The 230,686-nt window shown below is 71.8% G+C and carries 187 protein-coding genes, 1 tRNA gene, 10 pseudogenes and 1 riboswitch (2 of these 199 cut by a window edge); of the genes and pseudogenes, 116 read left to right on the top strand and 82 right to left on the bottom strand.

Annotated features, from left to right (window positions below; translation table 11 throughout):
• Positions 1 to 158: the 3' portion of a fibronectin type III domain-containing protein gene (locus OGH68_RS30205; protein ID WP_264248407.1), read on the top strand. The gene continues 808 nt to the left of window position 1, outside the view; 158 of the gene's 966 nt are visible here — the last part of the coding sequence; its start codon lies beyond the left edge, outside the window; the stop codon is at positions 156 to 158.
• A 118-nt stretch (positions 159 to 276) separates the two neighbouring features.
• Here the strand turns inward: OGH68_RS30205 and OGH68_RS30210 are convergent, their stop codons facing one another.
• The 4 genes from OGH68_RS30210 to OGH68_RS30225 all read right to left on the bottom strand — a co-directional run bounded on the left by OGH68_RS30210 (position 277) and on the right by OGH68_RS30225 (position 6,434).
• Positions 277 to 558, bottom strand: coding sequence for a hypothetical protein (locus OGH68_RS30210; protein WP_264248410.1), 282 nt, complete (start codon positions 556 to 558; stop codon positions 277 to 279).
• 39 nt (positions 559 to 597) lie between these two features.
• Positions 598 to 4,134: a hypothetical protein gene (locus OGH68_RS30215; RefSeq protein ID WP_264248411.1), complete on the bottom strand. Its 3,537-nt coding sequence runs from the start codon at positions 4,132 to 4,134 to the stop codon at positions 598 to 600.
• A gap of 572 nt (positions 4,135 to 4,706) precedes the next feature.
• Complete coding sequence (locus OGH68_RS30220) at positions 4,707 to 5,495, bottom strand: SDR family oxidoreductase (RefSeq protein WP_264248413.1); 789 nt, start codon at positions 5,493 to 5,495, stop codon at positions 4,707 to 4,709.
• A gap of 3 nt (positions 5,496 to 5,498) precedes the next feature.
• The gene (locus OGH68_RS30225; protein ID WP_264248415.1) at positions 5,499 to 6,434 is read right to left on the bottom strand and encodes an RNA polymerase sigma-70 factor; all 936 of its coding nucleotides are present in this window, start codon (positions 6,432 to 6,434) and stop codon (positions 5,499 to 5,501) included.
• A 114-nt stretch (positions 6,435 to 6,548) separates the two neighbouring features.
• Between OGH68_RS30225 and OGH68_RS30230 the strand changes: the two genes are divergently transcribed.
• The 3 genes from OGH68_RS30230 to OGH68_RS30240 all read left to right on the top strand — a co-directional run bounded on the left by OGH68_RS30230 (position 6,549) and on the right by OGH68_RS30240 (position 9,034).
• Positions 6,549 to 7,964 carry an amidase gene (locus OGH68_RS30230; RefSeq protein WP_264248416.1) on the top strand — a complete coding sequence of 472 codons (1,416 nt, stop codon included), beginning with the start codon at positions 6,549 to 6,551 and terminating at the stop codon, positions 7,962 to 7,964.
• Positions 7,965 to 8,133: 169 nt separating this feature from the next.
• Positions 8,134 to 8,685, top strand: coding sequence for an RBBP9/YdeN family alpha/beta hydrolase (locus tag OGH68_RS30235; protein ID WP_264248418.1), 552 nt, complete (start codon positions 8,134 to 8,136; stop codon positions 8,683 to 8,685).
• A gap of 163 nt (positions 8,686 to 8,848) precedes the next feature.
• Positions 8,849 to 9,034, top strand: coding sequence for a DUF1737 domain-containing protein (locus OGH68_RS30240; protein WP_264248419.1), 186 nt, complete (start codon positions 8,849 to 8,851; stop codon positions 9,032 to 9,034).
• Here the strand turns inward: OGH68_RS30240 and OGH68_RS30245 are convergent.
• Positions 8,994 to 10,064, bottom strand: a complete 1,071-nt coding sequence (locus OGH68_RS30245; RefSeq protein WP_264248421.1) for a saccharopine dehydrogenase family protein — start codon at positions 10,062 to 10,064, stop codon at positions 8,994 to 8,996. The two genes, OGH68_RS30240 and OGH68_RS30245, sit on opposite strands and share 41 nt — an antisense overlap.
• Positions 10,065 to 10,164: 100 nt before the next feature.
• Here OGH68_RS30245 and OGH68_RS30250 point away from each other — a divergent pair, with 100 nt between their 5' ends.
• On the top strand, positions 10,165 to 11,109 hold the full coding sequence (locus OGH68_RS30250; RefSeq protein ID WP_264248423.1) for a helix-turn-helix domain-containing protein: 945 nt from the start codon (positions 10,165 to 10,167) through the stop codon (positions 11,107 to 11,109).
• Between the two features lie 13 nt (positions 11,110 to 11,122).
• On the opposite strand, the gene OGH68_RS30255 is transcribed toward OGH68_RS30250, so the two are convergent.
• The 4 genes from OGH68_RS30255 to OGH68_RS30270 all read right to left on the bottom strand — a co-directional run bounded on the left by OGH68_RS30255 (position 11,123) and on the right by OGH68_RS30270 (position 13,512).
• A tRNA-Ala gene (locus OGH68_RS30255) sits at positions 11,123 to 11,196 on the bottom strand.
• Positions 11,197 to 11,267: 71 nt separating this feature from the next.
• A complete protein-coding gene (locus OGH68_RS30260) occupies positions 11,268 to 12,449 on the bottom strand; it encodes a glutathionylspermidine synthase family protein (protein ID WP_264248425.1) in 1,182 nt (393 codons plus the stop codon).
• A gap of 6 nt (positions 12,450 to 12,455) precedes the next feature.
• Entirely contained in the window at positions 12,456 to 12,758 is a 303-nt protein-coding gene (locus tag OGH68_RS30265) for a hypothetical protein (RefSeq protein WP_264248428.1), read from the bottom strand.
• Positions 12,759 to 13,125: 367 nt separating this feature from the next.
• Entirely contained in the window at positions 13,126 to 13,512 is a 387-nt protein-coding gene (locus tag OGH68_RS30270) for a hypothetical protein (RefSeq protein WP_264248430.1), read from the bottom strand.
• A gap of 233 nt (positions 13,513 to 13,745) precedes the next feature.
• Between OGH68_RS30270 and OGH68_RS30275 the strand changes: the two genes are divergently transcribed.
• The 3 genes from OGH68_RS30275 to OGH68_RS30285 are packed head-to-tail and all read left to right on the top strand — an operon-like array spanning position 13,746 to position 17,147.
• Complete coding sequence (locus tag OGH68_RS30275; protein WP_264248432.1) at positions 13,746 to 14,393, top strand: phytoene/squalene synthase family protein; 648 nt, start codon at positions 13,746 to 13,748, stop codon at positions 14,391 to 14,393.
• Between the two features lie 8 nt (positions 14,394 to 14,401).
• Positions 14,402 to 15,445 (top strand): polyprenyl diphosphate synthase, encoded by a 1,044-nt coding sequence (gene uppS, locus OGH68_RS30280; RefSeq protein ID WP_264248435.1) that lies wholly within the window; start codon positions 14,402 to 14,404, stop codon positions 15,443 to 15,445.
• A 31-nt stretch (positions 15,446 to 15,476) separates the two neighbouring features.
• On the top strand, positions 15,477 to 17,147 hold the full coding sequence (locus OGH68_RS30285; RefSeq protein WP_264243054.1) for an IS1182 family transposase: 1,671 nt from the start codon (positions 15,477 to 15,479) through the stop codon (positions 17,145 to 17,147).
• A gap of 68 nt (positions 17,148 to 17,215) precedes the next feature.
• Here OGH68_RS30285 and OGH68_RS30290 read toward each other — a convergent pair whose 3' ends face one another.
• From OGH68_RS30290 to OGH68_RS30300, 3 genes are all read right to left on the bottom strand, one after another.
• A complete protein-coding gene (locus OGH68_RS30290) occupies positions 17,216 to 17,461 on the bottom strand; it encodes a hypothetical protein (protein WP_264248438.1) in 246 nt (81 codons plus the stop codon).
• 199 nt (positions 17,462 to 17,660) lie between these two features.
• Entirely contained in the window at positions 17,661 to 18,599 is a 939-nt protein-coding gene (locus OGH68_RS30295) for an AraC family transcriptional regulator (RefSeq protein WP_264248440.1), read from the bottom strand.
• A gap of 51 nt (positions 18,600 to 18,650) precedes the next feature.
• Complete coding sequence (locus tag OGH68_RS30300) at positions 18,651 to 19,574, bottom strand: NADP-dependent oxidoreductase (protein WP_264248441.1); 924 nt, start codon at positions 19,572 to 19,574, stop codon at positions 18,651 to 18,653.
• A gap of 232 nt (positions 19,575 to 19,806) precedes the next feature.
• Here OGH68_RS30300 and OGH68_RS30305 point away from each other — a divergent pair.
• Positions 19,807 to 20,259: pseudogene (locus tag OGH68_RS30305) on the top strand (sulfatase-like hydrolase/transferase); the annotation flags it as partial.
• A 1-nt stretch (position 20,260) separates the two neighbouring features.
• A pseudogene (locus tag OGH68_RS30310) lies at positions 20,261 to 20,680 on the top strand (SUMF1/EgtB/PvdO family nonheme iron enzyme); the annotation flags it as partial.
• Between the two features lie 39 nt (positions 20,681 to 20,719).
• On the opposite strand, the gene OGH68_RS30315 reads toward OGH68_RS30310, so the two are convergent.
• A complete protein-coding gene (locus tag OGH68_RS30315) occupies positions 20,720 to 21,046 on the bottom strand; it encodes a putative quinol monooxygenase (protein ID WP_264248442.1) in 327 nt (108 codons plus the stop codon).
• Positions 21,047 to 21,187: 141 nt separating this feature from the next.
• Positions 21,188 to 21,952: an IclR family transcriptional regulator gene (locus tag OGH68_RS30320; RefSeq protein ID WP_264248443.1), complete on the bottom strand. Its 765-nt coding sequence runs from the start codon at positions 21,950 to 21,952 to the stop codon at positions 21,188 to 21,190.
• Between the two features lie 157 nt (positions 21,953 to 22,109).
• On the opposite strand from OGH68_RS30320, the gene OGH68_RS30325 reads away from it, so the two are divergent.
• The 4 genes from OGH68_RS30325 to OGH68_RS30340 all read left to right on the top strand — a co-directional run bounded on the left by OGH68_RS30325 (position 22,110) and on the right by OGH68_RS30340 (position 27,300).
• Entirely contained in the window at positions 22,110 to 23,138 is a 1,029-nt protein-coding gene (locus OGH68_RS30325; RefSeq protein WP_264248444.1) for a S66 peptidase family protein, read from the top strand.
• Between the two features lie 176 nt (positions 23,139 to 23,314).
• Positions 23,315 to 24,739 (top strand): hypothetical protein, encoded by a 1,425-nt coding sequence (locus tag OGH68_RS30330; protein ID WP_264248445.1) that lies wholly within the window; start codon positions 23,315 to 23,317, stop codon positions 24,737 to 24,739.
• 60 nt (positions 24,740 to 24,799) lie between these two features.
• Positions 24,800 to 26,062 (top strand): AAA family ATPase, encoded by a 1,263-nt coding sequence (locus tag OGH68_RS30335; RefSeq protein WP_264248447.1) that lies wholly within the window; start codon positions 24,800 to 24,802, stop codon positions 26,060 to 26,062.
• Positions 26,059 to 27,300 carry a DUF2201 family putative metallopeptidase gene (locus tag OGH68_RS30340; protein ID WP_264248449.1) on the top strand — a complete coding sequence of 414 codons (1,242 nt, stop codon included), beginning with the start codon at positions 26,059 to 26,061 and terminating at the stop codon, positions 27,298 to 27,300. Before OGH68_RS30335 ends, OGH68_RS30340 begins: the two co-directional genes overlap by 4 nt.
• Before the next feature lie 391 nt (positions 27,301 to 27,691).
• Here the strand turns inward: OGH68_RS30340 and OGH68_RS30345 are convergent, their stop codons facing one another.
• Positions 27,692 to 28,072 carry a protease inhibitor I42 family protein gene (locus OGH68_RS30345; RefSeq protein ID WP_264248451.1) on the bottom strand — a complete coding sequence of 127 codons (381 nt, stop codon included), beginning with the start codon at positions 28,070 to 28,072 and terminating at the stop codon, positions 27,692 to 27,694.
• A 273-nt stretch (positions 28,073 to 28,345) separates the two neighbouring features.
• Entirely contained in the window at positions 28,346 to 29,329 is a 984-nt protein-coding gene (locus tag OGH68_RS30350; protein WP_264248453.1) for a LuxR family transcriptional regulator, read from the bottom strand.
• Positions 29,330 to 29,537: 208 nt separating this feature from the next.
• On the opposite strand from OGH68_RS30350, the gene OGH68_RS30355 reads away from it, so the two are divergent.
• On the top strand, positions 29,538 to 30,980 hold the full coding sequence (locus OGH68_RS30355) for an aminopeptidase P family protein (RefSeq protein WP_264248457.1): 1,443 nt from the start codon (positions 29,538 to 29,540) through the stop codon (positions 30,978 to 30,980).
• Between the two features lie 95 nt (positions 30,981 to 31,075).
• On the opposite strand, the gene OGH68_RS30360 is transcribed toward OGH68_RS30355, so the two are convergent.
• The 4 genes and pseudogenes from OGH68_RS30360 to OGH68_RS30375 form a co-directional block, all read right to left on the bottom strand.
• The gene (locus OGH68_RS30360; RefSeq protein WP_264248458.1) at positions 31,076 to 31,513 is read right to left on the bottom strand and encodes a glutaredoxin domain-containing protein; all 438 of its coding nucleotides are present in this window, start codon (positions 31,511 to 31,513) and stop codon (positions 31,076 to 31,078) included.
• Between the two features lie 119 nt (positions 31,514 to 31,632).
• Positions 31,633 to 31,767, bottom strand: coding sequence for a hypothetical protein (locus OGH68_RS30365; protein ID WP_264248460.1), 135 nt, complete (start codon positions 31,765 to 31,767; stop codon positions 31,633 to 31,635).
• Positions 31,768 to 31,983: 216 nt separating this feature from the next.
• Complete coding sequence (locus tag OGH68_RS30370) at positions 31,984 to 33,297, bottom strand: MFS transporter (protein WP_413471137.1); 1,314 nt, start codon at positions 33,295 to 33,297, stop codon at positions 31,984 to 31,986.
• Between the two features lie 357 nt (positions 33,298 to 33,654).
• Positions 33,655 to 34,635, bottom strand: a pseudogene (locus tag OGH68_RS30375) (UvrD-helicase domain-containing protein); the annotation flags it as partial.
• 217 nt (positions 34,636 to 34,852) lie between these two features.
• On the opposite strand from OGH68_RS30375, the gene OGH68_RS30380 reads away from it, so the two are divergent.
• The gene (locus OGH68_RS30380; RefSeq protein ID WP_264248462.1) at positions 34,853 to 36,529 is read left to right on the top strand and encodes a DUF262 domain-containing protein; all 1,677 of its coding nucleotides are present in this window, start codon (positions 34,853 to 34,855) and stop codon (positions 36,527 to 36,529) included.
• 77 nt (positions 36,530 to 36,606) lie between these two features.
• Here the strand turns inward: OGH68_RS30380 and OGH68_RS30385 are convergent, their stop codons facing one another.
• Together OGH68_RS30385 and OGH68_RS30390 are read right to left on the bottom strand one after the other, a co-directional pair.
• Positions 36,607 to 37,077, bottom strand: coding sequence for a hypothetical protein (locus OGH68_RS30385; protein ID WP_264248464.1), 471 nt, complete (start codon positions 37,075 to 37,077; stop codon positions 36,607 to 36,609).
• A gap of 80 nt (positions 37,078 to 37,157) precedes the next feature.
• Positions 37,158 to 37,394: a DUF397 domain-containing protein gene (locus OGH68_RS30390; RefSeq protein ID WP_264248465.1), complete on the bottom strand. Its 237-nt coding sequence runs from the start codon at positions 37,392 to 37,394 to the stop codon at positions 37,158 to 37,160.
• 716 nt (positions 37,395 to 38,110) lie between these two features.
• Between OGH68_RS30390 and OGH68_RS30395 the strand changes: the two genes are divergently transcribed.
• Complete coding sequence (locus OGH68_RS30395; RefSeq protein ID WP_264248468.1) at positions 38,111 to 38,575, top strand: hypothetical protein; 465 nt, start codon at positions 38,111 to 38,113, stop codon at positions 38,573 to 38,575.
• 50 nt (positions 38,576 to 38,625) lie between these two features.
• Here the strand turns inward: OGH68_RS30395 and OGH68_RS30400 are convergent, their stop codons facing one another.
• A complete protein-coding gene (locus tag OGH68_RS30400; RefSeq protein WP_264248469.1) occupies positions 38,626 to 40,053 on the bottom strand; it encodes a hypothetical protein in 1,428 nt (475 codons plus the stop codon).
• A gap of 448 nt (positions 40,054 to 40,501) precedes the next feature.
• Here OGH68_RS30400 and OGH68_RS30405 point away from each other — a divergent pair, with 448 nt between their 5' ends.
• The 6 genes and pseudogenes from OGH68_RS30405 to OGH68_RS30430 all read left to right on the top strand — a co-directional run bounded on the left by OGH68_RS30405 (position 40,502) and on the right by OGH68_RS30430 (position 48,009).
• Entirely contained in the window at positions 40,502 to 42,751 is a 2,250-nt protein-coding gene (locus OGH68_RS30405; protein WP_264248471.1) for a pentapeptide repeat-containing protein, read from the top strand.
• A gap of 215 nt (positions 42,752 to 42,966) precedes the next feature.
• On the top strand, positions 42,967 to 44,043 hold the full coding sequence (locus tag OGH68_RS30410) for an IS630 family transposase (RefSeq protein ID WP_264248474.1): 1,077 nt from the start codon (positions 42,967 to 42,969) through the stop codon (positions 44,041 to 44,043).
• Between the two features lie 109 nt (positions 44,044 to 44,152).
• Positions 44,153 to 45,051, top strand: a pseudogene (locus OGH68_RS30415) (IS5 family transposase).
• The gene (locus OGH68_RS30420; RefSeq protein WP_264244456.1) at positions 45,048 to 45,446 is read left to right on the top strand and encodes a PspA/IM30 family protein; all 399 of its coding nucleotides are present in this window, start codon (positions 45,048 to 45,050) and stop codon (positions 45,444 to 45,446) included. The pseudogene OGH68_RS30415 and the gene OGH68_RS30420 overlap by 4 nt, the downstream one beginning before the upstream one ends.
• Positions 45,447 to 45,589: 143 nt before the next feature.
• On the top strand, positions 45,590 to 47,095 hold the full coding sequence (locus tag OGH68_RS30425) for an ISL3 family transposase (protein WP_264250361.1): 1,506 nt from the start codon (positions 45,590 to 45,592) through the stop codon (positions 47,093 to 47,095).
• Between the two features lie 105 nt (positions 47,096 to 47,200).
• Positions 47,201 to 48,009 (top strand): IS5 family transposase gene (locus OGH68_RS30430; RefSeq protein ID WP_264248475.1). Its coding sequence is split into 2 segments (ribosomal slippage): positions 47,201 to 47,518 and positions 47,521 to 48,009, totalling 807 coding nucleotides; the frame shifts between segments, so codons are not numbered across the junction.
• A 114-nt stretch (positions 48,010 to 48,123) separates the two neighbouring features.
• On the opposite strand, the pseudogene OGH68_RS30435 reads toward OGH68_RS30430, so the two are convergent.
• Positions 48,124 to 48,501, bottom strand: a pseudogene (locus OGH68_RS30435) (SNF2-related protein); the annotation flags it as partial.
• Positions 48,474 to 48,779, bottom strand: coding sequence for a hypothetical protein (locus OGH68_RS30440; protein ID WP_264248477.1), 306 nt, complete (start codon positions 48,777 to 48,779; stop codon positions 48,474 to 48,476). The pseudogene OGH68_RS30435 and the gene OGH68_RS30440, both read right to left, overlap by 28 nt.
• 274 nt (positions 48,780 to 49,053) lie before the next feature.
• Between OGH68_RS30440 and OGH68_RS30445 the strand changes: the two genes are divergently transcribed.
• Together OGH68_RS30445 and OGH68_RS30450 are read left to right on the top strand one after the other, a co-directional pair.
• Positions 49,054 to 54,096: a DUF3320 domain-containing protein gene (locus tag OGH68_RS30445; protein WP_264248479.1), complete on the top strand. Its 5,043-nt coding sequence runs from the start codon at positions 49,054 to 49,056 to the stop codon at positions 54,094 to 54,096.
• 154 nt (positions 54,097 to 54,250) lie between these two features.
• Positions 54,251 to 55,639: a penicillin-binding transpeptidase domain-containing protein gene (locus OGH68_RS30450; protein WP_264248482.1), complete on the top strand. Its 1,389-nt coding sequence runs from the start codon at positions 54,251 to 54,253 to the stop codon at positions 55,637 to 55,639.
• 68 nt (positions 55,640 to 55,707) lie between these two features.
• Here the strand turns inward: OGH68_RS30450 and OGH68_RS30455 are convergent, their stop codons facing one another.
• The 3 genes from OGH68_RS30455 to OGH68_RS30465 all read right to left on the bottom strand — a co-directional run bounded on the left by OGH68_RS30455 (position 55,708) and on the right by OGH68_RS30465 (position 58,228).
• Entirely contained in the window at positions 55,708 to 55,893 is a 186-nt protein-coding gene (locus tag OGH68_RS30455; protein ID WP_264248483.1) for a hypothetical protein, read from the bottom strand.
• A gap of 126 nt (positions 55,894 to 56,019) precedes the next feature.
• Positions 56,020 to 56,688, bottom strand: coding sequence for a hypothetical protein (locus tag OGH68_RS30460; protein ID WP_264248485.1), 669 nt, complete (start codon positions 56,686 to 56,688; stop codon positions 56,020 to 56,022).
• Positions 56,689 to 57,412: 724 nt separating this feature from the next.
• A complete protein-coding gene (locus OGH68_RS30465; protein WP_264248486.1) occupies positions 57,413 to 58,228 on the bottom strand; it encodes an RNase A-like domain-containing protein in 816 nt (271 codons plus the stop codon).
• A 17-nt stretch (positions 58,229 to 58,245) separates the two neighbouring features.
• Here OGH68_RS30465 and OGH68_RS30470 point away from each other — a divergent pair, with 17 nt between their 5' ends.
• Positions 58,246 to 58,668: a hypothetical protein gene (locus OGH68_RS30470; protein ID WP_264248489.1), complete on the top strand. Its 423-nt coding sequence runs from the start codon at positions 58,246 to 58,248 to the stop codon at positions 58,666 to 58,668.
• A gap of 326 nt (positions 58,669 to 58,994) precedes the next feature.
• Here OGH68_RS30470 and OGH68_RS30475 read toward each other — a convergent pair whose 3' ends face one another.
• Positions 58,995 to 59,738 carry a ricin-type beta-trefoil lectin domain protein gene (locus OGH68_RS30475; protein ID WP_264248491.1) on the bottom strand — a complete coding sequence of 248 codons (744 nt, stop codon included), beginning with the start codon at positions 59,736 to 59,738 and terminating at the stop codon, positions 58,995 to 58,997.
• Between the two features lie 271 nt (positions 59,739 to 60,009).
• Between OGH68_RS30475 and OGH68_RS30480 the strand changes: the two genes are divergently transcribed.
• Positions 60,010 to 61,920: a hypothetical protein gene (locus OGH68_RS30480; protein ID WP_264248493.1), complete on the top strand. Its 1,911-nt coding sequence runs from the start codon at positions 60,010 to 60,012 to the stop codon at positions 61,918 to 61,920.
• Positions 61,921 to 62,283: 363 nt separating this feature from the next.
• Here the strand turns inward: OGH68_RS30480 and OGH68_RS30485 are convergent, their stop codons facing one another.
• Positions 62,284 to 63,132 carry an alpha/beta fold hydrolase gene (locus OGH68_RS30485; RefSeq protein ID WP_264248496.1) on the bottom strand — a complete coding sequence of 283 codons (849 nt, stop codon included), beginning with the start codon at positions 63,130 to 63,132 and terminating at the stop codon, positions 62,284 to 62,286.
• A 260-nt stretch (positions 63,133 to 63,392) separates the two neighbouring features.
• On the opposite strand from OGH68_RS30485, the gene OGH68_RS30490 reads away from it, so the two are divergent.
• Complete coding sequence (locus OGH68_RS30490; RefSeq protein WP_264248497.1) at positions 63,393 to 64,727, top strand: methionine--tRNA ligase; 1,335 nt, start codon at positions 63,393 to 63,395, stop codon at positions 64,725 to 64,727.
• A gap of 12 nt (positions 64,728 to 64,739) precedes the next feature.
• Here the strand turns inward: OGH68_RS30490 and OGH68_RS30495 are convergent.
• Together OGH68_RS30495 and OGH68_RS30500 are read right to left on the bottom strand one after the other, a co-directional pair.
• Positions 64,740 to 64,925: pseudogene (locus OGH68_RS30495) on the bottom strand (IS701 family transposase); the annotation flags it as partial.
• Between the two features lie 28 nt (positions 64,926 to 64,953).
• Positions 64,954 to 65,097: pseudogene (locus OGH68_RS30500) on the bottom strand (LysR family transcriptional regulator); the annotation flags it as partial.
• A gap of 13 nt (positions 65,098 to 65,110) precedes the next feature.
• Here OGH68_RS30500 and OGH68_RS30505 point away from each other — a divergent pair.
• The 7 genes and pseudogenes from OGH68_RS30505 (at position 65,111) to OGH68_RS30535 (ending at position 69,864) form a co-directional block, all read left to right on the top strand.
• Positions 65,111 to 65,794, top strand: a complete 684-nt coding sequence (locus tag OGH68_RS30505; RefSeq protein WP_413471051.1) for a DMT family transporter — start codon at positions 65,111 to 65,113, stop codon at positions 65,792 to 65,794.
• Positions 65,795 to 65,940: 146 nt separating this feature from the next.
• On the top strand, positions 65,941 to 66,546 hold the full coding sequence (locus tag OGH68_RS30510) for a TetR/AcrR family transcriptional regulator (protein WP_264248499.1): 606 nt from the start codon (positions 65,941 to 65,943) through the stop codon (positions 66,544 to 66,546).
• A complete protein-coding gene (locus tag OGH68_RS30515) occupies positions 66,543 to 67,010 on the top strand; it encodes a GNAT family N-acetyltransferase (RefSeq protein ID WP_264248500.1) in 468 nt (155 codons plus the stop codon). The genes OGH68_RS30510 and OGH68_RS30515 overlap by 4 nt, the downstream gene beginning before the upstream one ends.
• Positions 67,011 to 67,399: 389 nt before the next feature.
• A complete protein-coding gene (locus tag OGH68_RS30520) occupies positions 67,400 to 67,786 on the top strand; it encodes an alanine racemase (protein ID WP_264250362.1) in 387 nt (128 codons plus the stop codon).
• Positions 67,787 to 67,854: 68 nt separating this feature from the next.
• Positions 67,855 to 68,115, top strand: a pseudogene (locus tag OGH68_RS30525) (IS30 family transposase); the annotation flags it as partial.
• 318 nt (positions 68,116 to 68,433) lie between these two features.
• Positions 68,434 to 68,607 (top strand): hypothetical protein, encoded by a 174-nt coding sequence (locus OGH68_RS30530; protein ID WP_264248502.1) that lies wholly within the window; start codon positions 68,434 to 68,436, stop codon positions 68,605 to 68,607.
• 408 nt (positions 68,608 to 69,015) lie between these two features.
• On the top strand, positions 69,016 to 69,864 hold the full coding sequence (locus OGH68_RS30535; protein ID WP_264248503.1) for an extensin family protein: 849 nt from the start codon (positions 69,016 to 69,018) through the stop codon (positions 69,862 to 69,864).
• Here OGH68_RS30535 and OGH68_RS30540 read toward each other — a convergent pair.
• Positions 69,852 to 72,965, bottom strand: a complete 3,114-nt coding sequence (locus tag OGH68_RS30540) for an ATP-binding protein (RefSeq protein ID WP_264248506.1) — start codon at positions 72,963 to 72,965, stop codon at positions 69,852 to 69,854. The two genes, OGH68_RS30535 and OGH68_RS30540, sit on opposite strands and share 13 nt — an antisense overlap.
• A gap of 449 nt (positions 72,966 to 73,414) precedes the next feature.
• Here OGH68_RS30540 and OGH68_RS30550 point away from each other — a divergent pair, with 449 nt between their 5' ends.
• On the top strand, positions 73,415 to 75,844 hold the full coding sequence (locus OGH68_RS30550; protein ID WP_264250363.1) for a SpoIIE family protein phosphatase: 2,430 nt from the start codon (positions 73,415 to 73,417) through the stop codon (positions 75,842 to 75,844).
• Between the two features lie 36 nt (positions 75,845 to 75,880).
• On the opposite strand, the gene OGH68_RS30555 is transcribed toward OGH68_RS30550, so the two are convergent.
• The 3 genes from OGH68_RS30555 to OGH68_RS30565 all read right to left on the bottom strand — a co-directional run bounded on the left by OGH68_RS30555 (position 75,881) and on the right by OGH68_RS30565 (position 78,782).
• Positions 75,881 to 76,093: a DUF4287 domain-containing protein gene (locus OGH68_RS30555; protein ID WP_264248508.1), complete on the bottom strand. Its 213-nt coding sequence runs from the start codon at positions 76,091 to 76,093 to the stop codon at positions 75,881 to 75,883.
• Positions 76,094 to 76,299: 206 nt separating this feature from the next.
• Positions 76,300 to 77,922: a malate synthase A gene (gene aceB / locus OGH68_RS30560; protein ID WP_264248509.1), complete on the bottom strand. Its 1,623-nt coding sequence runs from the start codon at positions 77,920 to 77,922 to the stop codon at positions 76,300 to 76,302.
• 236 nt (positions 77,923 to 78,158) lie between these two features.
• Complete coding sequence (locus OGH68_RS30565; protein ID WP_264248512.1) at positions 78,159 to 78,782, bottom strand: NTP transferase domain-containing protein; 624 nt, start codon at positions 78,780 to 78,782, stop codon at positions 78,159 to 78,161.
• Between the two features lie 190 nt (positions 78,783 to 78,972).
• On the opposite strand from OGH68_RS30565, the gene OGH68_RS30570 reads away from it, so the two are divergent.
• Together OGH68_RS30570 and OGH68_RS30575 are read left to right on the top strand one after the other, a co-directional pair.
• Positions 78,973 to 80,886, top strand: a complete 1,914-nt coding sequence (locus tag OGH68_RS30570) for a serine/threonine-protein kinase (RefSeq protein WP_264248513.1) — start codon at positions 78,973 to 78,975, stop codon at positions 80,884 to 80,886.
• A gap of 121 nt (positions 80,887 to 81,007) precedes the next feature.
• Entirely contained in the window at positions 81,008 to 81,337 is a 330-nt protein-coding gene (locus OGH68_RS30575) for a DUF5955 family protein (protein WP_264248514.1), read from the top strand.
• A 139-nt stretch (positions 81,338 to 81,476) separates the two neighbouring features.
• Here the strand turns inward: OGH68_RS30575 and OGH68_RS30580 are convergent, their stop codons facing one another.
• The 3 genes from OGH68_RS30580 to OGH68_RS30590 are packed head-to-tail and all read right to left on the bottom strand — an operon-like array spanning position 81,477 to position 83,910.
• Positions 81,477 to 82,262 carry an ABC transporter permease gene (locus OGH68_RS30580; protein ID WP_264248516.1) on the bottom strand — a complete coding sequence of 262 codons (786 nt, stop codon included), beginning with the start codon at positions 82,260 to 82,262 and terminating at the stop codon, positions 81,477 to 81,479.
• Positions 82,259 to 83,224 (bottom strand): ATP-binding cassette domain-containing protein, encoded by a 966-nt coding sequence (locus OGH68_RS30585; protein WP_264248518.1) that lies wholly within the window; start codon positions 83,222 to 83,224, stop codon positions 82,259 to 82,261. The genes OGH68_RS30580 and OGH68_RS30585 overlap by 4 nt, the downstream gene beginning before the upstream one ends.
• A 17-nt stretch (positions 83,225 to 83,241) precedes the next feature.
• Complete coding sequence (locus OGH68_RS30590; RefSeq protein ID WP_264248520.1) at positions 83,242 to 83,910, bottom strand: DUF4097 domain-containing protein; 669 nt, start codon at positions 83,908 to 83,910, stop codon at positions 83,242 to 83,244.
• Positions 83,911 to 84,134: 224 nt separating this feature from the next.
• Between OGH68_RS30590 and OGH68_RS30595 the strand changes: the two genes are divergently transcribed.
• Positions 84,135 to 84,890: a GbsR/MarR family transcriptional regulator gene (locus OGH68_RS30595; protein ID WP_264248521.1), complete on the top strand. Its 756-nt coding sequence runs from the start codon at positions 84,135 to 84,137 to the stop codon at positions 84,888 to 84,890.
• Between the two features lie 339 nt (positions 84,891 to 85,229).
• Here the strand turns inward: OGH68_RS30595 and OGH68_RS30600 are convergent, their stop codons facing one another.
• Positions 85,230 to 85,862, bottom strand: coding sequence for a response regulator (locus OGH68_RS30600; protein WP_264248523.1), 633 nt, complete (start codon positions 85,860 to 85,862; stop codon positions 85,230 to 85,232).
• The gene (locus OGH68_RS30605) at positions 85,859 to 87,043 is read right to left on the bottom strand and encodes a sensor histidine kinase (protein WP_264248525.1); all 1,185 of its coding nucleotides are present in this window, start codon (positions 87,041 to 87,043) and stop codon (positions 85,859 to 85,861) included. The genes OGH68_RS30600 and OGH68_RS30605 overlap by 4 nt, the downstream gene beginning before the upstream one ends.
• 111 nt (positions 87,044 to 87,154) lie before the next feature.
• Between OGH68_RS30605 and OGH68_RS30610 the strand changes: the two genes are divergently transcribed.
• The 3 genes from OGH68_RS30610 to OGH68_RS30620 all read left to right on the top strand — a co-directional run bounded on the left by OGH68_RS30610 (position 87,155) and on the right by OGH68_RS30620 (position 92,330).
• On the top strand, positions 87,155 to 88,219 hold the full coding sequence (locus OGH68_RS30610) for an ABC transporter permease (protein ID WP_264248526.1): 1,065 nt from the start codon (positions 87,155 to 87,157) through the stop codon (positions 88,217 to 88,219).
• Positions 88,216 to 88,902: an ABC transporter ATP-binding protein gene (locus OGH68_RS30615; protein WP_264248528.1), complete on the top strand. Its 687-nt coding sequence runs from the start codon at positions 88,216 to 88,218 to the stop codon at positions 88,900 to 88,902. Before OGH68_RS30610 ends, OGH68_RS30615 begins: the two co-directional genes overlap by 4 nt.
• Positions 88,903 to 89,033: 131 nt before the next feature.
• Complete coding sequence (locus OGH68_RS30620) at positions 89,034 to 92,330, top strand: GH92 family glycosyl hydrolase (protein ID WP_264248529.1); 3,297 nt, start codon at positions 89,034 to 89,036, stop codon at positions 92,328 to 92,330.
• A gap of 54 nt (positions 92,331 to 92,384) precedes the next feature.
• Here OGH68_RS30620 and OGH68_RS30625 read toward each other — a convergent pair whose 3' ends face one another.
• Positions 92,385 to 93,185 (bottom strand): IclR family transcriptional regulator, encoded by an 801-nt coding sequence (locus tag OGH68_RS30625; protein WP_264248532.1) that lies wholly within the window; start codon positions 93,183 to 93,185, stop codon positions 92,385 to 92,387.
• 320 nt (positions 93,186 to 93,505) lie between these two features.
• On the opposite strand from OGH68_RS30625, the gene allB reads away from it, so the two are divergent.
• Entirely contained in the window at positions 93,506 to 94,849 is a 1,344-nt protein-coding gene (allB, locus tag OGH68_RS30630) for an allantoinase AllB (protein ID WP_264250364.1), read from the top strand.
• Between the two features lie 3 nt (positions 94,850 to 94,852).
• Positions 94,853 to 95,986 carry an allantoicase gene (gene alc / locus OGH68_RS30635; protein ID WP_264248534.1) on the top strand — a complete coding sequence of 378 codons (1,134 nt, stop codon included), beginning with the start codon at positions 94,853 to 94,855 and terminating at the stop codon, positions 95,984 to 95,986.
• Positions 95,987 to 96,116: 130 nt separating this feature from the next.
• Here the strand turns inward: alc and OGH68_RS30640 are convergent, their stop codons facing one another.
• Positions 96,117 to 96,875, bottom strand: a complete 759-nt coding sequence (locus tag OGH68_RS30640) for an SDR family oxidoreductase (protein WP_264248537.1) — start codon at positions 96,873 to 96,875, stop codon at positions 96,117 to 96,119.
• A gap of 176 nt (positions 96,876 to 97,051) precedes the next feature.
• On the opposite strand from OGH68_RS30640, the gene OGH68_RS30645 reads away from it, so the two are divergent.
• The 4 genes from OGH68_RS30645 (at position 97,052) to OGH68_RS30660 (ending at position 100,774) form a co-directional block, all read left to right on the top strand.
• Positions 97,052 to 97,660, top strand: coding sequence for a dihydrofolate reductase family protein (locus tag OGH68_RS30645; RefSeq protein ID WP_264248538.1), 609 nt, complete (start codon positions 97,052 to 97,054; stop codon positions 97,658 to 97,660).
• Positions 97,661 to 97,758: 98 nt separating this feature from the next.
• Positions 97,759 to 98,685: a DMT family transporter gene (locus OGH68_RS30650; RefSeq protein ID WP_264248540.1), complete on the top strand. Its 927-nt coding sequence runs from the start codon at positions 97,759 to 97,761 to the stop codon at positions 98,683 to 98,685.
• Positions 98,686 to 99,143: 458 nt separating this feature from the next.
• A complete protein-coding gene (locus tag OGH68_RS30655; RefSeq protein WP_264250365.1) occupies positions 99,144 to 99,578 on the top strand; it encodes a PaaI family thioesterase in 435 nt (144 codons plus the stop codon).
• Positions 99,575 to 100,774, top strand: a complete 1,200-nt coding sequence (locus tag OGH68_RS30660) for a cytochrome P450 family protein (RefSeq protein ID WP_264248542.1) — start codon at positions 99,575 to 99,577, stop codon at positions 100,772 to 100,774. Before OGH68_RS30655 ends, OGH68_RS30660 begins: the two co-directional genes overlap by 4 nt.
• A gap of 76 nt (positions 100,775 to 100,850) precedes the next feature.
• On the opposite strand, the gene OGH68_RS30665 is transcribed toward OGH68_RS30660, so the two are convergent.
• Positions 100,851 to 101,855, bottom strand: a complete 1,005-nt coding sequence (locus OGH68_RS30665; protein ID WP_264248543.1) for a Gfo/Idh/MocA family oxidoreductase — start codon at positions 101,853 to 101,855, stop codon at positions 100,851 to 100,853.
• 156 nt (positions 101,856 to 102,011) lie between these two features.
• Here OGH68_RS30665 and OGH68_RS30670 point away from each other — a divergent pair, with 156 nt between their 5' ends.
• The 13 genes from OGH68_RS30670 (at position 102,012) to OGH68_RS30730 (ending at position 115,530) form a co-directional block, all read left to right on the top strand.
• The gene (locus tag OGH68_RS30670; RefSeq protein WP_319020280.1) at positions 102,012 to 102,731 is read left to right on the top strand and encodes a GntR family transcriptional regulator; all 720 of its coding nucleotides are present in this window, start codon (positions 102,012 to 102,014) and stop codon (positions 102,729 to 102,731) included.
• Positions 102,732 to 102,845: 114 nt separating this feature from the next.
• Positions 102,846 to 103,844 carry a sugar ABC transporter substrate-binding protein gene (locus tag OGH68_RS30675; RefSeq protein ID WP_264248544.1) on the top strand — a complete coding sequence of 333 codons (999 nt, stop codon included), beginning with the start codon at positions 102,846 to 102,848 and terminating at the stop codon, positions 103,842 to 103,844.
• 151 nt (positions 103,845 to 103,995) lie between these two features.
• The gene (locus OGH68_RS30680) at positions 103,996 to 105,009 is read left to right on the top strand and encodes a sugar ABC transporter substrate-binding protein (RefSeq protein WP_264248546.1); all 1,014 of its coding nucleotides are present in this window, start codon (positions 103,996 to 103,998) and stop codon (positions 105,007 to 105,009) included.
• Entirely contained in the window at positions 105,006 to 106,067 is a 1,062-nt protein-coding gene (locus OGH68_RS30685) for an ABC transporter permease (RefSeq protein WP_264248547.1), read from the top strand. Before OGH68_RS30680 ends, OGH68_RS30685 begins: the two co-directional genes overlap by 4 nt.
• Positions 106,068 to 106,895, top strand: a complete 828-nt coding sequence (locus tag OGH68_RS30690; RefSeq protein ID WP_264248549.1) for an ATP-binding cassette domain-containing protein — start codon at positions 106,068 to 106,070, stop codon at positions 106,893 to 106,895. It abuts the gene before it with no gap.
• A 129-nt stretch (positions 106,896 to 107,024) separates the two neighbouring features.
• The gene (locus OGH68_RS30695; RefSeq protein WP_264248550.1) at positions 107,025 to 108,191 is read left to right on the top strand and encodes an ROK family glucokinase; all 1,167 of its coding nucleotides are present in this window, start codon (positions 107,025 to 107,027) and stop codon (positions 108,189 to 108,191) included.
• Positions 108,188 to 108,766, top strand: coding sequence for a hypothetical protein (locus tag OGH68_RS30700; protein ID WP_264248552.1), 579 nt, complete (start codon positions 108,188 to 108,190; stop codon positions 108,764 to 108,766). The genes OGH68_RS30695 and OGH68_RS30700 overlap by 4 nt, the downstream gene beginning before the upstream one ends.
• A gap of 833 nt (positions 108,767 to 109,599) precedes the next feature.
• A complete protein-coding gene (locus OGH68_RS30705; RefSeq protein WP_264248553.1) occupies positions 109,600 to 111,114 on the top strand; it encodes an FG-GAP-like repeat-containing protein in 1,515 nt (504 codons plus the stop codon).
• Between the two features lie 175 nt (positions 111,115 to 111,289).
• A complete protein-coding gene (gene pcaC, locus OGH68_RS30710; RefSeq protein WP_264248555.1) occupies positions 111,290 to 112,567 on the top strand; it encodes a 4-carboxymuconolactone decarboxylase in 1,278 nt (425 codons plus the stop codon).
• Positions 112,568 to 112,579: 12 nt separating this feature from the next.
• Positions 112,580 to 113,212, top strand: a complete 633-nt coding sequence (locus OGH68_RS30715) for an MBL fold metallo-hydrolase (protein ID WP_264248557.1) — start codon at positions 112,580 to 112,582, stop codon at positions 113,210 to 113,212.
• A gap of 55 nt (positions 113,213 to 113,267) precedes the next feature.
• Entirely contained in the window at positions 113,268 to 114,047 is a 780-nt protein-coding gene (locus OGH68_RS30720; protein ID WP_264248559.1) for an exodeoxyribonuclease III, read from the top strand.
• 58 nt (positions 114,048 to 114,105) lie between these two features.
• On the top strand, positions 114,106 to 114,552 hold the full coding sequence (locus OGH68_RS30725) for a DUF6278 family protein (protein ID WP_264248561.1): 447 nt from the start codon (positions 114,106 to 114,108) through the stop codon (positions 114,550 to 114,552).
• A 234-nt stretch (positions 114,553 to 114,786) separates the two neighbouring features.
• The gene (locus tag OGH68_RS30730) at positions 114,787 to 115,530 is read left to right on the top strand and encodes an amino acid ABC transporter ATP-binding protein (protein WP_264248562.1); all 744 of its coding nucleotides are present in this window, start codon (positions 114,787 to 114,789) and stop codon (positions 115,528 to 115,530) included.
• A 52-nt stretch (positions 115,531 to 115,582) separates the two neighbouring features.
• On the opposite strand, the gene OGH68_RS30735 is transcribed toward OGH68_RS30730, so the two are convergent.
• Positions 115,583 to 115,858: a CocE/NonD family hydrolase C-terminal non-catalytic domain-containing protein gene (locus OGH68_RS30735; RefSeq protein WP_264248564.1), complete on the bottom strand. Its 276-nt coding sequence runs from the start codon at positions 115,856 to 115,858 to the stop codon at positions 115,583 to 115,585.
• Between the two features lie 267 nt (positions 115,859 to 116,125).
• Between OGH68_RS30735 and OGH68_RS30740 the strand changes: the two genes are divergently transcribed.
• Both OGH68_RS30740 and OGH68_RS30745 read left to right on the top strand, forming a co-directional pair.
• The gene (locus OGH68_RS30740) at positions 116,126 to 116,917 is read left to right on the top strand and encodes an alpha/beta fold hydrolase (RefSeq protein WP_264248565.1); all 792 of its coding nucleotides are present in this window, start codon (positions 116,126 to 116,128) and stop codon (positions 116,915 to 116,917) included.
• Complete coding sequence (locus OGH68_RS30745) at positions 116,914 to 118,188, top strand: cytochrome P450 (protein ID WP_264248567.1); 1,275 nt, start codon at positions 116,914 to 116,916, stop codon at positions 118,186 to 118,188. Before OGH68_RS30740 ends, OGH68_RS30745 begins: the two co-directional genes overlap by 4 nt.
• A gap of 13 nt (positions 118,189 to 118,201) precedes the next feature.
• Here the strand turns inward: OGH68_RS30745 and OGH68_RS30750 are convergent, their stop codons facing one another.
• Positions 118,202 to 118,945 (bottom strand): hypothetical protein, encoded by a 744-nt coding sequence (locus tag OGH68_RS30750; RefSeq protein WP_264248568.1) that lies wholly within the window; start codon positions 118,943 to 118,945, stop codon positions 118,202 to 118,204.
• Positions 118,946 to 119,060: 115 nt separating this feature from the next.
• Between OGH68_RS30750 and ggt the strand changes: the two genes are divergently transcribed.
• From ggt to OGH68_RS30795, 9 genes are all read left to right on the top strand, one after another.
• Positions 119,061 to 120,887 (top strand): gamma-glutamyltransferase, encoded by a 1,827-nt coding sequence (ggt, locus tag OGH68_RS30755; protein ID WP_264248570.1) that lies wholly within the window; start codon positions 119,061 to 119,063, stop codon positions 120,885 to 120,887.
• 105 nt (positions 120,888 to 120,992) lie between these two features.
• A complete protein-coding gene (locus OGH68_RS30760; RefSeq protein WP_264248573.1) occupies positions 120,993 to 121,745 on the top strand; it encodes a glycoside hydrolase family 75 protein in 753 nt (250 codons plus the stop codon).
• Between the two features lie 81 nt (positions 121,746 to 121,826).
• Complete coding sequence (locus OGH68_RS30765) at positions 121,827 to 122,207, top strand: PPOX class F420-dependent oxidoreductase (protein ID WP_264248574.1); 381 nt, start codon at positions 121,827 to 121,829, stop codon at positions 122,205 to 122,207.
• Positions 122,208 to 122,315: 108 nt separating this feature from the next.
• Positions 122,316 to 123,812: a hypothetical protein gene (locus OGH68_RS30770; protein WP_264248576.1), complete on the top strand. Its 1,497-nt coding sequence runs from the start codon at positions 122,316 to 122,318 to the stop codon at positions 123,810 to 123,812.
• Positions 123,813 to 123,971: 159 nt separating this feature from the next.
• Entirely contained in the window at positions 123,972 to 124,814 is an 843-nt protein-coding gene (locus OGH68_RS30775) for a nitrilase-related carbon-nitrogen hydrolase (protein ID WP_264248578.1), read from the top strand.
• Entirely contained in the window at positions 124,811 to 126,091 is a 1,281-nt protein-coding gene (locus OGH68_RS30780) for an aspartate aminotransferase family protein (RefSeq protein WP_264248581.1), read from the top strand. Before OGH68_RS30775 ends, OGH68_RS30780 begins: the two co-directional genes overlap by 4 nt.
• A 17-nt stretch (positions 126,092 to 126,108) precedes the next feature.
• The gene (hydA, locus tag OGH68_RS30785) at positions 126,109 to 127,515 is read left to right on the top strand and encodes a dihydropyrimidinase (RefSeq protein WP_264248582.1); all 1,407 of its coding nucleotides are present in this window, start codon (positions 126,109 to 126,111) and stop codon (positions 127,513 to 127,515) included.
• 12 nt (positions 127,516 to 127,527) lie between these two features.
• Positions 127,528 to 128,529 carry a TIGR03842 family LLM class F420-dependent oxidoreductase gene (locus tag OGH68_RS30790; RefSeq protein WP_264248584.1) on the top strand — a complete coding sequence of 334 codons (1,002 nt, stop codon included), beginning with the start codon at positions 127,528 to 127,530 and terminating at the stop codon, positions 128,527 to 128,529.
• A gap of 34 nt (positions 128,530 to 128,563) precedes the next feature.
• On the top strand, positions 128,564 to 130,102 hold the full coding sequence (locus OGH68_RS30795; RefSeq protein WP_264248586.1) for an NCS1 family nucleobase:cation symporter-1: 1,539 nt from the start codon (positions 128,564 to 128,566) through the stop codon (positions 130,100 to 130,102).
• Positions 130,103 to 130,186: 84 nt separating this feature from the next.
• Here the strand turns inward: OGH68_RS30795 and OGH68_RS30800 are convergent, their stop codons facing one another.
• Complete coding sequence (locus OGH68_RS30800; RefSeq protein ID WP_264248588.1) at positions 130,187 to 131,134, bottom strand: methionyl-tRNA formyltransferase; 948 nt, start codon at positions 131,132 to 131,134, stop codon at positions 130,187 to 130,189.
• A 251-nt stretch (positions 131,135 to 131,385) separates the two neighbouring features.
• Here OGH68_RS30800 and OGH68_RS30805 point away from each other — a divergent pair, with 251 nt between their 5' ends.
• The 7 genes from OGH68_RS30805 (at position 131,386) to OGH68_RS30835 (ending at position 151,669) form a co-directional block, all read left to right on the top strand.
• Complete coding sequence (locus OGH68_RS30805) at positions 131,386 to 132,738, top strand: lysine N(6)-hydroxylase/L-ornithine N(5)-oxygenase family protein (protein ID WP_264248589.1); 1,353 nt, start codon at positions 131,386 to 131,388, stop codon at positions 132,736 to 132,738.
• Positions 132,739 to 132,851: 113 nt separating this feature from the next.
• On the top strand, positions 132,852 to 133,895 hold the full coding sequence (locus tag OGH68_RS30810; protein ID WP_264248591.1) for an iron-siderophore ABC transporter substrate-binding protein: 1,044 nt from the start codon (positions 132,852 to 132,854) through the stop codon (positions 133,893 to 133,895).
• A 140-nt stretch (positions 133,896 to 134,035) separates the two neighbouring features.
• On the top strand, positions 134,036 to 148,279 hold the full coding sequence (locus tag OGH68_RS30815; protein WP_264248593.1) for a non-ribosomal peptide synthetase: 14,244 nt from the start codon (positions 134,036 to 134,038) through the stop codon (positions 148,277 to 148,279).
• Positions 148,276 to 148,485, top strand: a complete 210-nt coding sequence (locus tag OGH68_RS30820) for an MbtH family protein (protein WP_264248594.1) — start codon at positions 148,276 to 148,278, stop codon at positions 148,483 to 148,485. Before OGH68_RS30815 ends, OGH68_RS30820 begins: the two co-directional genes overlap by 4 nt.
• Positions 148,486 to 148,613: 128 nt before the next feature.
• Positions 148,614 to 148,811: riboswitch (cobalamin riboswitch) on the top strand.
• A 37-nt stretch (positions 148,812 to 148,848) separates the two neighbouring features.
• On the top strand, positions 148,849 to 149,886 hold the full coding sequence (locus OGH68_RS30825; RefSeq protein ID WP_264248596.1) for an ABC transporter substrate-binding protein: 1,038 nt from the start codon (positions 148,849 to 148,851) through the stop codon (positions 149,884 to 149,886).
• The gene (locus OGH68_RS30830) at positions 149,883 to 150,896 is read left to right on the top strand and encodes a FecCD family ABC transporter permease (RefSeq protein WP_264248598.1); all 1,014 of its coding nucleotides are present in this window, start codon (positions 149,883 to 149,885) and stop codon (positions 150,894 to 150,896) included. The genes OGH68_RS30825 and OGH68_RS30830 overlap by 4 nt, the downstream gene beginning before the upstream one ends.
• Positions 150,893 to 151,669: an ABC transporter ATP-binding protein gene (locus OGH68_RS30835; protein WP_264248600.1), complete on the top strand. Its 777-nt coding sequence runs from the start codon at positions 150,893 to 150,895 to the stop codon at positions 151,667 to 151,669. The genes OGH68_RS30830 and OGH68_RS30835 overlap by 4 nt, the downstream gene beginning before the upstream one ends.
• A 104-nt stretch (positions 151,670 to 151,773) precedes the next feature.
• Here the strand turns inward: OGH68_RS30835 and OGH68_RS30840 are convergent, their stop codons facing one another.
• Together OGH68_RS30840 and OGH68_RS30845 are read right to left on the bottom strand one after the other, a co-directional pair.
• On the bottom strand, positions 151,774 to 153,615 hold the full coding sequence (locus tag OGH68_RS30840; RefSeq protein WP_264248601.1) for an ABC transporter ATP-binding protein: 1,842 nt from the start codon (positions 153,613 to 153,615) through the stop codon (positions 151,774 to 151,776).
• A 113-nt stretch (positions 153,616 to 153,728) separates the two neighbouring features.
• Positions 153,729 to 155,426: an ABC transporter ATP-binding protein gene (locus OGH68_RS30845; RefSeq protein ID WP_264248604.1), complete on the bottom strand. Its 1,698-nt coding sequence runs from the start codon at positions 155,424 to 155,426 to the stop codon at positions 153,729 to 153,731.
• Between the two features lie 236 nt (positions 155,427 to 155,662).
• Here OGH68_RS30845 and OGH68_RS30850 point away from each other — a divergent pair, with 236 nt between their 5' ends.
• From OGH68_RS30850 to OGH68_RS30875, 6 genes are all read left to right on the top strand, one after another.
• Complete coding sequence (locus OGH68_RS30850) at positions 155,663 to 156,730, top strand: FecCD family ABC transporter permease (RefSeq protein WP_264248605.1); 1,068 nt, start codon at positions 155,663 to 155,665, stop codon at positions 156,728 to 156,730.
• Entirely contained in the window at positions 156,727 to 157,854 is a 1,128-nt protein-coding gene (locus tag OGH68_RS30855) for a FecCD family ABC transporter permease (protein ID WP_264248607.1), read from the top strand. The genes OGH68_RS30850 and OGH68_RS30855 overlap by 4 nt, the downstream gene beginning before the upstream one ends.
• Positions 157,851 to 158,762: an ABC transporter ATP-binding protein gene (locus tag OGH68_RS30860; protein ID WP_264248608.1), complete on the top strand. Its 912-nt coding sequence runs from the start codon at positions 157,851 to 157,853 to the stop codon at positions 158,760 to 158,762. The genes OGH68_RS30855 and OGH68_RS30860 overlap by 4 nt, the downstream gene beginning before the upstream one ends.
• Before the next feature lie 15 nt (positions 158,763 to 158,777).
• Complete coding sequence (locus OGH68_RS30865) at positions 158,778 to 160,358, top strand: amidohydrolase (protein WP_264248610.1); 1,581 nt, start codon at positions 158,778 to 158,780, stop codon at positions 160,356 to 160,358.
• A 2-nt stretch (positions 160,359 to 160,360) separates the two neighbouring features.
• Entirely contained in the window at positions 160,361 to 161,149 is a 789-nt protein-coding gene (locus tag OGH68_RS30870) for a 4'-phosphopantetheinyl transferase family protein (protein ID WP_264250367.1), read from the top strand.
• A gap of 108 nt (positions 161,150 to 161,257) precedes the next feature.
• Positions 161,258 to 161,788: a GNAT family N-acetyltransferase gene (locus OGH68_RS30875; RefSeq protein ID WP_413471052.1), complete on the top strand. Its 531-nt coding sequence runs from the start codon at positions 161,258 to 161,260 to the stop codon at positions 161,786 to 161,788.
• A gap of 98 nt (positions 161,789 to 161,886) precedes the next feature.
• Here the strand turns inward: OGH68_RS30875 and OGH68_RS30880 are convergent, their stop codons facing one another.
• The 11 genes from OGH68_RS30880 to OGH68_RS30930 all read right to left on the bottom strand — a co-directional run bounded on the left by OGH68_RS30880 (position 161,887) and on the right by OGH68_RS30930 (position 173,246).
• Positions 161,887 to 163,065, bottom strand: a complete 1,179-nt coding sequence (locus OGH68_RS30880; protein WP_264248612.1) for an acetylornithine transaminase — start codon at positions 163,063 to 163,065, stop codon at positions 161,887 to 161,889.
• On the bottom strand, positions 163,062 to 163,982 hold the full coding sequence (gene argB / locus OGH68_RS30885) for an acetylglutamate kinase (protein ID WP_264248614.1): 921 nt from the start codon (positions 163,980 to 163,982) through the stop codon (positions 163,062 to 163,064). The genes OGH68_RS30880 and argB overlap by 4 nt, the downstream gene beginning before the upstream one ends.
• A 17-nt stretch (positions 163,983 to 163,999) precedes the next feature.
• Positions 164,000 to 165,151: a bifunctional glutamate N-acetyltransferase/amino-acid acetyltransferase ArgJ gene (gene argJ, locus OGH68_RS30890; protein ID WP_264248617.1), complete on the bottom strand. Its 1,152-nt coding sequence runs from the start codon at positions 165,149 to 165,151 to the stop codon at positions 164,000 to 164,002.
• Between the two features lie 88 nt (positions 165,152 to 165,239).
• Positions 165,240 to 166,280, bottom strand: coding sequence for an N-acetyl-gamma-glutamyl-phosphate reductase (argC, locus tag OGH68_RS30895; protein ID WP_264248618.1), 1,041 nt, complete (start codon positions 166,278 to 166,280; stop codon positions 165,240 to 165,242).
• Positions 166,281 to 166,314: 34 nt separating this feature from the next.
• On the bottom strand, positions 166,315 to 166,971 hold the full coding sequence (locus tag OGH68_RS30900) for an isochorismatase family protein (protein WP_264248621.1): 657 nt from the start codon (positions 166,969 to 166,971) through the stop codon (positions 166,315 to 166,317).
• Between the two features lie 90 nt (positions 166,972 to 167,061).
• A complete protein-coding gene (locus OGH68_RS30905) occupies positions 167,062 to 167,781 on the bottom strand; it encodes a siderophore-interacting protein (RefSeq protein WP_264248622.1) in 720 nt (239 codons plus the stop codon).
• Positions 167,782 to 167,848: 67 nt separating this feature from the next.
• Entirely contained in the window at positions 167,849 to 168,052 is a 204-nt protein-coding gene (locus tag OGH68_RS30910) for a hypothetical protein (RefSeq protein ID WP_264248624.1), read from the bottom strand.
• Positions 168,049 to 168,579, bottom strand: coding sequence for a DUF2470 domain-containing protein (locus tag OGH68_RS30915; RefSeq protein ID WP_264248626.1), 531 nt, complete (start codon positions 168,577 to 168,579; stop codon positions 168,049 to 168,051). The genes OGH68_RS30910 and OGH68_RS30915 overlap by 4 nt, the downstream gene beginning before the upstream one ends.
• A 244-nt stretch (positions 168,580 to 168,823) precedes the next feature.
• On the bottom strand, positions 168,824 to 169,174 hold the full coding sequence (locus tag OGH68_RS30920) for a peptidoglycan-binding domain-containing protein (RefSeq protein WP_264248628.1): 351 nt from the start codon (positions 169,172 to 169,174) through the stop codon (positions 168,824 to 168,826).
• Positions 169,175 to 169,266: 92 nt separating this feature from the next.
• The gene (locus tag OGH68_RS30925) at positions 169,267 to 171,147 is read right to left on the bottom strand and encodes a PhoX family protein (protein ID WP_264248631.1); all 1,881 of its coding nucleotides are present in this window, start codon (positions 171,145 to 171,147) and stop codon (positions 169,267 to 169,269) included.
• The gene (locus OGH68_RS30930) at positions 171,147 to 173,246 is read right to left on the bottom strand and encodes a peptidoglycan-binding protein (RefSeq protein WP_264248632.1); all 2,100 of its coding nucleotides are present in this window, start codon (positions 173,244 to 173,246) and stop codon (positions 171,147 to 171,149) included. The genes OGH68_RS30925 and OGH68_RS30930 overlap by 1 nt, the downstream gene beginning before the upstream one ends.
• 225 nt (positions 173,247 to 173,471) lie before the next feature.
• Here OGH68_RS30930 and OGH68_RS30935 point away from each other — a divergent pair, with 225 nt between their 5' ends.
• The 5 genes and pseudogenes from OGH68_RS30935 (at position 173,472) to OGH68_RS30950 (ending at position 176,914) form a co-directional block, all read left to right on the top strand.
• A complete protein-coding gene (locus tag OGH68_RS30935) occupies positions 173,472 to 174,497 on the top strand; it encodes an ArsR/SmtB family transcription factor (RefSeq protein WP_264248634.1) in 1,026 nt (341 codons plus the stop codon).
• Between the two features lie 345 nt (positions 174,498 to 174,842).
• Complete coding sequence (locus OGH68_RS36515; RefSeq protein ID WP_413471138.1) at positions 174,843 to 175,160, top strand: FUSC family protein; 318 nt, start codon at positions 174,843 to 174,845, stop codon at positions 175,158 to 175,160.
• Positions 175,102 to 175,233, top strand: a pseudogene (locus OGH68_RS36520) (FUSC family protein); the annotation flags it as partial. The gene OGH68_RS36515 and the pseudogene OGH68_RS36520, both read left to right, overlap by 59 nt.
• Before the next feature lie 388 nt (positions 175,234 to 175,621).
• Positions 175,622 to 176,128 (top strand): MarR family winged helix-turn-helix transcriptional regulator, encoded by a 507-nt coding sequence (locus OGH68_RS30945; RefSeq protein ID WP_264248635.1) that lies wholly within the window; start codon positions 175,622 to 175,624, stop codon positions 176,126 to 176,128.
• A 111-nt stretch (positions 176,129 to 176,239) separates the two neighbouring features.
• Positions 176,240 to 176,914 carry a M15 family metallopeptidase gene (locus OGH68_RS30950; protein ID WP_264248637.1) on the top strand — a complete coding sequence of 225 codons (675 nt, stop codon included), beginning with the start codon at positions 176,240 to 176,242 and terminating at the stop codon, positions 176,912 to 176,914.
• Between the two features lie 31 nt (positions 176,915 to 176,945).
• Here OGH68_RS30950 and OGH68_RS30955 read toward each other — a convergent pair whose 3' ends face one another.
• Positions 176,946 to 177,857: an SDR family NAD(P)-dependent oxidoreductase gene (locus OGH68_RS30955; RefSeq protein ID WP_264248639.1), complete on the bottom strand. Its 912-nt coding sequence runs from the start codon at positions 177,855 to 177,857 to the stop codon at positions 176,946 to 176,948.
• A gap of 85 nt (positions 177,858 to 177,942) precedes the next feature.
• Between OGH68_RS30955 and OGH68_RS30960 the strand changes: the two genes are divergently transcribed.
• The gene (locus tag OGH68_RS30960) at positions 177,943 to 178,482 is read left to right on the top strand and encodes a TetR/AcrR family transcriptional regulator (protein ID WP_264248642.1); all 540 of its coding nucleotides are present in this window, start codon (positions 177,943 to 177,945) and stop codon (positions 178,480 to 178,482) included.
• 111 nt (positions 178,483 to 178,593) lie between these two features.
• Here the strand turns inward: OGH68_RS30960 and OGH68_RS30965 are convergent, their stop codons facing one another.
• Positions 178,594 to 180,726 carry a DUF1996 domain-containing protein gene (locus OGH68_RS30965; protein WP_264250369.1) on the bottom strand — a complete coding sequence of 711 codons (2,133 nt, stop codon included), beginning with the start codon at positions 180,724 to 180,726 and terminating at the stop codon, positions 178,594 to 178,596.
• 256 nt (positions 180,727 to 180,982) lie between these two features.
• Between OGH68_RS30965 and OGH68_RS30970 the strand changes: the two genes are divergently transcribed.
• The 5 genes from OGH68_RS30970 to OGH68_RS30990 all read left to right on the top strand — a co-directional run bounded on the left by OGH68_RS30970 (position 180,983) and on the right by OGH68_RS30990 (position 186,641).
• On the top strand, positions 180,983 to 182,728 hold the full coding sequence (locus OGH68_RS30970; protein WP_264248644.1) for an HAL/PAL/TAL family ammonia-lyase: 1,746 nt from the start codon (positions 180,983 to 180,985) through the stop codon (positions 182,726 to 182,728).
• A gap of 143 nt (positions 182,729 to 182,871) precedes the next feature.
• Entirely contained in the window at positions 182,872 to 183,681 is an 810-nt protein-coding gene (locus OGH68_RS30975) for a restriction endonuclease (protein ID WP_264248647.1), read from the top strand.
• 56 nt (positions 183,682 to 183,737) lie between these two features.
• A complete protein-coding gene (locus OGH68_RS30980; RefSeq protein WP_264248648.1) occupies positions 183,738 to 183,980 on the top strand; it encodes a DUF6411 family protein in 243 nt (80 codons plus the stop codon).
• Positions 183,981 to 183,999: 19 nt separating this feature from the next.
• Positions 184,000 to 185,781, top strand: a complete 1,782-nt coding sequence (locus OGH68_RS30985) for a gamma-glutamyltransferase family protein (RefSeq protein ID WP_264250370.1) — start codon at positions 184,000 to 184,002, stop codon at positions 185,779 to 185,781.
• Positions 185,782 to 185,822: 41 nt separating this feature from the next.
• Complete coding sequence (locus tag OGH68_RS30990) at positions 185,823 to 186,641, top strand: inositol monophosphatase family protein (protein WP_264248650.1); 819 nt, start codon at positions 185,823 to 185,825, stop codon at positions 186,639 to 186,641.
• 66 nt (positions 186,642 to 186,707) lie between these two features.
• On the opposite strand, the gene OGH68_RS30995 is transcribed toward OGH68_RS30990, so the two are convergent.
• On the bottom strand, positions 186,708 to 187,502 hold the full coding sequence (locus OGH68_RS30995) for a nucleotidyltransferase domain-containing protein (RefSeq protein ID WP_264248653.1): 795 nt from the start codon (positions 187,500 to 187,502) through the stop codon (positions 186,708 to 186,710).
• Between the two features lie 88 nt (positions 187,503 to 187,590).
• Between OGH68_RS30995 and OGH68_RS31000 the strand changes: the two genes are divergently transcribed.
• Positions 187,591 to 189,006, top strand: a complete 1,416-nt coding sequence (locus OGH68_RS31000; RefSeq protein WP_264248654.1) for a phytoene desaturase family protein — start codon at positions 187,591 to 187,593, stop codon at positions 189,004 to 189,006.
• A 132-nt stretch (positions 189,007 to 189,138) separates the two neighbouring features.
• On the top strand, positions 189,139 to 189,690 hold the full coding sequence (locus tag OGH68_RS31005; protein ID WP_264248657.1) for a hypothetical protein: 552 nt from the start codon (positions 189,139 to 189,141) through the stop codon (positions 189,688 to 189,690).
• A 219-nt stretch (positions 189,691 to 189,909) separates the two neighbouring features.
• On the opposite strand, the gene OGH68_RS31010 is transcribed toward OGH68_RS31005, so the two are convergent.
• The 6 genes and pseudogenes from OGH68_RS31010 to OGH68_RS31035 form a co-directional block, all read right to left on the bottom strand.
• The gene (locus OGH68_RS31010) at positions 189,910 to 192,333 is read right to left on the bottom strand and encodes a polysaccharide lyase 8 family protein (RefSeq protein ID WP_264248658.1); all 2,424 of its coding nucleotides are present in this window, start codon (positions 192,331 to 192,333) and stop codon (positions 189,910 to 189,912) included.
• A 200-nt stretch (positions 192,334 to 192,533) separates the two neighbouring features.
• A pseudogene (locus OGH68_RS31015) lies at positions 192,534 to 193,467 on the bottom strand (hydroxyacid dehydrogenase).
• A 41-nt stretch (positions 193,468 to 193,508) separates the two neighbouring features.
• Positions 193,509 to 194,423 (bottom strand): carbohydrate ABC transporter permease, encoded by a 915-nt coding sequence (locus tag OGH68_RS31020; RefSeq protein ID WP_264248660.1) that lies wholly within the window; start codon positions 194,421 to 194,423, stop codon positions 193,509 to 193,511.
• 2 nt (positions 194,424 to 194,425) lie between these two features.
• Entirely contained in the window at positions 194,426 to 195,325 is a 900-nt protein-coding gene (locus OGH68_RS31025; protein WP_264248661.1) for a carbohydrate ABC transporter permease, read from the bottom strand.
• A 142-nt stretch (positions 195,326 to 195,467) separates the two neighbouring features.
• Positions 195,468 to 196,640, bottom strand: a complete 1,173-nt coding sequence (locus OGH68_RS31030) for an ABC transporter substrate-binding protein (RefSeq protein ID WP_264248662.1) — start codon at positions 196,638 to 196,640, stop codon at positions 195,468 to 195,470.
• 6 nt (positions 196,641 to 196,646) lie between these two features.
• Positions 196,647 to 196,796 (bottom strand): hypothetical protein, encoded by a 150-nt coding sequence (locus OGH68_RS31035; RefSeq protein WP_264248663.1) that lies wholly within the window; start codon positions 196,794 to 196,796, stop codon positions 196,647 to 196,649.
• 355 nt (positions 196,797 to 197,151) lie between these two features.
• Between OGH68_RS31035 and OGH68_RS31040 the strand changes: the two genes are divergently transcribed.
• Both OGH68_RS31040 and OGH68_RS31045 read left to right on the top strand, forming a co-directional pair.
• Entirely contained in the window at positions 197,152 to 198,225 is a 1,074-nt protein-coding gene (locus OGH68_RS31040) for a substrate-binding domain-containing protein (RefSeq protein ID WP_264248664.1), read from the top strand.
• A 92-nt stretch (positions 198,226 to 198,317) separates the two neighbouring features.
• Positions 198,318 to 198,851: an O-acetyl-ADP-ribose deacetylase gene (locus tag OGH68_RS31045; RefSeq protein ID WP_264248665.1), complete on the top strand. Its 534-nt coding sequence runs from the start codon at positions 198,318 to 198,320 to the stop codon at positions 198,849 to 198,851.
• 76 nt (positions 198,852 to 198,927) lie between these two features.
• On the opposite strand, the gene OGH68_RS31050 is transcribed toward OGH68_RS31045, so the two are convergent.
• A complete protein-coding gene (locus tag OGH68_RS31050; protein ID WP_264248667.1) occupies positions 198,928 to 199,527 on the bottom strand; it encodes a DUF4291 domain-containing protein in 600 nt (199 codons plus the stop codon).
• A gap of 116 nt (positions 199,528 to 199,643) precedes the next feature.
• Between OGH68_RS31050 and OGH68_RS31055 the strand changes: the two genes are divergently transcribed.
• Together OGH68_RS31055 and OGH68_RS31060 are read left to right on the top strand one after the other, a co-directional pair.
• Positions 199,644 to 201,125, top strand: coding sequence for an AlkA N-terminal domain-containing protein (locus OGH68_RS31055; protein ID WP_264248668.1), 1,482 nt, complete (start codon positions 199,644 to 199,646; stop codon positions 201,123 to 201,125).
• A 12-nt stretch (positions 201,126 to 201,137) separates the two neighbouring features.
• Positions 201,138 to 201,647, top strand: a complete 510-nt coding sequence (locus tag OGH68_RS31060) for a methylated-DNA--[protein]-cysteine S-methyltransferase (protein WP_264248670.1) — start codon at positions 201,138 to 201,140, stop codon at positions 201,645 to 201,647.
• Here OGH68_RS31060 and OGH68_RS31065 read toward each other — a convergent pair.
• Complete coding sequence (locus OGH68_RS31065; RefSeq protein WP_264248671.1) at positions 201,644 to 202,378, bottom strand: SIR2 family NAD-dependent protein deacylase; 735 nt, start codon at positions 202,376 to 202,378, stop codon at positions 201,644 to 201,646. The genes OGH68_RS31060 and OGH68_RS31065 overlap by 4 nt on opposite strands.
• A gap of 71 nt (positions 202,379 to 202,449) precedes the next feature.
• Between OGH68_RS31065 and OGH68_RS31070 the strand changes: the two genes are divergently transcribed.
• The 9 genes from OGH68_RS31070 (at position 202,450) to OGH68_RS31110 (ending at position 210,695) form a co-directional block, all read left to right on the top strand.
• Complete coding sequence (locus tag OGH68_RS31070; RefSeq protein WP_264248672.1) at positions 202,450 to 202,650, top strand: type II toxin-antitoxin system VapB family antitoxin; 201 nt, start codon at positions 202,450 to 202,452, stop codon at positions 202,648 to 202,650.
• Between the two features lie 363 nt (positions 202,651 to 203,013).
• A complete protein-coding gene (locus tag OGH68_RS31075) occupies positions 203,014 to 204,114 on the top strand; it encodes a glycerate kinase (protein WP_264248673.1) in 1,101 nt (366 codons plus the stop codon).
• Between the two features lie 509 nt (positions 204,115 to 204,623).
• A complete protein-coding gene (locus OGH68_RS31080) occupies positions 204,624 to 205,424 on the top strand; it encodes an ABC transporter ATP-binding protein (RefSeq protein ID WP_264248674.1) in 801 nt (266 codons plus the stop codon).
• Positions 205,425 to 205,426: 2 nt separating this feature from the next.
• Positions 205,427 to 206,215 carry an ABC transporter ATP-binding protein gene (locus OGH68_RS31085; RefSeq protein WP_264250371.1) on the top strand — a complete coding sequence of 263 codons (789 nt, stop codon included), beginning with the start codon at positions 205,427 to 205,429 and terminating at the stop codon, positions 206,213 to 206,215.
• Positions 206,212 to 207,102, top strand: a complete 891-nt coding sequence (locus OGH68_RS31090; protein WP_264248676.1) for a branched-chain amino acid ABC transporter permease — start codon at positions 206,212 to 206,214, stop codon at positions 207,100 to 207,102. Before OGH68_RS31085 ends, OGH68_RS31090 begins: the two co-directional genes overlap by 4 nt.
• A 28-nt stretch (positions 207,103 to 207,130) precedes the next feature.
• Complete coding sequence (locus tag OGH68_RS31095) at positions 207,131 to 208,285, top strand: branched-chain amino acid ABC transporter permease (RefSeq protein ID WP_264250372.1); 1,155 nt, start codon at positions 207,131 to 207,133, stop codon at positions 208,283 to 208,285.
• The gene (locus tag OGH68_RS31100) at positions 208,282 to 209,541 is read left to right on the top strand and encodes an ABC transporter substrate-binding protein (RefSeq protein ID WP_264248678.1); all 1,260 of its coding nucleotides are present in this window, start codon (positions 208,282 to 208,284) and stop codon (positions 209,539 to 209,541) included. The genes OGH68_RS31095 and OGH68_RS31100 overlap by 4 nt, the downstream gene beginning before the upstream one ends.
• A 229-nt stretch (positions 209,542 to 209,770) precedes the next feature.
• A complete protein-coding gene (locus tag OGH68_RS31105; RefSeq protein ID WP_264248679.1) occupies positions 209,771 to 210,229 on the top strand; it encodes an SRPBCC family protein in 459 nt (152 codons plus the stop codon).
• A 79-nt stretch (positions 210,230 to 210,308) separates the two neighbouring features.
• Complete coding sequence (locus OGH68_RS31110; protein ID WP_264248681.1) at positions 210,309 to 210,695, top strand: VOC family protein; 387 nt, start codon at positions 210,309 to 210,311, stop codon at positions 210,693 to 210,695.
• A gap of 114 nt (positions 210,696 to 210,809) precedes the next feature.
• Here the strand turns inward: OGH68_RS31110 and pssA are convergent, their stop codons facing one another.
• The 9 genes from pssA to OGH68_RS31155 form a co-directional block, all read right to left on the bottom strand.
• Positions 210,810 to 211,670, bottom strand: coding sequence for a CDP-diacylglycerol--serine O-phosphatidyltransferase (pssA, locus tag OGH68_RS31115; protein WP_264248682.1), 861 nt, complete (start codon positions 211,668 to 211,670; stop codon positions 210,810 to 210,812).
• On the bottom strand, positions 211,657 to 212,313 hold the full coding sequence (locus OGH68_RS31120) for a phosphatidylserine decarboxylase (protein ID WP_264248683.1): 657 nt from the start codon (positions 212,311 to 212,313) through the stop codon (positions 211,657 to 211,659). Before OGH68_RS31120 ends, pssA begins: the two co-directional genes overlap by 14 nt.
• A gap of 169 nt (positions 212,314 to 212,482) precedes the next feature.
• On the bottom strand, positions 212,483 to 213,688 hold the full coding sequence (locus tag OGH68_RS31125) for an acyl-CoA dehydrogenase family protein (protein WP_264248685.1): 1,206 nt from the start codon (positions 213,686 to 213,688) through the stop codon (positions 212,483 to 212,485).
• A gap of 2 nt (positions 213,689 to 213,690) precedes the next feature.
• The gene (locus tag OGH68_RS31130) at positions 213,691 to 214,203 is read right to left on the bottom strand and encodes a MaoC family dehydratase (RefSeq protein ID WP_264248687.1); all 513 of its coding nucleotides are present in this window, start codon (positions 214,201 to 214,203) and stop codon (positions 213,691 to 213,693) included.
• A 16-nt stretch (positions 214,204 to 214,219) separates the two neighbouring features.
• Positions 214,220 to 215,185, bottom strand: coding sequence for an HpcH/HpaI aldolase/citrate lyase family protein (locus OGH68_RS31135; protein WP_264248688.1), 966 nt, complete (start codon positions 215,183 to 215,185; stop codon positions 214,220 to 214,222).
• The gene (locus OGH68_RS31140; RefSeq protein ID WP_264248690.1) at positions 215,182 to 217,320 is read right to left on the bottom strand and encodes a protein meaA; all 2,139 of its coding nucleotides are present in this window, start codon (positions 217,318 to 217,320) and stop codon (positions 215,182 to 215,184) included. Before OGH68_RS31140 ends, OGH68_RS31135 begins: the two co-directional genes overlap by 4 nt.
• Before the next feature lies 1 nt (position 217,321).
• On the bottom strand, positions 217,322 to 218,659 hold the full coding sequence (ccrA, locus tag OGH68_RS31145) for a crotonyl-CoA carboxylase/reductase (RefSeq protein WP_264248691.1): 1,338 nt from the start codon (positions 218,657 to 218,659) through the stop codon (positions 217,322 to 217,324).
• A gap of 385 nt (positions 218,660 to 219,044) precedes the next feature.
• On the bottom strand, positions 219,045 to 219,884 hold the full coding sequence (locus tag OGH68_RS31150; RefSeq protein ID WP_264248692.1) for a TetR family transcriptional regulator: 840 nt from the start codon (positions 219,882 to 219,884) through the stop codon (positions 219,045 to 219,047).
• A 115-nt stretch (positions 219,885 to 219,999) separates the two neighbouring features.
• Complete coding sequence (locus OGH68_RS31155; protein WP_264248694.1) at positions 220,000 to 221,781, bottom strand: 3-hydroxyacyl-CoA dehydrogenase family protein; 1,782 nt, start codon at positions 221,779 to 221,781, stop codon at positions 220,000 to 220,002.
• A gap of 367 nt (positions 221,782 to 222,148) precedes the next feature.
• Here OGH68_RS31155 and OGH68_RS31160 point away from each other — a divergent pair, with 367 nt between their 5' ends.
• Complete coding sequence (locus OGH68_RS31160) at positions 222,149 to 222,727, top strand: adenylosuccinate lyase (protein WP_264248695.1); 579 nt, start codon at positions 222,149 to 222,151, stop codon at positions 222,725 to 222,727.
• A gap of 54 nt (positions 222,728 to 222,781) precedes the next feature.
• On the opposite strand, the gene OGH68_RS31165 is transcribed toward OGH68_RS31160, so the two are convergent.
• Both OGH68_RS31165 and OGH68_RS31170 read right to left on the bottom strand, forming a co-directional pair.
• Complete coding sequence (locus OGH68_RS31165) at positions 222,782 to 223,312, bottom strand: GNAT family N-acetyltransferase (protein WP_264248696.1); 531 nt, start codon at positions 223,310 to 223,312, stop codon at positions 222,782 to 222,784.
• A gap of 76 nt (positions 223,313 to 223,388) precedes the next feature.
• On the bottom strand, positions 223,389 to 224,420 hold the full coding sequence (locus OGH68_RS31170; RefSeq protein ID WP_264248697.1) for an Rv2578c family radical SAM protein: 1,032 nt from the start codon (positions 224,418 to 224,420) through the stop codon (positions 223,389 to 223,391).
• A gap of 137 nt (positions 224,421 to 224,557) precedes the next feature.
• On the opposite strand from OGH68_RS31170, the gene OGH68_RS31175 reads away from it, so the two are divergent.
• From OGH68_RS31175 to OGH68_RS31190, 4 genes are all read left to right on the top strand, one after another.
• On the top strand, positions 224,558 to 225,001 hold the full coding sequence (locus tag OGH68_RS31175; protein ID WP_264248698.1) for an SRPBCC family protein: 444 nt from the start codon (positions 224,558 to 224,560) through the stop codon (positions 224,999 to 225,001).
• Positions 225,002 to 225,237: 236 nt separating this feature from the next.
• Positions 225,238 to 227,649, top strand: coding sequence for an MFS transporter (locus tag OGH68_RS31180; protein ID WP_264248699.1), 2,412 nt, complete (start codon positions 225,238 to 225,240; stop codon positions 227,647 to 227,649).
• A 187-nt stretch (positions 227,650 to 227,836) separates the two neighbouring features.
• A complete protein-coding gene (locus OGH68_RS31185; RefSeq protein ID WP_264248700.1) occupies positions 227,837 to 230,236 on the top strand; it encodes a SpoIIE family protein phosphatase in 2,400 nt (799 codons plus the stop codon).
• A 174-nt stretch (positions 230,237 to 230,410) separates the two neighbouring features.
• On the top strand, positions 230,411 to 230,686 hold the 5' portion of the coding sequence (locus tag OGH68_RS31190) for a hypothetical protein (protein WP_264248701.1). The gene runs 522 nt beyond the window's last position; 276 of the gene's 798 nt are visible here — the first part of the coding sequence; its start codon is at positions 230,411 to 230,413; its stop codon lies beyond the right edge, outside the window.

Consider the following 230,686-nt stretch of genomic DNA (forward strand, 5'->3'; position numbering starts at 1 on the left):
CGATCGTCTGGGGCGGCCGGCCGCCCGTCGGGACGGCCGCGTACACCATGAGCGTCACCGACCCACCGGGCACCCGCTACAGCATCAAGCTCAGGGCCAGGCTGCCCGACGGCAAGTGGGGCGACTTCTCGGCGCAGCGCACCGTCGTCGTCCGCTAGGGCGTGCCGGGACCGGGGCCCGGCCGGGACCGGGGCTGCGCAGACGACCGGCCCCGGTCCGTGATGACACGGACCGGGGCCGGGGGCCGGATCGGTTCAGCACTGTTTCCCGGTGGATTCAGCGCCATTCCGGCGGAATGCGGGACAACTGATCCAGCAGGTTCCACTCCTTGGGCCTGCGGGAAGGCGAATCCCACCGGGCGCCGTGTCCGGTCCAGTAGCCGCGGTAGGTGCGGATGCCCGTCACACTCGTGTCCGACATGTCGGACTCGTTGCCGCAGCAGGGGCAGATGGCCTCGGTCGGCCATCCCCCTTCCCAGAAGAGCTCGCCCTCATAACCGCAGACGCGGCAGACGGTCTCCTCGTCGGGGCCGGGCGGTGTGTCCTGCCCTGCCGTCATCTCACCACCTGTTCCTTGTCTTCCGTTTCCGGCCGGCTGTCAGCGCTCACGCTGCCCCTGCGCCCTGAGATAGTCCTCGAGAGTGGGCCAGTGGTTGGTGTCGAACCCGCGCGGGTTCGAGGCGCTCTTCGGAGCGGGACGGTTCATGGTCTTGGGAATCCCGTCCGCATCGTACGAGACGAGGGTGTTCGTCTTCTTGTCGTAGATGACGTACCCGGCGGAGCTGCCGTCGGGCTTGAGCCGGTCCCACACCCGGAAGCCGTCCGGCGGCGGGTTGAGATTGGCGGCACGGTACCGATGGGCGAGTTCCACGTATTCCGTCGCCGAGCTCAGCTCCGGGAACTCGGCCTTGTGCCGCGCCCAGTGCTTCGCCGCGTTCTGCGCGTGCGGGAAGTTCTTGCTCGCCGCCCAGATGTGCGGCACCTTCCCCTGGGCGCGCATGGCCTTGGAGAACGCCTCGACCGCGGTCAGGCCCTTCTTGCCCCACTTGCCGGCGGTCGCGCCCCAGCCGATGAAGGGCACCGCCGCCGCGCAGGACAGGCCGGAGTTGAGAGCGTCGCCCTCTGCGCCGTACCAGCCGCAGTTGGCCAGGTCCGCGATCTCTCCGACGCCGGGGATGAGCCCGATGCCGTCGAGGATGAGATGACCGCCCTCCGAGACGTAGTCCCACCAGTCGGTGTCGTCCTCGGCCGCCTCAGCGGCGAACTCGTCCTCCAGTTTCTGCAGTTCGGCCGTGGCCTCCCTGGCCTCCTCGTCCTGGCGCCGCTGCTCCGCCTCCTGCCATGCCTTCTTGGCCGTGATCACCAGCGCCTCGAGCGACGCCTTCCAGGCGGCGAGAGCGTCCTTGCCCGCCGCCTCGGCGGAAGCACGGGCCTCGTTGGCCGCGGCCCAGGCCGACGCGGCGGAACCCGCAGCGGCGTCGGCGGACGCCTGCGCCCGGGCGGCGGAGTTGCCGGCGCTGCGCGCGGCCCGGTGGGCGTCCGCCTCGGCGGCACGGGCCGCCCTCGCGGAGGCCGCGGCCTTCTCGGCCGACGCCTCTGCGTCCTTGGCGGACTGCCGTGCCTGCTCCGCGTACTTGGCGGCCTGGTCGGCCGACGCCTGCGCCTGCTTGGCGTACTCGGCCGCCTCCGCGGCCGCCTTGCGCGCCAACGCCGCGGCCTTCAGCGCCTCCGCGGCGTTCTGCTGCGCCTTCGCCGCGACGCTCGACGCGGTGGCCAGCAGCCGCTGGACCCGCGCCACATGCGTGGCGGTCAGCAGGTCCTTGCGCTTGGCCTTGTACTGCCCCTCCTCGATGAAGGCGTGCAGCAGCTGTGGCGGACCGGCCAGCGCGATCCGCGCGGCGGCCGCCAGCTCCGGATCGCCCGATGCGTTCAGCTGCACGGCCCGGACCCGCTCGTCACTGGTCCTGGCCGTGAAGTAGCCGGTGGTGATGAAATCGCGCAGCGCGTCCGGCGTACCCACCGCCAGCGCCTCGCGCCCGGCCTCCTGGACCCCGGGGCCCGCGCCGTCCATCAACTGGACGACCTTGACGCGGTAGTCGTTGGCGGCGGCCTGGTGCTGGCCGGTGCTCAGGAAGGCGGCGATGTCGGCAGGGGTGCCGTCCAGCGCCTGCTCCGCCGCCGCCCGTACGGCGGCGAACTCGGAGGACTCCGCCAGCCGTGCGACGCGGGCGTGGTCGTCCTGCTCCTGCGCCTTCCGCAGTCCCTCACGGATGTAGTCGACGGCCTGTTCCGCCGAGCCGGCCAGTGCGACCTCGGCGGCGGCGACGCTCCACGGCCCGCGCGTCGCGGCCACGTGCAGGGCCACCTTGCGGGCCTTGGCGGCCGCCTCCTCGATGTCGACGTCCGGCCGGGCGGCCTCGGCGGCAAGACGTTCCGCCTCCGCGTCGAGGGCTTTCGCCTCGTCGGCGGCACGCTGCTCCGCCGCCCTGCGCTCGTCGTCGAAGGCCTTGAGTGACGCGGCCTTCTCGATCGCCGCGTCCGTCCTCGCGGCCAGCTCCGCGGCCTCCACCTCACGCGCCAGGTCGTGCGTCTGCCGCGCCTTGACGGCCGCGGCGGTCGCCCGGTCGGCGGCTCCCTTCGCGGCGTTGGCGTGCTTGGTGGACTCGGCGGCGGCGTCCGCCGCCTCCCCCGCGTGCTCGGCTGCCTCGTCGGCTGCGGCAGCGGCCTTCTCCGCGTGATCCGCGGCCGAGTCGGCGGCGTCCCGGGCCTCGAAGGCCGCCTTCGCCGCCCTCGCGGCGAGGCCCTCCGCCCGGTTGGCGGCACGCGTGGCGGCAGCGGCGTGACGGCGTGCCTCGGCGGCCGCCGCCCTGGCCCGCTCGGCCTGCGCGGCCGACACGTTGGAGTACCCGCCGGCGGCCTCCGCCGCGCCGGCGGCGGCGTTCGCGTTGGCGCCCGCGCTCACGGCGGCCCTGGCCGCCTTACCGGCCTCCGTGGCTGCGGTACCCGCGTACTCGGCCGCCTGGGCGGCCTTCTTGGCGCCCTTGGCCGCGTTACGCGCGTCCTCGGCGGCCTTGCGCGCCGCCGACGCCTTCGTCGCGTCCGACGCCGCCGCGGCCGCGGCACTGCGCGCTCGCGAGGCGGCCTGGGCCGCAGCCGCCGCGGCGGACGCCGCCTGGGACGCGGCGTTGGCCGCCACCCTGGCCGAGGTGTTCGCCGCCTGCGCGGCACTGATGGCCTCCTGCGCGGCGCGCGCCGCGCCCTTCGCCGCGTCGGCCGCCCGGCCGGCCGCGTTCGACGCCCGCTTCGCGTCGTCCTTGGCCGCCTCGGTCTCCCGTGCCGCCTTCTCGGCGGCCTGCTTGGCGAGCGCGGCGGCCAGAACGGCCCGCTCCGAGGCCTCCTTGGCCGCCTCCGTCTCGGCCTGCGCCTGCCGCCCCGCCTCCTGGGCCAGCGCCGCCAGTTCCGAGACGGTCGCCAGCTCCTGGTCACGGGCCCGTGCGACGTGCTGGCCCACCTCCAGGAACTCCCGTACGTCCTCGATCGTGCCGTTCAGCGCGACCCGGGCCGCCTCGCGCGTCGCCGGGCCACCGGTGCTCATGATCTGCACGGTCTGCACCCGCGCGTCGTTGTCCCGCGCGGTGTACTGGCCCTCGTCCAGGAACGCCCGCACGTCGGCCGGCGTACCGGCCAGCGCCTTGCGGCCCGCTTCCTGCACCTGCGGCCCGCCGGCGGAGACGATCTGGGTCACCTGGACCCGCAGATCGTGCTCCAGCGGCGCCTGCCAGCCGTCCTTCAGGAAGGCGCGCAGGTCGTCCGGCGTGCCGGCCAGCGCGGTGCGCGCGGCCTCGCGCACCCCGCGCCCGCCCATCGTGAAGATCTGGACCGTCGCCACCCGGTCGTCACTGAGCCGGGCGATCTCCTTCTCGTGCTCCAGGAACTGCCGTACGTCGTCGTCCGACCCCGTCAGAGCGGCCTCGGCGGCGGCCTTGACGCCCGGACCGCCGCTCTTCCACAGTTCGAGGACCCTGCCGCGGTCAGTGGCGGGTATGTGGTCGGCGCTCGTGTAGTCGTCCCAGTCGACCACCTCGTCGGCGACCGCGGGCGGCGCGGTGCCGATGAGGCCCACGACCAGTGCCATGAACAGACTCAGGCAGAGCGCGCGCAGTGCGGTCCGGCGGGCTCTTCGGCGCGGTGTGCGACCGCGCGCGACCTGATTCGCATTGATTCTTCGCATGGAAGAACCAGCACCCCCTTCAGATGCAACCGTTGCGCTGCCGCCCAACTTCCCCCGTCGGCAGCGCACTTGCGGTCATCGATCTTAAAGGTCGGTGCTGACACGACCCGGGTGCCCCGCGCCGAACCAGCCGGCCGGCCGGCCCGCGGACGGCCCGACCTTGCCGCTGCAGGACGCGGCGGACATCGATCCGGAGGGCAGGCGCAGCGGCCTCGTCATGGGAGGCGGCGGCTGGACGGTCATGACGCGAGGGAACCGACGGGGGCGGAACCCTGCAGGGGCGTGCCTACGGGGTCGTGGGCGACGGTGTCGCGGAGCCCGTACCGGTACGGGACTTGGACCGCGCGCCGTCGCACGACAGCACAGCCGCGAACAACGCGGTGTCGGCAGGCTCGCCCGGTATGCCGGCACCGGCGCCGGGGAGCGAGGCGAAGGCGGTCCAGTTGCCCTTGCGGATCAGCCGAATGCGGGCCCGGTCACTCAGCCCGATCGCAGGCCTTCCCGGCCAGGAACTCCTCCCAAGTCCGCCTGCCCAGCGCTCGGGAGGGCGCGGTCAGAGCCCCTGCCCGAAGGGCCGCGCCGCTCTTGCCGGGGAGGAGCACCGGCAGGACGAGGCGGCGCTTCCCCGTCGCCCGCAGCCAGGTCCTGGCCAGCCGGTCCATCCCGTACACCGTCGGCCCGGCCAGATCCGGGACCCGCCCGGCCGGCCCGCCCGCTGCGAGTTCGACGAGCCGGTCGGCGACGTCACCCGGCGCGACGGGCTGGCAGGCCGAACGGGCCGGTACGAGAACCACCGGCAGCTTGGCCAGCAAGGTGAAGACCATGTCCAGCAGCTCCGGGAACTGCGTGGCACGCAGATTGGTCCAGCCGATTCCCGAGGCCGCCAGCATCCGCTCGCCCTCCAGCTTGATCCGGTAGTAGGGGTACGGGATCCGGTCGATGCCGACGATGGAGATGTTGACGATGTGCTCCACCCCGGCCGCCCGCTTCGCGGCCTCCAGCAGATGACGGAAGGCGGGGACGTCCTTCTTGAAGTGCCGGGCGTCGGTGGCGCAGTGAATGATCGTACGGACCCCGGCGAACGCCTCGTCCAGCCCGGTGCCGCTCGCGAGGTCACCGGTGCACCACGTCACGCCGGCGCCGTCCGGCAGCTGCGACCTCCGGGTGAGCGCCCGCACCGGAGCCCCGGTGCGGCGCGCCCGCTCCAGCACTTCGCGGCCGAGTACGCCCGTCGCGCCGGTCACCATGATCGCGTCGTTGTTCATGAGTCAGCCTTTCTCGTTCGCCCTCACCCATGAAGAACCGGCGACCCGGCAGTTCTGTGACAGCTTCCGCAGCTGACCGGCCAGGAAGGTGAGTTTGTCCGGATTTCGGACGATCCGGACCCCGGTGACCCCCGCCTCCCCGATCTCCAGCGCGCCCATGGTGGTCAGCTCGTCGCCCTCCCAGCTGAGCACCACCATGCTGCCGTTCACCTCGGCGGCCTCCAGCCGCACTTCGCCCGCCCACCGGGCGAGGAGGCCCGCCAGGAAACGGAACACCTTCTCCCGGCCCACGACCGGCCGCCGCGCCGCGGTGACCTTGCCGCCACCGTCCGCCCACGCGACCACGTCGTCGGCAAGCAGCGCCTCCAGCTGCTCCATCGAGCCCTGCGCCGCCGCCTCCAGGAACCGGGCCACGAAACCGCTGCCGGCATCCGCCGGCGGCACGAACTTCGGCCGTCCCTCCGCCAGACGCTGCTTCGCCCTGCGGTACAGCTGCCGGGCGTTCGCCTCCGAGCAGTCGATCACGCCCGCGACGTCGCGGTGGCTGTAGTCGAACGCGTCACGCAGCACCACCGCCGCGCGCTCCGGCGGCGTCAGACGCTCCATCAGCACCAGGACCGCCAGCGACACGGCTTCTCGCTGCTCCGCCGTCTCCATCGGCCCCAGCGCCCCCTGATCGGTCCGCACCGGCTCCGGCAGCCACGGCCCCACGTACTCCACCCGCCGCGCCCGCGCCGAGGCCAGCCGGTTCAGGCACAGATTCGTGAGCACCTTCGCGAGCCACGGCCCCGGCGCGGCGACCTGTCCGGCCTCCGCCCCGTGCCAGCGCAGGTACGCGTCCTGCACGGCGTCCTCCGCCTCCGCCGCCGAACCGAGCATCCGGTACGCCAACGAGAAGAGCCGCGGCCGGTGCTCCTCGAACTGCTCCGCCTTGTCCATGAGCGCACACGCTAGACGCAGCACCGCTGAAACATCGGTCCGGGCTCTCGCGTATTACTTGCCGGTAGGAAATGATGGCGGCAACCATCCACGCGTTCAGGGGCGGAGTCGGCGGTGGCGACCTTCGAGGAACAGAGCACGGTGCACGCCTTCCGGGACGACGCTCTCGGCGAGCACGACGCCGTCGGACTGGCCGAGGCGATCCGGCGGCGGGAGGTCGGCGCCGCCGAGGTCGCCCGGGACGCGGCGGCGCGGGTCAGGGCGGTGGAGGCGCGGCTCAACGCGGTCCAGGTGCATGTGGACGCTCCGGCGGACGGTTCGAAGGCGGACGGTGCCTTCGCCGGTGTCCCCACCTTCGTCAAGGACAATGTCGACTACCTGGGCCTGCCCACCGGGCACGGCAGCGCCGCGTTCGCGCCGAGGGCCGTGCGCCGGCACGCGCCGTTCACCCGGCAGTTCCTGAACAGCGGTGTCACGGTGCTCGGCAAGACCCGGCTGCCCGAGTTCGGGTTCAGCCCGACCACGGAGTACGAGAACGCCGAGCCCGTCCGCAACCCGTGGCACACGGGCCACTCGGCGGGTGGTTCGTCGGGCGGCAGCGCGGCGCTCGTCGCCGCGGGAGCGGTGCCGATCGCGCACGCCAACGACGGCGGCGGCTCGATCCGGATCCCCGCCGCCTGCTGCGGCCTCGTCGGGCTGAAGCCGACCCGGGGGCGGCTGGTGGCGAATGCGCAGAGCCGCCAACTGCCCATCGACATCGTCACCGACGGAGTCGTGAGCCGTTCCGTGCGCGACTCCGCCGCGTTCCTGGCCGCCGCCGAGAGGTATTGGCGCAACCCGAAGCTGCCGCCCCTCGGCCTGGTGGAAGGCCCCTCGGAGCGGCGGCTGCGCATCGGCTTCCTGCTGGACTCGCCCAACGGCGTCCGATCGGATGCGGCCACTCGCGCGGCCGTCACGGAGACCGCGACGAGGCTGGAGCGGCTCGGCCACACCGTGCAACCGGTGGAGCTGGCGATCGACCCCCGTTTCACCGAGGACTTCCTGACCTACTGGGGACTGCTGTCGTTCCTGATCGGAGTCACGGGCCGGACATTCGGCGCGGACTTCGACCGGCGCCGGATGGACGGCCTCAGCCGGGGACTGCGCGAGGCGTACGTGCAGAGCTGGCGGCGCACTCCCGCTGTGCTGCGGAGACTGAGGCGTACGCGGGAGGCTTACGCGGCGGCGTTCCGCGGGCTGGACCTCGTCCTGACGCCCGTACTCGCCCACACCACACCGCCGCTCGGCCACCTCGCACCGACCGTCCCGTACCCGACGCTGATCGAACGGATCCTTGCCTACGTCGCGTTCACACCGGTCAACAACGTCGTCGGGACGCCTTCGGTCTCGGTGCCCGCCGCGAGCGCGACGGTGGACGGGCTGCCCGTCGGCGTCATGTTCTCCGGGCGCCCCGGCGACGAACGGACCCTGCTGGAGGTCGCCTTCGCGCTGGAGGCCGACCGCCCCTTCCGGCGGGTCCAGGACCTCTGACCGCTGTGAACCCCCGGACGGTGCTGCCGAGCAGCGCGGACACGGTGGCACCCCGGTATCTGCTGCCGCACCGCACGCCGGGCCCGTGTGCACATGGACGTGTCACGCCACCGGATCGGTGAGCGGATAGGATCCGCCGAGTTCACCGACCTCGGGAGGATCACCCGCGATGACCGCACAGCCACGGTCGAGCTTCCTGGTCCTGCCCGGCTACCAGGGCTCCGGACCGGAGCACTGGCAGAGCCGCTGGGAGGCGGCGGACCCGTCGTTCCGGCGGGTCCAGCAGGCCGACTGGGACCGGCCGGTGCTGGGCGACTGGCTGGAGGCGCTGGACGAGGCGTCGGCCGCCGCGCAGGGCCCCGTGGTGCTGGTCGCGCACAGCCTCGGCTGCATCCTGGTGGCGCACTGGGCGGCGGAGCGCTCCGGGCGGTCCGGGCAGGTGGCCGGGGCGCTCCTGGTGGCGCCCGCGGACATCGAGCGCGCGGGCGTGGCCGAGCTGGAGAACTTCTGCCCGGTCCCGCTGAAGGCACTGCCGTTCCCGAGCATCGTGGTCGCCGCCTCGGACGATCCGTGGTGCACGCCGGAGCGCTCCCGCCGGTTCGCGGACGCCTGGGACGCGCGCCTGGTGGAGGCGGGCCCGCTCGGCCACATCAACGCGGAATCCGGGCTGGGCGACTGGCCGGCCGGCCGGGAGCTCCTGACCGAGCTGCTGCCCGGCTGACCTCCGGCCCGGCTGACCTCGGCCCGGGCGGGCGCGGCGCGGGGGCGGACCCTGTCCGGACGCCGGACGCCGGACGCCGGACGTCGGACTCGGTCTACGGCCCGGCCGGGCAAGGCGAACGGCCGTGTCGAACGACGGGATCGGGCCTGAGATGCTTGCCCCCATGAGCACACCACCACACGGCCTGCCCAGGTACCGGGTGCTGACCGGCCCGGACGACGAATCGTTCTGCCGGCGCGTGAGCGAGGCGATCGACCTCGGCTACGAACTGCACGAAGGTCCCGCCGTGACCTTCAACGGCGAGCGCGTCATCGTCGCCCAGGCAGTGGTCTGGCCGGCCCGCCCGTAACGGACGGCAGTTCCAGGGTGATGTGGGAGGACAGCGCGCCCAGGAAATCGGACGCGTCGAAGATCTCGCCGGCGGAGGCCACGCCGACGGCCCTGGTCCGGCCCGTGAGGATGCGGTCGACCGCCTCCACCGCGAGCGGCGCGGTGACGGCGTAGATGTCCTGGCCGCTCGCCACGGCGCGGCGTTCGGTGCCGCCGGAGCGCACGACGACGTCGACGAGGAAGGTCTGTGCGGACCGCCCGTGCTCGTCGACCGCGGCGGGAGCCGGCGTCTCCGGTGCCGACAGGTCCCTGGCCGCCTCGACGGTCATGTAGGTGCGCACTTCGGGGATGGGCAGATGGCTGGGGACGGTGACGACGTCCGCCATGCTGAACTCCCCGATGACCTCCCGGGGGCCCAGCGGCTCGGGGAAGGGCCACTTGAGGACCGTCGCCTCGTCCCGGCGGTGTTCCAGCCGCCCGTTCCTGTACACGACGCGTGCGCCGCCCCGCCGCTGCCGGGAGACCGCGCCCGCGGCCCGCGTCCCGCCGGTGGGCTGCCAGCTGCTCAGCCCGTACGCGACGTGCGCCTCGTCGGCCGCCGTCCAGTCGCCCATCGCCGCGGTGACCAGCAGGTCGCCGAGGGCGCCGAAGAACGCCATCGCGGGGACGATCACCGCTCCCGCGGCGCGGGCGCGGTCCGTGAAGTGCGCGAACGTGTCGGCGTTGGCCTCGATCTCGGCCGCCACATCCACGTACGGGATCCCGGCCCGCAGCGCAGCCTCGATCACGGGCGCGGCAGTCGCGGCGAAGGGCCCGGCACAGTTGATCACCGCCGCCGTCCCGGCCAGCGCGCGGTCGAGAGAGACCGGGTCGTCGACCGAGGCCGGCCGGGCCTCGAGGCCGGGACAGGACGCCGCCAGCGCCCGCAGTCTGCCGGCGTCGCGGCCGGAGAGAACCGGGACGAACCCGCGCTCCCGCAGCTCCGTCACCACGAACCGCCCGGTGTGCCCGTACGCGCCGAAAACCGCCACCATCTGACCCGGTCCCATGGGTTCTCCCTTTGCTCGAACGATCCACTGCGGCCATCCTGGCGGGGGCGGTCTCGCCACCGTGAGTGTCCGGAACGACATGACCCGTACAATTTCCGACATGACTACTGTCGCGCTGGCTGTCACCGACGGGATGCTGCACTTCGAACTGTCGCTGGCGTACGAGGTCTTCGCCGCCGCTCCCGCCGGTGTGACGGTCCCCTGGTACGACGTCACCGTCTGCGGACCGGTCGCCGTGCCGGTCGGCCGGTTCCTGCTGGAGCCCGACTCCGGACTCGACCGGCTCCGGCACGCCGACACCGTGATCGTCCCCGGCTGGGCCGACGTCGACGAGGTCCCGCCCGCCGACCTGGTCGAGGCGGTGCGCGCGGCCCACGAGGCGGGCGCGCGCGTGGTCTCCCTCTGCACGGGTGTGTTCGTGCTGGCAGCGGCCGGCCTGCTGGACGGGAAGCGCGCGACCACGCACTGGGCGCACACCGAGGCTCTGGCCGCCCGTCACCCCCGGGTGGAGGTCGACCCGGACGTGCTCTATGTGGACAACGGCAGCGTGCTCACCTCCGCGGGCAAGGCCGCCGCGCTGGACCTCTGCCTGCACCTCGTCCGCCTCGACCACGGCTCGTCGATCGCCAACGCCGTCGCCCGCCGCCTTGTCGTACCACCGCACCGGGCGGGCGGCCAGGCCCAGTTCGTCACCACCCCGGTGCCCGCCCGGGACGACCACCCGCTCGCCGCCCTGCTGCCCTGGATCGTCGAACGGCTCGACCAGCCGCTGACCGTGGAGGACCTGGCCCGCGAGGCGGGGATGAGCTCACGCCATCTGGCCCGCCACTTCAGGGCCGCGACCGGCACCACCCCGCTGCAATGGCTGCTGACCCAGCGGATCCGCCACGCCCAGGAACTGCTGGAGAAGACCGACGACAGTGTGGACTCCGTCGCTGCCGCCACCGGTATGGGCACCGCCACGACGCTGCGCCGGCACTTCAACCGCACGGTCGGCGTGCCCCCGGACGCCTACCGCCGTACCTTCCGCTCACGGACCCGCTGATCCCGCGGCCGGACGGGGCCGGCCGGATTCGAACCGGCGTCCTCCCACATGCGGTGAAGGCGCGACAACCACTGCGCTACGGGCCCCGTCCTGGCCGCGATCGTAACCCGAGGCGCGGGAACGGGACTCGCGCCGCCGGACACCGGGGACGGGGCCGGCTAAAGGATCACGTGGGGCAGGAACCGGGCGTACCCGTCGGTCACCGGCCCGGCGGACTCCCGGATGCCCAGACCGGCGGCCTCGTTCTCGACGACCCAGGAGCCGAGCACCACACGATTGCCGTCGAAGTCGGGCAGCGGCGCCAACTCCTGGTAGCAGCACGGCTCGTCGCGCACGACGGGAGCCTCGCCCGCCGCGTGCAGGGTGATCCCGGCTCCCTCTCTGCCGAGGAGCGGCTTGGCCACCCAGCCCGGCCCGTCGGCCAGTTCGCGAGGGCCGTCCAGGTGGGCGGGGAGCAGGTTCGGGTGGTCCGGGTAGAGCTCCCAGAGGATCGCGAGCAGCGCCTTGTTCGACAGCAGCATCTTCCAGGCCGGTTCGATCCAGCAGGTGGTCCCGGTGCCGCCGCCGTTGTCCAGGGTGTCGAGGACATGGGGGCCGAAGCGGTCGGTGACCAGCCACTCCCATGGGTAGAGCTTGAAGCAGCTGCGGATGAAGCGCAGCCGCTCGTCGACGAAGCGACCGGAGATCCGGTCCCAGCCGATGCGTTCGACCGACAGCGCCTCGGTCGGTATGCCCGCCTGCTCGGCGGTCTCCCGCAGATACGCGACGGTCATCAGGTCCTCGCCGCACTCGTCGCCGTCGGTGTGCACGAAGTGGACCGGACCGGGCGGCAGGAGCGGTGCCTGGCGCCGCCATGCGGCGACGAGGCGTTCGTGGAGCGAGTTCCACTGGTCGGCGCCGGGAAAGCGCTCCTCCATCCAGAACCACTGCGGGCTTGCGGCCTCCACCAGAGAGGTCGGGGTGTCGGCGTTGTACTCCAGCATCTTCGCGGGGCCGGTGCCGTCGTAGTGCACGTCGAAGCGCCCGTAGACGGAGGGCAGTTCGTCGCGCCGCCGCCAGGACTCGGTGACGTGGGCGACAAGGCGCGGGTCGGTGATGCCCAGGTCGGCGAATCGATTCTTCTCGACGATGTGCGCCGCCGCGGCCAGCGACATCGCATGCAGTTCCTCGACGACCTCCTCAAGTGCCTCCACCTCGGGCAGAGAGAACTCGTAATACGCGCTCTCGTCCCAGTAGGGGCGCAGCGAGCCGTCCGGATGACGGGTCAGCGGATAGACGCAGCCCTGCTCCTCGACGATGCGCTGCCAGCCGGGACGGGGCTCGATGGTGCGACGCCGCACGGCGGATCACCCTCCTCCCGAGCCGGACTTGCCGAAGCCGCCTCTGCTGACGGCGGACTTGTCGAAGCTGCCGCCGGAGACCTTGCCGTCGCTGACCGAGCCGCCGTAGTAGTACTTGCCGCCGCCACTGCCGCCGCCCGAGCCGCCTGCCCCGTCGCTCTTCCGGCACTTGTAGTCCGGCAGCACGTCGTACGACACGGGGTCGACGCAGCGCTTGTCCGGGTCCGAGCCGCATGCCGCGAGCGCCGCCGCGAGCAGCCCCATGCCGCCGATCACCACAGTGCCCGATCTCAACTTCCGCCGTGCCATCGCCCGGCCACCCCGTTCCCCGTAGTCGTACACAACGCAGCAGCACGGAACCCGTGAACCAGTGGGGGTCCGCCCTGCGCCGGGGCCGCGTGACGAAGGCCGTTCCGCGCGGACTGTCCGCGTCCGCGTCGGCGGCGGTGCGCGCCGTGCCCCGGCACCATGATTCTGCCGCACGGCCGCACCCGCCGCCCTGCCCGGCCCCGGCAGGCTCCTGGGCCCGCACGCTGCGCACGTCCGGCAGCCGGGTCCACGGTCGGCGGGGCTTCCCGGACCACGACCGCTGTGTGGCGCGGCGCCGGGGCGCGGAGCGAAGCCGTACGGTTTCGCTCCGCGCCCCGGCCGCCGCATGAGACCGAGCGACGGTGCGTCAGTCCTCGGTGAACTCCTTCTGGACGCAGACCTCGCCGGGCCCGTTCCAGCACAGCTTCATCAGGTACTTCGCGGCGTAGGGGATGACGTTGTAGTCGAAGTAGTCGCAGCCGGAGTCACCGCCGTCCGACTGGGTCTCCTTCAGCTGCCACCCGCCCATGTACAGGTACAGCTTGCCCGTCACACCGTGGCCGTCCGCCCGCTTGTCGCAGACACGGAACGTGTCCGGGTCGGGATCGAGGTGGGTCATGGTGCCGATGGTGCTGCCGCTGCGGGACAGCCGCAGCGTCGTGTCGGCGGCGTTGGCCGTTCCTGTGGCCGCCGCGACGAGCGTGATCGCGCCGACGGCCGCGGCAGCTGCCCGGGCGTGCTGAATCCTTTTCACCGGAACTCCCTGTGGGGGGTACGTACTTGAGGCATCCACAGTAGGCGGCGGCCGGCCCCCGCCCGGGTGCCGGGTGACCCCGGCGCAACCGCGCCACCGACACCGGTCGGCCGGCAGGTCGTTACTGAGGTGGACGTCCTCGGCCGCAGGTCGGTGAGGAGGCGCCGTTGCCTGCCGTGCCGCCGGGGCAGCGGTCTCGTACCGGCGGCGTGAAGAGAGGCGAGGTCCGGAAGATGTCGAGGAACGAGGCACCGTTCATCGGACCGTCCGAACTGCGTGCGTCCTACGAACTGTGCGAGGCCGAGACCCGTCGGTACCTGGCGCCGATGTGGAGGGCGATCGAACTGCTGCCCGCCGCGATCCGCCACCACATGTACGCCGTACACGGCTTCGCGCTCCGGACGGACCGCATCGCCGACGAGCAGCGAGCCCAGGCGGACCGCGAGAGGCGGATCGCCCGCTGGCGCTCCGACAGCCTGGCGGAGCTGCGCTCCGGCAGCAGCGAGCACCCGCTGCGGCGGGCGTTCGTGGACACGGTGCGGCAACGGGATCTCGACCACGCGGTGATCGAGGAGTTCCTCGACTCCATCCAGGCGGACTGCGCCTCCCCGCCCGTCCTGGAGACGTTCGCCGACCAGCGGCGGTATGCGCGCGGAGTCGCGGGGACGATCGCCGAGCTGTGGAGTCCGCTGCTGGAACCGACGGCGCCGGAGGCGGTGTCGCTGACCGGCGTGCTGGGCGAGACGTGCCAACTGGTGGATCTCTTCGAGGACATGCCGCACGACCTCGCCGCCGGCCGCTGCTATCTGCCGCGTGCCGACCTGCGGCGGCTGGGCTGGAGCCCGGTGACCTCCTGCGGGATGAACGGTGGCAGGAACTGACCGAGTTGGTGGGCATCCAGCTCGGCCGCTGTCGTGCTCTGCTGGAGCAGGCGGCGCCCGTGACCGGGCTGGTGCCTGCCGAGTACCAGCCCTTTCTGCACACGATGCTGCTGGGGGCACAGGTCCAGTTCGACGAGGTCACGCTGCGGCAGGCCCGGGTCTTCACCGAGGGGATCGAGCCGTTGACCTCGACCGGCGCGGCGTGTCGCCGCCCGGGGCGGACGGAAGCGGGACCCGTCCCTCCCCACGTCGCGGTGATCATGGACGGTAACCGGCGCTGGGCGGCGAAGCGGGGCCTGCCGGCCTCCCAGGGCCATCAAGCGGGTGAGCGGGCCCTGATGCGCCTCGTCAACGCGGCCCTGCGGCTCGGAGTGCGGAACCTCAGCGTCTACGCGTTCTCCACGGAGAACTGGGACCGCCCCCGGGAGGAAGTGGCCCACCTGTTCGACACCATGGCCGACGGGATCGCCCGGGGCGTCGAGTGGCTGCACGGGCTGGGTGTGAGGGTGCGCTGGTGCGGGCGGCGCGACCGTGTCGAGCCGTCGCTCGCCTCCGCACTGGCGCTGGTGGAGAGCATGACATCGAACAACGACGTGCTGCTGCTGACCGTCTGCCTCGACTACGGCGGGCGGGACGAACTGGTCGAAGCCGCCCGCGCGCTGGCCGCGGAGGCCGTCGCGGGGACGATCCGGCCGGAGGACATCAGCGCCGCGGACCTGGCCCGGAACATGTACGAACCCGGTCTTCCCGACGTCGATCTGCTGATCCGTACCTCCGGCGAGCAGCGGATCAGCAACTTCATGCCGTGGCACCTCGCGTACGCCGAGATGGTCTTCGACCCGGCACCGTGGCCCGACTTCGGCCTGGCACAGCTGCGGGAGGCACTCACGGCGTACGCGGGCCGCCGGCGCCGCTTCGGCGGCGACCTCCCCGGGCCCCGGCCTGCCCGGGCCTGCCCGGGCGGTGGAGCCGGCCCCGACTTCCTGAGGATGCCGTTGGCTAATCCGGGGCCGGGCGTGACGTCGGCCTTCAAAACCTGGTTGTGGTCTTGAAGGCCGACGTTGTCGTTTGGGGAGGGTGTCGATGTCGATGCAGCCGGAGGAGCCGGGGGATGTTCCGGCGGAGACGGTGCGGGTGGCTCGGGCGGCATTCCCGAAGGGGAGTCTGGCGATCCGGCTCCGGGACGAGCTGGGGGTGCTGTTCACCGATGAGCAGTTCGCCGGTCTGTTCCCGGCCCGGGGGAAGCCCGCGGTGTCGCCGGGCCGGCTGGCGCTGGTGTCGGTGCTCCAGTTCGCCGAGGGCCTGCCCGACCGGCAGGCGGCCTTGGCGGTGCGGGCCCGGATCGATTGGAAGTACGCCCTGGGCCTGGAACTGACCGATGCGGGGTTCGACTACTCCGTGCTGTGCGAGTTCCGTGCCCGGCTGGTCGAGGCCGAGGCCGGGCAAATGGTCTTCGACCGGGTCCTGGACGCCGCCCGGCAGGCGGGTGTGCTGAAGCCGCCGGGGCGAGCGCGGACGGACTCCACGCATGTGCTGGCCGCGATCCGGTCGCTGAACCGGCTGGAGTTCGTCATCGAGACACTGCGGGCGGCGCTCAACGCGGTCGCGGCAGCCGCCCCTGAGTGGCTGACCGGCCATGCCGATCCGGCATGGTTCGACCGGTATGCCGCCCGGCCGGAGGACTACTGGCTGCCCTCGGGCCGCGGCAGGCGCACTGAGCTGGCGGAACAGACCGGCCGGGACGGAATGCGCCTGCTCACCAACGTGCACGCCGCTCACGCGCCCTGCTGGCTGCGCGAGCTGCCCGCCGTCCAGATTCTGCGTCGCGCGTGGGTGCAGCAGTACGCGGTCGACATGGAGGGCGAGGTGAGGTGGCGGGACCCAAAAGAGTGCCCGCCGGGCGCTTTGCGCCTGGTCAGTCCCTATGACACCGAGGCCCGCGCGAGCGTGAAGCGCGACATCAAATGGGACGGGTTCAAAGTCCATCTCACCGAGACCTGCGACCCGGACACTGTTCACCTGATCACGAACGTGCTGACCAGCGACGCCACCGTCCCCGACATCAAGGCCACCGACACCGTCCACGACAGTCTCGCCGACAAAGACCTGTTGCCCGGCGAACACCTGCTGGACGCGGGCTACCTCGACGGTCCCCGCATCGTCACCGCCCAGACCCGGCACGACGTCACCCTGACCGGCCCCATCGCAGGCAACACCACCGCCCAGGCCGCCGGACCCTACGGGCAGGATGCGTTCACCGTGGACTGGGACAACAAGACCGTGACCTGCCCGAACGGCATGACCACCAGCCAGTGGCGTGACGCGCTCTCGCACCGCGGCACCCCTGTCATCCGGATCCAGTTCTCACCCAAGGACTGCCGCTCCTGCCCCTCCCGGCCCCAGTGCATCAACTCAACCACCCGGCCCCACCGGGAGATCACGCTCCGGCCCCGCGCCGAACACGAAGCAATCCGGCAGGCCCGCGCCGCAGAGGGAACCCCCGAGTGGCGGGAACGCTACGCGGCCCGCAACGGCATCGAGGGCACCATCTCCCACGCCGTCCGAGTCACCGGCCTGCGCCAATGCCGCTACCACGGGCTCGCCAAGACCCGGCTCCAGCACCAACTCACCGCGACCGCGATCAACCTCGCACGCATGGACGCCTGGAGCACCAACAGGCCCCGAGCCCGAACCCGCACCTCCCACCTGACAGCACTTCGCCCCGCCGAGCACAAGCTCAACGGGGCGAATTAGCCAACGGCATCTTCCTGAGCCGGGGCCGGGCCCACCCGGCTCAGGACATCACCGAACGGGCGCCGCCGTCACGACGCCGGCGGGGTGTACACGCCCTCCGCCGTCACGTGCGCCAGCACCGTCTCGGCGGTGAACGCGGGCGTGCCGAAGGTGGCGGCGTACACCTCCAGCAGTTCGGGGGTCGGACGCAGCGGCACCTCGCTGAGCCGGACGCTCAACGGCTGACCCACCGGCGCACTGCCTGTGGTCAGCAGGCCTTCGGCGAGACCGCAGCGGAACACCGAGCGGTGCCCGGCCTCGACCCCGTTGACCACACACGTCCCGGATGCGTACGCCAGGCGCGTTTCGGCGCATGCAATCTCCCGCGTCCCGCGCGTGGGACGCTGCGCGCCGGTCAACGTGGCACCGTCGCAGGGACGGGCCCAACAGCCTTGCGCACAAGGCACGTTGGCATCACTCGGTGGAGAGCCGCAGGGGCGCCGCCCCTCTGTGCCGCCTTGGCCTGCTGCCCTCCTACGCCGCCCTGGCCCTGCGCCGGTAGCCGCCCGGGGCCAGGCCGAACTCCCGCTTGAAGGCCTTGGCGAAGGCGAACTCCGAGCCGTATCCCGTCCTCGTGGCGACCGTCGTCAGCGGGTCGTCGGACTCGCGCAGCAGGCGGGCCGCCGTCGTCATGCGCCAGCGGGTCAGGTAGGCCATCGGCGGTTCGCCGACGAGCGTGGTGAACCGCCGGGCGAACGCGGCGCGCGACAGCCCGGCCCGCGCGGCCAGGGACTGGACCGTCCACTGGGCGGAGGGGTCGTCGTGGATGGCCGACAGCGCGGGCGCCACCGCCGGGTCGCCCAGGGCCGCCGCCCAGCCACGCGCGGCGGCCGGGGACTGATCCTCCAGCCAGGCCCGCAGGATGTAGAGGAGCAGCGAGTCGATCAGCGTGGGCACGATGCCGTCGGAGCCGATGCGGGGGTTCTCCAGCTCCGAGCCGAGGAGCTGTACGGCGGCGCTCAGCTCCGGATGGCGGCCGTGCCGCGTCGGCAGATGGATCACCTCGGGCAGCTGACGCACCAGGGGGTGCGGGCGGCCCTGGTCCAGGTGGTAGTTGCCGCACAGCAGGCTGGTCTCGGGACCGTCGCCGCCGAGCGTGACCGAACCGATCGGCGAACCCTCCTGGAACTGTTCGGCCTCGGGTTCCTCCGGCGTGGTGGCGGGATGGTCGGCGAGGATGTGGCCCCGCCCGTCGCGCAGGAAGATCACATCGCCGGGGCTCAGCGGGATCGGCTTCAGCCGCCGCGCCGAGTCCGCCAGGGGAATGAGCCAGCAGGTGCCGTAGAGGACCACATGGAATCCGGCGCCCGCGACCGGCGGCAGCCGCAGGCCCCAGGGGGCGCGGCCGTTGGTCCGTACGGATGCCGGCTGCCCGGTGCGCATCGATGCCAGCGCCTCGGTGAGGATGTCCATCCGCCCTGTCCTCCCTGGTGGGTCCGCCGGCGTGCCCGTCGTGGCCGGCCGTCAGACCGTCAGGACAATCTTGCCCTGTACGTGTCCGGAGGCGATCAGCTCATGCGCCGTGCCGGCCTGAGCGAGCGGGAACGTCCGCTCGACGTGCGGGCGTATCCGGCCGGTGTCGACCAGCTCGGCGATCGCTTCGAGCGCGGCGTAGTCCGGCTCGACGGAGACGCCGGCGAATCGCCGGCCGGCCGCCTCGACCCGGGCGGCGAGCTCCCCGTCGCCGTGTTCGAGGATGCTGACGAGTACGCCGCCGGGGCGCAGCACGCCGAGCAAGAGGTCGCCCTGGGCCATGGAGTCGAGGACCACGTCGGCGTCCTTGACGGCCTCGGTGATCTCGGTGGTGTGGTAGTCGACGACCTCGTCGGCGCCGAGGCCGCGTACGAAATCGTGCCTGGGCGCACTGGCGACGGCGATGACATGGGCGCCGCGTGCCTTTGCGATCTGCACCGCGAAGTGGCCGACGCCGCCGGCCGCCCGCTGGATCAGCACCCGGTCGCCCTCCCTGACGCCGGCCGCCTGGACCAGGCCCTGCCAGGCGGTGAGCGCCGCGAGGGGGAGGGCGGCCGCGTGCACGTGGTCGAGCGAGGCGGGCTTGCGGGCCAGTTGGCGCGACGGGGCGGCGACGTACTCGGCGTACCCGGTGGCGGCACGGGGGAAGAACGGCATCCCGAACACCTCGTCTCCCACGGCGAACCTGGCGCCGGGCGCCGCCTCCTCGACGACACCGGAGATGTCCCAGCCCACGCCGAACGGCGGCTCGCCCAGCAGCGGGACGGCGCCGGACCTGACGGCCACGTCCACCGGGTTCACCGCACTGGCGTGGACCTTGACGAGGACTTCCCCGGACAGCGGCTTCGGCCGTTCGCTCTCCACGAGCTCGAGGACCTCGGGACCGCCGAAGGACTTCTGGATCACTGTGCGCACGGTAACTCTCCTTGGACATCGCCGGATCGGCGCCCGGCCCGAAGCGGGCCCGGCTGATGTCCTCGACCTTAGGGAGATCCAACGAGCCGCAGAATGGCCTTCCGTCTCGATTGCATGTCCCAGCGTCTTGCCGAAGAGCACGCTCGGGCAGGGTCCGGGGAAGTGGACGCGTAGCGGCCCGGTGCCTTCACAAGCCCGTGACGGCCGGGCGGGTGAGCGCGGCGGGTGTCACGTGGAACTGCCCCGCTCCATCGCGGAGACCTTCCAGGGCAAACCGCCGGTACAGCGCAACTACAGCGCGCACTGGACCTTCGACACCATGCCGATCGAGACGACCCGCAAGCTCATCGCGGTGTACTGGGGCTACGTGGCCCTGATCGACCGGCAGATCGGCCGGGTCATGGACGCCATCGAACGGCTCGGACTGGTCGACGACACCGCCGTGTTCTTCACCTGCGACCACGGTGAGTTCACCGGGTCCCACCGGCTGCACGACAAGGGCCCGGCGATGTACGAGGACATCTACCGCACGCCCGGCCTGATCCGGGTCACGGGCGCGCCCGGCGGTGTCGTGCGCTCCGAGTTCGTCAGCCTGCTCGACTGCACCGCCACCGTCCTCGAGCTGGCGGGCATCGACCCGAAGCCCGCCGTGGACTCGCGCAGCCTGCTGCCGCTCGTGCACGGCGTACGCCGGACGAGGCGGGCAGGCAGGCCGCCGCTACGCCTGGGGCGACGAGCTCAGTCCCGACGGCCGTTGGCGCTGCAACATCTGGCAGGGCCGCTTCCCGCACACCAACACCGCCGAGGAGGGCTACCTGACCACCGCACCGGTCAAGTCCTACCGCCCCAACGGCTTCGGTCTGTGGAACACCGCCGGCAACGTGTGGGAGTGGTGCACGGACTGGTTCTCGCCCACCTACTACGCCGAGGCCCCCTCGGAAGACCCGCACGGCCCAGAGAGCGGGACCGCACGGGTGATGCGCGGCGGCTCCTACCTGTGCCACGACTCCTACTGCAACCGCTACCGGGTCGCCGCGCGCTCCCCCAACACCCCGGAGTCGTCCTCCGGGAACCTCGGCTTCCGCTGCGCCAACGACACCTTCTGACCCCCGGCGTGGGGGACGGGAGCGCAGGCGGACCGCGGCCTACTGCGTCGGCCTGATCTCCGCCATCTCGTCCCAGCCCTGGCCCGGCACCTCGACGTTGATGATCTCCGGTGTGGTGGCGACCGCGCCGGACATCGCCTCCAGACCGGCCCGGAAGTGGTCGGATGCCACATGGACCGCTCCCGCGTCCGCGTCGGCGAACGCCTCCAGCAGCGTGAACCTGTGCGGGTCGTCGACGCTGCGCGACCAGTCGAAGAAGAGGTTCCCGGGCTCGGCCCGGGTCGCCTGTGTGAAGTCGTCGACGATGTCGAGCCAGCGGTCGCTGAACTCGGGACGGACGGTGAACCTGACGGCGATGAAGATCATGGGGTCCACGGTGGCCCCGTCGAAGCCCGCGGGCCAGTCGCGACGCGCCGCGTTCCGACTCCGTCGGAAACACCGCCGTCGGGGTGCGTGTGCCGGCGCCTGTCGGGAACGCCGGCGTCGGACCGCGCGCCGGCTCCGCCGTCAGACCGGCGCGCCCGCGGCGGCCCGCGCCACCGCCGCCCGGATCCGGCCGTGCCGCTGTCGGAAGTCGGCGGTCGGCAGCGACACCGACAGCGCGTGCAGCACGCCCTCCGGGCCGCCGTCCTGGCAGGGCAGCGTGGTCGCGAGGCACGTGAACGCCGGGTCGGCCTCGCCCATCGACACCGCGTAGCCCTGCCCGCGCACCTGCGTCAGCTCGGCCTCGAAGCGGTCGGCGACCGTGATCGTGCGATCGGTGAACCGGGCCATGCCGTGTTCGGCCAGATACCGCCGCCGCGCCGGCCGGGGCAGCGCGGCGAGGAGCGCCTTGCCGTGCGCCGTCGCGTGCGCCCGTGTCTCCGCGCCCGGCAGGAAGGGATGCCCGACGTCCGTCACCGGCACCGTGCTGTCGATCACGACGATCCGGCCGTCCCGGTACGCCGTGAGGTACGCCTCCGCTCCGGTGGCCCGCCGCAGCCGCGGCAGCAACTCGGCGACCTGCGGCCCGAGCCCCAGATGCCGCCGGAACGACTGGTTCAGCGCCGCCACCCGCGGCCCGGGGGCGTACCCGGCACCGGTCCGGACCAGATGCCCGCGGGCAGTGAGCGGCCCCAGCAGGTGGTAGACGGTCGACAGCGAACACCCCAGCCGCCGCGCGAGCGCCTTCGCCCCGACCGGCTCCGCGGCGTCCGCGACGGCGTCGAGGATCTCCAGCGCGCGGTCGACCGACTGCGGCCCGGTGGGGCCGGCGGGTGCGGGGCGGGGCATGGTCACGTTCCTTCCGGGCGTCGCTGGACCCCGACCAGACGGGGCCGGGGACATCGGACCTCGAGCCTACGCCGCGTGCCGAATCCGCCGGCCGCCTGCCGGCGGGCCTGCCGGAACTCGGTGTCGCGCCGCTGTCACGTCATGCCACAATCCGCGCATGTCAGTCCGATATCCGCAGCCCCTGCGCCCCGGCGACCGCGTCGGCATCACCTCTCCTTCGAGCGGAGTCCCGGCAGAGCTGGGCGCGCGCCTCGACGTGGCGATCCACGATGTGAAGGCCCGGGGGTACGAGGTGGTCGTCGGCCGCTGCATGGACGGCTCCGGTCACATCAGCGCCCCTGCGGCCGACCGCGCGAGCGAGCTGATGTCGATGCTGACGGATCCTGCGATCAGGGCCGTCGTACCGCCGTGGGGCGGGGAGACGGCGATCGACCTGCTGTCTCTGCTGGACTGGGACCGGCTGCGTGACGCCGAGCCGACCTGGCTGGTCGGGTACTCCGACATGTCGACCGTCATCACGCCGCTGACACTCCTCACCGGAACGGCGACCGTGCACGGCAACAACCTCATGGACACGCCCTACCGGGCCCCCGACGGGCTGTTGTCGTGGCTCGACATCGTCGCGGCTCCGCAGGGGCACCCGTTCACGCAGACCCCGCCGAACCGCCACCGCGCAACGGGCCGGGACGACTACCGATCCCACCCTGACGTCAGCGAGTTCACGCTCGACACACCCGACAGGTGGACCAGGCTGGACGGCGACGGGGACGTGCAGGTCGAGGGGCGCCTGATCGGGGGCTGTATCGAGACCCTGTGCAACCTCACGGGTACGCCCTACCTCGACGTCTCCGCCTTCGCGCGGGCCGAGTCCCCGGAAGGTCTCCTCGTGTACGTCGAAGCAGCAGGCGACGACGCCTTCACCATCTGCAGAAACCTGCACGGGATGCGGCTGGCCGGCTTCTTCGACCAGGCGAACGTGGTCCTCGTCGGCCGGACTTCGGCACCGGACGCCGACTCGCTCACCCAGCACCGGGCCGTCCTCGACGCGCTCGGACCCTTGAACGTGCCGATCATCGCCGACGTCGAGTGCGGCCACGTCCCGCCGTACCTGCCGATCGTCAACGGAGCACGTGGCCGTGTCGTACACACTTCGGCCCGCAGCGAACTGACCCAGACACTCGACTGACGCCCCGGATCGGACGCACGCGTGACCGGAACCGCGCCTTGTTCCCGGTCACCGGCCCCCGGATCGCGCGCCGACGGAAACACCTGGCAGATCATGGTCAAGAGCGCTAGGGTCTCCGCGATGACAACTCATTCTGTTCACAGATTGGGGGCCCCGTCCGCGCAAGGTGAGTGCTGATGCTCACCAGAACCGCGAACGAGGATGCCCGCCTTTCCCTCTGGCTGCGCGTGCGTGAGTACGCCGTGCCGCCGTCCATGATCGAGACTGCGACCGCCCGCCGCCTGGCCGGGGACTGGGCGGGGGCGTGCGCCGCCGCAGGCTTCGACGTCGATTTCAATCTGCGTTCCGTGGCGCGCACTCACGGCCACCACCTCGCAGCCCGCGTACGGGCGGACCTCCGCCGTCTCGCACCTGACCTGCTGCGCTGGCACATGCCCAGGATCGCTCCTGACGGGCTGCTGCGCCCGGGTCTCACCGTCGCCCTCGCCCGGTACGAGGCCGAGGGGCGTGGCGGTGAACGCCCCGTTCATCTCGTGGCCCGGACTCCGCCGGCCTGGGCGGACGCCGGTCAGCGGATCAGCCTCGCGCTGTGGGACGGCTCGCACGCCGGGGCCGCCGCCCGCCGCCATCCGCATCCTCTTCCCAGTCGGCGGTTCCGTCTCGACCTGCACCGTCATCTCTGGGACGCGCGCAGGGCCGACGAGTTGCGAACACGGTCAGGGGCTGATCCGCTGCCCGCCGACGGCCGCCCCGCGATGGACCCGGACCCACTGCGGGCGGTGCCGCAGGGGCGCCACTGTGCCGTCGACCGGTGGGCGCCCGAGGCGGAGTTGCTGCTTCATGCCGAAGGGCGGTCCACCGGCGCCGTCACCGTGCGGCTGGGGGGCCGGCACCAGCTGGTCCTGGAACTGCTCGCGGACAGGGACGGGGACGGCACCGGGCAGCCCCCCGCCGCGCGGATCACGACGGCGTCCAAGGACAGTTGCGGCTCTGCCCTGCCTGTCCTGCCCGACGCGGCGACCTGGGTGCTGCCCGACCTGGAACTGATCCGTACCGGTTCGATCGATGCGGATCGGCTGCACCCGCTGGTCGCCTCGGCGCTCGTACCGGATCATCCGTCGGACGGTCCGTCACGGACCCCGGACCGATCAGGACAACCGCGCCTCGTGGAGTGCCGGGGAGCTCGGCACAGGATCGGCCTGGTCGACGGGGTGCTGGCCCCGCTGGACCACGACCCTGCCGAGATCCAGCGGGAGGAACTGCTGGCTGCTCTGACCGGTACTCCACTGCCCTGCCTGCAGGCGATCGACGAGGCGCACCGCCGTCCGGACTGCCTCACCGGCGTGCGCGAACGCCTGGACCACGGCGACACCGCCGGCGCGCTCGCCGTCGTCGAGGGCCTGTTGGGCCCGGACGCAGTGCTGCGCAGCGGCGCTCTGCGGGACGAACTGCAGGCGGCCGCGCTGCGGCGGATCACCTACGGCCTGTTCAGAGCGGACCTGATCGGACAGGTACCCGGACCCGGGTCCCGATCCGGCCGCCCACGTCCGGGCCGTCGCAGTCTCCGAGACCGCCGCCCGCGCCACGCGAACTTCCTCTGACCCCGGGGGTCCCTCCCCGCACCCGCCCTCCGTGCACCACGAACCCACAGGTGATCAAGCATGCCCACACACACCCCGTTCGCTGAACCCGACACCGCCTTTGACCCGGCTCACGCCTCCCGGCTCGACGTCGCCGGTGAGTTGCTGTCCCTGCTGCGCGACGCGACCACCGAACCGCGCCCCGACACACAGCTGGAGGCCCTGACCCTGGCCGTGGCCGCCGACCTGCCCGTGCTGCTGTGGGGTGAGCCGGGGATCGGCAAGACCGCGGCCCTGACGCAGCTCGCCGATGCCCTGGACCTTCCGCTGACCACGGTGATCGCCAGTGTGCACGAGCCGTCCGACTTCTCCGGGCTGCCCGTCGTCGGAGACGATCCCGCCGTACACGGTATCCCGATGGCCCCGCCGGACTGGGCGGTCCGACTGGTACGGGCCGGCCGGGGGCTGCTGTTCCTGGACGAGCTGTCCACCGCGCCGCCTGCCGTTCAGGCCGCCCTGCTCCGCCTCGTGCTCGAGCGCCGGATCGGTGCGCTCCAACTGCCGCCGGGAGTACGCATCGTGGCCGCCGCCAACCCGCGGTCCTCGGCGGCCGACGGCTGGGAGCTGAGCCCGCCGCTCGCCAACCGGTTCGTCCACCTCCAGTGGACCCACGACCACGAGGTCGTCGTACGCGGCCTCGGCGGGACGTGGCCGCGGGCGACCCTGCCGCAGCTCGCCCGGGAAAAGCTGTCGGAGGCCGTGGACTTCGCCCGCCGGGCGGTGTGCGGACTGCTCACGGCCCGCCCGAAACTCGTGCATCAACTGCCCAGCAACGAAGCGCGCCGCGGTGGCGCCTGGCCGTCACCCCGGAGCTGGGAGACGGCCCTGCGACTGATCGCCTTCGCAACCGCGGCGGGCTCCTCCCGGGAAGTGCTTTCGCTGCTCGTCAGGGGTGCGGTGGGAGACGGCCCGGGGCTGGAGCTGCTGGCGAGCCTCGATCGGATGGACCTCCCGGAACCCGAGGCGCTTCTCGCCGACCCCGCCGGCGCCGCCCTTCCCGAACGCGGGGATCTGCGCCAGGCCGTCCTCGACGGCGTGGTGGCCGCAGTCCGCAACCGTCCGGAGAAGTCCCGCTGGGACGCGGTGTGGGCACTCCTGGTGCGGGCCATGGAGACCGGAGCACCGGACCTGGTGGTCGTCCCCGCGACCACACTCGCCACACTGCGCCAGGAGAACTGGGACGTTCCGGCGTCGATCGAGCGGCTCGCCGGAGCGGTGTCCCTGTCCCGGCGGGCCGACCGCGCCGCGGCCAGGGCGGCGGTCGCCGTGAAGGCCGGCCGATGAGCACGGGACCCGCGGCGCCTCTCGACCTCGACAAGCTCTTCGCCGCCCGGCTGCACGCCGCCCGGGTCCGTCCCTACCTGGCGTCGGCCCTGTTCGCCCTGCACACCGTGGAGTCGCGGCGGGTGCCGACGATGGCCGTCGACCGGCACTGGCGGTGTTACGTCTCACCGGCCTTCGTCGACCGGACGCCCGTGGAGGAACTGGCCGGGGTATGGGTCCACGAGGTGTCGCACCTCTTGCGCGACCACCACGGGCGCAGCGACCGGGTCGCACGGGAGCGCGGGCTGCGCGGCGCGGGGGAGCGGCTGCGGATGAACATCGCCGCAGACTGCGAGATCAACGACGACGTGTTCGGTGACGGGCTGGTCCGGCCCGAAGGCGCAGTCCGGCCGGCGACCCTGGGGCTGCCCGAGGGAGAGCTCATGGAGGACTACCTGCGCCAGTTCCGGCTCGGGCCGAGTACGCAGAGCCTGTCCTGGCTGGACTGCGGCAGCGGCGCCGACGGGCTGGAGCGGGAGTGGGACCTGGGGCCGGACGGCGCGCACGGCCTGAGCGAGCAGGAGCGGGACGCGGTCCGGTTCCGGGTGGCACAGGGCATCACCGGCCGCCCGGGGAGCGCCTCGAAGGGGTGGCGGCGGTGGGCGGAGGAAGCCTTCCATCCGCCGCAGCCGTGGCGGGAGTTGCTGGGAGCAGCGGTCCGTTCGGCAACCTCCGGCGCCGGCGCGGGTGAGGACTACACCTACGGTCGGCCGTCGCGGCGCTCGGCCGGGGTGCCCGGCGTCGTCCTGCCGAGTCTGCGGCGCAGGCCGCCCCGGGTCTCCGTGGTCATCGACACGTCCGCCTCGGTCAGTGACGCCGAACTGGGCAGCGCGCTCCTTGAGATCACCGCCATCTCCCGTGCGGTGGGCGGCCGTCGGGACCTGATCACGGTCGTGCCGTGCGACGCGGCGGCCCGTATCGTGCACCCGCTGTGCCATGGCGAGGGCATACCGCTGATGGGCGGTGGGGGCACGGACCTGCGCACGGGTTTCGCCAAGGCGCTCCGGGCGCGTCCCGCACCCGACGTGGTCGTGGTCCTGACCGACGGGCAGACGCCCTGGCCGGCCGCGCGACCACCGTGCCGGACGGTGGTGGGGCTGTTCCCCCGGCAGCGGCCGACCCGTTCGTGGGACGAGGAGGATCCGGAGTACGTGCCGGACTCGCCGCCCGACTGGGCCCGGGTCGTGGACATCGGGTAGGCACGCCGCCGGTGTCGTAACCACAGGGAAACTCCCGAAACGGGGTCCACGGATCAGCTTCCATGCGATCCCGTCCAGGGCCGTCATGACGGCCCGCAGCCGGTCGCCGAGGCTCCCGGTCCCAGGGACCGCCGTCTGCGCCGGAGCGGCTTCGTTCTCGCCTCGGTGCTCGTCGCTGCGTTCGTCCGGCGATCGCCGACGGGACGGCGTACCGCGTCACACCCGCCGCCGTACCCGGATCGGCTGGCCGGATCACGTACTCCGGCTCGCGCCCGGGTCAGCTGCTTCCGTTCGATGATGGTCGCGACGGCGCGCACGGTGTCGGTGAGGCAGGCGACCGAGCGCGGCTCGGTGCCGAGGCGGTCGAGGACGACGGCTCGTTTGCTGCGGCTCAGTCGACGGTGACGGTGTAGGTGATGCGCTCGGGGGCCTCGGAGGGGGTGGTCCTTTCCGTGGTCGGGGTGGCGGAGGGCCCGGTCGTTTCGGGGGGCAGGGTGGAGGTGTTGCCCTGACAGGTGGTGAAAGTGCAGTGCAGCAGCGTGAACCGAGTGGTCCCCCTGCCCTTGGCCTCGAAGGTGAAGGCGAGTCGGCCGCCGGCGCCGGCGACCGCTTCGTCGCCGGAGTCCGACGCGTAGTCCTGGCCGCGGCTGACCAGCACCGAGCTGTCGGGCTCGGGGTCCACCAGGTACCAGTGCTCGCGGGTGGAGGCGTTCTGGTCGACGGTGAGCGTGAAGCGTTCGCCCGGCTCGGCAGTGATGCTTGTGTCCTTCACCGGGTGGCTCGCGGTACTCGCGGAGCCGCCGGCCGGTGCGTCGGTGCCCGGGTCGCAGCCCGTGGCGAGAGCGAGGAGCGCGGCCGCCGCGATCGCGGCACCGCCCCTGCTACCGCGGAAGACAGACGCTTTACGCGTGGGGGAGATCACTGTTGGAAGCCTTGCCCGGATAACCGTTGATGAAGTTGTCCCAGCTGACCCGGGTGGTCGAACTTCAGGGGTTGTACACCTGAAGCATGTCACCCTCCTGTGCCGCCACCGGCGGCGCCCCGGTCACAGCCAGCCGGAGCGCTGCGCCTGCAGGGCCATCTGGAAGCGGTTCGCGGCGCCGAGACGGGCCATCAGGATCTGGAGGCGGCGGAACAACGTGCGGCGGCTGATGCCCAGTTCGCGGGCGATGACGTCGTCGGTCGCGCCGCCGGCAAGGAGGCGCAGCAGGCGGCGGTCGGCGGCGGGGAGGCCGGCGGGGCGGACGGTGGGGCCGTGGATGGGAAGGGCGGTGAGCCATGCCTGCTCGAACAGGGCCACCAGTGCGGAGAGCAGGCCGCACGGCTGCACGACCAGCATGGTGTTGTGCACGTCCGCCTCCTTGATCGACAACGACACCAGCGCGTACGCCTCGTCGATGATCACGAGCTTGACCGGTACCGACGGCAGCACCCTGGCCTGCTCGCCCGCCTCCATGCAGGGTTCGATGACGTTCCTCAGGTGGCCGGGATGCTCCAGTGACTCCCGTGAGTAGACGACGCGCTGCGTCACCCCCCGGGCCAGCGTCGCCAGGGCGTCGTCGGTGGCGCCGGCCAGGGGGAAGTACGGCGGGGAATCGAACTGCCGGATCTGCTCGCGGGCGCTGGCCCACGCATGGCGCATCCTGGGGCCGATGGCCTCGCCGGTGACGACCTCGACGAGGTTGTCGTTGTACGCGGCGAGCCGCCGGCGCCGGAACGACTCGAACGCGCCTCCGACGGCGATGCGTGACTCCTCGAGCTCGGCCGCCCGGTGCCGGGCGAGGATCTCCAGGCCCGCGGTGGGCGGCACGGGGGCCACCACGTCCCCGTCCTCGGCGGCGGCACTGGCCAGACCGGCGTCGACCAGTTCGCCGTACGCCGCGGCGAGCTCGGTCCCGCCCACCCCGGCCGCCGCGCCGATCGCGCTCAGTGGAGCGGGGGCCAGCTCCAGCAGGGCCAGGTAGACCCGGCCTGCCGTGTGATCGATGCCCAGCAGCCGGAGGGCCTCGCCGAGTCCTGCGTTCGCCATGGGTCGCATTATCGACGGTCCCGCCCGGTCCGTGGCCGATCTGTGCCACTGGCACTGCTGCGCCCCGGCGCCCGCCGCGCGGGGATACCGTCCGGGTGCCGCCGCGGACCGGCGGCAGTGAGGGAGCCCGGAGCCGCACCGGGCGGGGGCGCGCACCCTGCCCGTACGGTGCGCCTGCCCGCCCTCGCCCGTGGAGACACGGAACCGCATGGAAGCCCAACGGAAGAAGGTGCACGACGTGGCGAAGCGCCGGAAGAACGGCCTCTACCAGGGGATCTCCGCAGAGCTGTCCGCGCTGATGCGGACGGGCTGGGCGGACACCGAACGGCACGGCCTCCAACTCACCGAGCAGGCCCCGCACGCCGCCCGCCGCCGCGCCGCGCTCTCCGCGCGGTTCCCCGGCGAACGCCTCGTGATCCCCTCGGGGAACCTCAAGGTCCGCTCGAACGACGACACCTACCCGTTCCGGCCGTACTCGGGCTACGTCCACATGGCCGGAGACCAGGTCCGGGACGGCGCGCTCGTCCTCGAGCCCCGCGCGGACGGCGGCCACGACGCCTACTGCTATCAGCTGCCGCGGGACAGCAGGGACGACGACGAGTTCTGGACGGGCGCCCACGCGGAACTGTGGACGGGCCGGCGCCGCTCACTCGCCGAATCGGAGCGCGTGCTCGGCCTGCCGTGCCGCGACGTGCGCACCGCGGCCGCCGACCTGGCCGCCGCCTCCCGAACGCCGACCCGGATCGTCCGCGGGATCGACCCCTCCCTCGAGGCCGCCGTCACCACCGACGCGGAGCGGGACGCCGAACTGGAGGAGGCGCTCAGCGATCTGCGCCTCGTCAAGGACGCCTGGGAGATCGGGGAACTGCGCAAGGCCGTGGACTCCACCGTGCGCGGCTTCACCGACGTCGTCGGGGACCTTTCCCGGGCGATCGCGTCGTCGGAGCGCTGGATCGAGGGCACGTTCTTCCGCCGCGCCCGCCTCGAGGGCAACGCCGTCGGCTACGGCTCGATCTGCGCCGCCGGCGAGCACGCCACGATCATGCACTGGACGGACAACGACGGCCCGGTGCGCCCGGGGGACCTGCTGCTGCTCGACGCCGGAGTGGAGACGCACTCCCTCTACACCGCCGACGTCACCCGCACCCTGCCGATCAGCGGCACCTTCACGCCCCTGCAGCGCGAGATCTACGACGCGGTGTACGAGGCCCAGGAGGCCGGCATGGCGGCGGTCAAGCCGGGCGCCCCGTACCGCGACTTCCACGAGGCGGCCCAACGCCACCTGACGGCACGGCTGGTCGAGTGGGGCTTCATCGACGGCCCCGTCGACCGCGCGTACGAACTCGGCCTGCAGCGCCGCTTCACCATGGCCGGCACCGGCCACATGCTGGGCCTGGACGTCCACGACTGTGCACAGGCCCGCACGGAGGAGTACGCCGACGGTGTGCTGGAACCGGGCATGTGCCTGACCGTCGAGCCGGGCCTGTACTTCCAGGCGGACGACCTGACGGTGCCCGAGGAGTGGCGCGGCATCGGCGTCCGGATCGAGGACGACCTGCTCGTCACCGACGACGGCCACGAGAACCTGTCGGCGGGTCTGCCACGCGCCGCGGACGAGGTCGAGGCGTGGATGGCGCGCTTCGCGGGCTGAACGTGGCGGATGGCGTCAACGAGCGCAGATCCGCCGGCGGTTGCTGCGGCCGCCGGCGGATCAGTCCTGTCCATTGTCGGCAGCGGCACAAGCGGTCATGCGGAACGGGAGAGCTGTTCACGTACCCATCGCGGGTCGGGGTTGGTATGAGGCCGCCCCGCCACGACGACGGTCGGCACGGTCTCGTTGCCGTCATTGGCCGCCCTCACGACGGCGGCGCCGGCCGGGTCACGCCAGATGTCCACCCAGTGCAGTCGGCGTGCGCTGCGGCCCAGGCGGATGCGCAACCGGAGGCAGTACACGCAGCCCGGCCTCCAGAAGACGACCGGCCGGGCGTCGACCGCGCTGCGGCGCTGTGCCTCCTCGGCACCGACCGACTTCGGGAAGATCAGCGGCGAGTTCACGCCGGCGAGCAGCACGAACACCGCCAGGAGTGCTGCGGCTGCGCCGGGAGACCCGTTGAAGGCCCGTACCGTCGCCAGGAATGCGCCGCAGAGGACGAACAGTGTCGGCAGGAGCCAGGCGCGCATCATGACGACGAAGGCTATCGAGACGTCGAGTCGCTCATCGAACCGAGATCGCCGGTCAAGCAGCGCAGGCATGTCGGGCGGCGAGGCGGTCATGCACCGTCAGGTCGTTCATCGTCCCGCACTCACATCGGTGCGCCGCCGGGCCGCTCCGCGCGGAGCATGGAGTAGAGCACCGAATCGCGCCACTGTCCGCCGCGCCACACCGCGGAGCGCAGCACGCCCTCCCTGACGAAGCTACGTGTGGTGTTCTTGCGCATGGTTTCCCCGAGGGCCGGCGGTGCCGAGTGGAGGCGGTTCCGCGGCCGGAGGCCGCAGTGCCCCTGTGACGGAGCGGGTCGGGGTCCGGTTCGGCCGTTTCCGCCCACCGGCCGCATCTGTTATCGCACCGTGACTGGCTTCTGGCCGCAGGGTGGTTCGGAAAGCGACGAAGCCCTGGCGGGCCCGGTCGCACGGACCCGGCCCGCCCCCGCGCGTCACCGCTCCAGTTCCTTGTGCGCGCTCTCCGGCAGTCGCAGGTACACCGCCGACGAGACGAGGCACAGCACCGCCACGTACCAGGGGAACAGACCGGGGCGGTCGAGGTCCTTGAAGAGCGTGCCGACGTAGGGGGCGGTGCCGCCGAAGACGGCGACGGTCAGCGAGTACGGGAAACCGATGCCCGCCGCGCGCACCCTTGCCGGGAACACCTCCGCGTTGACGGCCGCCGAGATCGAGGTGAAGCCGGTCAGCAGCACCATGCCCGCGCACTGTACGAGCAGCAGTGACAGGAACGAGCCGTTCACCGCGCGCAGCAGCGGCACGCTCAGCACCGCGAAGCCGATCCCGGAGAACAGCAGCGACGGTTTGCGCCCGAAGCGGTCGGACAGCAGCCCGCCGATCGGCTGCAGCAGGGTGAAGAACGCCAGTGAAAGCGTCCCGGCGAGCAGCGCGTCGGCCTTGTCGATGTCGGTGTTGAGCTCCGCGTACGTCGGAAGGTACGACGTCCACGTGTAGTAGGCGATCGTGCCGCCGGCCGTGATGCCGCAGATCAGCAGCGACTCGCGCGGATGGTGCCGCAGCGCGTCGAACAGGCCCGGCCGCTCGCCCCGCTGCTGCTCGGCGCTGCGCGTCTCGTGCGCGCCGCGCCTGATCCAGAAGCCGACCAGACTGAGCAGCGCGCCGACGACGAACGGCACGCGCCAGCCCCAGCCGTCCATCTGCCCCTGGGCGAGCACACTCACCAGCAGCGCGGCGATGCCGGAGGCGGCGAGCTGGCCGATCGACGTGGAGACGTACTGGAACGACGAGAACAACCCCCGTCGCCCCGGCCCGGCCGACTCCACGAGGAACGTCGTCGACGCGGCGAACTCCCCGCCCACGGAGAGCCCTTGCAGCAGCCGCGCCAGCACCAGCACCACGGGCGCCATGATGCCCGCGGCGGCGTAGGTCGGAGTCAGGCCGACCAGCAGGCTGCTGCCGCCCATCAGCAGGATCGTGACGGTGAGCGCGAGGCGCCGGCCGTGACGGTCGGCGACGGCGCCCATGAGCAGCCCGCCGACGGGGCGCATGAAGAAGCCGACGGCGAAGACGGCGAACGTCGACAGCAGCGGCACCAGGGAGTTGCCGGAGCTCTTGGGGAAGACCTGGTCGGCGATGTAGGTGGCGAGGAAGGTGTACGCGTACCAGTCGTACCACTCCACCGCGTTGCCGACGGACGCGGCGAGCAACTGCCGTACGGGGCGCGGGGTTCCCGGGGTCTTCGCAGCGGGTGCTTCCTGCGGAGGCATCTCTGTCATGATCGCGACCATCCCCAACTGCGGCCCGCCGTACGCCTCGGGCCGACACCTGGGGACGTAAGCGGGGTCCACGTCCTTCAACAACCGCGCCCGGCACACTTCGGCGATGCGCCCGAGCCACGTCCGGCCGTCGGCGTCGAACTCGTCGCTGTCGTTCCACCGGCCAAACGCCGCCCGCCACAGTGTGGCGACCGCATCGTCCGACAGGGCAGAGTGCAGCAACCGTTGCACGTCCTCCAGCGGTCGCCGTGGCCGAGCGGATGAGGCTCTGGTGAGACGTCCGTGGCACGGTGCGGCCGGTGCTGTGGCACGCGCGTCGCGTCGGTTCGGCCATGGCCGTGGCCGAGGCCGCACGGCGGCGATGCGCGATCAGGCGGTCGACAGCAGCGGCTGGAGGAACTGGCTGGGGGTGCCGTGCCAGAAGATGTCCAGGCTGTCGCGGGCCCTCGTCGCGGCGACGAACAGCAGCGAACGGGCCCGCTGCATCTCCTTGCGATGGCGCAGGGCGTCTGCCGAGCGCAACCGCAGGATGTCCGAACGCGGCACGAGACCCTGCGACGCACCGGCGATGATCATCCGCTGGTATTCGAGCCCCTTGAATCGGAACATCGTGCCGATGTGCACCCCCTCGTCGCCGCGGGGGCCGTCCGGGCCGATCTCGGTGGCTCGAATGCTGAACTGCTGCAGCGTATTGGCCGTTTCCGTCACCATGACGTTGGTGGGGACGCAGACGCCGATCTGCTCCAGCGGGATGTCGTCCCACCCGGCGATCAGCTCCGCGATGCCCTCCCGCTCGGCCTCCCAGCCGACATGCTGATGAAGGGCGGGCAGGCCGCCGCTCAGCACCGACCGGTAGCCCGCCAGGTTCTCCTCGTTGCCGTCCAGGTCGTCGAACGCCTCGCCGCTCAGTACGCCCAGCGCGGAGCCCAGGATCTGCCGCGTCGTGCGGTAGCTGAGCGACAACTTGGAGCTGCGGCCGCGGATGTTGACCCCGAGGCTGCCGAGAGTCACCTGGCTGCTGTAGATCCGCTGGTGGGTGTCGCCGACGAGGAAGATGTCGTTGCGGTCCCGGCGGACCATCGCCCGCAGCATCTTCCAGTGGCCCGGCTGCAGGTCCTGTGCCTCGTCCACCACGATGTGCCGGTAGCGGGGGCGGAGCCGGCCGGCGGAGCTGTCCTGGAGGTGGATGTTGTCCAGGCCGCCCGCTTCCTCCCGCTGCCGCTCGACGGCCTCCATGCGCTGCTCACGCTCGATCTCCAGCCGTGCCGCCCGTTCGGCGACCTGCGCCCAGGTCTGCCGTCCGAGCCCGTCGAGACGCTGGGCGAACCGCTCCGTCAGCTGCCAGATCGGAACGGCCTGGTCTCTCGTGGCCGGGAGGGTAACGGCCTCCCAGGGGTCCCTGAACTGTGCCGACATGGTCAGCCTGGTGCGCCGGCTACATGGTATGGATCCATCGGTTGCCTCGTAGGAGATCGACCGGCGTCGCCCCGCAAGCATCGGGGAACGACGCCGGGGCAATGATCCAGGTTTCCGCCCCTGGCGGCACGCACCTCACCATGATTGGTGCATGCAAGAGCTCGAGGCGCACGAGATGCCCCTGCACAAGGTCTTCAGCAGCGACTACGACTTCCATGTCCCGGACTATCAGCGTCCTTACGCCTGGGAAGAGGAACAGGCGGTGCAACTGCTGACGGACCTCGTCGAGGCACTCGACCGTGGGACGGACGAGCCGTACTTCCTCGGATCGATCGTCCTTGTCAAGGAAGGCCAGACGGCATCGAGAGCCGACGTCATCGACGGTCAGCAGCGGCTCACTACACTGACCATCCTGCTGTCGGTGCTGCGCGACCTCACCGACGACCCTCAGCTGAGCCTCGACCTGGACACGCTGGTGAGCGAACCGGGCTCCAAGATGCTGGGCCTGGCGAGGAGGCCGCGCCTCACCCTGCGCCCACGTGACGCGGGGTTCTTCAGGCAATATGTGCAGACGATGGGGGCCATCAAGACGCTGCGCGCGCTCAACGCCGAGATGCTGAGCACGGACGCGCAGAAGGCTGTCCTCCGAAACGCCGCCGCTCTGCACAGCAGGCTCGCCAACTGGTCGGAGGAGCGTCGGCTCGGGCTGGTGCAGATGCTCGGGGAGCGTACGTATCTGGTCGTCGTCAGTACTCCCGATCTCGACAGCGCCCATCGGATCTTCAGCGTGATGAACTCCCGAGGGCTCGACCTGTCGCCCACGGACATCTTCAAGTCGAAGATCATCGGCGATCTCGGGCCGAAGGCGTCCGACGAGTGCGCCACTGCGTGGGAGGATGCGGAAGAAGCTCTGGGCCGGGAGGACTTCGCGGAGCTCTTCCTCCATCTGCGCATGATCTACGCCAAGAAGCGGGCCGAGCAGGAGCTGCTCAAGGAATTTCCGGAGCAGGTGCTCAGCCACTATCTTCCGGGCAGGGCTGAGACGTTCGTCAACGACGTCGTCCGTCCGTATGCCGATGCTTATGTTCAGGTGCGCGATGCCACCTATGAGGCCGCACAGGGAGCCGAGAAGGTCAACGCCTGGTTCAGACGGCTCCAGCAGGTCGACAACAACGACTGGAGGCCTGCCGCCCTATGGGCGCTGCGCAACCACGCGAATAATCCCCAGTGGCTCGATCAGTTCCTCGGGGCGCTGGAACGGCTGTCGGCCAGCATGTTCATCCGACGCGTCTACACCACTCCCCGGGTCACTCGCTATGCCGAGCTGCTGCGCCAGCTCGATCTGGGACACGGACTCGGCTCGGAAGCACTCGAGTTGACGGACGCGGAGCAGGCAGAGACCCGCGCCAGGCTGAACGGCGACCTGTACCTTGTCGGGAAGATCCGGAAGTACGTGCTGCTCCGGCTCGACGAGCTGCTGGCCCAGGGACAGGGGGTTGCCTACGACCATCCCGTCATCACCGTTGAGCATGTCCTCCCGCAGAACCCGAAGCCCGACTCGCAGTGGATCGCTCTCTTCGATGACGATGAACGCGCCGAGTGGACGCACAAGCTGGCGAACTTGGTCCTTCTCAATCGGGCGAAGAACTCCGTGGCACAGAACTACGACTTCATTGTGAAGAAGGCCAAGTACTTCACCGGCCGCAGTGGCGTGGTGCCTTTCGCTCTGACCTCCCAAGTACTCCAGCACCTCGAGTGGACCCCTGACCTGCTCAGCACGAGGCAGAAGCACCTCATGGAGCTGCTGAGCAACGAATGGCGTCTTTGAAATGCCTGCCGGCTGCGGTCGATCTCCCTGTGATCGGCGCTGTCCTGCACAGGAGCACGCAAGCCCCGGCTGCTCGGTCACCCATGGCGGTCATCGGTGGACAGAGGAGGAAGCGGGCACGGAAGCTCGCGCAGGAAGCGGTGGGGGCAGCACACGACGGAGAAGGAGACGAGGTTCGTGGTCTTCGCGTAGTGCACCCACACGGCGTCGACGCCGCGCCCGAGCGCGTCCGCCGCGTAGGTGCTCTTCACGTCCAGGTCGATGTATGCCCGCCCGCCGTCCACGCGTTCGAAGGGCGGGCTCGCCTCGTAGGTCTTCCGCAGCCAGTCCATCGCGTCGCCCAGATCCGTCCACGTTCGGTGCGCGGCGGCCTGGTCACGGCGCATCAGCCAGTGGCCCACCTGCATGGGCGGCAGCGTGCCGGCGAGGAACGTGCGTGTCTGCTCGTCATGGGTCAGCTGTCCGGGGCGCCGCGCCCCTTCCTGCCCGTACGCCGTCCGCGTACCGGTCCAGGGGCCGAATCCGTGCCAGTGTCCCGACCAGGTCATGTGCGTCCTCCAGAGGGTGCGGGCCGCCCGTGCTCGTGCCGGGCGGCCCGCTGTCGTGCCAGACGGTCAAGGGCGGACGGTCAGATGCTCAGGGCCCGCCTCCTGGCCCAGCCGAGAGCGAAGTCGTCCAGCTCCGCTCCCGTGAAGCGCAGCTCCCTGCCGTTGCCGCCGGGCTTGCTGTCCCGCAGGGCGAACGCAGTCCCGGAGCCGGTGAGCGCGCCGACCTCGACGCAGGTCTCGTGCTCGCCGCCCTGGTTGCCGCCGCAGTAGTTCTCGAACGGGCCGCCCGCGGAGGGAAGGCTGTAGAGGTCGTGCATGGGATAGTCCTCCTGATGCATCCGCTGTGCGGAGATGCGGTCTCCGCGCCGTCGTGCACACGCACCCCACCCGTGTCGTCTGCTGTCCAAGGGAGGCGACCGGGTGGGGAGTTCATCGACGAGTCACCGGGGCCGACCGTCATCGCGTCGGTGAGTATGGGCCGGTATCAGGACGCCACGCCGGAGCAACACGACGACCGTGAGAGCAACGACCCGAACGAGCGGCGGCCGCGCGTCGGTCCCCGTTCGACACGCCGGGAGCGCGCGGCCAGGAGCCGGCGCCGGGCGGCCCGGGGTGGGCGGTCGTGGCTGCGGTGATCATTCGTCACGGTCAACACATTCGCGGTTGCCTACCGCTCTGACCAGCAGCAACCCGCCGACAGAGGACCGGTGTACGAGCATCCGCCACGGTGCGATGCGCGGGTACGGCAGTGCGGAGCCTCGGCGGGCCGGCACTGGTCGGTCTGCCCGGCGCCCGTGCGGGTGCGTGTTCGAGGTGATCGTCCGCGAGGCGTCGGGGGCGCCGCGTGCCGCGTGACGGAACGGCCGGATTCGTCATCCAATCCGGACTGCTTCCCTGGTTCGCGTGCCACGCGTTGTGAGTCCCAGGGCACCCTGGGCGGCACGGGGTGGTCGGGTGTGGACTTCGAGCGTCAACCGTGCGGGAGTCGCTACGGTTTCGCAGAGACGTTGTCAGCTCATGGTGAGGAGTCAGCGTGACGGAACTGGTTCAACAGGTGCAGTTTGACGCCGACGTCGGATATCACAGCTTCTGCCTGCAGGAGTCGGACGATGCGGATCTCCCCGTGCCGTATCCCGACGACACGGTGTTCGGACAGTTCCTCACCGCCTTTCCCGGGAGGATCGACATCTTCAGCGCCGGGCACACGCACACGGCCGCGGTGACCGCGGAGGTGTGGGCCGGGCGCCCGCCGGAGGAGGACCCGGAACGGTGGGACGAGTACGGGGAGTGCGAGTACGTGTCGACCAGCGGTGTCGTGGCCGTCTGGTCGATGAGCCTCGGGCATACCGAGCACAGCGTGACGCTGTCGGACAGCGGCGGCACATGGCAGGTACAGGTGTACAGCGTCGGCCGGGCTGAGGCCGAGCGACTGTCCGCGGAAACCGGCACCGCCGAGGGGGTGGAGCGCTACCTGGTGCGGTTCTGGCGCGCCGCGTAGCGCGGACGACGCGTCGAGGGCGGGGACCCCGGCGGTCCCCGCCCCGTCGATCACGAGGTGATCTTCACCAGGAACCCGTCCTGTAGACCGTCGACGAGCCGGTTCTTCGCGTAGAACCCGAGCAGGAGACTGCCTCCGGCACCGTTCTCCGTCCTGTCGATCGGCCGGACCGAGAAGTTGAACTTCTTGGCCTCGGAATCGTGGTCGGCCTGCGCCGCGCCCTCGTATGTCGTGGCAAACGGGTACTCGTCGCATTCCCGTATGCCGCCCAAGGAGTAGCCGTCCCCCCAGTACCGCTTGCACTGCTTGACGGCGGCCTTACGATTGTCCTCCTTCCTGGTTTTCTCCACCAGGCGGTGCAGCGGCGCTTTCGCCTCCTGGCCCGGCACGTTCTTGGCCGACATGTACGGCTTGGTGTCGAGCGGCTTGGTGAACGCGGTCCGGATGTGCTCGGCGACGGCCCTCTCCTCCGCCCCCGCCTTCGCGCTGTACGTCAGGGTGGGCAGGTAGCTGAAGGTAGCCGCGCCCTTCCGTGAGGGGTTCCCGCCGCCGGTCGAGTTCGCCAGGTAGGTGGCGGCATCCCAGCGCGGGGCGAGCATGAACAGCTTGCCGGTGAGCGCGCCGCCCAGTTTCCAACCGGGCGGCGGGGTGATCGAGATGACCGGTTCGTACACGGCGAACACCAGGTCCGTGCTGCCGCTGCTGCCTTGGCCCGGCTTGGCGTTCACCTTGTGCGTGTACGTCCGCTGCCGCTTGAGTTCGTCGAACGTTTTGGTGCCCGGCAGGGCGCCACTGTGGGTGTAACGGACGCCGGAGGGCCAGCTCTTCGGAATCGTGCCCTTCGTCTCGATCCGCATGGCTGCCGTCGCAGTCGAGCCGGTCGACTGCATCTCGGTGTAGTAGTACGTGAACGTGATCTCGCGGCTGTTCTTTGCAATCGTACCCACGACCCGGACGTTGAACATGCTCTCGCCGACGGGCCGGTTGTTCCGCAACCATGTCTGCAGGAACGTCGCACCTGAGCAGACGGCGAACCGGGACTTGATGAAGAACTTCTGCGTGCTGCCGAGGCCGTTCCGGCACTCGTCGTACGTCATGGTGCGGGCCGGCTCCGGATAGGTGGCGAGCGGCGCGAGGCGGGCGGTCGAGCGATTCTGCGGCTCAGGCGCAGGCGCGGTGGCGGACGGCTTCTTCGCCAGCGGTGCGTACGAAGCGGCCGGGCCCACCGTCTCGGCGGGCAGTCGGGCCTCGGACTGCATCTCGCGCGTCAGGCGACGCAGGACCTCCCTCGCGCGCCCGCTGCGCACCTCCTCCAACGAGGGTTTCGAAGCCCCCGAAGGCAGTACGTACGTCTCGACGCGCAGGTCGTCGCCACCGGCGGGAGCCGCTGAGGACGGCGCTGCTGTGGGCAGCAGGGCCGCGATGGTCAGAAGTGCGAGCGTCCGTCCACGGGCATGACGGGACCACGGTATTCGCATGGTGAACCCCCGAGTTACTTGGTGCCGGCTCGGTGCCGGAGCACCTGGTCACTCCCAGATATATCGAACGGGTGAACGCTTCTTGGGTGGGCCGAACCAGCTTGGCGCGATCCCAAGGTTCTCTGGCCAATTGCGTGGCAGGCGGCGATGGACTCGCGTTCAACGCCTCACGCGACCGTGGCGGGTGTAAGGCGATCCGACGGTCGGATCCACCTGCTTGCCGAGAAGCCGGGCGACCTTCTGGGCCGTGAACTCACGTACTGTGCGCCGCCTTTGGCCGCCGCAGCGAGCACAACTTACGCTTCGGGCGCTGTCGGACCGCACCGAAGACTTCAGTAGCGCACGATTCATTTCACTGCGTCCTTCAGCGGCGCAACGATGGTTCCAGCGCGCGCTCGCTGAGGCCGGATGCTGCAACTGCCCGGTCGTGCCGGAGCGTCCCCATGGCATGACACACCTGAGCCCTGGCCCGTCTCCTGCACCGCCGGAGTGGCCGCACTGCGGCCACGGCGCCGACCCCGCGACCGATCCGGTGGGCTGCCGCGGCATCCACGTCCCCGGGCACACCGCTTGTCTGGCCCACCTGAGCGAGGTCGACCGCACTGCTTACCTGGTTGGCCTGGCCCCCGGCGCCGACATCGACCACCGCGGCACCACCTTCGATGAGCATCTGCTCGTCCAGCTCCTCAGCGCGCTGAGTGACGACAGCTACGCTCGCAGAGATGAATACGCGAGCCTGGCCCCGCCCAGTCTGGGCGCTGCCTGGTTTGGTGGAGCGACTTTCACCGGCGACGCCCTGTTCAACGGGGTGACCTTCACCAGCATCGCTCAGTTCCGGGAAGCGACCTTTATCGGTGATGCCCGGTTTGACCGCGTGAACTTCTCCGGTGATGTCATGTTCCGTGGAGTGACCTTTGCCGGCGATGCCTCGTTCAGCGGGGCAATTTTCTCCGGCGATGTCCTGTTCCATGAAGCCGCCTTTGCTGGCCGAGCTTGGTTCAGCGAGGCGACCTTCCCCGGAATGGCCGTGTTCGATCAGGCATCCTTTGCCGATGACACCCATTTCGGTGGCGCGGTTTTCTCCAGTACCGCCGGGTTCGGCGGAGCCACCTTCACTGGCGACGCCCGGTTCGATGGGGCCACCTTCTCCGGCGACGCCCGGTTTGACTGGGCGAAGATTGACGGAGGAGCCCAATTCAAGAGGGCACAGATCCGCGGCCGAGCCGTGTTTGAACACGCGCAGATCGGCGGCAGCGCCTGGTTCGATGAGGCACAGGTCAGCGGCGATGCCCAGTTCAGCGAGGTGGGAATCGGCCGCCACGCCTCGTTCGCCAGGGCGCAGATCGGCGGCGCCCGGTTTGCAAGGGCACAGGTCCGCGGCCGAGCCGTGTTTGAACACGCTCAGATCGACGGCGACGTCGTGCTTGAGCGAGCGCAGATCGACGGGCGCATCGTGTTCGGCGGAGCGCAGATCAGCGGCGACGCCCAATTCGACGGAATGAAGACCGGTGGCAATGCTGTTTTTGATGGGGCACAGATCGGCGGCAACGCCACGTTCTTAAGGGTGGTATTCGAGCGCACTGCGGTTGTAGGGCCGCTGGTGTGCGAAGGGACGCTGGATCTGTCGGAGGCAGTGTTCGAGACCGCCGTGACCATCGAGGCGGCAGCGACAGCCGTGCGCTGCCAGCGCACGCGGTGGGCTTCCACCGCCGCGTTGCGGCTCCGCTACGCCGAACTGGACCTGCGTGACGCGGTCCTGGAGTACCCGGTGACCGTCGCCGCCCGGCCCACGCCGTTCTCCTCCTCCCGGGAGACCTCACTGCTGGAAGCGGTGTTGTCTGGCCTGGACGTTGGTGTACGTCTGGTGTCCGTGAGCGGAGTCGACGCCGCGCACCTGGTGCTGCAGGACATCGACCTGAGCGTCTGCCGGTTCGTTGGGGCCGTCCACCTCGACCAGCTCCGTGTGGACGGCTGGTGCACCTTCGGCAGCGTTCCCGTCGGCACCGGGTGGTATCGGCGCTACCCCTGGCGGTGGAGCGCGAGGCGTACGCTGGTCGAGGAGCACCACTGGCGCGCCCGGGCCCGCCACAGTTCCTCCTCCCGAACGCGCGGCTGGACGCCACCACCCGAGGACGTCGCCGTCTTGCAGCCAGCCGCGCTGGCCGCGCTCTATCGGCAGGTCCGCAAGTCGCTGGAGGACGGCAAGAACGAGCCGGACGCGGCCGACTTCTACTACGGCGAGATGGAGATGCGCCGCCACGACACCTCCCGTCCCCGGGCCGAGCGGGCGCTGCTGACCGCCTACTGGGCCGTCTCCGGCTACGGGCTGCGCGCCTCCCGCGCCCTGGCCTGGCTGCTGGGTGCTATGGCCACCACCCTGCTCGCGCTGCTGCTGTGGGGCTTGCCAGCAGTTGACCCGAAGCCAACCACCACCGGCCGCCAGGTCGCCGTCGGGCAGGAAGTCACGTTGACCACCGACACCCCCGACCCGGTCAATCCCACCGGGCCGTGGTCCGAGCGCGTCACCACCGAGCGGGTCGAGAAGGCGCTGCGCGTGGTGATCAACTCGGTGGTCTTCCGCTCCTCTGGCCAGGATCTCACCACCGCCGGCACCTACACCGAGATGACCTCCCGTATCACCGAACCCATTCTCCTCGGCCTGGCCGTCCTCGCCATCCGCAGTCGCGTCAAACGCTGACCCCAGCCCCACCGCAGAAGAGACCGCAAGACGCGACGGCCACCGGGTACTGAGGTGATCGTTGCGTTCGCACAGCCCCGAGCCGCCGCACGGAAGATTTCAGTGCGCAGGTCACAGCCACGCCTGCTGAGAGGGCGTTACTGACTTCGGCTCGTCAGGGTGAATCTTTGCGAAATCCCTGAAGGGCCTGGAGCGGTGGCTGTATCCCGTGCTGTGTGAGGTACGCGGATGGGGGCGGGCTGACCGCTGCGGGGCGGCAGCGCCGGGAAGCGGTACGGCTGCAGGCAGCCGAGCTGTTCGAGCAGAAGATCAAGCCGCCGGAGGTCGCAAGGCGCCTGCGGGTGAGCCGGAAATCGGCCTACCAGTGGCACCAGCTGTGGCGGGACGGCGGTCGTGAGGCTTTGGCATCCCGTGGCCCGAGCGGGTCGCGATGCCGTCTGTCGCCGCGCTGCTTGGAGAAGCTCGCCGGGTATCTCGAGCAGGGGCCGGCCGCGCATGGCTGGGTGGAGGACCAGGTGTGGACCGCGGCGAGGGTGGCCACGCTGATCGGCAGGAAGTTCCACGTCTCCTACAGCGTCTCGGGTGCCACCCGGCTGATGCACCGGCTCGGCTTCAGCCCGCAGGTCCCCGCGGCGGGTCGCCGAACGCGACGAGCAGGCCGTCACCGCGTGGAAGGAGGCGACCTGGGCGGAGGTAAAAGAGCCCGGGCGGCCTCGGGTGGATACATCTGCTTCGAGGACGAGGCAGGCTTCACCCGACGGCCGCCCAGAGGACGCACCTGGGGCCGGCGCGGAGTGACTCCGCAGGTGACGGTGAGCGGACGACGTTCGGGCCGGCTGTCCGTGGCCGGGCTCATCGCCATGCGGCCCGGCTCCCGCACCCGGCTGTGCCACCGTCTGCGCACCCACCCCTCGGGCAAAGGCAAGCGCCGCAGCATGGGTGAGCGTGACTTCATCGCGCTGATCGACGGCGTCCACCAACTCGTCAAGGCGCCGATCGTGCTCGTCTGGGACCGGCTGAACACCCACGTGTCCCACGCCATGCGTGAGCTGATCGCCGAGCGTGAATGGCTGTCGGTGTTCCTGCTGCCCGCCTACTCGCCTGACCTCAACCCCGTCGAGTGGGTGTGGGCGCACGTAAAGCGCAGCCTGGCCAACCTCGCCGTACTCGCCCTCGACCGACTCGAAGCCCTCGTACGCAACCGGCTCAAGCGCCTTCAGTACCGGCCCGACACCCTCCACGGCTTCATAGCCGGCACCGGCCTGACCCTCGACGATCCAACGTCACCCTGACGAGCCGAAGTCAGTAAGTCCCGTTCATGATGATGTGGTGTCGCTCGTTCGTGGGTGGTTGGACGGTCCTACGCTCTGACCCTGTCGTGTGCATGGTGGAGTCACGGGCATGGAACGGATGCCGTACGCGACCGACTTGACCGACGGACAGTGGGCGCTGATCGAACCGCTGGTCACCGGGTGGAAGCAGGCGCGGGTGGCGCGGTCGGCGACCGGGGACCTGGCTCCTGCGACCTGCGCGAGGTCGTGAACGCGCTGCTCTACCAGAACCGGACAGGCTGTCAGTGGCGGCTCCTGCCCCACGACCTGCCGGCCTGGTCGGCGGTGTTCTACTACTTCACCCTGTGGCGCCAGGACGGCCTCGACCAGCGGATCCAGGAGATCCTTCGCTGTCAGGTGCGGGAGCGGTCCAGACGATTAGAGGACCCGTCCCTGGTGATCATCGACACCCAGTCGGTCCGCGTGGCGGCCGGGGTGCCGAAGGAGACGACGGGACTGGACGTGAACAAGAAGACGCCCGGCAGGAAGCGAGGGCTCGCCGTGGACGTCATGGGGAAGACGCCCGGCAGGAAGCGAGGGCTCGCCGTGGACGTCATGGGTCTGATCATCGGCGTGGTGGTCCTGGCGGCGAGCGCGCATGACAACGAGGCCGGCATCGCCCTGCTGGACCAGGCGTCCGAACGATGCGGGATACGCCTGGAAAAGGTCCTGGTCGACCAGGGTTTCAAGGACGCCGTGTTCGTCCACGGGGCGGTGAAGGACATCACTGTCGAGGTGGTCCGGCGCAACCCCGACGACAGAGGCAAGGGCTTCGTCCCCCAGCCGAAGCGGTGGGTGGTCGAGCAGGTCAACGGGACCCTCATGCTGCACCGGCGCCTCGCCCGTGACTACGACCACCGGCCCGACAACGCGGCCTCCCGCGTCTACTGGGCCTCCACCGCCGGCATGCTCCGCCGCCTCACCACCCCGACCGCCGCCTGGCGGGACGACGTGGAGCTGGCCGCGTGAACGTCCACGAACTCCTGCGGCTGCTGCAGACCGAACACGACGAGGCCGCCGCACGAGCCAACAGCCTGCGCGAGCAGATCGAACGGCTCACCACCGCCCTCGCCGAGACCGAGGCCCGCCTGACCGAGCTCGTCGCCACCCGAAAGGTCATCGACGGCCTCACTCCACCCGACCACGAACCGGCTTCCGCGAAGACCGACACCGTCTACCAGCGCATCGTGACTGCTTTCAACGAGCACCCCGCGAAGGTATTCCGCGTCCACGACCTGCACGAACACCTCGGCCTACCCACCGACGAGCCTTCGGTCAACGTCACCCGCTCCCGCCTGGGACGACTCACTCGTCAGGGCTTCCTCACCCAGCCCGGACGCGGCCGCTACCAGAAACGGACTTAACGCCCTCTTAGAGCTCGTAACACGATCTTGTTGAGGTGTTCGGGACTGTAAAACGTTCGGCCCTGTCTCACATTCGGTGGTGACGGAGCGTGCTGGTTCGTCGTTGACGTGACGTGCGGAATGTCAACGAGCTTGTAGATGTGGTGTTTTCGGGTCTGTCCCCGCTGGTCATCGCAGATGTGGTCGACGAAGGTGAGCGGATCGTGGTGCGGGCACGGACTCCGGGGGACACTGCGGTCTGCCCGGTGTGCGGGGCCCCGTCGGAACGCGTGCACGGCTATCACTGGCGGACAGTCGCGGACCTGCCGGTCGATGAACGACGGGTGGTGGTCCGTGTGCGAGTGCGGCGTCTGGTGTGTCCCACGCGTGGCTGCCGCCACACCTTCCGCGAACAGGTGCCCGGTGTCCTGGACCGGTACCAGCGACGCACCGCTCGTCTGACCAAGCAGGTAAAGGCCGTGGTCAAGGAGTTAGCGGGCCGGGCGGGGGCACGTCTGCTGGCGATACTCACCGTGGGCCTGTCGCGTCACACTGCCCTGCGCACCCTGCTGCGCATCCCGCTGCCCACCCGGCGGGTGCCCCGCGTGATCGGCGTCGACGACTTTGCCCTGCGCCGGCGTCACCGCTATGCCACCGTGATCATCGATGCCGAGACCCATGAGCGGATCGACGTGCTGCCCAGCCGCACGGCCGACACCCTGGAGGCGTGGCTGCGCGAGCACCCGGGCATCGAGATCGTGTGCCGTGACGGCTCAGCGACCTATGCTGAGGCGATCCGGCGCGCGCTGCCTGACGCGGTACAGGTCGCGGACCGGTGGCATGTGTGGCACAACCTGTGCGAAGCCGCCCTCAGAGAGGTCAAGGCGCACAGCACCTGCTGGGCCGCCGTGCTGGACGCGCCGATCTACGACGGGCCCCGCGCCCAGACCACCCTCGAACGCTGGCACCAGGTCCACGGCATGCTCGCGAAGGGCGTGGGCCTGCTCGAATGCGCCCGCCGCCTGGAACTGGCCCTGAACACCGTCAAACGCTACGCGCGAGCCGAGAAGCCCGAGCGCATGCTCCTCGTCCCCAAATACCGCGCCAGCCTCGTCGATCCCTACCGCGAGCACCTGCGCAAACGCCGAGCCGAGGACCCCGCCGTCCCCGTCCAGCGCCTCTTCGAAGAGATCAAGGCCCTGGGCTTCACGGGCTGCCTAAACCTCCTGCACAAGTACATCAACCAAGGTCGCGCGGATGCCGAGCGCAGCCACATCTCCCCACGGCGGCTCGCCCGGATGCTGCTGACCAGGCCCAACAACCTCAAGGCCGAGCAACACGCGCTCCTGGCCAAGCTCACCGCCGCCTGCCCCGAGATGACCCAACTGGCCTCAGCTATCGGCGCTTTCGCCCCGCTCCTTGCGCCCCACGCCGACAATGCCGACGCACTCTCGCGCTGGATCGTCCAGATCCGCGGCGCCGACCTGCCCCACCTGCACGCCTTCGCCCGAGGTCTGGAACGAGACCGCGATGCCGTGACCGCCGCCCTCACGCTGCCGTACAGCAACGGCCCCACCGAGGGCGTCAACACCAAGACCAAGCGGATCGCGCGCCAGATGCACGGACGCGCCGGCTTCACCCTGCTTCGCCACCGCATCCTCCTCGGATAGCAGCACGCGCCGTCACCACCGAAAGTGAGACAGGGCCGCTCGTTTGACAGACCCAGGTGTCTGATCGGGCGTGACCGGCTGGTTGATTTGGCCGTTCGTGATGGTGTGAGTACTCGGCCGTGGATCGTGGACGACGACTTGTGGGCGCTGATCGAGCCGCTGCTGCCGCCCTGGCCGGAGCGGTCGCCGGGGCCTCGGCCGGTGCCCGACCGGTTGTGCCTGCAAGGCATCCTGTATGTCCTGCACAACGACATAGCCTGGCAACTGCTGCCGCTGGAGCTGGGGTTCGGCTTCGGTCAGACCTGCTGGCGCAGGCTGGAGCGGTGGCAGCAGGCCGGTGTCTTCGACCAGTTGCACCGGGTCCTGCTCGCCGAGCTCAACTCGGCGGGGCAGCTCGACTGGTCCAGGGCGTGCGTGGACGGCTCCCACATCCGCGCGAAAAAGGGGGCGCCGACACCGGTCCGTCGCCGGTCGACCGCCGGAAGACGGGCAGCAAACACCACCTGATCTGCGACGGACGCGGCACCCCGCTCAAAGTCATCACGACCGCGGCCAACGTCAACGACGTCACCCAGACCCTCGCCCTCATCGACGGCATCCCGCCCGTCGCCGGCCGCCCCGGCCGGCCCCGCAGACGACCCGAGGCCCTGCTCGGCGACAAGGGCTACGACTCCAACCCCAACCGCGACGAGCTGCGCAGACGCCGGATCCTGCCCGTCATCTCCCGCAAAGGCGCCCCGAACATCCAGGGCATGGGCAAGCTCCGCTACGTCGTCGAGCAGACCTTCGCCCTGCTCCACCAGTTCAAACGGCTCGCCGTGCGATGGGAACGCCGCACCGAACTCCACGACGCGTTCGTATCCCTCGCCTGCAGCCTCATCTGCTGGAGGCGGCTCAAGAAGCACCGATCATGATCGTGTTACGAGCTCTTAGCCAAGTGGAAACGAGTGCATCCAGCTCCACCAACGCCGCGCGACGTTCCAACTCAGTCCGAAGCGGGGTCGTGGAATGCCAGGTGGCGCTAAGGGTTTGCGCATCAGGTTGTGCGACTCGTCGATGACGACCGCGTCCCAGCGGATCTGCTCCAGATGATGCTTGTACTGGTCGGTGTTCTTCAGGGTGTCGATGGAGACGATGACCCGCTTGAAGTACGTGAACGGGTTCCGCCCCGCCGGGATCTCCCGCTGCACCTTCTCGATGCCCGCCGAGTCCAGGTGGATCAGCGGAATCGCGAACCGGGTCCACAGCTCGTGCTGGAACTGCTCCAGGACGTGCTGCGGTGTGACGACGAGAATGCGCTCGCCCCGGCCTCGGCGGATCAGCTCGGCCAGGGTGAGGCCGATCTCCAGCGTCTTGCCGAGGCCGACCACGTCGGCGATCAGCAGCCGGGGCCGCAGGTTGAGACCCCTGTGGCCAGCCACGGCCGCTCGGCCTCCGGGTCGGCGTCCAGGAACGCGGCGATCCGCGGGCCCCAGATCGTCTTGAGGACCTCGATCTCCTGCGCGAAGCGCAGCCGGGCCTCGGAGTCGACGACCGAGGCCTTGATCACCTTCACAGCCGCGGGCTCTCCACCGGGCGACTCGCCGAGATAAACCTGGCCCATGCCACCCTGCCCGATACGGCCGAGCAGCTCGAAGCCGCCGAGTTCGGCGGGGTCCTCGGGGCTCAGCGGCGTCGTCTGCACGGGTCCTCGTTCGGGCTGATCAGGTGGTGAATGTCCGGGAACACCGTAGTCGACTGCACTGGGTGACGGGAGGGACGTCGACTTCGGCCCGAGGCGCACCGTGGTTCGTAGAAATGCCCGATGAACGCCCCTTCGATCGATCTCCACAACAACTCCATATCGTGTTGGTCAAGCCCGGTGTGTCGGGACGTAGCGGCTGATATTTCAAGAGATCTCCAGGGTGTCTGATCATCGGCCGCCCTCGTGCCTCAACCGCCCAGGAGGTTTCCGCCGCATGCCCGACGAGCCCAGGACCACGTCCGCACCCGCCGGCGACCCCGGTCTCGATCGGCTGAGAACCGTGCTCGGCGACTGGCGTAACTCCCTGCTGGACATGGGCGGACGGAACCGGTTGCTGAACTTTCGGCACACCAGGACCGCGACCTTGGAGATCACCACCCCCGACGCTGCGGCGCTCCTCGGCGGGCTTGCCAAGGGCTGGGACTTCGCGCCCGTCGACGAGGACTCGTGCGACGGCGAGGATTCGTACGACGGCGACGACGCCTGCAGCGGCGGGACCGGCCGGGCGGCGACGGACCGTCCCGGACTCGTCACGCAGAAGATCACGCAGGCCGCGCTCAACAGCGCGCTCTATCAACTGCGTCAGCGGTCCGGGCAGATGTTCAACGACTACGGCCTGTGGGTGCTGTGGCTGGGCGTCGGCATGCTCGACTGGCGGGAGGAAGGCGCCCACGAGGCCAGCTCGGCGCCGCTCGTCCTCGTCCCCGTCGAACTGAGCCGCTCGACCACCGACCGGCGCTACCGGCTCCACCTCGCCGACGGCCAGGACCGCGCCCACAACCCCGCGCTCGCTGTGAAGACGGACCGCCTCGGCGTCGACTGGAGCCCGGTCACCATCACCGACCCCACCGATCTGCCCCGCGTGGTCGCGGCCGCCCGCGACGTCGCCTCCGGACTGAAGGGCTGGAAGGTCGACGAGCGGGTGGTGCTGGGCCTCTTCGCGTCGCACCGCGAAGCGATGTACCAGGACCTGCAGCAGAACGAGGACCAGATCCTCGCCCACCCGCTGGTGCGTGCCGTTGCCCTGGGACCCGACGCCGGCCTGCCCGACGACCTCATCGGCTTCGACCCTCCGGAGCTGGACCGGATCGATGAGATCCAGCTGCCGGAGAAGACCCCGCTGGTCCTGGACGCCGACGCCTCCCAGCGCCAGTGCATCGCCGCCGCGCTCGACAACCGCTCCTTCGTCATGAGCGGCCCGCCCGGCACAGGCAAGAGTCAGACCATCACCAACATGATCGCCGCCCTGATGCACGCCGGCCGCAGCGTCCTGTTCGTCAGTGAGAAGGCCGCGGCGCTCGACGTGGTACGCAACCGGCTGCGCGGTGTGGGGCTCGGCGACTTCGTCATGGCGCTGCACAGCGGCGACACCGGCAAGAAGGCCGTGGCCACCGAACTCGCCCGCGTACTGACCACGGAAGCCCGGGTCAGCGGTGCCGCCGAGCACGAGCTGGAGCGGGCACGGCAACTGCGCGAGGAGCTGTCCGCGTACGCCGCGGCCATGAACCAGACCCGGGAGCCGATTCGGCGCACCCTGCACGACGTCCTCGGCCGGCTGGTGCAGCTCGAGCAGGCCGGCACACCGCAGCTCCCGCTCGCCGCGCAGAACGCGAAGACCGCACAGACCCTGAGCGCGGCCGCGCTGCAGGAGGCGGCGACCGCCGCCCAGTCCGTCAGCCGTGCCTGGCGACCGGCCGCCGAGGGGGAGACCTTCCCGTGGCGCGGACTGACCGGCACTTCGGCCCACCAGGCCGTCGCCGAGGCCGACGAAGCACTCGATGCGCTAATGACCGCCGTCCGGCGGAGGCCCTTCGCCGCCGCCACCGACGAGCCGGGCACCGTGCGTGAGCTGCAGCAGGCCGTACGGACGCTGCGTGACGCCCTGCCTGAGCAGGACGCACCCGCACCGGACGCTGCGCTGCCGGAGGACGTCGCCGACCAGGTCGCACAACTCGCCGCTCTCTTCGGGCTACCCGAGCGCGGCGACGCCGAAAAGGCCTTCGCGCTGTGCGAGCTGGCCGACGTGACCGCGTCCGAACACCGTCCGCCGCGCGGGTGGTTCGACACGGCGACCCTGCGGCAGGCCCACGAGGCCGCAGCACAGCTTCGGGAGGCGCTGGCCGCCGAGGCGCAGGCCCGCGCCGCCGCGGAGGACGTGTTCACCGGTCAGGTGCTGCACGCGACGGAACTCCCGGCCCTGGTACAGCGCTTCAAGGAGCAGCACCAAAGGCTGATGCACCGGTTCTCCGCCCAGTTCAAGGCCGACCGCGCTGCGGTGACGGTACTCACCCGGACCGGCGCATGGGACAAGTCGCTCGCCGGCAGGCTCGACGACGCTCTCGCCTGGCACACCGCCGCCGGAGAAGTCGTACGCCTCACCGCGCTGCACAGCGCACTCCTCGGCCGCCGCACGCCCCGCGTCCCGCAGGACATCGATGCGCTCGACCGCGCACTCGCAACCGCCGACCGCATCGCCGAAGTGGGCCGCGACGCGCAGCGGCCGGAGGCACTCACCGCACTGCTCGCCGACGACGCCGAGCACGATCGCCTGCCGGGGCTCCTCGCGGACAACATCCGCCGTGCGCTCACTGACTGGTGCGCCGTCGCGAGCCGCCGCGCCGACCGCTGGTCCGACGCCGTCGCCGCGCTGCTCGACCAGTTCGACCCCGCACGCGGCGCGCAGCTCTCGCCCGCGCTGCTCGGACCCTTCGACCAGGCCCGGCAACTCATCGACAGCCTCCGCGACGATCCGCGCGGACCCGAGGAGTGGCACACCTACCGCAGCGGCCTCGGCGTCCTCGCCCGCCACGGCGCCGACGACGTGATCACCACCGCCGCCGAACGGGGCCTCGACCCGTCGACCCTCCCCGACGTGGTCGAGCAGGCGCTGCTGCGCTCCTGGGCCGAAGGCGTCCTGGCCACCGACACCCGGCTGCGTACCACCCGCTCCGACGACCTCGACGCGCGCGTCGCCGACTTCCGGGCAGCGGACCGGCGGCTGATCGCTGCGGCAGGCGGGGCCGTCATAGAAGCCTGCAACAGGCGCCGGCCGCGCAGTTTCGGCAGCGGCGGCGGCGCCGTGATCGTCCGCGAGGCGGAGAAGAAGACCCGGCACATGCCCGTCCGTGAACTCCTCGGCAGGACCCGGGAGGTGGTGCAGCGCATCAAGCCGTGCTTCATGATGAGCCCGCTCAGCGTCAGTCAGTTGCTCCCCACCGACTACCACTTCGACGTGGTGATCTTCGACGAGGCGTCACAGGTGCGGCCCAGCGACGCTGTCAACTGCATATACCGCGGACGCAGCCTCGTCGTTGCTGGGGACGAGAAGCAGCTGCCGCCGACCTCGTTCTTCGACGCCTCCGTCGAGGACGACTCGGACGAGTACGCCGAGGACGTACCCGACTCCTTCGAGTCCCTGCTGCACGCCTGCAAGGCCGGAGCCATGCGCGACCTGCCGCTCCGCTGGCACTACCGCAGCCGCCACGAGAACCTCATCACCTTCAGCAACCGCCGGTTCTACGACAACTCGATGATCACATTCCCGGGTGCCCTCGACGAGGGCAACGACGTCGGTGTCGCGTTCCTGGAGGCCGAAGGCGTCTACGACAGGGGCGGACGGCGTGACAACACACGGGAGGCCGAATACGTCGCCCGGCGGGTCATCCACCACTTCGACACCCGGCCCGGCAGGACGCTCGGTGTGGTCGCACTCTCCCAGGCCCAGGCGTCCGCCATCGACCACGCGGTCCAGCAGGCCCGGCTGGCCCGGCCGGATCTCGAACACTGCTTCACCGAGGACCGCCTCGACGGCTTCTTCGTCAAGAACCTCGAATCCGTCCAGGGCGACGAGCGAGACGTAATGATCATGTCGGTGGGCTACGGTCGCGACGAGAACGGAAAGCTCGGCCTCAACTTCGGCCCCATCAACAAGGGCGGAGGCTGGCGGCGCCTCAACGTCGCCGTGACCCGCGCCCGTTACCGCATGGAGGTCGTCGCCTCCTTCCGTGGCGCGAACCTGCCCGACAGCCCCAACGAAAGCGTCCAGCACCTCAAGCGCTACCTCGAATACGCGGAGAACGGCCCCGCCGTCCTCGCCGCCGACGCCGTGCAGTTCGACGCCGAACCCGACAGCCCCTTCGAGGAGTCGGTGCTCGAAGTGCTCCGAGGCTGGGGATACACCGTCCAGCCCCAGGTCGGTGTCGCCGGCTACCGTATCGACCTCGGTCTGCGCCACCCCGAACTCCCCGGCGCCTACGCCCTCGGTATCGAGTGCGACGGCGCGATGTACCACTCCTCCCGGGCGGCCCGTGACAGGGACCGGCTGCGTGAGCAGGTGCTCAACGGGCTGGGCTGGCGGCTGTACCGGATCTGGGGAACGGACTGGTACCGGGGACGCGCCGCGGCGGAACTGCGACTGCGCGAAGCGGTGGAGGGAGCCGTCGCACAGGGCCCCTTGGCAGCCTCCGGCCCCGTCGTGCCCGAAGTCGCCGCGGACGCGAACGCCGATCGCGGAGCGTCGGTGGTCGCGGCGGACGGGGAGGGAGGCGGCCGGACGATCACGATGCCGATCGGCGAAACGCCGACCGGGCCGACCGCCCCGACGGTACCGAGCGCGTCCTTCTTGCCGCCCGTGCCCGCCGGTTCGAACACGGCAGAGATCCAGCACCATCGTGTGCCCGTGGATGCGGCAGCGGGGCGGGAGTGGAGCGACGAATACAGCGAAAGCCGGTTCGCCGTCTCCTCCGTCCACGAACTCCACACGCCCGAGGCCAGGCGCGACCTGCGGAAGGTACTTGCCCGGATCATCGAGACCGAGGGGCCCGTACACGAGGACCTGCTCGTCCAGCGGGCCAGGGAAGCGTGGGGTGTGGCCCGGGCCGGCAACCGGATCAGAGACAACGTGCGCGCAGTGGCGGACATGCTGGTCCGGTCAGGACTCGCCACGGTCGACGGCTCGTTCTTCGACGTGGCGGAGCGCGACGGCCGCCTCAAGGCGCGCAGGCCTGCGGAGGGCGAGGTCCCGCGCAAGGTCGCCTACATCGCTCCGGCCGAACGCCATCTGGCGCTCTGCGAGTTGACGGTCGAATGCCCTGGCATGTCGCAGGAGGAACTGATCAAGCAGACCTGTGACTTCTTCGGCTGGCGCCGCATGGGCAAGGACATCCGCGACTGCCTGGCTGCCGACATCGCGGAGCTGTACCGCCAGGGCAGGCTGGAAGGGGGCCCGGGCCGCATCGGAGTGCCGGACAACGTGTGATCGGCGCGGCTTCGATCTGGCTCGGTAGATGGATCGCCACGGGCCGCGCGGTCGTCGGCGGGGCAAACCGGGCGGCGCCGTCGTGCCCATCGCAGACCTCGTCTTCGCGTCCGGCTGCCCTACATGCTCACAGGCCGCCACTAGGGTGCTCATCATGAAGACGACCGGTCGACGCCATGCGGCCTTAGCCGTGGTGTGCGCGCTCCTCCCCACGCTGGCTCTCGGATGTACGGACGGGGCGGACGACAGCCCCGACGAGGCCAAGCATGGGGGAACGTCGACCGCGGCCATCGAGGAAGCCCCACCCCCGGCCGAGGGGCTGGGGGACATCATGGTCGCCGGTCGAGCAGTCACCGGATCAGAACCGTCCGGAACCCCGAAGGTGCCGTACCGGCGCACCTACACAGAGGGCTCCCTGTACGCCGCGGTGACGGGGTACCGGTCGATGACTTACGGCAGCGCAGGACTTGAAGGGGTGTACAACGACGAACTGACCGCCGGTCTCAAGGGTGGTAGTAGTCGTTCCGGACACGTGGTGACGACGATCCGACCCGAAGTCCAGGTGGCCGCAGCCGAGGCCCTGGGCGACAGCAAGGGCGCTGCGGTCGCCGTCGATGTGGAAACCGGCCACATCCTGGCCATGGTCAGTACCCCGTCGTACGACCCGTCGGCATTCACCGGCAACGCGCGCTCGGACGAGACGGCGTGGAACAAGATTCTGGACGACGAGGACAAGCCCCTGTTGAACAAGGCCCTTCGGGATGCCGAGGCGCCACGTCAGACCTTCTATCTGGTCGTCGCGGCTGCCGCTCTCGAAGAAGGGCTCTACCGCAATGTCGATGTGCCGACTCGTGCTCCGCTGCCCTACGTCCTGCCGGGGACGACGACCGAACTCACATCGGACGATGCTTCGTGCTCCCGGGCATCGATCCGGACCGCCTTGCGGCAGTCGTGCGACAACGTCTTCGCGGAGATGGCCGTCGAGCTGGGACACAGCACCCTCCTGAAGACGGCGGAGGCGTTCGGATTCAATGACGACGCCTTGTTGACGCCCGTGCGGGAGGCGGTGAGCACCTACCCGGCGGGAGAGCTGAGAGACCATGAAGTGGCTCTCTCGGGAATCGGCTGGGGCGAGGTGACGGCTACGCCACTCAGGATGGCTGACGTCATGGCGGTCATCGCCAACGGCGGTCGGCACACGCCCCCTTCGTCGGTCGACAGGATCGTGCACGGCGACGGGACCGTACACCGGCCTACTCGTCAGGGTGGCTCTGCGGCAGGGCGCCGCGTCATCAGCCACGAGACGGCCGAGCTGCTTCGGTCCGCCGTCGAAACCGCCCCCGGAGCCGGCGGCGTCACCGCATGGGTCCAGCCCGCCCGGGCCTACGATGCCGTGCCCACTTCATGGTCTCTTTCGTACGCTCAGGCCAAGGGGGGCAGCACCGTCGCAATCGCCGTGCGGGTCGAAAACCCCACCGATGCAACGGGCGATGTCCGTCCGGCGGTCGCGGTGGCCGAGCGCATGAGGCTGTCCTTGTCGTGAGACGCGCCCTCCCATGGCGCTGATGGGGCCGGAGCTCCCTGTCGACCGGGGTCAGCTCAGCAACGCCGTCATGGCACCGACGAAGCCCTCGTAGTGCCGGGGAAGTGGGCGGGGCCCGGCAGCACGACGGTTTCGGAGCGGGGAAACGCCTCGGCGGACGCAGCCAATGTGCGCGGCGGCGCGGTGACGTCGAAGTCGGGCGCCGGCAGCAGGGTCCACTCCTCGCACCCGGTCAGTGCTTCGCGAGTCGCCACGGGGGTGAAGGGCACTCTCCACTTCGCACACCGCCGCCGCCTCGCGGTTCCGCTGTTCCGCGCCGGCCCGGTGGGTGCGGGTCCCCACGACGGGGCCGTCACGATGGGGCCGTCACGACGGGCCCCTCACCATGGGCTGTCGGGCAGCCGGTCGTCGATGTGGTCGTCGCTGTAGCCGAGCCGTTCGCCGATCGACTCGAAGCGGGCGCGGCGGGCCTCGCTGATCGTGACATCGCACGTGCAGAGAATCTGGAGCAGCAGGCGGAACCCGAGGTCGGGATCGACATGCGTGACGCACTCCTCCAGTGCCGGCACCGCGCTCCGGAGCGCCGGGGCACCGGTGTGCTCCGTCCGGTCCGTCAGTTCCGGGGCGGACTGCCGGACCTCTCGCAGGACCGCCTCCGCCGTCTGTGTCCGGGCGGGCGACACGTGGGGGACGTAAACGGGGTCCACGTTCTTCAGCCGCGCCCGGGACACCTCGGCGATGCGCCCGAGCCACGTCCGGCCGTCGGCGTCGAACTCGTCGTCGTCGTTCCACCGGCCGGACGCCGCCCGCCACAGTGCGGTGACCGCGTCGTCCGACAGGGCCGAGTGCAGCAGCCGTTGCACGTCCTCCAGCAGCACCGCCGCCTGCGAGCCGGGCACGAGGCCGGCGTCGGCATGGGCGACGCGCTCGATGTTCTCGCGCAGCGTCCCTTCGTAACGCCAGCCGGACCCGTGGAAGACGGCCGCGAGCATGGGCAGCCCGAAACGGCCGAGCGCGAAGTCACGCCGGCCCGGATCGACGGCGGCCACCCCACGTGCAGCTCTTCGTACACGGCGGTCGCCGGGTAGGCCAGGCGGTCACCGATGGCGAGGAGCCGGCCGTACTGGTCCGCGTCGATCCGAACGGAGTAGGCCTTCGCGGCACGCAGGAACATACGGAACCCCAGGTCGGCGTCGACCTCGCGCACCACCCGGTGGAGCGCCGCCACAATGCCGGGCACCGCCACGGAGCGCTCCAGATCCGGCGCGGCCCGATCGATCTCCGCAGCCACGGTGCCGCGCAGTTCCTCCTCGCTCACCGGCGGCCGTGCTTCGTCCGGGGAGCCGTTCTCGTGGATGTCCGACCCCTGGTTGCGCGAAGGACCCACGTCCGCGATGCGGCGCAGCCATGACCGCGTGCCCGTGCCTTCTTCGGCCGGGTCGAAGCACCGTCGCACCGCGGCCAGCCACATGGCGCGGATCGTCTCGTCCGGCAGCGGTGAGTCCAGCAGCAGTCGTACGTCCCTGCCGAGCTGTTCGTCCTGGTCCTCCGCAGCCGCCCGCTCGGCGAGGGCGAGCACGAGCGGCCCGTCGAGGCGCAGCGTCGAGCGGGAGCAGACGTTCCCAGCCAGGCCGCTGAGGCCGAAGTCCGCTTCATTGTCGAAGTAGTGGACCGGGCGTGTCCGGTTTGCCATGGGGCCTCCTATGGGTGCGGGCACCCCTCCGGACGGAGGGGTGCCCGCGGTTGTCATCGGTGTGGATCAGTCCGGTGCCGTCACGGAAGCGGGTAGGCCGTGAAGACGACGTACCTGGTGGGCTTGTGCTGCTTGCCGACGTACTTCAGCAGAATCCGCACCTTGTTGCTCGCTGCCTCACCGGCCGCGGGGCCGCCGACCCTGAAGACCGTGCCGAGGGACCCTTCGTTCCTGAGTGTCCACTCGATGGGCAGGGCGTCCCTCTTCGCGTCGAAGATGTACCCCGGCTTGCCCTGATTCTGGGCTTCCTTCAGCACCCAGGCATCCAGTTTCTTCGCATTGCCGGGCTGCTGCACCCACTGCCGCATGGCCTCGTCCACGGCACGGGCGGCAGTCGCCTCGTCGGTCCACCTGCCGGCGACCTCACCCTGTGCTTTCCTGGCCTTCTCCATCATCTGGCTGTCGGTCTTGTTGACGTGCTGCTCCAGGGTGTGCGCCCCGCCGGTGCCCTCGTCGGCCACGATGTTCGTGCAGTTGTGGACGAGGAGACCCTGCGCGCCGGACCCCTTGGGGCTGACGTAGAACGTGCGCAGATCGTCGACCGTCAGGTCGAACACCTCAGTGGGGGAGATGTCCCCCCGCTGCCGGAGTCCGGTCACGGGACGGAGTGAACCGTCCGGTGTGCGCATCCGGTCGCCCACCCGGAGGTCGGCCACCAGAACCCAGCCGCGGTCCTCGACGTGGAACCTGTGGCCGACGGTGCTCGTCAGAACACCGCCCGCCACCGACATGTCCACGAGCTTCCGCGTGTCGTGCCGGAACGTGTCGACGACCGGCCGCGCCGCGGGCTGTCCGGACGCCGGGTCCGACGCGAGAACCAGGTCGCCCGCGCGCACGTCGCGGATGGCCTTGCGTGAACCGTCCTGATGAGGACCTGTGTGTCGCCCGGGAAGCTGTTGACCCTGCAGGAGCTGACAACGTCCTCGTAGGTGTTGACCGTGCTCTGGAGCTTGGCCAGGGTCGTCGGGTCCACGTCCAGGGCCTTCAGGGCCTTGAACGCGTCCGCGACGCCGACTCCGGTGTGCATGGCGGCGTTCAGGGCGCGAACGGCCTCGGCGATCTTGGTGAAGGCCTTACCGGGGATGAAGTTGGACGCGGCCCAGGCGCAGCCGCTTGCGCTGCCATGCCAGCAGTCGACGAAGTCCTGGACCAGGACCGCCTTGATGAGCTGGTAGACGACGGTCTGCTGGATCAGGTCGAGCTTGCTGGAAGTACCGGATGGATGACCTCCTTCTTCATACCCGGGAAGGTCTTGGTCTCGAGGAGCAGCGTGTAGCACAGGCCAACCGCGCGCATCAAGGAGTTACTTCGGCGGCCGAAGCGTACGAGGTGGCGGCACGTACGGGCTCGATGCTTCGAAAAAGTGTGCGAATTCGGAGGTGTTACGTGATTCAGCGGTGTGGCTGTGATGAAGACGGGATGGAGGATCGATGGTTATCGGCCAGAAGTTGACTGGAAGTCGCCCGGTCAGCCTCCGTGCCCGGCCTGCGTGAACGCCTCCGCCGAGCCCGGCGGGACGAGCGGGAAGCCCGCACCCCCGAGTCAAAGGGTGCAGGCTTCCGTCGTGTGCATCACCGGTACCGCGGCACCCTCCGCGGCCCGTCAGGTGCCCAGCCCCGGGCCCTTCCACTGCTGGTTGGTGTGGTGCGGGGTGCAGTCCCAGATGCCGAGGCGCGCGCCGTTGCCGGTCTGCCAGCCGAGCGCATCCAGGCAGCGGCCCGAGTGGACGCTGCGCAGCAGGCCGTCGGGGAGCTTCTCCCACTGCTGGTTGGCCGCGCAGTGGCAGGTGTTGAGGCCGATGAGCGAGCCGTTCGCGGTCTTCGCGTACTGGACGTCCATGCACTTGCCGAGCGCGCGCAGTGTGCCGTCCGGGTAGAGCTTCCACGCCTGGGCGCTCGTGCCGTTGCAGGAGTAGAGCTGGATCGGGGTGCCGTCCTGGGTGTTCGCCCCCTTCACGTCCACGCACTTGCCCGAGTGCACGCCCACGATCTGGCCGGAGCCCGGGGGCGGCGGGGGCACGCAGTAGATCTCGACGAGCACCTGGTAGTAGCCGGGGCTGAGCTCGTGGCCCGCGGGGCCGGCGGTCCGCCTGCATCCGGCCGACGGGTAGCCCTCGTTGGCCGCCGATCCGTACGCGGTGCTCCAGGCGGCGTCCACGGCGATGTTCCAGGGGCCGTAGCCTGCGCCGACGAAGTACTTCGGCGCGGTAGGGGCGGCCGCCGCCGACACGGCGGGTGCGGTGGCGGCAGGTGCTGCGGCCGGCGCGGCTGTCGCCGTGCCGGTGAACAGCGATGCGGCGGCCAGTGCCGTCGCGGCCGCCGTGGCCAACCATCGAGACAATCTCACGGTTGTTCCTCTCGGTCGGTGCCCGTCGCGAAGCGCGGACAAAGGGAGCCCGTGTCCTGGGACGGACGGGACGCTACCGACGGGGGCGGCGCCGGCAGTCTCACCGGAGTCTCAACTTGCCCTGGCCGGTTGCCGACATCCCGCTGGTGGCCGGACGGGGGCCGTCGTACCGTCGTCGGTGGCCTCTGTGGGGACAGGGCCGGTACACGTGCAGGTGGGGGGCGCGGCAGCCATGGCGACGAGGTCCGGGGACGAGCGCGGAGCCGAAGACATGTCGGGAAGCGGCACCGGGGAGAGAACCCAGCCGCACGCAGCGGAGCTGATGCGGCTGCGGGCGGCGCTGAAGAAGCACTCCCGGGTCAACTTGACGGGCCCGGCGGGCGTGGGCAAGACCCGCCTCACGCGGCAGCTGCGAGCAGCGACCGTCGACCTCGACAGCGACCTTGACCTCGACGGCGACCACGGTCCCGAGCGCGCGCAGGAGACATGGCGGTCGTGGTGGTCACGGCGCGCGCCCGAGGACCTGCTCGTGGTCGACAGCATCGACGAACCGCACCGTACGGCCGCCCTGCGCAGGGGACTTGACGACGCTGGGGTGCCGCGCCGTCTGCTGTTCGTCAGCCGCCGCCCCCTGCTCGCTGCCGAGGGCTGGACCGACTCCGGCATGGTCACGTTACGGCTGCAGCCGCTCCCCGACCACCGCATCGAGGCCGTCGCCGCTGACGCCGGGATCGACGACCCCGAGGCCCGTGCCGTCGTCGCACGGCTCGCCGGAGGCGTGCCGCTCCTCGCCGCCGCCGGATGCCGGGCCCTGCACGCCGGGGCCGAGCCGTCGGACGCCGGCGCGATCGCCGACCAGATGGCCGGTGAACTGCTCGAACGCCTCGGCCGGGAACTCCCGGGCAGCCGCTGGCGGCACGCCCTGCGGCTCCTGGCGACCGTCGGCGCGGGGGACGAGCAACTGCTGTCGGCCGGCCCGGACCTCTTCGCACATCTCGGCAGGCTCAGTGTGGTGACCCGTACGCCCCTCGGGCTGAGCGTGCGTGAGCCGTTCCGTACGGTGCTGGAGACGGCCTATCTCTGGCGGCGTCCGACGGCCCATCACGCTGTCAGGTCCAGAGCCGCGGCCTACCGCCACACCCTCCTGACCCGTACCACCGATCCGTCGAAGCGGGCGGAACTGGTGGGGCAGCGGCTGTTTCTCACCGGCGACCCCCAGCTGCGAAGGGCGCTCTTCCCGGCCTCGGAATCGGCCGCCCGTATCGACGTCGCCCAGCAGGCCGACGCCGACGACATCGGCAGGCTCATGCACCGATGGGCGCGACGCGGAGGCTTCGATCCGGCGCGCGCGGAACGCGTCACCGAACGCTGGCTGGACCACGGGCCCTCCGTGTTCCGTCTCGCCCGTGACGGCGACGGCCGCGCCGTGGGCCTCGCGAGCCTGCTGCCCGTCCAGGACACCACATCGGACGCCATGGAGCCGCTGCTGCAGCAGCACACCGGACGTTTCGTCACCGGCCCCCGGTCCGGCGGGCTTTTCCTCGGCGCGGCGTACGCCACCGACCCCGCCGCGCACGCCCGGATACTGCGCGACATCCTCGCCTGCGCCGTACGCTCCGGTCACCTGGTGGTGTCCACGGCGACGCCCGACTATCAGCTCCTGGTGCGCGGCCTCGGCTTCCGCGCCCACGGCAGCGTCCACGACGACGTCTACCGCTGCGGCCGCCGCCCCGAGGTCTTCAGCAACGCGTTCACCGCCGCGGCGCTCCCGCGGTGGCTCGACCGCCTGGGCGACGCCGGTACCGGTGGTGCCGGGGCGGGGCAGCCGGACGGAGATCTGGTCGAGGAGATCGCCCGGGCCCTGGGCCGGATCAGGGATCCGGCGGCCCTGGAGGGCAGCGCGCTGCTCGCCTGTCCGGCGACGCCGACCGTGGCCGATCTGCGGTCCTGGCTGCACTCCGCCGTGCAGCGGCTGGCGGACAGTGAGGAGACCGCCGACGCCGAGGCCGGCGCCATCCTCCAGGCGTACTACCTAGCTCGCCGCCGCGGCACCCACCACCAGGTGGCCTGCCGCCTGCACCTCGGCCGTGCGACCTACTTCCGCCGCCTGCGACGCGGACTGACGTCCCTGGCGGTACGGCTGAGCACGGCGTCTCCCGACCCGGGCTGCGTCGTCCCGTGACGGCCTGGCCGGGCCGCGCCGTCCCGTGGCCGCCGGCCCCGGCCGCGCCGACCGGTGACCGCCGTCCCAAGCCCGAGCCGCGAGGACCCGCGGCTACGGGCGTGCCGGGACCCGGTGCCGTTCCGGCGTCATGTCGTGCCGGAATCCGGGTCATGTGCCCGAAGGGCGAGCGGTGGCCGGCCACTTCATGGCCGATGCCGGTGTCAGCCGCTGCGGGCCACCGCGCGAGCGAGCTGATGCCGATGCTGACTGGCCCTGGGAACAGGGCTGTTGTGCCCCAACGGGGCGGGAGACTTCGCGATCCGCATCCGCGCGGACCGCCCTCCGTGCCGGGCAGGCCTGGCCGGCGGCGGTCGCGTCGGTTCAGTTCAGAAAGCCGGTGACGGCATCCGCGAAGGCCTCGGGTTCGTCGTGCCAGGGGAAGTGGCCGGCGCCCGGCAGGACGACCGTCTCGACGTGGGGGAAGACCTCGGCGAGCGCGGCCACTGCGGGCGGCGGCGCGGCGACGTCGAACGCCCCGGCTATCAGCAGGACCCGGCCGCCGTACGCGGCCAGCGCCGCGCGGGTCGCGGCAGGGTCGAACGCCCCTTCCGACCCGTAGACGGCTGCCGCCGCCGGATTCCGCTGCTGCGCCCCCTCGGCCCGGTGTGCCCTGGCGGCCGTGTCCCACCGGCCGTGGGCGAACGGCGCGGCGGCCTCCCAGTGGGAGTCCGTGGCCTTGCCTTGCGTGATCACTTCCAGCGCGGCGTACGCCTCCGGGAACCAGTCCTCCTCGTGCCGCAGCCGTGCCGTCGCCAAGCGGTCCTCGGGGGCCACCGGCAGGCCGACCGCCTCGGTGCCGGGCGTGACGAGCACCAGCCGGGAGACGCGGTCCGGGTACCGGGCCGTGTAGCACAGCGCGAGGGAGGCGCCCGCCGAATGGCCCAGCAGGGCGAGCTGTTCGAGGCCGAGGTGCCGGCGCAGTGCCTCCACGTCGTCCACCAGACGGTCGCAGCGGTACGAGTCCGGGTCCGCGGGCGCTTCGGAACCGCCGGTGCCGCGCAGGTCGAGCCTGACCAGCCGGAGCCCGGCGGCCGGTGCACCGAGACCGCCGAGGTCACCGAAGTACGCGGACGCCCGCATGGGGCCGCCGGGCAGAGCGACCAACGGGCGTCCGTCGCCGGAGACATGGCAGGCCAGCACGGTTTCGTCGGTCGCGGAGAACGTGTGCATGGCCCTGGAGCCTGTCAGCCCTCCCGCGGCCGGCGCAAGGAGCCCCGTGCGCGCCGTCCTCGGGGCGGCGCCGGGCGGAAACCCGTTGGCCGCCGCGACCGTTGCCCTGTGAGGCATGCGGCGAGGCATACGGCGCGGGGCCGGCGCCTGGCCGGCGTGGAAAATGCCCGACCCGGCCCGTCCGGTCCTGTTAACCTCGCCGCATGACCACGTACACGTTCCCGATGATGCCCCGCGGACGGGGCAGCTGAGTCGGACGTGTGACGTGCGAAGGCCCCGGAGACGGGGCCTTCTTCGCGTGTGCGGCGGGAGCCCCGCCCGGTCGCGAACCCCTCGCGCTGTCGTTCGACGACTTCATCCGCACCAGCAGCGATCCCCGCCACCGGGCCGGGGTCGAGCGGTTGTGGCAGCGGTGCGCCGAGGCCGGTGATCTCTACCGCAAGCACTACGAGGGGCTGTACTGCGTCGGCTGCGAGCAGTTCTACACCCCCGAGGACCTCGTCGACGGCCGCTGCCGCGACCACGGCACCGAACCCCAGCTCGTGTCCGAGGAGAACTGGTTCTTCCGGCTGTCCCGCCATGCCGGTGCCCTCCGGGAGCTGATCACCACCGGCCGGCTGTGCATCGAGCCCGCCGCCCGGCGCAACGAGGTACTCGCCCTGATCGACAGCGGCCTGCACGACTTCTCCGTCTCCCGCTCGCAGCACCGCGCCCGCGGCTGGGGCATTCCCGTCCCCGGCGACCCGGACCAGGTCGTCTACGTGTGGTGGGACGCGCTCGGGAACTATGTGACCGGCCTCGGCTACGGCACCGCCGACGCGACCTTCGACCAGTGGTGGACGGGGAGCGGGCAGCGCGTCCACCTGGCGGGCAAGGGCGTGCTCCGCTTCCACGCCGTCTACTGGCCGGCGATGCTGCTGTCCGCCGGCCTGCCGCTGCCCACCGACATCCTGGTTCACGACTACCTCACGGTCGACGGGCGCAAGATCAGCAAGTCCTCCGGTACGACCGTCGATCCGGCCGACCTGGTCGCCGACGTCGGCACGGACGCCGTCCGCTGGTGGCTGCTGCGCGACGTGCCGCGCGTCGGCGACGCGGACTTCACCCGGGACCGGCTCGTGGCCCGTGCCGACAGCGATCTCGCGGGCGGCTTCGGCAACCTGGTCAACCGCGTCGTGACCATGGTTCACCGCTACCGGGACGGCCGGCCTCCCACGCCGACGCGAGGCACCGCACCGGGCTGCGAAGACCTGGCGCGGGCCTGCGCCGACAGCCCGCGGGCGGTCGAAGCCGCCCTGACGGACTTCGACTTCCGCCGGGCCGCCGCCGCGGTGTGGACGGTCGTCGAGGAGGCCAACCGCTGCATCGACGCCACGAGGCCATGGGAGTCGGCCAAGGCGGAGCGAGCGGGGGACCGTGCCGCCGGCGAGCGGCTGGAGGACGTCCTCGGCGCCCTCCTCCGGGCCTGTCTGCATCTCGCCGACCGGCTGACGCCGTTCCTGCCGGGCGCGGCGTCCCGTATCGCCCGGCAGTGCACCCCGGTCGGCGGAGTCCTTCCCCCGCCGATGCCCCTCTTCCCCCGGCTCGGCGACTGACTGGCTTAGTACTCACTGGATCAGCGGGTTGCTGCGGGCGGGGTGACACGGATCGGCGGGCTGGTCCGGTGCCGTGCCGGCGGCGACGGCCGTCAGGAAGGCCAGGGCGAGCATGGCGAGCGTGATGTGCCGGTGCCATGAGGTCCAGTGCCTGATCCGGTAGTGGTCCAGCCCGACCTGGCTCTTGGCGGCCTGGAAGCAGTCGGAGTGCCCTGGATGAGCCCGGTCAGCGGCGAGGGATGTCGGTGCCCCAGCCCTCGATGTGGGCGGCGGCGCGGCGCAGTTCGGCGATGACCGTCCGGACGACTTTGCGGGCGGTGCGTTCGGGGCGGTGGAGCGCGTCGATATGGCGTTGTGCGTGTACGCCGCTGGAGACCTACGGGGTGGCACACACCAGTGCCGCCAACGCGGGCCTGATCATCAGCCTGACGATCGTGCTGACGCCGATGCTGGAACGTGCCGGTGGACGCGGCAGGCTGCCTGTGACGTTCTTCGCCGCCGCCGGGGTCTGCGTGGTGACCGTCGGCCTCCTCCTTTCGGGCACCGACTTGCACGGCGTCCGGAGTGGTGACCTGATCATGCTCGCCGCCGCGGCGGTACGAGCCGGGCACGTCGCTCTCATCGGGCGGCTCTCCATGGGGCGCACCCTGCGTCCCCTGCACCTGACGACCGTCCAGACCGTCGTCGGCGGCGCACTCTTCCTGGCGCCGGTCACCGGCGACCTCGGTGTTCTGACCTACAGCAGTGGCGTGACGTGGGCCCAGCTCGTCTACCTCTCGCTGTTCTGCGGGGTGTTCGCCTTCCTGTTCCAGACGTGGGCGGTGCAACGGACCTCTGCCAGCCGGGCCAGCCTCTTGCTGGGCACCGAGCCGGTCTGGGCGGTCGCCGTCGGGATCGGGCTCGGCGGCGAGCGCCTCACCGTCCTGGCTGCTGTCGGTGCGCTGCTCATGGTCGCCGGAACCTATTGGGGCCAGACCATCGAACGCACCCACCGAACCGGGCCGCAACACACCGGGACGACCGCGGCCAGGACGCCCGTCGGCCTTCGGGAAGACAGCCATGCCTGACACATCCTGGCCCCGCTGTCGGCGGCCGGGTCACTGCGCGGGCGGCAGCCGCGCGCTGAGCCGGCGGGCCGGCGCTCATTCCCGGCGTGACAACGCCGTGATAGCGTAACGACTGTTACGCAACAAGTGTTATGTGAAGGAGTCGGATGCCGAAACAGGTAGACCACGAAGAACGGCGGGAGGCGATCTCGCAGGCCGTCTGGCACGTCGTCTCGGAAAGCGGTCTCGAGGCTCTGACGCTGCGTGCGGTCGCAGGCGCCGCGGGCTGCACCACGGGCATGGTCACCCACTACTTCTCCGACAAGAAGATGCTGCTGGCCCACGCCCGTACCGAGATGCACCGCCGGATGGCGGCTCGTATCGACACCCTTCCCGCCGGCGCCGGCGCCGGTGCCCGCGACACCCTCTGTGCCGTTGCGGAGCAGGCGCTGCCCCTGGACCGCGAACGCCATCTGGAAGCCGTTGTTTGGTCCCAGTTCCTGCTGACCACCCGCCACGACCCCGCCCTGCTCGCCGAGCACATCCGCAGCCATGCCTCCTGGATCCGCCGCCTGAACGCCCTGGTGCGCGCAGCCTGTCCGGACCGTCCGGAACCGGAGGCCCTCAACGACCGGGTGCGCAGCCTGGTCGCCTGCCTGGACGGTCTCGCCCTGAATGCCGTGACCGACCCGGACGCCTACCCACCCGACCTGCAGCGACGCGTCCTGCAGACCCAGCTCGACCTGATCCTCGAACGGAACCGAAGCCAGTGACCCCCTCCGCCCCGGCGATCACCGCCGTCGCGTCCGACGACCCGCGAATCCTGCGGCTCGTCCGGGACCTCGACGCCGACCTCGCCGCCCGCTACTCCGACGAGCCCTGCACCGGCGGCGCCCACATCCACCCCCAGATCCGCTTCCTGCTCGCCGAGGTGGACAACCGACCGGTCGGCTGCTGCGCCCTACAGCCCTTCCCGCCGCCGGCCACGGCAGCCGAGCTCAAGCGCATGTACGTCGCCCCCGAGGCCCGGGGGCGAGGCATTGCCGCCCGCCTGCTGGCCGAGGCGGAGCGCACCGCCACCACCCTCGGCCACACCGAGATACGCCTGGAAACAGCCGTCCACCAGCCCGAGGCCATCGCGCTGTACACCCGAGCCGGCTACGCACCGATCCCCAACTACCCGCCCTACCAACACAAGACGCTCAGCCGCTGCTACGCCAAGCCCCTGCACGGCTGACAATGGCATCCCTCGGACAGCCCGGTGCGGATCCTCGCCGAAGCCCCTGCGCCGCGGGGTGGGCCGGACGAAGCGGGGCCCATCCCTCGTCGCGCCGACCGGGAACGAGCCGTCCCCGCCGTCTCCCGGCGTCCGGCGAGTTTCGACGAAGAGCGGCTCCGGCACTGGCTGAGGGAATTCGTTTCAGCTGAGCCGGTCCGGCGGACAGAGCCCGAAACCCCTTCCGCAGCCCCAAGGAAATTGTTCCATCATGACCCCCGCGATCCCCTCCGACGGCGCGAGCGCACAACAGCCGCCCGCCGCCGGCCCCCTACACCCCGCGACATCATTGCGGCGCCCCAACGAACTCACCGTCGACCTCGGAGCGATCAGGCACAACCTGCCGGCAGCTGCGCGACATGGTCGGCCCCGGCTGCACCCTCCTCGCAACGCTGAAGGCCGATGCCTACGGATTCGGTCTCCTGCCGCCCGCTCAAGCCGTGCTCTCCGCGGGCTGCGACGGCGTCGCGGTCGCTGACCTCGACCGTGCCGTGCGGTTGAGGGAGGCGGGCCTGTCCGGGCCGGTCCTGCTGTTCGCCCGGCAACCTCCCGGGCGCCGACGAGACCGCTGCCATGGAGCGGTACGGGCTCGTCGCCACCGCGTACGACACCACGATCGCGACGCCCTGGCCGCGCACTCCTCGGGGCCGTTGCAGGTCGCCGTCAAGGTCGACGTCGGACAGGACCGGCTCGGCCCCCAGTCGAGCATGGCGCCCACCTGGTGCGCGCCGTGCTGAGCCACCCCACACTTCGCCTGTGGGGAGTGACCACACACCTGCACACACCGACCACCGACACGGACGAGGTCGAGACCGGCATTCCCGTGTTCTTCGCCGATCCTCACAGCCCATGGCAACGCGGCACGAACGAGAACACCAACGGACTCCTGCGACAGTACTTCCCAAAGGGCACCGATCTCTCGAGGTGGTCCGCCGAGGAGATCGAGGCCGTCGCCCATGCCCTCAACTCCCGTCCCCGCAAGACGCTCGGCTGGAGGACACCGGCCGAGGTGTTCAACGAGCAGCTACTGTTGCTCCAACAGGCCGGTGTTGCAACGACCGGTTAAATCGGGTCTGTTCACCACGGATCAGGACGTCGTCGAGCTGCAGACCGAAGAGGTCAGCGGTGCGGAGTGGTGGGGAGGCGAGACACTCGCCGATCCCGGAATGCGCGAACGGGTCCGGCGAGCCCTGTGGGTCCGCGCCCGACCGGCACGGCCGTAGCCCCGGTTCGACCGCAGTCACTGCCCATCTGATGCCGGCTCCGGCGCCTGGATCCACATCGGCAACGGCGCCCACCGTCACCTGCTCATCCGCCACAACCGGAGCACCGGCGAACTCGCCTTCTACCTGTGCTGGTCGCCCGCCAAGGTGACGCTGCCGGAGTGGTCAGCGTCGCCGGCATGCGCTGGAGCGTCGAAGAGTGCTTCCAGGCCCCCAAGAGCCAGTTCGGCCTGGACCACTACCAGATCAGGCACCGGACCTCATGGCACCGGCACATCACTCTCGCCATGCTCGCCATGCTCGCCATGCTCGCCATGCTCGCCCTGCCTTCCTGACGGCCGTCGCCGACGGCACGGCACCGGACCAGCCCGACGATCCGTGTCACCCAGCCCGCAGCAACGCGCTGATCCAGTTGACCGTCCCGGAGATCAGCCACCTGCTCACCGCCGTCTTCACCCCACCGCCCGTGTCAGCGGCCAGGCTGCTGCACTGGTCCACCTGGCGCAGACGCCGCCAGGCAACAGCCCGTCTCAGCCACTGCAGACGACGGTCCGCCCATGAGTCCACCGGATGGATCACGAAACCACACTGGAGCATGAGCAGCGAAAGCAACCGACAACAGCCCACTACCAGGCGGGAGTCGGGTCACGGCGTCCGTGTGAGAGCGGAATGAGCCGCATGTGAGTCCGGCCCGCCAGCCTTTGCAGCGATCGGTCAACCGGGACTGCGAAGGAGCACACAGTATGCGTGATCAAGCGGCACGTCCGTCGACTGGTGAGCAAGGACTGAACCGGCGGGCACTGATCGGCGGCCTGGGGGCCGCCGCCGTGGCGGCGCCGTTCGCCGGCGCCTCCGTTGCCCGGGCGGCAGAGGCGCCGGGAACCCTGGCTCTGCCCTCGGAGATGGAGGCGCCGCGGGCGCTCGCCATGAAGACGTTCAGCCGGATCGACGGCACGCCCGTCTACTACTGGCGGAGCAACCGCGGCAACACGGCGCTGCGCAACTGGCAGTGCACCCAGGCCTTCTACGACCGCCTCGTGGTGTGGATACGCGACCTCAGAGACCTGTCCGGGGACGCGGGCGCGGGCAATGTGTCTTTCCTGGTCTCCGCCGGCTTCTACGTCAACAAGCCCGGCCAGCACGGCCAGGGCACCGCGATGGACCTCGACCTCGTGAGATGGGCGGGAGGGCGGCAGTCCTCCCCGCTGGACCGTCACCACGCGGCGGGGGACCGGACGTTGCGCCGCCGCTACCTGGCGGTGGACGCGGTGTGCCGCAGACGGTTCAGGTACGTGCTCGACGGCTGGTACAACTCGGCCCACGCCGACCACATCCACGCCGACTTCGGCGGCCTGCCGACGGTGTGCGAGAAGGGCTCGCGCAGCGACACGGTGTTCGTCCAGGCGATGTGCAACAACTTCATGGGTTCCGGACTGGCCGTCGACGGCGCCTGGGGCCCGCTCACCCAGTCCGCGTTCGACCGCGCCAAGTCCCGGCTCAACATCACCGGCAACCCGCACACGAACTACAGCGTCTGGCGGACCATGATGGCCCGGGTGGCACGCCACGGCTTCGGCGATCAGGCGTTCTGACCCGAGGGCTCGGACCGACCCGGCCGACCCGACCGACCCGGCTGGTCCGGCTGATCCTGCTGGTCCGGCCGGCCTGGAGCCTCCGGCCCCGCGGGCGGCAGCAGCGCGCGGACGTGTCCGGGGAGGCGCAGGCTCGCGTCCGGCAGTGACAGGGACGCGAGCGTGTGCCGGTACGCGCCGTTGTACGCCTCGGCCGCCGCCGGCTCCCCGGACAGCCGGAGGGCCGCGGCGAGGCGTGCCTCGATGCGTGCGGTCTCGACCGGAGCGCCCATCGGCCGGCAGGCGTCGAGGGCTTCGGTGAGACGGCGCCCGGCGACGGCCGGCCGGCCCGCACCGAGGGCCGCGTCGCCGAGGGCACGCAGGACGTGGACGACACCGAGCGTCTCGTGGTGCGCCTGCAGTGCGGTCAGCGCGGTATGCAGCCGGTCGCTCGCCGGCTGCCAGGCACGACGGGCGATGCCGACGAGGCCGCGGAGCCGCTCCACATGGGCGGCTCCCACCTCGTCGCCGATGGCGGCGACGATCGACTGCGCCTCCGCCAGGAGCTCCAGTGCCTGCCCGCCCTCGGCGTCGTCCACCAGGGCTTCGGCGAAGCGCAGCAGGATGACGACCCTGGTGCGGTCCTTCACCTGGTGGTGGGACAGCGCGTGGCGGTAGTGGCCGGCCGCCTCCGCGGGCCGTCCCAGGTCGGCGAGGACGTTGGCCAGTCCGGTGTGCGCGTACGTCAGACTCCGCTCCGGCTGCCGCTGTCGCAGGGCCTCGGCGAGGGAGCGCCGGTACAGTTCGGCGGCGTCCGGCAGCCGGCCGCGCAGCGCGGTCGCCTTGGCCACCTGCCAGGTGGCGTCCGCGACCACATCCGGGTCGCCCACCCGGGTGGCGACCGCGAGGGCGTGCGTCGCCGCCTCGTCGAGTTCGGCGTAACGATCCTGCTGGTACGTCGCCCAGCACAGCGCGAAGTACAGCCGGGCCAGCCTGCGGTCGGGCGCGGCCCCGTTCCGCCAGCACGCGATGGCCGCGCGCAGGACGGCCACCCGCTCGGCCTCGTCGTAGCGGATGACGAGGTAGCCGTCGAGCCGGAGGGCGAGGTCGCCCGCGACCGGGGGGCTGCCCAGCCGGCCCGCCAGGTGGATCGCGGCGATCAGGTTCAGCCGCTCCGCCGCGAACCAGTCGAGGGGGCGTTGCCGGACGACCGACACCCCGGTCGGCAGCGGGTCGTCCGCCGGGGCGACGGGGTCCAGGGCGGCGCCGTGGCCGAGGCGCTCGGCCGCCTCCGCGGCCAGTACGCGCCACGTCCGCAGCACCCGGCCGAGCGCGGCGTCCCGGTCACCGGGCGTGTCCTCCGCAATGGCCCGTTCGTACGCGAAGTCGTGGACCAGGTCGTGCAGGCGGTAACGCGACTGCCCGGCCCGGTCGACGCCGACCGCCTCCAGCAGATGCCGTTCCACCAGGAAGTCCGCGTGCCGGTCGTCGGCGGTGGCGGCGCCGGCCAGCGCCCCTACGACCCAGCCGGGGACACTGCGCGGCTCGAGCAGGCCCAGCCTGCGTACCGCACACCGGAACTCGGCAGGCAGTGAACGGTAACTGAGTGTGATGCCGGCGCGGATGTCGAGGTCGCCGGCGGTCAGCAGGTCCAGGCGTTCACGCTGTCGCGCCAGCCGGTCCCGGAAGGCGCTGACCGTCCAGTCGGGACGGGAGGACAGCCGGGCGCCGGCGATGCGCAGAGCCAGCGGCAGGCATCCGCAGAGCCGCGCCACATCCGCCGTGGCGGCGGGCTCGGCGCCCGTGCGCTCCTCGCCGACGAGGCGTGCCAGCAGCCGGTGGGCGGCCGCCGGGTCGAGCGTCGACACCTCGAAGCCGTGTCCGCCGAGGCCCGTCAGCCTGTTGCGGGAGGTCACCAGCACCGCGCAGCCGGGGGTGCCGGGCAGCAGGGGGCGTACCTGCTTCTCGTCGGCGGCGTCGTCCAGCACGAGCAACAGGCGGCGGCCCGCCACCCGGCTGCGGAACTCGGCGACGCGCTCCTCCGGGTCGGCGGGCACCTCCCTGCCGTCCAGGCCCAGAGCGCGCAGGAAGCGGGCGAGCGTGCGGTGCGGCTCGGCGGGCCGCTCGCGCAGACCGTGCAGATCGGCGTAGAGCTGCCCGTCCGGGAACTCGTCGGCGAGCGAGTGGGCGACATGCAGGGCGAGGGCCGACTTGCCCACCCCGCCGGGCCCGGTGAGCGCGACGACCGGCACCACGTCCGCGCGCTCGAGCAGCGCCGCCCGCACGTCAGCCGCCAGTGTCTCGCGGCCGAGGAGCCGCTCGGTCTGCGGCGGCAACTGGCGGGGTACGGGCCCCGGCCGCCGGACCACCGCCGCTGCCGCGGCCGGACCGGCGGGCGGGGCCCCGGGGCTGCTGTCGAGGATCCGCCGGTAGACGTCCTGCAGCCGGGGCCCGGGGGTGACACCGAGATCGTCCCGCAGGCGGCGGTACGCCCGCCGGTAGTCGGCCACCGCGTCCGCCTGCCGTCCCAGCGCGGCGTGGGCCAGCATCTGCCTGCCGTACAGGTCCTCGTGGTGCGGATGGTTCGCCAGCCAGGGGCCGGTCTCCGACAGCACCTGCTCGTGCTGGCCCAGGGCCAGGCGCGCGTCGAGGAGAGCGACGACGGCCTGCAGCCGCTCCTCCTCCAGACTCCGGCGGGCGGCCTCCGCGAACGGCTCCCGGCAGCCGGTGAGCGCCGTGCCACGCCAGTGGGCCAGCGCGACGGTCAGCTGCTCCGCCGCACAGTCGTGGCGGGCGCGCGCGGCGGACTCGCGGCCCAGGGCCGCCGCCGCCCGGAAGTCCCGCAGATCACTGGTGTGCTCCGCGGACCGCAGCAGGTATCCGCCGTCGACCGAGACCAGGGCGTCGACCCGCGACGCCCCGTCCGACGGCGTAGGGACGGAAGGCCACGCGTCGCGCATACGCCGGCGCAGATCGCTGACGAGGTTGTACACCTGCGCGCGGGCGGAGCCCGGCGGGTCCTCCCACAGCAGATCGACGATGCGGTCGTGTTCGACGGGATACCCGGAGTTCAGCGCCAGCAGAGCGAGCAGCGACCGGCCCCGGCCCGGACGGGGTCCCAAACGCACTCCGCCGTGTCGGAGCTCCACCTGCCCCAGGATTCCGATCCACATCGGCGCTATCCTGCGGACAGCGGGAGCCATGGTCAACAGCTCTTGTATGAACGCGAGTTCACGAGCTCGGCGGTGGGTGTGCCCTGTGTCCCGGTTCGCGGCGCCGATTCCGGTTGTGGTGCCGCGTCCCGGCCGGGTGATGGTCCGCCCGGCGCGCCACCCCCGGTGCGCGGCCGTCCACCGGGCGTTGCTGGACGTGGACGCGGTCGCACGCCGGCGGGTGCCGGACGGCGTGAGCGCGCAGATGCACGGGTTCGACACACGCCAGGGCGGCAGTTGCCGCGTGTCGCTCGCGGGCCTCGCCCGGCTCGTGGACGGAGGCGAACACCTTCGGTGACCGGCCGGCCCGACCGCCCGCCGCCTTGTGCATCGGGAGGGGCGGGCAGATTCTGAAGATGATGAACCGGGCTGTGCGGGCTGCGGAAACGTGGAACGCGGCGAGTACCTGGCGGGCATGGGCGGCGACGGAGGGCGGAGACCTCCGTGGCCCCCTCGATGTCGCCGTCGCCGCCGCGGTGGTGCTCGACGCCCGGAACACGGTGATCGGCTGGAGCCCGGCCGCCGCGGAACTGCTCGGCTACCCCCCGGACGAGATCGTCGGACGTTCCGCGGAGGTCTTCCTGTCCGGCCCCGGTCCCGTCCCCGAAGGAACGCCCGCCGCCACCGGCCACGAAACCCGTCTCGCGCGCCACCGTGACGGCCACAGCATCCCGGTCGAGACGGCGGTGTGCGACCTGGCGGGCGGCGGCACCGCGGCCCGGATCCTGATCCTCGCCGAGTCGGAGCGGCTGCGGCTGTGGGAGTCGCGACTGGCGATGCTCGACGGGCTGGCCACGCAATCGCCGATCGGGCTCGCCATCTACGACACGGACCTCCGGCTGACCTGGGCGAACGCCGCGTCGGGGGCGGAGATCGGCCGACCGTTCGAGGAGTACCGGGGGATGCACCCGGACGAGCTGTACCCGGACGGCACGCTGGTCACCGAGGGCTACCCGGGGACCCTGGACAGCGTCATGCGCCAGGTCCTGGAGACCGGCGCGCCCGTCATCGACGCGCATTTCCTGGGTCAGGTGCCCAGCGACCCGGGCCGCGATCATCTGTGGTCCTGCTCGTACTACCGGCTGCAGGACGCAGAGGGCCGGGTGCTGGGCCTGTGCGAGGACGCGTTCGACATCACCGAACGTCACGAGGCGCAGAGCCGGCTCGCCCTCCTGGTGGAGGCGGGACGCAGTGTCGGCACCAGCCTGGACGCGGTGGTCACCGCACGGGAGCTCGCCGGTGTGGCGGTCCCGGGCTTCGCCTCCACGGTCGAGGTCGATCTGGCGCCCTGGGTCCTCCAGGGTGGGGAGCCGGCGGACGGCTGGGGGCAGCGGAGCGGCTTCCTCAGGGTCACGCAGGCGGCCGGCGGCGCGGCCCGCCGCGTCGTCGAGTTCCCGCCCGGGTCGCCCCAGCTGCGCAGCCTGTCCTCCGGCGGACGGGTGGTGGTCGACAACGTGCTGGTCGTGCCGTTGCGCGTCGGCGACGTGCTGCTGGGGCTCGTCACCTTCACCCGTACGGGGCAGGGGGCAGTCTTCGACAACGGAGAGGTCGCACTCGCCGACGAACTGGTGGCCCGGGCGGCGGTGTGCATCGACAACGCCCGCCGTTTCACACGCGAGCACGCCGCGGCCCTCACGCTGCAGCGCGATCTGCTGCCGCAGCACCTGCCGCGGCACTCGGCGGTCGAGTTCGCCCACCGCTATCTGCCCACCGACGACGTGACCGGGGTGGGTGGGGACTGGTTCGACGTCATCCCACTCTCCGGCGCCCGGGTCGGGCTCGTCGTGGGCGACGTGGTCGGTCACGGGCTGACCGCCGCGGCCACGATGGGACGGTTGCGCACCACGGTGGAGGCCCTCGCCAAGCTCGACATGACCCCGGACGAGCTGCTCACGCGCCTGGACGACCTGGTGGTCTCGGCGCCGGACCCGGAACTGGCGGAGGCCGGTGACAGACGCCCGGGTGCGGCGTCGGGCACACCGGTCACCGGCGGCCCGCATCCCGACGTGGCCACCGGAGCGACCTGTCTCTACGCGGTCTACGACCCGGTGTCCGGGCGCTGCACCACGGCGCGGGCGGGGCATATGCCGCCGGCGGTCGTGCGTACCGGTGGCCCGTGCCTCTTCCCCGAGCTGCCGCCGGGGCCGCCGCTGGGGCTCGGCGGGCTGCCGTTCGAGGCGACGGACCTGGACCTGCCGGCGGGCAGCCTGCTCGCCCTGTACACCGACGGTCTGGTGGAATCCCGGAGCCGCGACATCGACGAGGGACTCGAAATCCTGGGACGCGTCCTGGCCGACCACCGTGACCTGCCGCTGGAGGAGCTGTGCGACCGGGTGGTGGGCACCTTGCTGCCCGGGGGCACGACCGTCGACGACACCGCTCTCCTCCTCGTCCGCACCCGGGAGCTGGACGCCGAGCAGGTGGCGGTGTGGGAACTGGCGGCGGAAGCGGTCGCGGCCGGCCGCGCACGGGAGCTCGTCACCGGGCAGCTCGGCGCCTGGGACCTCGACGCGCTGGCGTTCGAGACGGAACTCGTCGTCAGCGAGCTCGTCACCAACGCGGTCCGGTACGCCGAGGGGCCGCTGCAGATCCGCCTCATCCGCGACCGGACCCTGCTGTGCGAGGTGGCCGACACCGGCCACACCTCCCCGCATCTGCGGTACAGCACGGCCGAGGACGAGGGCGGCCGGGGCCTGTTCATCGTCGCCCAGCTCGTACAGCGCTGGGGCACGCGCTACAGCCGCTCCGGCAAGACCATCTGGACCGAGCAGGCGTTCCCCGACGGCTGAGGGGGAGCCTCCCGAGGGGCTGGTGACGCGCCACCGTCACCCGGCGCTGTCCTCGGCGAGGGAGTGCGCCACGAGAGCGTTGGCGTGGCCGTGTCCGAAGCCGTGCTCGGACTTGAGCCAGTTGACGAGTTCCATGTGCCTGGTCAGCGGAGAAGCCCGGATCAGATCCTGCCACTCTGCGACTGGTCGGCCGTACTTCTGCTCGATCGACGGAAAGTAACTCGCTGGGCCCTTCACGGTCTCTGGCATGGGTGGAGTATCCCTTCGTGGAGACGTGATCAACAAGCACCGGTTGCTGTAACGACCGGTGCCGGACGGGAAACTCATCGGTCCGCCTCGACGGGGCGTGCGGTGGGTCGCGCGGTCGAGCCGCAGGGCACCTCCTGCCTGTGCCGTGCAGCGCACCGCCCCCGGTGCTGTGCGGTACCGGGGGCGGTGCGGTGCGGCGGCAGGTGTCAGCCGACGAGCTGTTCGTACGCGGGGAGGGTGAGGAAGTCCTCGTAGTTCTCGTCGAGGGCCACCTTCAGCAGCAGGTCGTGCGCCTGCTGCCAGTTGCCCGCGTCGAAGGCCTCGTCGCCGATCTCCTCGCGGACCGCGGCCAGTTCCTCCGCCGCGACCTTCCGCGCCAGCTCCGGAGTGGCGCGCTCGCCGTTCTCGAAGACGACGCCCGCGTTGATCCACTGCCAGATCTGGGAGCGGGAGATCTCCGCCGTCGCCGCGTCCTCCATCAGGTTGAAGATGGCGACGGCGCCGAGGCCGCGCAGCCACGCCTCGATGTAGCGGATGCCGACCTGGACGGCGTTGCGCAGACCCTCGTACGTGGGCCTGGCGTCGAGCGAGTCGATGGCGATCAGATCGCCCGGCGCGACCGAGACGTCCTCGCGCAGCCGGTCCTTCTGGTTCGGCCTGTCGCCGAGGACCGCGTCGAAGGAGGCCATCGCGATCGGGACGAGGTCCGGGTGGGCGACCCAGGAGCCGTCGAAGCCGTCGCCGGCCTCGCGGTCCTTGTCGGCCTTGACCTTCTCGAAGGCGACCTTGTTGACCTCCGCGTCGCGGCGGGAGGGGATGAACGCCGCCATGCCGCCGATCGCGTGCGCGGCGCGCTTGTGGCAGGTGCGCACCAGCAGTTCGGTGTACGCGCGCATGAACGGGGCGGTCATCGTCACCGCGTTGCGGTCCGGGAGGACGAACTTCTGCCCGCCGTCGCGGAAGTTCTTGACGATGGAGAACAGATAGTCCCAGCGGCCGGCGTTCAGGCCGGAGGCGTGGTCGCGGAGTTCGTAGAGGATCTCCTCCATCTCGTACGCCGCGGTGATCGTCTCGATCAGGACGGTCGCGCGGACGGTGCCCTGCGGGACGCTCATGTAGTCCTGCGCGAAGACGAAGATGTCGTTCCACAGCCGGGCCTCGAGGTGCGACTCCGTCTTCGGCAGATAGAAGTACGGGCCTTTGCCGAGGTCCAGCAGCCGCTTGGCGTTGTGGAAGAAGTACAGGCCGAAGTCGACGAGGGCGCCGGGGACGGGGATGCCGTCGAGCTGCAGGTGGCGCTCGACGAGGTGCCAGCCGCGGGGGCGCATCACGACGGTCGCGAGCTCCTCGGCGGGCTTCAGGGCGTACGCCTTGCCGGACTTCGGGTCGGTGAAGTCGATCCGGCGCTCGTACGCGTCGATCAGATTGAGCTGGCCGAGGACGACGTTCTCCCAGGTGGGGGCGGACGCGTCCTCGAAGTCGGCGAGCCAGACCCGCGCGCCCGAGTTCAGGGCGTTGATGGTCATCTTGCGGTCCGTGGGTCCGGTGATCTCCACACGGCGGTCGTTCAGGGCTGCGGGTGCCGGGGCGACCTTCCACGAGTCGTCCGCGCGGATCGCGGCCGTCTCGGGGAGGAAGTCCAGCGTGGACGTACGGGCGATCTCGGCGCGGCGCTCGGCGCGGCGGGCGAGCAGCTCGTCACGGCGCGGTGTGAAGCGCCGGTGCAGCTCGGCCACGAACGTGAGGGCCGCCTCGTTAAGGACCTCTTCCTGCCGGGGCAGGGGCTCGGCATCGACGATTGCCAGCGGGGACGGCGCTGGTGCGGACATGAGCTGTCACTTCCTTCGCGAGCTTCACGGGCTGTGCGCGGAACCGCCGTGCGGCCGCCGGGTCGCCGCTGGACGGCACTCAGTGCCAGGGCTCCGGGGGTACGGCCGTGGGCGCCGTCCGAGCGGTCAGGCGCTTCTGAACAGTGGATAGTAGTTACCGCATAGTGGAAGTTCAATGGTTTGTTGATATCGAGATTCTCCGGGTCGACAGAAGGTGGCGCACCGTGCCACGCCGCTCACCGAAGGTGGCGCAGATCCTCGGGCGTGTCGATGTCGTACGCCTCGGCCACGTCACCGCACTCCACGAGCGTGACCGCGTCGGCGTTCGCCGCCAGGTACGTCCGCGCGCCCCGGTCGCCCACCGCACTCAGGGCGATCCCCGCCCACCGGTCCCGGCCGAAGAGCACCGGATGCCCGCGTCGCCCCCCGTACGCCGCCGCCACCAGCGACGCACGCGAGCGGTAGGCCGCACGCACCCGTGCCACGGCCTCCGCGCCGATCCCCGGCTGGTCCACCAGCAGCACAAGTGCCGCGTCCGCCCCACCGGACGAGGTGAGCGACGACAGCCCGACCCGCAACGAGGACCCCATCCCCTCCTCCCAGTCCGGGTTGTCCCGCACCACGCACCCCGACAGATCCGCCTCCCGCCGCACCCGGTCCGCCGCCGCGCCCAGCACCACGTGCACCGGACCGCAGCCGCCCTCGCGGAGCACCCGCACCGCGTACTCGACGAGGGGTCTGCCGTGGTGCTCCAGCAGCGCCTTGGGCCGGCCGCCGAGACGCCGGCCACCGCCCGCCGCGAGCAACAATCCGGCGACGGCCGGTTCTTGGGGTGTGGTCGAGGTGCGAGGTGGCGACATGAGGACTCCCTATCCCATAAGCGGGCGAATACGCGGGCGGCGACGGCTTCGGCGTTGCGCCGGACTGGGGTTCTCCCGCCGATCCTGCAACCGCCCGTGCGCCACCGGTCGTCCGACGTGGAGAGCGGGGTGCCGCCTTGGATAAGGTGCACCTTCAACACTGAGGTTCGCCATGGGGGATCAAGAGTCGATGAGTGGCCGCGCACACCAGGGAACGGTCTTCCAGCCGCTGGGTGAGGACGATCCGAAGCACGTAGCCGGATACAGGATCGCCGCCCGCCTCGGCGCCGGCGGCATGGGCAAGGTCTATCTGTCCTACACGCCCGGAGGCCGCGCGGTCGCCATCAAGGTGATCCGCCCCGACTTCGGCCAGGACGCCGAGTTCCGGCGCCGCTTCGCCCAGGAGGTCCAGGCCGCACAGCGTGTGCAGGGCCTGTTCACCGCGCCCGTCATCGACGCCGACGCCGACGCCGAACAGCCCTGGCTGGCCACGGCCTACGTCCCCGGCCCGTCCCTCGCCGACGCGGTGGCCCAGCACGGCAAACTGCCCGTCGAGACGGTGCTGTTGCTCGTCGCCGGTATCGCGGAGGCGCTGCAGATCATTCACGGCGCCGGCATCGTCCACCGCGACCTCAAGCCGGCCAACGTCCTCCTCGCCGCCGACGGCCCGCGCGTCATCGACTTCGGCATCGCCCGGGCCGCCGACGCCACGTCACTGACCAGCAGCGGCGTCACCATCGGCACGCCCTCCTTCATGGCACCCGAGCAGGCGGCCGGCAGCCACGTCACCCCGGCCACCGACATCTTCGCCCTCGGCCAGATCACGGCCTACGCGGCGACCGGCAGGGCGGCGTTCGGCGAGGGGACCTCGCACGGTGTCCTCTACCGGATCGTCCACGAGGAGCCGGACCTCACCGAACTCCCCGAGCAGCTGCGTGAACTGGTGACCCGCTGCATGGTCAAGGAGCCCGAGGGCCGGCCGTCGGTCGCCGAGATCCTGAGCATCTGCCAGGCCGCCAACGGCGAGACGGTGCTGAGGCGTCCGGAGGAGTGGCTGCCGAGCGTCGTGGCCGCCGAGATCACCACCCGCAAGGCCGCGCCCGCCCCGCCGGCCACGCCCGCCGCCGGCCAGCCGCCCGTCACGCCCCCGGCGCCCGCCGCTGCCGCACCGACCCACGCGCCGACCGCGCACGCCGCGCCCTCCACTCCGCCGCCGGGCTTCGGACCCGCGCCGCAGACCCACCAGCAGCCGCCGGTCCAGCCGCAGTCACCGGTCCCGCCGCAGGCGCAGCAGCCCGCCGCGACGCACCCGCAGCCGCACGCCCAGCCGACGTACGGCTATCCGCAGGCGGCCCAGACTGCGCCCGGATACGGCTACCCCCAGACCGGGCCGAACCCGCAGCAGCACACCGGCCCCCAGCAGTACGGCACGGTCGCCTCGCCCGTACCCGCCGCCACGCCGCCCAAGAAGAAGAACAAGGTCCGCAACTTCGCCATCGCCGTCCTCGTCACGCTGGTCGTCGGCGGCGCCGCGGGCGCCGGTGCCTACATGGCGCTGTCCGGTGACGACAAGGACAAGACGAACCAGAGCCAGGGCAAGGGCGAGCCGTCCGCGAACAGCACGCCCAAGCAGGAGACCCCGTCGGGCAGCGCCACTCCGGGCGGCGAGGGCGACGGTCTGGACACCGCGCCCGGAGACCCGCTGCCCGCGCCGGAGCCCAAGACGTACACCGGCATCGACATCGTGGACAACTACCACATCTTCCTCGACCACGATCCGATCAAGCCTCTCGACGACGACTCCAACGCGGACTTCGAGTACGAGGGAGGCATCAGCCAGGTCGAGACCGAGAACGGCAGGATGATCCTGCTGCGCAGCGGACAGGCCGGCGACCTGGACACCTGCCGGAGCGACACGCGCTACACCAGCACCATCGAGATGGGCCTGCTCTCCAAGGGCTCCCAGATCTGTGTCCTCACCGACTCCGGTCACGTAGGACTCGTGACCTACCAGGGCAAGTCCTCGGAGAACGACGCCAGCCGGTTCATCACCGTCGACGTGACCGTGTGGCGCAATGCGATGGACCCTCTGCCTTCGTCCTGAATCACGTCCGCACGGTGGCGCGGTGCGGGCCTGATGGCGTTAACTGGCCCGCACCCCTCGGGCGGGGTCCGACACGCCCTGGGGCCAGGGACGTGCACAAGGACGTGCGAGGGGCTGGGCTTTGTTGCGGAGCGTGGGGCAGACGCGGGTGACGGGCAGAGGCAGTGGCGAGGACCCGAGGGCGGCGGAGCTGCGGGCTGCGGTCGCCAGGCTGAGACGTGAACTCGCCGGACACCCCGCGGATTTCAGCGACCGGGGCATCGCCGAGGACGAACTCGCCGTGCTGGCGGCGATGGTGGCGGCCGGTGACCCGGAGATCCCCCGGATGCGCCGCTCGCTGCTGCTCATCGCGGGCGCGATCGGGTCCGTGAGCGCGCTGTCGCCCGCGTTGATGCAGGTCCGCGCGGCGGTGGACCTCTTCGGGGAGATCCCGCCACAGCGCCGCGTCTGACGCCTGTGGCGTCGGTGCCGGCGTTCACCCGGCGGATGCCCGAGAACGCCGACGGGGCGGCGTACGCGACGTGGTGTCGGTGTACGCCGCCCTGGGGCGGAACGAGTTGCGGGGGAGCGGCCCCGCGCTGTCATGGCGGTTACTCCGGGTCGTCGTTGAATTTCGAGGTCGACCAGAAGTAGCCGAGCACGGTCAGCGCCGTGCACCAGGCGAGGGCGAGCCATCCGTTGTGGCCGATCTCGGTGCCGAGGAGCAGGCCGCGCAGGGTCTCGATGGCGGGGGTGAAGGGCTGGTACTCGGCGATCGGCCGGAACCAGCCGGGCATCGCGTCGACGGGGACGAAGGTGCTGGAGATGAGCGGCAGGAAGATCAGCGGCATCGCGTTGTTGCCGGCGGCCTCGGCATTGGGGCTGATCAGGCCCATGCCGACGGCGATCCACGTGAGCGCCATGGCGAAGAGTACGAGCAGCCCGAACGCCGCGACCCACTCCAGGAACGTGGCATTTGTGGAGCGGAAGCCGATGGCCACGGCGACGGCGCCGACGAGGACCACGCTGATGACGGATTGCAGCACGCTGCCGACGACGTGTCCGACGAGCACGGACCCGCGGTGGATCGCCATCGTGCGGAAGCGGGCGATGATGCCCTCGGTCATGTCGTTGGAGACGGAGACCGCGGTCCCGATCGTGGTGCTGCCGATGGTCATCAGCAGCAGGCCCGGGACGAGATACGCGACGTAGTCGGAGCGGTCCCCGCCGCCGATGCCCGCGCTCATCGTGTCGCCGAAGATGTAGACGAAGAGCAGTAGCAGCATGATCGGGGTGAGCAGCAGGTTCAGGGTGAGGGACGGGTAGCGCCGGGCGTGCAGGAGGTTGCGGCGCAGCATCGTGGACGAGTCGCGTACGGCGAGGGAGAGGGAGCTCATCGCGCAGCCTCCTTGGGCTGGTTGGTCTGGTCGGGGATGTCGGCGCCGTCGGTGAGGGCGAAGAACACGTCGTCGAGGTCGGGGGTGTGCACGGTCAGTTCGTCGGCCTCGATGCCGGCCGAGTCCAGCCAGTCGAGGATGGAGCGCAGTTCGCGCTGGGTGCCGTCGCTGGGGATCTGCAGGGCGAGGGATTCGTCGTCCCGGGATGCCTCGCGCAGGGCCGAGGCCGCGTACTGGTACGCGACCGGGTCGGTGAAGCGGAGCCGGACGTGTCCGCCGGGGACGAGTCGCTTCAGCTCCTCGGCGGTGCCTTCGGCGGCGATCTTCCCGTCGTTGAGCACGGCGATGCGGTCGGCGAGTTCGTCGGCCTCCTCCAGGTACTGGGTGGTGAGGAAGACGGTGACACCGCCCGTGACGAGTTCGCGGATGATCTGCCACATGTTGTGCCGCGAGCGGGGGTCGAGACCGGTGGTGGGCTCGTCGAGGAAGATGATCCGCGGGCCGCCGACCAGCGTCATGGCGATGTCCAGACGGCGCTTCATGCCGCCGGAGTAGGTGGACGCGGGCTTCTTCGCCGCCTCCACCAGGTCGAACCGCTCAAGGAGTTCGGCGGCGGTGCGCCGCCCCTCGCTGCGGGAGAGGTGGTGCAGGTCCGCCATGAGGAGCATGTTCTCCTCGCCGGTGATCAGCCCGTCGACGGCGGAGAACTGCCCGGTGACACCGATCGCGGCACGCACGGCCTGCGGGGCGGTGGTGAGGTCGTGGCCCGCGACCCGGGCCTGCCCGCCGTCGGCGGTGATGAGTGTGGAGAGGATCTTGACGGCGGTGGTCTTGCCGGCGCCGTTCGGACCGAGCAGGGAGAAGATCGTCCCTTCTGCGACGGCCAGGTCGATGTGGTCGAGCACGGTCTTGTCGCCGTAGGACTTGCGCAACCCGCTCGCGGTGATGGCCCAGTCGGTCATGAGAGGTCTCCCTGATTTCAGAGGCTGCGGGCGGTGATGTCGCCGTGGGCGGTGGTCGCGCGGATGGTCAGGCCGGCGTCGGCGCCGTCGGTGTTCTTGAGTGCGTTGTGGATCCGGCCGTAGCCGGTACTGGCGTCGAGGGAGGCGGAGACTCCGTCGGCCGCACCGACCGACACGTCGCCCATCTGGGTGGTCAGCACGACTGCGCCGTGCACCGCCTCGGCGATCCGGACGTCGCCCTTCTGCGTGCTGATCTGCGCAGGGCCGCCGAGGCGGCCGACCGAGACATCACCGAAGGCGGTGAGGCGCATGCTCGCGGCCTCGTCGATCTTGACCGCGCCGTTCGCTCCCTCGAAGACGATGTCGCCGAGGCGTCCGACAGCGCGGAGTTCGGCGGCGTCCGCCTTCGCCTCGACGTGGGAGCCGGCGGGCAGTTGGACGGTCACTTCGACGGATCCGGAGGCGCCGAGCATCTGGTTCCCGGCCGGCGAGGTCTTGATGCGCAGGGTGCCGTCGGCGTAGGTGACCTCGGTCTGCTCGGCCGCCTTCACGTCGCGGCCCTTCGAGGCGTTCGCGGGCAGGACCTCGACGGTGGTGTCGGTCCGGTCGGCGGCGATGAACCGGATGCGCCCCGCGGGGACGGCGACGACCGCGGTGACCGGGGCGGTGGTGTCGAACTTCTGCATCGTGCTCTCCCGTGTTCAAGCTGTTTCTGACACCGGAAACGCTACGTTGCGTTCATGGATTAGGCAACGGGCTCGTTGCACAGAAGCGCCATAAGTGCAGGTGAAAGTAGTCGAATCATTGCAATGGATCTATCGGTGAATGCAACGGCGCCGTTCGCTTCGTTGCAATGCAATGAGGGCGAACGCTATGCTGGAGGTGCCCACGGAACACACAGGAGGCCGCGATGCCGGGAGGCAGACTCACCCAGCAGGAACGCCAGCAGATCGCGCTGGGACTGGCCGACGGCCTCGCCTACGCGGAGATCGCCCGGCGTCTCGACCGCCCGACGTCGACGATCACCCGCGAGGTCATGCGCAACGGCGGCCCCACCGCCTACCGCGCCGACCTGGCCCACCGCGCCACCGAACGCCGCACCCACCGGCGCAGGCAGGCCGCGCCCGGGTCGCCGGAGGCACCCGCACAGGCCCACGGACGGGACGCCGAGGCGGTGCGCCAGTACGAGGAGACGTTCACCACCGCGATCATGCAGTCGGGCGCGCCCAAGATGATGGCCCGGGTGCTGGCCTGCCTCTGCACCAGCGACTCGGGCAGCCTCACCGCGGCCGAACTCGTGCAGCGCCTCCGGGTCAGCCCGGCGTCCGTCTCCAAGGCGATCGCGTTCCTCGAGAGTCAGGGCCTCGTCCGCCGGGAACGCGACGAACGCCGCCGCGAGCGCTACGTGGTCGACGACGACATCTGGTACCAGTCGATGATGGCCAGCGCCCGCGGCACCGCCCAGCTCGTCGAGACCGCACGGCAGGGCGTCCGCGTCCTCGGGCCCGGCACCCCGGCCGCCGCCCGCATGGAGAACATCGCCCGCTTCCTCGACTTCGTCTCCGAGAGCCTCGTTCATGCCGCGGAACAGGCGCGCGACATCCTCCACACGAAAGCCGGAACGACCCCGGGCGGTACTGCCGAGCCGAGTTCGGATCGCGGATAGACCGCTGTCTCGATGGTCGCAGCCGGCGGTGCCCGCCCCGGACGGCACACGCTTGGAAGCGGTCCGACAGCCCGCCGCTGATCGCCCGCAGCCTCTTGGCCGTGTCCTGCGCGTCCTGTACACCCTGTGACCCCCTTGCCCGGGACGCCCGCGGGCTGACGAGACGGCCCATCCTCCCCGAAGCCACGACGCAGTGACAAAGCAGCCGAACGCGATACCGGTTCAGCCGGGGCCGGTCCCGGCCCGGAAGCAGCACCCGCACGCCGAGCAACCCGGACCGGGCGACGCCCCGTGGAGGACGGGCCGGGCCCGGAGTTGTGTGCGGGGGTGGCAGCCCCCTCAGCGGCGGATGAGGCGACGCGCCGTCGCCGCCGCCACGGCCGCCGTGCGGGAGTCGACGCCCAGCTTCGCGTAGATGTGCACCAGATGGGACTTGACCGTCGCCTGGCTCAGGAACAGTCTCTTGCTGATCTGCAGGTTCGACAGACCGTCGCCCACGAGTTGCAGCACCTCCAGCTCGCGCTTGGTCAGCGCCTGCGCCGGGGTCCGCATACGGTCCATCAGGCGGTGGGCCACCGCCGGGGCCAGCGCCGACCGGCCGGCCGCCGCCGTGCGGACGGCCGCGGCCAGTTCCTCCGGCGGGGCGTCCTTCAGCAGATAGCCGGCCGCGCCGGCCTCCACCGCCGCGAGGATGTCGGCGTCCGTGTCGTACGTGGTGAGGATCAGCACCCGTGGGCCGTCCGGCAGCGCGCTGATCGCCGCCGTCGCCTCCGAGCCGTGCATGCCGGTGCCGAACTGGAGGTCCATCAGTACGACGTCGACGCCGCCCGCGGCGGAGCGCCGCACCGCCGCCTCCGCGGTCGCCGCCTCGTCGACCACCTCGAAGTCGGCCTCGGTGTCGAGCACGGCCCGCAGCCCTGCCCGTACGACGGGATGGTCGTCGGCGAGCAGCAGCCGGACGGGGTTGTTCATGCGGCGCGCTCCGGGGCCGAGGCGGGCAGTGGCAGGGTCAGGGCGACGGCCGTGCCCTGGCCGGGTGCCGACTCGACGCTCAGCGTGCCGCCGAGCGAGCCGGCCCGCGAACGCATCGCGCGCAGTCCGAAGCCGCCGTCGCCGCGCACAGCAGCGTCGGGGTCGAAGCCCCGGCCGTCGTCGACGACGTCCAGCGACACCGACGTGTCCATGTAGCTGAGGGTGATCTCCGCCCGGGAGGCCGCCGCGTGCCGCTCGGTGTTGGCGAGCGCCGACTGCGCGGTCCGCAGCAGCGCCACCTCGTACGGGGTCGGCAGCTCCACCGGCGTGCCGCTGACACCGAATTGCACCGCCGGGCCGTGGGCGCCCGCACACAGCCGCTCCAGCGCGCCCGCCAGCGAGCCGCGTTCGAGATCCGGCGGCGTCAGCGCCCGTACGAAACGGCGGGCCTCCGCCAGATTGTCCTGCGCGGCCCGGCGCGCGTGACGGACGTGCCGGGCGGCCGGGGCGTCCTCGTCCAGGGCGTGCTCGGCGGCGCGCAGCAGCAGTTGGATGCTGGACAGGCCCTGCGCGAGGGTGTCGTGGATCTCGCGGGCGAGCCGCTCCCGCTCGGCGAGCGTTCCCGCGGTGCGTTCCGCGGCGGCGAGCTCGGCGCGGGTGGACACCAGCTCCTCGATCAGCCGGCGCCGGCTCTCGCTCTCCCGGTACAGCGCCTGGTAGCCGAGCACGGTCGCCACCGCGACGGCCGCGCCCAGCAGCGGCCCGATGAACGTGCCCGGTGTGACGGTCTGCCCGTGCAGCAGGAAACTCCCGATCGCGGCGGCGGCCGTCACCGCGACGGCCGCCAGGCCCCACCGCACCGGCAGCAGATGCAGCTGCAGGAAGTACAGGGGGAACGCCACCCAGAGGGCGTCCGGCGACAGGACCAGCAGCGCCAGCCACGTCGCGCCGAGCGCCGCGAGCCACAGCGCGGCGGCACGCGGCGAGCGGTGCACGGCGGGGGTGAGGACACCCGCAGCGTACACGGCGGCCGTCACCGCGGCGGCTCCCACGACCGCGTACGCGTGCGGCTCGCCGCCGGTGACGGCACGCGCGGCGGCCAGCGCCAGCAGTCCGGCCAGCAGGGCGTGCAGGCAGAGGCGCAGTACGCGCATGACGGGGGTCAGGGTCCGGGAGTCCATGGTCACTCCAGCGTAAGCACGGGGTGCGGCGACCGGATCGATCAAAAGGTTGAGGCGCACCCCCACCCGCGTGCGATGTCCGGCCGCGCCACGCGCACCAGGCTGGGAACCATGTTCGTCGCATGGAGAGACCTTCGCTTCGCCAAGGGGCGGTTCGTGCTGATGGGCACGGTCGTCGTGCTGATCACCCTGCTGGTGGGCCTGCTGTCCGGGCTGACCGCCGGGCTGGCCAGGGAGAACACCTCTGCCCTCACCGGCCTGCCCGCCGACCGCCTCGCCTTCGCCGCGCCGCCGCGCGGCGAGTCGGTGTCGTTCGCCGACTCGGCCGTCACGGAGAGCCAGTGGCGCGACTGGGCGGCCCGGCCGGGGATCACGGCGGCCGAGCCGCTGGGGATCCGTACGCTCAACGCGTCCGCGGGGGACCGTACGGCCGCGGTGTCCGCGTTCGGCAGCGAACCGGGCTCCCGGCTCGCGCCGCGCGGGACGCGGCCCGGTGAGGTGGTGCTGTCGGAGCCGGCCGCCGAGGAGCTCGGGCTGCGGGCCGGTGACCGGGTCCGGCTCGGCCCCCTGGACGCCGTGGTCGCCGCCGTCGAGGGCGACGCCTCCTACTCCCACACCCCCGTGGTGTGGACGGCGCTCGCCGACTGGCGGCGCCTCTCCCCGGGTCAGGAGGCGACCGTGATCGCCCTGACCACCCCGGACGGCGCCGACACCGCCGCGGGCGACGAGGCCATCGGTACGAAGACCCTCACCGTCGACGAGTCCTTGACCGCCATCGGCTCCTTCCAGTCGGAGAACGGCTCGCTGCAGCTGATGCGCGGCTTCCTGTTCGCGATCTCGGCGCTCGTCATCGGCGCGTTCTTCACCGTGTGGACCATCCAGCGCAGCGGCGACGTCGCCGTGCTGAAGGCGCTCGGCGCCTCCACCCGCTACCTGCTGCGGGACGCGCTCGGGCAGGCCGTGGTGGTGCTCGGCGCCGGGACGCTGCTCGGCACCGGGCTCGCGGCCGGCGCCGGGGCACTGATCAGCGGCGGTGACGTGCCTTTCGTGCTCGACGCGCCCACCGTGCTCGTACCCGCCGGCGTCATGATCGTCCTCGGCGCCGCCGGTGCGGCCCTGTCCATCCGGCTGATCACCGCCGTCGACCCCCTGACCGCACTCGGGAGCGCCCGATGACCCTGCTGCTCGACGACATCACCCTCACCTACCCCGACGGGCGGGGCCGTCTCACCGCGCTCGACCGGGTGTCGCTCGACGCTCCGGCCGGGTCACTGACGGCCGTCGTCGGACCGTCCGGTTCCGGCAAGTCCAGTCTGCTGGCGGTCGCGGCGACGCTCGTGACGCCCGACAGCGGCCGGGTCGTCGTGGACGGCACCGACACGGGCGGGCTGACCCCGGCGGCGCAGGCCGCCCTGCGCCGGGAGCGCATCGGCATCGTCTTCCAGCAGCCGAACCTGCTGCCGTCGCTCACGGCCGCCGAACAGCTCCAGGTCATGACCCATGTCTCCGGCCGCGCCGCGCGCACCGCACGCGACAGGGCCCTCGGACTGCTCGACGCCGTCGGCCTCGCGGACGAGGCCGGCCGCAGACCCCACCAGCTCTCCGGCGGCCAGCGCCAGCGGGTGAACATCGCCCGTGCGCTGATGAACGAACCGGCCGTGCTCCTGGTCGACGAGCCGACCAGCGCGCTCGACCACGAGCGGGGCGCGGCGGTCCTGGACCTGCTGGTGCGGCTGACCCGGGAGCGTTCGACGGCGACGGTGCTGGTGACCCACGACCGGACACATCTGGAACGGACGGACCGCACGGTCACCATGACGGACGGCCGGCTCGCGCCGGTGCTCGCCCCGTCCCGCTGAGCGAGTGCCGGACGGAGCGTGCCCTGGACCGGTTTCCCGGCGGACGGGAAATCGGTCCAAGACGTTGACAACGATGTCAGATGCGTGGTCAAGTCTCCGCGCCGGTCCACGGATTCAGGAGAGGGACGCCCATGCATCAACTGCTGAGGAGAATACGGGCGCGCACGTCGCGGGCCGCCGTGATCCCGCTGGCCGCCGGGCTGGCGTGGGGCGGCCTGCTGGCCCCCGCGCCGGCCGCACAGGCCGCGGCCCCGGTGGCAGAGGACCCCGCCGCGCTGGTCGACCCGTTCGTCGGGACACAGAACTTCGGCAACACCTTCCCCGGCGCGAGCGCCCCGTTCGGCATGGTGCAGGTCAGCCCGGACACCGGCGGCCAGGGCGGCTACGACTACCAGCAGGACAGGATCCACGGCTTCAGTCAGACCCATCTCTCGGGTGTCGGCTGCTCCGTCGTCGGCGAACTGCCCCTGATGCCCACCACCGGAGCGGTCGACACCGTCGATCCGGCCCGGTACCGCTCGGCCTACTCCCACGAGGACGAGGAGGCCGAGCCCGGCTACTACCGCGTCGGCCTGCAGACGTACGGCATCGACGCGGAGCTGACCGCCACGCCCCGCACCGGCTGGCAGCGCTACACCTTCCCCGCGACGGGCGAGGCCAACGTCCTGTTCAACACGGGCAAGGCCAACCAGCGGGTGTACGACTCGGAGGTCCATGTCGTCGGTGACCGCACCGTCGAAGGACGCGTCGAGGCCGGGAACTTCTGCGCGGGCAAGGACCGGCACACGGTCTACTTCACCGCCACCTTCGACCGGCCCTTCGCCGCGTACGGCACCTGGCGCGGCGACACCCGCGCCCCCGGCAGCCGTGACGCCGAGGGCGAGGGCGGCAACGGCGCCTGGGTGACGTTCGACGCCGCCGACGACCGGGACGTCGTCGTCAAGGTCGGCCTGTCGTACACGGGCCCGGACGGTGCCCGCAAGAATCTGGCCGCGGAGACCGGGGACTCGTACGACTTCGACGCCACCCGGGCCGCCCTGCGCGCTACCTGGCAGCGGCAGTTGGGCTCCGTGCGGGTCGGCGGCGGCACCCTCGAGCGGCAGCGCGCCTTCTACACCGCGCTCTACCACGCCCAGTTGCACCCGAACCTCGCCGGTGACGTGGACGGCCGGTACGCGGGCTTCGACGGCGGGACGCACACCGCCGACGGGTTCACGCCGTACCAGAACTTCTCCCTGTGGGACACCTACCGGCCGCAGAACCAGCTGCTCGAACTGCTGCAGCCGCAGGTGGCCCGAGACGTGGCACTCTCCGTCGTCGCCGCCGGGCGCGACGGCGGCTGGCTGCCGCGCTGGGCGCTCGCCAACAGCGAGACCAACATCATGACCGGTGACCCGGTGACGCCGTTCCTCGTCGAGGCGTGGTCCAAGGGGCTGCTCGCGGGCCACGAGGAGGAGGCGTACGCGCTGCTGCGGAAGAACGCGACGAGCACCCCGCCGGCCGACTCGCCCTACAACGGCCGCTCGGGCGTGGAGCATTACGCGGCGCGCGGCTATGTGCCCTCCGGCCTGGAGCTCGGCGAGGACTGCGCCGACAAGGGCGGTGACAACGACTGCAAGCACCCCGCCTCCGCGACCCTGGAGTACGCGGCGGCCGACGCCTCGCTGGCGTTGATGGCACGGGCGCTCGGACACGACGCGGACGCCCGCCTGTTCGCGGCGCGCGGCCAGTGGTACCGCAACCTCTGGGACTCGGAGATCGGCCAGTTCCGGCCCCGTACGGCCGAAGGGACCTGGCTGACCCCGTACGACCCGGTCGAGGCGGCCCACCAGTTCCACGAGGGCGGTGCCCACCAGTACCAGTGGCTCGTCCCGCAGGACCCGGCGGGACTGGTCGCGCTGATGGGCGGCCGGGCCACCACCGAGGAGCGGCTCGACAGGTTCTTCGCCTACGACAAGCTGCTCGCGGACCCGGAGCGCACGGCACGCGAGGACTGGATCTCCGCCCCGTACGACTACTACGGCAAGCCCACCTACAACCCGAACAACGAGCCCGATCTGCACGCCCCGTACATGTATCTGTGGGCCGGGGCGCCCGCGAAGACGGCGACCGTCGTCCGCGCCGCGATGACACTGTTCACCACCGGCCCCGACGGCATGACCGGCAACGACGACCTCGGCACGATGTCCGCCTGGTACGTCTTCTCCTCGCTCGGCCTCTACCCGACGATGAGCGGCGGCGACTTCCTCGCCGTCTCCAGCCCGCAGTTCTCCTCGGCCGTCGTCGAGGTCGGCGAGTACGGCACGGAGCAGGGCGGCACACTGACCATCGAGGCACCCGGCGCGAGCGACACCACCCGCTACATCCAGCGCTCGTCGTTCGACGGCCGGGACCTGCGCCGGACGTGGCTCGACTGGGACGCGGTCGCCCACGGCGGCACGCTCACCCACGAACTCGGCGACACGCCGTCGGCCTGGGGCACCGGCAAGGACGCGGAGCCGCCGTCGGTCAACCGCGCGGCAGCCGACTCCCGCCGGCATCTGGACGCCTCCCTGCGGACCGGCTCCGACGTCGTACCGGAGAGCGACGCGCCGCAGACCGCACACCTCGCGCTCGACGTGCTCGGTCAGGCACCGGGCGCGCTGCACGTCACCGTGCGGGCGACGGCGCCCGAGGGGTGGCGGGTGCGGGTGCCGTCGGCCTTCCGGCTCGACTCACGACGGCTGCCGGTGCAGCGGACGGTGGAGCCGGAGGTGACCGTCCCGGCCCAGGCCGCGCCGGGCTCCTACCGGGTGCGGTTCGAGGTCTCGGCCACCGGCGCGGGCAGTGTGACGCGCGAGGCGACCGTGGAGGTCCGCGAGCCGGGCGCGTGCGCGGTCCGGGCCGAGGGACAGTGCGCGGTCGACCTCACCCGTGAGGCGAACCACGACGGCACCGCGACGGTGGCCGCGTCCGGTGAGGGCGACTTCGACGGCGGCGGCTGGAGCTACGACGCCGCGCTGCTGCCGGAGGCGGGCCAGGTGACCTGGGGCGGCGTCGTGTACCAGGCGCCCGACGCGTCCGGCACCGCGGACAACTTCACCGAGGCCCGCGGGCAGTCGCTGCTGCTGCCGGCCGGGAAGCACGAGGCGCTGCGGCTGGTGGCGGCCGCCCACAACGGCACCGTCGCCACCACCCTCACCGTCCGCTACACCGACGGCACCAGCGACGAGCTTCCCGTCACCGTGGGCGACTGGGCGGGTTCCGCGCCCACCGGCAGCACCGTCGCCCTGGACATGGACCACCGCATCCGGCGGGGGCAGGGCGTCGACGGGCCGTCGGTCCGGCTGTTCGCGACGGCGGCGCCGCTGGACACGGGCCGGACCGTGCGTTCGCTGAGCCTGCCGGACGACCGGCGGGTCGAGGTGTACGCGATCACGCTCGACTGAGAGATGCCGGAAGGGGGCCCGGGACGACGGTCCCGGGCCCCCTTTCCGTTGTCGTCAGGCCTGTCCGTTGGTGTTCGCGAGTGCCGCGGACAGGTCGCGGGCGACCTCCTGGAGCAGCGGCACCATCTTCTCCGTGGCCGCCTCCGTCACCCGGCCCGCCGGACCGGAGATCGAGACCGCGGCGGCCGTGGGGGAGTCGGGCACGGAGACCGCCAGGCAGCGGACACCGATCTCCTGCTCGTTGTCGTCCACCGCGTAACCGGCCCTGCGGACCTGCTCCAGCGCCTCCAGGAAGCCTTCCGGCGTCGTGATCGTCTTCTCGGTCGCGGCCGGCATGCCGGTACGGGCCAGCAGTGCCCGTACCTCGTCCGCCGGGGTGTGCGCGAGGAGGGCCTTGCCCACGCCGGTGGAGTGCGGCAGCACCCGACGGCCGACCTCGGTGAACATGCGCATCGAGTGCTTCGAGGGCACCTGGGCCACGTACACGATCTCGTCGCCGTCGAGCAGCGCCATGTTGGCGGTCTCGCCGGTCTCCTCGACGAGGCGGGCCAGATAGGGGCGTGCCCAGGTGCCGAGGAGGCGGGACGCGGACTCGCCGAGGCGGATCAGCCGGGGGCCGAGCGCATAGCGGCGGTTGGGCTGCTGCCGTACGTAGCCGCAGGCGACCAGGGTGCGCATGAGCCGGTGGATGGTGGGCAGGGGGAGACCGCTGCTGGCGGAGAGCTCGCTGAGACCGACCTCGCCACCGGCGTCGGCCATTCGTTCGAGCAGGTCGAAGGCGCGCTCAAGGGACTGCACGCCGCCGCTGGCGGCGGGCTTGGCTGCGTCGGTGGCGCTGGCGCTGGACGTCGGCACGTCGGCGGTCCTTTCGGGCAGGCAGGGCAAGCCAGCAGCCTACCGGGCGCATGTGCGGGGCACATCGTCCGCCAAGGGGCGTCCTGGCCGGTCAGGGGATGTTTGTCCCCGTGTCTGCGATGTTGCGCGGGCCTGCTTCCGGCTGAAGCGACCATACTGGAATGGAATTGTACTTCCACTTTGTGGAAATGTACAAGGGTGACCCTCCGGCTCCGGCGGGTCTTGACGGGTGCTGGTCGGAGGGGAAGACTCCTTCAACAGTTCGTTGAATTTTTGCTGGACAGTGGAAGTGAGGGGAGCGGGTGTCCGACGTGCAAGACGTGTCCGACGTGGAAGTGGAACTGGTCCTGCGCTCGACGCGGGTGGTCACCCCCGAGGGGACGCGCGCCGCGACGGTCGCCGTCGCCGGCGGGCGGATCACCGCGGTGGGGCCGTACGACGCCGAGGTGCCGGCCGGTGCGCGGCTCGAAGACTTCGGGGACGACGTCGTCCTGCCCGGCCTCGTCGACACCCACGTCCATGTGAACGACCCCGGCCGCACCGAGTGGGAGGGCTTCTGGACGGCCACCCGCGCGGCCGCGGCGGGCGGCATCACCACGCTGCTCGACATGCCCCTCAACTCCCTGCCGCCCACCACCACGGTCGACCACCTCGCCACCAAGCGGGAGGTCGCCCGCAGCAAGGCGCACATCGACGTCGGCTTCTGGGGCGGCGCGATCCCCTCCAACGTCAAGGACCTGCGGCCGCTGCACGACGCGGGCGTCTTCGGCTTCAAGTGCTTCCTGTCGCCGTCCGGCGTCGAGGAGTTCCCCGAGCTCGACCAGGAGCAGCTCGCCCGCTCCATGGCGGAGATCTCCGGGTTCGGCGGACTGCTGATCGTGCACGCCGAGGACCCGCACCACCTGGCGGCCGCGCCGCAGCAGAGCGGCCCCAGGTACGCCGACTTCCTCGCGTCCCGGCCCCGGGACGCGGAGAACACCGCGATCGAGGGCCTGATCTCGCACGCCAAGCGGCTCGGCGCCCGCGTCCACGTCCTGCACCTCTCCTCCAGTGACGCCCTGCCGCTGATCGCCGCCGCCAAGCGGGACGGGGTCGCCGTCACCGTCGAGTCCTGCCCGCACTTCCTCACGCTCACCGCGGAGGAGGTCCCGGACGGCGCCACCGAGTTCAAGTGCTGCCCGCCCATCCGGGAGGCCGCCAATCAGGACGCGCTCTGGCAGGGCCTCGCCGACGGCACCATCAACTGCATCGTCTCCGACCACTCACCCTGCACCACCGACCTCAAGACCCCGGACTTCGCATCCGCCTGGGGCGGTATCTCCTCGCTCCAGCTCGGCCTGCCCGCGATCTGGACCGAGGCCCGCAAGCGCGGCCACACCCTCGACGACGTCGTCCGCTGGATGGCGAAGGCCCCCGCGGACCTGGCGGGCCTGAGCGCCAAGGGCGCCGTCGAGGCGGGCCGCGACGCCGACTTCGCGGTCCTCGCTCCCGACGAGACCTTCACCGTCGACCCTGCAGAGCTGTACCACCGCAACCAGGCGACCGCGTACGCCGGCAGGACGCTGTACGGGGTCGTCAGATCGACGTGGCTGCGCGGCGAGCGGATCGCGGAGAACGGCAACCTGGCCGCGCCGACGGGCCGGCTGCTCGAAAGGAACAACTGAACCGTGTCTGCATCCTCCATCCCCTCCTTCACCGGTGACGCCAGCCCGTACGGCGGCGGCGACCCGTACGCCGACTACCGCACCGCCGGTCCGTCGGGGTTCCCCTTCACCCAGTACACCGATCTCGCCGACCGCCGCCTCGGCGCCGGTGTCGTCGCCGCCAACGACGAGTTCTTCGCCGAGCGCGAGAACCTGCTGAAGCCCGAGCCCGCCGAGTTCGACCCCGAGCACTTCGGGCACAAGGGCAAGGTCATGGACGGCTGGGAGACCCGCCGCCGCCGCGGTGTCTCCGCCGAGCAGCCCCACCCCACCGACGAGGACCACGACTGGGCGCTCGTACGCCTCGGTGCCCCCGGCGTCGTACGCGGCATCGTCGTCGACACGGCGCACTTCCGGGGCAACTACCCGCAGGCCGTGTCGATCGAGGGCACGTCCGTCGCCGGCTCCCCCTCCCCGGAGGAGCTCCTCGGCGACGACGTGAAGTGGACGACGCTGGTCCCGCGCACCGCCGTCGGCGGCCACGCCGCCAACGGCTTCGCCGTCGACGTCGAGCAGCGCTTCACCCACCTGCGGGTCAACCAGCACCCCGACGGCGGCATCGCGCGCCTGCGCGTGTACGGCGAGGTCGTGCCCGACCCCGCCTGGCTCGGCGCGCTCGGCACCTTCGACCTCGTGGCGCTCGAGAACGGCGGCCAGGTCGAGGACGCCTCCGACCGCTTCTACTCCCCGGCCACCAACACCGTCCAGCCCGGCCGCTCCCGCAAGATGGACGACGGCTGGGAGACCCGCCGCCGCCGTGACAAGGGCAACGACTGGATTCGCTACCAGCTGGCCGGCCACAGCGAGATCCGCGCCGTCGAGATCGACACCGCGTACCTCAAGGGCAACAGCGCGGGCTGGGCCGCGCTGTCCGTACGGGACGGGGCGGAGGGCGCCGAGTGGCGCGAGGTCCTGCCCCGCACGCGGCTCCAGCCCGACGCCAACCACCGGTTCGTGCTGGGCGCCCCGGCGATCGGCACCCATGTGCGGATCGACATCTACCCCGACGGCGGCATCTCCCGTCTGCGGCTGTTCGGTTCCCTGACCGAACAGGGCGCGGCGAGGCTCACCGCCCGCCACCAGGAGCTCGGCGGCTGACGAGCCGTCATGGAACGGGGAGGCACACCCCCCCTCCCGCGCGGGGCGCACCGGCCGACAGCAACGGTGCGCCCCGCGCGCACGCCTCGCGCACACCGCGCCGGCGGCGAGGCGTGCGCGAGGGTATCGCTCAGGCCGCGTGGCCGCCGTCCACGGAGAACTCCGCGCCCGTGACGTACGCCGCCTCGTCGCCCGCCAGATAGGCGACCGTCGACGCGACCTCGTCCGGGGCGCCGAAGCGGCCCAGTGCCGTGTCCGCCTTCTGCGGCTCCGCGTACGGGCCGTCCGCCGGGTTCATGTCGGTGTCGATCGGGCCCGGGTGGACGATGTTCGCGGTGATGCCCCGCCCACCCAACTCCCGTGCCTGGGGGTACCTCCCGGCGAAGCCAGGGGGAGCCTTCGTCAGGCCGGTCAGCGCCGTTTTGCTCATCGCGCAGAGGGTGCCGCCGGGGCCGGGGACGCGCTGGGGCATGCAGGTGCCTATCGTGATGATGCGCGAGCCGCTCCCCATGCGGGCGGCGGCCGCGCGGGACGTGAGGTAGGTGCCCCGTACGTTCACCCCGAGCACCCGGTCCACGTCGGTGACCGCGATGTTCTCCAGCGGCCCGAGCACACCCACGCCCGCGTTGTTGATGAGGATGTCGAGCCCGCCGAGGGCATCGGCGGTGCGGGCCACCGCCTCGGCGGCCTCGGCCGCGTCGCCCGAGTAGGCGCGCAGCGCCAGGCCGCGCCGGCCTGCCGCCTCGATCCGCCGGACGACCTCCTCCGCGGCGTCCTTCCCCGCCACATAGGTGATCGCCACATCGGCGCCGCCGCGGGCCAGGCGCAGTGCGGTCGCCGCGCCGATCCCGCGGCTGCCGCCGGTCACCAGAGCCACCTTGCCGTTCATCGAAGCCTCCGTCATCCGTTAAGTGGTTGCGGCTTCAATCACATCGGTTCCTCAGGCTCCGTGCTGGCGGTGATCGGACATCACGCTCGGCGCACCGATGAGTTCGAAGGCCCCGCGCGGTCAGAGCTGTGACACTCATCGAAACCCGACGAAACGGGATGAAAGGCGGAAGAATCATGGCGAAGCTCAGCCTCACCCAGTTCCTCACCCTCGACGGCGTCTACCAGGCCCCCGGCGGACCCGAGGAGGACACCCGCGGCGGCTTCGACCTCGGTGGCTGGTCGGTGCCGTACGGCGACGAGGACTTCGGGAAGTTCATCGACGAGGTCTTCGGCCGGGTCGGCGCCTTCCTCCTCGGCCGCCGCACCTACGAAATCTTCGCGAGCTACTGGCCCAAGCAGACCGACCCCGCCGACCCGGTCGCGTCCAAGCTCAACTCCCTGCCCAAGTACGTCGCCTCGACCACGCTCGAGTCGGCCGACTGGGCCAACTCGACGATCATCGGTGGCGACCTCGTCGAGGAGGTCACCGCGCTCAAGGAGCACACCGACGGGGAACTCCAGATGCACGGCAGCGGAGGCCTCGCCCGGTCCCTGATGAAACACGACCTGATCGACACGCTGCACCTGGTCGTCTTCCCCGTGGTGCTCGGCAAGGGCATGCACCTTTTCGCGGAAGGCGCGACCCCCACCGCGTTCAGGCACGTCGAGGCGCGCACCACCGGAGCCGGAGCCGCCATCCACACGTACGAACTGGCGGGCCGGCCGACGTACGGCAGCTACTGAGGGAAACATGTAGCAGCCACACGTCCCTCCCCGGTACGGTGATCGCCCCCCGTGGGAGCCGCCGACGTCTCCACCCCTGCCGCACCCCAGGAGACCCGGTGTCGTCGATCGCCGTACCCGCGCCCGCGCTCGCACCGCGCCGCGCCTGGCTCACCGATCTGCCGGTGCTGCTCGTCGCCGTCGTGTGGGGCGCCAGCTACCTCGCGGCCAAGGGCATCACCACCACCCACACCGTCGTCGCCGTCCTCGTCCTGCGGTTCGCCCTCGTCCTGCCGGCGCTCGCCCTCGCCGGGCGGCGCAGGCTGCGGGCGCTGACCGCCGCCCAGTGGCGGGGCGCGGCGCTGCTCGGACTGATCCTGAGCGCCGTCTTCCTGCTCGAGACCTACGGCGTCGTGAACACCTCCGCCACCAACGCCGGGCTCATCATCAGTCTCACCATGATCCTCACCCCGCTCGCGGAGGCGGCCGTGGTCCGGCGGCGGCCGTCCGCGTCCTTCCTCGCCGCGGCCGCCGTCTCGGTCGCCGGAGTGCTGCTGCTGACCCAGGGCGCGGGTGTCACCACCCCGTCCACGGGCGACCTGCTGATGCTGCTGGCCGCCGTGGTCCGCACCGTCCATGTGCTGGCCATGGCGAGGATCAAGGCGGTGCTCGGCGCCGACTCGCTCTCCTTGACGACCGTCCAACTCGGCGCGGCCGTCGCGGTGTTCGCCGTGCTCGCCGGCCTGCCCGGCAGTGGGACGTCACCGTGGGCCGTGGCGGTCGGCTTCGGGCCGCGCGAATGGGTGGGGCTGGTGTTCCTGTCCCTGTTCTGCACCTTGTTCGCGTTCTTCGTGCAGATGTGGGCGGTGCGGCGCACCTCGCCGTCCCGCGTCAGTCTGCTGCTCGGCACCGAGCCGCTGTGGGCCGCCGCGGCCGGCATCACCCTCGGCGGCGAACACCTCGGCCCGGCCGGTCTGCTGGGCGCGGCGCTCGTGCTCACCGGGACGACCTGGGGCCGCCGCGCCGCCGCCCGGGCCGACTGCTGACTTCGAAGCCCATGCGATCGCTTCAGTACGACATGGCCTTCCGCAACCGCGCCAAGCGGACGCAGACCTGGGGCTTCGCCCTGCTGTCCGTGGCGGCGCTGCTGTGGGTGTGGTTCGGCGTACTGCTGCTCCTCCCGTACACCCTGGACGGCAAGTACGGCGAAGGCAGGGAGTGCCAGTCCCGGCTGGCCCCGGCGTTGCCCAGCTTTGTCGACATGACGCGCACGGAGTACCCATGGCTGCTGCCGTCGGCCATGTCCGACCCCCTCGACCCGGAGCTGCCCGGCGACCGGGGCAGGGCCCGGCCGCGGCGGACGGTACGGCGGGCGCGCAAGAGGGGCCTCCGGGCCTCCAGATGCGCGGCGTACGACGGCTCCCGGTGCGCTGGTAGGGCACCCGCCCTACTCCGTACGCTGCTCGGCGGACCGCACGCACCGACTCGGCCAAGGAGCCCGCGCATGACCGGACTTGAACTCGACACGGCCCGCGAGGTGCTCGACAGCCAGCCGTTCAGCAGACTGGTCGGGGCGCGGATCACCGCTTTCGGGGACGGGGAGGCGGTGCTCGAAGTGGACATTGGCGAGGAACTGCACCAGCAGAACGGCTTTCTGCACGGCGGTGTCGTCGCCTACGCCGCCGACAACGCCATCACCTTCGCCGCCGGGACGACGCTCGGACCGGCGGTGCTGACCGGCGGGTTCTCCGTCCAGTACGTCCGGCCCGCCACCGGACGGAGCCTTCTCGCCCGTGCCGCCGTCGTGCACAGCGGACGGCGGCAGGCCGTGGTCCGCTGCGACCTGTTCACCACCGGCCCGGACGGCGACGAGACCCTCTGCGCCGTCGCGCAGGGCACCGTGCTGTCCGCCGCCCCGCAACCCGAGAGGAAGCCGTGACCACTGACGCCACCGACGCCGCAGTCGTCGACCTCGCCGCGCTCGGCGACGGATTCACCCGCGACCCGTACCCCGTCTACGCCGCCCTGCGCGCCCGCGGACCCGTGCACCGCGTACGCATGCCGGAAGGCCACGACGCCTGGCTGATCGTCGGCTACGAGGCGGGCCGGGCCGCCCTCGCGGACGAGTCGCTGTCGAAGGAGTGGCGCAACGCGGCGCCCGACGTGGGCGCCGCGCAGGTCTCGTCCGGTGTCACGATGCTCAGCTCCGACGCCCCGCGCCACACCCGGTTACGCAAGCTGGTCGCCCGCGAGTTCACCACGCGGCGGGTCGAGCGGCTCGCCCCGCGGGTGCGGGAGATCACCGACGGGCTGCTGGACCGGATGGTCCCCCTGGGGCGGGCCGACCTCGTCGACGCGCTGTCCTTCCCACTGCCCATAGCCGTCATCGGCGAGCTGCTGGGGGTGCCGGTCGCCGACCGGGTCGACTTCAGGAACTGGTCGAACACCGCCGTGTCCTCGCCCGACGCGGCGCTGCGAGCGCAGGCCACCGCGTCGATGACGCGCTATCTGGCCGGACTGCTGGACGACAAGCGCAAGCGGCCCGGCGACGACCTGATCAGCGCGCTCGTCCACCAGGCCGACGACGAGGACCGGCTCACCGCGGAGGAACTGCTGGGCATGGCGTGGCTGCTGCTCGTCGCGGGTCACGAGACGACCGTCAACCTCATCTCCAACGGTGTCCTCGCCCTGCTGACCCACCCCGGCCAACTCGCGGCACTGCGCGCGGACCTCTCGCTCATCGACGGTGCCGTGGAGGAGACACTCCGCTGGGACGGCCCCGTCGAGACCCCCACGTACCGCTTCACCACCCGGCCCTGCGAGGTCGGTGGCACCACCGTCCCCGGCGGCGGGCAGCTCGTGCTGGTCGCCATCGCCGACGCCGACCGTGACCCGGCCCGGTTCCCGGACCCGGCGCGCTTCGACATCCGTCGCGACGCCCGGGGCCATCTGGCCTTCGGCCACGGGGTGCACTACCGCCTGGGCGCGCCGCTGGCGCGCCTCGAGGCGCGCGTCGCGATCCGGTCGCTGCTGGAGCGCTGCCCGGACCTCGCCCTGGACGCCCACCCGGCGGCCCTGCCGTGGCGGACCGGCATGCTCATCCGGGGGCCGGAGAGGCTGCCGGTCCGCTGGTAGCCGGGCCGGGCCGGGCCAGGCCATAGCCTGCCGGGGCCGCGGCCCCGGCAGGCGCCCCCGGGCGACCGGCCGCCCGTCAGCCCGCCGGGATCTCCTCCAGCCGGACCGGTCGCCGCTCGCGGCGCGAGAGCTCGCACGCCTCCGCCACCCGCAGCGCCGTCAGTGCCTCACGGCCGTCGCAGGCGTTGTCCGCCTCGCCCGCGACCAGGCGCACGAACGCGTCCAGCTCCGCCTCGTACGCCGGGGCGAAACGCTCCAGGAAGCCCGGCCACGGCTTGTCGACGGGCGGCAGGCCGTGCGGCTCGGTCGAGCTGATGGGCGTACGGTCGTCGAGGCCCACCGCGACCTGGTCGAGCTCGCCGGCCAGTTCCATCCGTACGTCGTACCCCGCCCCGTTGCAGCGGGTCGCGGTCGCCGTGGCCAGCGTCCCGTCGTCGAGGGTGAGCAGCGCGGCCGCCGTGTCCACGTCGCCGGCCTCGCGGAACATGGCGTGGCCCGCGTCGGAGCCGGTCGCGTACACCTCGGTGATCTCCCGACCCGTCACCCAGCGCAGGATGTCGAAGTCGTGGACCAGGCAGTCCCGGTACAGCCCGCCCGACAGCGGCAGATACGCGGCGGGCGGCGGCGCCGGGTCGGAGGTGATGGCCCGTACCGTGTGCAGCCGGCCGAGCCGGCCGGAGCGCACCAGCTCGCGGGCCGCGGTGTACCCGGCGTCGAACCGCCGCATGAAGCCCAGCTGGAGCGCGGTGCCCGCCTGCTCGACCTCGCGCAGCGCGGCCAGCGTGCCCGGCATGTCCAGGGCGATCGGCTTCTCGCAGAACGTCGGGAGCCCCGCGCGTGCGGCACGGGCGATCAGGTCGGAGTGCGCGGCGGTCGCCGAGGCGATCACCACCGCGTCCACGCCCCAGGTGAATACCTCGTGGACGCTGGGTGCGGCGGTGGCCCCGCAGCGGTCGGCCACCTCGGCGGCCCGGGCCGCGTCGGTGTCCGCCACGACCAGTGAACCCACCTCACGATGGCGGCTGAGGACGCCCGCGTGAAAGCTGCCGATACGTCCCGTCCCGATGAGTCCGATGCGCATGGCCCAAAGGTGGAGGTGAGGCCGCCGCGCTGTCAAGACTTTGTCCTGACAACCGAACCTCACGACTTCCCGTCAACATGGCGTGCGACTACGCTCCCTCACGTGCCCAAGCAGCCCAGACACGAGACGGAACCGTCGCTGTCGCTCCAGCTCAGCGTGGACCGCACCAGCCCGGTCCCGCTCTATTTCCAGCTCTCGCAGCAGCTGGAATCGGCCATCGAGCGGGGGACCCTCACCCCGGGCAGCCTGCTCGGCAACGAGATCGAGCTCGCGAGCCGGCTCGGCCTGTCCCGGCCGACCGTCCGCCAGGCGATCCAGTCCCTGGTCGACAAGGGGCTGCTGGTGCGCCGCCGGGGCGTGGGAACCCAGGTCGTGCACAGCCAGGTCCGGCGCCCGCTGGAGCTGAGCAGCCTCTACGACGACCTGGAGGCGGCCGGCCAGCGGCCCGCCACGGTCGTCCTGAACAACGTCGTCGAGCCCGCGGGCGCCGAGGTCGCGGCCGCGCTCGGCGTACCGGAGGGCAGCGACGTCCGGCTGATCGAGCGGCTGCGATACGCCCACGGCGAGCCGATGGCCCGGCTGCGCAACCACCTCCCCGCCGGCCTGCTGGAATGCGACACCGAGCGGCTCGAGGCCACCGGCCTGTACCGGATGATGCGCGCCGCCGGGATCACCCTGCACAGTGCCCGCCAGTCGGTGGGTGCCCGCGCGGCGACGGCCGAGGAGGGCGAGCTGCTGGGCGAGCCGGCCGGGGCGCCGCTCCTGACGATGGAGCGCGCCACCTTCGACGACACCGGACGGGCGGTCGAGTTCGGTTCCCACGTCTACCGGGGCTCGCGCTACGCCTTCGAGTTCCAGCTCCTGGTCCGCCCGTAGGGCGAGGAACCTCTCGGGTAAGAATGTTCGGACAAAGTCTTGACGGGGTCGCGGGGCCGCCGTAGAAACGCTCCCAGCCGCAACCGGGCGGCCGGGAGAGAAGGCGGACCCACCATGCGTACCACCCGCACGGCAGCAGCCCTGCTCGCCGCATGCGCCCTGGCGGTCGTCGCCGGATGCAGCAGCTCCGGCGGCAAGGAGGCCGACGAGAAGCCGGCCGGGGGCGGCGCAGGCGGCGAGGCCGCGAAGACGCCCCGGATGAAGATCGCCATGGTGACGCACTCCGGCCAGGGCGACACCTTCTGGGACATCGTCCAGTCCGGCGCCAAGGTCGCCGCCCGCAAGGACAACGTCGACTTCCTGTACGCGGCGCACCCCGAGGGCAAGGAGCAGGCGCAGCTGGTCCAGACGTACATCGACCAGAAGGTCGACGGGATCATCGTCACCCTCGCCAAGCCGGAAGCCGTGAGCGACGTGGTGAAGAAGGCCGTCGCGGCGGGCATCCCCGTCGTCACCATCAACTCCGGGGCCGAGTTCTCCAAGGGGCTCGGCGCGCTCAGCCACATCGGACAGGACGAGTCGGTGGCCGGTGAGGCCGTCGGCGAGGAGCTCGGCAAGCAGGGGAAGAAGAAGGCGCTCTGCGTCATCCACGAACAGGGCAACGTCTCCCTCGAGGCGCGCTGCGCCGGCGTGAAGAAGACCTTCGACGGCACGGTGGAGAATCTCAACGTCGAGGGCACCAACATGCCCGCCACCACCTCGTCCATCGAGGCGAAGCTGCAGAGCGCCGAGGACATCGACGCCGTCGTCACCCTGGGCGCTCCGTTCGCCGCGGCGTCGGTGAAGGCCAAGGAGGGGGCGGGCTCGGCGGCGGAGATCAGCACGTTCGACCTCAACGCCGAGGTGGTGAAGCGGCTGAAGGCCAAGGAGATCACCTTCGCCGTCGACCAGCAGCCCTACCTCCAGGGCTATCTCGCGGTCGACGAACTGTGGCTCAACAAGGTCAACGGGAACGTGATCGGCGGCGGCAAGCCGATCCTCACCGGCCCCGCCCTGGTCACCGAGAAGGACGTCCCGGCCCTCGAGAAGCTCACGGCCGACGGTACGCGGTGAACACGCTCGTCACGGCCCCTCCGGCCGCCGGCCCGCCCCCGCTGCCGACCCCGCGACCAGCGATGACCGATACTTGGGCGGCCGGCCGGGTTCGCCCCGGAGCCGGCCGCAACAGGCAGGGACGCGAGTACGGCAAGAAGGGCACCACGTCGTGGCAAGGGCAAGGACAGGGGTACGCGCACTGGGCGCGGTGCTGGCGGTCGTACTCGGAGCGTCCCTCGCGGGCTGCAGCAGCACCGGCGGCAAGCGCGCGGAGGACGCCCGCAAGGCGCAGGCGGCGGCCGGGAAGGCCGCGGTGAACACCCCTCGCTGGACCTTCGCCATGGTGACGCACTCGGGCGACGGCGACACGTTCTGGGACATCGTCCAGAACGGCGCCGAGCAGGCCGCCGCCAAGGACAACATCAACCTCCTCTACGCCCACAGCGACGAGGGACAGCAGCAGGCGCAGCTCGTCGACTCCTACATCTCCAAGAAGGTCGACGGCCTGATCGTCACCCTCGCCAAGCCCGAGGCGATGAAAGCCGTCGTCGCCAAGGCCACCAGGGCCGGCATCCCCGTGATCACGGTGAACTCCGGATCCGAGCAGTCCAAGGCCTACGGCGCCCTCACCCACATCGGCCAGGACGAGACGATCGCCGGCGAGGCCGTCGGCGACGAGCTCGACGCGCGCGGCAGGAAGAAGGCCCTGTGCGTCCTGCACGAGCAGGGCAACGTCGGCCACGAGCAGCGCTGCGCCGGCGCGAAGAAGACCTTCGACGGCGAGATGCAGAACCTGTACGTCGACGGCACCAACATGCCGGACGTCCAGGCCTCCATCGAGGCGAAGCTGCAGACCGACCAGTCCCTCGACGCGGTCGTCACCCTCGGCGCGCCCTTCGCCGACGCGGCCGTCCAGGCCAAGGAGGACGCGGGGTCCGAGGCGGAGATCGACACCTTCGACCTCAACGCGAGGGTGGCCGAAGGGCTGCGGCAGGGCTCGCTCGGCTTCGCCGTCGACCAGCAGCCGTACCTCCAGGGCTACCAGGCCGTGGACCTGCTGTGGCTGTACCGGTACAACGCAGACGTGCTCGGCGGAGGACGGCCGGTCCTGACCGGACCGCAGATCATCACCGAGAAGGACGCCGCCGAGCTTCAGGAATACACGGAGCGGGGGACCCGATGAGCCAGGCCGCACCAACGGCGACACCCGACAGGACACCGGAGAAGCAGGACGAGCGGCTGCTCGGCACCTCGCCGCTGCGCAAGCTGATGGGCCGGCCGGAGCTGGGCTCGGTCGTCGGCGCCCTCGCCGTTTTCGTCTTCTTCTCGATCGTCGCGGACGCCTTCCTCCAGACATCCAGCCTCGCCACCGTCCTGTACGCGGCCTCGACGCTCGGCATCATGGCCGTGCCCGTCGCCCTGCTGATGATCGGCGGCGAGTTCGACCTCTCCGCGGGTGTGATGGTGACCAGCTCCGCGCTGATCTCCTCGATGTTCAGCTACCAGATGACCGCCAACGTCTGGGTCGGCGCGCTCGTCTCGCTGCTGCTCACGCTCGGGCTCGGCGCGTTCAACGGCTACGTGCTGACCCGCACCAGGCTGCCCAGCTTCATCATCACGCTCGGCACGTTCCTGATGCTGACGGGCCTGAACCTCGGACTGACCAAGCTGATCAGCGGCACGGTCTCCACCAAGGCGATCGGCGACATGGAGGGCTTCGGGTCCGCATCGAGCGTCTTCGGCGAGTTCACCATCGGCGGCACGAGCGTCAAGGCGACCATCGTGTGGTGGTTCGTACTGGTCGCGCTCGCCACCTGGATCCTGCTGCGCACCCGGTTCGGCAACTGGATCTTCGCGGTGGGCGGCGGCGCCGACGCGGCCCGCGCGGTGGGCGTCCCCGTCAAGCGGACCAAGATCCTGCTGTACATGGGCGTCGCCTTCGCCGCCTGGGTCTCGGGACAGCACCTGCTCTTCTCGTTCGACGTGGTGCAGTCCGGCGAGGGCGTCGGCAACGAGCTGACGTACATCATCGCGGCGGTCATCGGCGGCTGCCTGATCACCGGCGGCTACGGATCGGCGATCGGCTCCGCGGTCGGCGCGCTGATCTTCGGTATGACCAGCAAGGGCATCGTCTACGCGGAGTGGAACCCGGACTGGTTCAAGTTCTTCCTCGGAGCGATGCTCCTCCTGGCCACCCTGCTCAACGCATGGGTACGCAAGCGTGCGGAGGCGACCACCTAGATGAGTTCCCTTGTCGAGCTCGACGGAGTCAGCAAGTACTACGGCAACGTCCGGGCGCTCGAAGGCGTCTCGCTCGAGTGCCGCGCCGGTGAGATCACCTGCGTCCTCGGGGACAACGGCGCGGGCAAGTCCACCCTGATCAAGATCATCGCGGGACTGCACCGGCACGACGCCGGCACGCTGCGCATCGAGGGCGAGGAGACCTCGCTCACCAGCCCGCGCGAGGCGCTGGACCGCGGCATCGCCACCGTCTACCAGGACCTGGCCGTCGTCCCGCTGATGCCGGTGTGGCGGAACTTCTTCCTCGGCTCCGAGCCGACCAGGGGCGCCGGGCCCTTCAAGCGCCTCGACGTCGAGACCATGCGTGAGACCACCCGCTCCGAGCTGCTGCGGATGGGCATCGACCTGCGCGACGTCGACCAGCCCATCGGGACGCTGTCCGGCGGCGAGCGGCAGTGCGTGGCGATCGCCCGCGCCGTCTACTTCGGCGCCAAGGTGCTAATCCTGGACGAGCCGACCGCCGCGCTCGGGGTCAAGCAGTCCGGCGTCGTACTGAAGTACGTGGCCGCGGCCCGCGACGCCGGTCTGGGAGTGGTTCTCATCACCCACAACCCGCACCACGCCTATCTGGTCGGCGACCGCTTCGTGCTGCTCAAGCGCGGTGTCATGTCGGCGAGCCACACCAAGGAGACCGTCACACTCGACGAGCTCACACGGCAGATGGCGGGCGGCAACGAGCTCGAGGACCTGCGCCACGAGCTGGAGCGCGCCCCCGGACCCACCCACCTCGGCGGCCATCCGGCAGGCGGCACCCGGCCCGCCGGGTAGCGCACGGTTGGAGCCGTGGCCCGCCCGCCTACTAGCATCGAGGGGGCGGCCCCCGCCCGCCCGGACCCCCACCCGCCCCGGACCCACCGCCGAGGACCCGGACCGGCCACCACGACCCGCAGGGACGACTTGAGTACGTACCGCGACTTCACGAACCGAGGCACCGCACGCGCCACCGTCCTGAAGACGGTCGGCACACGGGAGCGGCGCTCGCACCTCACCGCGCCCCGTGTCCCCACGGTCGGCATCGACATCGGCGGCACCAAGGTGATGGCGGGCGTCGTCGACGCCGACGGGGTCATCCTCGAGAAGGTCCGCACCGAGACCCCCGACAAGTCCAAGAGCCCCAAGGTCGTCGAGGACACCATCTGCGAGCTGGTCCTCGACCTCTCCGACCGCCACGACGTGCACGCCGTGGGCATCGGTGCGGCCGGCTGGGTCGACGCGGACCGCTCCAAGGTCCTCTTCGCACCCCATCTGGCCTGGCGGAACGAGCCCCTGCGCGACGCGCTCTCCGCCCGTCTCGCCGTCCCCGTACTCGTCGACAACGACGCCAACACCGCCGCCTGGGCGGAGTGGCGCTTCGGCGCGGGGCGCGGCGAGGACCACATCGTGATGATCACGCTCGGCACCGGTATCGGCGGCGCGATCCTCGAGGACGGCCAGGTCAAGCGCGGCAAGTTCGGCGTCGCCGGCGAATTCGGCCATATGCAGGTGGTGCCGGGCGGCCACCGCTGCCCGTGCGGCAACCGCGGCTGCTGGGAGCAGTACAGCTCGGGCAACGCCCTGGTCCGCGAGGCCCGAGAACTGGCCGCCGCCGACTCCCCGGTCGCCTACAGCATCATCGACCGCGTCGGCGGCAACATCCACGACATCACCGGGCCGCTGATCACCGAGCTGGCCCGCGAGGGCGACGCGATGTGCGTCGAGCTGTTCCAGGACATCGGCCAGTGGCTCGGCGTCGGCATCGCCAACCTCGCCGCCGCCCTCGACCCGTCGTGCTTCGTCATCGGCGGCGGCGTCAGCGCCGCCGACGACCTGCTGATCGGCCCCGCCAGGGACGCGTTCCGCCGCCACCTGACCGGCCGCGGCTACCGTCCCGAGGCCCGGATCGCCAAGGCCCAGCTCGGTCCGGAAGCGGGTATGGTCGGCGCGGCCGACCTCGCACGGCTGGTGGCACGCCGCTTCCGCCGCGCCAACCGCCGCCGCGTGGAACGCCACGAGCGCTACGAGCGCTACGCGCAGGCCCTGCGCAGTCCGAGCTCTGCACGCCTCACCCAGGAACCCCCGTCATGACAACGCTGACCACCCGCCGACCGACGCCGCAGACCCCGCCGCCCCCCGAGGGCCGACGCCACATGATCGTGCGCCGGTGGATCACCGCGATCGTCATCGTGCTGCTGATCGGCATCCCGGCCGGCTATCTGGCGATCTCCGCCGAGCAGAGCCGTGCCAGCGGCCGCGACAAGGCGGCGGAGTCCGCCGCGGAGGGCCTGCGCGACTTCTGGCCGTCCCTGATGAAACGCCGCATCTACGAGGTGCCGATCCCCGCGCGCTCCACGGGCGTCGCCTACTTCGAGACCAGCAACTGGAAGACCAGCCGCCTCTACGTGGAGTTCCGCACCTCCGCCGAGGGCCTCGACGCCTTCCTGAAGGGAGTCGGCACCAGCCGCGCCGCACTGGAGGAGGGCAAGATCACCATCAGTGACCGCGACGCCGGGGTGGTCGGCTGGAACTTCGGCCTCGAGCACCGGGTCTGGGCCGGCACCGTCCACACCCAGAAGGACCCGCGGCCGAGCCAGGACATCGTGGCCGACCTGACCGACCCGGACCGTCCCCTGGTCTACGTCGTCTCGACGACCAACCCGTAGGGACCGGGCACCGGAAGAGCCCGGCCGCCCCCGGTGCTCCGTCAGCAGGACCGGAGCCGGAGCCGGAGCGAACGGGCTGCCCGTCGCCGCGCCACGCATCGCGCGCGCAAGGTCTCCGCGGGCCACGACGGCAACGGCGACGGTCGTTTCAGGCCCGCGGATTCTTTGAATTCACCGGAATCCAGCTCCCGTTCACCGGCAGTTCTCCTGGCTGCCGGACATCAGCGCCGCGAGATCCCCGACGGGAAAGCGCACACGCCCGAATCGCCGCGCTGTGATCCACGGCACATGTTCCGGGGTCTGACGGTGGGTTAGGCTTCAGCCGCATTCTGTTCGTCTGCCAGAACAGCGTGGCGGGGGCAGGGGGGTTCCTGGGGGGAGCTGCCTTTCGGACTTGGCGTCACCTCGCGCTGCCTGAAAGGAACTTCTCATGGCATCTCGCCTTCGTCGACGGTTGCCTGCCGGTCTCGCGGGGACCTCCATGGCCGTGGCGGGGGGACCGCCGTCGCCTTCGCCGCGATGACACCTTTCGCGGCGGCCACCGGTGGAACGGCACAGGAAATGCCGCCGTCCACGGTCGGGAATTCCGCCCAAGAAGGGCGACGGTCGGCATTCTGCCGGCCGGGCAGAAGGCGTTGCCTCCGGCGGTAAGCGGTCTGTTCTGGCCGGAATTCGTGTGACCGGCTGAAAACCACCGGGTGGGGCTCAGTATCTCGTTTTCTCTCACATGTCCTGACCCGGGCCGCACGGCCGGAGCCGTCCCGCCGCGTCCGCCGTACGAGGCGACGGGGCGCACCTGCCGTGCCCGGGTCCCAATCCTCTGGGGAACATTCTTGACAGCCAATCGTTCACGCCTCATGTGGACCACGAGCGCCGCCGCGGCGCTCGCCGCACTGCTGACATCCGCTCCGGCGAACGCCCTCCACGGCGACGATGCCCCCGCCGGACTCGGCTTCACCGCGAAGGTCAACGTCGGGGACCAGACCGCCTGCACCGGCACCCTCGTCTCGCCCCGGTGGGTACTGACCGCCGCCTCCTGCTTCGCCCCGGACGGAAAGCCCGCCGCCGGCAAGCCCGCCGTCGGCACCACCGTCACCGTCGGCCGCACCGACCTCACCCAGACCACGGTCGGGGCCACCCGGGCGGCGGTCGAACTCGTCCCGCACCCCGAGCGGGACCTGGTCCTGGTGAAGCTGCAGACCGGTGTCGCCGGTGTGAAGCCGGTCGCCCTGGCCGCCACGCCGGTGACGGCCGAGGAGAGCGTGCAGGCGGCCGGTTTCGGCCGCACGAAGACGACGTGGGTCCCCGACAAGCTGCACACCGCCTCGTTCACGGCAGCAGGCGACGGCTCGGCGAACGTCGCTCTGACGGCGACCGGCGACGCGGTCGTCTGCCAGGGGGACGCCGGCGGCCCCGTCCTGCGTGAGGCGGGCGGAACGCAGGAGCTGGTCGCCGTCACCAGCAGGTCGTGGCAGGGCGGATGCCTCGGCACGCCGTCCACGGAAACCCGGACGGGAGCCGTCGCGACCCGCGTCGACGACGTGCGCTCCTGGATCACCGGCACGGCGTCCCTCGTTCCGGGCGACCTGAGCGGCGACAACAAGCCCGACCTCGTCGCGGTCGACGACCTCGGCAAGCTGTACCTCTACCCGGGTACGGGCACCGGCGCTCTCGGTACGCGCGCCCTCATCGGGACGGGCGGATGGTCGGGTGCCTCCGTGACCCACCGCGGTGACTGGACCGGGGACGGCATGGAGGACATCGTCGCCCGCGTCGGCAGCGAGCTGCGCGTCTACCCCAACCGCGGCGACGGCTCGCTCGCCTCTCCGATCAGGATCGGCACCGGCCTGCCAACGAACGCCCAGGTCGTCGGCGTCGGCGACGCCACCCTGGACGGACAGCCCGACCTCGCCATCTCGTACCACGACAAGCTGTACATGTACGCGGGCGTCAGCAGTCCCACCCCGTCCGTGGCCGCACCCGTCCTCATCGGCAACGGCGGCTGGGGCGTCATGAGCCTGACCGCACCCGGCGACGCCGACCGGGACGGCCGGGTCGACCTGCTGGCCCGGGACACCCGTGACGGCATCCTGTACATCTACCTCGGACAGGCCAACGGCACGTTCAGCGACCGGACCGAGTACGGCCACTCGTACACCGTCTCCTGGCGGCCCCTGATCGCCGGCGCCGCCGACGCCAACCGCGACGGCGTCGCCGACATGTGGACCACCGCGGCGGACGGCACCCTGCAGTTCTACAAGGGCGGGACCTCGATCCACGGCCCGGTCGACGGGCCGAGCACGCAGGTCGGCAACGGCGGCTGGAACGCCATGCGGTCCATCAGCTGACGCAGGGTCCGCCAACTCGCGGTTCCACCCGGTCCGCAACGGCCGGGAGTACAGCGGCGGGTCCCGTGTCCACGGGGCCCGCCAGCGGCTCCCGGCCGTCCGGGAAGGCGGCGGGTTCACACGGCGTTCCGACCCGGGCGCGTGGGAGAGCGCGAGATGTGAGAACGTGCAGGGCGTGAGCGAGACACCCAAAACCCTGCAGTACCGCATTGACGGGCCAGAAGACGCACCCGCCCTGATCCTGGGTCCCTCACTGGGTACCACGTGGCACATGTGGGACCGGCAGATCCCCGAACTCTCCGAGCGGTGGCGGGTGGTCCGGTTCGATCTGCCCGGCCACGGCGGCGCACCCGCGCACCCGGCCCCCTCCGTCGGCGAGCTCGCCGAGCGGCTGCTGGCCACCCTGGACCAGCTGGGCGTGCAGCGCTTCGGTTACGCGGGCTGCTCCATCGGCGGCGCGGTCGGCATCGAGTTGGCCCTGCGCCATCCGCAGCGCGTCGCGACCCTGGCGCTGGTCGCCGCGTCGCCCCGGTTCGGCACGGCCGACGAGTTCCGCCAGCGCGGTGTCGTCGTACGCACCAACGGCCTCGACCCGATGGCCCGCAGCGCGCCGGAGCGCTGGTTCACCGCGGCCTTCGCCGCCGCCCAGCCGGCCATCGTCGAGTGGGCCGTGCAGATGGTCCGCACCACCGACCCCGGCTGCTACATCGCCGCCTGCGAGGCCCTCGCCGCCTTCGACGTCCGGGCCGAACTCGGCCGGATCGGCGTCCCCACGCTCGTCGTGGTCGGGTCGGAGGACCAGGTGACGGGCCCCGCGGAGGCCCGCACCCTGGTCGCCGGGATTCCGGACGCCCGGCTCGCGCTGGTACCCGGGGCCTCCCACCTGGCTCCGGTCGAGCAGCCCGCCGCCGTCACGGACCTGCTCTCCCACCACTTCGCGACCGCCTGGCACGACACCCTCTCCGCGTTCCCCGCCCCGCCGGCCGCGCCCGCCACCTCCGTGCCCGTCGCGCCGGTCGCCGAGATCGCCCCGCCCGCCCCCGAGCAGCCGCATGCCACCGGGTCCGGCAGGCCCGACCCGTACCAGGCCGGGATGAAGGTGCGGCGCGAGGTGCTCGGCGACGCGCACGTGGACGCGGTCATGGCCGACGGCGACGACTTCACGGGCGACTTCCAGGAGCTGATCACCCGCTACGCCTGGGGTGAGGTGTGGGCCCGTGAGGGCCTGGACAGACGCACCCGCAGCTGTGTGACGCTGACCGCCCTGGTCGCGGGCGGGCACCTCGACGAGCTGGCCTCCCACACCCGGGCGGCGCTGCGCAACGGACTGACCCCGGCGGAGATCAAGGAAGTCCTGATCCACACCGCCGTGTACTGCGGTGTCCCGACGGCGAACGCGGCCTTCAAGGTGGCACAGGGCGTGATCCAGGAGGAGACGACGCTCCGGGCGTAGCAGGATGGTGGCATGAGGCTCACCAAGAAGACCCATGCCTGCGTGCAGCTCGAGAAGGACGGGCGGCGTCTGGTCATCGACCCCGGCGGCTTCAGCGAACAGGACGCCGCCCTGGGGGCCGATGTCCTCCTCGTGACGCACGAGCACCCCGACCACTTCGACGAGGGCAGACTGCGTGCGGCGCTCGAGGCGAACCCCGACGCCGCGCTGTGGACCTTGCGCAGTGTCGCCGAGCAGCTCTCCGCCGCGTTCCCGGGACGTGTCAACACGGTGGGCCACGGGGACGCGTTCACGGCGGCCGGCTTCGAGATCCAGGTGCACGGCGAGCTGCACGCGGTGATCCACCCGGACATCCCGCGGATCACCAACGTCGGCTACCTGGTGGACGGCTCCGTCTTCCACCCGGGCGACGCCCTCACCGTGCCCGACCGGGCGGTGGACACGCTGATGCTGCCGGTGCACGCCCCGTGGAACAAGATCTCCGAGGTGATCGAGTACGTGCGCGAGGTGAAGCCGCGCCGCGCCATCGACGTCCACGACGCCCTCCTCACCGACCTCGCCCGGCCGATCTACGACCGGCAGATCGGCGAGCTCGGCGGCGCGGACCACGGCCGGCTGGCCCCCGGCGAGTCCCGGGACGTGTGAGGCCACGGCGGGCGCGAACGCGTGACTGTCGTACCCCGCCGTTAGGCTTTGCGCCATGCGTATCGCCACGTGGAACGTCAACTCGATCACCGCCCGGCTGCCCCGGCTGCTGGCCTGGCTGGAGAGCAGCGGCACCGATGTGCTGTGCCTCCAGGAGACCAAGTGCACCGAGGAGCAGTTCCCCGCCGCGGAGCTGCGCGAGCTGGGCTACGAGTCCGCGGTCCACGCCGACGGCCGGTGGAACGGGGTGGCGCTCGTCTCCCGGGTGGGCCTCGAGGACGTCGTGCGCGGCCTGCCCGGCGGTCCTGACTACGGGGGCCTCCAGGAGCCGAGGGCGATCTCGGCGACCTGCGGCCCCGCCCGCCTCTGGTCGGTGTACGTGCCCAACGGCCGCGAGGTCGCCCACGACCACTACGACTACAAGCTGCGCTGGCTGGCGGCCCTGTCAGTCGCGGTGACGGAGGACGCGGCGGCCGGGCGGCCGTTCGCCGTGCTCGGCGACTTCAACATCGCGCCGACCGACGACGACGTGTGGGACCCGTCCTTCTTCGAGGGCATGACCCATGTGACGCCCGCCGAGCGGACCGCTCTGGCGACGCTTCGTGAGCGGGGTCTGGCCGATGTGGTGCCGCGTCCGCTGAAGTACGAGCACCCGTTCACGTACTGGGACTACCGCCAGCTCTGCTTCCCCAAGAACCGCGGCATGCGCATCGACCTGGTGTACGGCAACGAGCCCTTCACGAAGGCGGTCAAGGACAGCTACGTCGACCGCGAGGAGCGGAAGGGCAAGGGCGCCTCGGACCACGCGCCGGTCGTCGTCGACCTGGACGCATGACGTTCACCGGCGCGCGCCCTGTGGTGCACCCGGCTGTCCGGGTGGGAGTCTTTGCGGTATGAACATCCCTTTCTTGGACCATTGGCTGGGGCGCCACGGCGAACGGGACAAGGGCGACGCGGCTGCCACGGAGCACGATCCCGAGCGCGCGGCGGCCATCACCGACCTGCTGTCCGAGTGCGAGCTGCTGCGCGCCAGAGCGGCACAGGCCGGACTGGAACTGGACGACTCACCGAGCTCGTTGACCGCGCTGGACCAGCTGCCACCGCGCTGGCGCGACGACCCGGAGGAGCTGCCCTGGCTGGGCAACGACGCGGGGCTCTATCTGGGCACCGTCATCGTGCGCACGGTTCCCGGCGCGGCCTGGCACATCTGGCCGGGGGGCCACCCGGTGGTGCGGCTGGCCTCGGGGCGGGAGATCAGTGTGGTGGAGGCGGGCGTGGAGTGGGCGTTCAACGGGGCGCCGGAGCTCTCCCAGGTCTACGGCGAGGCGGCGGAGGCCTAGGGCCCCGTTCGTCCGGGTCTGGCGCCTCTCTTACGGGTCCATGGCTTCTCGTCCGGGCCGTGCCGGGCGTGTGCGGCCGGGGCGCTTCCGGCCGGTTGCGACCGATGTCGCTCGGCTGGGTTTCGCATTAGTACGGCTTATGCCCTCTTTATGCGTGTCGGGTGTGAAGCCCCTTGGCGGGCTGGATAGTTTGCGCTGACCGCGACACACAGCGACGAGTGGGCAGGGCAGCGTATGGTCGTCGATCCGTTGATCGAGCTGCGTGATGTGAACAAGCACTTCGGGCAGTTACATGTTCTCCAGGACATCAACCTCGCCGTCGGCCGCGGAGAGGTGGTGGTGGTCATCGGACCGTCCGGCTCGGGGAAATCGACGTTGTGCCGGGCCATGAACCGGCTCGAGACCATCGAGTCCGGACGTATCACGATCGACGGGCAGCCCCTGCCGGAGGAAGGCAAGGCCCTGGCGAAGCTCCGTGCCGACGTCGGCATGGTCTTCCAGTCCTTCAATCTCTTCGCGCACAAGACCGTCATGGCGAACGTCTCCCTGGGCCCCGTCAAGGTCCGGGGCCTCAAGAAGGAGGAAGCCGAACGACGCTCCCGTGAACTGCTCGACCGGGTGGGCCTGGCCGACCAGGCGTCGAAGTTCCCCGCCCAGCTCTCCGGCGGCCAGCAGCAGCGTGTGGCCATCGCCCGCGCCCTGGCGATGGACCCCAAGGTCATGCTCTTCGACGAGCCGACCTCCGCCCTCGACCCGGAGATGATCAATGAGGTGCTTGAGGTGATGCAGCAGCTCGCGGCCGAAGGGATGACCATGGTCGTCGTCACCCACGAGATGGGTTTCGCCCGCTCCGCCGCCAACCGTGTCGTCTTCATGGCCGACGGCCGCATCATCGAGGACCGCAGCCCCGACGACTTCTTCACCGACCCCCGGACCGACCGCGCCAAGGACTTCCTCTCCAAGATTCTCAAGCACTGACTGCCGGCGGGTCCCGGCGCCTTCACGGCGTGAACGGGACAAGCCCAGTGGTTCATGGAGCACCACCCACTCCCCGTGCGTGGCACGGGGACCCGGCCGGCAGCAGCCGGTGATCACTCCTGGCGCAGCGGGACCGACGGATACGACGGGTCGGCTGCCGCGAGGAGAAGGTCAGCTGCGCGCCGCTCGGGTTGTGCTCGATGTAGAGCAGGTCGACGGTGTCGACGACCACGGCGAGACGGTGGCCGGCCGGTACGTCGTAGGCGCAACTCCAGGTCCACGGCGAACGGCTGACCGGGCGTCCGGCCGTGGAAGGTGTACGGCGCACGGGAGACCGGCTTGCCGAGGCCGAGCGGGCCCACGTCGCAGAGGTGTGCGACGAGGGTGCCGCTCTCCTTGGTGCTTGTGACCGGTGCTTGTGACCGCGGTGTGCAGCTCGGCGGTACCGCGGACCTGCCGCTCGGCCGCGCAGCGCTCCGACCGTCACACGGCGGCGAACGAGCGCGGCAGCAGCGGGCCCCGATCGGGGGCTTGTCCCGAAGGCCGCGCCCCAGCACTGTGGGGAGGTCCGCCCGAGCCGGTGAACGGAGACCCTGTGACCCCCATCCCGCTGCCCCATTCCCTGTACGGCTCCGGCCCGCACCGGGTGCTCGCCGTGCACGGCTGGTTCGCCGACCGCTCCGCCTACGCCCCACTCCTCCCGGACCTCGACACGAAGAGCTTCACCTATGCCTTCGTCGACCTGCGGGGCTACGGCGAGGCGCGCGACGTCCGAGGCGCGTACACCACGTCCGAGGCCGCCGGGGACCTCCTCGCGCTCGCGGACCGGCTCGGCTGGGACTCGTTCTCGCTCGTCGGCCACTCGATGGGCGGCTCCGTGGCGCAGCGTGTACTGGCGACGGCCCCGCGGCGTGTGCGGCGGATCGTTGGCATCTCGCCCGTTCCCGCCTGCGGCCTGAAGATGCCGCCGGAGCAGTGGGAACTGTTCGCCTCCGCGGCGACCGCACCCGCGAGCCGCCGGGCCATCATCGACTTCACCACCGGCTCGGTCAGGCCGTCCGCCTGGCTGGAACGCATGGTCGAGCGCTCCCTGGCCCGCAGCGACCGCGATGCCTTCCGTGCCTGGCTCGACTCATGGGCGGGGGAGGACTTCCACTCCGAGGTGGTCGGCTCGACCGTTCCCGCCCTGGCGGTCACCGGCGCGCTGGACCCGGCGATCAGCGCCGGCTTCATGCAGGAGACCTGGCTCCGCTGGTACACCGAGGCCGACCTCGTCGAACTGCCGTGCGCGGGCCACTACGCCATGGACGAGACACCGCTGCAACTCGTCACCACCGTCGAGGACTTCCTGCGGGCGGACGTGAACGGACAAGATCTTCCGGTATGACGGTGCCCGATGTCTTCGACCCGAGGATCTACGCCCGGGGACTGCCGCACGAGTCGTTCCGGATGCTGCGCGACCACCACCCGGTGGCTTGGCAGGAGGAGTACGAGGTCCTCGGCTGGCCCGCGGGGCCCGGCTTCTGGGCGGTGACCCGGCACGCCGACGTCGTCCGCGTCCTCAAGGACCCCGCGGCCTTCTCCTCGCATCTCGGCGCCACCCAGATCCGCGACCCCGACCCCGCCGACCTGCCGTTCATCCGGCGCATGATGCTCAACCAGGACCCTGCGCCCCGTGCGGCAGCCGCCCCGGCCGCCCCCGGCACCAGGGAGGGACCGTCCGACCACGGCAGACTGCGTCGCCTGGTCAGCCGCGCCTTCACACCGCGGCGCGTCGACCGGTTCGCCGCGACGGCCCGCACCCGCGCCCGCCGGCTGCTGACCGCCGCACGTGACGGCGGCGACACGTTCGACCTCGTCGAGGCCGTCACCGACGACTACGCCCTGCTGAACCTCGCCGACCTGCTCGGCGTACCCGAGAGCGACCGGTCCCTCCTGCTCGAGTGGACCGAAAGGGTCATCGCCTACCAGGACCCCGACGAACCGCCGGTGCTCGGCCCCGACGGCGCACCCGTCAACCCGCGCTCGCCGGCCATGCTGCGGGAGATGTTCGACTACGCCCGGCAGCTCGCCGCGTGCAAGCGCCGCTGTCCCGCCGACGACGTGATGACGTCGCTCGCCACCGGTGAACTCCGCGAGGACGAGCTGGAGATGTTCTTCTTCCTGCTCACCGTCGCCGGCAACGACACCGTCCGCAGCGCCGCCCCCGGCGGCTTCCTCGCCCTGGCGGAGAATCCGGCACAGCAGCGCAGGCTGCGCTCGGGAGACGTGGACCCGGGCACGGCCGTCGAGGAACTGCTGCGCAACCACCCGCCCGTCCTCAGTTTCCGCCGCACCGCCACGAGGGACACCCTGATCGCCGGACGGACCGTCCGGGCCGGCGACAAGGTCGTCGTCTTCCACGCCTCCGCCAACCACGACGAGCGGGTCTTCGACGAGCCGCACCGCCTGGACCTGTCCCGCACCCCCAACCTGCACGTCTCCTTCGGGGACGGCCCGCACATCTGCCTGGGCGCGCACTTCGCCCGCCTTCAGCTGCGGGTCCTGCACGAGGAGGCACTCACCGCCCTGCCCCCGTACGCGCCTGCCGCCCCGCCCCGCAGACTGGTGTCCAACTTCATCAACGGCATCAAGTCCCTGCCGCTGCTGCTCGACTGAGCCGGCCGTCCGCTCAGGTCGCCGCGCGATGGGAGCTGCGGGCCGCCGGGACGGCGCTCTGGGCCGCCCGTGTCACATCCGCCACGAGCTCCACCACATCGGGGCCGTACGCCTGCGAGTTGACCACCTTGAGCAGCAGGCAGAACGAACCGGTGCCGTGCTTGCGGGCGAGCTTCTCGTGGTGCCGGGCCAGATAACGGGTGGCCGCCTGGTTGGTGATGGCGCGCTGCCCGAAGAAGAGGAAGACCGGGCGCGCCCCCTGGTCGGTCGTCAGTCTCGCCAGCAGCACGTACTCGGACACGCCCGGCTCCATGCGGTACCGCTCCGAACCGATCTGGAACGAGGCCTGGTCCGGACCGGGCTCGGCATCCGTGTTGATCTTCACGCCGGGCAGCATGCTGTGGAGATGAGCCAGCGAGCGCCTGTTCGACCCCGGGCCGCCGACGCAGAACTCCGTCCGCTCGCCGAAGCCCTGCTGTGCCGCGTCGTGCCAGACGATCTGGGTGTGCGCCCCGCAGTCCTTGATGAGCGCGGACAGCTCGAGCAGCGCGAACACGTCGAACCGGTGCACCGAACCGTCACGGCTGGAATCCCGGTTGACGACCAGCACGCATTCGGAGTTCCCCGGCAGCCCGAAGAACGCCTGCTTGCGCCGCAGTCGCCGCCGCCAGAGGTAGGTGCGGGCGAGCCAGCCGAGCGTGGCACTGATTCCCGCGGCCACCACGCCGAGCACGATGTTGCGTACGTCGTCAGTCATGGGCGCGCATGCTAGCGGTGCGGTGGAAGGTTGTTCGAGTCCCATCCGTTCCGGTGCTGTTGGCGACGCCGCCGGAAAGTTACGCTGCGCCGACACCGGCTGACCGGAGGTACGAATGCGTCGCTCCACCGCACGGAACATGACGGTCGTGGCCCTTGCCGCGGCCGTCGCCTCGATCGGCGTCGCGGCTCCCCCCGCGCCGTACGCCGCCCCACCGGCGGCACCGTCCGCCAAGGCCCCGCCCGCCAAGACGCCGGTCGCCGTCGGCCACGGCGGCGCCGTCGCGAGCGTCGACGCCGACGCGTCGGCGGCGGGCATCGAAGTGCTGCGCAACGGAGGCAACGCGGTGGACGCGGCGGTGGCGACCGCCGCCGCGCTCGGGGTGACGGAGCCGTACTCCGCGGGCATCGGCGGGGGCGGCTACTTCGTCCACTACGACGCCCGGACCCGCTCCGTGCACACCATCGACGGCCGGGAGACCGCACCCCGGTCCGCCGACGCCTCCCTCTTCCTGGAGGACGGTGAACCGATCCCGTTCGCCGAGGCCGTGACCAGCGGACTGGGCGTGGGCACCCCCGGCACGGCGGCCACCTGGGACGCCGCCCTCGACGCCTGGGGCAGCCGGCCGCTCGGGGAGCTGCTGAAGCCGGCGGAGCGGCTGGCGAAGCACGGCTTCACCGTCGACGCCACCTTCCGCGAGCAGACCGCCGACAACGAGGCGCGCTTCCGCGACTTCCCGGCATCGGCCGAGCTGTTCCTGCCCGGCGGGCGGCTCCCGGTCGTCGGCTCCGTCATCAGGAATCCCGACCTCGCCCGCACCTACAAGGAGCTCGGCCGCAAGGGCGCCGGTGCCCTCTACGAGGGCGACCTCGCCAGGGACGTCGTCCGCACCGTGCGCAACCCCCCGGTCGACGAGGGCACGACGCGCGTCGTCCGCCCCGGCGACCTGACGGAGCGCGACCTGCGGGCGTACGAGACGGTGCGGCGCACGCCCACCAAGGTCTCGTACCGCGGTCTGAACGTGTACGGCATGCCGCCGTCCTCCTCCGGCGGCACCACCGTCGGCGAGGCGCTCAACATCCTGGAGCGCACGGACCTGTCGGACGTCTCCGAGGAGCGGTATCTGCACCGGTTCATCGAGGCCAGCCGGATCGCCTTCGCCGACCGCGGGCGGTGGGTCGGCGACCCGGCGTTCGAGTCCGTGCCGACGTCGGGGCTCCTGTCGCAGCGGTTCGCCGACTCGCGTGAGTGCCTGATCAAGGACGACGCGGTGCTCACCAGCCCGCTGGCGCCGGGCGACCCGAGCCGGCCCGAGCGGTGCGGGTCGTCGGGGAAGGCGGCGCCGACGACGTACGAGGGGGAGAACACCACCCATCTGACGACCGCCGACAAGTGGGGCAACGTCGTCGCCTACACGCTCACCATCGAGCAGACCGGCGGCAGCGGCATCACCGTGCCCGGGCGGGGTTTCCTGCTCAACAACGAGCTGACCGACTTCTCCTTCGCGCCGGCCGACCCCGCCGTCCACGACCCGAATCTGCCCGGCCCCGGCAAGCGGCCGCGTTCCTCCATGTCCCCGACGATCGTGCTGGACGGTCACGGCCGCCCCGTGGTGGCGCTCGGCTCACCGGGCGGCTCGACCATCATCACCACGGTCCTGCAGACGCTGACCGGTCATCTGGACCGGGGGCTGCCCCTGGTTGACGCGATCGCGGCGCCGCGGGCCAGCCAGCGCAACCAGCCGACGACCGATCTGGAGCCGGCCCTGTGGAACAGCCCGTCGCGGGCACGTCTCGAGGCGATCGGGCACCGGTTCCGGCTCAACCCGGAGATCGGCGCTGCCACCGCCGTCCAGCGGCTGCCGGACGGCCGGTGGCTGGCGGCGGCCGAGAAACAGCGGCGCGGCGGCGGTTCCGCGATGGTGGTCCGTCCCGCCCGCTGAGCCGGCCGCATCCGGCGCGGCCGGGCGGAGGTAACCCGTCCGGCCGTGCGAGCGAGGCGGTACGGACGCGCCGGGGTAGGGAGCCTTTCGACAGAAAGGCCCCCCGTGCGCATTCGACACACCGCTCTCGCCCTGGCCGCCGGCTTCGTCGTGCTCTCAGCGGCGACAATGCCCGCGGCCGCGCAGCCTGGCACGATCCCGCCCCCGCCCCCGCCCGCTCCCGGCAGCTACCGCGCCGCACCGGAGGCGGACGTCGACGCGGCCGCACTTCTCGCCGCGCTGGGGCGCTGCACCACTCAGATCTCGAAGGGCGGGTACGCCACCGACCGGGGGAGGGCCGCGAACATTCCGGTCTGCGAGCGCCGCGAGGCCGTGTACTGGACGGCGGACATGGACATCGACTGCGACGGCCGGCGCACGGCGCGCTGCAACCGTGACACCGACCCGTCGTACCAGCCGGCCACCGCCTTCACCCAGTCGGACGGCAGATATCTCAATGCCGAGAAGCTGCCGTTCGTCGTCGTGCCGGCCCCCAGCGGGATCTGGGACTACCGGTCGTCGGGCATCCGCGGCGGTTCGGCCGCCGTGATGATCCACGACGGCAAGGTGGTGTACGGGGTCGTCGGCGACACCGGGCCGAGCGGGATCATCGGGGAGGCGTCGTACGGAGCGGCGCAGGCGCTCGGGATCGATCCGGACCCGGCGACGGGCGGTGTCCCCTCAGGGGTCACGTACATCGTCTTCAAGGATTCGAAGGTGTCGCCGATCGAGAGCCACCCGTCGGCGGCCGCACTCGGCGAGGAGCTGGCCCGCCGGTTCCTGGCCGGTGCGGAGGAGACCGGGGCGGCAGCGCGGTGAGGGCGTGCCGCACGGCCGGCGGCGTGGGCGATGCCCGCCCCGTCGAGTACCGCGCGAGCGGCGCGGCGTAGTCTCGCGGGCGTGAGTGCCGACAAGTTCGCCAGCGCCAGGTACGTCAGCGTCACCACCTTCCGCAAGGACGGGACCGGGGTGGCCACGCCCGTGTGGTTCGCCGTGGACGGCGGCGAGTTGTTCGTCTGGACCCGCACCGACTCGTGGAAGGTCAAGCGCCTGCGCAGGGACAGCCGGGTCGTCGTCACCGTCTGCGACGCGCGCGGCAGGATCACGGATGGCGCGCCCACCGCCGAGGGCACCGCGCGGCTGCTCGACGACTCCGGCACCCGCTCGGTGCGCCGGCTGCTGTCCCGCAAGTACACCTGGCAGTTCTGGGCCGTCGACTGGCCCGCGGCGATCGCCCGCCTCGGCAAGCGCCCGCACACGGGTATCGCGGTCACGTTCTGAAAACGGGGTGTAGCAGCGCCGTAACACGTCTGCGGTCCAATGCCTGCGGCGCCCTTGGAGCGGAGGGCTTCGTTCTGTAGTTCGGCCAGGGCCATGGGCAGGCGGGCGATGACGGTGGATCAACTTTCGGCGGACATCGAGGCGTTCGTACGGTACTTCAACGGGCTGCTGGCGCGGCTGGACCCGGACGGGGGCTGGTACGCGGTCTTCCGGCAGCGCGACCCCGAGGGGATGCAGGCGTGCCTGGAGGGCCGTGAGATCCCGCCCTGGGACGTGGTCGAGTCCCTGCTGCAGGACCTCCGGGCCGGGGACGCGGCCGAGTCCACGCGGGCGGCGCAGCTGCACGCCGCGGCCGCCGCCGCACACGACCGGCTGCCCGGCGGGCGCGCGACGCTGGAGGAGCGCGCCGAGCTGATGCGCCACGAGCGACTGCGCGCGCAGGCCCGGGCCGAGGAGCTGCTGCGCCTCCTGGCCGCCTCCCCGGACGACGCGCGCCTCACGCACGATCTTGCCTGGACCCGCGACGACCACAGCCGAGCGGTGCGCCGCCAGACCGAACTGGAGTCCCGCGCGGCAGCCCTCGCCGCCGCCCGCCCGGCGCCGCCGCCGAACGGCTCCGCCCTCGCGCGGGAGCCGCACGGTGCCACGACCCAGGGCTACGGCCCGCTCCCGGGCGGCGTCCTGGACGACGGCCGGTACGCCGCGTTCGCTCCCGCCCACGGACAACCGCAGGGCGCCGTGCCGGCGGAGGCTCCGGATGCGGCACGGGCGGAGGCCCACGACGGGCACGAACCCATGGTTGCCGCCGAGGCGGAGGCCCCGCAGGGTTCCCGGACGCGGCGGGGCGGGGGAACGGCCCCTGGGCCGGGCGACGATGGCGCCGCCCCCGCCCGTAAGGGCAAGAAGCCGCGTCGCCCCCGCGGCGGCGCCCGGTTCGCCGGTATCGAGGGGGCCGGGGACGATGCCGTCGCCGTGCCCGTGCTGCCGGTCGCCGGGGACACCCCGCGCGGGGCCCGGTACGGCGGCGGGGCCGACGCCGACCCAGTGCCGGTGGCGGGGCCCGCGCCGGACGAGGGCGCCGAGCGGGCCGCCGGCCGGACGGTGGCGGCCCTCTGCCGGCTCCGCGCCGAGGGCCGCGGCGGCGAGGCGCACGCACTGCTCTGCGAGGCCGCCGCGCGCCCCGCCGCCTGGCTGCCGGTGCTCGCCGACGAACTGCACCGCTCCGGGCTCGCGGCCGACTGGACCACTCTGCTCTGGGAGGCGGCGTCACAGCCGGCCTCACGGCTCGCGGCGGCCGCCGACGCGCTCGTCGCCGCCGGCCGCGGCGACGACGGCCGGCAGCTCCTGCGGCAGGGCGTCTTCCGCTCCGCCGACGAGATCGCGGACGCCGTCCGCACGCTCGTCGACACCGGCGCACCGGACCGCGCCCGCTCCCTGCTGGCCGCGTTCGTGCAGGTCCGCGCCCCCGAGGACAGCGCCGCCATGGCGGCGGGCGATCCCGTCCGGCTGGTGCCGCTGCTGCTCGACGCCGCCCGTGCCGCGTCACCGGCGCGGGAGCGGGACGTGGTCCACGCGCTGCGCGTAGCGGGGCACATCCACAGTTGAAACTGTTCGTTGTCGACCGCTCGGGTGCGAAACAAGATCGACTCAGCGGGTTCACGGCGATGGTCTTGCCCCCGTGTGTGACGAGGCTTACGTTCTCCATCTACGTATCCGCGTCTACGTGCGTAGAGGCTCTCTGGCGTCCCGTCGAAGGAGCAGCTCATGGCCACTGTCGTACGCGCCGCGCTCGTCCAGGCCACCTGGACCGGCGACACCGAATCCATGATCGCCAAACATGAGGAGCACGCCCGCGAAGCGGCCCGGCAGGGTGCCAAGGTCATCGGCTTCCAGGAGGTGTTCAACGCTCCCTACTTCTGCCAGGTCCAGGAGCCCGAGCACTACCGCTGGGCGGAGCCGGTGCCGGACGGCCCGACGGTCCGGCGGATGCAGGACCTCGCCCGGGAGACCGGCATGGTGATCGTGGTCCCGGTCTTCGAGATCGAGGGGGAGGGCTTCTACTACAACACCGCCGCCGTGATCGACTCCGACGGCAGTTATCTGGGCAAGTACCGCAAGCACCACATCCCCCAGGTCAAGGGCTTCTGGGAGAAGTACTACTTCAGGCCGGGCAACGCCGGCTGGCCCGTCTTCGACACGGCCGTCGGCAAGGTCGGCGTCTACATCTGCTACGACCGCCACTTCCCGGAGGGCTGGCGCCAGCTCGGCCTCCAGGGAGCCCAGTTGGTCTACAACCCGTCCGCCACCCACCGGGGCCTGTCGTCGCACCTCTGGCAGCTGGAGCAGCCCGCCGCGGCCGTCGCCAACGAGTACTTCGTCGCCGCCATCAACCGCGTCGGCATCGAGGAGTACGGCGACAACGACTTCTACGGCACCAGCTACTTCGTCGACCCGCGCGGCCAGTTCGTCGGCGACCTCGCCAGTGACAAGGAGGAGGAACTGGTCGTCCGCGACCTCGACTTCGATCTGATCGGGACCGTCCGGCAGCAGTGGGCGTTCTACCGCGACCGGCGCCCCGACGCGTACGAGGGGCTGGTGCGGCCGTGACCGACCTGTACGAGCGGCACAGGGCCGTCATCCCCGACTGGGTGGCGCTCTACTACAAGCGGCCGATCGAGATCACGCACGGCGAGGGCCGCCACGTCTGGGACGCGGACGGCAACCGCTACCTCGACTTCTTCGGCGGCATCCTCACCACGATGACCGCCCACGCCCTGCCCGAGGTCACCAAGGCGGTCAGCGAGCAGGCCGGGCGGATCATCCACTCCTCCACCCTCTACCTCAACCGCCCCATGGTGGAGCTCGCCGAGCGGATCGCGGCGCTGTCCGGCATCCCCGACGCCCGGGTCTTCTTCACCACCTCCGGCACCGAGGCCAACGACACCGCCCTGCTCCTCGCCACCGGGCACCGCCGTTCCAACCAGATCCTGGCGATGCGCAACAGCTACCACGGCCGGTCGTTCTCCGCGGTGTCGATCACCGGCAACCACGCCTGGTCGCCGACCAGCCTCTCGCCCCTCCAGACGCTGTACGTCCACGGCGGTGTCCGCACCCGTGGACCCTTCGCCCATCTGTCGGACGCGCAGTTCATCGAGGCGTGCGTCGCCGACCTCGAGGACCTGCTCGGCCACACCCATGACGTGGCGGCGCTGATCGCCGAGCCGGTGCAGGGCGTCGGCGGCTTCACCTCGCCGCCCGACGGGCTGTACGCCGCGTTCCGGGAGGTCCTCGACCGGCACGGCATCCTGTGGATCTCCGACGAGGTGCAGACCGGCTGGGGGCGCACCGGCGACCACTTCTGGGGCTGGCAGGCGCACGACAGGAACGGCCCGCCGGACATCCTCACCTTCGCCAAGGGCATCGGCAACGGCATGTCCGTCGGCGGTGTCGTCGCCCGCGCCGAGATCATGAACTGCCTCGACGCCAACTCCATCTCCACCTTCGGCGGCAGCCCCGTCACCATGGCCGCCGGTGTCGCCAACCTCGCGTACCTGCTGGAGCACGACCTCCAGGGCAACGCCCGCCGGGTCGGCGGCCTGCTGCTGGAGCGGCTGCGGGGCATCGCCGCGAGCGTGCCGGCCGTGCGAGAGGTACGGGGGCGCGGACTGATGATCGGCATCGAGCTGGTGAAACCCGGAACCGACGAGGCCGACCCGCAGGCGGCCGCGGCCGTCCTGGAGGCCGCCCGGGAGGGCGGGCTGCTGATCGGCAAGGGCGGCGGACACAGCACCAGCGTCCTGCGCGTCGCCCCACCCCTCTCACTGACCGTCGCCGAGGCGGAGGAAGGCGCCTCGGTCCTCGAACAGGCCCTGCGCAGCATCTAGCCCACCGCGAGGAGACCATGAGCAACCGCACCCTGATCCGTGGCGGTCTGGTCGTCACCGCCGCCGACGAGATGCACGCCGACGTCCTGGTCGAGGACGGCCGCGTCGCCGCGATCGCCGCCCACAACTCGCCCGTCTCCGAAGGCTGGACGGCCGCGCGGGCGATCGACGCCACCAACAAGTACGTCATCCCGGGCGGCGTCGACGCGCACACCCACATGGAACTGCCGTTCGGCGGAACGTTCGCCTCCGACACCTTCGAGACCGGCACCCGGGCCGCCGCCTGGGGCGGCACCACCACCATCGTCGACTTCGCCGTCCAGTCCGTGGGGCGGGCCCTGCGCGAAGGGCTGGACTCCTGGTACGCCAAGGCCGACGGCAACTGCGCCGTCGACTACGCCTTCCACATGATCCTCTCCGACGTCAACGAGCAGTCGCTGAAGGAGATGGACCTGCTGGTGGAGGAGGGCATCACCTCCTTCAAGCTCTTCATGGCCTACCCGGGCGTCTTCTACAGCGACGACGGGCAGATCCTGCGGGCCATGCAGCGGTCGGCCGTCAACGGCGGCCTGATCATGATGCACGCGGAGAACGGCATCGCCATCGACGTGCTCGTCGAGCAGGCCCTCGCCGAGGGCCGCACCGACCCGCGGTACCACGGCGAGGTCCGCAAGGTGCTGCTGGAGGCAGAGGCCACCCACCGGGCGATCCAGCTCGCCCGCGTCGCCGGCGCCCCGCTGTACGTGGTGCACGTCTCCGCCGAGGAGGCCGTGGCGGAGCTGGCGGCGGCCCGCGACAAGGGCCTGCCCGTCTTCGGCGAGACCTGCCCGCAGTATCTGTTCCTGTCGACCGACAACCTCGCCGAACCGGACTTCGAGGGCGCGAAGTACGTGTGCTCCACCCCGCTGCGGCCGCGCGAGCACCAGGCTGCCCTGTGGCGCGGGCTGCGCACCAACGACCTCCAGGTGGTCTCCACCGACCACTGTCCGTTCTGCTTCACCGGCCAGAAGGAGCTCGGCCGGGGCGACTTCTCCAAGATCCCCAACGGTCTGCCGGGGGTGGAGAACCGCATGGACCTCCTCCACCAGGCCGTCGTCGACGGTCACATCACCCGCCGCCGCTGGATCGAGATCGCCTGCGCCACCCCGGCCAGGATGTTCGGCCTCTACCCGAAGAAGGGCACCATCGCGCCCGGCGCCGACGCCGACATCGTCATCTACGACCCGCACGCCGAGCAGACCCTGTCCGTGGAGAGCCACCACATGAACGTCGACTACTCGGCGTACGAGGGCCGGCGCGTCACCGGACGGGTGGAGACGGTCCTGTCCCGCGGCGAAGTGGTCATCGACGGGCGGACCTTCACCGGACGCGCCGGACACGGCGTCTACATCCCCCGCTCCACCTGCCAGTACCTCGACCACTAGGGAGGCCCCGCCATGGACTTCGGACTCGTCCTGCAGACCGACCCTCCCGCGTCCGCGGTCGTCGGACTGATGCGACGCGCGGAACGCAACGGCTTCCGCTACGGCTGGACCTTCGACTCCGCGGTGCTGTGGCAGGAGCCGTTCGTCATCTACAGCCGCATCCTGGAGCACACGACGAAACTGACCGTCGGACCGATGGTCACCAACCCGGGCACCCGCACCTGGGAGGTCACCGCCTCCACCTTCGCGACGCTCAACGACATGTACGGCAACCGCACCGTCTGCGGCATCGGCCGCGGCGACTCCGCGATGCGGGTGGCCGGCCGCAAACCGAACACCCTGGCCAGGCTCGGCGAGGCGATCGACGTCATCCGCGACCTCGCGGAGGGACGCGAGGCCGAGGTCGACGGGCAGCCGCTGCGCATCCCGTGGGTCAGGGACGGGAAGCTGCCGGTCTGGATGGCGGCGTACGGGCCGAAGGCGCTCGCCCTCGCCGGGCAGAAGGCCGACGGCTTCATCCTCCAGCTCGCCGACCCGTATCTGACGGAGTGGATGGTGAAGGCCGTGCGCGCCGCTGCGGCCGAGGCGGGGCGCGACCCGGACGCCGTCACCATCTGCGTCGCGGCCCCCGCGTACGTGGGCGACGACCTGGCGCACGCCCGCGACCAGTGCCGCTGGTTCGGCGGCATGGTCGGCAACCACGTCGCGGACCTGGTCTCCCGCTACGGCGAGCACTCCGACATGGTCCCGGAGGCGCTGACCGCGTACATCAAGGAGCGGCACGGCTACGACTACAGCCACCACGGTCGCGCCGGGAACCCGTCCACCGACTTCGTCCCCGACGAGATCGTCGACCGCTTCTGCCTTCTCGGCCCGGCCGAGGCCCACATCGAGAAGCTTCAGGCCCTGCGCGACCTCGGTGTCGACCAGTTCGCCGTCTACGACATGCACGACGCGAAGGAGGCGACGATCGACGCCTACGGGGAGCGGATCATCCCCGCACTCACCGGATGACCGTCGGATGACGGTCGGCTGAAAGGGCACCTGCATGACCGAGACCGTCCCGCCCGCGCCCTCCGAAGGACTCATAGCCGACCAGGCGGGACGCGTCGAGATCCCGCCGGGCACCCACTTCGCCGACAGCCGCTTCGTCAACGACGACCTGCTGCCCGTCCCCGTCGCCCGCCGCCGCTGGACCACCTACAACTTCGCCGCCCTCTGGGTCGGCATGGCCCACAACATCCCCTCTTGGCTGCTCGCGTCCGGTCTGGTCGCGCTGGGCATGGACTGGAAGCAGGCCGTGTTCACCATCGCGCTGGCCAACGTCATCGTGCTGGCGCCGATGCTGCTCACCGGCCACGCCGGGCCCAAGTACGGCATTCCCTTCCCGGTGCTCGCCCGCGCCTCCTTCGGTCTGCGCGGCGCCAACCTGCCCGCGATGATCCGGGCCGGGGTGGCCTGTGCCTGGTTCGGGATCCAGACCTGGATCGGCGGCCAGGGCATCTTCGTCCTTCTCGGCAAGATCTTCGGCGGCTGGGCACAGGCGGCGGAGGTCGGCGGCCAGCCGTGGACGCTGTGGCTCTGCTTCGTCCTCTTCTGGGCGCTCGAACTGGCCATCATCTACCGGGGGATGGAGGCCCTGCGCCGGTTCGAGAACTGGGCCGCGCCGTTCGTCATCGTCGGCGCTCTGGTGCTGCTGGCGTGGATCGCCGCCAAGGCGGGCGGCCTCGGCCCGCTCCTCGACCAACCGTCGAAGCTCGGCTGGGGCGCCGACTTCTGGCCGGTCTTCTTCCCGTCCCTGATGGGCATGATCGCCTTCTGGGCCACCCTGTCGCTGAACATCCCCGACTTCACCCGCTTCGGCGCGGGCCAGCGCGCCCAGGTCTGGGGCCAGACGCTCGGGCTGCCGACCACGATGACGCTCTTCGCCCTGCTGTCGGTCTTCGTCACCTCCGGCTCGCAGGCCGTGTACGGCGTCGCCGTGTGGGACCCGGTCGCGCTCGCCGCCAAGACGGACAACGTCTTCGGCCTGCTCTTCGCGCTGGTGACCGTACTCGTCGCCACGATCTCGGTGAACATTGCCGCGAACGTCGTCTCACCGGCGTACGACCTGGCGAACCTCGCGCCGCGCCTCGTCAACTTCCGTACGGGCGCGCTGATCACCGGGGTCGTCGGCGTGCTCATCATGCCGTGGAAGCTGACCGAGACCCCCGAGCTGTACATCTTCACCTGGCTCGGCCTGGTCGGCGGGATGCTGGGCACGGTCGCGGGCATCCTGATCGCCGACTACTGGCTGGTGCGCCGCACCGTGCTCGACCTGCGGGCCCTCTACACTCCCGGCGGTGCCTACTGGTACACCTCCGGCTGGAACATGCGCGCCGTCGCCGCCTTCGTGGTCGGCGGTGTGCTCGCGGTGGGCGGCTCCCATTCGGCCCCGGGCAAGGGCCCGTTCCCCGAGGACGGCCTGATCCCCTTCCTCAAGCCCCTCGCCGACTACGGCTGGGCCGTCGGCCTCGGAGCATCGCTCATCGTGTACGTCCTGCTGATGAGCCGTCAGGTACGGCACGATGCAGACCCGGCGGGGTGACGGCCCCTCGTGGAGTGCGGCCCCGACCGGCGAGGCGCGCGGATCATCCCGCGCACTCACCGGTCGGTCATCCCCTGAAGGCCGTCAGGGACGGCCGGTGAGGTAACCGCCCATGGAGGTGAAGTACTCCGTCGCGGGCAGCTCGCGGCCGTCCTCGGTCCGTACGCGGGTGATGGCCAGGCCGTGGTTGCGGCCGGTGCGGGCGTCGGCGCCCGCGACGATCACCACGCCCTGGCCCTCGCGGTAGAAGATCCGGCCGGGGGTGCCGCCGTAGCGGCCCTCGGACACGACCGCGGACACGATCTCCAGGCGCTTGCCCTTGTGGAAGGTGAAGGCGCTCGGGTACGGGGCGGACTGGGCGCGGACGAGGCGCTCCAGGTCGGCGGCGGGCCAGTCCCAGTTGACCCGGATGTCCTCCTCCGCCCGCTTGTGGAAGAACGTGGCCCGGGAGCGGTCCTGAGGGGTGAACTCGGTCTCTCCGGAGGCGATCCGGCCCAGGGCGCCGATGGTGACCGGGGCGATGAGTTCGACGGTCTTGTGGAACAGGTCGGTGGTCGTGTCGGTGGGCCCCACCGCCACCGCGCGCTGGTCGACGATGTCGCCGGCGTCGAGGACCTCGTCCATCATGTGGGCCGTGACGCCGACTTCCTGCTCGCCGTTGATGAGGGCCCAGATCAGCGGGGAGAACCCGGCGTACTTCGGCAGCAGCGAGTCGTGGACGTTGAGCGTGCCGTGCCGGGGCAGTGTGTAGATGCGCGGCGGGATCCACGTACGCCAGTTGTTGGCCACGATGATGTCGGGGTCGGCTTCCTTCAGCCGCTGGAACAGCTCCTCGTCGTCGGGCCGGTTGCGGATGACGACGGGGACGCCGTGCTCCTCCGCGAGGTCGGCGACGGAGTCGCTCCAGATCTTCTCGTAGGCGTGCTCGCTCTTCGGGTGGGTCACGACCATTGCCACGTCGTGTTCGGAGTCCAGGAGCGCTTGCAGGGTGCGGTGCCCCCAGGTCTGGTAACCGAACATGACGACCCGCATGGGGTTCCTCCTCAGGAGAGCGAATGACCGGCGACAAGTAAAGCAAGGCTTACCTAAGGATGCAACGAGCCCCGGTTTCAGTCCTGTTCGACGTCATGGTCACCCCCTTGTCCGTTTCGTCCTGTCGACAGGTCGGTTCAGGTCAGGTTAGCTTTACCTAAGTTCGGCTGGCCGGGGTCAACGGCGGGCTCGGCGTCTCGTTCTTTTTCATCCACGCCTGACAGGCGGCTGTCCCGCACGATGGGAGTGACATGTCACAGGTTCTTCCTGGCGACGCACCTCTGATCCACGACCTCATAGGTATCGGCTTCGGGCCGTCCAATGTGGCCATGGCGATCGCGCTCAGTGAGCACAACGCGCGCGTCGGCAGGCAGGAGGCGGTCACTGCTCACTTCTTCGAGCGGCAGCCGAGCTTCGGCTGGCACCGCGGCATGCTGATCGACGACGCGACGATGCAGGTGTCCTTCCTCAAGGACCTGGTGACGCTCCGCAACCCGTCCAGCGAGTACACCTTCCTCCGCTATCTGCAGAGCAAGGGCCGGCTGATCGACTTCGTCAACCACAAGAACCTCTTCCCGCTCCGCGTCGAGTTCCACGACTACTTCGAGTGGGCCGCGGCGAAGGTCGACGACATGGTCTCCTACGGCCACGAGGTCATCGCCATCGAGCCCGTCGAACGCGACGGAGTGGTGGAGTACCTCGACGTGACCGCCCGCTCGGGTGCGGAGACCGTGGTCCACCGGGCCCGCAACCTCGTCATCGGCACGGGGCTGCGTCCCCTCATGCCGGAGGGCGTGGAGCGGACGGACCGCGTCTGGCACAACTCCGACCTGCTCGCGAAGGTGGACAGTCTCCAGGGCGCCGACCCCGCCCGCTTCGTCGTGGTCGGCGCCGGCCAGAGCGCCGCCGAGAACGTGGCGTATCTGCACCGCCGCTTCCCCGGGGCCGAGATCTGCGCGGTCTTCTCCCGGTACGGCTACAGCCCCGCCGACGACAGCAGCTTCGCCAACCGCATCTTCGACCCCCAGGCCGTCGACGAGTACTTCACCGCGCCCGACGACATCAAGCGCAAGCTGATGGACTACCACGGCAACACCAACTACTCCGTGGTGGACATCGATCTGATCGACGACCTGTACCGCCAGGCGTACCAGGAGAAGGTCCTCGGCACCGAGCGTCTGCGCTTCCTCAACGTTTCGCGGCTGACCGGTGTCGAGGAGACCGGGGACAAGGTCCGCGCCACCGTCAAGTCCCTGGTCACCGGCGAGGAGAGCGTGCTGGACGCCGACGTCGTGGTGCTCGCCACCGGCTACAGCCAGGCCGAGCCCCTGAAGCTGCTCGGCGAGGTCGCGGAACACTGCCGGCGGGACGAACAGGGCCGCGTCGGGGTCGAGCGCGACTACCGCGTGACGACGGACCCCCGGCTGCGGTGCGGGATCTACCTCCAGGGCGGCACCGAGCACACCCACGGCATCACGTCGTCCCTGCTCTCCAACACCGCGATCAGGGTCGGCGAGATCCTGGACTCGATCCTCGAGCGCGGTTCACAGCCCGTCCAGGAAGAGGCCCGTCCGGTCGCCGACGGGATCGGATCGGTCCGCTAGACCCCCTTGGCCCCAAGCTCCTCCTGGCCACCCCCCACACGCTCTGCCCGCCGGTAGCGCCGTCTTACACGGCGGGCCTGCACGCAAGGTGAAACCCCGTGAAAGGAACATCCGTGTCCACTGGAACACGCCCCGCGCTGACGCGGTTCGTCAGAAACATCCCCCGCGTGGCCGTCGCCACCGCCGCCGCGTTCGCTCTGTCCGCCTGTGGGGGCGGCGCCGAGAAGGACGAGGCCAAGCCCTCGGCCGGGGCGAGCTCGAAGTCCACCGCCTTCCCGGTGACGGTGGAGCACAAGTACGGCAGCACGACGATCGACGCCGAGCCGAAGAGGGTCGTCACCCTTGGGCTCTCCGACCAGGACGCGGTGCTGGCGCTCGGCATCAAGCCGGTCGGCGCGGTGGACTGGTTCAAGGAGACCCCGTACGGCAAGTGGCCGTGGACGAAGGACAAGTGGGGGTCCACCAAGCCGGAGATCGTGGGCGAGCGCGACGAGTACAACATCGAGAAGATCGCCGCGCTGAAGCCGGACCTGGTCATCGCCCAGTACTCGGGGATGAAGAAGGAGCAGTACGACACGCTCTCCAAGTTCACCAAGGTCGTCGCCCAGCCCAAGGACCTTCCCGACTACGGCGCCTCCTGGCAGGTCATGACCCGCCAGATCGGCAAGTCGCTCGGCAAGGACGCGGAGGCCGAGAAGCTCATCGCCGGCATCGACGCCCGGTTCAAGGCCGTCCGCGACAAGCACCCCGAGTTCGCGGAGAAGACGCTCGCCGTCGCCGACAGCTTCGAGGCGGGCAAGTACTCGGCGTTCACCAAGACCGACCCCAAGTCGATCTTCTTCCAGGAGCTCGGCTTCAAGCTGAAGCCGGAGATCGACAAGCTGGCCAAGCCGGGCTACAACGTCGCCGAACTCAGCGCCGAGAAGCTGAACGTGCTCGACGTCGACCGGCTGGTCTGGGTGACCTCCAGCACCGAGGCCAACGAGCGGATCAAGGCTGAGCCGCTCTACAAGAACCTGAAGGTCCACAAGGAGAAGCGCGACCTGTTCGTGCCCTACCAGAACCCGGACATCGGCGCCGCGTTCTCCTTCAACACGGTCCTCTCGATCCCCTACGCGATCGACGAGATCGAGCCGCTGCTGACGGCCGTCAAGTAAGGGCTGGACGCCCCGGCGACGGCGTGCCGATCCGGCACGCCGTCGCGCGGTCGTCCTCCCCGTACCACCGCGGTCCGCCCCTGACCGCCGACCGGACCACCCACCACCGATGCACCACCAGGGAAAGGCCATTTCGTACGATGTTTGACGTCGAGTCGGACCGGACATCCGCTTCCGGGACACCCGTGACCGGCGGGCAATCCGGCATCTGGCTTGCCCAGCAGATCGAGCCGGACAGCTCTGCCTACAACATCGTCTTCGCCCTGGACCTGCGTGGCGACATCGACCTCGACCGCCTCACCGCCGCCGTACGGCAGGCCGTCGGGGAGGCCGAGTGCCTGCACGTGAGCGTCACGCCGGGGGAGGGCGGACCGCGTCAGACGGCCGGCGCCGTCTTTGTCGAGGTGCCGGTCGTCGACCTGCGCGGCGTTCCGTCCCCGGAGGAGGCAGCCGCCGGCTGGATGGCCGCCGACCGCGACCGGCCCGTCGACCTCGCCTGCGGCCCGCTCTTCGCCCAGGCACTGCTCCGGCTCGCGGACGACCGGGTCTGGTGGTACCAGCGCTACCACCACATCGTCCTCGACGGCATGGGCGTCGCTCTCGTCACCCGCCGGGCCGGCGAGATCTACACGTCGGGCGAGCAGGCCCCCGCACGCCCCGACTGGTCCCTCGACCGGCTCGTGGCCGCCGAGCAGGCGTACCGCACCTCCGAGCAGTACGAGGCGGACCGCGCCTGGTGGCGGGAGCGGATGGCCGGCCGGCCCGAGCCCGTGCGCCTCGTCGAACGCGCCCCGTCCCTCATGGCCCGGCGACTGAGGCGCTCGGCCGAACTGTCCCCCGAAGCGACGGAGCGACTGCGCGCCGCCGCCGGGCGTGCCGGTGTCCGGCCGTCCCGGCTCCTGGTCGCCGCCGTGGCCGCCTACCTGCACCGCGCAGGCGGAGAGCAGGACCTCGTCCTCGGCCTGCCGATCGCCGCCCGCCGGGACGCCGTGTCGGCGGCCGTCCCCGGCATGGTCTCCAACATCGTGCCCCTGCGCCTGACCGTCCGCCCCGGTACGACCGGGTCCGCCCTCGTCGCCGAGGTGCGCGACGCGGTCGCCGACGCGGTGGCGCACGGTCGGTACCGCGCGGAGGACCTGGCCAAGGACCTCGGGCTCGTCGACGGCGTGCCGGAGCTCGTCGGCCCCACCGTCAACATCCTGCCCCGCCCCGAGGACCTGCGGTTCGCGGACCATCAGGCCGACCTCCGCCCGGAGTGGCTCGGCCCGGTCAGCGACCTGGCCTTCAGCTTCGCCGAGACCCGGGGCGGCACCGGCGTCGTCGTGCACCTCGACGCGGACGCCGGCGTCTGCGACGAGCGGACTCTCGGCGACCACGAGCGCCGCTTCCTCGCGCTGCTGCACGCCCTGCTCGAGGACCTCGACCGCCCGGTCGGCCGCATCGAGCTCACGTCCGGCGAGGAACGCTCCCGCCTGCTCGACGAGTTCGGCGTGGCGCCGCGTGAGGTGCCCGAACTGTCCTGGCCCGCCGCCTTCGAGGCGCGGGTACGCCGCTCGCCCGACTCGGTCGCACTCGTCCATGAGGACCGGGAGCTGACGTACGCGGAGCTCAACGCCGCCGCCAACCGGCTGGCCCGGCTCCTCGTCTCCCGCGGTGTGCGCGCCGAGGACGTCGTCGCCGTGGCCCTGCCGCGCTCCCCGGAACTTGTGGTGTCGCTGCTCGCGGTGATGAAGGCCGGCGCCGCCTACCTGCCGCTGGACGCCGACCACCCCCAGGACCGGATCGCCTACATGCTGTCCGACGCCGGGGCGCGGACGGTGATCACCGCCCGGGAGCTCGCGGACGCGCTTCCCGACGCGCCGGGCGTGACGCACGTCGTCGTCGACGACCCGGCCACCGCGGAGACCTGCGCGGCCCTCGACGACACCGACCCGGGTCTGCCGGTCGCCCTGGACCAAGCCGCGTACGTCATCTACACCTCCGGCTCCACGGGCCGCCCCAAGGGAGTCGTCGTCCCCCACGACGGTGTCGGCAGCCTCATCGCCACGGCCACCGACCGCATCGGCATCACCGACGAGAGCCGCGTCGTGCAGTTCGCCTCCGTCGGCTTCGACGTGACGGTCTGGGACCTGATCATGTCGTTGTGCGTCGGCGGCCGGATCATCGTCGTCCCCACCGAGCGCCGCGTCGCGGGCCCCGCCCTGACCGAGTACATCGCCCGGCACCGCGCCACGCACATGATCCTTCCCCCGTCGCTCGTCTCGGCGCTGCCGCAGGAGTGCGAACTGCCCGACGGGGCCGTCCTCGTCGTCGGCACGGAGGCGGTGCCCAGCGAGCTCATCGCCCGCTGGGCCGGCCGGGTCCAGGTCGTCGTCGCCTACGGCCTCACCGAGGCGAGCGTCAACTCCACGCTGTGGCGCGCCGAGCCAGGCCGCCTTGGCCCCGCCCCGATCGGCCGCCCCGACCCCAACACCCGGACCTATGTACTCGACACGGCCCTGCGCCCCGTCCCCATCGGCGCCGAGGGGGAGCTGTACGTCGCCGGGCGCGGCCTCGCCCGCGGCTACCTGGGCCGTCCCGGGCTGACCTCGGACCGGTTCGTCGCCGACCCGTACGGCGAGCCGGGCACCCGCATGTACCGCACCGGCGACCGGGTCCGCTGGGGCGCCGACGGCAACCTGGAGTTCCTCGGCCGCGCCGACGGCCAGGTCAAGATCCGCGGCCACCGGATCGAACCGGGCGAGATCGAGAGCGCCTTCATGGCCTGCGACGGCATCGCCCAGGCCGCCGCACTCGTCCGCGACGACCACCGAGGCGTCAAGCGCCTCGTCGCCTACCTGGTCGGCGACGACGACCGCACGGACACCGACGCCGCTGTGACCGCCGCCCGCGCCCGGGTCGCGGACTCCCTGCCCGACTACATGGTGCCGTCCGCCGTCGTCGTCCTCGACGGCCCGCTGCCGCTGACTCCCAACGGCAAGCTCGACAGGCGCGCCCTGCCCCAGCCCCGCTGGACGGCCATGATCGGCGCGGACGCGCCCACCACCCCCGCCGAGACCGCGCTCGCCGCGCTCGTCGCGGACGTCCTCGGACTGCCGTCGGTGGGCGTCCACGACAGTTTCTTCGAACTGGGCGGCGACAGCATCGTCGCCATCCAGCTCGTGAACCGCGCCCGCGAGGCCGGACTGACCATCAGCCCGCGCGACGTCTTCCGGCTCCGTACGGTGGCCGCGCTCGCCCGGATCGCCGGCGGGGCGGCGGGCGGCACGGAACCCGTGGCCCCGGTCGAGCTCGACGAGGACGCCCTGCCCGTCTCCCCGCTCCAGGAAGGCTTCTTCTTCCACGCCGAGTTCGACGCCGGGTCCGCCGACCTCTACGTGGTGCAGGAACTCCTCGAACTGGACGGCCACGTCGACCCCGAACGGCTGCGGCAGGCCCTGCAACTGCTCCTGGACCGGCACCCGCTGCTGCGCGCGTCGTTCCGCCAGCTGCCCGGGGGGCAGGTCGTCCAGCGGCTCGCCGGCCGGGTGACCCTCCCGTGGCGGCAGGCCGACACCTCGAAGACCCCGCTCGACGACCTGCTGAACGCCGACAGGGCCGAACGGTTCGACCTGGCACGGCCGCCGCTGCTGCGCGCCACCCTGATCCGGGACGGCGGGCGCCACCGGCTCCTGCTCACCCTGCACCACATCATCGCCGACGGCTGGTCGGTCTCCGTCCTGCTGCGCGAACTGACCGCCGCCTACCAGGGCGAAGACCTGCCCGAGCCGGTCGCGCCCCAGCCGTTTCTGTCGTGGCTCGCCGCGCGGGACCGGGACGCCGCACGCGACGCGTGGCGGCAAACCCTGTCCGGTCTGGACGAGCCGACCCGGCTGCCGGCCCTCTTCCCGGCGACGGACGACGAGCCGGCTCAGGCCAGGCCCGAGCACGTCGACACCCGGCTGCCCGAGGACTTCACCGCCGAACTGACCGCCTTCGCGCGGACCCACGGCCTCACCCTGAGCACCGTCGTCCACGGCCTGTGGGGTCTGCTCCTCGGTGCGCTCACCGGCAGCGACGACGTCGTCTTCGGCACCACCGTGTCCGGCCGGACGACCGAGGTCGCCGGGCTGGACACCGCCGTGGGGCTGTTCATCAACACCGTCCCGGCACGGGTGAGCCTGCGCGCCGACGAGCCGCTCACCGACCTGCTGCGCCGTGTCCAGGACGAGCACGCCGCGCTCCTCGACCACCAGCACCTCGGCCTCGCCGACATCCAGCGGATCGCGGGCGGCGGCGAACTCTTCGACACGCTCGTCGTGTTCGAGAACTACCCGACCGGTGACATGCCGGCCGGCCGGGAACCGGGCGCGCTGCGCATCACCGGCGCCGAGGTGTCCGACGCCGTGCACTACCCGCTCGCGCTGATCGTCGAGCCGGGCGACGGCCTGCTGCTGCGGTTCAAGCACGACGCGTCCCGCCTCGACCAGGTGACCGTGGCCGTGCTCGCCAACCGGTTCACGGCACTGCTGCACACCCTGGTGTCCGAGCCCGGCCGTACGGTCGCCCGCACCGCCCTGCTCTCCGACCGCGAGCGCGAGCACCTCACCGAGCTGAACGCCACCGCGCACCCCGTACCCGAGGCCACGCTCGTCTCGCTCGTCGCCGCGCAGGCCGCACGCACCCCCGATGCCCCGGCCGTCGCCTTCGAGGACACCGCCCTCAGCTACGCGGAGCTCGACCGGCGCGCCGAGGCGCTCGCCCGGCGGCTGCGGGCGCGCGGCGCCGGCCCGGAGCGGTACGTCGCCGTCGCGGTGCCCCGGTCGGCCGAGCTGATGGTCGCCCTCCTCGGCGTCCTCAAGTCCGGCGCCGCCTACCTGCCCGTCGACCTCGACTACCCCTCCGACCGGGTCGCCTTCATGCTCGGCGACTCGGGCGCGCGCACCGTCGTCACCACCGCCGACGCGGCGGGGCGGCTCCCCGCGGTGGCGGGCCTGGACCACCTGCTCGTCGACTCCGACGAGGACGTCCCCGAAACCACCCCGGCCCGGGCCGCCGGTCCCGACCACCCCGCCTACCTGATCTACACCTCCGGCTCCACCGGGCGCCCCAAGGGCGTCGCCGTCACCCACCGGGCCGTCGTCAACCGACTCGCCTGGATGCAGGGGGAGTACGGGCTCGCCGCCGACGACCGGGTGCTCCAGAAGACCCCCTCCAGCTTCGACGTGTCCGTGTGGGAGTTCTTCTGGGCCCTGGTCGAGGGCGCGACCGTCGTCCTCGCCCGCCCCGACGGCCACCGCGACCCCGCCTACCTGGCCGAGCTGATCCACGGCCGGCGGATCACGACGATGCACTTCGTGCCGTCGATGCTGGCCGCGTTCACCCAGGTCATGGAGAGCGCCGCCGGCACCCCTGACTGGGCGGCGAGCCTGCGCCGGGTGTTCTGCAGCGGCGAGGCGCTGACCGGCGACCAGGCCCGGCGCTGGCGGGAACTGACCTCCCGGTCCGGGCACGGTCCCGTCCCCCTGCACAACCTCTACGGGCCCACCGAGGCGGCCGTGGACGTGACCTTCTTCCCCTACGAGGGCGGCACCGACCTCGCCGTCCCCATCGGCCGGCCCGTGTGGAACACCCGGCTGCACGTGCTCGACCCCTTCCTGCGCCCGGTGCCCGACGGGGTCCCCGGCGAGCTGTACCTCGCGGGCGTCCAGCTGGCGCGGGCCTACCACGACCGTCCGTCGCTGACCGCCGAGCGGTTCGTCGCCGATCCGTTCGGCGGGCCCGGCGAGCGCATGTACCGCACCGGTGACCTGGTGCGCCGCCGCGTCGACGGCGCCCTCGAATACCTCGGCCGCACCGACCGCCAGGTCAAGATCCGCGGCAACCGCATCGAACTGGGCGAGATCGAGGCCGCTCTGGCCGCCCTGCCGGGCGTCGCCCGCGCAGCCGTGATCGTCCGCGACGGCGCACTCCTCGGCTACGCCGTCCCGGCGCCCGGCGCCGCCGCCCCGGACACCGAGGCCCTGACGGCCGCGCTCGCCGAGGCGCTGCCCGCGACCATGGTGCCGAGCGCCGTAGTCGCCCTCACCGAGCTCCCGCTGACCCCCAGCGGCAAACTCGACCAGAACGCCCTGCCGTTGCCCGATCTCGCGCCCCGGGCCGGCGGGCGGGCGCCCCGCGACGAGCGGGAGAGCGCTCTGTGCGGGATCTTCACCGATGTCCTCGGAGTCGAGGGAATCGGCGCCGACGACGACTTCTTCATGCTCGGCGGCGACAGCCTCACCTCGATCGCCGTCGCCACCAGGGCCCGGGAGACGGGATTGACCATCAGCCCACGTGACGTGTTCGAGCACCGCACCCCCGCCGCGCTCGCCGCCGCCGCACAGGCCGCACCGCCGCCCGCGCCGGAGCAGCCCGCGCCGGACGCGCCCACGCCCACCGACTCGGTGACGGTCTCCGCCACCGACGCCGGACAGGCCGCAGCCGCCCTCCAGGCCGTGCTGGCCCAGCAGGCGCAGTCCGGTGCGGCCGTCGACCCCGCCCTGCGGGCCCTGCTCGACCAGCTGACCTCCGCCGCCGCCCCCACCGCCGAGGAGCCCTCCGCCCCCGCCCCACTGGGCGGACTCGAGCTCTCCCCGGAGGAGACCGCACGCGTCGAGGCCGCCGCGGGCCTGCCGGTCGCGGACATCTGGCCGCTCTCCCCGCTCCAGGAGGGCATGTACTTCCACGCCACCTACGACGCGGGCGACGCGCTCGACGTCTACCTGTCCCAGGAGACCCTGGACCTCGGCCACCGGATCGACGCCGGCCGGCTGCGCGCCGCCTGCCGGGCGCTGCTGGAACGCAACATCAGCCTGCGGGCCGGATTCGCCAGCGACGGCCTCTCCCGCCCGGTCCAGTTCATCGTGGACGGCGCGGAGATACCGCTCGTCGAGGCCGACCTCTCGGGCCTCTGCGCCGACGAGCAGCGGACCCGGACCGAGGAACTGCTCGCGGCCGACCGGCGGCAGCGGTTCGACCTGTCCTCGGCCCCGCTGTGCCGGCTGCTGCTGCTCCGGCTCGGCGACGGCCGGGACCGGCTCGTCGTCACCCACCACCTGATCCTGTGGGACGGCTGGTCCGCGTGGCTGTTCCTGGAGGAGCTGTTCACCCTGTACGAGCGGGCCGGCGACACCACCGGTCTGCCCGCGCCCGGCTCGTACCGCGACTACCTGGCCTGGCTGGACGAGCAGGACACCACGACCGCCCTCGACGCCTGGCGCCGGGCACTCTCCGGCTTCGACGAGCCCACTCTCGTCGCCCCGTCCGGCCGCGACGCCGGGCCCGTGATCCCGGCGGACTACGACGCCGTGCTCACGCGGGAGACCAGCGACCGGCTGCGCGCCCTCACCCGGCGGCACGGGCTCACCATGAACACCGTGCTGAACGCGGCCTGGGGCCTGGTGCTCTCGGCGATGACGGGCCGCGACGACGTCGCCTTCGGCACCGCGGTCGCCGGACGGCCCGCGGACGTGCCGAACGTGGCCGGCATCATCGGCATGTTCCTCAACACCGTCCCGGCGCGGGTGGCCTTCAGCCCGGACGAGCCCCTGCTCGACCTGCTGCGGCGCATGCAGTCCGAGCGCGCCGCCGTCATGCCGTACGAGTACGTGGGCCTCGGCACCCTTCAGCAGGAGACGGGCCACCGCAGGCTCTTCGACACCCTGTTCGTGCTGCGCTCCGCCGACGGCGAGGAGCGGGCGGCCGAGCTGCGGCAGCGGCACGGCATCACCGACGTGTCCAACGTCGACGGCACGCACTTCCCGCTGACCCTCATCGTCACGCCCGAGACCCGGCTGCGCGTCACCCTGGCCGCCCGCCCCGACCTGTTCGGCGCCGAGGACGCGAGCACGATCCTCACCCGGTTCACGGCCGTGCTCGACCGGCTCACCGAAGCCCTCGCGGGCGGCGGCCCCACCCCGGCCGCCGGCGTCGACCTGCTGCTCCCCGACGAGCGTGCCGCGCTGGTCGCCGGCTGGGCGAACAGCCGCGAACCGGTGGCGAACGAGACCGTCGCCGACATGCTCGCGGCCCAGGTCGCCCGCACCCCGGACGCGGTGGCACTGGTCTTCGGCGAACGCGCCCTCACGTACGCCGAACTGGACGCCCGCATCAACCGGCTGGCCCGGCTGCTGCTCGCACGGGGCGCCGGACCCGAGAAGGTCGTGGCGCTCGCGCTGCCGCGTTCCCTCGACATGGTCGCCGCGCTCTTCGCCGTACTGCGGACCGGTGCCGCGTACCTGCCGCTCGACCTCGACCACCCCGCCGACCGGCTGCGGCTGATGGTGGAGGACACGGGGCCGCTGTGCCTGATGTCCACCACCGCCGTCGCCCCGACGCTTCGCGGCGACGCCGGCCCCGCCGCGCCCGAACTGCTCCTGGACGACGAGACCGTGGCCGCCGAACTGGCCGCCCTCCCGGGCGGCCGGATCACCGACGCCGAGCGGCCCGCGTTCGCGCACCACCTGCCGGACCGCCTGGAGCACCCCGCGTACGTCATCTACACCTCCGGCTCGACCGGCCGGCCGAAGGGCGTCGTCACCCCGTACCGCGGGCTGACGAACATGCAGCTCAACCACCAGAAGGAGATCTTCGCCCCGGCCATCGCCTCAGCCGGCGGGCGCCGGCTGCGCATCGCGCACACCGTGTCCTTCGCCTTCGACATGTCCTGGGAGGAGCTGCTCTGGCTCGTCGAAGGCCACGAGGTGCACGTCTGCGACGAGGAGCTGCGCCGCGACGCCGAGGCGCTCGTCGCCTACTGCGACGAGCACCGCGTCGACGTCGTCAACGTGACACCCACCTACGCCCAGCTGCTCATCGAGGAGGGCCTGCTCGACCGGGACGAGGAGGCCGGTAAGCACCGTCCCGCGCTGGTCCTGCTCGGGGGCGAGGCCGTCCCCGACACGGTGTGGACAAGGCTGCGCCGCACCGAGGGCACCTACGGCTACAACCTGTACGGCCCGACCGAGTACACGATCAACACGCTCGGCGGATCCACCACCGACAGCGCCACCTCCACGGTCGGCGTGCCGATCCGCAACACCCGCGCCTACGTGCTGGACACGATGCTGCGCCCCGTCCCGCCGGGCTGCCCCGGCGAGCTGTACATCGCCGGCACCGGCCTGGCACGCGGCTACCACGACCGTCCCGCCCTGACCGCCGAGCGGTTCGTCGCCGACCCGTTCGGCGAGCCCGGGGAGCGCATGTACCGCACCGGCGACCTCGTACGGCAGCGGCCGGACGGCCTGCTCGACTTCCTCGGCCGCACCGACGACCAGGTCAAGATCCGCGGCTACCGCATCGAGCTGGGCGAGATCTCCACCGCGCTCTCCGCGCACCCGGAGGTCGCGCACGCCGCGGTCGTCGTGACGGAGCGGGCGGGCACCAAGCGCCTGGCCGGCTACGTCGTACCGGAGGAGGGGACCGACGGAGGCGAGGGCCTGGTCCAGCGGCTGCGCGACCACCTGAAGGCCGACCTGCCGGACTACATGGTCCCGTCCGCTCTCGTCACCGTCGAAACGCTGCCCCTGACCGTCAACGGCAAGCTCGACGTCAAGGCCCTGCCCGCCCCCGACTTCGCCGGGACCGGACCGAGCCGCGCGCCCCGCACGCCGCGGGAGGAGACGCTCTGCGCGCTCTTCGCCGAGGTGCTGGGTCTGCCCGAGGACCGCGTCGGTATCGACAGCGACTTCTTCGAGCTGGGCGGCCACTCGCTGCTGGCCACCCGCCTCGTCAGCCGGGCCCGAACCGCGCTCGACGCGGAGCTGGCCATCCGGGATCTCTTCGAGGCGCCCACCGTCGCGGAGCTGGTGGAGCGCGCCGCCCGGTCCGGCGGCGCCGCCCGCCCGGCGCTCACGGCCGGCGAGCGGCCGGACGAGCTGCCGCTGTCCCACGCCCAGCAGCGGCTGTGGGTCGTCCAGCAGATCGAGTGCACCTCGGCCGCGTACAACTTTCCGCTGGTCATGCGGCTGCGCGGCACCCTCGACACCGAGGCGTGGACCGCCGCCCTCGCCGATGTGACGGCCCGCCACGAAGCCCTGCGCACGGTCTTCTCCACATCGCCCGACGGCGAGGTGTTCCAGCGCGTCCTGCCCGCCGAGCAGGCACGCCCCGTGGTCGAGCGCGTCCGGGCGGCGGAGGAGGAACTGCCTGCCGTCATCGACGCGGCCGTGGGCAGGCCGTTCGACCTCGCCGCCGAACTGCCCCTGCGGGCCACGCTCGTGGAGCTGGCGCCCGAGGACCACGTCGTCGTTTTGCTGCTGCACCACATCACCACCGACGAGTGGTCGGACCGGCCGTTCCTGCGGGACCTGGCCACCGCCTACGCGTCGCGCCTCGACGGCGCGGCACCCGACTGGGAGCCGCTGCCCGTCCAGTACGCCGACTACGCCCTGTGGCAGCAGCGGCTGCTCGGCGACCCGGCCGACCGGGGCAGCCTGGCCGCCCGGCAGCTCGACTACTGGCACACGACGCTGGCCGGGGCCCCGGAGGAGCTGGAACTGCCCACCGACCGGCCCAGGCCCGCCCGCCCGGCGTTCACCGGCGCCGAGCTCGACATCGACTTCGACGCCCGGGTCCACGAGGGGCTGAAGCGTCTCGCCCGCGAGACCGGCGCCTCCATGTTCATGGTGGTGCACGCGGCCGTCGCCGCCCTGCTCCACCGCATGGGCGCCGGCACGGACATCCCGCTCGGCTCGCCCATCGCCGGCCGGAGCGACGAGGCGCTGGACGAGCTGGTCGGCTTCTTCGTCAACACCCTGGTGCTGCGCACCGATGTCAGCGGCGACCCCAGCTTCACCGAGCTGCTCGCCCGGGTCCGCGAGACCGACCTGGCGGCGTTCTCCCACGCCGACGTGCCGTTCGAGTCCGTCGTCGAGAAGCTCAACCCGACGCGCTCCCTCTCCCGGAACCCGCTGTTCCAGGTGATGGTCGGCTACCACGCCCGCACCGGCGCCGAGTTGCAACTCCCCGGCCTCGGGCTGGAGTACGTGCCGTTCCGGATCCGCTCAGCGAAGTTCGACCTCGTGTTCAGCTTCACCGAGCACACCCCGGACGACGGCGGCACCGGCTCGCTGAACTGCCGTCTGGAGTTCGCCACCGAACTGTTCGACGAGGAGACCGCGGAGCGGCTCGGCGACCGGCTCCGCAGGCTGGTCGCGGCGCTCGTCGCCGCCCCGCGACAGCCCCTGTCGCAGGCGGAGATCCTCGCCGACGACGAACGGCGGCTGGTCCTGGAGGGATTCAACGGCGCTGCGCGCGAGGTGGACGAGGAGTCGTTCCCGGCCCTGTTCGCGCGGCGGCTCGCCGAGCGGCCCGACGCGGTCGCCGTCGTCGACCGCTCCCGCTCGGTGACGTACGCGCAGCTCGACGCCCGTGCCAACCGCATCGCCCGGCTGCTCGCCGCGCGCGGTGTCGGTGCGGAGAGCGTGGTCGGCGTGGCCGTGCCCCGGTCGGCGGACATGATCGCCACGGTGGTCGCCGCGCTGAAGCTGGGCGCCGCGTTCCTGCCGCTCGACCTGGTCCACCCCGGCGACCGCCTCACCTACATGATCGAGGACTCGGCGGCGGCCCTCGTGGTCGGCACCGAACCGGTCGCGGGGAAGATCCCCGACGTGGCGGGCGTCCCCGTGCTCCTCCTCGACGCCCCGGACACGGCAGCCGAGTCGGACGCGCTGTCCGACGCGCCCCTCGGCGTCGCCCCGATCGCCCTGGACCAGGCCGCGTACGTGATCTACACGTCCGGCTCGACCGGCCGGCCGAAGGGTGTGGTCGTGCCCCACGAGGGCATCTCCAGCCTCGTCGCCACGGCCGTCGACCGGATGGGCCTGGAACGCGACAGCCGGGTGCTCCAGTTCGCGTCGATCGGCTTCGACGTCTTCGCCTTCGAGCTGTCGATGGCCCTGTGCCACGGAGGCCGGCTCGTCCTCATCACCGACGAGGCCCGCGTCGCCGGACCGGCGCTCACCGACTTCCTCGCGGACCAGCGGATCACGCACATGATCCTGCCTCCGTCCCTGGTGTCGGCGCTGCCGCCCGGCTGCGAACTGCCCGAGGGGTCGACCGTCCTGGTCGGCACCGAGACCGTGCCGCCGGACCTGTTCGAGCGGTTCGGCGCCACGGCCCACCTGATCTGCGCCTACGGCCTCACCGAGGCGACGGTCAACTCCACGCTGTGGCCCGCCCGCGAGCACGGCGGCAGCCCGTCCGGCCGGGTCCCCATCGGCCGGCCCGACCCCAACACGCGCTGCTACGTGCTCGACGACCGTCTGCGGCCCGTCCCGCCCGGTGTGGTGGGCGAGCTGTACGTCTCCGGGCGCGGCCTCGCCCGCGGCTACCTCGGCAAGGCGGGTCTGACCTCGGAACGGTTCGTCGCCGACCCGTTCGGGGAGCCCGGCAGCCGGATGTACCGGACCGGTGACCGGGCCCGCTGGCGCCGGGACGGCAACCTCGACTTCCTCGGCCGGGTCGACACCCAGGTCAAGGTGCGGGGCTTCCGGATCGAACTCGGCGAGATCGAGGCGGCGCTCGGCGGACACCCGTCGGTCGCCCAGGCCGCCGTACTGCCCGACCGCGACGGCGACATCGTCCGCCTGATCGGCTACGCGGTGCCCGAGGCCGGTGAACTCGACCCGCAGCAGCTGCGCGCCCATGTGGCCGGGCTGCTGCCCGAGTACATGGTCCCGGCGCTCGTGGTGCCGCTGGGCGGGCCGCTGCCGCTCACGCCCAACGGCAAGCTGGACCGCAAGGCGCTGCCCGCGCCGGACTGGTCGGCGATGACCGGCGACGCCCGCCCGGCCACCGAGACGCAGGCCCGGCTCGCCGAACTGTTCTGCGAGATCCTCAAGCTGGACGGCGTCGGCGTGCACGACAACTTCTTCGCGCTCGGCGGCCACTCCATGGCCTCGATGAGGCTCCTGGGCCGTATCCGCACCGAGTTCGGGGTCGAACTGAGCATCAGGGACGTCTTCGACGCGCTCACGGTGGCCGGCATCGCCGGCAAGCTGGAGGGCGCGGCCGCCGCCCGTCCCGCGCTGCGCCCCGCCCAGGAGCGCGACGAGCCGCTGCCGGTCGCGCCCGTCCAGCGCCCGCAGTGGGAGTCGTACCACCGGAGCCCCGGTTTCGACCACGCGCTCGTCCTGCGCTCCACGGGCGGGATCGACGAGGACGCGCTCTCCGCCGCCCTCGCCGATGTGGTGGCCCGGCACGAGCCGCTGCGCACAGCGTTCACCGAGCGCAGCGGCGCGGCGTTCCAGCGGCCGGCCCAGGCCCCGGCGCTCGCCGTGGAGTCGTGCGCCGGCCTCGACGCCCGCCTGGCCGAACTCGCCGCTGAGGCACCGGACCTGGAGACGGAGGCACCGCTGCGGGCGCGCCTGCTCACCGGCCCCGACGGCAGCCAGGCACTGCTGCTGACCATGCACTACCTCGCGGTGGACGAATGGTCGGTGGTCCCGCTGTTCCGCGACCTCACCGCGGCCTACGCGGCCCGTACCGAGGGCCGGGCACCGGCCTGGGAGCCGCTGCCGGTCACCTACGCGGACTACACCCGCTGGGCGCACGAGGTCCTGGGCGACCTCACCGATCCGGACAGCCGGGGCGGGCAGCAGCTCGCCTACTGGCGCCGGACGCTGGGGGACGTACCCGCGAAGCTGGCGCTTCCGGCGGACGGCCCGCGCCCGGCGGCCTCCGACGGGTCCGGCCGAGCCGCCGACCATGTCGGGTTCGTCCTCGACGAGGAGCTGCACGCGGCCGTGGACGGGCTCGCCCGCGCCACCGGCACCAGCATGTTCATGGTGCTGCACTCGGCCCTGGCAGCCCTGCTCACCGCCCACGGCGCCGGCACCGACCTGCCCATCGGTACGATGGTCGCCGGCCGCACCGACGACCAGCTCGCCGACCTGGTCGGCTGCTTCCTCAACACGGTCGTCCTGCGCACCGACACGGCGGGCGACCCGACCTTCGCGGAGCTGCTGACCCGGGTGCGGGAGACCACGCTGAGCGCCCTGGACCGGCAGGACGTCCCGTTCGACGAGGTTGCCCGGGCGACCGGTCTGCCGCCCGAGGGGCCGCAGGTCATGGTGGTCCACCACGAGCAGGCCGACCTGGAGCAGCTGGAAGGCGGTGTGGGCTCGCTGGAGGCCGTACCGACCGGCTCGGCTCGGGCGGACCTGACCCTCAGCTTCTACGAGCCGCGCGGGGAGGGCCCGGTGCACTGCGGGCTGATCCACGCGACCGACCTGCTGGGCACCGCCAAGGCGCGGCGGCTGGCCGACGAACTCCAGGCGCTGCTGCGCACCGTGGCGGCCGATCCTGAGCGGCCGCTCTCCGAGCTGTTCACCGTACCGTCCAAAAGGAGTGACAACGCATGAGCACCAACCCGTTCGAGGACCCGCAGGGCACCTTCCTGGTCCTGGTCAACGACGAGAACCAGCACTCGCTGTGGCCGTCCTTCGCCGAGGTGCCGGCCGGGTGGCGGACCGCCTTCGGCCCGGACACCCGTGAGACGTGCCTCGCCCACGTGGAGTCGAACTGGACAGACCTGCGCCCGGCGAGCCTCGTCGCCCGGCAGGGCTGACGCGGGCCCGCCGTGCGGCCACCCCGCGGTGAGGAGCGATCCCGCCGCGGGGCGGCGGCGTTCGCACGCGCCGTCGACCGTCCCGGGCGGGAGGCCAGGCCGCTCCCCGGCCGACTCGCGGGGCGCTGTGGTAGCTTGCGCAAGCCAGTCGCACTCCGTACGAGGACGTACGTGAGTCAGGGAATCCGGTGCGAATCCGGAACTGACGCGCAGCGGTGAGGGTGACGGGCGGGCACACAGCCACTGGACCACGGGAACAGGTCCGGGAAGGCGCCTCGTCCGGGAGACCCCGAGTCCGAAGACCTGCTGGCGGACCGTACGAACGGGCCTCGCGCAAGGGCCCTCGACGCTGAGGAATCCGCTGTGCCCATCACGCACGCCAAGACCCTGTCCACCCTGCTCCTGTGCGGGGCCCTGCTGCTGACCTCCGGGTGCGGCACGGGCACGTCCGGCCCATCGGCGTCGGCGCCCTCCACCGAGTCCCGAGTGATCGACAACTGCGGGCGGAAGGTGTCCTTCGCGGGTGACGGGCCGCGGCGCGCGGTCTCGCTGAACCAGGGGACCACCGAGATCATGCTCTCCCTCGGCCTCGCCGACCGGATGGCGGGCACCGCCATGTGGACGGACCCCGTGATGAAGGGGCTGGAGAAGGCCAACGCCGGCGTTGAGCGGCTGGCGGAGAACAACCCGTCCTTCGAGAAGGTGCTCGACACCGAACCCGACTTCGTCGCCGCCTCGTTCGCGTCCACCCTGGGCAAGGGCGGTGTGGCCACGCGGGAGCAGTTCGAGCAGCTGGGCGTGCCCACCTACCTCTCCCCGTCGGACTGCCAGGGCAAGGACAACAGCGGCGACGGCGACGGTGTCCGCACCGCACCACTGAGCGTGGACACGGTCTACGGCGAGGTGCGCGACCTGGCCCGCGTCTTCGGCGTCGAGGAACGCGGCGAGGAACTGGTCGGCCGGCTCCAGGCACGGGTGGAGAAGGCGACGGCGGGCCTCGACGCCTCGGACGTCACCCTCCTGTACTGGTTCGCCAACTCCGAATCCCCCTATATGGCGGGATGCTGCGGCGCTCCCGGCATCATCACCCGAGAACTCGGCGCGAAGAACGTCTTCGACGACACCACGGAGGAATGGCCGCAGATCAACTGGGAAACCGTCGCCGACCGCAACCCCGACGTCCTCGTGATCGGCGACCTCACCCGGAAGTCGCAGACCGCGGAGAGCGCCGCGAAGAAGATCGCTTTCCTGGAGTCCGACCCGGTCACCCGGAACATGGACGCGGTACGAAACAAGCGGTACGTCCTGCTCAGCGGCCAGGCCATGAATCCGACGATCCGCACCGTCGAGGGCGTCGAGCAGGTCGCCGCCGCCCTGCGCGCGCACGGCAGGACGAAGTGACGGCGACCCTGTCGCGCACGGCGGTGGGGCTCGTGATCCTCGTCCTGTCCGTCGCCCTCGCCATCACCGTCGGCCCGGCGGACATCGGCATCGTCGACGTCTGGTCCGCCGTAGCCTCCCATCTCGGCGGGGACGCCTCCGGCCTCACCCCGATCCGCGACGGGATCGTGTGGAACCTCCGGCTGCCCCGCACGCTGCTGGCAGCGGTGTGCGGGGCCGGACTCGCCGTGTGCGGCGCGGTGATGCAGTCCCTGCTGCGCAATCCGCTCGCGGATCCCTTCGTCCTCGGAGTCTCCTCCGGGGCCTCGACCGGAGCCGTCGTCGTGGTGGTCCTCGGCGTGGGCGGGGGAGCGCTCTCGATCTCCGGGGGCGCCTTCGTCGGCGCCGTGGTCTCCTTCGCGCTGATGCTGGTGCTGAGCCACACGCTCGGCGGCACCACCGACCGGGTGGTGCTCTCGGGTGTCGCTGCGATGCAACTGTTCTCCGCGCTGACCTCCTTCGTCGTGGTCACCTCCGCCGATGCCGAGACCACTCGGGGCGTGCTCTTCTGGCTGCTCGGCTCGCTCAGCGGCGCGGGCTGGGCCGACGTACGGCTCTGCCTCGTGGCCCTCGCGCTCTGTCTCGTCGTGTGCCTGGGACACGGCCGCACCCTCGACGCGTTCGCCTTCGGGCAGGACGCGGCGGCGACGCTGGGCGTGAACGTGGCCCGTACCCGGCTGGTGCTGCTGACCGTCACGGCGCTGCTCACGGCCGCTCTGGTCAGCTCGGCGGGCGCCATCGGCTTCGTCGGGCTCGTCCTGCCCCATGCCGCCCGCGCCCTGGTGGGACCGGGCCACGGCAGGCTGCTGCCCGCCGCCGCGCTGGGCGGAGCCGTCTTCCTCGTGTGGATCGACACCTTCGCCCGTACCGTCCTGGAACCCCAGGAGGTGCCCGTGGGCGTCATGACCTCCCTGGTCGGCGTGCCCGCCTTCGTCCTCGTGCTCTACCGGGCCCGGAAGGCCACCTCATGACACTCGAAGCGGACCGCGTCTCACGCACGGCCGACGGCCGGCTGATCCTCGACGGCGTCAGCCTCGGCCTGCGCCCCGGCGCCGTGACCGGGCTCCTGGGGCCGAACGGATCCGGGAAGTCCACACTGTTGCGTCTGCTCGCCGGGGTCCTCGCTCCGGCCTCGGGGGTCGTCACCCTGGACGGCGATCCGCTGCACGGGCTGCACCGCCGGGACGTGGCCCGTCGCGTGGCCGTGGTCGAGCAGCAGGCGGACACCCTCGTCGAGCTGACCGTCGCCGACGTCGTACGCCTGGGGCGCATCCCGCACCGGCGCGCCTGGGCGCCCGCCGCGCCGGGGGAGGAGAAGGCCGTTCAGGCCGCGCTCGAGCGCACCGGTCTGGCCGATCGCGCCGGGCAGCCGTGGCGCACCCTGTCCGGAGGCGAGCGCCAACGCGTCCAGATAGCCCGCGCTCTCGCGCAGGAACCGCGCGAACTGCTCCTCGACGAGCCGACCAACCATCTCGACATCCAGCACCAGTTGGACCTGCTGGAGCTGGTCGCCGAGCTCCCCGTGACCTGCCTCGTCGCCCTGCACGACCTCAACCTCGCCGCGATGTACTGCGATCACGTCGTCCTGCTCGACCGTGGGCGGCTGGTGGCCCAGGGCACCCCGTGGGAGGTGCTGACCGAGGGCCGGATCGCCGACGTCTACGGCGTGCGGGCCGTGGTCGGCGACCCGGACGCGAACGGCCGCCCGCACATCCGGGTGGTGGGCATCGGCGCCCGTAGGTGAGACCGCACGCGGCGTCCCGGCAGCGCGCCGACGGGGCTTCGGTGCCGGGACGGCAGGGTGCCCCGGTGCCGGGACGCCCCGTCGTCGCGTCCGCCGCGCGGTCGTCAGCCCGCCGGAGTGGCGGAGCCGACCGGGTCCAGGCCCTTCCCCGGCGCCTCGTCGTCCGCCGACTCCCGCCGGCTGTCCGACCACGCCTCCCACAGCGCGGCGTACCGCCCGCCCGCCGCGACGAGTTCGTCGTGCGTGCCGGTCTCGACGATCCGCCCCTGGTCGAGGACGACGACACGGTCCGCGGTCGCCGCCTGCGGGAGGCGGTGGGCGACCACCAGGCCCGTACGTCCCTCCAGGGCCCGCAGCGCGGCCTCCTCCAGGACGCGCGCACCCGCGCTGCCCGCGTCGGCGGTGGCCTCGTCCAGGATGGCGATCGGCGGGTCCGCGAGGACCAGCCGGGCCAGGGCCAGGTGCTGCGCCTGGGTCACCGTCAGCCGGTGCCCGCCCTCGCCGACGACCGTGGCCAGGCCGTCGGGCAAAGCGTCGGCCCACTCCAGTGCCCTGACGCGGGCCAGGGCGGCGCGCAGTTCCTCGTCCGTCGCCTCCGGCCGGGCCAGCCGCAGGTCCTCGGCCAGCGGTCCCGCGAACACGTGCACCTCCTGGCTGATGAGCGTCACCGCGCGCCGCACGCCGGCCGGGCCCAGCTCGCGGACGTCGACGCCGCCCAGGGCGATCGACCCGCTCCCCGGCGTGTGGACGCCGGCGATGACCTTGGCCAGCGTGGTCTTCCCGGCGCCGCTGGCCCCCACCAGGGCGACCCGCTCCCCGGTGCGCACCTCCAGGTCGACGTCCCGCAGCACGGGACGGCCGGCGACGTACTCGTGGCTGAGAGCGGTCACCTTGACCGCGCCGTCCACCGGAGCGCTCCCGCCCTTCTCAGCGCTCTCGGCCGGGAGGTTCGACACGCCGATGAGGCGGGCGAAGCTCGCGCCCGCCGACTGGGCGTCGTCGATGAGGAACAGCGTGGCGTTGATCGGGTTGAAGAGGCTGTGGAAGTACAGCGCCGCGGCGGTGGCCGTACCGATGCTGACCGAGCCGCTGTCGACCAGCAGGAAGCCGGTGCCGAGCATGGCGGCGAGGCCAATGAACTCGCCGAGGTTCAGCCGTGAGAAGAACCCGGTGACGATGTGGAGCCCGCGGAGCGCCAGGTCGCGTGCCGATGCCGAACGGCCCTCGAGGAGCGCCGCGTGGGTGCTGTTCAACCGGAAGGCGCTCACGGTCCGCACCCCGCCGATGCTGTCGAGCAACTGGTGCTGCAGGGCGCCGGTGGCGACGCGGTGTTCGGCGTACACGGGGGCGGCCCGGCGCAGGTACCAGCGTACGGACAGCACCTGGACGGGCATCGCCAGCAGGGCGGCGAGCAGGAACCGCCAGTCCAGCACGGCGAGTCCGACCAGGGTCAGCACGATGGTGAGGGCGGAGCGGGTGAACTCCGGCAGTGCCTGACGCACCGACTTCGCGATCATGGACACATCGCTGGTGACCCGGGAGACCAGGTCTCCCGAGCCCGCCGCCTCGACGCGGTCGAGCGGCAGCCGGAGCGCGCGCTCGATGAACTGCTCGCGCACGGCGGCGAGTACGGTCTCTCCGAGCCGGGCCACGAGGGAACTGCCGATCGCGGCGGTGGCGCCGCGTGCCAGGGCCACGACGACGAGCAGGACCAGAGGCAGCGTCAGCGCCTGAGAGCCCCGCCGCTCCACCACCAGGTCGACGATGTGGCCGAGCAGGGGAGCGGTCAGCAGGCCGATCGCCGTCCCGGCGACAAGGACGGTTACGGCGGCGAACGTCAGGAGCCGGTGGCCGCGCAGCATGGCCCGGAACGCCGCCAGGCTCTCCGTGCCGGTCGCCGTCGGCAGGAGCGCGCGGTCCGTGGGGCGCGTGCCGGTTCCGCTCATGGACTCTTCCGTCTCTTCCGTCGTCTCTCGCGTGTCGGTCGCCCGCGGGTCCGCCTCGCGCGGGTCCGTCTCTCGCGTTTCTGTCTCTCCCGTGCGGTCTTCGTACAGGGACGTCATGCGAGCACCGCCGCCCGGTACGACGCGTCGTCGGCGACGAGTTCGGTGTGGTGACCGTCGGCCGTCACGAAGCCGTCGTCGAGGACCACCACCCGGTCGGTCACGGCGAGCAGCGCGGGGCTGGTCGTGATCAGGACGGTGGTGCGGCCCTGGCGGACATCGCGCAGCCGGGCGGCGATCCGGGATTCGGTGACCGTGTCCACCGCGGTGGTCGGGTCGTGCAGGACCAGCACGGACCGGTCGGCGGCGAGCGCCCGGGCGAGGGCGACGCGCTGTCGCTGTCCGCCGGACAGCGAGCGGCCCCGTTCGGCGAGCACGGTGTCCGCCCCGTCGGGCAGCAGCCGGGCGACCTCGTCGGCCGCGGAGGCGGCGAGGGCGTCGTCGATCGCGATCGTGCCGGTGTCGGCCCCCGCGCGTACGTTGTCCAGCAGGCTGGTCTCGAAGAGGTCCGCGTCGTGGTGGGCGACCAGGACCGAGCGGCGCAGCCCGTCGGGGTCGAGCTCCGTCAGCGGTACTCCGTCGAGCTCGATCAGGCCTTCGGCCGGGTCCACTTCCCTGGCGAGGCAGAGCAGCAGGTCGCCCGCGGCGGCCGCGTCCCGGGTGACGATGCCGGTCAGGCTGCCCGGACGGATGTCGAGGTCCACCGCGCGCAGCGTGCCCGAGGAGACCCCGCGCAGTCTGATGTGCCCCGCGGTCCGCTCCGCCGGGACCGCCTCTCCGCCCTCCACGGCGGGGGGCGCGTCCAGCACCTCGGCGATCCGGCGCGCGGAGGCGCGGCCCTGGGCCAACTCGGCGTTGACGTAGGTGAGGAGCTGGAACGGGCCGAGGAGGAACTGCGCCAGGCCCACCGCCGCGACCAGGTCGCCGACGCTGATGGACCCGTTCATCGCGAGATACGCGCCGACGATTCCGATGACCGCGATGAAGACACCGGTCAGAGCGAGGACCGCGCCCTCGTGGCCGGCCCGGCTGCGGGCCGCGCGCAGGGCCGCGGCGAGCGAGTCCTGGCTGGTCGTGCGGTAGCGGGCCACGGCCGCGGACTCGGCCCCCATGCCCTTGAGCACGCGCAGACCGGAGACCAGGTCGGCGGCCACGCCGGAGGCGTGTGCGGCGCTCTCCTGCTCGGTCTCGCTGCGTCGTTCGAGGGGCCGGCTGATCCGGTGCCCGAGCCACAGCAGCGGCGGGATGCCGAGCAGGACGAGCAGCCCGAGGGGCACGGAGATCCGCAGCAGCGCCACCGCGCTGATCGTCAGTGCCGCGATCGCCGCGCAGCCGTACGCCAGGACGGTCGCCACCGAGCCCACGCGGCGCGCGTCGTTGGTGGCGATGCTCGTCAGCGCGCCCGGCAGCCGGTTCGCGTCGGCGCCGCCGCGCGGATCGAGCACACGGGCGCCGAGTTCCAGCCGGAGCCGGTGTGCGGCGTGTTCGCCCGCGCCCTCGGCGATCCGGGCGCTGGTCCGGTAACAGGTCGACAGGACGAGGAAGAGGCCCGCGAGGACCAGCAGCCACCGCAGCAGGGCCTCGGAGGAGCCGGTGGCCACTGCCGTGTCGATGGCGGCGCCGATGACCACGGGGACCAGGGCTTCACACCCTTGGTGGGTCATGCCGAGCAGGGACGCCGTGACGACCCGCCGGCGTTGTCCCCTGATCGCTCTGCGGAGGACGTGTCCCCCGGTCGGTCCTCCCGCTGGCATGTGGCCCTCCGTGGAGATGTCAAAGAAAGTTAGGTAAGGCTACTCTAAGCATGCGATCCCGGTGTGTCTCCACCGCGGTGCCGCCGATGACGGGCCGCGCGCCCCTTCTTCCGCTCCGGGGCAGCGCGTTGACCAACTATCCACGTTCGGTTAGGCTCACCTAAGTTGCAAGCCGTGTCCGTCTGCACACAGCGGTGCCCGCGGTACATGTGAACCGCCGTCAGGGGGAGTTGTCGTTGCCGGTCGAAACCCAGGCGGTGCCCGAGGAACGGACCGCCGCCCCGGCCGTTCCCCGGCCCGGCCGGACCGTCACGGCTCTGCGGGGAGTGGGCCTGCTCGCGGTGCTCGGCGCCCTGGTCCTGGTCGGGCTGCTCAGTGTGTGGGTGGGCACGAGGGGTATCCCGTTCACCTCCACCTGGAGCGCGCTGTGGAACCCCGACGGGTCCGAGACCTCGATCATCATCCATGACTACCGCATCCCCAGGACGCTCCTCGGGCTGCTCGTCGGCACGGCCCTCGGTCTGTCCGGCGCGCTCATGCAGGCCCTGACACGCAATCCGCTGGCCGAACCGGGGCTGCTGGGCATCAGTCTGGGGTCCTCCGCCGGCGTGGTCGTGGCCATCGCCTTCCTCGGGGTGGGCTCGGTCCTCGGATATGTGTGGTTCGCCTTCCTCGGTGCCGCCGTCGCGTCCGTGGTGGTCTACCTGCTGGGTTCCTCGGGGCGCAAGGTGGCCACACCGGACCGGCTGGTCGTCGCGGGCGCGGCGGTGACCGCGGTGCTGTACGCCTTCAACTCCGCGGTCCTGCTGCTCAACCCGAAGGCCTTCGACCAGTTCCGCTTCTGGACGGTCGGCTCCCTCTCCGGACGCTACTTCGACGTCGTGTACGTCATCCTGCCCTTCGTCGTCCTGGGCCTCCTGATCGCCCTCGGGCTCGCCCCCTCGCTCAACGCCCTTGCGCTGGGCGACCAGACGGGACGTGCCCTGGGGCTGAACGTCGGCAGGACCCGCGTACTGGGCGCCGTCGGCGTCATGCTGCTGTGCGGCGCCGCGACCGCGGCGGCGGGGCCGATCGCGTTCGTCGGACTGGTCGTACCGCACGCCGCCCGGTTCGTCGTCGGCCCCGACCAGCGGTGGGTGCTGGCGTACTCGATGCTGCTCGCACCCGTCCTGCTCATCGGCGCGGACGTCCTCGGCCGGGTGATCGGCGCGCCGGGTGAGGTCCAGGTCGGCATCATCACCGCGTTCATCGGCGCACCGCTGTTCCTCGCGCTGTGCCGCCGTCGAAAGCTGGTCATGCTGTGAGTGCCGTACGGGAGGCCGACGCCTCCGCCGCCAAGAAGGCCACGGGAAGGGACGGGGACCGGGGGGCCACCCGGCTTCCGCGCGTCGTGAGCGGCACGGTCCTGCGCACCCGGGTGGGCGGGCTGTCCGTACGCGTCCAGGGACGCGTCCTGGCCGCGACGGCCGTGATGCTCGCCGCGCTCACCGCCGTCGTCCTCGTCACCCTCACCACCGGCGACTTCGAGCTGACCGTCGGCGAAGTCGTCCAGGCCCTGGTGGGCAACGGCTCCGGCGCCGCCGACTTCATCGTCAACACCCTGCGCATGCCCCGGCTGCTGACCGCGCTGTGCGTGGGTGCGGCCCTCGCCGTCAGCGGGGCGATCCTCACGAGCCTGACGGGCAACCCCCTGGGCAGCCCGGACATCATCGGCTTCACCAACGGCTCGGCCGTCGGGGCGCTCGTCGTCATCATCGTGCTCCACGGCAGCATGACGCAGATCGCGCTGGGCGCGCTGATCGGCGGCCTCACCACCGCCGGCGCGGTCTACCTCCTCATGCTCGGCAGAGGCCTCCAGGGCTTCCGGCTGGTCGTCATGGGCATCGGCGTGAGCGCCCTGCTGCTGGCCGTCAACTCGTACCTGATCACCCGGGCGACCTGGCAGGAGGCGCTGGAGGCCCAGGCGTGGCTGATCGGCTCCCTCGGCAACCGGGGCTGGACGCACGCGAACGCCATCCTCATCGCCGTCGCGTTCCTGCTCCCGCCCGCCCTCTTCCTCTCCCGCCGGCTCGCCATGGTGGAGATGGGCGACACCACCGCCATGGCGCTCGGAGTCGATGTGGGGCGCACACGGACCGTGCTGCTCCTGATCAGCGTCGCTCTGGCCGCCTTCGCCACGGCGGTCACCGGTCCCATCTGGTTCATCGCGCTGGCCGCGCCCCAACTCGCCCGGAAACTCACCCGTTCCTCCGGCCCCATGCTGATGCCCTCCGCGCTCATGGGCGCGCTGCTCCTCGCCGCGAGCGACCTCGCGGCGCAGCGCGTCTTCGCGCCCGCGCTGCTCCCGGTGGGCACGGCGACCGGCACCCTCGGCGGGCTGTACCTCATCTGGCTGCTGATCACCGAGTCGCGAAAGAGCCGCGCATGACTGGAACCACCGAGACGACCGAGACGACCGGTACGGCGGGCGCCAACCGCCCCGCCCCGCGCCTTCGCGCCGACGACCTGACGCTCTCCTACGACCAGCGGACGGTCGCCACCCACCTCGGCGTCGACATCCCCGACCACTCCTTCACCGTGATCATCGGGCCGAACGCCTGCGGCAAGTCCACTCTCCTCAAGGCGCTCGCGCGGATGCTCAAGCCCCGCGCAGGACAGGTCTATCTCGACGGCGCGGCCATTGCCTCGTACCGCTCCCGCGAGGTCGCCCGCCGGATGGGGCTGCTCCCGCAGTCCTCGACCGCGCCCGGCGGCATCACGGCCGGCGACCTCGTGGCCCGCGGCCGCTTCCCGCACCAGGGGCTGCTCAAGCAGTGGTCCGCCGAGGACGAGGCGGCCGTCGTCGAGGCGATGCGTCAGACCGGTGTCCTGGAGCTCGCCGACCGGCCCGTCGACGACCTGTCCGGCGGCCAGCGCCAGCGGGTCTGGCTCTCCATGGTGCTGGCTCAGCAGACGTCCATCCTGCTGCTGGACGAACCCACGACGTTCCTCGACATCGCCCACCAGGTGGAAGTCCTGGATCTCTGCGCCGAGTTGCACGCCCGCAAGGGGCACACCGTCGTCGCGGTGCTGCACGACCTCAACCAGGCGTGCCGCTACGCCACCCACCTCGTCGTCATGCGGCCCGGCGGCACGGTCGCGGCCGAGGGCGACCCGGCCACCGTCATGACCGCCGAGCTGGTCGAGGACGTGTTCGGGCTGCCCTGCCGGATCATCGACGACCCGGAGACCGGCACGCCGCTGATGGTGCCCGCCGCGCCCAGGCGGTTCGAGCCGGAGGACGACCGGGACGGCGCCCGTGCCGCCGCGGACACCGTGATGGCCGAAACACGTTAGGACGGACGGTCCCTGATGCTCTGCACGAGGCTGACGAACGCGAACGTCCTCACCATGGACGAGGATCACCCGGTCGCCCGTGACCTGGGCATCTGGCGGGGCCGGATCGTCGGCCTTGACGAGGCCGTGACCTCGCTGCCAGCACGCGAGGTCGTCGACCTCCAGGGCGCCACCGTGCTGCCCGGTTTCATCGACAGCCATGTGCACCTGGCGTGGACGGGACTGAAGGCGAGCTCCCCGAGCATCAGCGGCCTCTCACGCGTCGAGGACGTCCTCGCCGCCGTGGAGGAGGCGGTCTCCCGCAGGAGCGCTCCCGGAGCGTGGGTGCACATCGGCGGATACGACCAACGGCCCCTCGGGCGGCATCTGACCGCTGCCGAGCTCGACCGGGTGAGCCACGGCCGCCGGGTGTTCCTGATGCACGACTCCGGCCACGCGTGCGTCGTCAACAGCGCCGTGCTCGAGCTGCTCCCGGCGGACGTCCCGCACGACAGCGGCCTGCTCGTGGAGAGCGCCATGGCCGCGGTACGGCGGCTGCGCCTGCCGTACTCGCAGGCGGAGCTCGCCGACGCCATCGAGTACGCCGGCCGCGCCTGCCTCGCCGAAGGCGTCACGGCCTGCGCCGAGGCCGGCATCGGTGGCGGCCTGCTGGGTCACAGCCCGGTCGAACTCGGCGCCTACCAGCTCCTGAGGGATCAGGGCAGGCTGCCCCTGCGGATCCAGCTCATGCCGGGCGCCGACACCCTGCGGCCGCTGGGGGCGCACCGGGACGACGGCATCCCGCGCGCCCTCGATCTGGGCCTGCGCACCGGGTTCGGCGACGACTGGCTGTCCGTCGGCGCGCTGAAGATCTACACCGACGGCGGCATGATGGCCCGTACGGCCGCGCTCACGGAGCCGTACGAGGGCCTGGAGCACACCGGGCAGCTCCAGGACGACCCGGACCGCCTCACCGGCCTCGTCGTCGACGGGCACCTCGCCGGGTGGCAGCTCGCCGTCCACGCCATCGGCGACCGCGCCGCGGACCTCGCGCTGGACGCCCTGGAACAGGCGCAGAAGCTGCGGCCGCGCCCGGACGCGCGGCACCGCGTCGAGCACGCCGGGCTGATCCGCCCCGACCAGCTCCCCCGCTTCGCCCGGCTCGGCGTCAGCGCGGTGATCCAGCCCAACTTCCTTCGCTACTTCGGCGACGACTACGCGACGGTCATGGGGGAGCGACGGGCCCCGTGGATGTACCGGGGCAAGGGGTTCCTCGACCACGGCGTCACGGTCGTCGGCAGCTCCGACCGGCCCGTCACCGACGGATCGCCACTGCGGGCCGTCCAGTTCATGGTCGAACGCGCCTCCACCTCGGGGCGGTCGATCGGACCGGACGAGGCCGTCTCCGTCGACGAGGCGCTGCGCGCCTACACCGTCGCCGGCGCGTACGCCTGCCGGTGGGACGACAGCGCCGGCAGCCTCACGCCCGGCAAGCGGGCCGACCTGGTGGTGCTCGGCGACGACCCGCGGCGCGTCGATCCCTCTCGGATCGGGGACATCGAGGTCGTGACGACGTTCGTGGACGGCAGGGACACGAAGAAGGAGCCCCAGCCGTGACCATGCGAGCGGACGGCGTCGAACAGCGGGCGACCCCGGGGGCGCCGGAGTGCGACCACCGGCCGGGGCCCGTGCCGGCGGGGCCGTCCCCGGCCGTTCTGGGCGGGGACTCCTCCCTGCCGGCGCCGTGGACGCCCGGCTCAGGACCGCGGCTGTGGATCGTCCGGGTGAGCGAGTACCAGGACCGCGCCGCGGCGCGGGAAGCGGTGCTGGACGAGGAGGAACTGGCCCGGTGCCGGGGCTTCGTCCGGGCAGCCGACCGCGATCGGTACCGCGTCGGGCATGTGGCGCTCCGGTTGCTTCTCGGCGCTTACCTGGGTCTGGACCCGGCGGCCGTACGCCTGATCCGGGAGCCGTGTCCCGGCTGCGGTGAGCCGCACGGCCGCCCGGCGGTGGCCACCGCGTCGCCGCACTTCTCCCTCTCCCACGCCGAGGACGCGGTTCTCCTGGCCTTCGCGGAGGCCCCGGTCGGCGTCGACATCGAGGCGGTGCCCGAGGCCGGGACCGCGGCGGAGGTCGGGGAGCTGCTCCACCGGGCCGAGCGCGCGGAGTTGGCGGCCCTCGCCCCCTCCGCACGTCCGGCCGCGGTGGGCCGTTGCTGGGCCCGCAAGGAGGCGTATCTCAAGGGCGTCGGCATCGGCCTGGGTGAGGACCCCTCGGTCACGTACGTGGGGACGGGGGCCGCGCCGGGGTCCGTCCCCGGCTGGACGATCACCGATGTGCCCGCCTTCCCGGGTTACGCGGCCGCCTGCGCGGTCCGTACCGGGAGCAGCGACGCCGGCGCCGGGTGAGGCTTGGTCAAATCACTTAGGTGAGGCTAACCTCAACTCGACTGTTTCACCGGAGTCACGTGGCGATCCAGCCCCTTTTCCGCACGGTGGAACCGAGGAAGGAACGCCTTGACCACGGCCACCCTGCGCCCTGCCGCACCGCTGTCCCACGCGCCGCACCCGCCCTGCCTCTCCCCGGTCTCCGTGCGCCCGGCGCGTCCCGGGGACGCCGCCGCCCTCGCCGCCCTCTCCGAGCCGTTCGTCCGCTCGGGGGCACTGCGCGAGCGGCCCTTCGGTGTGTACGCCGCCCATGCGGCCGACTTCCTCGTCGCCGAGGCGTCCGACGGCACCCTCCAGGGATGCCTCGCGCTGCGCCTCCACCCCGCAGCAGGTCAGCGGCACGGCTCGGTCGGCGTCCTCTACAACTTCTGCGTCGCCGGCCACCGGCAGGGAAGCGGCCTGGGCGCACGGCTCCTCGGGGCAGCGCTGGCCAGGGCACGGACTCAGTCGCTCGGGGCGCTGTTCACGGCGACGACCGGGAGCGGGCGTCTCTTCCTCCGCCACGGCTTCACCCCCGCCCCCGTGAGCCTGGCCCCGGCGGCCTGGGCCCGGGCGCTGGATCCCCGGCGAGGCGCGCGGGTCCTCGCCCGCGGAGTCTGACCGCCGGAGCGCCGGACCGCCGTCCCAGACAGCGAGAGGGCGGGTTCCTGGGCCGAACCGGCCCGGGAACCCGCCCTCTTGACGCCGTCGTACGGACGTCAGGCGTCGAGGATCGACGGCAGCGCCGCCACCAGCTCCTTGACCTCCACCTCCGTGACGGTCAGAGCCGGAGACAGCCGCACGGTCTGGGCGCCGGCGGCATTGACGAGGAATCCGGCGTCCTGGGCCGTCTGCCGGACACGCTGGGCCACGGGTTCGGTGAGCTCCACGCCCAACAGCAGGCCCGCGCCGCGCACTTCACGGACCAGGGGATGCCTCAGGTCCTCGATCCCGTGCCGCAGCAGCTCACCCGTCCGTACGGCACGGGACAGCAGCCCCTGTGCCTCGACGGTCTCCAGTACGGCGAGACCCGCCGCGCACGTCACCGGGTTGCCCCCGAAGGTGGAGCCGTGCTGACCGGGGCCCAGCAGCGCGGCGGCCGGGCCGAACGCCATGGTGGCCCCGATCGGCAGGCCGCCGCCGAGGCCCTTGGCCAGCGTCACCACGTCCGGGTCGGTCCCCTCCGCCGCCTGATGGGCGAACCAGCGGCCGGTACGGCCGATACCGGTCTGGACCTCGTCCACGACGAGCAGGCTCCCCGAGGCACGGGTGATCTCACGGGCGGCCCGCAGATACCCGGCCGGAGCGGGCACGACGCCCGCCTCGCCCTGGATCGGCTCGACGACGACCGCGGCGGTCTGCTCCGTGACCGCAGCGCGCAGGGCCTCCGTGTCCCCGAACGGCACATGCGTCACCCCGCCGGGCAGCGGCAGGAACGGGTCACGCTTCGCGGGCTGGCCCGTGAGGGCCAGGGCCCCCATGGTGCGGCCGTGGAAACCGCCCTCCGTCGCCACGATGCGCGGCCGGCCCGTCCGGCGGGCGATCTTGAAGGCCGCCTCGACCGCCTCCGTACCGGAGTTCGCGAAGAAGACCTTCCCCGGCCGGCCCGTCAGGCCGAGCAGCCGCTCCGCGAGAGCGACCGCCGGCTCGGAGACGAAGAGGTTCGACACATGGCCCAGCCGGGCGACCTGCTCACCGACCGCGGCCACCACCGCGGGATGGGCGTGTCCGAGCGTGTTGACCGCGATGCCGCCGGTGAAGTCGGTGTAGGCGCGCCCCGATTCGTCCCGGACCCGGCTGCCCTCCCCTTCGACCAGGGCCACCGGGGGAGTGCCGTACGTGTCCATCATGACCGCCTCCCAGCGGTCGGTGAGCGGCATGGTGTGCTCGGCGGTCATGCGCCGTCCTCCTCGTCGCCGGGGGTGTGGGGCCCGTCGTCGGGGACGACCGTGGTCCCGGGGCTCTTCTCGGCGAGGATGCCGTTCAGCACCGCGTGCGGCACCCGGCCGTCGAGGACGTCCGCCCGGCCCACACCGGACCGGACCGCCCGGAGGCAGCCCTCCATCTTCGGGAGCATCCCGCTCGCCAGCCCCGGGAGCAGCTCGTCCAGTTCGGCGGCCGTCAGGCGCTCGATGACCTCGGTGCTGTGGGGCCAGTCGGCGTACAGGCCCTCGACGTCGGTGAGCACCACGAGCCGCTCGGCGCCGAGGGCGACGGCCAGCGCCGACGCCGCGAGATCGGCGTTGACGTTGTAGACCTGCCCGTCCGCGCCCCGTGCGACGGGGGAGACGACCGGGATACGGCCCTGGTCCAGCAGCGCCCTTACGGTCTCCGGGTCCACGGCCACGATGTCGCCGACGAGGCCGATGTCCACCGGCCGCCCGTCGACCCGGGCCGTGCGGCGTACGGCGGTCATGGTGTGCGCGTCCTCGCCCGACATGCCCACGGCGAAGGGGCCGTGGGCGTTGATCGCGCCGACGAGCTCCCGCTGGACCCGCCCCGTCAGCACCATCCGGACCACGTCCATGGCCTCCGGAGTGGTCACTCTCAGGCCCGCCTCGAAACGCACCTCGAGCCCGAGGCGGTCGAGCATCCTGCTGATCTGCGGGCCGCCGCCGTGCACTACGACCGGGCGCAGCCCGGCGTGCCACAGCTCCACGACGTCGCGCGCGAACGCCTGCTGGAGGGCGTCGTCCCCCATGGCGTTGCCGCCGAACTTGATGACGACCGTCCGGCCCCGGAGCTGCGCCGGCCGGGGCGGTTCCACGGCGGGCCGCCCGGCCACGGCGACGGGCCCTCCGACGGCGGCAGGCATCTGTGTCCTCACTCCGCTCATGAACTGTAGGCGCTGTTCTCGTGGACGTACTCGGCGGTGAGGTCGTTGGTCCAGATGACCGCCGACGCGTCGCCCGAGCGCAGATCGACCGTGACGGTGATCCGGCGCGTTGACAGGTCGGCCTCCTCCCGGGGCTCTGCGGCCGCGCCGTTCCGGCAGACCCACACGCCGTTGATCGCCACGTCCAGCCGGTCGGGGTCGAAGACGGCGTCCGTCGTGCCGATCGCGGACAGCACCCGGCCCCAGTTGGGGTCCTCCCCGTGGAGCGCGCACTTGAGAAGGTTGTTCCTGGCCACCGAGCGGCCCACCGTCACGGCATCGGCCTCCGACGCCGCACCGACGACCGCCACCTCGATCTCCTTGGACGCCCCCTCGGCGTCCGACACCAACTGCCCTGCCAGGTCGAGGCAGACGGCGTGCACGGCCTCGGTGAACTCAGCGGCCTGAGGCACCACGCCCGAGGCGCCCGACGCGAGCAGCAGAACGGTGTCGTTGGTGGACATGCAACCGTCCGAGTCCACCCGGTCGAACGTGGTGGCCACGGCGGCGCGCAGGGCGGAGTCGAGCAGCGGCGCGCTCGCGTCGGCGTCCGTGGTGAGCACCACCAGCATGGTGGCGAGCCCGGGCGCGAGCATGCCCGCGCCCTTCGCCATGCCGCCCACCGTCCAGCCGGACCGGGACACCACTGCGGTCTTGCGCACCGAGTCCGTCGTCTTGATCGCCACGGCCGCGGCCTCGCCGCCGTCGGGCGACAGGGCCTCGGCGGCGGCATCGATGCCGGCCACGACCCGGTCCATGGGCAGCGGTACGCCGATGAGCCCGGTGGAGCACACCGCCACCTCGTCGGGGCCGGCTCCGACCGCGCGCGCCGCGCGCTGAGCCATCAGCCGTGCGTCGCCCTCGCCCGTCGGCCCCGTGCACGCGTTGGCGCCACCGGAGTTGAGGACCACGGCGGACAGCCGGCCGTCGGCGAGCGCCTGCCGCGACCAGCGCACCGGTGCCGCCTGTACGCGGTTGGAGGTGAAGACCCCGGCGGCGGCCTGTGACGGCCCCTGGTTCACCACCAGGGCGAGGTCCGGGCCGCCGGACTCCTTGATGCCGGCGCTCACCCCGCTCGCACGGAATCCCCGGGCAGAGGTCACGGTCACTGTGCCACTCCGTTCGCTTCTCCGCCCGCGCAGCTCAGAGGTGCGGGCTTCGTCGTCATTTGCGGGCCGGCGGCTGCGCGTACGTCGCTCACGGAGCCACTCCGTTCGTGGGCAGGCCAAGCCGTTCCGGCAGGCCGAGGGCGACGTTCATGCTCTGCACCGCGCCACCCGCGGTGCCCTTGGTGAGGTTGTCGACTGCGCTCACGCAGATCAGCCGGCGGGCGGCCGCATCGACGGCCACCTGCACTTGCACGGTGTTGGAGCCCAGCACCGCGCCCGTGGACGGCCACTGGCCGTCCGGCAACAGCCGGACGAACGGCTCGTCCGCGTACGCGGCCCCGAACACCTCCCGCACCTCGTCCGTGCGGCCGTCGAAGGCGACATGGGGGCGGAGCCGGGCCGAGCAGGTGGCGAGAATGCCGCGCGGCATGGGGGCAAGGGTCGGTGTGAAGGACACGGTCACCCGCTCGTTCGCCACCCGGGACAGGTTCTGCGCCACCTCCGGGGTGTGCCGGTGGCCGCCGCCCACCCCGTACGGGCTCATCGCGCCCATCACCTCGGAGCCGAGCAGCCGTGGCTTGAGGGCGCGACCCGCTCCCGAGGTGCCGCTCGACGCGACGATCACGGCCTCGGGTTCCACCAGCCGTTCCGCGTAGGCGGGGTAGAGGGCCAGGGTGATCGCCGTGGGGTAGCAGCCGGGTACGGCGATGCGCGTGGTGCCTCTCAGTTCGTCGCGGGCTCCGGGAAGTTCCGGCAGACCGTACGGCCAGGTCCCCGCGTGCTCGGTGCCGTAGAACCGCTGCCAGTCGGCCGGTTCACGGAGGCGGAAGTCCGCGCCGCAGTCCACGACCAGCGTGCCGGGCTCCAACTCCGCTGCCAGGGAGGCGGACCGGCCGTGGGGCAGCGCGAGGAACACCACGTCGTGCCCGCGCAGCGTGCTCGCCGACGTCTCCTCCAGCACCCGGTGGGCCAGGGCGGCCAGCTGGGGCTGCACCTCCCCGAGCGTCCGGCCCGCGCTGCTGTGCGCCGTCACGGCCCCGATCTCCACCCCGGGATGCGAGGTCAGCAGACGCAGGATCTCCCCGCCGGCGTAGCCACTGGCTCCGGCCACCGCGACCCGTACGGTCATGTTCTTCCGTTCTCCTGATTGAGTGGTGATGCCGTCAGGCGTCTCGTGGGACCCGGCCGAGCAGCAGGTCGCGCAGCAGGGCGTCGGTCGTGCAGACCACGCCGCTGCGTGCGGCCCAGCGCAGGGCCATGGAGTGTTCCTCGGCGGAGAAGTCGGCCACGGCGTCGGCGACGACGAAGGGCTGGATGTCGTTCATGAAGGCGTCCGCCGCGGTCAGCAGGACGCCGAGGTGCGCGTACACGCCGCAGACGACGATCTGGTCGCGGCCCTGGGAGCGCAGCAGCCGGCCGAGGTGGCTGCGGAGGAAGGCGTTGGGGCGCACATTGGGCAGCACGTGTTCGCCGGGGCGGGGCGTGAGCCTCTCGACGATCGCGGACTCCTCGGGTTCGTCACCGATGCCGGGACCCCAGACGTCGGCGACGAGGCCGCGCTGGCCGGGGAGTTGGGCGGCCGGCTCGGCGCTGAAGACGACCGGCATGCCGAGCGTTCCGGCGAGTTCGCGCAGCGCTGCGATGTTCTCGACGAGCTCCACGACCGGCGACCGCTGTGCCGGGAAGGCCCGTACGAAGTGGTTCTGCATGTCGAGGACAAGCAGCGCCGCGCGTTCGGGGTCGATGGACCAGGAGGCGCACGAACGGGGCAGGGCGGCGCGGTCGGGCATGGAGTAGGACGCGATGACCGGCAAACCCATGGCTCGCCCCTCCCCTGATGGTCCGGCCCGCGATCGGGCCTCGAATGTGACTTAGCTTAGCCTAACCTAAGCCCAAGTGGGATCGGCCTCTCAGGCCGCCCGCCAGTAGCCGAGAGCGTGCAACCGCTCTTTCGGCAGACTGAGTTGCCGCCGTGCGAAGGAGGCCAGGAAGCGGGTGGTCGTGGTGTCGCAGGCGATCCACAGATAGGAGTCGTCGTCCAGGAGGCCCGGCAGCGCCTGCCGCACCGTCTCCGCCAGGTGTGCGCCGTCGTCCCGCCGCGGCACGCGGATGACCTCGTGGTGCACGCCGCCCCCACGGGGGAGGTGGTCGTCGTCCAGCGGGTGGGTCGTCTCGAACCACACAGTGGCGGGCGTGAGCGGCATCGCTTCCAGCAGGGAGTCGATGGCGGGCCGGGAGGCCGGATCGCCGACCACGAGGAGGCGTGACGGCAGGGGGTCCGGCACGGTGAACTCCGAGCCCTGGACCGTCGCTTCGACCGTGTCGCCCGGGCGGGCGCTACGGGCCCAGTCGCTGGCGCACCCCGCGTGCAGGGCGAAGTCGATGCCGAACGTGCCGGCGGACGGGTCCGCGTCCACGAGGGTGTATCCACGCTGATGGGGCCGGCCGTCGTTGTCGAACCAGAGACGGACCCACATCGTCGGATGGGTGCCCGTCGCCCGGAGCATGCCTCCGTCGGTGAAGGAGACGCGGTGGAGGCGGTCGGAGACCCGTTCGCCGGCCCGCACGGTGAAGGTGAAGTCCTTGCCTCGCATGAGTCTGAGGACGGCGCCTTGCCAGCCGTGTCCCATGGCGCTGCTCCTGGGGCTCGTTGTGGGGTGGGTCGGGGTGATGGTGCGGTGCGGCTCGGCGGACGCGTCAGGGCCGGGGCCGGGAGGCGGGGTGATGCCGGTGCGCGCATTCCCGGGGTGCGGTGAGGAGTTGCCGGATCCGCTCGCCGGCCTCGGCGGCGTCGCGCGCGGGCGCCGGGAACAGGAGGCGTAGATCGCAATGGCCGGTGTCGTACTCGCAGCGCAGGGTGACGCTGTGGCGGTCCAGGGCGAAGGGCAGGACCCGGTTCATGCCGGCCGGCAGTCGGGGCCCGCGAGCCCCAGTAGCTCGTCCGTCAACTCCCCGTGGGCGTCGGTGAGATGGGTGAGCATCGCGGCCTCCTCGACGGCGAGCGGGTCGGGCTCGGCGAGGGTGAACTCGTCGAGCCCGACGTCCGCCGTGCCCGCCGGTGTCCGCAGGGTGACGCGTGCGATGTCGAGCCGCAGGCCGCCGTCGCCCGCCGGGGCGAGCCATCCGGAGACCGTCACTCTGGCCCGCACGCGGTCCCGGACGGCGGTGGGCGCGATGTCGGTGAACTCCAGCAGGGCGGCGAGGCTGCCGCGCGGCGCGCCGGCGGCCTGGCGCTCCAACGGGCTGCAGGTCCTGGGGTGGAGCGTGATCCGCCCCCTGGTGCTGACGGAATGCATGCCGATCAGGTCGTAGGACTGCCCGGCGGTGGTGAGGGACAGCGAGACCGCACGGGCCAGTACGCTGCGCACGCTCTCGGCGGCTGCGGCGGCGGTCGGTTCGGGCGGGGCGGTGTCGGCGTGGGTGCTCAACGGGCGACCTCCTTCCAGTTGAGGTAAGGCTAACCTTACTTTTCGTTGGAGGGGTGTCCGGGTCGAAGAGGGCGAACGTGATCCATGTCACGAGCGGCTCCCGTCCGGTCCAACGCACTGCGCCCCCACCGCGGTGGTGGAGGCGCGTGAGCGGGGCCGGGGAGCCGGGCGCGGCGCGCGGTTTCGTGAGCCGGTGTCACGTGAACCGACGTCACGCACCGCGCCCCTCAAGAACCCCCGGTGCTCACTGGTTGAAGGCGTGCAGGCACCACCAGGTGTCCGGGCCGACGATGCCGTCGACGTCGACGCCGCACCGGGACTGCGCGTCCCGCACGGCGATGTCGGTGATACGGCCGAAGATCCCGTCGATCTCCACGTTCTTGTAGCCCGCGCCGTGCTGGAGCAGGCACTGCGCGTGCCGGACGGCGGTGCCCGTGCTGCCCATGCTGATCTCCGGATGGCTGTGGGTCTCCGGACACGGGGCTCTGTCGGCCGTGCCCTGCTGCACGGGGGCGGCGCCGGCGGCCGGAGCCGCGGCTCCCAGACCGAAGAGCAGGACGGTGGCGGCTCCCAGAGCCGCCGACTTGAGCTTCATACGGTTCTCCTTGATCGAAGGTGTCGGAACAAGTCCCCGGTGCCCGACGGCTCCGCCGCGTCCGCGAGCCGGCCGCGCGCCCCGCCGTGCTCTCAGGCGGTGCGGTGAACGGCGACGGTGGCGGAGCGGGGCCTGCCGTCGGCCGGGCCGTTCGGCCAGGTGCTGACGGCACCGGGATCGCCCGCGTCCGGGGCGCCCCAGCGGGCCGTGCGCTCGCCGGGGTGCTGGATGTTGACGAACAGGGTCCGGCCGTCCGGCGTGGCGGTGACGCCGGTGACCTCGGCGCCACGAGGGGCGGTGAGGAAACGCCGGACCGCCCCCGTGGCGGTGTCGGCGGCCAGCAAAGCGTTGTTCCCGGCCTCCCGGTGTGCGGGGGAGGGCCCGTGCAGGTCGTCGCCACAGATGCCGGTGGAGATCCAGAGGGTTCCGTCCGCGCCGAACCACAGGCCCTTGGGCGCCGCGAACGCGCTGTCGGACGCCGGCAGCGGGTCACCGACGGTGAGGAACTCCTGCCAGCGGAAGGCATGTTCCCCCGTGCCCTGCTCCTCGTGGTTCTCCTGCCACCGGATGATCCGCCCGTACGGGTCGCCCTGCGGAGCGAAGCCGGCCGAGGACGGTACGCCGCCTCCGCCCGGGTGCGCGCACGGCGAGCCGCCGTTGCTGTTGGCGAGCGCCAGATACACGTCGCCGGCCGGTCCGACGGCGACCCGTTCCGGCCGCCCCAGCGGTGTCGCGCCGAGGGCGTCCGCGGCGAGCCTGGCCCGCAGGAGGACGTCGGCCTGGTCGCGCCAGCCCGCGGCACGGGTGAGCGGGCCCTGTCCGTGCCGCAGCGGCAGCCACTCGCCCGTGCCGTCCGGAGAGATCCGCGCCACGTACAGGGTGCCGTGGTCGAGCGGGCTTCGGCCCGCCGCCCGCAGCTCGCGCCAACCGCCGTCGCTCACGTACTTGTAGAGGTACTCGCCGTCCTCGGCGTCCGTGCTGTGCACCACCACACGCCCGGCGGCCTCGGTGACCGTGGCGCCGCCGTGCATGAAGCGCCCGAGGGCGGTGCGCTTGACCGGCACGGACGACGGGTCGCCGGGGTCGAACTCGACCACCCAGCCGAACTCCTTGGGCCGCGCCTCGGCGGAGGCCAGGTCGAACCGGGGGTCGGCACGGTGCCAGGAGTGGCCGAAGCCGGTGGCGGACAGCCCGTAGCGCACGTCCGCCTCGCTCCGCCGCCATCCGGGGTCGTCGGTGCCGAAGAAGGCGTTGAAGTTCTCCTCGGCGGCCAGATACGTGCCCCACGGGGTGACGCCGTGACCGCTGCACGCCAGCACACCGCGCGCCGTGCGGTCCACGGTCACGGGGCCGGAGAACCGCACCGGCGTGTCGCCCGTGATCCTCCGGTTGCGGGTCGAGTCCACGGCCTGCCAGCGTCCGCCGGTCTCCCTTACCGCCACCACGGAGATGCCCTGGGCGGCGAGTGCCTTGTCGTCCCCGCCGCCGAGCAGCGCGCGGTCGGCCGTCTCGTGGTTGATCACCAGCAGTCCCTGGCGGCTGCCTGCCGCGCCCTTCGCCGTGGGGAAGAACTGGAGGCCGTGGTGATGGCTGCCGATCTGCACGGTTTGCTCGGCCGCCGTGTTCCCGCCGCCCGCGCGCCACCGCGGCCCGGAGGCGCGCAGTGCCAGACCCCACGGGGCCAGGACGTCCGCCGTGAATCCGGCGGGGACGGTGACGGTGTCCGCCTCGCTCGCGGGAACCGCGGTGAAGTCCGACGGGCCGATGGGGCCGGCGCCGGACCGTCCGGGCGGCGCGGCGGCGGCCGCCGCGGCCTGCGGGATGCCCAGGCCCAGCAGCCCGGCGGCCGCCAGAGCGCCGCCGGTGAGAACACCACGGCGGTTCATGCCGGGCGGTGAAGGGCGCGTGGTGTCCGCGGTGCCCATGGTGTCCGTGGCGTTCGTCGCGGCGTTCGTCGTGGCGTCGTCGCGCATCAGAGCCTCCCCTGGTTGAGAGCGGTCTGCAGGGCCCTGACCGTGGCCGGTCCGAAGCTTCCGTCGAGGGTGAGACCGGCACCGGTCATGCTGTTCAGGTGCTGCTGCAGCGCCTTCACCGTGCCCGGACCGAAGTCGCCGTCCACGACGAGGCCCGCGTCGGCCCAGGTGTTCAGATGCCGTTGCAGGGCGCGTACGGACTCCGGTCCCCACACGCCGTCCGCGGTGGCGCCGACGGCCTGCTGGGTCGCGGCGACGGTCCTCGGACCGAACTCACCGTCCACGGTCAGCCGGGCACCGTCGTGGTAACGGCCGTACGCGGCCTCGGTGTCGGGACCCCACAGTCCGTCGGCGGTGACGCCGACCTTGGCCTGGAGCCATGTGACGCCGGCTTCGGTGTCGGGTCCGAAGATGCCGTCGACGACGAGCGCGGGGGAGTACCCGAGGCCGTTCACCGCGTTCTGCTGGTAGACGACCGAGCGGATCGTCGTGAGCCCGCCGTCGGAGTACGTCGCCTCTCCGCCGGTGTAGTCGTTGTACGCGGCCTCGGTGTCGGGGCCCCACAGCCCGTCCGCGGTGGTGCCGACCTTGGCCTGGAGCCATGTGACGCCGGCTTCGGTGTTGGGTCCGAAGATGCCGTCCACGTCGAGCGCCGGGGAGTACCCGAGGCCGTTCACGGCACGCTGCTGCGATGCGACCGACCTGATCGAGGTCAGCCCGTTCGTACTGGTGCCGGTGCCGATGTACGCCCGGTAGGCGGCCTCCGTCATGGGCCCCCAGATGCCGTCCACATCCGTGCCGACCTTGGCCTGGAGCCATCTGACGCCGGCTTCGGTGTTGGGTCCGAAGATGCCGTCGACGACGAGCGCCGGGGTGTATCCGAGGCCGTTCACGGCCTCCTGCTGGGACGAGACCGTCCGCATGGCGCCCGGTGTACCGGCTTCGCCGCCACCCACCACCTCGCTCAGCCCGTCCACGGGCATCCCCGAACGCACCCACGACCGCAGGTCGTCACCCGGGCACTGGGTGGAGTCCAGCGCGCTGTGGTACGTCGTCGAGAGGGTCCGGCCGACGACGTCGTTGGTCTTCTCGTAAAGGCTGCGGATGGCCCGCTTCGCCGCGGGCGTGGCGTCACCGTTGCGGCCGATGAAGCACACCGCGATGTGTGTTCTGTTGTGGCCGCGGGTGTGCGCGCCCTCGTTGTACCAGCCGCGCCCCTCGTAGAGCCGGCCGCCCTGGTCGACCAGGAAGTTGTAGCCGATGTCCCACCAGCCGTTCGAGTCCATGTGGTAGTTCTGGATCGCCCGTACGGTCTGGCTCGGCGGGCCCGCGGAGTAGTGCACCACGAATCCCGTGCGCTCCGACGTGGGTACCTTCGCCACGTCACGGGGCGGCCGTGCACCCCAGCCGGACCGGCTGATGATCCGCAGCCGGGGCGCGGGGACGGGCGGCTTGGTGCCCCCGCCGGTGCTCGGCGGCTCGGGGTCGAGGTATTCCCCCTGCTGCGCCAGCGGAGTCAGGTACGTGCCCGGGCACTCGGTGGGCCATCCGCCGGCGCTGTGCGGATATATGAGGCCTCCCGCCTTCTGGTGGTCCGGGAGTTCGTGACGCAGATGCCAGACGAGATTCCGCATCGACTCCAGCATCGCGGACGTGGGCCTGTCGTCCTCGGCCAGCATCCCCTGGATCGAATAGAACGCGGTGTTCCTGCCGAGACTGCGGGTGCGGTCCACGTCGATGTAGGCGCCTCCGTTCGCCTCACCGCGCTCGTACCCCCGGCCCTCGTAGATCGTGCCGTGCGGGCAGACCAGGAAGTTGTACTCGATGTCCCCGGCCTCCTCCCAGTGCGACGGGAACATCCCGGCGATCTTCTTGCGGCAGTCGGTCTCGGAGTCGGGGGAGAAGGAGAAGAAGCTCCCCATGTAGTGAATGAAGACGCCGCCTCTCCAGGGCTCCCAGGCGCGGCTGGACTCGCGTGGCGGCTTGCTGTAGTAGTCGACGAACCACTGGTTGTCGCGACCCTCTTTCCTCAGGGTCAACAGGCCCATGATGATGTGCTGGGCCCAGGTGGACCGCTTCTCTATGGTGACGGATGCCATGTGGGGAGATCACAGCCTCTCTGGTGTGGTCGAGGTGCTCACCGGATGCCGCGGGCGGGCTCGTGCCCGTGAGGGACGCACCGTGACGGGGTGGACGCCCACCAGTGATTCGGTTGCCGCGCAAGCCGGTTGACCGGGGCGGGGGTGTCATCGTTGCCCGGGGCCGCCGAGCCCGTCCATACTGTTGCGGCTCAGTGCAAAGGACCAGCTCAGCGGGGGGAAACGATGCTGCGCATCCACTTCACCGAGGTCGATCTGGCGAGAACGACGCTGGCCGAGGCGCCGGACCCGCTCTGGGAACTGGCCGCGAGTCTGCACCGGTTGCAGTCGTCACGAGGGCGCTGGGCCTTCGCCCGGTGGCACGACTCGGCTCGCCGCGAACTGCGGGAGAAGGGTGTGGAGCGGGCCATCCGCACCGAGTTGCTGCCCCTGTACTCGAAAGGGGTCTATTTTCCCGACTTCCTGACGCCGATTCAGGCGGCGGAAGGTCTGGAGAGCGGGCTCGCGGCGATTCTCGACACCCGTCCCGAGCGGGTCGCGGCGGAGATCGGCCGGCTTTCGCGCAGCACCGCGACCCCACGGTGGGCGACGGAGATTCCCGGCGCCCGGGGGCGGCAGGACCTCGTGCGGATGCTGCGGACCTACCACGAGGCGGTCATCGCACCGCACTCGGAGCACATGGAGGCCCGGATCGAGGCCGAGCGCACAACGCGCTTCCGCGCTCTGATGACGGGTGGTGTGGAGGGAATGCTGGCCGGCTTCGGCCCCATGATGCGCTGGGAGAGCCCCGTCCTGTACGTCAAGTATCCGGCGGAGGACCGGGACCTGTACCTGAACGGCCGCGGTCTGCGGCTCGTTCCGTCCTACTTCTCCTGGGGCGCTCCCGTGAGCTTCGCCGACCCGGAGCTGCAACCGGTCCTGTGCTACCCGGTCTTCCAGGAGCCGCCCGTTTCGGCCCCCGACGCCGAGGACGCGTCGCCGGGCAAGGCCCTCACCGCCCTCCTCGGACAGGCCAGGGCCGCGGTCCTGCGGACCGCGGCGAGCGGCGCCACCACGGGCGAGATGGCCCGCGCCGTCGGCGTCTCCGCGTCGTCCGCCAGCAGGCACGCGGGCGTGCTGCGCGACGCCGGTCTGATCACCAGCAGCCGGAACGGCGCGAGCGTGCTGCATACGCTGACGCCGGTGGGAGCCTCGGTCCTGCGGGCCGCCCTGCGCCACGCCCGGGAGGCGGCCGCCCCTCGACGGGCGTGAACAGGTCCCTGCCGGGGAGCCGGTGCACGCTCGGGGCCGGTGCACCGGGCCGTGCCACCGACGGGCGTCGGCGCCGAGGCGCTCGGCATGCCGCCGGCGTCCCGCCGGGCCCCGACCCCACGCCTCAGCTGCGCTTGGTCTGCCGCACGGCGCACGTGTCGGTGCCGGCGGAGCACCAGTGCGTCCCGCCGCCCACCAGGTGGAGTTCGAGATCGGCGTCGCCCACGCCGTCGGCGTCGAGCGCGGCGCGCAGGCGGTGGGGGCGCCGTGCCGCGCGCGCCCGGCGAGGCCGCGGAACCGGCCGGTGCCGAGCACGGCCGGTCCGTGCGGCGGCGGCACCGCCGGATGCTGCTGCGCGGCCTGGGGCCCGGCTCACCGCACGCGCCCGTCGCGTTGCGCACCCTCGTCGGCTGCGCGCTCGCCGGCTGCGCCGCCGTGGCCCTGGGCGTCGACCGGCCGTACTGGGCCGTCGTCACCGCGGCGTCCGTCCTCCAGATCAACGTCGTCCTCAGTCGGCACCGGACCCTCCAGCGCACCCTGGGCAAACCTGCTCGGCGTCCTGGCCTTCGCCGCCGTCTTCCCACTGGTCAGGACCGGGCCCGTCGCCCTGGTGCTGTGCCTGATGTTCTTCAGCTTCGCGGCCGAAGCCCTGATCACCCGTAACTACTGGCTCGGCTCGGTCGCCGTCACTCCCCTGGCACTGCTTCTCGTCGAGTCGAGCGGCACGCACCCCCCGGGCACCCTCATCGGCGACCGCGTGCTCGACACCCTGACCGGAGCGGCTGCCGGACTGCTCGCCGCGACGGCCGTGACCGCCGGGCGGCGCGCCGCGCGGAGCAGGCGCTCGTCGCCGCCGAGCAGGCCCGCGCCGACGCCGAACGCATCCTCGCCGGCCCCGCGGCCGCGCCGGCCGACGTCGACCGCGCGGGCCGCCGACTGGCCGCCGCCCTGGTCGAGGTGCGCGAGGCGCAGGACGCCGCGGCCGGCGAACGGCGGCGGCCCGGCCTCCCGGAGGAGCGGGTGCTCGCGGCCGAGCGGACGGCACACCGTACGCTCGCAGCGACAACAGGCCGGCGCGGGCTGCCCGGACCGGGCCAGCCCCCCGCCCTGGAGAAGGGAGCGGTGTGACGGACGACATCGTCGCCTCGGTGGTACGGCAGTGGCAGGCGGTCGATCCCGCGCTGGACACCGCGCCGATGGAACTCATCGGCCGCATCAACCGCTGTTCCGCACTGCTCCAGCAGGCGGACGACGCCCCGCTGCGCTCGGCGGGACTGACCCGGGCCGAGTTCGACCTGCTCGGTGCCGTCCGCCGCACCGCCCGCGAGCTCACTCCCGGCGAGCTCTCCCGTGAGACGTTCTCCTCCGGGGCGGCCGTCACCAAACGCCTGCGCGCCCTCCAGGAGCGGGGGCTCGTCGACCGGCGCGGCGACGACCGCGACCGCCGCGTCGCCCACGTCCGGCTCACCGACGACGGCCGGGAACTCGTCGACCGGCTGCTGCCCGAGCAGCTCGCCTACGAGAGGGCCGTCCTGTCCGGACTCGGCGAGGAGAGCCGCAGCCGCCTGTGCGCCGACCTCGGTGAGCTGCTGGTGCAGCTCGAAGGCCGCCTCGGCGCCGCCCGGCGCTGACCCGGCCGGGCGCCCCGGCCCGGCTGACCCGGCCCCGGGCTGACCGGGCGCTGACGCGGCCCGGCGTCGCGCGAAGGGGCCGTCCGGCCCCGGTGTCCTTACCCTGAAAGGGTGAACGTCGCGCGCCGGGCCGCCGCGCCCGTCCTGGCCCTCGGTCTCACACTCGGCGCCGTGCCCGCACAGGGCGCCGTGCCCGTCCGGGACGCCACGGGTGACGTCCCGCGGCTGTCGGCCACCGTCAGCGACGTGCCCCCGTCCAAACTCGGCCGGAGCTACGAACCGGGCTGCCCCGTGCCGCCGTCCCGGCTGCGGCTGATCGCCATGAACCACTGGGGTTTCGACGGCCGAGTCCACCGCGGAGAGCTGATCGTCCATCAGGACCAGGTCCGGCCCCTGCTGCACGTCTTCAAGAAGGTCTTCGACGAACGCTTCCCCATCCACCGCATGCGGGTCATGGCCGAGTACGACGGCGACGACGCCAGGGCCATGGCGGCCGACAACACCTCCGCGTTCAACTGCCGCCGGGTGACGGGCGACGCCCGCCATCTGTCGCGTCACTCCTACGGGGACGCCGTCGACATCAACCCCGCGGAGAACCCGTACGTCGACCGTTCGGGAGAGGTGCACCCGCCGGGCGCCGAGGACCGCCTCGACCGCCGCCGGCCCGCCCAGGGCATGATCACTCCGGGCGACGCCGTCACCACGGCGATGGAGGAGGCCGGCTGGGAGTGGGGCGGCCGCTGGTCGCCCCCGGACTACCAGCACTTCTCCGCCGACGGGACCTGACCGCGGCTCGGCCTCTGCCCGGTGGATTCCGCTACGCCAGCGGGTCGGTGACCTTCGCGGGCGACAGCAGGTCGAGCGAGAGGTCCCAGAGACGGCCGGCGAGGTCGGCCCGCCGCGCGGTGCGGCTCGGCGTCTCGCGGACGGCGCTGCCCGACACCAGCCGCCGGGGCCCGTACAGGGCGCCGCTGACGGCGGCCGGGTCGGTGGCGGCGCGCAGCGTGGGCCATGCGCCGGCGGCGGCGGGCTGAGCGGCGATCCTGTCGGCGACCGAGAGGAGACGCGCCTGGAACCCGGCGTCCTTGCCGAGCTCCGTGGCGGCGTAGCCGGGGTGGGCGGCGAGGGACAGCGCGCCACGGCCCTCGTTGCGCCGGGCCAATTCGGCGGCGAAGAGCATGTTCGCCAGCTTGGACTGGAAGTAGGCCGTCCAGCGGTTGTAGCGGCCACTTCGGAAGTTCGGGTCGTGCAGCCGGATACGGCCCGGACGGTGGCCCATGCTGGTGAGGGTGACCACCCGGGCGCCCGGTGTGGCGTTCAGCCGGGGCAGCAGACGGAGCGTCAGAGCCATGTGGCCGAGGTGGTTGACCCCGAACTGGGTCTCGAAGCCGTCCACGGTGCGGGACCGGGGGACCGCCATCAGCCCCGCGTTGTTGATCAGAAGGCCTATCCGGCCGTCCGGCAGCCCGTCGGCGAAATCGGCGATCGACGCCTGGTCCGCGAGGTCCAGGGACGCCGTGCGCAGCCGGTGCGGGTCGATGCCGCGGCCGACGAGCGAGCGGCGGGCAGCAGCGGCCTTTTCCTGGTTGCGGCAGGCCATCACCACGGTGGCTCCGCGCTGCGCCAGCACCCGGGTGGTGTCGAGACCCAGCCCGGTGTTGGCCCCGGTCACCACGGCGACGGTGTCCTCGGCGACGTGGGGCACCTGTTCTTCGGTCCATCCGGTCATGACCGTCTCCCTAACCTGAACATCGGTTCACCATTTATAGTGAACGCAAGTTCACCTTCGGTCAAGCGGAGACGGGGAGAGAGCCATGGTCCGGGCCGACTCGGCGCGCAATCGGCAGAGCATCCTCGAGGCCGCGGGCGCACTGCTCGCCTCGCACGGCGAGGCCGTCGGGATGGACGAGATCGCGGCGACGGCGGGAGTGGCCGTCGGGACGCTGTATCGCCACTTCCCCACGAAGTCCGACCTGATCGCCGCCGCGCTGGACGAACTGACCGAGCGGCTCGTCGCCGACGTCCGGGCCGCGGCCGACCGGGTCGACGGCGGCGCCGACCCGATCGCCGAACTCCGCGGCCTCCTCGAGTGGCTCATCGACAAACCGGCCGCCGACAAGGCAGTCAAGGCGGCGGCCGTCGGCCTGGCGGCCGACGCCCTTCAGGAGATGGAGAGCCGCGGCTTCGCCGAGCTGGACCGCATCACCGTCGTCGCCCACGCCCGCGGGCTCCTGCGTCCCGACATCACCACGGCGGACTTCGCCCTCATCGCCGCGACCGCGCCGGACGACTCGCTGCCGGAAGCGGCCCGAGACCGCTGGATCGAACTGGCACTGCGTTCCGTCGTGGCCTGACGCGGCCCGGCTGCCGCCGGGCTCATGCCCCTCGCCGTGGAGGCGCGCCCGTCCTGCGCCTCAGGACGGGTCGGCGGGGCATGAGCGGGCAGCGTCCGGGCGACCGCCGCGTCATCGGCGACGGGTGACCCCACGGCGCGTGCGGACGCGGAGCAGTGCGACGCCCGCGACCAGCAGCACGGCCCCGGCGGCCGACGGCCACAGCTGAGCCCCGGTCTCCGCGAGGGCGCCGCCCCCCACCGCCTGCGGTGCGTCGCCACCGTCCGGCACGGGCACGCCCGGCGGCTCGTCGGCCGTGGTTGTGGGCGTCGGCGGGGCCTGTGCGGTGGTGTCCGTCCCGGCAGGCGCTGCCGGGCGCCGCGCATCCGCTGCGGTGGCCGGCTCACTCGGCCCGGGGGAGGCGCCGGCAGCCGGTGCGGCCGGCGCCGCGGGAACTTTTGCCGCTTCGGGGCGCGCCTGTGCCGCTTCGGGTGCCCGGGGCGCCTGCTCGGCCTCGGTCTCCTGCTTCTCGGCGGGGTGCTCGGCCGTGGACCTTTCAGCCGCGGGCCTGTCGGCGTTGGGGGGCGCGGCGGTGGGTGTCGCGGGCTCACGGGGTGCCGCGGGCGCGGGCTCCGGGTCGGCCGCGGGCGCGGTCGGACGGGCGGGCGCGTCGGTCTCCTGTTCCGCCGGGGCGGTGGGCGTTCCGGTCGCCGTTCCCGGGGCGTCCTTCGGCTCCTGGGTCCTGCCGCCCGGTGTCTGCGACGCGTCGCCGGGGCCGCAGCGGCGTCCCTCATTGAGACAGCTCACCAACTCCCGCATGAGCTTCTCGTCGAAGACGTTGATGAAATCGCCGTGGTCGGTGACCGGCTTGTGCAGTTGCTCCGGGAACGAGTCGAGCGCGAAGACGGCGGCGTCCGCGCCCTCGAAGACCGGCGGCGGCACATCGTAGACGATCCGCTGGACCAGCTGCGGAATGGCGACGAAGCCGCCCGGGCAACGGCCGCTCGCGTCCGTGAAGGCCACATGGGTGCGGTGGTTGGCGCTGTCGGTGTTCCGGCCGTCCCAGCAGCTCTGGAACCTGAAACTGCGCACCACCTTGCTGCCCTGGGGACAGACCGGGTACTTGTCCTCGAGCTGTCGGTCCTCGAAGCCGGTGCAGCTCCACGACGCGTTGGCGTTCGCGTCGCCGTTGACGAAGGCCTTCGCGTCACCGGTGATGATCCGCAGGAACCGCGGCATGGCGGTGACCTTGCCCCGCGGATTGCCGACGAAGTCCAGCGTCACCTGCGACGGGGTCAGGATCTCGCCGACGTTGCGGTCCTTGCCGCCGCCGTCCGCCTGGGCGTCGTCCTCGTCCTGACCGTTCTGCAGCCGCAGCACCGGCCAGTAGTACGTCGACCGGTCGCCCTCGTCGCGGCACGTGGTGGCGCCCGCCGCGAGGTCCTCGTCGGAGGCGAACGCGTCGTTGGCCTGGTTGCCCACGTAGTCGTGCATGTGGTGGGCGCCGTTGCTCACCCCCGGAGCGACGATGACGTTGTCCGGGTTGAACTTGCCGTTCGCGTTGACCCCGCAGTCCGTGGTGAACGTGCCGCGGGAGGCGCCGCGCAGCCGCGGCGGGTTCTGCACGTTCGGGGCGACGGTACGGATGTCGGCGAAGTCGGACGGCTCGGGGCCGTTGCCCGCCTGCCCGCCGTTGCCCGCCTCGACGCCGCCGCCATCACCGCCGGCGTCGCCGCCGTCGGCCCCGCCGTCCTGGCCGGCCCCGTCCCCGCCGTCGGTCTGCAGGGTGCAGGGGGCCAGCGCCCGCAGGCCCTGCGGCCGTTGTCCGGTGATCCGGCCGATGGCCTCCGCGATACGGTCGAGGCCCGCTTCACGCTTGTTCCGGAGAGGCCCGAGTATCGCGTTCTGCGCGAACCGCGGATCCCGTGCGATCTGCTCCTGCTCGTCGGCGAACCGCTGGTACGCCTCGGTGATCCCGTTGTCCATCGTGGCCAGTTCACGGTCCACCTCGGCCCTGGCCGCTTCCGGTACCTCCGGGAGCCCGTTCGCCGCCTCCGGGCACTTGACGGTCACGGGGGAAGGCCCGGCGCCGAGGGTCTCCCGCTGTTCCTGCCGGGTCTCGCCGCCCGGCCAGGGGCCGTGCCCCTCCCCGGCAGCGGCGTAGGAGTTGACCGCGATGAGACCGCCACCGCCGAGGATCAGCGCGATCGAGGCCGCGACCGTCCGTGCGCCTGCTCTCGGGCGTCTTCGCGTAGCTCGTGCCATGGAGAACTCCGTCTGCTGTGTCACGGGTGGGGGCATGACGGTGCCCGCACAGGGCACGTCCAGATGCATACGCGGTCAACGGGCGAGATGTTCAACGCCGCACGAAAACCGGCTGCCGCCCGCCTAATCACGGTCTCTCACTCGAACAGCCCGTACGGCAGGGCCGGGGCAGGCGGCCTGGAACGCATGGCCATTAGGGTCCTGGTATGGCCTTCCAAAGGCCCGACGACCTTCCGCTCCCGGGAAAGGTTCCCCCATGCCGCCTGCACCGACGGACACCCCTGCCCCCATACGCCGCTCGCCCGTGACCGCCGCCCGCTCGTCGAGGAAACCCCTCTCGCTCGTCGCCGCCGCCGCCCTGATCACGCTGTTCCTCGCCCCTGACGCCGCCGCCGGCGGCGGGCCGACCGGCCCCGGGGCGGGGGCGCGGGCCGAGGCCCACCTCCAACTCGTCCTGGACGGCGAGTCGCTGACCGCCCAGGACATGTTCGACGTCCTGGACGCCAAGTCGGTCGCGGTGAAACTCTCCGACGAGAGCCGCAGACGTATGCGGCAGATCCGCGACGGCGCGCTCAACGAACTCTCCAAGGGCGCTCGCGTGTACGGCTGGAACCAGGCTCTGGGCCCGCTCAAGGACAAGCAGCTCGACAGCGAGCAGCAGAAGGAGTTCCAGAAGCGCATCCTGCGCTCACACGCCGCCGGCGTCGGCGAGCCGCTGCCCGAGCGGGTCGCACGTCTGGTCATGGTGCTGCGCGCCAACCAGATGGCCCGCGGCGCGATGGCCGTCCGCCCGGAGCTCGTCGACCGGATGAACGACCTGGTCACCGCCGGTGTCACCCCGGTCGTTCCCCAGATCGGCTCGCTCGGCTCCGGCGACCTCCAGCCCATGGCCGCGGTCGGCATGGTCCTCACCGGCGACAAGGCACCCGCCCGCTACCGAGGTGAGCAGGGGCCCGCCGCGCAGATCCTCGGCCGCGCCGGTCTCGAACCGTCCTTCGAGCTGGAGCAGGGCGAGGCCCTGCCCATCATCAGCGGCAGCACCGTCGTCCTCGCCTCGTACGCCGACGCCCTGCACCGCGCCACCAAGGCGGCCGGCCTGGCCGAAGGCACGCTCGCCATGTTCATGGACGCCACCCGGGCGGAGATCAGCAGCCTGGACGCCCGTACCCACGCCGAACGGCGGATCCCCGAGGAGGAGAAGGTCGCGGAACGCCTCCGGGAACTGCTGCACGGCAGCGAGTGGACCACCGAACAGGGCCGCCGACGGCTCGGCGAGGACCACCCCCGCATCCAGGACGCGGTGTCCCTGCGCGCCGCTCCGCACATCTACGGCGCGCTGCGCAAGACCCTCGCGGAGGGCCGCCGCGACATCGAACGCGAGGCCAACGCCTCCACCTCCAATCCGCTGGTGTTCGCCCGCGGTTCGGGCCGGGGCCACGAGTTCGTGATGGGCGGCAACTGGGACGGGGCTCTCCTCGGTCATGCCGCCGACACACTGAACGCCCAGATCGCGGACCTCGGCGTCCACAGCCAGGAACTCTCCGCGCGGCTGCTCTCCCCCAAGTGGAGTTACGGCCTTCCCGCCAACCTCGCGGGCGGCACGCCCGGCCTGAACTCCGGCATGGTCCAGGTCCAGACCGTGGCCGCCGCGCTCGTCCCGGAGATGCAGGTAAGGGCCATGGCCGCCGGTGTGCTCTCCCGGCCCGCCAAGGACGGTCAGGAGGACCACAACACCATGGCGATGGCCTCCGTACGCCACCTCCACCAGAACCTGGACCGCCTCGAGACCGTGCAGGCCGTCCTGGCACTCATGTCGGCGCAGGGCATCGACCTGATCGGGAAGAAGATGGCCGGCCTGTCCCTCGGCAAGGGCGTCCGCTCCCTCCACGACAGGGTCCGCGCGCACATCGAACCGCTCCACGACGACCGCTATCTGACGCCTGACCTCGTCGAGATGACCGACCTCGTCCGAGCCGGTGAGCTGGGGCCGGCGCCGCGATGACATGACGAGGACGTGACGCGCGCAGGCGAACCGGTGGGGCCGCCGCCGAGTGCCTTGCCGGGCCGGGCAGTTGAAAGCCGGCCAACGGGGCACACGGTCCCCATGAACGATCTTGTCGCAGCCGACGGCGGTGATCGCCGCACATGACCGCTCCCCCCGAACCCTCGGCACGCCGCCGGCGCAGACCGGCCTTCAGTCTTCGCCGGCTGATGGTCTTCTTCGGCCTCGTCGCACTCCTCCTGTGCATCGCGGGACTCTCGCTCCAACTGGTCGTCAGGACGGCCGGTGAACGGCCCTCGGTCGCCGTGGCCGCGGGAGCCCTGCTCGTCGTGGCCGTCCTGATACTGCACGGCACCCGCCGGCGCCGCGCGGCGCGCCGTCTCGCCGCGAACCTCTCGCAACTCACCCGTGAGGCCGTCGAAGCGGGTGCGGCGGAACAGGAGCGTGCGGCCGCGTCGGTCCCCGATGACGAAGAGGCCCCGGACACGTTCGAAGCCGGTGACCTCGCTGCCATGGACCCGGAGGACTTCGAGCAGGCGGTGGCCGCCCTGTGCGAGCGGGACGGTTGCCGGGACGTCGAAGTCGTCGGCGGTGCCGGCGATCTCGGTGCCGACGTCATCGCCATCGCGCCCGACGGCACGCGGGTCGTCATCCAGTGCAAGCGGTACGGTCCGGAGAACAAGGTCGGCTCCCAGGACGTACAGCGCTTCGGCGGCACTTGCTTCGCGGTGCACGGGGCGGCCGTGGCCGCCGTCGTGACCACAGGCGAGTTCACCCGGCCCGCCGCCGACTACGCCGCGCAGTGCGGTATCCGGTGCCTGGACCACGCCGACCTGGTCGCCTGGACCGAAGGCGCCGGTCCCGCCCCGTGGGAGGGGGAGGCGCCCCGGGCGCCCACCCCGCCCGCACCCGCTTCGGGGACACGAGAGCAGGGCGGCGGGGCCGGGACGTGACGCATGCGGCGGACTGCTGGGGGCAGGCGGACAGACGACCAGGACAGGAGGCCACCATGATGATCGTCGGAATCGCTGCCGTGTGCGTCGTCCTCGCCGTACTCGCGTTCCTCGCGCCGCGCTTGTCGCGGCACCCCCAGCGCGGCGCCCAGCGCACCCTCGGCCTTGGTTCGCGCGCCGGCGGCAAGGCGCCCGGATTCCTGGGGCGTATATTCAGCAAACCATTCCGCAGCGGCTCCGGCGCTGTGAGCCGCAGCGGCGGGGCGGGCCGCAGGGCGCGCGGCCGTCTGCCGTTCTAGCCAGGACGAGGGGATGCCCGTGTTCACGACCCGGCCGACGCTCCAGGGCACCTTCGGGATGGTGTCCTCCACGCACTGGCTCGCCTCGCAGTCCGCGATGGCCGTGCTCGAGCGGGGCGGCAACGCCTACGACGCGGCCGTCGCCGCCGGGTTCGTGCTCCACGTCGTCGAACCGCATCTGTGCGGGCCGGCCGGGGAGGTGCCCGTCATCGTCGCGCCGGCCGGCGGCGAGGTGCGCGTCCTGTGCGGTCAGGGCGTCGCGCCTGCCGGAGCCACCGTCGCGCACTACCGCTCGCTCGGCCTCGAACTCGTCCCCGGCACCGGTCCGCTGGCCGCCGCCGTGCCGGGCGCGTTCGACGCGTGGATGGTCCTGCTGCGCGACCACGGCACCAAGTCCCTCGCCGAAGTGCTGGATTACGCCATCGGCTACGCAGAGCACGGCCACCCTCCCGTCGAACGGCTCTGCGAGACGGTGGAGACCGTACGCGGGCTCTTCGAGACCGAATGGACCTCGTCCGCCGAGGTGTACCTCCCCGGCGGACGCGCCCCCGTCCCCGGCACGCCGCTGCGCAACCCCGTCCTCGCCGCCACCTGGCGGCGGCTGATCGCGGAGGCGGAGGCCGCCGCGTCCGACCGGACCGGGCAGATCGAGGCCGCGCGGCAGGTGTGGCGCACCGGTTTCGTCGCGCGGGCGCTCGTCCGGCAGGCCGCCCGGCCCACCATGGACACCACCGGCGAACGCCACGCCGGCACCCTCGCCGCCGACGATCTGGCCGGCTGGTCGGCCACGTACGAGGCGCCCGTGACGTACGACTGGAACGGCTGGATCCTGTGCAAGGCCGGCGGCTGGAGCCAGGGCCCCGCGTTCCTCCAGCAACTCGCCCTGCTGCCGCGGGAACTGCCCGCCCATGGTTCGGCCGAGTACGTCCACCTGCTCATCGAGGGCTGCAAACTGGCGATGGCCGACCGAGAGGCCTGGTACGGCGACGCCGCCGACGTGCCCCTCGACGACCTGCTCTCCGCGCCGTACAACACCGCCCGCCGCGCGCTGATCGGCGACAAGGCCTCGTACGAGCTGCGGCCCGGCAGCCCCGGCGGCCGCACCCCCGTGCTGAGCGCCCGGGCCGCCGACGTGATCTCCGACGGCCCCGGCGTGCCGGGGGCGGGGGAGCCGACCGTGGCACGGGACGGGGCCGTCCAGGGCGACACCTGCCACGTCGACGTCGTCGACCGGTGGGGCAACATGGTGGCGGCCACCCCGAGCGGCGGCTGGCTGCAGTCCAATCCCGTCGTGCCCGAGCTGGGCTTCCCGCTCGGCACCCGGCTCCAGATGACCTGGCTCGAGCCCGGCCTGCCGAACTCCCTCACCCCCGGCCGCCGCCCCCGCACCACCCTGACCCCCTCGCTGGCGCTGCGCGACGGCGTGCCCGTGATGGCGTTCGGCACACCCGGAGGCGACCAGCAGGACCAGTGGCAGCTGCACTTCTTCCTCGCCGTCGCCCTGCGCGGCAGGGTCCGCGGCGGCTACGACCTCCAAGGCGCGATCGACGCCCCGAACTGGCACAACGACGCCTTCCCCGGTTCGTTCTACCCACGCGGCATGCGGCCCGGCAGCGTCACGGTCGAGTCCCGTATGGACCGTGACGTCGTCGACGCCCTGCGGCAGCGCGGCCACGACGTCACCGTCGGCGGCCCCTGGTCGGAGGGCAGGCTCTGCGCCGTGGCCCGCGACCCTGGCACCGGTGTGCTCTCCGCAGCGGCGAACCCCAGGGGAATGCAGGGTTACGCGGCGGGGCGCTGAGCGCCTCCCGCGATGTCAGCCGGGCGTGATTGTCTTGACACATGATCGATGACTTTCTGACCGGTGACCTGTCCGACGTCGAGGAGGCCGTGCGCAAGGCCGCGGCCGCCGAGATCGTGCCGCGCTACCGCCGGCTCGCGGCGCACGAGGTCGACGAGAAGACCGGCCCGCACGACCTCGTCACGATCGCCGACCGCTGTGCGGAGGAGCACCTGACCGCTTCCCTCACGGCGCTGCTGCCCGGTTCCGTGGTCGTCGGCGAGGAGGCGGTGCACGCCGATCCGGCCGTCGCCGACGCGCTGCACGGCGACGCGCCCGTCTGGATCGTCGACCCGGTCGACGGCACCCGCCAGTTCGTGCACGGCGAGCCGGGGTTCTGCACGCTCGTCGCGCTCGCGCTGCGCGGCGAGGTGCTCGCCTCCTGGACGTACGCCCCCGTGCTGGACGAGCTCGCGGTCGCCGTCCGCGGCCGGGGCGCCCGGCTGGGCGGCACACCGCTGCGGTCCGGTTCGCCCGAGCCCGGTGCGGTGCTCCGCGTCGCCATGTCGCACCCGGACTACACGACCCCCGAGCAGAAGCGCGCCCTGCTGGGACTCGCCGTCCCGGGCGTCGAGGCCAGGCCGTGCGGCTCCGCGGGTCTCGAGTACCTGGCCGTCGCACGCGGTGACCTGGACGCGGTGGCGTTCTCCTGGGAGCTCGCCTGGGACCACGCGGCCGGGCTGCTGCTGGTCACGGAGGCGGGCGGCGCCCATCTCACGGTCACCGGCGAGCCGTTCCGCATCGCGGGCGCCAATGATCTCCCGTTCACGGCGGCACGGGACGAGGCCACCGCCCGCCGGGTCAGGGAACTGCTGACCTGACGCGCGGCACCCGTCCCGCCCCGGCCCGGCGGCCGGTCCCGAGAGCCCGGTGCACCCCGGACCGGATCACCCCAGCCGGGCCCGTACCTCCCTGATCATGGCGTCCGCGTCCGCCACCGCCGCCGCGTCCAGGCCGCGCAGCGCCGCCGACGCCCGCTTCGTGAAGTCCGTCGGGGCCCCGGGGAGCGCCGCGGCCGCCGCCAGCGCGCCCTTCTCGTTCAGGCACCACACGCCGTGGTGGGCGTGCAGCGCCTGCGCCAGCACGCCGAACGCCCGTGACAGGCACAGCGACACGTGCAGGGCGTCCCCGGCCCCGACCGACTTGGCCGCGGCGGCGACGGAGAACTCCGCCTCCCACGCTGCGGCGACCAGCGCACGGCGCAACGGCTCCGGATACGTCCGCGTCCGCTCCCGCAGCGCCGTCAACTCGCCCGCGGGATCGGCCAGTACGCGGCACAGCGCCACCTCGCCCGCGTACGCCGGCGACCAGAACCCCAGGGGGTGCCCCGCCTGTGTCCCCACCTCGAACCGCCCGGCCAGGCAGTCCGCCCAGACTCGTTCGACCCGGTCCAGGTCCCGCAGGATCCAGTCCACCGGCACTCCGCCGAAGGACAGCCACGCACCGCCGTCGACCCACGGGCCCCAGCCACCCGGCGCCGCGACCTCCACCGGCCCGCCGGTCAGCTCGGACGCCAGCGCCGCCAGGGCGCCGACATCGACGCCGCCCCGGTAGTAGACGCCGAGATCCCAGTCGGAGTCCGGCCGGTGGGTGCCCCGGGCCCGGCTGCCGCCGAGCGCCACCGCACGCACACCGGACGTCCGCGCGAGCCGCGCCGCCATGTCTTCGATCGTGTCGTTCATCGCGACCGGACGGTACCCGGTCACGCGATGTCACCGCCCCGGAATATCCTTGGGACCCCTGGCCGTCGGCTGACAAAGGAGTCCGAAGGTGCCGTCGATGCTCGATGCCGTCGTCGTGGGAGCGGGCCCCAACGGGCTGACCGCCGCGGTCGAACTGGCCCGCCGCGGCTTCTCGGTCGCCGTCCACGAGGCCCTGGACACCGTCGGCGGCGGCGCGCGGACCGAGGAGCTCACCCTCCCCGGCTTCCGCCACGACCCCTGCTCCGCGGTCCATCCGCTGGGCATCGGCTCTCCCGCCTTCGGCGCCCTGCCCCTGGCCCGCCACGGCCTCGAATGGCTGCACCCCGAACTGCCCCTCGCGCATCCGTTCCCGGACGGCACCGCTGCGGTGCTCAGCCGCTCCGTGGGCGAGAGTGCCATGTCCTTCGGCGCGGCCGACGCCGGTGCGTACCGCAGGCTGGTCGCGCCCTACCTCGGCCACTGGGACGACCTCGCCGCCGACTTCCTGCGTACCCCCTGGGACGGGCTGCCCCGCGACCCGTACCGCTACGTCCGCTTCGGCCTCGACGCGATCCGGCCCGCGAGCATGCTCGCCCGCCGCTTCCACGGCGAGAAGGCGCGCGGCCTGCTCGCCGGGCTCGCCGCCCACGCCATCGCCCCCACCAGCGGCCTGGCCACCGGCGGCATCGCCCTGCTGTTCGCCCTCGCCGCGCACGAGGTCGGCTGGCCCGTCCCGCGCGGCGGCTCCCAGGCCATCTCCGACGCCCTCGCCTCCTGCCTGCGCGAACAGGGCGGCACCATCCACACGGGCACCACGGTCAAGCGGCTCGACGAGCTGCCGCCGGCCCGGGCGTACATCTTCGACACCTCGCCGACCGCCCTCGCCAGGATCGCCGGCCTCGGCCAGGCGTACTGGCGCTACAAGTACGGCGCCTCCGCCTTCAAGATCGACTACGCGCTGTCGGGCCCGATGCCGTGGACCGCCGAGGAGGCCCGCACCGCCGGGACCGTGCACATCGGCCCCACCGCGGCCGAGATCGAGACCGCCCTCGGCGCGGCGGTCTCCGGCCGCGCGCCAGAGGCCCCGTTCCTGATCACCGCCCAGCCGAGCGTGATCGACCCCGGCAGGGCGCCGGAGGGCAAGCACGTCCTGTGGGCGTACGGACATGTGCCGGCCGGCTGGGAGGGCGACGCGACCGAGGCGATCGAACGCCAACTGGAGCGCTTCGCCCCCGGCTTCCGCGACCTGGTCCTGGCCCGCGCCGTGGCCGGCCCGCCCCAACTGGCCGCGCGCAACGCCAACTACGTCGGCGGCGACATCGCCTGCGGCGCGTTCGCCGGCCTCCAGACCGTCATCCGCCCGAGGCTCGCCCGCGTCCCCTACGCCACCGCGCACCCCGCGGTCTTCATCTGCTCCTCCGCCACCCCGCCGGGTCCCGGAGTCCACGGCATGTCCGGCCACCACGCGGCAAAGGCCGTCTGGCGCCGCCTCCGGGAGCGATGACACCGGCGCCGACGACCACGGCCCCATGACGCCTCGTCAGCAGGCCGCCCGGCCACGGCCGTCGGGCAGCTTGTTGCCCGATGTGGACGGTCGTGGCTCCCCGCGCCCCGGGGGCCTGGAATAATCCCGCTCGTGGATGACGACCAGCTGGTGCCGCTGACAGGCGGCACGCACGGCCCCGACGGCCTGCCGGCGGTGTCTCCGCCTTCCGTGTCCTGGCCCCAGTGGCGTGACGACCATCCCGTCACGGCACCCGGCGGACGTCCGTACCTGCTGGCCGCGCTGCGGATGACGGTCCCCGCCGGCCGGCACTGGCAGCAGCACCGGCTGGTCGAGAACGTCCACCTGCCCGCCAGGCTCGGGCCGCTCTTCAGCACCGTGCCGGTCAGCCACTCGTTGCTCCAGGAACCGCACGGCGGCCGACGCTGCCGATTCAGTACCACCGGCCTCCGGCTGTGGCAGGACAGCGATCCCGGCCGCTGGCCGAACACGCTCTACCGGCAGTTCGAGGAACAGGACGGCCCGCGGCAGGGTCTCGGCGAGGTGAAGATGACGCTGCGCCTGCGGTCCAGGGACGGTGTCACCGTGCAGGTCGAACGCACCATGAGCGAGTGCAACGTGCGAGCCGACGCCCGGCTCCTGCTCGCTCAGCTCCCCGGGCAGCTCGACGACGTCCGGCCGTGACCGCGCCCGGTGGCCCGGGCGACACCAGGAACCGCGCCGATCCCTCCGGTGGCGGTGATCAGTCGACGTCGCCGCGGGTGTCCCCGAGCCGCGGGTCGTCGACCCAGTTGGTCGACGAGACGCCCTCGATGGTGGCACCGCAGGTGCCCCATCGGGGTTTGTTGCTCTCCCTGCCGAGTTGTGGCGGTCGTCGTGATCGTCGCGGTCGTGGTCGTCGGGTCAGGCGAGGCGCACGGTGATCTTCTGCGGTGCGCCCGCCTGGGCGGTGAGATCACCGAAAGTGATCCTCAGTGCCGAGCCGATGCCTGTCGCCAGCACGGTGGCCGGCTTGGAGAGCACGGCGGAGACGTCGCGGTGCCAGGTGATCTCCAGCGAGGTGGCCCGGCGGGCGGGGTCGGACACCACGACGGTGGCGGTGCCGTCGCGCCGCTCCGTGATCAGGACCGACGCGGGGGCGTCGGCGGTGATCCTCTCAACCCGGCCCGCGGCCCAGAAGTTGACGGCGGTGAGGCCGAGGCGCGGAGCACGGATGCCCTGCAGGCTCCCGGTGTTGGCCAGGATTCTCACCCGGCCCCTCTCCGCCGCTCGCCGGGCGGTGGCGGCGGCGCCGGCTCCGGGGAGGAGCACGTAGGTGTAGGAGGCGTCGGCGGGGTCCACGCCGTGGTCGGTGAACAGCGTCAGATAGCGCCGCGTGACCGGGTCGGTGGTGCCGTTGACGTTGATGTCCTTCCAGGCTCCGGTGCGTTCCTCACGTACGGCGCGGAGCCGGCCGCCGTCGGGGAAGACGTAACCGGCCTGTCCGGCGATGTGCGCCCAGCTCGCGTCGTCGAAGGTTCCCGTCCAGCCCTGGGTGCTCGGCTGGGCGATGCCGTCGACGGTGAGGACCGGGGCGCCGTTCGCGCCGAGGTTGCGGTTGTCGACGGTGGTCTCGACGGCGTACCCGTCGGTGGAGGTGATGCCGGCGCCGAGGCACACGACGGAGTCGTCCAGCCAGAACCAGGACTTCTTGGCGCTCATCGTGCTGAAGAGACCCTTGAGGTGCTGTCCGGTGGCGCCGAACCGGCCGTCGGTGGTGCCACCGACCCACTGGGCGTCCGGGCAGGGCTGGCCCCAGTTGCCGCCGGCACCGTCCGGGAGGGGCTTGCGGGAAGCGGTGATGCCGGGGAGGCGGTAGGGGTCGACGGTCGGCCAGAAGGCGTCGGAGTAGTGCTCGAGACCGAAGTCGTCGCCCCACCAGGACAGCCAGCCGGCTCCGGTGTGATATCCGCGGGCGTTCTCGCCGTTGCCGAACTCGTAGTGGGCGATGTGCTCGGCGGCCATGGACACGGAGGCGGCCCAGCCGGGGCGCCGGTGAGTGGCCCGTGCCATGTTGTGGAAGAGCCGGTGCTCGACCGGCTCAGGGGCGGCCTTGACGGTGTCGTCGTCCTGCAGGGCCTGGAGCAGGGCCGCTCGGCTCAGGCCGAGGCCGGTGTTGCTGAGCGCCGGGCGGTAGTAGTCCCGGCGCAGCCACCCCTTGACCATGGCACGCCAGCGGGCGTTCTCCTCCGCGCTCGCGCCCTGGCCGACGAGCAGCACGGTGGCCAGCAGACTGTGCGCGCGGGTGTGGTCGGAGGTCCCCTGCCGGGTGATCCCGCGGGAGGACACGTTGTCCATCATCAGGCCGTTGTAGATGAACGGCGCGACGGCACGGTCGACGGTGTCGAGGAACAGCTGCGTGTTCGGGTCGTCGATCTGCCAGGGCGATCCGCGCAGCAGCGCCAGCAGCCGGCCCACGCCGTCGTGGAGGACCGCTCCGTATCCGCCGATGTAGGGGACGTTGCGGTGCTGGATGAACGAGCCGTCGGCGTAGAACCCGTCGCCCGAGGTGACATACGGGAACACAGGGCCGAGGGCGGCCGCCGCCGAGGTGATCCTGTCCGGGTTCCTGCCGACGACGCCCCGCAGGATGACGCTCCGGCACAGGTCCACGCGGTTGGCACCCGTGCTCGTCCCCGTGTACCTGTCGAAGACCGAGTCCGGTACGAAGTGGTCGACGGCCCGGCAGTAGTTGTAGATCTGTGTCTGCGTCAGGTGGTCGTAGAGCAGGACACAGGTGTCCATGAGCATCTGCGGCACACCGATCTGCCAGTTCCACCAGTTGCCGTACCGGGCGGTGCCCTCGTTGTAGACCTCGGAGTACAGGTGGTCGAGGCCGGTCAGGACCGCGTCACGCAGGGCGGTGTCCCCGGTCAGTCCCGTCCCGGGCTGGCAGTAGGCCTGTGCCATGGTGTTCAGCCGGTTGTAACTGGTGCCCATCCGCGCCGAGTAGGCATAGGACTCCGCATCGGTGTCCGGATCGGGGTCCGCCCACACCTGGTCGGCCCAGAGCGCACCGCTCGTGGGTGCCATGGTGTCCAGATGGGCCCTCGCGCTGGTGCCGAGAGCCGCCAGCAGCGTCCTGAACGGCTCCGCCGCCGGGTTGACCCCCGTGCCCAGGATCAGCTCGCGCCACTTCGCGCGCAGTACGCCGAAGTCGTCGGCTGCGTCGCCGCCGTCGGTTTTCGAGGCGGACGCCGGGTGGGCGGCCAGGCCGCCGGCACCTGAGGCGAGGACAGCTCCTGCGGCGGTCCGGACGAAGGTACGGCGTGACCACGTAGGTGGCATGGAGGCTCCCGGTGAGTCGGTGCAACGCCTGTGCTGCACAGTCGGTGTCGCGGTTTCTAGCACGCGATTTCATCGATCAGCAATGGTTCTCGCACGCTCTTGAGTGATTCTTCGTTTTTCGAAGGGAAACGATGAAGAACGTAAGCAGAGTGATGGCGCTCCCGGGCACGGCTTCCTGCGCGTCACCGAGGTCGCGGGACTCACGCCGAGCGTGTCAGCGCCTCCGCCCGTACCGGATCGGCGAACGGCACTCCCCGCGCGTACCGCTCGAGTTCGTCCAGCGCCGCCTGCGCCATCCGGCCCAGCTCGTTGCCGAGCGAGCCCGCCACATGCGGGGTCAGCAGCACGTTGGGCAGGTGGTACAGCGGGGACGTGGCGGGCAGGACCTCCGGTTCGGTCACGTCCAGCACCGCGTTCAGCCGTCCCGCGGCGAGCTCCTCCGTCAGGGCCTGTGTGTCGACCAGCGAGCCGCGGGCCGTGTTGATGAGCGTGGCCCCGTCCGGCAGCAGCCGCAGCCGGGCCCGGTCGAACAGGTGCCGCGTCTCGGGAAGTTCGGGCGCGTGGACGGTCACCACGTCGCTCGAGCGGACCAGTGTGTCCAGGTCCACCGCACGGGCCCCGAGCCGCGCCGCCTCCTCCTCGTCCGCGTACGGGTCGTACAGCAGCACCCGCAGGTCGTACGGGCGCAACAGCTCGACCACCCGCCGCCCGATCCGCGACGCGCCGACGACTCCGACCGTACGGCGGTAGTTGCCGCCCGGACCGATGATGTCGATGGGGCTCACCCGGGCACGCTCGTCCCGGTACACGCGACTCGCGTGCAGCACCCGTTTGCCGGCGAACAGGATCGCGGCGACGGTGTACTCCGCCACCGGCAGCGCGTTCGCCCCGGCCGCCGAGGCGACTGTCAGGCCCCGCTCCCAGCAGGCGTCGGTGATGTGGTCGCTCCAGTGCCTCGGCGGTCAGCGGCGGGCATCCCCAGCCGGTCACCAGCGCCTCCGCCGTGGCGAGCACGTCGGCCCGCGCCGGGTCGGCGAAGTCGTGGACCACCACGGACGGATCGGTGTCGGCGACCGCCGTCAGGCGCTCCAGGGCCGCCCGGTCGAACAGCGCGTCCCGGACCGGCAGGTCCATGGCAAGGACGGTGCGGGGTCGGCGGTACGGGGACGGATGCGTCACTTGACGGCTCCTGCGGTCAGGCCGGAACGCCAGTGGCGCTGGAGCGCGACGAAGGCCACAGCGAGCGGAACGACGGACAGCAGCGAGCCTGTGATGACGAACGAGTAGAGCTGCGGTTCCTGGGCGAGCGTGGCGTTCCAGTTGTAGAGGCCCAGGCCCACCGGGTAGAGAGCCGAGTCGTTCAGCATCACCAGGGGCAGGAAGAAGTTGTTCCAGCTGCCGGTGAAGGAGAAGAGGAAGATCGTCACGAAGGCGGGGGAGAGCATCGGCAGTGCGACCGACCGGAAGGCCCGCAGCTCGCCGGCGCCGTCGAGCCGGGCGGCCTCCAGCGTCTCGCCGGGGACGTAGCTCTCCGAGAAGACGCGGGCCAGATACACCCCGAAGGGGTTCACCAGGCCGGGGATCAGCACGGCCCAGTACGAGTTGACCAGTCCGGCCTCCGACGCCATCAGGTACATCGGCAGCGAGATGACGGTGTGCGGGACGAGGATGCCGAGCAGCACCAGTCCGTACAGCTTCTCCTTGCCGCGGAAGCCGTACGTGTGGAAGGCGTATCCGGCGAGCAGGGAGATCAGGGTGGAGGCGAGAGCGCCGACGACCGAGTACAGCATGCTGTTCGCCATCCAGCGGCCGAAGACCCCGTCCTGGTACGCGAAGAGGTCGGCGAGGTTGGTGAAGAGGTTGAACTCCGCGAGCCGGAATCCCGGCCGGCCGAACAGGTCGCCGTTGTTCTTGGTGGCGTTGACCAGCAGCCAGCTCAGGGGCATCAGCGTGTAGACCGCGACGATGCCGAGCAGCGTGTTGACGACGGCCCTGGAGGACCAGGACGGGCCGGTGGGTGTGCGGCGGGGCGCGGCCTGCGGGGCGCGTCGTGGGGGAGCGGGGGTGCGCGGCGGAGCGGTGACGGCCATGGTCACGCCTCCTTCCAGCGGTTGCCGAGCTTGGTGATGACGAAGGAGAGCACGGCACCGAGCAGCGCCAGCAGCAGGGACGCCGCGGCGGCCAGGCCGTAGTCGTGCTCGGTGAAGGCGGCCTGGTAGATGTACATCACCGGGCTCCAGTCCTGGGAGACGGCGGACGACCGGCTGCGCAGCACCTCCGGCTCGTTGAAGAGCTGGATCGCGCCGACGGCGGTGAAGAGCATGGTGAGGACGACGGAGGAGCGGATCATCGGCAGCTTCACGGACAGGGCGGTGCGCAACTCGCCCGTGCCGTCGACCGTGGCCGCCTCGAGCATCTCCCTCGGCACGGCCTGCAGCGCGGCGTAGAAGATCACCATGTTGTAGCCGATCCACTGCCAGGCGGCGGCGTTGGCCATCGAGAAGACCACCCCGTCGGGGCCGAGGAAGTCCCACTCCGCCCCGAAGGCCCGCAGAAGGTCCACCACCGGACTGAGACCCGGTGTGTAGAGGAAGCCCCAGATGATCGCGGCGATCAGCCCGGGTACGGCGTGCGGCAGGAAGTACGCCAGCTGGAAGAACTTCTTCGCCCCGGCCATCGCCGAGTCCACCAGCAGGGCGAGCGCCAGCGCGCCGCCCACCATCACCGGGATGTAGATCACGCAGTACAGGGCGATGTGCAGGAAGCCGCGGTGGAACGTCGGGTCTCCCAGGGCCCGCAGGTAGTTCCCCGCGCCGACGAAGAGCGTCTGCGTGCCGCCGAATCCGAGACCGGAGGTGGCCTGTTCACGGAACAGGCTCATCCACAGCGAGTACGCGACGGGCGCGACGAGGGTGGCGAGGAAGAGTGCGAGGAAGGGGGCGATGAAGAGGGCCGGCGTGCTGCGCTGCCCCGGGGCGAGCCGGGAGGTCATCGGCGGTGGCTCCTTGGATGGTCGGCGGCCGGGGCGGGAGGGCGCGGGAGACGTTCCGCAGCCCGGGGCGCCCCGGCGGCCGTGGTCCCGGTCCGTGCGGGGCGGCCGGCGGCTCCACCCCGCACGGACCGGACGGCGGTGGTCACTTGGCGAGCTTCAGCCCGCGGTCGGTGACGGCCTTCTCGGCCGCGGCCTGGCCGGCCCGGAAGGCGGGCCAGAACTCACCGGTCTTCTGCGCCTTGCCGAACTCCGCCTGCAGCGTCATCGTCGTGGAGTTGTGCACCGGGCTCCAGGTCCAGTTCTCGGCGATGTTCGGGACCTGGGCGGCGGCGACGGCGTAGATGTCCTGACCGCCGAAGAACGAGGCGTCGAAGGTCGACTCGGCCGTGGCGCGCAGCTTCTCCGCCGCGGGCAGGGCACTGGAGGTGCCGGCCGCGAGCCGGGCCTTGACGGCCGCCTCGTCGGTGGTGGCCCACTTGATGAACTCGGCTGCCGCCTCGGCCTTGTCGCTGTCCTTGGTGACGGCGAAGGCCGAGCCGCCGACCGCGCCGGTGACGGGCGTCCTCCAGTGCGGGAGAGGAGCCTCGGCCCACTTGCCGGCCTGCTCGGGGTAGGTGGTCCTGATGGAGCCGGCGCTCCAGGACGCGCCGATCAGGGCGATCGCTCTGGAATCCGTGACGGCCTTGGTGGCCTCGGGGCTCCAGGCCTTGTGGTTGAGGACGAGGTCGTTCTGGACCAGGTCCTTCCAGTAGTCGGCGACCTTCTTGGTGGCCGGGTCGGTGATGCTCACCTTCCACGCGTCGCCTTCGGTGCCGTACCACTGTGCACCGGCCTGCTGGGCCAGGCCCGCCCAGGTGGCGGTGTCGTCGCCCCAGAAGTCGAGCAGCCGGGCCTGCCCCCTGGAGGCGGTCCTGACCTTCTGGGCGGCGGTCCTGAACTGGTCCCAGGTGGTGGGGACTTCGATGCCGTACTGCTCGAAGAGGTCGGTGCGGTAGTAGAGCGTCTGCGGTCCGACGTCGTAGGGAGCGGCCCATGTCCTGCCGCCGAGGGTGACCAGGCTCCGCACGGCCTCGGGGGCGTAGCTCTCGACGGCCGGGCCGAGTTCGGCGCTGCTGTCGCGCAGCAGTCCCTGGGTCACCAGGTCGGGCACGGCCTGGTACTCGACGTTGACGACGTCCGGGGCGTTGCCCGCTTTGACCGCCTTGGAGATCTTGTCGTACCCGCCGTTCAGACCGGCGGGAATCTCGGCGAAGGTGACCTTGATGTCCGGGTGGGACTTGTTGAATGCGGCGGCCATGTCCTTGGTGCCGGGCATCCAGGATCAGTAGGTGATCTCGACGGGCTTGCCGGCGGCGCCGGTTCCCGAGTCGGAGGCACCGGAGTCGGAGCCCCCGCAGGCGGTGGCCAGTACTGCCAGGGAGGCCAGTGCGGCCGCAAGGGCCGTGGAGGTCTTACGGAAGGTGGGCGGCATGGCGCTGCTCCTCGGGGAGGCCTGCAGAAGGCGGCGAGTCGACGCATATCTTTCGACCAGAAACGATCAGAGTCAATAGGGAATGAACAAACGATCATCAAGGCGCGATATCGATCCGCTTGAGCGCACGCGCCGCCCAGGACCGCCTCCGCCCGCCTGTCGACCGGCCCTGGCCGGGGAGAAGCCGCCCGGTTCCAGCCGCCGGGGCAGCTCGTCGGCAGCCCCACTCAAGTCGCCGAGTGGGGCCTGGGTGGTGGTTGAGCGCCCCGACGGATGATTGATCGAGCAGAAACGTTCACGGTCGATCAGTGGGCGGCTACACTGCATCAACCGACGAGGAGGGGACCGGGACCACATGCACGCCGAAGAGAGGCATCAGGCGATACTCCGCCGACTTCGGGAGCGGGGCACGCTCCGTGTCACGGAGTTCGCGGAGGAGATGCAGGTCTCGCCGGTCACGATCCGCCGGGACGTGGAAACCCTCGCGGAGCTCGGGCTGGTCGTCCGCGTGCACGGCGGCGCCGTCCTCCCCGAGACCCGCGCCGGGGCGACGGGCACCGCACCCCCCGCGGCGGCCCGCCCCCAAGGCGGGGAAGTGTTCGGCCTCATCGTGCCGGCCGCCGACTACTACTACCCGGAAGTGATCAAGGGCGCCCGGGAGGCCGCCGGCGAGCGCGGCATCCGGCTCGTCCTCGGCATCTCCCAGTACTCGCCCGAGCAGGAGCAGACACAGGCCCGGCAGATGCTCGCCGACGGCATCGACGGACTGCTGATCACCCCCTGCGACCCGGCCGTCGCCGAGCCCTGGCTGGCGGGGCTCGCCGTGCCGCACGTCCTCGTGGAACGCCGGGCAGGGGACGACCTCCCAGGCGCCGAGCAGGTCGTCACCGACCACGCGTACGGGGCCGGGATCGCCGTACGGCACCTGGCGGACGGCGGGTACCGGCGGATCGGGCTTATGCTGCGCGACGACAGCCCGCACGGGGCGCTGGTGCTGGACGGCTACCGCGGCGGGCTCGCGTCGGCCGGGCTGGAACCCCCCGCGGCGGCCCTCCTGCGGCTCCCGCCGCCGGCCGGTGACACCGCCGAGCGGGAGCGGCTGCTGACCGCCCTCGCCGACGCCGCCGGCGAGGGGCGGCTGGACGCCGTGCTCATCCACAACGACCACGACGCGATCATGCTGCTCCAGCGGCTGCGGGCCCGCGGCATCGACGTGCCCGGCGATCTCGCGATCGTCGCGTACGACGACGAGGTCGCGTCGCTCGCGGACATCCCGCTCAGCGCGGTCGCCCCGCCCAAGCACGCGGTGGGCGCGGCCGCCGTGGACCTGCTCGCGTGCCGGCTCGCCGACCCCGGGCGGGCCCGGCACCGGCTGTCGATCCTGCCGGAACTGCACATCCGCTCCTCCAGCACACCGGACAGAACCTGATCGCCGCGGTCGCCGGTGAGCCGGCCGGGGGCGCGGGAACGGCTCGCGCGCCAGATGGTCAAGGGCGTGCGAGGGCAGGAATGATGACACCCATGACGCAGTCCACGCCTGCCATCACACTCGTCCGCGGCGACATCACCGAGCAGCACGCCGACGCCGTCGTCAACGCCGCCAACTCCTCACTGCTGGGCGGCGGCGGGGTCGACGGCGCCATCCACCGCAAGGGCGGCCCGGAGATCCTCGCCGACTGCCGTGCCCTGCGCGCCTCCCGTTACGGCAAGGGGCTTCCCACCGGCCAGGCCGTCGCCACCACGGCCGGACGACTCCACGCGGCGCACGTCATCCACACCGTCGGCCCGGTTCACAGCACGACGGAGGACCGCTCGGAGCTGCTCGCCTCCTGCTACCGCGAATCCCTGCGCGTGGCGGCCGAACTGGGCGCGCGGACCGTGGCGTTCCCCGCGATCTCGACCGGCGTCTACGGATGGCCCCTCGACGACGGCGCCCGCATCGCGGTCCGCACGGTCCGGGAGACGGCCGCGGAGCCCGTCACCGAGGTGCGCTTCGTCGTGTTCGACGAGACGGCGTACGCCGCGTTCGAGACGGCGCTCGCCGCCGACGCCTGACGCCCGACGGCGGCGTCGGGTGGCCCGCCTGCTCTGACGCCCGCCGGGGCGGACGTCGGCACGCCAGGGGCAGCCGTCAACGGTGCCCGACGCGGTCGGCCGCCGCCGCGGGAAGCGGGTACGGCCGCTCCGGCGGGAGAAGCGCCCGTGCCGCATCAAGGTCGCCGCCCGCCACCGTCTCGCGGATCTCGTGCGCCAGTGGCGTCACATCACGGATGCCGGTGATCCAGTCGTCCACGTACCGGTCGACCGCCGGTCCCGACAGACCGATCTGGATCGCCCGGTGCGGCAGCGGGTTCAGGCCGAGGTCCCGCTCCGGGTCCCACTGGACCCGGACCGGACTCGACCTGAGCGCTTCGCGCCACTGCGCCTCGGCCGCGAAACGTGACCGGTCGAAATGGCTGAGGCAGGCACGGGAGAGCGCCCACTCGAAGCCCTCGCGGGTGATGTCGATCGCCAGCACCCGCTCCTGGTCCGGCTTCCTGCCCCACCCGCAGCGGTACATCATCCACAGGAACGACGGCTTGATCCAGGTCATCCGCGTGCGCCTGAACGGGGCGACGAAGGTGCCCGCCGCCAGCGCCGGTTCCGCGATCCCGGCGGCGTACGCCTGGTACACGGTGATCGTCTCGTCGGTGAAGACCGCACGGACCTCGTGCGTGGGGCTCTGCAGCATGGCGCGACCCTAAGCGCGGACCCGGACCAATGGGAACCGGTTTTCGCCCTGGCAGGCCAAGGGCGATGTCGGATTCCCGCCAGCCCCCGGACTTCGCAGGCCTCATCCTGGAACGCATGCACACCGACATCGAACGCTGCGTGCGCGCCGTCCGGTCCAAGGACGCGCGGTTCGACGGATGGTTCTTCACCGCCGTCCTGACCACCCGGATCTACTGCCGCCCCAGCTGCCCGGTCGTGCCGCCGAAGGCCGAGAACATGACCTTCTACCCGAGCGCCGCCGCCTGCCAGCAGGCCGGGTTCCGGGCCTGCAAGCGATGCCGGCCCGACACCAGCCCCGGATCGCCCGAGTGGAACGCCCGCGCCGACGCCGTCGCGCGCGCCATGCGGCTCATCAGGGACGGCGTCGTCGACCGGGAGGGCGTGCCCGGGCTCGCCGCGCGGCTCGGGTACTCGGCCCGGCAGGTCGAGCGCCAACTGCTCGCCGAACTCGGTGCCGGGCCCCTCGCCCTGGCCAGGGCGCAGCGCGCGCAGACCGCGCGGCTCCTCATCGAGACGACCGCACTGCCCATGGCCGAGGTCGCCTTCGCGGCCGGCTTCGCCTCGATCCGCACCTTCAACGACACCGTCCGCGAGGTCTTCGCCCTCGCCCCCAGTGAGCTGCGCGAGCGCGCCGGACGCACCCGTGCCGCACCCGCGGCCCTGCCGACCCCCGGCGTGATCGCCCTCAGGCTCCCGTACCGGGCGCCCCTCGAGCCGAGCAACCTCTTCGGCCATCTCGCGGCGACCGGTGTGCCCGGCGTCGAGGAATGGCGGGACGGCTCGTACCGGCGCACGCTGTCCCTGCCGTACGGGCACGGGATCGTCGCCCTCACCCCGCACCCCGACCACATCGGCTGCCGCCTGTCCCTCACCGACCCGCGCGATCTGACCATCGCGATCAGCAGATGCCGGTGGATGCTCGACCTGGACGCCGACCCGGTCGCCGTCGACGATCAGCTGCGGGACGATCCGTCGCTGGCCCCGCTGGTCGACAAGGCACCCGGGCGGCGCGTGCCGCGCACCGTCGACGCGGCCGAGTTCGCCGTACGGGCCGTGCTCGGCCAGCAGGTCTCCACGGCCGCCGCCCGTACCCACGCGGGCCGCCTCGTCAAGGCGCACGGCGTGCCCGTCGAGGACGCCGAGGGCGGTCTCACCCACCTCTTCCCGACCTCCCAGGCGCTGGCGGCCCTCGACCCGGAGACCCTGGCGCTGCCCCGCAGCCGCCGCACGACCCTGACCACACTGGTCGCGGCCCTCGCCGACGGGACCCTGAAGCTCGACCCCGGCAGCGACTGGGAGCGGGCACGGGCGCAGCTCGCCGCACTGCCCGGCTTCGGACCGTGGACCGTCGAGGTCGTCGCCATGCGCGCCCTCGGCGACCCGGACGCCTTCGTGCCCACCGACCTCGGCATGCGCCGCGCCGCCGCCGAACTGGGGCTGCCGGCCACGCCCGCCGCCCTCACCGCACGCGCGGCCGCCTGGCGGCCCTGGCGCGCCTACGCGGTCCAGTACCTGTGGGCGTCGGACGACCACCCCATCAACCACCTGCCCGCGTAAGGAAGTCCAGCCATGACCAGCATCACCACCACCAGGCGGCACACGGTCGTCGACAGCCCGTACGGCCCGCTCACGCTCGTGGCCACCGACGGCGTGCTCAGCGGCCTCTACATGGCCGGACAGCGGCACCGCCCGGCACAGGAGACCTTCGGCGAACGCGACGCGACGCCCTTCGGCGGGACGATCCGCAGGCTGGAGGCGTACTTCGCCCGCGAACTGACCCACTTCGACCTGCCCCTGCACCTCGAGGGCACGCCATTCCAGCGCCGCGTCTGGGACCGGCTGCGGCACATCCCGTACGGCGAGACCCGCACGTACGGCGAGCTCGCCGGGGAGCTCGGCAACCGGGGCGCGTCCCGCGCGGTGGGCCTCGCCAACGGCAAGAACCCGATCGGCATCATCGTGCCCTGCCACCGGGTCATCGGCTCGTCCGGCAGCCTCGTCGGCTACGGCGGCGGACTGGAACGCAAGCAGCGGCTGCTCGCGTTCGAGCGGGGGGCGGGCGACGGCACGCTCTTCTAGGCCGGCTTCCAGCCGGCCAACCGCTCCAGCAGCGCCGGCAGCGCCGTCCCGATCGGCTCCCGCACGATCTCGTCGGCCAGTTCGTCGTACGGCGTCGGCTCGGCGTTCACCACGATCAGCCGGGCGCCGTGCTCGGCCGCGACACCGGCCAGCGACGCGGCCGGCTGCACCTGGAGCGTCGTGCCGACGGCGACGAACACCTCGCACGCCTTGGCGACGGCCATGGCCTTGCCGAGCACCACCGGGTCCAGCCGCTCACCGAACATGACAGTCGCCGACTTGAGAATCCCCCCGCACACCGTGCACGCCGGGTCGTCCTCCCCGGCAGCCACGCGTGCCAGCGCCTCGGCCATCGGCGAGCGGACGTGGCAGCGGGTGCAGGTCACCGTCCGCGCGGTGCCGTGCAGTTCCAGCACCTTGCGGTCGGGCATACCGCCGAGCTGGTGCAGCCCGTCGACGTTCTGGGTGATGACCCGCACCGCGACACCGGGGCGGCGGTCGAGTTCGGCCACGGCCCGGTGCGCGGCGTTCGGCTCCGCGTTCCAGGTCGCGCTCTCTCGCCGCATGATCCACGAGCGGCGGCGGATGTCGGGGTCGGCCATGTAGTAGTCGTAGGTGACGAGCTTCTCGGCCTCCGGATCACGGCGCCAAAGGCCCTTCGGGCCACGGTAGTCGGGGATGCCGGAGTCCGTGGAGATGCCGGCGCCGCTGAGCATCGCGACGAGAGTCATACGGCCGAGCCTATGCAGGCCGTATCGCCGTTCGCGAACCGTTTGCGCACCACCGGTGCTACCGTCCGCCCATGGCGAAGGTCACGATAAACCTCGACGCCGAACTCGTCGTCGAGGTCATGGTGCTGGCAGGCGTGGGCAGTCCGCAGGACGCCGTCGAGCTGGTCGTACGCGACTACATCGCGCGCGGCCACCGCACCGAGGCGCGGGTGGCCGAGCGCGAGGAGCCCCGCGCCGAGCGCGACCTCAAGCCTCCGGAGCCCCAGGGGTGACTTTGACGACGGCGTCGGCGCGGCGCCCGTCCAGCGGTGCGTCACGGCGCTGCCGGTCTGCCTGATGACGCCGCCGTCGCGGACCTTGGCGTCCACGCCCAGGTGGAACCGGCCGTCGTCGAGCGCGACCAGCCCGAACTGTCCCGGAGGCCCTGTGCCGCCGTGTCGGCTCGTACCGGCGGGCCGCGGGCCCGCGGCCGACGCGCCCGGCTTTTACTTCACGACCATCTTTTACCTGCGATGTCGGACGATGACGGGGTGGCACGCCCTCCGGCAGTGCCGATAAGGTCGGGGCGGCGCGACTGCCTGTTCGATAGCAAGGGATGCAAGGTGACGGACGGAGCAGTTACTCAGCCCGCGCGAGTGCTCGTCGCGGCTGACAAGTTCAAGGGCTCGCTCACGGCCGTGCAGGTCGCGGAGCGGGTGACGGCCGGCCTCCAGCGGGTCGTTCCCGGGCTGCCCGTGGAGGCCCTGCCCGTGGCCGACGGCGGCGACGGCACGGTCGCCGCCGCGGTGGCGGCCGGGTTCGAACGCCGTGAGGTGCGGGTCACCGGGCCGCGCGGCGAGTCCCTCACCGCGGCCTACGCCCTGCGGGACGGCACGGCCGTCGTCGAGATGGCGGAGGCTTCCGGGCTCCAGCACCTGCCGGCGGGTGTCTTCGCACCGCTGACCGCCACGACGTACGGCTCCGGGGAACTGCTGCGCGCCGCCCTCGACGCGGGCGCGCGCACGATCGTCTTCGGCGTCGGCGGCAGCGCGACCACCGACGGCGGGGCCGGGATGCTCGCCGCGCTCGGCGCACGCTTCCTCGACGCGTCCGGCCGGCCCGTGCCGCCCGGCGGCGGGGGCCTGCGCGAACTGGCCACGGCCGACCTGTCCGGGCTGGACGCCCGCTTCAAGGACGTGGACCTGATCCTCGCCAGCGACGTCGACAACCCGCTGACCGGGCCCAAGGGCGCGCCCGCGGTCTACGGCCCGCAGAAGGGCGCCACACCCGAGGACGTCGCCGTCCTCGACGAGGCCCTCGCGCACTACGCGTCCGTCCTCGGCCCCGACGAGGCGGACCTGCCCGGCGCGGGCGCGGCCGGCGGCATCGGCTACGGGGCGCTCGTCGCCCTCGGCGCGAGCTTCCGGCCCGGTATCGAGGTCATGCTCGACGTCCTCGGCTTCGCTCCCGCGCTGGCGCGGGCCACCCTCGTCATCACCGGCGAGGGCTCCCTCGACGAGCAGACCCTGCACGGCAAGGCCCCCGCGGGTGTCGCGGCGGCCGCCCGGGCGCGCGGCATCGAGGTCGTCGCGGTCTGCGGCCGCCTGGCGCTGCCTCCCGAGGCCCTGGGTCGTGCGGGCATCCGCCGTGCCTACGCCCTGACGGCGATCGAACCGGACCCGGCGAAGTGCATGGCGGAGGCGGGGCCGCTGCTGGAGCGGGCGGCGGAGTCGATCGCCCGCGACTTCCTGACCTGACCCTCCGGCACCCCCGGGCCACGCCTGCGGCGGGCTGTTCCCCACCACGCCCCTTCTCGCTGTACCGATATGCGCCTCCGCCGCGTGGCGGGTTCCTCCCTCTACGACTGGCGGCGTGGGCGGCCCAGGACCCGTACCGCGCTTCGCGCGGTGTCCTCAATCTCCCCCTACGGCCTGGCGCCGTGGGTGGGGGTGCCTCCCACGCCGCCAGGCCGTAGGGGGAGTGCCCCCAGCCTCGCCGGCGTTTGAGGCGCGGGGGTCCGGTGGGGCCCCAGGCCGCCAGGCCCAGGGGGAGGAGCCCCCGGTTTCGTGAAGGGGCGAGTAGGCGGAACAGCCCGCCGCAGGCGCCACCTGCCCGCACCCACTGTGCGCGTGCACAACGTGCCCCTCTCGCCGCTGGTCAGCCGCACCGAGTAGTCCGCCAGGCGTGGACCCCGCACGGCCGCCGGTGCTGATGTTGGGCCCCGACAGGCGAGCCGACCGTTGGCGAGCCGGACAAGGGGTTGCGTATGGCCGCCGCGCTTGAGGTGCGGGCGCTGTCCGTGGGGTACGGGCCGGTGCGGGCGTTGCGGGACGTGTCCGTCGACGTGCCCGAAGGCGCCGTCGTCGCCGTGCTCGGCGGCAACGGCGCCGGCAAGTCCACCCTGCTGCGTGCGGTGTCCCGCACACTGCCGTTCCAGCGCGGGCAGGTCACCGCCGGGACGATCACCTTCGAGGGCCGCCGCCTCGACGGCCTCGGTGCCGCCGGCGTCGTGGCCGCGGGGGTCGTCCAGGTCCCCGAGGGCCGGCAGGTCTTCGCGCGGATGACCGTGGCGGACAATCTGCGGGCCGGCACGCTCGGTGTGCGCGGCCGGCGGGAGTCCGCCGCCGCGCTCGCCCGCGTCCACGAACTGTTCCCCGTACTGGCCGACCGCGCCCACCAGAAGGCCGGTCTCCTGTCCGGCGGTGAACAGCAGATGCTCGCCATGGGGCGGGCGCTGATGGCCAGGCCCCGCATGCTGCTGCTGGACGAGCCGTCCCTCGGCCTCGCCCCGCTGATGGCGGCGCGGATCGCCGAGACGGTCCAGGAGATCAACGCCGCCGGCACGTCCGTCCTCCTCGTCGAGCAGAACGCGGCGATCGCCCTGCGCCTCGCCTCCACCGCGTACGTCCTCGACGTCGGCGAGGTCGCGCTCGCGGGCCCCGCCGACGAGCTGGCCGCCTCCGACGAGGTCCGGCGCCGTTACCTCGGCGTCGTCGACGAGACCGCCGCGCAGGACGCCGACGGCGCCGGGCGGACGGCGCCCGCGCTCAGGAGGTGGACCGCGTGAGCGTGACGACGAGCATCACCGACGCGGCGCTCACCGTCGAGGACGTGACCGTCCGCTTCGCCGGGCTCACCGCCCTCGACGGGGTGTCGTTCACGGTGGAGCCGGGCAGCGTGCATGCCGTCATCGGACCGAACGGGGCCGGCAAGTCGACCACGTTCAACGTCCTTTCCGGGGTCTACAGGGCGACGGAGGGAAGCGTCCGCTTCGGCGACGACGAGCTCACCGGCCTGCCGCCGCACCGCATCGCGGCCCTCGGCGTGGCCCGCACCTTCCAGAACCTCGCGCTCCCGCCCCGTGCCACGGTCGCCGACAGCCTGCTGCTCGGCCGGCACCGGCTCACCCGTACCGGGTTCGTGGCGGCGGGACTGCGGCTGCCGTCGGCGGCGCGCGAGGAACGCCGGCACCGCGAACGGGTCGCGGAGATCGCCGAGTTCGTCGGACTCGCCGGCGACCTCGACCGGCCCGCCGGTGAACTCCCTTACGGAAAGCAGAAACTCGTGGAACTGGCCCGCGCCCTGTGCATGGAGCCGCGGATCCTGCTCCTCGACGAACCCGTCGCGGGCATGACCGCCGACGAACGGCGGCAGACCGCCGCGGTCGTCGCCGGCGTACGCGACAGCCTCGGCATATCGATCGTGCTCGTGGAACATGACATGGGGGTGGTGATGCGGCTCGCGGACGCCGTGACCGTGCTCGACTTCGGACGCCGTATCGCGGGCGGCACGCCCGCACAGGTGCAGAGTGATCCGGCAGTCGTCCAGGCGTACCTCGGTACGGAGGCCACGCCATGACCACCTTCACCGAACTCCTCCTCGGCGGACTGTCCATCGGCTCCGTCTACGCCCTGATCGCGCTCGGCTTCGTCGTGATCTTCAAGGCGACCGAGGTGGTCAACTTCGCCCACGCGTCGCTCCTCCTCGCCGGCGGCTACATCACCGCCGTGCTCCACGACGACCTCGGCTTCTGGCCGGCGCTGGCCGTCGGCATCGCGGGCGCGGCGGTCGTCGGCTCGGCCGTCGACTTCCTGGTCATGCGCCGTTACCAGGGCTCCGACCACAGCGTCCTCGCCATCGTCACGATCGGCGTCGACATCCTTCTCACCACCGAACTCACCCGTCTGATCGGCACGGACGTGCTGGCGCTCGGCGACCCGTGGGGCGACCGGGTCGTGAACATCGGTGAGATCACCGTCGCCCAGACGAGGATCGCGGCGTTCGTCGCGGCGGCGCTGCTCATCACCGCGTTCCTGCTGGCCTTCCGCTACACCTCGTGGGGCGTGGCGATGCGGGCGGCGGCCGAGAACCCGCAGACGGCCGCGCTGATGGGGGTACGCCTCGGCCGGGTGTCCATGTCGGCGTGGGCGGTCGCCGGTGCGCTGGCCGCGGTCGCGGCGCTGTTCCTGACCGTCTTCCCGACGCCCGGTCTGGAACGGGCCACGTCGCTCGCGGCCCTGAAGGCGTTCCCGGCCGCGATCCTCGGCGGCCTGGACTCGACCACGGGTGCGCTGGCCGGCGGGCTGATCGTCGGGGTCACGGAGTCGTTCGCGACGGGTTACCAGAGCGAACTGACGTTCCTCGGCGGGGGGATCGGCGACCTCGCCCCGTATCTGGTGATGCTGCTCGTGCTACTGGCGCGGCCGGCCGGACTCTTCGGCACGAAGGAGCTCGCGCGTGTCTGACACCTCCCGCCCGCACCCGGACACGACGATGGCGCCCCCGCCACCGACGGGCGCCCCCGGCGCCAAGCCTTCGCCGACGCAGGCGGCACAGCCACCCGCCCGGACCGCCAAGCCAGCCGCGGCCGCCGGGCGGTTCCGGCCGCGGCCCCGCGCGTACGTCTGGGGGTTGTTCTCACTCCTCCTCCTCGCGCTGCCCTTCTACCTCGACCGCTTCTGGCTGCAGGCCGGGCTGTTCGCCATGGCCGCCGCCATAGGTGCCATCGGGCTCAACCTGCTGACCGGCGCGACCGGGCAGCTGTCCATGGGCCACGCCTTTTTCCTCGCCGTCGGCGCGTACGGCTACTGCATCCTGGCGGGCGGCAACGAGACGCAGAGCGGCCATGAGCTCACCGGCCTCGGTCTGCCGACCTGGCTGGCCGCCGTGCTCGCCGTGTGCCTCGCGGGGGTGGCGGGCGGGGTGTTCAGTCCGATCGCCGGCCGGCTGCGCGGGGCGTACCTCGGCATCGCGACCCTCGCGCTGATCTTCGTCGGCCAGCATGTGCTGTTCAACGCCCGTGACCTGACCGGTGGTTTCAACGGGCGGTCCGTGCCCCCGCTCTCCCTCTTCGGGTTCGACTTCGACGACACGGAAGTCCTCGTCGCCGCCGTCCCGTTCCAGTCCATGGAGAAGCTCTGGTACGCCGCGCTCGTCGCTCTCCTCGCCTGCGGGCTCTTCGCCCGCGGCGTGCTCCGCGGCCGGCCCGGCCGCGCGATGAACGCCCTGCGGGACCACCGCATCGCCGCGGGCGTGATGGGCGTGCCGGTCGCCCGCTACCGTGCCGCCGTCTTCGTCCTGTCGTCGATGTACGCGGGCCTCGCCGGCGTCCTGCTCGCCCTGGTCTTCCAGCGGACCGTGCCCGAGTACTTCGGCATGATCCTCTCCCTCGAATACCTCGCCATGATCGTCATCGGCGGTCTCGGCACGGTCGCGGGAGCTGTCGTCGGCGCGGTCTTCGTCTCGCTGCTGCCCCAGGTGCTCACCCGCTGGAGCGACGCCCTGCCCCTGGTCTCCGCGCCGGGTACCGGCGGTGTCTCCCCGGGAGAGGCCTCCCGCTATCTGTACGGCGCGGCGGTCGTCGCGGTCGTGCTGTTCCTGCCCGGCGGACTCACCCGCCTCGTTCCGTCCCCTCGGGAGAAGAAATGAAGTCAAGAACGTACGCGGCGGTCCTCGCCGTCCTCGCGCTGACGGTGACGGCCGGCTGCAGCTCCAAGGCCGCCGGCGGCGACGGTGACACCAAGGGCGCCGGGGGAGTGAAGAGCGGGGAGGGCGTCACCGACAAGACCATCACGCTGGGTGTGCTGACCGACATGACCGGGGTCTACGCGTCCCTCGGCAAGAGCGTCACCCAGGCGCAGCAGCTGTGGGCGAAGCAGACCAACGACGCCGGCGGCATCTGCGACCGCCGGATCGAACTGACCGTGCGCGACCACGGCTACGACCCGCAGAAGGCCGTCGCCGGCTACACCGAGCTCGAGCCGAAGGTGCTGGGCTTCGCGCAGTTCATCGGCTCGCCGTTCGTCGCGGCGGTGGAGCAGCGCATCGACGGCCAGGACAAGGGGCTGGTGCTGCCCCAGGCGTGGTCCGCGAACCTGCTCGGCAGCCCGTACATCCGGGTGCTCGGCGCGACGTACGACATCGAGACGATCAACGCCGTCGACTACCTGCTCGCCGAGAAGCGCATCGCCAAGGGCGACAGGATCGGGCACGTGTACTTCGAGGGCGACTACGGCGAGAACGCGCTCGCCGGCTCGAAGTACGCCGCCCGGCAGGCGGGGCTCACCGTCGTCGAGCAGAAGATCAAGCCGACCGACAACGACATGTCCGCGCAGGTCGCCGCGCTGGAGAAGGCGGGCGTCAAGGCGGTCCTGATCAGCGCCGGACCCCGGCAGGCGGCGTCCCTGGTCGGAGTCGCCGCGGCGAGGGGCTTCAACGTGCCCGTCGTCGGCAACAACTCCGCCTTCGCGCCGCAGCTGCTGGTCACGCCGGCGGGTCCGGCGCTGTCCAAGGACTTCTACATCGCCGCCTCCACGCTGCCCATCGGGGCGCCCGACGCGGCTCCGGCGAAACTCGCGAAGGAGTACTCGGCCGCCTACCCGGAGGACGGCCTCGACAACGGCGTGGTCGCCGGATACTCGGCGGCTTCGGTCTTCGGCGAGGCGCTGAAGAAGGCATGCGACCAGAAGGACCTGACCAGGGAGGGCGTCGACAAGGCGCTCCTCACGCTGAACGCGTACGAGAACGGCTTCGGCATCACCCACGACTTCTCCGACCCGAAGGCGCCGTCCACCCGCGAGAGCCTGATCATGAAGCCGGACAAGTCCGTACCGGGCGGTCTGAAGGTGGTTCGCGAGGCGACGGCCGCGCAGGCGGCGGAGTCGTACCAGCCGTCGGTGGGCTGACCTGCCCGGTTCCTGCGTTCCCGTCCCCGTCCCCGAGCACCTCGCCCGGGGACGGGGCTTTTCGTGCGCGACCCGTGCCACCGCACGGTCGTCGGGCGCCTGCCGCCGATGCGGACTTCGCCTCCGTGGATTCACGGGTGCAGGAAGGCGTCCACTGGGTACCCGCCCTGCTGTGCACGGCCCGCACGGCAGACCTTGCCCTGCGGCAGATCCAGGAGGAGGCGCAGTAATGAGCACGGTGAAGGAGACCGTCGAGGTCGAGGTCCCCGTCCGCACCGCCTACAACCAGTGGACGCAGTTCGAGGAGTTCCCGAACTTCATGGAAGGCGTCGAGCAGATCACTCAGGTCGACGACCGCCACAACCACTGGACCACCAAGATCGGCGGGGTGCAGCGGGAGTTCGACACCGAGATCGTCGACCAGCTCCCCGACGAACGGATCACATGGCGCACCGTCAGCGGCGACACCAAGCAGCGGGGCATGGTCAGCTTCCAGCGCCTGGACGACACGCACACACGGGTGGAACTCGTGATGGACATCGAGCCCGGCGGCATGGCCGAGAAGGCGGGTGACATGACCGGGATGATCGACCGGCGGGTGAAGGGCGACATGCATCGCTTCAAGGAGTACATCGAGCACCGCGGTGGCGAGAGCGGAGCCTGGCGGGGTCGCATCAAGCCCGGATGACCCTCCGGCTCCCGGGCCCCGGGTCGCCGCAGTGGCCGCCACCGCACCGGTGGCGGCCACTGCCGCGTACGCTCTGCCCATGGTGCATGTACTGGGCAGCAGGACGCTGCTGAGCCCCACCGACCCGCAGCGCTCGCGCGACTTCTACGGCAAGACCCTGGGTCTCGCCGTCTACCGCGAATTCGGGACCGGACCGGAGCGGGGAACGGTGTACTTCCTCGGCGGCGGATTCCTCGAACTCTCGGGCCGCTCCGACACCCCGCCCTCACCCGCTGTGCGGCTGTGGCTCCAGGTGCCCGATGTACACGCCGCCCACGACGAGCTGCTGGCCCGGGGCGTCGAGGTGCTCCGGGCGCCGCAGAAGGAGCCGTGGGGGCTGGTCGAGATGTGGATCGCGGACCCGGACGGGGTGCGCATCGCGGTGGTCGAGGTGCCCGAGGACCATCCGCTGCGCCACCGTCCCTGACCATACGGCCCGGCCGGCGGCCGGCAAACGCCGAGGGCCCCGGAAGCGGATGCTTCCGGGGCCCTCGGCGTTCGGCCGTCGAGTACGGGACGGCCGTCACGTACCCGATCTGCGCTACGGGATCTGCGCCGCCCGCGCCTCGCGGCTCTCGCGCCGGTTGTCGCGGAACGTGTTCACGCGACGGGCGGTGGCGAAGAGGGGGATCGTCGCCGCCATGACGATCTGCAGCGCGCAGCCCATCTGCAGCAGTACCTGGCCGCCCGGCGCGTCGAACGCCCACGCCGCCAGCATGCCCATGGCCGAGACGATCCAGCCGAGCATCGCCACCGCGAGGACGCCCCGCGGCTTCGGGTACTCGACCCGGCTCACCATCAGCCACGCGGTACCGACGACCGCCAGCAGTGTCGCCTCGAACGGCAGCTCGAGCAGCACGATCGAGACGACCGTGAGTGCGCCGAACGGCGACGGCATGCCCTGGAACGTGCCGTCCTTCACGGTGACGCACGAGAAGCGGGCAAGCCGCAGCACCACCGCCAGCAGCACAACGATCGCGCCCACCGCCGCGACCCGCTCATGCGCGTCACTCGCGACCATGCCGTACACGAGCACGAAGTACGCCGGCGCCAGACCGAAGCTGATCAGATCGGAGAGATTGTCCAGCTCCGCGCCCATCGGCGACGACCGCAGCTTGCGGGCGACGAGGCCGTCGAACAGGTCGAAGACAGCCGCGCACAGCATCAGTATCACGGCCGTGGCCGCGCTGTTGCGGGCCATGCCCGACTCGTCACCCGAGAGGTGCGGGATGAGGATGCCGGTGGTGGTGAAGTACACCGCCATGAAGCCGCACGTCGCGTTACCGAGCGTCAGCGTGTCCGCTATCGACAGCCGGAGGGACAGCGGCATTTCCTCCGCGTCGTCGTCCTCGTCGTCGGCGACCCAGTTCGTGGCCTGTGTGTCGGGATCAATCACGGTCAATTCGAGTCACCCCCGCAGTCGTGGTCTGACCGACCTCGACAGCGACGTCGACACCTTCCGGAAGGTAGATGTCAACGCGCGATCCGAAGCGGATCAGACCGATGCGGTCGCCCTGCTCGACCTTGGTGCCCTGCGGGATGTACGGGACGATCCGCCGCGCGACCGCGCCGGCGATCTGCACCATCTCGATGTCGCCGAGCTCGGTGTCGAAGTGCCAGACAACGCGCTCGTTGTTCTCGCTCTCCTTGTTGAACGCGGGGACGAAACCGCCCGGGACGTGCTCGACCGACGTCACCGTGCCCGAGAGGGGCGCGCGGTTGACGTGGACGTTGAGCGGGCTCATGAAGATCGCGACGCGGGTACGTCCGTCCTTCCACGGCATGATGCTCTGCACCACACCGTCGGCGGGCGAGATGACCCGGCCGTGTGCGATCTCACGCTCGGGGTCGCGGAAGAACCACAGCATGCCCGCCGCGAGCGCGGTGGTGGGCACGGCGATGGCCGCGGCACGCCGGGAGCGGCGTGAGCGGGCCAGGCTGAGTGCGGCGGTGGCGACGGTCGGCAGAAGCCACGGCGATGCTCCGCGAGCGATACGTACGCCACGGAGGCTGTCGCGAGGTGCAGAGGTTTGGCTGTGGGGCATGGATGACCTTCGTAGCGGATGATGCCGCGCTGGCAACGGGGGACGGCGGCTTTCCCGCGATCGTATCGGTTACGACCCGCAACTGGGAAAGGCAGAAGCCGAGTCGGCGGCCGGAAGATGATGACAGGGTGTGATCACCTTCCGGCCGTAACCGACTCAAAAGCGACAATCAACCCTGGAATCGGTACTCCTCGAGCAGCCGACGACCAATGATCATTTTCTGGATCTCGGCGGTACCCTCACCGATCAGCAGCATCGGGGCCTCGCGGTAGAGGCGCTCGATCTCGTACTCCTTGGAGAAGCCGTAGCCGCCGTGGATACGGAAGGCGTCCTCGACGACTTCCTTGCAGTACTCGGAGGCGAGGTACTTCGCCATCCCTGCCTCCAGGTCGTTTCGTTCCCCGGAGTCCTTTTTGCGTGCCGCATTCACCATCATCGCATGCGCGGCCTCGACCTTGGTGGCCATCTCGGCCAGCTTGAACTGAATCGCCTGGTGGGAGGCGATGGGCTTGCCGAAAGTGTGACGCTGCTGGGCATAGGAGACACCCAGCTCGAAGGCACGCTGCGCGACGCCGCAGCCACGGGCCGCGACATTCACCCGGCCGACCTCGACGCCGTCCATCATTTGGTAAAACCCTCGGCCGGTGGTCCCGCCGAGGACCCGATCGGCCGGAATGCGCAGTCCGTCCATGATGAGCTCGGTCGTGTCGACGCCCTTGTAGCCCATCTTGTCGATCTTCCCGGGGATGGTGAGGCCGGGGCGGACCTCTCCGAAGCCGGGCTCCTTCTCGACCAGGAAGGTCGTCATCGACTTGTGGGGGGCGGTCCCCTCCGGGTGTCCTTCGTCACTCCGGCACAGGACGGCGACCAGAGTGGACGTGCCGCCGTTCGTCAGCCACATCTTCTGGCCGTTGAGGACGTACTCGTCGCCGTCCTTGACGCCCTTGGACGTGATGGCCGACACGTCCGAACCGAGGCCCGGCTCCGACATCGAGAACGCGCCCCGCACCTCGCCGAGCGCCATCCGCGGCAGGAAGGTGTCCTTCTGCTCCTGCGTGCCGTGCTGCTTGAGCATGTACGCCACGATGAAGTGCGTGTTGATGATGCCGGAGACGGACATCCAGCCACGGGCGATCTCCTCGACGCACAGCGCGTACGTGAGAAGGGACTCACCCAGGCCGCCGTACTCCTCGGGGATCATCAGGCCGAAGAGGCCGAGCTCCTTGAGACCGTCGACGATCTCCTGCGGGTACTCGTCCTTGTGCTCCAGCTCGGTGGCGACAGGAATGATCTCCTTGTCGACAAAGTCCCGAACGGTGGACAGGATCTCCTGCTGGACGTCGGTCAGACCTGCGGTCCGGGCGAGTCGGGCCATGACTACTTCTCCTGCGTCTTGAGCTCGGGGCGGCCGGGCTGCTCGCCGCCGCGCTCCTTGATGTACGTCTCCGTCGGGACCATCACCTTGCGCCGGAAGACGCAGACGAGGGTGCCGTCCTGCTTGTAGCCCTTGGTCTCGACGTGGACGATGCCGCGGTCGTTCTTCGACTTCGACGGGGTCTTGTCGAGGACCGTCGTCTCGCCGTAGATGGTGTCGCCGTGGAACGTCGGCGCCACGTGGCGCAGCGACTCGATCTCCAGGTTGGCGATGGCCTTGCCGGAGACGTCCGGCACGGACATGCCCAGCAGCAGCGAGTAGATGTAGTTCCCCACGACGACGTTCTTGCCGAAGTCCGTCGTGTTCTCCGCATAGTTGGCGTCCATGTGGAGGGGGTGGTGGTTCATCGTCAGGAGACAGAAGAGGTGGTCGTCGTACTCGGTGACCGTCTTCCCGGGCCAGTGCTTGTAGACGGCCCCGACCTCGAACTCCTCGTAGGTGCGTCCGAACTGCATGTCGCTCAGGGCCTTTCTAGTTGTCGGGGATCTCGAACTTGCTGGTCCGCTGCATGCCGGCCGCACGTCCCTTGCCGGAGACGACCAGTGCCATCTTGCGGCTGGCCTCGTCGATCATCTCGTCGCCGAGCATCGCCGAGCCCTTCTTGCCGCCGGCCTCGGACGTGTAGTAGTCGTACGCGTCCAGGATCAGCTCGGCGTGGTCGTAGTCCTCCTGGGAGGGCGAGAAGATCTCGTTGGACGCCTCGACCTGGCCCGGGTGCAGCACCCACTTGCCGTCGAAGCCGAGCGCCGCGGCGCGCTGGGCGACCGCGCGGTAGCCGTCGATGTTGCGGATCTGCAGGTAGGGGCCGTCGATCGCCTGGAGGTTGTTGGCGCGGGCGGCCATCAGGATCTTCATCAGGATGTAGTGGTACGCGTCGGCGGGGTAGCCGGGCGGCTGCTCGCCGACGACCAGGGACTTCATGTTGATGGAGGCCATGAAGTCGGCCGGGCCGAAGATGATGGTCTCGACGCGCGGCGACGCCTGAGCGATCTCGTTGACGTTGTTGAGGCCCTGGGCGTTCTCGATCTGCGCCTCGATGCCGATCTTGCCGACCTCGAAGCCCATCGTCTTCTCGATCTGGGTGAGCAGCAGGTCCAGTGCGACGATCTGCTGGGCGTCCTGGACCTTCGGCAGCATGATGCAGTCGAGGTTCTGGCCGGCGCCCTCGACGACGGTGACGACGTCACGGTACGTCCAGTGAGTGGTCCAGTCGTTGACCCGCACGACCCGCGTCTTGCCGGTCCAGTCGCCCTCGTTGAGGAACTTCACGATGGTGTGGCGCGCGTCCGGCTTGGCGAGCGGCGCGCAGGCGTCCTCGAGGTCCAGGAACACCTGGTCGGCCGGCAGGCCCTGGGCCTTCTCCAGGAAGCGCGGGTTCGAACCCGGCACCGCCAGGCAGGAGCGGCGCGGACGCAGCCGGTTCACAGGGGTAGTCATGCGGGGACCTCCAGAGGGTCGAGCTTGTTCGCTGTACGAATCTCGTCGACGATACGGCCGATGATCTCCGTGATACCGAAGTCCTTCGGTGTGAAGACGGCGGCCACTCCCGCCGCCTTCAGCTCTGCGGCGTCGGCGTTCGGGATGATCCCGCCGACGATCACCGGAATGTCGGCCGCGCCGGCATCGCGCAGCCGCTCCAGCACGTCCGGCACCAGCTCGGCGTGCGAGCCGGACAGGATGGAGAGGCCCACGCAGTGCACGTCCTCGGCGAGGGCGGCGGAGACGATCTGCTCCGGGGTGAGCCGGATGCCCTGGTAGACCACCTCGAACCCGGCGTCACGGGCCCGTACGGCGATCTGCTCGGCGCCGTTGGAGTGCCCGTCCAGGCCCGGCTTGCCGACCAGCAGCCGCAGCCGGCCGGAGCCCAGGTCGTCCGCGGTGCGCGCCACCTTCTCGCGTACGGCGGCGAGCGGAGTACCCGCCTCCGCGGCGACCGCCACCGGGGCGCTGCTGACGCCCGTCGGCGCACGGAACTCGCCGAAGACGTCACGCAGCGCCCAGGCCCACTCGCCGGTGGTGACGCCCGCACGCGCACACTCGACGGTGGCCGCCATCAGGTTCTCGGTGCCCGCCGCGGCCTTCTTCAGCGCCGCGAGGGCCTCTGCCGCACGGGACTCGTCACGGTCGGCGCGCCACTCGTGGAGCTTCGCCACGACCCGGGCCTCGTTCGCCGGGTCGACCGTCATGATCGCGGTGTCGAGATCCGCGGTGAGCGGGTTCTCCTCGGTCGTCTCGTAGATGTTGACGCCGACGATCTTCTCGTCGCCCGCCTCGATCCGCGCCCGCCGCTCGGCGTGCGAGGAGACCAGCTGCGACTTGAGGTAGCCGGACTCGACGGCCGCCATCGCGCCGCCCATCTCCTGGATCCGGTCGATCTCGGCGAGGCACTCCTCGACCAGGGAGCCGACCTTGGCCTCGACGACGTGCGAACCGGCGAAGATGTCCTCGTACTCCAGCAGGTCCGACTCGTGCGCCAGCACCTGCTGGATGCGCAGCGACCACTGCTGGTCCCAGGGCCGGGGCAGACCCAGCGCCTCGTTCCACGCCGGCAACTGGACGGCGCGGGCGCGGGCGTCCTTGGACAGCGTCACGGCCAGCATCTCGAGCACGATGCGCTGGACGTTGTTCTCCGGCTGCGCCTCGGTGAGGCCCAGGGAGTTGACCTGGACGCCGTAGCGGAAGCGGCGCTGCTTCTCGTTCTCGATGCCGTACCGCTCCCGGGTGACCTTGTCCCAGATGCGGCCGAAGGCCCGCATCTTGCACATCTCCTCGACGAAGCGGACGCCCGCGTTCACGAAGAAGGAGATCCGGGCGACGACGTCACCGAACTTCTCGGCCGGCACCTGGCCCGAGTCGCGCACGGCGTCGAGGACGGCGATCGCGGTGGACATCGCGTACGCGATTTCCTGCACCGGCGTGGCCCCGGCCTCCTGCAGGTGGTAGCTGCAGATGTTGATCGGGTTCCACTTGGGGATGTTGGCCACCGTGTACGTGATCATGTCGGTGGTCAGGCGCAGTGAAGGACCGGGCGGGAAGACGTGCGTCCCGCGCGACAGGTACTCCTTGACGATGTCGTTCTGCGTCGTCCCCTGGAGCAGACGGATGTCCGCGCCCTGCTCCTCGGCGACCACCTGGTACAGCGCCAGCAGCCACATGGCGGTGGCGTTGATGGTCATCGAGGTGTTCATCTGCTCCAGGGGGATGTCCTGGAACAGCCGGCGCATGTCGCCCAGATGGGAAACCGGCACCCCGACCCGGCCGACCTCGCCGCGGGCGAGGACGTGGTCGGGGTCGTAACCGGTCTGGGTCGGCAGGTCGAAGGCCACCGACAGACCCGTCTGGCCCTTGGCGAGGTTGCGCCGGTACAGCTCGTTGGACGCCTCGGCGGTCGAGTGACCGGCGTACGTCCGCATGAGCCAGGGCCGGTCCTTCTTCCTCGGCTCACTTCCCTTCGGGCGCTCGAAGCCGCTGTCGAGGTTCCTCGCCCCGCGGTCGCTTCGCTCCCTCGGCCTCGTCGCTTTCGACACCGGCGCGCCCTCCGGTCCGATCGCGGCCTTCCTCGGCTCGTGCATGTCACACGTTCCGGAAGCGGTTGATGGCGTCGACGTGCTTCTCTCGCATCTCCGGGTCGCTGACGCCCAGACCCTCCTGCGGGGCGAGCGCGAGGACGCCGACCTTGCCCTGGTGGAGGTTGCGGTGCACGTCGTACGCGGCCTGGCCGGTGTCCTCGAGGGAGTACACCTTCGACAGGGTGGGGTGGATCTTGCCCTTGGCGATGAGGCGGTTGGCCTCCCACGCCTCGCGGTAGTTGGCGAAGTGCGAGCCGATGATCCGCTTCAGCGACATCCACAGGTAGCGGTTGTCGTACTCGTGCATGTAGCCCGAGGTCGAGGCACAGGTGGTGATGGTGCCGCCCTTGCGGGTGACGTAGACGGACGCGCCGAACGTCTCGCGGCCCGGGTGCTCGAAGACGATGTCGATGTCCTCGCCGCCGGTGAGCTCGCGGATGCGCTTGCCGAAGCGCTTCCACTCCTTCGGGTCCTGGGTCTGCTCGTCCTTCCAGAACTTGTAGCCCTCGGCGTTGCGGTCGATGATCGCCTCCGCGCCCATCGCACGGCAGATGTCCGCCTTCTGGTCGCTGGAGACGACACAGATCGGGTTGGCGCCGCCGGCGAGCGCGAACTGGGTGGCGTACGAGCCGAGTCCGCCGCTCGCACCCCAGATGAGGACGTTGTCGCCCTGCTTCATGCCGGCGCCGTTGCGGGAGACGAGCTGGCGGTACGCGGTGGAGTTGACCAGGCCCGGGGCCGCGGCCTCCTCCCAGCTGAGGTGCTTCGGCTTGGGCATCAGCTGGTTGGACTTGACGAGCGCGATCTCCGCGAGGCCGCCGAAGTTGGTCTCGAAGCCCCAGATGCGCTGCTCGGGGTCGAGCATCGTGTCGTTGTGGCCGTCGGAGGACTCCAGCTCGACCGAGAGGCAGTGCGCGACGACCTCGTCACCCGGGTTCCAGGCGTTGACGCCGGGGCCGGTGCGCAGGACGACGCCCGCGAGGTCGGAGCCGATGACGTGGTACGGCAGGTCGTGGCGCTTGGTGAGCTCCGACAGCCGCCCGTAGCGCTCCAGGAAGCCGAAGGTGGACAGCGGCTCGAAGATCGAGGTCCACACGGAGTTGTAGTTGACCGAGGAGGCCATCACGGCCACCAGTGCCTCACCCGGACCGAGTTCGGGCACCGGCACGTCGTCGAGGTGGATCGACTTGCGGGGGTCCTTCTCCCGGGTCTCGAGACCGGCGAACATCTCCGTCTCGTCCTTGTGCACGGTGATCGCGCGGTACGACTCGGGGAGCTTCAGTGCGGCGAAGTCGGCCGACGTGGATTCCGTCGACTGGATCGCGTCCAGGATTTCCTTCACGGTGTTGCCTCCGGCGGGAAGCGTCCATGCGCGGACGCTGAGGGGTACGTCGGGGTGGTGCTGCTGTGGAGGTGTGCCGTCGGTTCGGCGGGTGGTGCTGCTGGCAGCGCGGGTGGCGCTTGAAGGTGCCTGTGACGCAGGCGTCCGGGCGGGCAACCACGAGGGTTGCTGGGACAGCCGGCGTACGAATGGTCTCTGCACGCCGGCCGCCCGGACACTCTCAACGTATGGCACGCCGTGCCAGGTCGCAAGACACTCCGTGCCAAGAATTTCTCTCAGATGCAATCCGGGCGACACATATGAGCGATGATCGATCGAACCGGGACGCAAAACGGCTGATGGCCGCCCGAATCGGGCGCCCATCAGCCGTGTGGCACGGGGGCGGTCAGGACTGCTTGAGCGCCTGCTCGATGGCCCGCATGACCTCGCTCAGCGGCGCGTCCGTGCGCGCGACGGCCACCAGCACCTCGCCCTCGGTACGGGCCGTCGCCGCCGGCTCCTGGGCCGCCGCGTCGGCCATGACCGCCGCGTGCTTGCGCCCGGCCCCTATGCCGGTACCGAACGTGTCGCGGACGATGGCGAACGCGTGGTCCAGCTGGGCCTCCACGTCGCCCTGGCCGCCCGCCCGCAGCCAGCGGCGCAGCACATGGTTGTGCGCGGTGACGACGGCGGAGGCGGCGACCTCGGCGAGCAGCGGGTCGTCGTTGCCGTCGTGGTGGTCGCGCTCGTCGAAGTGGCCCAGCAGATAGCGCGTGAACAGCCGCTCGTAACGGGCCACCGAGGCGATCTCGCGCTCCCGCAGGGTGGGCACCTCGCGGGTCAGCCGGTAGCGCTCGACGGAGACGGCGGGGGAGGAGGCGTACATCCGCATGACCTCCTTGATCCCCCGGCAGACCGTGTCCAGCGGATGCTCGTGCGGCGGAGCGGCGTTCAGCACCGCCTCCGCCCGTACCAGTGTGTCGTCGTGGTCCGGGAAGATCGCCTCTTCCTTGGAGCGGAAGTGCCGGAAGAACGTACGCCGTGCCACGCCCGCCGCCGCCGCGATCTCGTCGACCGTCGTCGCCTCGTAGCCCTTGGTCGCGAACAACTCCATTGCCGCCGCAGCCAGTTCACGGCGCATTTTCAGACGTTGCGCGGCGGCGCGGGAGCCCGCGGGGCTCTCCGGAGCGTCGGTCGGGGCGCCGGCGCGGCCGGTGCGGCGGGAGGTTTCAGCGGGCTGGGGCATGATCTGAACGTACTGCATCCGGGCAGTCGGCTGCGCCTGCGTGCCGCTGTCCGTCTCCCCGGGGACGGAGGGCGGGCCGCCCGGACCGAGCAGCCCGCCCCACCCTGCGCCGGACTCAGCGCCGGGCATATTCGCGGAAGCCGCGCCCCGTCTTGCGGCCGAGGCATCCCGCGGCGACCAGGTGCTCGAGCAGCGGCGCCGGAGCCAGGCCCGGGTCGCGGAACTCGCGGTGCAGGACCTTCTCGATCGCGAGCGAGACGTCGAGACCGACCACGTCGAGCAGTTCGAACGGGCCCATCGGGTAGCCGCCGCCGAGCTTCATCGCGGCGTCGATGTCGTCGAGGGTGGCGTAGTGCTCCTCGACCATCTTGATCGCGTTGTTGAGGTACGGGAAGAGCAGCGCGTTCACGATGAAGCCCGCCCGGTCGCCGCAGTCGACCGGGTGCTTCTTGATCTTCGCGGTGACCTCGCGGACCGTGGCGTGCACATCGTCGGAGGTCAGGACCGTGCGGACCACCTCGACCAGCTTCATCGCCGGGGCGGGGTTGAAGAAGTGCATGCCGATGACGTCCTGGGGGCGCGAGGTGGCGCGCGCGCAGGCGACGACGGGCAGCGAGGAGGTGGTGGTGGCGAGCACCGCACCCGGCTTGCAGATCTTGTCGAGGGTGGCGAAGAGCTGCTGCTTGATCTCCAGGTCCTCGGCCACCGCCTCCAGCGCCAGGTCGACCTCGGCGAACGCGTCGAGCGAACCGGCGGGGGCGATCCGGGCCAGGGTGCCCTCCCGGGCCTCCTCGGTCATCCGTCCCTTGGCGACCGAGCGCGCCAGCGACTTGCCGATGCGGGCCTTCGCCACCTCGGCTTTCTCCAGGCTGCGCGCGGCCAGCACCACGTCGTAACCCGCCTTGGCGAAGACCTCCGCGATGCCGCTCGCCATGGTGCCGGAGCCGGCCACGCCGACCGAGCGGATCTCCCGGCCGGCGGCGGCCCCGTCGGACGGCCGCGGGGTCAGCGCGTCGTCCACGGTGTCGGCGCTGCCGGGGGCGGCGTAGGTGTAGAACCCGCGGCCGGCCTTGCGGCCGGTCAGACCGGCCGCACTGAGCTGCCCCAGGATGGGCGCCGGGGCGTGCAGGCGGTCCTGCGACTCCGCGTACATCGCGTCCAGCACGGTGCGTGCGGTGTCGATGCCGATCAGGTCGAGCAGCGCGAGGGGGCCCATGGGCAGACCGCAGCCGAGCTTCATCGCCGCGTCGATGTCCTCGCGGGAGGCGTAGCGCGACTCGTACATCGCCGCCGCCTGGTTGAGGTAACCGAACAGCAGGCCGTCCGCGACGAATCCGGGACGGTCACCGATCGCGACCGGCTCCTTGCCGAGCTCGCGGGCCAGCGCCGTGACGGCCTCCACGGCGGCCGGGGCGGTCAGCACGGAGGAGACCACCTCGACGAGCTTCATCGCCGGGGCCGGATTGAAGAAGTGCAGTCCGAGCACGCGCTCCGGGCGCTCGGAATCGGCCGCGAGCCGGGTCACGGAGAGGGCGTTGGTGCCGGTCGCGATGATCGTGTCCGGGCGGACGACGGCGTCGAGCTCGCGGAAGACCTGCTGCTTGGCCTCGTACGACTCGGGCACGACCTCGATCACCAGATCGGCCTCGGCGGCGGCCTGCGGATCGGAGAAGGTGCGGAAACGGGCGAGGATGTCTCGGCGCTCCTCCTCGGTGATCCGCTCCCGCCCCACGGCGCGGGCGGTGGAGGCTTCGAGCGAGGCGACGGCCCGGCGGGCGGCGGCGTCACTGACGTCGATGCCGACGACCTCGCGGCCGGCGCGCGCGAGGACCTCGGCGATGCCGGTGCCCATGGTGCCGAGGCCGACGACGGCAATGGTGTGGAGAGGGGTGTCCATCACGGGACTCCAGGGATGAGTGACGACTGATGAGGAGCGCGCGCGGGGGCGGAACAGGAGGAGGTCCGCAGGCGCGGGGGCCGACACCGCAGGGGCGTACGGCGCGCGGGAACCGCGTGTCGTGGTGCTGGGGCCGACGGGCCTGTCCCTGGCCACGCCGTACTTTCTGCTTCGTGCTGCTCCGAAACCTCGGAACCTCGAAGCCGAACCGACAACCTCTCGGCGGCTGCGTCACCAGGCCGCCGGGAGTCGCGGGGGTGACCCGCTCACTTGAGATTAACTCGCCGGTAACGAGCACGCCAGCCCTCGACGGAGGCTCGTCCATGTGATCTGGATCGCGCCCCGCTCCCGCCGATACGCTTCCGTCATGGACGAGGAGTTGCGGTCGCTCGCGAGCCGGCTGCGGGACGAGTCGGGCGGGGGAGCCGCGTACGAACGGCTGCTGACCACCGCCGACCACGACGAACTCGCCACCGTCCTCACCGAACACGGGCGCCCCCTGTGGGCACGTGAACTCGCCGCCTTCCGGCTCGGCTGCGCCGGGGACCGCCGCGCCTTCGAGTCCCTGGTCCTCCTCCTCAACCACCGCGACCCCGAGCGCTGTGTCGGCGCCGCCCACGCCCTCGCCGAGCTGGGCGACCCCCGCACCCCGCGCGCCGCCGCTGCACTCGCCACCAACGAACTGCGCGTCGCCTACTCCCTGCTCCCGGTCCGCCTGCTGACCCGGCTGCGCGCACCGGAGTCCGTCCCGGCCCTGATCACGGTCCTCGGCCGCCGCCTCGGCGCCGGCGACCCGCACTGGCGGGTGGCGCTGGCGTGCGTGGAGGGCCTGGGAGCGCTGGGCGACGCGCGCGCCGCCGAGGTCGTACGGGCGGCGCTGCCGCACCCGCGTCTGGCGGCGGCGGCGCAGGCGGCGCTGGCGCGGCTGGAGGGACAGCGGGCGTGACTGCTGCCGGGGTCAGGAGACCTGCGCCGCCGGACGCCCCGCGCAGGGAGCCGGTCACGCCGTCAGTCGCCGGAAGTAACGGACCTCCGGGACGCGTTCGCCGTCGACCTCGAAGGGCTCCTCGGTGCCGTCCGGTGTGAAGCCCGCGCGCTCGTAGAAGCGGCGGGCGCGGGCGTTGTCCCTGAGGACCCACAGGACCATCTCCTGGAACCCGGCCGCCCTCGCGCGGCCCGTCAGTTCGGCCATCAGCGCGTGGCCCACGCCCGAGGAGATGCGCTCCGGCCGGACGTAGATCGCGTAGAGCTCGCACACTTCCCGGTGCTTCTCGCCGCCCTCGTCGCGGAGCGGGCCGAAGCAGCCCCAGCCGACCACCTCGCCGGCCCACTCGGCGACCACGTTGCTCACCCCGGCGCCCGCTCCGTCCACGAGGAGCGAGCGGCGTTCGGCCGCGTCGTCCGCCGCGTTCATGGCGTCCAGGTACGACTGGGGCACGAGTCCGGTGTACGCGAACCGCCAGCCGCCCACCCGGATCGTGGCGACCGCGTCGCAGTCGTCGATCGTCATGTCCCGCACGCGCATGGTCATCGCTCCGTGGCCTCCCCTCTCCGTCGTCGGTGGGCACACTGCCCCCCAGTGTCCTACGACGCTACTGGAACCGGCGTCAGAGCAGCGTGAGTTGAGTCGGCTCCGGCACCACCGGCTCGGGGGCTGCGGGCTGCCGCCGCCGGTGGTCGCCGCGGTCCGCGGGGCCGATACCGAACTCGGCGGCCAGCTCGTGCACATGACGGGTGATCCGGCGCTGGTACCACTTGGGCGCGTACGCGCCCTCCGCGTACAGCCGCTCGTACCGCGCCACCAGATGCGGATGGTGTTCGCGCAGCCAGGCCATGAACCACTCACGGGCGCCGGGGCGCAGATGCAGCACGAGCGGGGTGACGGAGGTCGCGCCGGCGGCCGCGATCGCCCTCACCGTGGCCCTCAGCTGGTCGGGGTGGTCGCCGAGGAACGGGATGACCGGCGCCATCAGGACGCCGCAGCCGATGCCGTGCTCGGTGAGGGTGCGTACGACGTCGAGGCGGCGTTCGGGGGAGGGGGTGCCCGGTTCGACCGTGCGCCACAGTTCGCGGTCCGTGAAGCCCACCGAGACGGAGATGCCGACCTCGGTGACGCCCGCGGCCTGGACCAGCAGATCCAGGTCGTGCAGGATCAGCGTGCCCTTGGTGAGGATCGAGAACGGATTGGCGTGGTCGCGCAGCGCCGAGATGATCCCCGGCATCAGCCGGTAGCGTCCCTCAGCCCGCTGGTAGCAGTCCACGTTGGTCCCCATGGCGATGTGCGCGCCCTGCCACTGGCGGGACGCCAGCTGGCGGCGCAGCAGTTCGGGGGCGTTGACCTTGACGACGATCTGCGAGTCGAAACCGAGGCCGGTGTCCAGGTCCAGATAGCTGTGTGTCTTGCGGGCGAAGCAGTACACGCAGGCATGGGTGCAGCCCCGGTAGGGGTTGACGGTCCATTCGAACGGCATCCGTGACGCGCCCGGCACCCGGTTCAGGATCGAACGGGCCCGGACCTCGTGGAAGGTGATGCCCCGGAACTCGGGGGTGTCGAAGGTCCGCGTCGTGACCGCGGACGTACCGAACAGGGCGGCGTCCCCTGATGGGGCGGGGCCGTCGGCCAGATTGTCCCAGCGCATGGGTGCCTCCTCGTTCGCACTGACCTCAGAATAGAACACCTGTTCCCATGATCGCCGCAAGGGCGATTTGGGGGCCCGTGCCGGAGGTGGTTGGCTAGCGGCATCCCGCTGGAGCGAGTGCTGGAGGAGCAACCAAAATGGCGCAGGTCGAAGCCACCACGGAACGGATCGTCGCGGCGGACGCGGAGACGGTGTTCGATGCCGTGGCCGACTACGAGAACACCCGCGCGAAGCTCCTGACCGAGCACTTCAGCGAGTACGAGGTCCGCGAGGGCGGCGACGGCGAGGGCACGCTCGTCCACTGGAAGCTCCAGGCCACCAGCAAGCGCGTCCGGGACTGCCTGCTCGAGGTCTCGGAACCCAGGGACGGGGAACTGGTCGAGAAGGACCGGAACTCCTCCATGGTCACCACCTGGACGGTCACCCCGGCCGGCGAGGGCAAGTGCCGGGTGGTCGTGACCACCGTCTGGAACGGCGCGGGCGGTATCGGCGGCTTCTTCGAGAAGACCTTCGCCCCCAAGGGCCTCGGTCGCATCTACGACGCCGTGCTGGCCAAGCTCGCCGCGAACGTGGAGAAGTAACCTCACCGGTTCGAGTGGTCTTTCCCGCCGTTCAGGAGTGCGCCCGGCGTGCTCCCGCGCGCGCCGGGTCGGCGGGGAAGCCGCTGGTGGGCGCCTCAAATGCGCCCCCTCCAGGGGCTGTTGAGGCGCCTCTCGAACGCCTGGCCGGGGCGGTGCCCGAGTTGCTCCCCCTTCGCATGCAATGTGAAGAATGACGCCGCACAGCGCGACGAGCGGTGCGTCGAGGGGAGACGGACGTGGGCGGGATCACTCTGGTCAAGGACGAGCAGGCCGCGCCGGACACCACCGGACCTGCCGACCCGCCGCCGCCCGCAGCCCCGGCGGCCACCACGCCGCTCGGCCCGCGCCGCGTGCGGCTCGTCTTCATGAGCCTGATGCTCGCGCTGCTGCTCGCCGCGCTCGAGCAGATGATCGTCGCCACCGCCCTGCCGAAGATCGTCGGTGAGCTCCAGGGCCTCGACCGGATGCCGTGGGCGATCACCGCCTATCTGCTCACCGCCACCATCGGTCTGCCCGTCTACGGCAAACTCGGCGACCTCTACGGGCGCAAGGGCGTCTTCCAGTTCGCCATCGTCGTCTTCGTCGTCGGCTCCGCGCTCGCCGGCTGGTCACGCACGATGAACGAGCTGATCGTCTTCCGTGCCGTCCAGGGTGCCGGCGCCGGCGGGCTCATGATCGGCGTACAGGCGATCATCGCCGACATCGTCCCGTCCCGTGAACGCGGCCGCTTCATGGGCCTGATCGGCGCCGCCTTCGGGCTCGCCTCCGTCGCCGGCCCGCTGCTCGGCGGCTTCTTCACCGATCACGTCTCCTGGCGTTGGTGCTTCTACTTCAACGTCCCCTTCGGCCTGATCACCCTGCTCGTGGTCAGTGTGGTGCTGAAGCTCCCGCGCCCCCGGGCCAGGGCCCGGCTCGACGTCCTGGGTGCGCTGCTCCTCGCCGCCGCCTCCACCTGCCTGGTGCTGCTGACCAGTTGGGGCGGCACCGAGTACGCCTGGGGCTCACGCGTGATCACCGGCCTCGGCGCGGGAGCGGCGGCAACGACCGTGCTCTTCCTGGTCGTCGAGCGCCTCGCGCCCGAACCGATCATTCCGCTCCGGCTGTTCCGCGACTCCGTGTTCAACATCACCTCGCTCGTCGGCGCGGTGATCGGCGTCGCCCTCTTCGGCGCCGCCAGCTATCTGCCCACCTTCCTCCAGATGGTCGGCGGGGCCAGCGCCACCGAGTCGGGCCTGCTGATGCTCCCCATGATGGGCGGGCTCGTCGTCGCCTCGATCGTCTCCGGTCAGCTGATCAGCCGCACCGGCCGCTACAAGGTCTATCCGGTACTCGGCAGTGCCGTCGCCGCCGTCGGCATGTGGCTCCTGTCCCGCCTGGAGGCGGACACCCCGCGGCTGGACTACAGCATCTGGCAGGCGGTGCTCGGCGTGGGCATCGGGCTGGTGATGCCGGTGCTGATCCTCGCCGTGCAGAACGCGGTGCCGCCCGCCGACCTCGGCACGGCCACCAGCGCCAACAACTACTTCCGGCAGATCGGCGGCAGCGTCGGCGCCGCGGTCTTCGGCACCCTCTTCGCCGACCGGCTCGCCGACGGGCTCGCCGACCGCCTCCCCGCCGGGGCCGGTCTGCCCGATCCGTCCTCCATCACCCCGCAGACGGTGCATGCCATGCCGCCCGCTCTGCGCGACGGATACATCCAGGCGTACGCGGACGCGATGCCCCGGATCTTCCTCTACCTCGTGCCGGTGCTCGTACTCGGCCTGTTCATCGCCTTCTTCCTCAAGGAGAAACCGCTGGTGTCCCACAACGCCTTCGCCGAGTCCACCGCCGTCCCGCACGCCCGGACCGCCCCGGCCGCCCCCTCCCGGCAGGCGGCCGCGCCGCACCCCGCCGGTGTCCCCGTCTGCGGCACCGTCCAGCACCACGACGGCAGCAGCGTCCCGCGCGCCGCCCTCACCCTCATCGACGTACAGGGCGTCCAGATCGGCCGGGGCGGGAGCGGTGAGGACGGCCGGTACGCCCTGAGCGTCCCCGGCCCCGGGGCCTATGTGCTGATCGCGGCGGCCGGGGGCCACCAGCCGCAGGCCGTCACCGTCACCGTCGGCGAACGGCCCGTCGATCTCGACGTCGTCCTCGGCGGGGCGGGTCGTCTCGCCGGTGTCGTCCTCACAGCCGACAAAAGCCCCGTACGGGACGCGGCCGTCACCCTCACCGATGTGCGCGGCGAGGTCGTGGCCACCACCCGCAGCGGACGGGAGGGCGGCTATGTGATGACGGAACTGGTGGCGGGGGAGTACACCCTGGCCGCGAGCGCCCCCGCTTTCCGGCCGTCCGCCCACCCCGTGAGCGTGCAGCCGTCCCGGGAGACCCGGCAGGACATCGAGCTGGCCGGCGGGGCGGTGCTGCGCGGCACCGTGCGCGCCGGGGACGGCCGGCCGGTCGACGATGCGCGCGTCACGCTGCTGGACGCGGCGGGCAATGTCGTCGACACGCTCACCACCGGGCCCGACGGCACATTCCGCTTCGTGGACCTGTCGTCGGGGGAGTACACGGTCATCGCCTCGGGGTACCCGCCGGTCGCGACCGTGCTCCAGGTAGCCGGCGGGGGACGGACCGAGCGCGACCTGCAGCTCGGGCACGCCGACTGAGGGGATGCGCCGCGGCTGCGGGCGCGCGGCAGGCAGCGGTGTCCTCCCGCGCGCCGGTGCATTGACCTTTTGTCAGTTTCGCTCCGGCGCACTACCTCTTCCGTGATTGCCCGGCGCGCGGGGCCGGACTGCCCGTACCGTGGTCACAGGCCGCAGATCCCGGCGGCGGGGAAGGAGCGCTCCGCCCATGGACAGTGCTGTTCCGCCGGCGTCGCAGCAGCAGCAAGCCGCGGCCGGCCGGATTCCGCTTGCCGTGGTCGTCGTGGACGGCGACGGCCTCGTCTCGCACTGGTCCACCGGCGCCCGCCGGCTCTTCGGCCCGGGCAGGGCGGAAGCCGTCGGACGCTCCGCCGTCGAGCTGCTCCCCGTCTCGGGCGCCCTGGCCGTGGAAGAGGACGACGGCCTCTGCGACGGCTACAGCGGAGCCGGTCACGGCCTGGAGGCGTGCCTGGGCGGGCTCACCGCCTACCCGACGGCCGGCCGCGCCCGCATCTCCGAGCCGGGGCAGGAACGCGTCGACGTGCTGTGGTGGGCGTACCCCATGGTCGGTCCCGGCGAGGAGCGGCTGCTCGTGCTGGCGGCGGACGCGGGGCGGTTCGGCGCCGACGACGAGAGCGTCGAGCGGATCGCTCCGGGCTTCGCCCTGCACACCGAGTTCCCCGGCGCCGACGAACTGGCCCGCCGGCTCCCCGAGATCCTGCCGAGCATGAGCGTCCGGGAGTCGACACGGATCGTCGCCCAGGTGCTCGAACTGGGGTATCCCGTACTGGAGTTCAGCCACCACGACCGGGTGCCCGTCACCCCCGACTGGGGTGTGCCGCGGCGGGCCGGGCGCCGGGCGCGTCAGCAGGGGGCCCGGCAGGCAGCCGCGGCCGGACATCCGGTCGACGCCGCCGACCTCGCACAGGATCTCGAGTACGCGGCGGTGCGCGAGCGCCTGGAGTTCCTCAACGAGGTCAGCGGAGCCATCGGCTCCTCGCTCGACCTCGCCCGCACGATCCGGGAGGTCAGCTCCGCCGTCGTGCCGCGGTTCAGTGACATCGCCTGCACCTATCTGCGGGAGGAGGTCGTCGCCGGCGAGGGGTTCTCCGACGGCGACCCCGACGCGACCACGATGTGGCACCGCGTCGCGTTCGAGCACGTCGACGAGCCGGGCCGCTGGGACGACGTCGTGCCGGTCGGCGAGTCCATGCCGTTCCCCGCCCACACGCCCTTCTTCCAGTGCATGATCACCGGCGAGCCGGTCCTGGTGCCCCGGATCACGGAGGAGATGGGCAACGCCATGGCCGAGCAGTTCGACAAGCGCGACATGCGCCCGATGATCAACGGCCGCTCCATGCTGATCGCACCGCTCAAGGCGCGCAACGTCGTCCTCGGCTGCATGATCCTGCTCCGCCACCCCGGGCGGCCCCTCTTCAACGACATGGACCGGGTCACCGGTGCGGAGCTGGCGGCGCGTGCCGGACTCGTGATCGACAACGCCCGGATGTACACGTACCAGGAGAACGTCGCCGAGACCCTCCAGGACTCGATGCTGCCGCAGGTCACCCCGCGGATGGCAGGCTGCGACACCGCGACCCGCTATCTGCCGGGCACCTTCCTCGGCAGGGTCGGCGGCGACTGGTTCGACTCCGTCAAACTGCCCGGCTCACGCACCGCGCTCGTCGTCGGTGACGTCATGGGCCACGGCCTCAACTCGGCTGCCATGATGGGGCAGCTGCGCACCGCCGTGCAGACGATGGCGGCGCTCGACCTGCCGCCCGCGCAGCTCCTGCGCAACCTCGACGACTTGGCCCAGCGCCTTGGCGAGCACTACCTCGCCACGTGTCTGTACGCGGTCTACGACCCGGTCGCCGGCGAACTCCACCTCGCGAACGCGGGCCATGTGCCGCCCGTCCTCGTCCGTGCCGCCGACGGGCGCAGCGACCTGCTGGACCTGCCCACCGGGGCGCCGATCGGCGTCGGCGGCGTGCCCTTCGAGAGTGTCCGGGTACCGGTGTCGCCGGGCGACCGGCTCGTCATGTGCACCGACGGGCTGGTCGAGATGCGCGGCGAGGACATCGGCGTCGGCCTGGTCACGCTCTGCGAGTCCGCCGCGCACCCGGCCGCCTCCATGGACGACGCCTGCGACACCATCATCCGGGCGCTGGGCACCCGCGGCGGCCGCAAGGACGACGTGGCGCTGCTCATGGCCCGGCTCAACGGCATCGACCCCGGGTCGGTCGCCACGTGGGAGTTGTCCCTCGAACCGCGGGAGGCCGCGAGGGCACGCCGGCTGGTGCGGGAACAGCTCGCCGCCTGGGGACTGGACGCGCTGACGGAGACCGCGGAGCTACTGGCCGGCGAAGTCGTGGCCAACGCCGTACGGCACTCGGGCGGCCGCCGGGCCGAACTGCGGCTCGTGCGCGCGGAGTCGCTGCTCTGCGAGGTGGCGGACGACGACCACACGCTGCCGACCCTGCTGGACGCACGCCCGGACGCCGAACGGGGGCGGGGGCTCCGGGTGGTGAGCAGTCTCTCCAGGGAGTGGGGCACCAGCCGCACGGCGGACGGCAAGACGGTCTGGTTCGAACTCTCCCTGCCGTAGGGCGGATCGGAGCGCCGACTAGGGTTGCTGCCCATGGGGCAAGGACAGCAGCAGTATCCGGACGGCGGGCTGCAACCACGACAACCGCAACAACCACAGCAGTCACATCAGGGACACCACGCGCAGAACGGTCCCTACGGCCCCCCGGCGGGCTCGCGGCACCAACCGTGGAACATGCCCACCCAGGCCGTGGCCGTCCCCGCCGCCGACCGCCGTCGCCGCACCACCATGACCGTGGTCCTGGGCTTACTGCTGGTGGCCGCACTGTTCGCCGCAGGCGCGGTGGGCGGGCTGAAGGCCGTCGGCGGCGAGGACGGCGGCCATGCGTCGCCGGTCTCTTCGGCCCCGCCGACCGGCCAGGCCCGTGCGGGCGCCGGCGAGCAGCCGACCGTGCCCGGCTGGCGGACCGTGACGAACCCGAGGACCGGCGTCGTCTTCGACGTACCGCCC

This window comes from Streptomyces peucetius (assembly GCF_025854275.1).
Classification (GTDB): domain Bacteria; phylum Actinomycetota; class Actinomycetes; order Streptomycetales; family Streptomycetaceae; genus Streptomyces; species Streptomyces peucetius_A.

What these genes read in the sequence shown, in the direction of transcription:
- OGH68_RS30210 (WP_264248410.1), bottom strand. Translation starts at nt 558, where the DNA reads ATGACGGCAGGGCAGGACACACCGCCCGGCCCCGACGAGGAGACCGTC.
- OGH68_RS30215 (WP_264248411.1), bottom strand. Translation starts at nt 4,134, where the DNA reads ATGGCACTGGTCGTGGGCCTCATCGGCACCGCGCCGCCCGCGGTCGCC.
- OGH68_RS30220 (WP_264248413.1), bottom strand. Translation starts at nt 5,495, where the DNA reads ATGAACAACGACGCGATCATGGTGACCGGCGCGACGGGCGTACTCGGC.
- OGH68_RS30225 (WP_264248415.1), bottom strand. Translation starts at nt 6,434, where the DNA reads ATGGACAAGGCGGAGCAGTTCGAGGAGCACCGGCCGCGGCTCTTCTCG.
- OGH68_RS30235 (WP_264248418.1), top strand. Translation starts at nt 8,134, where the DNA reads ATGACCGCACAGCCACGGTCGAGCTTCCTGGTCCTGCCCGGCTACCAG.
- OGH68_RS30240 (WP_264248419.1), top strand. Translation starts at nt 8,849, where the DNA reads ATGAGCACACCACCACACGGCCTGCCCAGGTACCGGGTGCTGACCGGC.
- OGH68_RS30245 (WP_264248421.1), bottom strand. Translation starts at nt 10,064, where the DNA reads ATGGGACCGGGTCAGATGGTGGCGGTTTTCGGCGCGTACGGGCACACC.
- OGH68_RS30250 (WP_264248423.1), top strand. Translation starts at nt 10,165, where the DNA reads ATGACTACTGTCGCGCTGGCTGTCACCGACGGGATGCTGCACTTCGAA.
- OGH68_RS30265 (WP_264248428.1), bottom strand. Translation starts at nt 12,758, where the DNA reads ATGGCACGGCGGAAGTTGAGATCGGGCACTGTGGTGATCGGCGGCATG.
- OGH68_RS30275 (WP_264248432.1), top strand. Translation starts at nt 13,746, where the DNA reads ATGTCGAGGAACGAGGCACCGTTCATCGGACCGTCCGAACTGCGTGCG.
- OGH68_RS30285 (WP_264243054.1), top strand. Translation starts at nt 15,477, where the DNA reads ATGTCGATGCAGCCGGAGGAGCCGGGGGATGTTCCGGCGGAGACGGTG.
- OGH68_RS30295 (WP_264248440.1), bottom strand. Translation starts at nt 18,599, where the DNA reads ATGGACATCCTCACCGAGGCGCTGGCATCGATGCGCACCGGGCAGCCG.
- OGH68_RS30315 (WP_264248442.1), bottom strand. Translation starts at nt 21,046, where the DNA reads ATGATCTTCATCGCCGTCAGGTTCACCGTCCGTCCCGAGTTCAGCGAC.
- OGH68_RS30320 (WP_264248443.1), bottom strand. Translation starts at nt 21,952, where the DNA reads ATGCCCCGCCCCGCACCCGCCGGCCCCACCGGGCCGCAGTCGGTCGAC.
- OGH68_RS30325 (WP_264248444.1), top strand. Translation starts at nt 22,110, where the DNA reads ATGTCAGTCCGATATCCGCAGCCCCTGCGCCCCGGCGACCGCGTCGGC.
- OGH68_RS30330 (WP_264248445.1), top strand. Translation starts at nt 23,315, where the DNA reads ATGCTCACCAGAACCGCGAACGAGGATGCCCGCCTTTCCCTCTGGCTG.
- OGH68_RS30335 (WP_264248447.1), top strand. Translation starts at nt 24,800, where the DNA reads ATGCCCACACACACCCCGTTCGCTGAACCCGACACCGCCTTTGACCCG.
- OGH68_RS30340 (WP_264248449.1), top strand. Translation starts at nt 26,059, where the DNA reads ATGAGCACGGGACCCGCGGCGCCTCTCGACCTCGACAAGCTCTTCGCC.
- OGH68_RS30350 (WP_264248453.1), bottom strand. Translation starts at nt 29,329, where the DNA reads ATGGCGAACGCAGGACTCGGCGAGGCCCTCCGGCTGCTGGGCATCGAT.
- OGH68_RS30355 (WP_264248457.1), top strand. Translation starts at nt 29,538, where the DNA reads ATGGAAGCCCAACGGAAGAAGGTGCACGACGTGGCGAAGCGCCGGAAG.
- OGH68_RS30360 (WP_264248458.1), bottom strand. Translation starts at nt 31,513, where the DNA reads ATGATGCGCGCCTGGCTCCTGCCGACACTGTTCGTCCTCTGCGGCGCA.
- OGH68_RS30365 (WP_264248460.1), bottom strand. Translation starts at nt 31,767, where the DNA reads ATGCGCAAGAACACCACACGTAGCTTCGTCAGGGAGGGCGTGCTGCGC.
- OGH68_RS30370 (WP_413471137.1), bottom strand. Translation starts at nt 33,297, where the DNA reads ATGGTCGCGATCATGACAGAGATGCCTCCGCAGGAAGCACCCGCTGCG.
- OGH68_RS30380 (WP_264248462.1), top strand. Translation starts at nt 34,853, where the DNA reads ATGCAAGAGCTCGAGGCGCACGAGATGCCCCTGCACAAGGTCTTCAGC.
- OGH68_RS30385 (WP_264248464.1), bottom strand. Translation starts at nt 37,077, where the DNA reads ATGACCTGGTCGGGACACTGGCACGGATTCGGCCCCTGGACCGGTACG.
- OGH68_RS30390 (WP_264248465.1), bottom strand. Translation starts at nt 37,394, where the DNA reads ATGCACGACCTCTACAGCCTTCCCTCCGCGGGCGGCCCGTTCGAGAAC.
- OGH68_RS30400 (WP_264248469.1), bottom strand. Translation starts at nt 40,053, where the DNA reads ATGCGAATACCGTGGTCCCGTCATGCCCGTGGACGGACGCTCGCACTT.
- OGH68_RS30405 (WP_264248471.1), top strand. Translation starts at nt 40,502, where the DNA reads ATGACACACCTGAGCCCTGGCCCGTCTCCTGCACCGCCGGAGTGGCCG.
- OGH68_RS30445 (WP_264248479.1), top strand. Translation starts at nt 49,054, where the DNA reads ATGCCCGACGAGCCCAGGACCACGTCCGCACCCGCCGGCGACCCCGGT.
- OGH68_RS30450 (WP_264248482.1), top strand. Translation starts at nt 54,251, where the DNA reads ATGAAGACGACCGGTCGACGCCATGCGGCCTTAGCCGTGGTGTGCGCG.
- OGH68_RS30480 (WP_264248493.1), top strand. Translation starts at nt 60,010, where the DNA reads ATGTCGGGAAGCGGCACCGGGGAGAGAACCCAGCCGCACGCAGCGGAG.
- OGH68_RS30485 (WP_264248496.1), bottom strand. Translation starts at nt 63,132, where the DNA reads ATGCACACGTTCTCCGCGACCGACGAAACCGTGCTGGCCTGCCATGTC.
- OGH68_RS30510 (WP_264248499.1), top strand. Translation starts at nt 65,941, where the DNA reads ATGCCGAAACAGGTAGACCACGAAGAACGGCGGGAGGCGATCTCGCAG.
- OGH68_RS30535 (WP_264248503.1), top strand. Translation starts at nt 69,016, where the DNA reads ATGCGTGATCAAGCGGCACGTCCGTCGACTGGTGAGCAAGGACTGAAC.
- OGH68_RS30550 (WP_264250363.1), top strand. Translation starts at nt 73,415, where the DNA reads ATGAACCGGGCTGTGCGGGCTGCGGAAACGTGGAACGCGGCGAGTACC.
- OGH68_RS30555 (WP_264248508.1), bottom strand. Translation starts at nt 76,093, where the DNA reads ATGCCAGAGACCGTGAAGGGCCCAGCGAGTTACTTTCCGTCGATCGAG.
- aceB (WP_264248509.1), bottom strand. Translation starts at nt 77,922, where the DNA reads ATGTCCGCACCAGCGCCGTCCCCGCTGGCAATCGTCGATGCCGAGCCC.
- OGH68_RS30565 (WP_264248512.1), bottom strand. Translation starts at nt 78,782, where the DNA reads ATGTCGCCACCTCGCACCTCGACCACACCCCAAGAACCGGCCGTCGCC.
- OGH68_RS30570 (WP_264248513.1), top strand. Translation starts at nt 78,973, where the DNA reads ATGAGTGGCCGCGCACACCAGGGAACGGTCTTCCAGCCGCTGGGTGAG.
- OGH68_RS30580 (WP_264248516.1), bottom strand. Translation starts at nt 82,262, where the DNA reads ATGAGCTCCCTCTCCCTCGCCGTACGCGACTCGTCCACGATGCTGCGC.
- OGH68_RS30585 (WP_264248518.1), bottom strand. Translation starts at nt 83,224, where the DNA reads ATGACCGACTGGGCCATCACCGCGAGCGGGTTGCGCAAGTCCTACGGC.
- OGH68_RS30590 (WP_264248520.1), bottom strand. Translation starts at nt 83,910, where the DNA reads ATGCAGAAGTTCGACACCACCGCCCCGGTCACCGCGGTCGTCGCCGTC.
- OGH68_RS30595 (WP_264248521.1), top strand. Translation starts at nt 84,135, where the DNA reads ATGCCGGGAGGCAGACTCACCCAGCAGGAACGCCAGCAGATCGCGCTG.
- OGH68_RS30600 (WP_264248523.1), bottom strand. Translation starts at nt 85,862, where the DNA reads ATGAACAACCCCGTCCGGCTGCTGCTCGCCGACGACCATCCCGTCGTA.
- OGH68_RS30605 (WP_264248525.1), bottom strand. Translation starts at nt 87,043, where the DNA reads ATGGACTCCCGGACCCTGACCCCCGTCATGCGCGTACTGCGCCTCTGC.
- OGH68_RS30610 (WP_264248526.1), top strand. Translation starts at nt 87,155, where the DNA reads ATGTTCGTCGCATGGAGAGACCTTCGCTTCGCCAAGGGGCGGTTCGTG.
- OGH68_RS30615 (WP_264248528.1), top strand. Translation starts at nt 88,216, where the DNA reads ATGACCCTGCTGCTCGACGACATCACCCTCACCTACCCCGACGGGCGG.
- OGH68_RS30620 (WP_264248529.1), top strand. Translation starts at nt 89,034, where the DNA reads ATGCATCAACTGCTGAGGAGAATACGGGCGCGCACGTCGCGGGCCGCC.
- OGH68_RS30640 (WP_264248537.1), bottom strand. Translation starts at nt 96,875, where the DNA reads ATGAACGGCAAGGTGGCTCTGGTGACCGGCGGCAGCCGCGGGATCGGC.
- OGH68_RS30645 (WP_264248538.1), top strand. Translation starts at nt 97,052, where the DNA reads ATGGCGAAGCTCAGCCTCACCCAGTTCCTCACCCTCGACGGCGTCTAC.
- OGH68_RS30655 (WP_264250365.1), top strand. Translation starts at nt 99,144, where the DNA reads ATGACCGGACTTGAACTCGACACGGCCCGCGAGGTGCTCGACAGCCAG.
- OGH68_RS30665 (WP_264248543.1), bottom strand. Translation starts at nt 101,855, where the DNA reads ATGCGCATCGGACTCATCGGGACGGGACGTATCGGCAGCTTTCACGCG.
- OGH68_RS30675 (WP_264248544.1), top strand. Translation starts at nt 102,846, where the DNA reads ATGCGTACCACCCGCACGGCAGCAGCCCTGCTCGCCGCATGCGCCCTG.
- OGH68_RS30685 (WP_264248547.1), top strand. Translation starts at nt 105,006, where the DNA reads ATGAGCCAGGCCGCACCAACGGCGACACCCGACAGGACACCGGAGAAG.
- OGH68_RS30690 (WP_264248549.1), top strand. Translation starts at nt 106,068, where the DNA reads ATGAGTTCCCTTGTCGAGCTCGACGGAGTCAGCAAGTACTACGGCAAC.
- OGH68_RS30700 (WP_264248552.1), top strand. Translation starts at nt 108,188, where the DNA reads ATGACAACGCTGACCACCCGCCGACCGACGCCGCAGACCCCGCCGCCC.
- OGH68_RS30715 (WP_264248557.1), top strand. Translation starts at nt 112,580, where the DNA reads ATGAGGCTCACCAAGAAGACCCATGCCTGCGTGCAGCTCGAGAAGGAC.
- OGH68_RS30720 (WP_264248559.1), top strand. Translation starts at nt 113,268, where the DNA reads ATGCGTATCGCCACGTGGAACGTCAACTCGATCACCGCCCGGCTGCCC.
- OGH68_RS30725 (WP_264248561.1), top strand. Translation starts at nt 114,106, where the DNA reads ATGAACATCCCTTTCTTGGACCATTGGCTGGGGCGCCACGGCGAACGG.
- OGH68_RS30730 (WP_264248562.1), top strand. Translation starts at nt 114,787, where the DNA reads ATGGTCGTCGATCCGTTGATCGAGCTGCGTGATGTGAACAAGCACTTC.
- OGH68_RS30745 (WP_264248567.1), top strand. Translation starts at nt 116,914, where the DNA reads ATGACGGTGCCCGATGTCTTCGACCCGAGGATCTACGCCCGGGGACTG.
- OGH68_RS30750 (WP_264248568.1), bottom strand. Translation starts at nt 118,945, where the DNA reads ATGACTGACGACGTACGCAACATCGTGCTCGGCGTGGTGGCCGCGGGA.
- ggt (WP_264248570.1), top strand. Translation starts at nt 119,061, where the DNA reads ATGCGTCGCTCCACCGCACGGAACATGACGGTCGTGGCCCTTGCCGCG.
- OGH68_RS30770 (WP_264248576.1), top strand. Translation starts at nt 122,316, where the DNA reads ATGACGGTGGATCAACTTTCGGCGGACATCGAGGCGTTCGTACGGTAC.
- OGH68_RS30775 (WP_264248578.1), top strand. Translation starts at nt 123,972, where the DNA reads ATGGCCACTGTCGTACGCGCCGCGCTCGTCCAGGCCACCTGGACCGGC.
- hydA (WP_264248582.1), top strand. Translation starts at nt 126,109, where the DNA reads ATGAGCAACCGCACCCTGATCCGTGGCGGTCTGGTCGTCACCGCCGCC.
- OGH68_RS30790 (WP_264248584.1), top strand. Translation starts at nt 127,528, where the DNA reads ATGGACTTCGGACTCGTCCTGCAGACCGACCCTCCCGCGTCCGCGGTC.
- OGH68_RS30795 (WP_264248586.1), top strand. Translation starts at nt 128,564, where the DNA reads ATGACCGAGACCGTCCCGCCCGCGCCCTCCGAAGGACTCATAGCCGAC.
- OGH68_RS30800 (WP_264248588.1), bottom strand. Translation starts at nt 131,134, where the DNA reads ATGCGGGTCGTCATGTTCGGTTACCAGACCTGGGGGCACCGCACCCTG.
- OGH68_RS30805 (WP_264248589.1), top strand. Translation starts at nt 131,386, where the DNA reads ATGTCACAGGTTCTTCCTGGCGACGCACCTCTGATCCACGACCTCATA.
- OGH68_RS30815 (WP_264248593.1), top strand. Translation starts at nt 134,036, where the DNA reads ATGTTTGACGTCGAGTCGGACCGGACATCCGCTTCCGGGACACCCGTG.
- OGH68_RS30820 (WP_264248594.1), top strand. Translation starts at nt 148,276, where the DNA reads ATGAGCACCAACCCGTTCGAGGACCCGCAGGGCACCTTCCTGGTCCTG.
- OGH68_RS30835 (WP_264248600.1), top strand. Translation starts at nt 150,893, where the DNA reads ATGACACTCGAAGCGGACCGCGTCTCACGCACGGCCGACGGCCGGCTG.
- OGH68_RS30840 (WP_264248601.1), bottom strand. Translation starts at nt 153,615, where the DNA reads ATGAGCGGAACCGGCACGCGCCCCACGGACCGCGCGCTCCTGCCGACG.
- OGH68_RS30845 (WP_264248604.1), bottom strand. Translation starts at nt 155,426, where the DNA reads ATGCCAGCGGGAGGACCGACCGGGGGACACGTCCTCCGCAGAGCGATC.
- OGH68_RS30860 (WP_264248608.1), top strand. Translation starts at nt 157,851, where the DNA reads ATGACTGGAACCACCGAGACGACCGAGACGACCGGTACGGCGGGCGCC.
- OGH68_RS30865 (WP_264248610.1), top strand. Translation starts at nt 158,778, where the DNA reads ATGCTCTGCACGAGGCTGACGAACGCGAACGTCCTCACCATGGACGAG.
- OGH68_RS30870 (WP_264250367.1), top strand. Translation starts at nt 160,361, where the DNA reads ATGCGAGCGGACGGCGTCGAACAGCGGGCGACCCCGGGGGCGCCGGAG.
- OGH68_RS30880 (WP_264248612.1), bottom strand. Translation starts at nt 163,065, where the DNA reads ATGACCGCCGAGCACACCATGCCGCTCACCGACCGCTGGGAGGCGGTC.
- argB (WP_264248614.1), bottom strand. Translation starts at nt 163,982, where the DNA reads ATGCCTGCCGCCGTCGGAGGGCCCGTCGCCGTGGCCGGGCGGCCCGCC.
- argC (WP_264248618.1), bottom strand. Translation starts at nt 166,280, where the DNA reads ATGACCGTACGGGTCGCGGTGGCCGGAGCCAGTGGCTACGCCGGCGGG.
- OGH68_RS30900 (WP_264248621.1), bottom strand. Translation starts at nt 166,971, where the DNA reads ATGGGTTTGCCGGTCATCGCGTCCTACTCCATGCCCGACCGCGCCGCC.
- OGH68_RS30905 (WP_264248622.1), bottom strand. Translation starts at nt 167,781, where the DNA reads ATGGGACACGGCTGGCAAGGCGCCGTCCTCAGACTCATGCGAGGCAAG.
- OGH68_RS30910 (WP_264248624.1), bottom strand. Translation starts at nt 168,052, where the DNA reads ATGAACCGGGTCCTGCCCTTCGCCCTGGACCGCCACAGCGTCACCCTG.
- OGH68_RS30920 (WP_264248628.1), bottom strand. Translation starts at nt 169,174, where the DNA reads ATGAAGCTCAAGTCGGCGGCTCTGGGAGCCGCCACCGTCCTGCTCTTC.
- OGH68_RS30925 (WP_264248631.1), bottom strand. Translation starts at nt 171,147, where the DNA reads ATGCGCGACGACGCCACGACGAACGCCGCGACGAACGCCACGGACACC.
- OGH68_RS30930 (WP_264248632.1), bottom strand. Translation starts at nt 173,246, where the DNA reads ATGGCATCCGTCACCATAGAGAAGCGGTCCACCTGGGCCCAGCACATC.
- OGH68_RS30935 (WP_264248634.1), top strand. Translation starts at nt 173,472, where the DNA reads ATGCTGCGCATCCACTTCACCGAGGTCGATCTGGCGAGAACGACGCTG.
- OGH68_RS36515 (WP_413471138.1), top strand. Translation starts at nt 174,843, where the DNA reads ATGCTGCTGCGCGGCCTGGGGCCCGGCTCACCGCACGCGCCCGTCGCG.
- OGH68_RS30955 (WP_264248639.1), bottom strand. Translation starts at nt 177,857, where the DNA reads ATGACCGGATGGACCGAAGAACAGGTGCCCCACGTCGCCGAGGACACC.
- OGH68_RS30960 (WP_264248642.1), top strand. Translation starts at nt 177,943, where the DNA reads ATGGTCCGGGCCGACTCGGCGCGCAATCGGCAGAGCATCCTCGAGGCC.
- OGH68_RS30965 (WP_264250369.1), bottom strand. Translation starts at nt 180,726, where the DNA reads ATGGCACGAGCTACGCGAAGACGCCCGAGAGCAGGCGCACGGACGGTC.
- OGH68_RS30970 (WP_264248644.1), top strand. Translation starts at nt 180,983, where the DNA reads ATGCCGCCTGCACCGACGGACACCCCTGCCCCCATACGCCGCTCGCCC.
- OGH68_RS30975 (WP_264248647.1), top strand. Translation starts at nt 182,872, where the DNA reads ATGACCGCTCCCCCCGAACCCTCGGCACGCCGCCGGCGCAGACCGGCC.
- OGH68_RS30980 (WP_264248648.1), top strand. Translation starts at nt 183,738, where the DNA reads ATGATGATCGTCGGAATCGCTGCCGTGTGCGTCGTCCTCGCCGTACTC.
- OGH68_RS30990 (WP_264248650.1), top strand. Translation starts at nt 185,823, where the DNA reads ATGATCGATGACTTTCTGACCGGTGACCTGTCCGACGTCGAGGAGGCC.
- OGH68_RS30995 (WP_264248653.1), bottom strand. Translation starts at nt 187,502, where the DNA reads ATGAACGACACGATCGAAGACATGGCGGCGCGGCTCGCGCGGACGTCC.
- OGH68_RS31010 (WP_264248658.1), bottom strand. Translation starts at nt 192,333, where the DNA reads ATGCCACCTACGTGGTCACGCCGTACCTTCGTCCGGACCGCCGCAGGA.
- OGH68_RS31020 (WP_264248660.1), bottom strand. Translation starts at nt 194,423, where the DNA reads ATGGCCGTCACCGCTCCGCCGCGCACCCCCGCTCCCCCACGACGCGCC.
- OGH68_RS31025 (WP_264248661.1), bottom strand. Translation starts at nt 195,325, where the DNA reads ATGACCTCCCGGCTCGCCCCGGGGCAGCGCAGCACGCCGGCCCTCTTC.
- OGH68_RS31030 (WP_264248662.1), bottom strand. Translation starts at nt 196,640, where the DNA reads ATGCCCGGCACCAAGGACATGGCCGCCGCATTCAACAAGTCCCACCCG.
- OGH68_RS31035 (WP_264248663.1), bottom strand. Translation starts at nt 196,796, where the DNA reads ATGCCGCCCACCTTCCGTAAGACCTCCACGGCCCTTGCGGCCGCACTG.
- OGH68_RS31040 (WP_264248664.1), top strand. Translation starts at nt 197,152, where the DNA reads ATGCACGCCGAAGAGAGGCATCAGGCGATACTCCGCCGACTTCGGGAG.
- OGH68_RS31045 (WP_264248665.1), top strand. Translation starts at nt 198,318, where the DNA reads ATGACGCAGTCCACGCCTGCCATCACACTCGTCCGCGGCGACATCACC.
- OGH68_RS31050 (WP_264248667.1), bottom strand. Translation starts at nt 199,527, where the DNA reads ATGCTGCAGAGCCCCACGCACGAGGTCCGTGCGGTCTTCACCGACGAG.
- OGH68_RS31055 (WP_264248668.1), top strand. Translation starts at nt 199,644, where the DNA reads ATGCACACCGACATCGAACGCTGCGTGCGCGCCGTCCGGTCCAAGGAC.
- OGH68_RS31060 (WP_264248670.1), top strand. Translation starts at nt 201,138, where the DNA reads ATGACCAGCATCACCACCACCAGGCGGCACACGGTCGTCGACAGCCCG.
- OGH68_RS31065 (WP_264248671.1), bottom strand. Translation starts at nt 202,378, where the DNA reads ATGACTCTCGTCGCGATGCTCAGCGGCGCCGGCATCTCCACGGACTCC.
- OGH68_RS31070 (WP_264248672.1), top strand. Translation starts at nt 202,450, where the DNA reads ATGGCGAAGGTCACGATAAACCTCGACGCCGAACTCGTCGTCGAGGTC.
- OGH68_RS31080 (WP_264248674.1), top strand. Translation starts at nt 204,624, where the DNA reads ATGGCCGCCGCGCTTGAGGTGCGGGCGCTGTCCGTGGGGTACGGGCCG.
- OGH68_RS31090 (WP_264248676.1), top strand. Translation starts at nt 206,212, where the DNA reads ATGACCACCTTCACCGAACTCCTCCTCGGCGGACTGTCCATCGGCTCC.
- OGH68_RS31095 (WP_264250372.1), top strand. Translation starts at nt 207,131, where the DNA reads ATGGCGCCCCCGCCACCGACGGGCGCCCCCGGCGCCAAGCCTTCGCCG.
- OGH68_RS31100 (WP_264248678.1), top strand. Translation starts at nt 208,282, where the DNA reads ATGAAGTCAAGAACGTACGCGGCGGTCCTCGCCGTCCTCGCGCTGACG.
- OGH68_RS31105 (WP_264248679.1), top strand. Translation starts at nt 209,771, where the DNA reads ATGAGCACGGTGAAGGAGACCGTCGAGGTCGAGGTCCCCGTCCGCACC.
- OGH68_RS31110 (WP_264248681.1), top strand. Translation starts at nt 210,309, where the DNA reads ATGGTGCATGTACTGGGCAGCAGGACGCTGCTGAGCCCCACCGACCCG.
- OGH68_RS31120 (WP_264248683.1), bottom strand. Translation starts at nt 212,313, where the DNA reads ATGCCCCACAGCCAAACCTCTGCACCTCGCGACAGCCTCCGTGGCGTA.
- OGH68_RS31125 (WP_264248685.1), bottom strand. Translation starts at nt 213,688, where the DNA reads ATGGCCCGACTCGCCCGGACCGCAGGTCTGACCGACGTCCAGCAGGAG.
- OGH68_RS31130 (WP_264248687.1), bottom strand. Translation starts at nt 214,203, where the DNA reads ATGCAGTTCGGACGCACCTACGAGGAGTTCGAGGTCGGGGCCGTCTAC.
- OGH68_RS31135 (WP_264248688.1), bottom strand. Translation starts at nt 215,185, where the DNA reads ATGACTACCCCTGTGAACCGGCTGCGTCCGCGCCGCTCCTGCCTGGCG.
- OGH68_RS31140 (WP_264248690.1), bottom strand. Translation starts at nt 217,320, where the DNA reads ATGCACGAGCCGAGGAAGGCCGCGATCGGACCGGAGGGCGCGCCGGTG.
- OGH68_RS31150 (WP_264248692.1), bottom strand. Translation starts at nt 219,884, where the DNA reads ATGCCCCAGCCCGCTGAAACCTCCCGCCGCACCGGCCGCGCCGGCGCC.
- OGH68_RS31155 (WP_264248694.1), bottom strand. Translation starts at nt 221,781, where the DNA reads ATGGACACCCCTCTCCACACCATTGCCGTCGTCGGCCTCGGCACCATG.
- OGH68_RS31160 (WP_264248695.1), top strand. Translation starts at nt 222,149, where the DNA reads ATGGACGAGGAGTTGCGGTCGCTCGCGAGCCGGCTGCGGGACGAGTCG.
- OGH68_RS31165 (WP_264248696.1), bottom strand. Translation starts at nt 223,312, where the DNA reads ATGACCATGCGCGTGCGGGACATGACGATCGACGACTGCGACGCGGTC.
- OGH68_RS31170 (WP_264248697.1), bottom strand. Translation starts at nt 224,420, where the DNA reads ATGCGCTGGGACAATCTGGCCGACGGCCCCGCCCCATCAGGGGACGCC.
- OGH68_RS31175 (WP_264248698.1), top strand. Translation starts at nt 224,558, where the DNA reads ATGGCGCAGGTCGAAGCCACCACGGAACGGATCGTCGCGGCGGACGCG.
- OGH68_RS31185 (WP_264248700.1), top strand. Translation starts at nt 227,837, where the DNA reads ATGGACAGTGCTGTTCCGCCGGCGTCGCAGCAGCAGCAAGCCGCGGCC.